Origin of the sequence: Actinoplanes sp. L3-i22 (assembly GCF_019704555.1) — a bacterium.
Lineage (GTDB): Bacteria > Actinomycetota > Actinomycetes > Mycobacteriales > Micromonosporaceae > Actinoplanes.
On record NZ_AP024745.1, the window covers coordinates 5,547,929 to 5,776,379 of the forward strand.

Genomic DNA, 228,451 nt, shown 5'->3' on the forward strand with positions numbered 1-228,451 from the left:
TTCCGGCCCGCGCCGACCTCGGCGTCTCGGCCTACCCGTTCGCCTTCGGACAGGTCCGGCTGACCGCCGGGCGATGGCTGGACAACCAGACGCGCACCCTGAACTACCTGCGCTTCGTCGACACCGACCGGCTGCTCTACAACTTCCGGGCCAACCACGGCCGGTCCACCGGCGGCGCCGCCGCCAACGGCGGCTGGGACGCGCCGAGCTTTCCCTTCCGTACGCACGTGCAGGGCCACTTCCTGACCGCGTGGGCCCAGGCGTGGGCCGCGCTCGGCGACACCACCTGCCGTGACAAGGCCAACTACCTGGTGGCCGAGCTGGCCGCGTGCCAGGCGTCCAACGGCTACCTCTCCGGCTTCCCGGAGTCCGACTTCACCGCCCTGGAAGCGGGCACGCTGACCAACGGCAACGTGCCCTACTACTGCGTCCACAAGACACTCGCCGGGCTGCTCGACGTGTGGCGGCTGATCGGCAGCACCACCGCGCGGGACGTGCTGCTGCGCCTGGCCGGCTGGGTAGACACCCGCACCGCGCGGCTCAGCGCCGCCCAGATGCAGGCCGTGCTGGGCACCGAGTTCGGCGGGATGAACGAGGTGCTGGCCGACATCTACCAGCAGACCGGGGACTCCCGCTGGCTCGCCACCGCCCAGCGGTTCGACCACGCCGCCGTGTTCAACCCGCTCGCCTCGGGCAGCGATCAGCTCAACGGGCTGCACGCGAACACCCAGGTGCCCAAGTGGGTCGGCGCGGTCCGCGAGTACAAGGCGACCGGGACGACCCGGTACCGCGACATCGGGCGCAACGCCTGGAACCTCACCACCGGCGCGCACACCTACGCGATCGGCGGCAACAGCCAGGCCGAGCACTTCCGGGCCCCGAACGCGATCGCCGGATACCTCACCGACGACACCTGCGAGCACTGCAACACGTACAACATGCTCAAGCTGACCCGGGAGCTGTGGCTGACCGACCCGGACCGGGCCGCCTACTTCGACTTCTTCGAGCGGGCGCTGCTCAACCACCTGATCGGCGCGCAGAACCCGGCCGACAGCCACGGGCACATCACCTACTTCACGCCGCTGCGGGCCGGCGGGCGCCGCGGCGTCGGGCCGGCCTGGGGCGGCGGGACCTGGTCGACCGACTACAACAGCTTCTGGTGCTGCCAGGGCACCGGGGTCGAGACCAACACCAAGCTGATGGACTCGATCTACTTCTCCAGCGGGACGACGCTGACCGTGAACCTGTTCACGCCGTCGGTGCTGACCTGGGCCGAGCGTGGGGTCACGGTCACCCAGGCGACGTCCTACCCGGTCAGTGACACCACCACGCTGACGCTCGCCGGCACGATGAGCGAGTCGTGGAGCATCCGGGTCCGGATTCCGGGCTGGACCGCCGGTGCGACCCTCGCGGTCAACGGCGTCACCCAGAACGTCAGCGTCACCGCCGGCAGCTACGCCACCGTCACCCGGACCTGGGCGGCCGGGGACGTGCTCACCGTGCGACTGCCGATGCGCGTGATCCCGCAACCCACCAACGACAACCCCGACATCCAGGCGATCACGTACGGCCCGGTGGTGCTCGCCGGCAACTATGGCAGCACCGCGCTGTCCGGCAACCCGGCGCTGACCGTGTCGTCGATCGCCCGGACCGGCACGGGCAGTCTGGCCTTCACCGCGACCGCCAACGGTGCCACCGTCAACCTCGGGCCGTTCCACGACGCGCAGGGCTTCAACTACGCCGTCTACTGGAACACCGCCACCGACAGCACCTACAAGCTGGTCAACGTGGCGTCCGGCCTGGTCCTGGGTGTGCAGGACATGTCCATCGCGGATGGTGGGTCGGCGATCGTCTGGGGTGACACCGGCACCGCCGACCACCTCTGGGCGCAGGTCGCCGACGGGGGAGCGGTCCGGTTCCGCAACGTCAACAGCGGCAAGGTCCTCGGCGTCGAGAACATGGCCACCACCGACAACGCCCGCGTCCTGCAGTGGTCCGACAACGGCACCGCCGACCACCGGTGGACGCTGATCGCCAACAGCGACGGCTCCTGTCGCATCCGCAACGTCAACAGCGGCAAGGTGCTGGCCGTGCTGAACGCCTCGACCGCCTGGGGAACCCAGGTTGTCCAGGAGTCCGACAACGGCAGTGCCGACAACAACTGGCGTCTCGTACGGGTCGCCTGATGCTCGTCCGAACGGAGAGATCATGATCAGATCCAGGCTCCTGATGTCGGCCGGCGTCGCTCTGCTGGCCTCCACCGCGGTCGTCGCGGCGCTGCCCGCGGATGCCGCCGCGGCCGGCTGCTCGGTGAACTACGCGGTGTCCTCGCAGTGGCAGGGCGGGTTCAACGCCGACGTGGCGATCACCAATCTCGGCGACGCGGTCTCCGGCTGGACGCTGACCTGGTCGTACAGTTCCGGCCAGACCGTCGCGCAGGCGTGGAACGCGACGGTGACGCAGAGCGGCTCGGCGGTGACCGCCAAGAACGTGGCCTACAACGGCTCGATCGCGACCGGCGGGACGGTGTCGTTCGGGTTCACCGGCGCGTGGATCGGGGCCAACCCCGTACCGTCGAATTTTGCTCTGAATGGGGTCAATTGCACCGGCGGGACCGTGCCGTCGAGCCCGCCCCCGTCGTCCCCGTCCTCCTCGCCGTCGCCCACGACGTCCGGCGGCACGTGCCCGCTGCCGTCGAGCTACCGCTGGTCGTCGACCGGGGCGCTGGCCACCCCCAAGAACGGGTGGACCTCGCTCAAGGACTTCACCAACGTCGTCTACAACGGCAAGCACCTGGTGTACGCGTCGAACGTGGCCAACGGCTCGTACGGGTCGATGAATTTCGGCCTGTTCACCAACTGGTCCGACATGGCCTCGGCCAGCCAGAACGGTATGAGCCAGGGCACGGTGGCGCCCACGCTGCTGTATTTCGCGCCGAAGAACATCTGGGTGCTGGCCTACCAATGGGGTCCCACGGCGTTCAGCTACAAGACCTCCAGCGATCCGACCAACGCCAACGGCTGGTCGTCGGCGCAGACGCTGTTCACCGGCTCGATCACCGGTTCCGGCACCGGCGTGATCGACCAGACGCTGATCGGTGACGGTACGAACATGTACCTGTTCTTCGCCGGGGACAACGGCAAGATCTACCGGGCGAGCATGCCGATCGGGAACTTCCCGGGCAGCTTCGGCTCGTCCTACACGACGATCATGAGCGACTCGACCAACAACCTGTTCGAGGCGGTCGAGGTGTACAAGGTGCAGGGCCAGAACCAGTACCTGATGATCGTCGAGGCGATCGGCAGCCAGGGCCGCTACTTCCGGTCGTTCACGGCGACCAGTCTCAGTGGGTCCTGGACGCCGCAGGCGGCGACCGAGAGCAACCCGTTCGCGGGCAAGGCCAACAGCGGTGCGACCTGGACCAACGACATCAGCCACGGTGACCTGGTCCGCACCAACCCCGACCAGACCAAGACCGTGGACCCCTGCCACCTGCAACTGCTCTACCAGGGCAAGGATCCCAGCGCCGGCGGCGACTACAACAACCTGCCGTGGCGGCCGGGCCTGCTGACCCTGCAGCGGTAGGCCGCACCCTCAGATCATCCATCGGTGGGGAAGCCGGCCCGGTGCGCCTCGGGGACGAGAGCGCGCCGGGCCGGCATTTTTGTTTTCTTTCGTACGCCGCGAGATTTCCCGGATTCTGTTATGCCGGGCGATGATCGGTGGTCAGGCCGCTCTGCAATTCTCGGCATTCTCGCCGAAAGTTACGTAGTAACGTTTCACCGACCATGATTAGACGGTTGATTACTTCCATCAAGCTGCAGCTCAAGCCGCATATGAAGGCCATGATAGTTCCGGAACTCTTCCGGTACTACTTGTTTCGGCGTTGTTACCGTGCCAGCATCACTGCATTGAAGCCAGTCTTTACATGATGGCTCCGCGACTCCGCCGAATTCCTCCCCGCGCCTCGGGCGCGCGATGTTCGGCGGCCACCCGCGGGGCCGAGAGGGAGGCCTTGGTGGCAACCAGAACCCCATTCGGAACCACCCGCCGGAGAGCGCTGATCGCCGGCGCCGCCGCCCTGGTCGCGGCGTGCGGTGTCCTGCTGGTGGCGCCGGGCGCGAACGCCGCGGCGAGCACCCTGGGCGCCGCGGCCGCGCAGTCCGGCCGCTACTTCGGTACGGCGATCGCCGCGAGCCGGCTCAACGACTCGACCTACGCCACGATCGCCGGCCGCGAGTTCAACATGATCACCGCCGAGAACGAGATGAAGCCGGACGCGACCGAGCCCTCCCGGGGCCAGTTCAACTTCAGCGCCGGCGACCAGATCTACAACTGGGCGACCCAGCGCGGCCTCAAGGTCCGCGGCCACACCCTCGCCTGGCACTCCCAGCAGCCGAGTTGGTGGTCCGGGCTGAGCGGCAGCAGCCTGCGCCAGGCGATGATCGACCACATCAACGGCGTGATGGCCCACTACAAGGGCAAGCTCGCCGCCTGGGACGTGGTCAACGAGGCGTTCAACGAGGACGGCAGCCGCCGAAACTCCAACCTGCAGAACACCGGCAACGACTGGATCGAGGTGGCGTTCAGGACGGCCCGCAGCGCCGATCCGAACGTCCGGCTCTGCTACAACGACTACAACATCGAGAACTGGTCGTACGGCAAGACGCAGGGCGTCTACAACATGATCCGCGACTTCAAGTCCCGCGGCGTGCCGATCGACTGCGTGGGCCTGCAGACGCACTTCACCGGTGGCAGCTCGCTGCCCAGCAACTTCCAGACCACGCTGCAGAACTTCGCCGCCCTCGGCGTGGACGTGGCGCTCACCGAGGTCGACGTCACCAACGCGTCCACCTCGCAGTACTCCGGACTGACCCAGGCCTGCATGAACGTGTCCCGCTGCATTGGGATCACGGTCTGGGGCGTCCGGGACAGCGACTCGTGGCGCTCCGGCGAGAGCCCGCTGCTGTTCGACGGCAGCGGCAACAAGAAGGCCGCGTACACCTCGGTCCTCAACGCCCTGAACGCGGCCGGCCCGACCTCGCCGCCGCCGAGCGGCGGCACCGGTTCCCCGTCACCGTCGACCTCGGTCCCGCCGGCCGGTGGCGGCGGCCGGATCGTCGGCGCCCAGTCCGGCCGGTGCCTCGACGTGCCCAGCTCCTCGCAGACCAACGGCACCCGGGTCCAGCTCTACGACTGCAACGGCCAGAGCAACCAGACCTGGTCGCTCACGTCCGGCAAGCAGCTGATGGTGTACGGCAGCCGGTGCCTGGACGCGGCCGGCTCCGGCAACGGCTCGGCCGTGCAGATCTACACCTGCAACGGCCAGACCAACCAGCAGTGGAACGTGAACAGCAACGGCACCATCACCGGGGTCCAGTCCGGGCGCTGCCTGGACGTCTGGGGCACCGGCAACGGCCAGCAGGTCCAGCTCTACGACTGCAGTGGCCAGGCCAACCAGCGGTTCAGCCTGAGCTGAACCGGCCCCCGAGGAGGCGGCGCCGGGGCTCACGCCCCGGCGCCGCCGCACCTCACGAGGGATCGGCCCGGATCCGGCGGGCGAGCGCCGGGTCGAGCGGGTAGGGGCGCTCCGGGGACAGCAGCCGCTGGGCCTTGGCGACCTGCCCGGCCCGGACCAGGTCCGCGATCTTCCGCACGGCCGGGGTGAGATCGGTGAGGCCGGTCAGCCACTCGTCGGCGAAGGTGCGGATCAGCGTCCGTCCGATCCCGACCTGGATGCTGTAGTGGTTGAGCGCGGCGCCGCGCAACGACCGCTCCGGATCCCACTGCAGGTGCACGTCCGCCGCCTCGAACTGCCGGTTCCAGGCGGCGGACGAGCCGTACACGGTGGGGTCGGGCGCGGTCAGGACCGCCCGGGCGAGCGCCCGCTCCCACCCCGCGCGGGTGATCCGGACGGCGAGGATCCGCTCCTGGCCCGGCTTGCGGGCGCCGTTGCTGCGGTGCATCAGCCACCGCAGCGACGGCTTGATCCAGGTCATCCGGGTGAACGAGAACGGCGGCACGAACCGTCCGGCGGCCAGCGCGGCGTCCGCGACGGCCGCCGGGTACGCCTGGTAGACCACGATCGACGTGGCGTCGAAGTCGGCGCGGATCTGACGGATCATGGCCGGCAGTATCGCCGCGCCCGGCCCGGGCGGACCACGGGTTTTCCTACTTGCGCGGCTCCCCGGGCCCGCGGAACCGGTGCACCTCCTGCGGCCAGTCCAGCGCGACCGCGAGCCGCCCGGCCCAGTAGCGGGCCGTCTCGTCGTCGGGCACGTCCACGGCCGCGAAGCCGCCGAGGTGCTCCTTGGTCTCCACGTACGGCCCGTCGGTGAAGACCGGCTCGCCGTCGACCAGCTCGACCGAACAGATCGCCGTGTTCCGGTCGAGCGCGCCGTTGGAGAAGAGCAGCACCCCCTCGGCCACCATCTCGGCGATCACGGCCCGGCTGGCGACCCCCTTCGCGGCGAGCTGCTCGGCGGTGTGCTCGGGCACCCACTCGTCGTTGAAGGCGATCAGGTACTCGGTCATGGCTGTCTCCTCTGATCTTCGGGTGCGGCCGTCGCACACCCCTGCTACGAACGGCCCCACCTCGATCCGACAGGATCACCGGAAATTTGTCTCGCCCGATCCGACCGGATCACCGGAAATTTGTCGAGAACGACGCGCGGTCAGCCGGCGACCGCCGCTCGACCGGTTCGCCGGGCCTGGCGGATGGCCGCGGTCGCGCCGACGCCGGGGACCTGCCAGCGTTCGCGGGCGGTGGCGGCCACGGCGGTCGACGCGCCCGGCTCCTGCGGGCGGTGGGCGTACCCGTCGCGGACCACGCTGCGGTGCACGAACGCGTGCTGCGTCCACGGGATGAACTCCAGCAGCGGCGGGGTCTCGCTGAGGAACGTGCCGGCCAGGTGCTGGTGCACCTGCATCATGTCGCCGGCGTGCGGGACGACCCGCAGCCCGGCCGCCGCGGCGTGCCGGGCGATCTGCGTCCACTCGGTCACGCCGCCGACCCGGGTCACGTCGACCTGGATGACGCGCAGCGCGTCGGCGGCGATGAAGTTCGTGAACGCGTGGTAGGAGTACAGGCTCTCCCCGGCCGCGATGTCGACGCTCCCGGCCGTCTGCAGCCGCTGATGCGCGAGCACGTCGTCGGCGTGCACCGGCTCCTCGAACCAGTCCATCCCGGCCTCGGCCAGCACCGGCAGCATCCGGGTCGCGGTGTGCAGGTCCCAGCGCTGGTTCGCGTCGCACATCAGCGTGAGATCCGGGCCGACGGCCTGGCGGACGGCGCGGACCCGGGCCGCGTCCACCCGCCAGTCCGCCTTGCCGATCTTGACCTTGAGGCGTCGCCAGCCCTGGTCGGCGAGTGCGCCGAGGTCGCGGATCACCTCGTCGATGCCGAGGTTGAGCCATCCGCCGTCGGTGTTGTACGTCTCGATCGGGTCGGGCGCCCCGCCCAGCAGCCGCCACAGCGGCAGCCCGGCCCGCTGGGCGGCGAGGTCCCACAGCGCGATGTCGACCATCGACAGGGCCATGTGTACCGCGCCGGCCCGCCCGATCCAGTGGGTGGTCAGCCAGTAGAGCCGCTTCCAGGCGCCGACGATGTCCTCCGAGCCGGCCCCGAGCAGCACCGGCGCGTAATGGTTGTCGATCACCTGGGTCAGCAGCTCGGCACCGGTGTGCACGCCGGAGATCCCGGTGCCGACCCGGCCGTCGGCGGTGCGGATCTCCACCACCGGGACGGTCCAGGCGGTGAGCCGGGCGGTCGCGTCGGACAGGGGCCGGGGCAGGGGCACCGCCAGCGCGTACGTCTCGACCGAGGTGATCACCGCCCCGGGGTCGCCGCTCACTTGACGGTGTACCGGAGCACGTCGCTGCGCAGCACGTCGCCGGACACTTTCACCACCTTGACGGTGTGCCGGGTGTTCGTCAGCCCGGCGACCCGGACCACGGTCTGCTGGGTGGCGCGCACCGCCGCATGGGTGTCGACCCGCCGGGCGAGCTTGCCGTCGACGTAGACGTCGGCCAGCCCCTGGTCAGGGCCGGTCGCGGTGATCCAGTCGACCCCGGTGCCGGTGAACGTGTACGACACCGAGTCCCCGTTCCGGGTGGTCGCGTGCACGTCGTCGAGGGTGTCCCCGCGGAACCCGAAGTCCAGCCGGGTCGTGCCGAGCGGGAGGCCGGCCAGGTACGCCGAGCGCAGCGTCACCGTCGACCCGGACAGCGTGTAGTCGGTGCCCGGTGTCAACCCGGTGATGCCGGTGAGCTCGCTGCCCGCCCGCAGCAGCTTGACCTGCACGTCGGCCGGCGCCTTCCGGTCGAACGAGGCGGCCGGCGGGTCGAGCAGGCTCGGCTGCAGCACGTCGATCCGGTCGACCAGCAGGTACGACCCGGACTTCTTGACCGCCATCAGCGTGTGGCTGCCGTCGGTCAGGTTGTCCGCGGTGAACACGGTCTGCTGCGACAGCCGGGGCTGACCCGGTTCGCGGCCGGTGTTGACGGTCTTGACCAGCTGGCCGTCCAGGTAGATGTCGACGTTGCCCTGCGAGGTGTCCATCTCGGTCACGTACGAGACGCCGGTGCCGGTGAACGCGTACTGGAACGAGTCGCCGTCGCGCTCGGTGTAGTGCACGCCGTCGCCGAAGTCGCCGAGGCCCCGGCCGGTGCTCTGCGACCAGGTGCCGGCGTAGGCGATGCCCGGGTCGGTGTCGTCGTGGGTGATCGTGCGGACCGGGCCGGAGCTCGACGCCGGGGCCGGGCTGCCGGTGTCGGTGACGGTCAGCGCGAGCGGCTGCGTGGTGGCGGCGACCTCGGCGCCACCGTTGCGGGTCCACTCGCCGGTGTAGCCGACGCGCAGCGCGTCGTCGTTGACGGCGACCGTGGCGCCGGGCTGCGGCGTCACCTTCAGCAGGCGTACGCCGTGGATCGGCACCGTCGCGGCGGTGTACTTCCCGGTGAACCGGCCCAGGTCCGTTCGGGCCCACAGGTCGCGGACGGTGGCCGAGCCGGTCAGGCCGAGGTCCGCGAAGTTCGCGGTGACGTCCCGGTCGGTGCGACCGAGATTGAACAGGGCGACGGTGTACGAGCCGTCGTCGTTCAGCGCGTACCAGACCTGCTGCTGAGTGGCCGTCGACACCGGGCGGGCCGGCACCCCGGCCTGGTTGACCGCGATCACCTCCGGATTGGTGAGCAGGCTCAGGCCGTACGCGTCAAGGTTTGTCAGGTCGTTGCCGGTGTACATCGGCGCCGCCGAGACGGCCCACAGGGTCGTCGCGGCCTGCCGCTCGTCGCGGGTCATGCCGTCCATGCCGCCGTTGCCGACGTCGAGCGAGTCGAGGTCGTTCCACCCGCCGTCGCCGCCGTTGCGCCACCAGGTGGCCAGGCCGGGGAAGAGCCGGGCGACGTTCTGCCACTGGGTGAGCGCGTCGTTCGCGCAGTAGCACTCGACGTCCCAGTCGATGCGCCAGCCGTTGGCCTTGGACCGCCAGTAGTCGGCGTACTTCGGGTCGAGCGCCCAGGACAGCTCGAACCAGATCCGGTGCTTCTTGAGCGCGGCCGACCAGGCGGCCACGTCGTCGCGAGCGTCGAGCGAGAGGTCGCTGATCCCGGAGCCGGGCGTGACGCTGTCGAACTTGACGAAGTTGACGCCCCAGGCGGCGAACCGGTCGACGATCGAGTCGATGTACTTCTGCGAGCACGGGTTCGTGAAGTCGATCCGGTAGCCGATCTTCCAGTAGTCGGCCTGCTGGGTCGGCTGCTTGACGATGTCGTGGGTGGTGCAGCCGGGCGCGCCGGCGATCGGCAGGCTCGCCTCGTAGACCGCGGGGGAGACGCCCGGGATCATGTAGAGCCCGAACTTCTGGCCGTTCGCGTGCACGTGGTCGATGACCTTCTGCAGCCCCTGCGGGTACAGGGTGGCGCTGGGCTGGGGCCGGCCGTTGGCGTCCACGCCGTCGTTCCAGCCGGCGTCCACGTTGAGGTGGTCGTAGCCGTACTTCTGCAGCTTCTTGTGCATCGCGTCGGACTGCTTGATCAGCTGGTCGGCGGTGATCCACTTACCGTTGCCGGAGTAGACCTGCATGGAGTAGCTGCTCCAGCCCAGGTACGGCTTGGCCGCCCACGGGTCGGCGGTCGCCGCCGAGATCACCGAGGTGGCCGGAGCGGCCGGAGCGGCCGGCGTCGGCGGCGGGCTGGGCTTGGGGAGCGGGTCCAGCAGCAGCGCGACGCCGAGGACAGCGGCGGACGGAAGCCTCACAGAAAACCTCCTGAAGCCCACGAATGTGCTGGTGGAGAGCACAGGGTGCGCTGAGCCTAGGACCGCCGACTCACGGAAATCAATACTTGACGAAGGAAATTATTGAGCTTAGGTTTCGGCCATGTTTCCCGAGAACGGGTGGAAACAGGAGGCCTGATGTCGACCACCATGCAGCATCCGATATCGCCGCCGGCCGTGCGCGAGCCACCGGTGGCCCGGCGTGGCCGCTGGTCCCGCGCGCAGCAGGCCTGGCGCCAGCACTGGCAGCTCTACCTGTTGGTGATCGTCCCGATCGCGTACTTCGTGATCTTCAAATACGTCCCGATGACCTTCAACGTCATCGCGTTCAAGGACTACAGCCCGGTCCGCGGGCCGTGGGGCAGCGACTGGGTCGGGCTGCGCAACTTCCAGCTGCTGTTCGGCAACCCGGTCTTCGCCGAGCTGCTGAAGAACACCGTCATCCTGGCGTTCTACCTGGTCCTGGCGAGTTTCCCGATCCCGATCCTGCTGGCGCTGGCGCTCAACGAGATCCGCGTCGGGTGGTTCAAGCGCACCGTGCAGATGGTCACCTACGCGCCGTACTTCATCTCCACCGTGGTCGTGGTGTCGATGACGATCCTGGTGCTGTCGCCGCGGGCCGGGATCGTCAACGAGGGACTCGGGTTCTTCGGCGCCGACCCGGTCAACTTCCTCGGCGAGCCGGGCTGGTTCCGGCACATCTACGTGTGGACCGACGTCTGGCAGACGGCCGGCTACTCGGCGGTCATCTACATGGCGGCGCTGGCCGGGATCGACCCGGCGCTGCACGAGTCGGCGCGGATCGACGGGGCGAGCCGGTTGCAGCGGATCCGGCACATCGACCTGCCGGGCATCATGCCGACCGCGGTGATCATCCTGATCCTGGGCGTCGGCAACACGATGGCGATCGGGTTCGAGAAGACCTACCTGCTGCAGAACGACCTGAACCTCGGGGTCTCCGAGATCATCCCGACGTACGTCTACAAGACCGGCCTGCTCAACGCCGACTTCAGCATGGCCACCGCGGTCGGCCTGTTCAACTCGGTGGTCAACCTCGTGCTGCTGCTGGCGGTCAACGCCGTCGCCAAGCGGGTCACCGGGAACGGACTGTGGCGATGAGCGCGACGACCAAGGTCCGGGAATCGGCCGGCGACCGGCTGTTCATGATCGTCGTGACGCTGATGCTCGTGGTGGTGCTGCTGGTCGTGCTGGCGCCGATCGCCTTCATCGTCGCCAGTTCGCTCAGCAGCGCGGACGCGGTCAACGCGGGCCGGGTCAGCTTCTGGCCGGTGGACTTCTCGCTGCACGCGTACCACGTCGCGCTGAGCAACTCGCAGGTCCTGCGCGGCTACTACAACTCGCTGATCTACGCCGTGGCCGGCACCGCGATCAGCGTCACGCTGACCGTGGCCATCGCGTATCCGCTGTCCCGCAGGACGTTCTTCGGGCGCAACGTGATCATGACGCTGCTGATCTTCACGATGCTGTTCTCCGGCGGCCTGATCCCGACCTACATGGTGGTCCAGGACCTCGGGATGCTGAACACCCGCTGGGCGCTGCTGATCCCGAACGCGATCGGCGTCTGGCAGGTGATCATCGCCCGGACGTACTTCGCCACCTCGATCCCGGAGGAGCTGCACGAGGCGGCGATGCTGGACGGCGCGAGCGAGCTGCGCACCCTGCGCTCGGTGGTGCTGCCGCTGGCCAAGCCGCTGCTGGCGGTCCTCGCGCTGATGTACGCGATCTTCCAGTGGAACGCGTACTTCGACGCCCTGGTCTATCTCAAGGACACCGATCTGATGCCGCTGCAGATCGTGCTGCGCAACATGCTGCTCCTGAACTCGAACCGGGCCGGCGCCGCGGACCTGGCCCAGCAGATGCAGGCGCTGCAGCTGGCCAACGTCCTGCGCTACGCGCTGATCGTCGTCTCCAGCCTGCCGGTCCTGCTCCTCTACCCGTTCGTGGCCCGGCACTTCACCAAGGGCGTCCTGGTCGGCGCCGTCAAAGGTTGATCAACTCTCACGAATGGAATAGCCCATGAATCCCGGAAGGAAGATCGTCGCCGCCTCGGCCGTCGTCGCGCTGGCCGCGACCGGCTGCTCGTCCGGCGCCGAGGACAGCGCCCCGAAGGCCAAGATGGCCGGCGACAAGGTGATCATCTCGGTGATGTCGCCCGCCGACGCCGACACCAACCTGGACACCAACGCGGTCACCAAGGTGCTCAGCGACAAATTCAAGATCCAATTCCAGAGTACGACGATGGACGGCGGCCCGGCCAAGGAGAAGCGCCAGATCTCGCTGGCCAGCAACGACTACCCGGACCTGTTCCTGCTGATCCCGTGGGTCGACGGCTTCACCAAGGCCGAGGTGCAGAAGCTTGGCAAGCAGGGGGTGGCCGTCCCGCTCGACGACCTGATCAAGGAGAACGCGCCGAACATCCAGAAGGCGCTGGACGGCAACCCCACGCTCAAGGCGATGTCGGTCGCCCCGGACGGGCACATCTACGCGCTGCCGCAGTGGGCGGACTGCTTCCACTGCACCTACCCGGACAAGCTGTGGATGAACTCGGCCTGGCTGAAGAAGCTCGGCCTGCAGATGCCGAAGACCCCGGAAGAGCTGCGTACGGTGCTGAAGGCGTTCAAGACGCGGGATCCGAACGGCAACGGCAAGGCCGACGAGATCCCGATGACGACCGACGTCGGCGACAGCAGTCTGATCGCGTACCTGATGGGCGCCTTTGCCTTTGATCCTGTCGGTTCCAACAACGGCATCCGGTCGCTGTTGCAGCTCAACGGCGACAAGGTGGAGACCCCGGTGGACAAGCCCGCCTGGCGGGCCGGCCTGCAGTACATCAACTCGCTGTACAAGGACGGGCTGATCGACCCGGCATCGTTCACGCAGAATGCCGAGGCGCTGCAAGCGATCGGCAACAACCCCAAGGCCGTCCAGATCGGCTCCGCGCCGGTGCTGTGGCCCGGCATCTTCGTGCAGCTCGGGTCCAAGGACGGCCGGGACAAGCAGTACGACCCGGCGCCGCCGCTGACCGGCCCGGACGGCACCAGCTTCACCGGCTACAACAACCCGACCTCGACCGGTTACACGTTCATGCTGACCAACAAGTCCAGCACCGAGGCCCGGGTCGCCGCGATCAAGATGCTCGACTACATCTACACCGACGAGGGCCAGCTCAACACGTGGGGCGGTGCCGAGAACGTCGGCTGGACCAAGCCCGCCGCCGGTGACCTCGCGCTCGACCCGGCCGTCACCCCGATGTACAAGCCCAAGCCCGGCGCGGACGTCCCGAAGAACACCGGCTGGGGCTCGCTGGCCCAGTACAACAACACCCTGGCGTTCCGGAACGCGCAGGTCGTGCCGCAGGACATCTACGCCGAGAGCGGCCTGGAACGACGCCTGTACCAGGCGTCCAAGCTGTATGAGCCGCACGTCGACAAGGCCAAGGTCTACCCGGACGCGTCGATCTGGGGCGACCCGGCGGTGGCCGCCGAGCTGGCCACCCTGAAGACCAACCTGGACAGCTACGTCACCCAGGGTGAGCTGGCCTTCATCACCGGCTCGAAGAACATCGACACCGACTGGGACAGCTGGGTCGGCGGCCTGGACGGCGTCGGGATGAAGCGTTACCTCGACCTGAACCAGCAGGCGTACGACCGTTACAAGTCCGGCAAGTAACTCGCTTCACCCGGCCGGCCTGGACTCCAGGCCGGCCAGCACCAGCGTGATGACGCCGTCCGCGGCGGCCCGGCTGCCCGGCTGGTCGTAGGCGGCGCAGATGCCGTGCAGAGCCATCATCACCGAGCCGACCCCGACGTCGTCGCGGACCGTGCCGTCCGCGACCGCGTCGGCCAGCAGGCCGGCGATCGCCTCGGTCAGCGCCTGCCCGCCCTCGGCCAGCGCGCCGGCGTGCGTCGTCGCCAGCGTGGCCAGCGTGCGGGCCAGGCCCTGGTGCTCGTCGAGATAGCTGACGAACCCGCGCAGGAAGGCCCCCAGCGCCGCACTCGCCGGCCGGGTGGCCCGCAGGTCGCTCGCCCGGGCGCAGAGCGCGACCACCTCCTCCCGGTAGACCGCCTCGGCCAGCGCCTCCCGGGTGGGAAAGTGCCGGTAGAGCGTGCCGACACCGACCCCGGCCAGCTGGGCGAAGTCGTCGAAGCGCAGATCGAAGCCGCCCGTGGCGAAGACCTCCCGGGCCTTGGCGACCAGGGCGTCGCGGTTGCGCTGGGCGTCGGCGCGCAGCGGCTTGGCAGTGGTCACGCGGAGCCTCCCCGGTTGACAAACGGAAACAATCTCCATATTTTTTGAGAAGTGGAGATCGCCTCCAATTATAGGCCATGGGGAGCAGCATGAAGATCCTGATGTTCGGCCGGGGCGTGATCGCCACGATGTACGGGTGGGCCCTGGAGCGCGCCGGCCACGAGATCGAGTTCTACGTCCGGCCGGGGCGTGCCGAGCAGTACGGGCCGGCGATCGACCTCGACGTGCTCGACTCCCGGGAGCGGCTGCGGGGCCGGAACGTCACCGAGCGGTGGCCGGTGCGCTACCGCGAGACCCTGGACGCCGACCACGACTTCGACCTGATCGTGGTGAGCGTGCAGCACTACCACTTTCCCGAGGTGGTGGAGTTCCTGGCCCCACGCGTCGGCCGGGCCACCGTGCTGGTCTTCAACAACCTCTGGACCGAGCCGCGCGAGGCGGTCAGCGCCCTGCCCGCCGACCAGGTGGCCTGGGGTTTCCCCGGCGCAGGCGGGGGCTTCGACGACGCCGGGGTGCTGCACGGGTCGCTGCTGCCGATGGTCTTCTTCGGCACGCTCGGCGGGGCGCCGACCGCGCGGGAACAGGCCGTGCGGCAGGTGTTCCGCGGGGCCGGGTTCAAGTTCCGGGAGAACGACGACTTCCGGGGCTGGCTGTGGCTGCACTTCATCCAGAATGCGGGCATGCACACGCGCAGCCTGAAGCTGGGCTCGCTGGCCAAGGTGGCCGGGTCGCCGGCCGAGGCCCGCGAGGTGGTGCTGGCCATCCGCGAGCTGCTCCCGCTCGTCGCGGCCCGCGGCGTCGACCTGCGGCGGCACCGGGGCGACGTGCTGGCGGTGCAAGCGCCGGCGTGGCTGACCGGGCCCGCGATGGCCTGGCTGCTCGGCCACTTCGAGCCGGTGCGCCGGGTGCTGGAGGCGCACGCCAACCCCGAGGAGCTCCGGTCGGTCGGCCGCGACACCCTGGCCGAGGCGCGCCGCCTCGGCGTCGCGGTCCCGCGCCTGGCGGCGGCCGAGCCCCTGTTCGCCGACCCGGGTCGATAAGGACGGGCCGATGCCAGGAGATGCGGCGCGCGGTGGGCTGCGCGTTCGGCAGCTCGAAGGCGGCGCCCGGCCGGCAAAGGCGTTCACCAGCCGTGAGGACGTCCGGCCGGGCATGATCAGGCACGGCGACCAGGTGTGGCGGGCGTTCACGGCGCACGGGTTCACCTGGGGCGGGGACTGGACGTCACTCAAGGACCACCAACATTTCGAGACTCCCGTCTGACAGCGGAAGGTGTCACCATGCGAGCTGGGCGATGGACAGCCGTCGGCGTTGGTATTCCCGTTCTCATTTGCGGCGGTCTGGTGGTCGTGGTCAAAAAGCCTTTTTGGGACCAGGAAGCAGAGCTCAAGCGGATCTTCACGCACTCGGCGATACGCATGAAACTTGCCAGGAACGGGCGGCACGGAGATCTCACATGCCTCGGTTCCTGTCCATCAACTCGTGCCCTGCTCGACGCCGGTCCCAACACCTACCAGAATTTCGTTGATGCCGTGATGCCCATTCTGATCAGTCACGGCTACACCATGGAGCAACATTCTCCACCGGTCGACAACGGAGGCCGGATGGCCGCCGCGCCGATAGAGTGTTTCGCGCCCGGAGGGGCCAGTTCTCGTGACACATGGTGGCTGTGTGTATACAGCGCCCGCGGGCCAAGATTCAATCTGCGAGGCATGCTGGGGGCCTCGCCCTCGACCTTGCCTGACCCTACCTACAAATCGGACCGTGACCTCATCGCCGACCATCTACCAAGCCAGACCATATTGAGCCAGGCTGACATATCTATATCGCGCAACCAATAGCGGTTCCGCGGTGTACGGTCCCACCGAAAGCCCGGGCTCACCTCCACGCCCTCGATCGGATGCGCAGCGGGATCGCCGCCTTCACCGGCCATGAGGACCGGCTTGCCGAGTTGCCGGCCGACAGAGGCGAGGAAACCCGCGGAACACGCCCAGCCATTCACCGCGGTCCCTCGAGACTCTGACCGAGGCGTGTCGGTGGGGCGTTGCGGTGCCGCAGGAGGCGGCCGAGCCTCCTGCGCCGTCAACCGATAGGGTCTGATCAATATTGTTCAGACGGGGGACATCTTGCGTACACGCGTGAAGGCATTACTGGCGGTTCTGTTGCTGACGCCGCTGTTCGTTCCGCAACCGGCTCACGCGGCGACAGCGGTCCGGCTCAAGGGCATGCAGTGGAACGTCGGCGGTGGCTGGAAATATCAGACGGCCGGGGCGTCCGACCTGCTGGTGGACAAGATCTTCGACACGATCAAGGCACAGGACCCGGACTTCGTGGCCCTCAACGAGATCTGTCAGAGCCAGTACACGGCCCTGACCAAGCGGCTGCAGAACGAGACCACCTGGCCGCAGGACAAGACCAACTTCGTACGGTTCCAGGCCACCCGGAATCCGACCGCGAGCCCGTCCAACCCGGACGTCTGCGATCACCAGGCGGTGGGGATCGCCCTGCTCAGCCGGCAGCCGCTGGGTGCGGCCGACCGGATTCCGCTGACCCCGAACCCGGGCTTCGACAAGGACGAGATCCGGCACCTGCTGTGCGCGCCGACCACGACCATGCCGGTCCGGTACTGCGTCACCCACATCACCCCGAAGCCGTTCGGCACGTTCGGCAAGATTCAGGTCAACGAGGTGCTCGGGCACGTCGAGCAGTTCGAGGCGGCCGGGGACACGGTGCTGATCGGCGGGGACTTCAACGCCACGCCGAGCTGGCCCGAGCTCAACGTCTGGTACGACCCGAGCGTGAACACCGCGGCCAACGGCGACAACACCGGGGCGTGGCGGGAGATGGACGACGCCGACCCGTACTGCCTCGGTTACGGCGAGGGGACCACCGGTGCCACCACCGGCAGCCCGTGCGGCACCGGCACGAAGATCGACATGATTTTCTTCCGGGCCAACCATCTCAACGGCCAGCACGCCGGTGACGCGCTGCCGATGAGTACCTGTGGCAGCGCGCCCTGCTCCGACCACCGTATCTACGTCGGATGGTCCGACCTGCTGATCGGCTGAGTGGGACAGCGCCGGGCGGGCCGCGACACCCCGGCCGAGGCGCGCCGGCTCGGCGTCGCGTCCCGCGCCTGGCGGCGGCCGAGCCGCTGTTCGCCGAGGCGCGCCGGTAAGACCGGTTCGGCCGGCGCTCCCGACCTCGCCGAGAAGAATCGCCGGCCGAAAGCTTCAGGTCGGTGGCGGGGCCTGCCGACCTGACGAGCCGTGACGAACCTGCGCCCGTCCTCCGGCCGGCCCGGCTGGGTGGCCCTGCTCGCCGCGACCGGGGTCGTGCTGGGCGGGGCGTACGCCGTCCGGCAGCACCGGCGAAAGCGGGGTGACCGGCGCCCGGAGGCGATCGAGACGTCCCCACCACCCGCCGACGAACCGGCGGTCGCGGATCCGGGCTGCCCGGAGGTGGCGCGCCCGCCGGTCCGGCCGGCCTTCATCCTCGCGCTGATCCTGGTGCTGGCGATCGCCGCCTTGACGGCGATGTACCTGTCGAACGCGAAGCGCAACGCCATGCCGGCCGACCGGCCGTGGACGGACTCGCCCGCCGTCCGTGCCCTCGATGTCCCGGATCTTCGCCTCGCGGCACCGATGCGCACCGCCGCGGAGCCGTCCGCCGAGGTGGAGGCGGACAGCCTGGCCGTCGACGGTGTGTCCTGCGCCTCCGGTTCGACTCGCCCCGTCCTCGACACGGTGCGCCCCGTCCTGACCGCTCGGATGACCGGGTCGGCGGCGGTCGACCTTCAGCTCCAGAAGGAGAACGCCACCGACGTCACCATCGACGGCGATGACCTGACGAGCGAGCACGGCTATGTGGCCCTCTACCTGCGCGGGGACCATCGGCTCGAGCGGGGTGGGTCGTACCGCTGGCGGGTCCGCGCCACGGCGACCAATGACTGGTCGCCGTGGTGCGAGTTCAGCATCGCCGCGACCACCCTCGACACCGTTGGCCTGCCGCCCGCGAAGTAATGAGGGGCTCGGGGTCACTCCGGCACCGGCAGGGATTCCGGGGGTTGGTGGTATTCACCCAGGGCGTACCGTAATCGGTGGTTGAGATCTGAGATCGCCTGACGCAACTCCCGCTCGGCCCGGCCGGTTCCGCCGAGTCCCGCTCGTCCCAGCCGGTCCCGGAGGCGATCCGCCAGATGGTCAGAAACCTCCCCGGCCGCGATCTCGCCTTCCAGCACGGCGAGCAGACCGATCAGGGCCGCCAGGTCGCGAGCGCGGCAGAGGTGCGCTGCCAGGGCGTCCGGTCCGTATGAGGTCATACGGCCACCCTAGGCACCTCCGCGCCGCCGGCACGCGCTTGTGGACACCGTTGGCTTTCATAAGGCGATGACCGATCGGATGCAGCAGTCGGCCCGTGACGATCGGCCTGTGAAGATTCCCAAGCCGACGTGGCGCGGCCGGCTGCATCTCCTGTGGTTCCCGCTCGCCCTGATCGCCGGCGCGTATCTGATCGCCGCCGCGCGCGGCACCGCCGCGGTCACCGTGGCCGCGGTCTACGCCGGCGCCGTGAGCCTGCTGTTCGGCACCAGCGCCCTCTACCACCGGGTCGACTGGCGATTCGCGGTGAAGCGGATCCTGCAACGCCTCGACCACCTGATGATCTTCGTGCTGATCGCCGGAACCGTCACCCCGATGTACCAGCTCGCCGCCCCCGACCGCTACCGCCCCCTCTGCCTGATCCTGACCTGGCTGCTCGCGACCGCCGCGGCCGCCCTGCACCTGGCCCGGATGGCGGCCCCCGAACGCGTGGTCGGCGGCACCTACCTCGCCCTCGGCGCGGTGGCCGCCCCGGCCCTCCCGCTGGTCTGGATCCACGCCGGGCCGCTCGCCGGCGGCCTCGCCGTCGCCGGTGCCGTGCTCTACGTCGCCGGAGCCCTCGCCTATCACTTCCGCAGACCCGATCCGGCACCGCCGGTGTTCGGCTATCACGAGGTCTTCCACGCCTTCGTCTGCGCCGCCGCCACCTGTCACTACGGCAGCGTCCTCCTCCTCGTGCGGCACGCCGGACAATAAACAGTTTTGACAGTTGCGGATCGTCGACGACTGTTCATCGACATGTCTCGCTGACCCGGTGCGCTCCTACGTTCTGCCGCAAGCAGGAACGAAGGAGGAGATGCCCCGTGTGGCAACGTCTTTCCACAGCAGCGCTCGCCATGATCACCGTGGTGGCCGGACTCGGCACGCCGGCCGCGGCGGACCCGGCCGGCCCGGTGCTCTACGCGGACAGCCCGGCCGCGGTACCCGGCCGGTACATCGTCACCCTGAAGGATCGCGCGTCGATCGGGGACCAGGCGAGCACGCTCACCCGGCGCTTCGGCGGGCGGGTACGGCACGTCTACGACCAGGTCCAGCACGGCTTCTCGACCGCGATGACCGAGCGGCAGGCGGTCGCGCTGGCCGCCGATCCGGCGGTCGCGTCGGTCGAGCAGGTGCAGCGGATCACCGTGCAGGACACCCAGAGCAACCCGCCGAACTGGGGCGACGACCGGATCGACCAGCGCGCGCTGCCGCTGGACAAGACGTTCACCTACCCGGCGAACCCGGGGCAGGGCGTCACCGTGTACGTCCTGGACACCGGCCTGAACGCGAGCCACACCGAGTTCACCGGCCGGGTCGGCCAGGGCACCGACATCGTCGACGGGGACAGCAACCCGGCCGACTGTCACGGGCACGGCACCCACGTGGCCGGTACGGCGGTCGGCACCACGTACGGCATCGCGAAGAAGGCCCGGATCGTCTCGGTCCGGGTGCTGGACTGCCAGGGCACCGGCACCAACGACGACCTGATCGCCGGGATCAACTGGGTGCGGGCCAACGCCCAGAAGCCGGCGGTGGCCAACTACAGCATCGGCTGCGGCAGCCGGTGCACCAGCCAGGCCATGGACAGCGCGGTGTCCGGCCTGATCAGCTCCGGGGTGCAGTTCGTCCAGGCGGCCGGCAACAACGGTGACGACGCCTGCTACTACTCGCCGCAGGCGGTGCCGGCAGCGATCACGGTCGGCAACAGCACCAGCGCCGACGCCCGCAACAGCAGCAGCAACTACGGATCCTGCCTGGACGTCTTCGCGCCGGGCACGAGCATCGTCTCGGCGTCGTACGCCAGCAACACCGGCAGCGCGACGATGACCGGCACGTCGATGGCGTCCCCGCACGTGACCGGCGCGGCGGCCGCCTACCTGGGCGCGAACCCGTCGGCCACCCCGGCGCAGGTCCGCGACGCCCTGGTCACCAACGGCACCACCGGGAAGATCACCAGCCCGGGCAGCGGCTCGCCGAACGTGCTGCTGTACACCGGCTTCATCGGCGGCGGCACCCCGGGCGGGCTGACCGTGCCGAGCCCGGGCAACCAGAGCACCTCGGTCGGGCAGGACGTCGACGTGCAGCTCACGGCGAGCGGCGGGACCAAGCCGTACACCTGGAAAGGGGTTGGTCTTCCGGCCGGGCTGGCGATCGGGGCGGACACCGGGCAGATCTCCGGCGCCCCGACGACGGCCGGCACCTCGACCGTGACGGTGACCGCGACCGACAGCGCCGGGAAGACCGGCTCGGCCACGTTCACCTGGACCGTCACCTCCGGCGGGGGTGGCTGCACGCCCACCCAGCCGGTCGGCAACCCGGGCTTCGAAAGCGGCACCACGCCGTGGACCTCGACCGCGAACGTGATCGGAACCTGGTCGCAGTACCCGGCCCGCAGCGGCTCCCGCAACGCCTGGCTCAACGGGGGTGGCCAGGTGCAGACCGACACGCTCGGGCAGCAGGTGACGCTGCCGGCCTGCGCGAGCGTGGCCCTGCGGTTCTGGATCCGGATCACCACGGCCGAGAACGACGGGCTGGTCTACGACCGGCTCACCCTGACCGCGGGCGGCAGCACCGTGGGCACCTGGACCAACCTGGACCAGACGTCCGGGTACGTGGAGAAGGTGGTCGACCTGACCGCCTTCGCCGGGCAGACGGTGAACCTCACGTTCACCGGCGTCGAGGACTGGTCCCAGCAGACCAGCTTCGTGATCGACGACGTGACCGTCAGCGCGTCCTGATCGGGCGAGAGTGATCGACGACGTGACCGTCAGCGCGTCCTGACCCGGCGGGAGTGGGCGGCCCGGACCGGGCTGCTCACTCCCACTCCCAGCGCATCCCGGCGATCCCCGGCGCGACGTCCGAGGCGACCAGGTGCGCGCCGTGCGTAGAGCCGATCCACGCCTCCCAGACGCCCTGGTCAGGGGCGTTCAACGCGCGGCGCTGGAAGCGGAGACAGCGGGCCGGCACCGCGTCGTGGTCGAACTGGACCTGCAGCACGTACTCGTTGACCGGGGTGCTGAACGCCCGGTAGTAGTTGTCCGTCGGCACCCGGGACCGGCTGCGGTACTCGTGCTCGATGACCACCGTCTCGCCCCGGGCCAGCATCCGGTCGAAGACGATCTCGGCGGCCAGCAGGCCGGACCCCGGGTCGCTGCGGGTCCGGCCGATCCGGCAGTTGCGCAGCGCGGTGATCGACGTGATCGCGGCCAGGTCGTCGGAGGCGAAGATGCCGACCGTGCGGGCCACCCGGTCGACGTTGGCCCGCAGCACCTGCCGGCAGGTCAGGCTCATCTCCTGCCGGTCCGGGCCGACCGTGTACAGGTCGTGCAGGCTGAGCCGGGTCAGTTCGTGGTACATCCACCGGTCCAGGCCGCCGATCGCCCGGGCCACGCTCACCCCGTCGGTGAACAGCCGGTCCACCTCGATCGTCCCCGGCGGCCGGGTCAGCCAGCGCCCGCGCGGCCGGCGCGGCCCGAGCTGGACCATCAGCGAGTCCTCGGGCAGCGTCAGGATCCGCTCCAGCAGGCGGACCGCCTTGAGCGAGTCGGGCCGCTCGGGGCGGCTGCGTCCTTTACGCCAGTAGCTCAGCGTGGTCACGCTGACGTTGACGCCGGCCGCGGCGAGCTGTTCCTGGATCTCGTCCAGGCGCACCCCGCGGTCCTCGATCGCCAGGTGCAGCGCCGCCGAGAACGGGCCGGTCCGCAGCGCGTGCGCGAGATCCCGCCCGATCCCGGCCCGATCTTCCCCCATGACTGCCGAGTATCACCGTACGTCGATCGGTGCGCCAGCGGTCAGCGCGTCCGGAACCGGTGCCGGTCGACGGTCAGCGGCTCGTCCGGTGTCAGGGCGAGGTCGAGGACGGTGTCGCGGTACCGGAGCAGCGTGCGGCCGGCCCGGTCCGGCCGCACGCGGGCCTCGTGCAGCCGGCCGTCGCGCCAGGTGATGTCGACGGTGTGGCCGCCGCGGGCGCGCAGGCCGCGGACCGCCCCGTCGCGCCAGGTCGACGGCAGGGCCGGGAGCAGCTCGATCTCGGCCCCGTCGGACTGCAGCAGCATCTCGGCGATGGCCCCGGTCCCGGCCGAGTTGCCGTCGAAGCTGTAGATGTTCTGCGGCGCCCCGGCGATCCCGCCGGCCGAGTAGCTGAGCAGGTTCGCCTCGCTGGTGTCGGCGATCAGCCGGGTCACGTGGACCAGCGCCTGGTCGCCGTCGAGCAGGCGGGCGTGGAACGCGGCGAAGTTCGCCTCCACCCACTCGGTCTGCTCCCAGCCGGGGGCCTGCTGCCGGCGACGCAGGGTGACCGCGGCGGCGCGGGCCAGCTCCGGGGTCCGGCGTGGACCGATCTGCCGTTCCGGGAACACCGCGACCAGGTGGGCGGTGTGCCGGTGGGCGGGATCGGCCTCGTCGACGTCGTCCAGCCACTCCTGGAGCTGGCCGTGCCGGCCGATCCGGAACGGGGAGAGTCTGTCGCGCGCGGCTTGGATCCGTACCCGCAAATCGGTGTCGGTCTTGAGAATTTCAGCGGCCTCGGCGGTGATCCGCAGGATCGCCTCGGCGAAGACGCGGTCGGCGGTGGTGCCCATCGCGACCGAACACGGCGTGTCATCGGCGGGGGACAGGTACCAGTTCTCCGGGGACTCGGCGGGGCCGGCCACCAGCCAGCCGTGCGACGGCTCGGGAGTGAGGTGATCGAGCAGGAACAGCGCGGCGCCGCGCAGCACCGGATAGGCGTGTTCGCGCAGGTAGCGCTCGTCGGGCTGGTATTCGTAGTGCTCCCAGAGCTGCAGGGCGATCCAGGCGCCGCCGGTGACGTTCAGGCCCCAGCCGATGCCGCTGCCGGGCGCGGTGTAGCCCCAGGCGTTGGTGACGGTGTGTGCGACCCAGCCGTCCGCGTCGTACATCGACCGGGCCGTGTCGCGGCCCGCCTCGGCCAGCCGTTCGACGAATCGGATCAGCGGCGTGTGGCACTCGGCGAGGTTGCCCGACTCGGCCGCCCAGTAGTTCTGCTGCGTGTTGATGTCCAGGTGGAAGTCGTTGGTCCAGCCGGAACTGCTGGCCAGCCCGTCGTTCCAGACGCCCTGCAGGGCCAGCGGCAACGGCGAGTCGGCCCGCGAGCCGGCGATCGTCAGATAGCGACCGTACTGGAAATAGAGAGCGATCAGATCATCGTCCCGATGACCTTCGGAAAGACGATTTCGACGTACGTCGACAGGCAGCCTCCCCGCCGCACCCAGTTCCAGCGAAACGCGCCCCATCAGCCGCGAATGGTCGGCCACATGGGCCGCCCGCAGCGCCGCCCACCCGGCCTCGGCGGCCGTGGCCAGCAGCGTCTCGGTCCGGGCGGCCGGATCCTCGCCGGCCCAGTCGGTGCCCACCGCGACCAGCACGACGACCGCGTCCGCGCCGCTGACCGTGACCGTGTCGCCGTCGCAGCGCAGCGTCCCGCCGTCCAGCGTGAACCGGGCGCGGATCGCCAGGTCGGTGCCCTGCTTGCCGTCGCTGTGCAGGGACTCGACGGCCCGCCCGCGGAACCGCAGCTCAGCGTCACCGGCCGTGGTCACCCCGGGTAGTTCGGTGTCGTCGAGGGTGGCCGTGAAGCCGACCGCGCCGGGGCGGTCCGCGGACAGGCGCAGGGCGAGGACGCCGTGCGGGTGGGAGGCGAGGACCTCCCGTACGAAATGAACCCGGTCTTGATCGAAATCGGTCCGCACGATGCCGGTGTCGAGATCGAGCGCGCGCCGGTAGCCCCCCGCCCGGTCGTCGCCGAAGTCGAGGCGCAGCCGGGGGAGCGGCACGTTGGTGCCGAACGAGGCCGGGCGCCCGGGCAGCGACTCCTGCGCGAGGCGCTGGGCCTCGGCGTGCCGCCCGGCGAACAGCAGCTCCCGGATGACCGGAATCCGCTCCCGCGCGGCCGGGTTCAGATCGGTGCTCGACGGGGCCCCGGACCAGGCGGTCGACTCGGAGAGCCGGATCGTCTCGGTACCGACTCCGCCGTAGACCATGCCGCCGAGCCGTCCGTTCCCGATCGGCAGCGCCTCGAACCAGCGGTCCGCCGGCCGGTCGTAGAACAACACGTTGGACGTCATCGCGATCTCCTCAGGCCAGCTGGTCGCGGAGCCAGGGCAGCTGCACCGGCGTCTGGAAACTGCCGCCACCCTCGTGCCGGTTGTACGGCCAGACCTGGATCGTTTTCGGACCGGTCCAGTGGTTGTAGGCGGCGAACACGGTGGACGGCGGGCACACGTCGTCCATCAGCCCGACCGAGTACAGCGCCGGGGCACTCGCCCGGGCCGCGAAGAACACGCCGTCGAAGTAACTCAGCGTGTCGAAGACCTGCTCGACCCGGTCCCGGTTGGTGGCACAGAAGATCGAGATCTCGTGGTACGGGAACGCGTCGGTGATCTCGGTGGCCCGCCGGAAATGGGTCAGGAACGGCACGTCGATCATCGCGGCCCGGACCCCGGGGTGCAGCCCGGCAACCGCCTGCGCGATGCCGCCGCCCTGGCTCGCGCCGGCCACCACGATCCGGCCCGGGTCGACGCCGGGCAGCGTGGCGGCCAGGTCCACGGCGCGCACCGCGTCGGTGAACAGCCGCCGGTAGTAGTACCGCTCGGGGTCGAGGATGCCGCGGGTGAGCAGGCCGGAGTGCTGCGGCGTGCCGTCGCCGGCCAGGTCCGGGGTGTCGCCGTCGCCCTGGCCGCGGGAGTCGACCACGAGCGTGGCGTAGCCGGCGGCCGGCCACAGCAGCCACTCGTGCGGGCGGCCGCGGCCGCCGCCGTACCCGATGAACTGCACGACGCACGGCAGCGGCCCGGTGGCGCCGGCCGGCTCGATCAGCCAGGCGGCGACCGGGTGGCCGTCGAAGCCGCTGAACCGTACGTCGTGCACGCGCACCCCGGGCAGCAGCGCGTCGACCGGGGTCAGCTCGGCGGCCAGCTCGTGCTTGCGGGCGGCGTCCAGAGTGCGCTGCCAGAACGCGTCGAAGCCGGCCGGCTCGGCCAGTGGCGGCCGGTAGTCGTGCAGCCGGTCCAGGGGCAGGTCGAACATGGCCATGAGTCAGTCCTCGATCCGGGTGAGGTGGACGAGCGTGCTGGCGTGCTCGCCCTCGGGCAGGGCCAGGGGCAACCCGGCGTGCAGCAGGACGGCGCCGGAGTGGAGCGCCCCGGTGTCCCGGTCCCGGTAGCGGGCGGCCGGGTCGAGCGCGGTCAGCCGCAGCGGGCCGGGGTCGTGACCGAACGCGCGGGTGGGACACCAGGCGAGCACCACGACCTCGTCCCGGTAGGTGAACTCGACGGCGGTCAGCGTGCCCGCGCCGGCCAGCCGGTACGCGGCCCCGTGCTGCACCACCGGCCGGATCCGCTTGTACGTGGCGATCAGCCCGGTCGCCTCCTTGAGCTCGTCCTCGCTCCAGGTGGCCAGGTCCCCGCCGATGCCGAGCGCCCCGGCCATCGCGACGTGGAACCGGAACCGCAGCGGGGTGCGCCGGGCGGTGGCCACGTTCGGGCTGTCGGTCACCCAGGCGCCCATCACCTGGGCGGGGAAGAGCTGGCCGAAGCCGTGCTGGATGCCGATCCGGTCGACCGGATCGGTGTTGTCCGAGGTCCACACCTGGTCGGTGCGCGTCAGCACGGCCAGATCGGCGCGCCCGCCGCCGCCGGCGCAGGCCTCGATCCGCAGGTCCGGGTGGTCGGCCCGGAGCCGGTCCATGATCCGGTGGACCGCGCGGGTCTGCTCGATCCACACCCGGTCCGGGTCGGCGTGCCCGGGCCAGCCGGCCTCGGTCATCGACCGGTTGGCGTCCCACTTGAGGAAGTCGATGTGGTTCGCGGTGACCAGCCGGTCGAGCCAGGCGTGCGCCCAGGCGGCGGTGTCCGGCCGGGCCAGGTTGAGCACGAGCTGGTGGCGCAGCTCGGTCCGGCCGCGGTGAGCCATGTGCAGTACCCAGTCCGGATGCGCCCGGTAGAGGTCGCTGTCCGGGTTCACCATCTCCGGCTCGACCCACAGGCCGAAGCCCATGCCGAGCCGGTGCACCTCGTCCGCGAGCGGGCGCAGCCCGTGTGGGAACCGGTCCGGGTTCGGGGTCCAGTCGCCGAGGCCGGAGTGGTCGCTGACCCGCCCGCCGAACCAGCCGTCGTCGACCACGAACAGCTCGACGCCGAGCCGGGCGGCCCGCGCGGCCAGGTTGCGCTGGCCGGGCTCGTCGACGTCGAACCCGGTCGCCTCCCACGAGTTGTAGAGCACCGGACGGACCTCGTCCGGGTGGCTGAGCACGTGCCCGCGGACGTACCCGTGCCACGCGCGGCTGGCTCCGCCGAACCCGCCGGCGCTGTAGAGCCCGGCGAACACCGGCGTCTCCAGGCTCTGCCCGGGCGTGAGCGTCCAGGTCAGGCCCTCGTGCCCGAACCCGCCGGTCCAGCCGGCCCGCCCCGTCGGGTCGCGGTGCAGGGTGATCCGCCAGCTGCCGCTCCAGGCCAGGGCGGTGCTCCACACCTCGCCGTGCTCCTCGGCGGCGGTGCCGTCGTCGAGCGCCAGCCACGGGTTGGCGTGGTGGCTGGTCATCCCGCGGCGGCTGGTGAAGACGGTCTCGGCCACCGGCACGTCGGCCCGGCGCAGCTGGAACTCGCTGTTCCAGCCGCCGACCAGGTGGCTGACCCGGTAGCCGGCGCGCTGCGGCAGGGTCCACGACGCGCTGTCGCAGCGCTGCACGGTGACCGGGTGCCGGTCGTCGTGGTTCTCGACGGTGGCCCAGCGCTCGATCACGTCGCTGTCGTCGTGCAGCCGGTAGTGCAGGGTCAGGCGCAGCGGGTAGTGCCGGTCGGCCAGGTGCACGCGCAGCGTCGCGTCCTCGAGGTCGTGGCCGGCGAAGCGCCATTCGACGCCGCGGGTGCCGTTGGCGAAGCGCACCTGCAGCCCGGCCGGGCCGAACCGGGCGCCACCCTCGACGGCCAGCTCCTCGGGACCACCGGCCGAGTCGAAACTGCTGCCCGGAGACGGTATACGCTCGGTGAGGACCCGCGCCTGGTCCAGGGTCAGCGGCGCACCCCAGTGCACGTGACGCACGACGTCGTGCTCGTCGAGCCGGATCGCGTAGCACGTGGTGGCGGTGCTCAGCAGCCAGAGGCGCTGGTCGGCCTCGTACAGAAGATGGGGCATCGGAATCCTCCGGGAGGGTGGCCGAGGAGTGCGCGGCGAGCGTAGGTACGTTTTCCGGACGAAATCAATACTTGACGAAGGAAATTATTGAGCTTAGATTTCCCGCATGTTTCCCGAGGCTGATGCCGTCGCGCCCGCAGTCACCGCCGTGTTCACGGCCGTGCTGACCGGGGGCCCGATCAGCCGCGTCTCGCTGGCCCGCCGCCTCGGCCTGTCCTCGGCCGCCGTCACCAAGGCGGCCCGCCCGCTGATCGAGATGGGCTACCTCGAGGAGCTGGCCGCCACCGAGCACACCGGCCCCGGCGCCGGCCGCCCCGCCAGCCCGCTCGCGATCCGCGCCGACCGGGAGTTCTTCGTCGGCGTGAAGATCACCGGTGACGAGCTGATCGGCGTGCTCTGCGACTTGCGCGCCCAGGTCCGGACCGCGGCCCACCGGCGGCTGACCGAGACGAGCGTCGAGCACGTCCTGACCGAGTTGGTCGAGCTCGTCGACGACCTGCTCGACGGCCCCGGCGACTACCGGTCCCGCACCCGCCGGCTCGGGCTGGCCGTCTCCGGCGACGTCGACCACAGCACCGGCCTGGTGCGGTACTCACCGTTCCTGCACTGGCGCGACGTGCCGCTGCGCGAGCGGGCCGAGAAGCTCACCGGCCTGACCGTCACCGTCGAGAACGACGTCAAGGCGCTCACCACCGCCGAGCACTGGTTCGGCGAGGGCGTCGGCGCCGACTCGTTCGCCCTGGTCACCGTCGGCGCCGGGATCGGCTGCGGGCTGGTCGTCGGCGGCCGGCTGGTCTCCGGCTCACACGGCGTGGCCGGCGAGATCGGGCACATCGGCATCGACGTGAACGGCCCGGCCTGCCACTGCGGCAGCAACGGCTGCGTGGAGGCGATCGCCGGCACCGACGCGATCGTCGCGCAGGCCCGTGCGGCCACCGGCCGCCCGGCACTGACCTTCGACGACGCGGTGACGCTGGCCCGCGCCGGCGACGCCGGGATCGGCGCGGTCTTCGCCCGGGCCGGGGACGCGATCGGCTCCGGCATCGCCGCGGTCGCCAACCTGGTCGGCCCGGCCCGGATCGTGGTCTCCGGCGAGGGGCTGGCCGCCTACGACCTGTTCGAGCCGCACATCCGGGCCGGCTTCCAGCGCCAGGCGTTCGGGGCGGCCGCGGACTGTCCGCTGTCGATCCGGCCGCTGCCGTTCGAGGAGTGGGCCCGCGGCGCCGCCACCGTCAGCATCAAGGCCCTGGTCACGGTCTGACCAGGCCACCAGGAACTCAGCTAGGCCACCAGGAACTTGCCGGACATGAAGACGATCAGGAAGGCCGCGTGCAGGGACGCGCCCAGCACCAGCACCGCCCGGTCGACCGCCGGACGCTCGCCCATCCGGGCCAGCACCAGCAGCACGGCGACCGCCTCCATCGCGTATCGGGCCGCGGACTGCATGGCGCGGCCGCCGACCTCGGTCGACATCAGCAGCACCAGCGTCAGCCCGGCCTGCACGACCAGATACACCTGATCGCGCCGGAACCGCCACGGTCCGGCCACCGCGAGCACCAGCAGCACCACCGCGACCAGCGTGGTGCCGGCGTCCACCACCGCGCCCAGGGTGACCGGGTCCAGCAGGCCGTGCCCGCCGGCCTGCTGCCACGCGGTGATCCACGCGCCGCCCGGGACCGTGTACCGCCGTCCCCACTGGTCCTGGGCGACGCTGAACGCCAGCGGGCTGCCCAGCTCCACCGCGCAGTACCAGGCGTAGGCGACCAGCCCCAGCGGCACCAGCGCCACCCCGAGCAGGTCGGCCCGGACCCGCCGCGGCTGCCAGCCGACCTGCCGCAGGTACTCGACCGCCAGCGGCGCCATCAGCACCAGCCCGAACAGCCGGGTCGCCGACGACAGCGCGCCCAGCGCACCCGCGAGCCACCAGTGCCCGCGCCGGCCGGCGTACAGCGCACCCACCGCCAGCAGCAGGAACAGCGACTCGTTGTACCCGATGAACAGGAAGAACCCCATCGGGAACGCGGCCAGGTACCAGGTCGCACGCCCGGCCACCCGCGCCCCGAACTCGTGCTCGGCCAGCCGGTGCACCACCGCCAGGGCGCCCAGCGTCGCGGCGTTCGCGACGACCAGCGCGGCGACCACCCCGCCCCCGGCCAGGTGGATCAGCAGCGGGAACAGCGGGAAGAAGGCGGGGAACCCGGGTCCCAGGTGGTAGCCGCTCGCCGCGATCCGCACGTAGTGGCCGGCGTCCCAGTTGTTCCACGCCAGGATCATCGGCGTCGCGTCGCCGCGCGGCAGCCGGGCCAGCGCGCTCACCGCCAGCTGGGCCGCGGCGAAGACCGCCCACACGGTCGCGGCCGCGCGCAGGGCCGCCCGCCAGGGACTTCTCTCCGGTACGGCGATCAGCCGCCCGGCGACCTCCGGGGCGATCAGAGTCGACACAGGGCATCCTCGGCCGGCTCGGCGTCGGTGGCGGAGTCGAACGCCACGACGTACGCGGGCCGGCCCTGCAACGACGTGAAGATCCGGGCCACGTACTCGCCGAGCAACCCCAGGCAGAGCAGCTGCAACGCACCCAGGAACAGCAGTGCCACGAGCAGCGACGTCCAGCCGGGCACGGTGGTGCCGGACAGGTGGGCGGTCACGCCGGCGCCGGCCAGCACCGCGCAGATCCCGATGCCGATCAGGCCCAGCCAGGTCGCGACCCGCAGCGGCGCGGCCGAGAACCCGACGATGCTGTCCAGCGCCAGCCGGATCATCTTGGCCACCGGATACTTCGAGCGCCCCGCGGCCCGCGGCGCCCGGGTGTAGGTGATCTCCCCGCTGGGCAGCCCCAGCCACGGCACCAGCAGGCGATACACCGGCAGATGCTCGGGCAGCGCGACCAGGGCGTCGACGGCGGTCCGGCTCAACAGCCGGAAGTCGCCGGCATGGCGCGGGATCGCGGCGCCGGCCATCCGCTGGATCAGCCGGTAGTACAGGCTCGCGGTCCACCGCTTGAACACACTGTCGCTGCTGCGGTCGGCGCGCACACCGTGCACGACGTCCAGACCCTCGCGCTGCGCCAGCCGCAGCATGTCGCCGATCACCTCGGGCGGATCCTGCAGGTCCACGTCGATGCTGACCAGGTACTGCCCGCGGGCGCGGCGCAGGCCGGCGGCGAGCGCGCTCTGGTGCCCGCTGTTGCGCCGCAGCCGCACCACCCGCAGTTGCGGCCAGCGGCGGCGCAGCAGCCCGAGCACCACCGGGGTGGCATCCCGGCTGCCGTCGTCGACGGCGACCACCTCGTACGTCAGACCCAGCTCGTCGAGCACCGGCCGGATCCGTTCCACGAACAGCGGCAGCACATCCTGCTCGTTGAAGACCGGCACGACCACACTCAGCCGCGGCACCTCGGTATTCATCATGGCTCCCCTCGTGATCTTTACCGCGGGGATGCTGGCCGAGGCGCCGGACCCATCGGGCGGGTCCGGGCCGGGGCTGGCACGTTCATGGGAGATCCACAGGTGATTCGAGGAGTGATGCCTCTCAGTTACCGGCGTCGTGCAACCAAATGCGTGCCCCGGTCGTCGACGCTGTCCGGTCAGGACGCTCGGACGACGGCACTCCGCGCGGTGCGGCTGTCGGTCGGGTGGAGCGCCCACCGCCGGGCCTCGCGGGCCAGGTCGAGAAACGCCGGGACGCCGGTCCCCGCCACCAGCGCCCGGATCTGCCAGATACCAATCAAAAACAGACAAAGACCGATTTAGACGTACGGCCGTCCGCACGGCACCCCAGGTCACCATGTCGCCGGCGCGTCCCGGGCGTGGCCCGTTCCCGTGTTCAGCAGCCGGATCGTCAGCGCGGTGCCCAGCGCCAGACACCACGCCGTGGTCGTCCAAAAGGTACGGGGCGGCCGGGTTCGGCGCTGCCCGGTCCGGTCGGACCGGGCAGCATCGTGATCAGAGCGGCAGCCAGAGGGCGAGCACGTTCGGCGGCTCCCAGCTGACGATCGAGGTGTGGGCCTGGCGGCACTGGTAGCGCTTGCCGTTGTAGGTGACGATCTGGCCGACCTTGTACGCCACGCCGGGCGCCCACGCGGTGCCGGCCGGGGTGGAGACCGACGGCGACGGCGAGGACGGGGTGGACGGTGACGCCGACGGGGTGGACGGGCTCGGCGACGAGGGGCTCGGGCTGCCCGGGGTGCTGGTCCCGCCGGAGGTGAAGCCCTGCATCAGCTTGCTGAACTGCCAGGTCGACTGCGCGACGCCGGAGCAGTTGCGCTCGCCCGGGGCCTGGCCGGCACAGCCGCCGTTGTCCCGCTGCAGCGCCCAGAACGACAGGGAGCCGATGCCCTTGGCCTTCGCCCAGTTGGTCGCCGTGGTCGCGTTGGCCAGGGTGAACACCTCGGCGTTGAGGTTGCCGGTGTCGTTGGCGTAGTCGTCCTGGCCGTTCATCTCGATGATCCCGACCATGTTCCAGTACTGCGCGTCGGTCTTCCCCGGCCACACGCCCTTGAGCTGGTTGAACAGCCCGGTCGCGGCGGTCTGGGTGGCGGCCGCCATGTCGTGCGTGACCCCGTCGTAGTAGTCGAACGTCATGATGTTGACGATGTCGATCCGGGCCTTGTTCAGGGCCGCGTTCTGCAGCACCGCCAGGCCGTTGGACTCCAGCCCGTTCGGGGTGGTCGGCAGGGTGTAGGTGAACTGCACGAGCCGGCCGTTGGCCGCGGCCCAGTCCTCCACCTTCTTGATCGCCTTGTTGCGGCGGTCGATGCCGTCGGCCCGGCTCAGCGAGTTGTCCTCGATGTCGAGGTCGATGCGGGTCACGTCGTACGTCGTGACGACCCGCTCGAACTCGGCGGCGATCGCGTCCACACTGCTGCACGAGTCGGCCAGCTCGGTGCCGGTGTTGTCGGCCGCGTAGCCACCGAACGACGGGATGACGTCGCCGCCGCGGGCGCGAATGGCGGCGATGTCCGAGCCGTAGGTCGCCGAGGAGATCGCGGTGTCGCCGTTCCACAGCGCGGTGCAGGATCCGGCGCTCGCGGTCTGGGCGAACGCCAGGGTCAGGAAGTTGTTGCCGGACTGCTGCGACAGTGCGTTGAGGCTGTCGCCGTTGTAGGCCTCGAAGTAGGGCGCGAAGACGTGGGCGGGGATACGGGAGGTGGTCGCGGCCTGGGCGACGGGGGCCAGCGCGACGAAACCGGCCGCTCCCACGACAGCCGCGGCGACGGCCGCGAGGGCAGCTGAGCGTGTGCGACGCATGGATCTCCTCTAAAAAGGCAATGGTTAGTTAACTTGCCTAATAGAAGAGGTTCGCCAGTATCGATGTCAAGAGTTCGATCGGGATCAGTCGACGGCGACCAGTGAACAGATCCGGGCCAGCTCGGCCGGCTGAGCCAGGTGCGGGAAGTGGCCACCACCGGACAGAACCTCGACCCGGGCCGACGGTACGAGTTCGGTCAGCCACGTCGTGAAGGCCGGATCGGGCTCCGAACCGGACACGTAGACGTACGCGATGTCGTGCTCGGCGATGAAACGCAGCTCGTGTTCACGCTGCGCGGCGAGCTGCCCGGCCGCGGACGACATGATCTCCTCCCAGTACCCGAGCAGCAGGTCCGGCCGGGGCGTGGTCCGGGTCCGGACCAGCTCCCGGGCGTCGGCCGGCAACTGGTCGATCCCCATGCCGCCCAGCAGCCGGTCCCAGATCTGCCGCCAGTCCGGACCGCTGAGCACCGGCCACACCTGCTTGACCAGGCCCTCGAAACCACCCGGCCGCAGCGGCTGATCCACGTTGAGCACCGCGCGCGCCGGGTACCGGGCGGCGTAGATCGTCGCCAGCACCGCGCCCAGCGAGTGTCCGACCAGCACGGGAGCCCGCAGGCCGGCGGCGGTCACCGCGTCGTGGACCGCGTCCACGACCGCACCGGAACGGTAGGTCGCGGACCGCGGCGATTCGCCGTGCCCGGGCAGGTCGACGGCCAGGACGCGACGGCCCGGGTCGATCCGGTCGAGCTCACGCAGCAATGGCTGCCACTGCGTACGGTCGTAGGTCAGGCCGTGCAGCAGCACCAGCGGAGCCCGGTCGTCGGTGCTGCCGTGGTCGTCGAGGGCCAGGTTGTCGATCGAGGTCATGCCCCTGACGGGTAACCGCGGGGCGTACAACATGTTCGTGACGGCCGTCTCAGCTCAGCCGCCAGCCGGGCGGCCCGTCCGGCATCGGCCGGTACTCGAACATCCGGCCGGTCCGCAGCGAGGCACTCAGATGGGCGCCGGCCAGCGGCGCGACCCGCTCGATCCGCCGTACCGTCGCCCGCAGCGCCCGGGTGGCGTTGACCCGGGCGCGTTCGGCCTCGTCGGAGACGGTCCGGGCCCGGCCGCCGGTCCCGGTCGCGCGGCGCAGCTCGGCCACCAGGGCGCCCCGCTCGGCCTGCGCCGCCGCACCACCGTCCGGATCACCGGCGCGGTCGGCCGCGGCCAACCGCTGATCGATCTCGGTCAGCCGGCGCCGGTAGGCCCGGCGGGCGGTCTCGTCCAGCACCGGCCCGGCGGCCGGTACCCGCAGCCCGGCCCCGCCCGCGACCAGGTCCAGCGCGGCGATCTCCGAACCGGGCGCGGCCAGCAGGGTACGCAGAAAGCCGACGCCCCGAGCGTCCCGGAGGCCGGCACTCTCGGTCCCGGCGGTCAGCTGCCAGCCGTCGCCGTCCCGGATCAGTCCCCAGCGCCCGTCGGCCGGGGCCGGCCCCATGCCCAGGCGCCGGGTGATCTCCCGGGCCCGGGCCCGGTCCCGCTCGGCCCGGTCGCGGTCCGGCAGCACCGCGGCCCGCGCGGCCAGCGTCGCGGCGAGCCACGGCAGTGCGCCGATGCGCTGTTCCGACTCGACCGCGCGGTCGAACCAGGACACCGCGAGGTCGTGGCGCCCCAGCCGGGCGGCGAGCCGGCCCAGGTAGTCGTCGACCGGCCCGGTGAGCGCGTTGGCGCCACCCCAGGTGACGAGCCGGCCCTGGTAGGGGAGCAGCGCGTCGTACAGGGCCTGGGCGGCGGCCGGATCCCCGGAGCGGGCCGCGACCGCCGCGAGGTCGGCCACCGCGCCCAGCCAGCGCGGACCCGAACCGGCCAGCACCGCGGGCAGCAAGCGGTCCAGTTCCAGGCCGGCCTCGGCGTCGCGGCCGAGCTCGGCCAGGACCCGGGCCGCGCTCGCCTCGAAGAAGTGCCCCGGCAGCCGGCGGGCCAGTTCCAGCAGGCCCTCGGGCTCGGCGTCGGCGGGCCGGCGCAGCAGCGCCACCCGGCCCCGCAGCGACGCGACCAGGCGATCAGTGTCCGCGATCCCGGCCCGCCGCCCGCGGACCGCGACCCGGTCGGCCAGGCGCAACGCCGGCTCGAAGCGCCCGCGGACGGTGGCGAGCATGGCCTGCCGGGTGTCCACGACGACCGCGGCCTCGGCGTCGCCGGCGAGTTCACCGGCGCGGGCGTACGCGGTCAAGGCCGCTTCCGCGTGGTCGAGCCGGCCGAGCTCGGCCCAGGCGACGAAGCTCCAGAACAGTCCGCGCCGTTCGGTCCCGGCGTCACCCGCCGTCCGGGCCAGGTCCACGATCTCGACGGCGGTGGCCAGCCGCTCGTGGGCGGCGGCCGGATCCCACAGCGCGTGCAGCCGGTGGTCGAGCACCTCGGCGAGCACCGCGGGGTCGCCGTGGTCGCGGGCCACCGTCAGCGCCTCGTCCACCAGCTCCTGCCGCCGTCGCGCCGCCGACTGGTCGCCCAGCAACTCCCGGGCGAGCCGGGCCCGGAGCCGGGCCCCGGTGCCGGGATCGCCCGGGCGCCGGACGGCCTCCTCGAGCAGCCGCAGCAGGCCGGCGTCGAGTTGCAGGATTTCGGCGCGGGACGGCAGCGCCAGGGCCAGCTCGACGACCGGGTCGGCCTGCGGCGCCAGCCCCGCGACGTCGGCCGCGTGGGCGAGCGCGGGGCCGGGCAGGCCGCCGGAGACCAGCCACAGGGCGTGGACGCCGGCCGGGCTCAGCGCCGGGAACAGGTCGGCGAGATCCGGCTCCGGCAGTCCGGTCAGGCGCAGCTCCGGCGGCAGGCCCAGCGGCTCGCGGGCCGTCGCCAGGATCGCGGCCGAATCGCTCGCGGCCCCGGCGATCAGGTTCTCGTCGGCGTCCTCGAGCACGATCAGCCGTGGCCCGCGGAAGCCGTCCGCGGGCTCGACCGGGATTCCGCGGGCCGTGGCCTCGGCGGCGGCGAACCGGGCCAGCGTCGTCTTGCCGGCCCCCGCCGGTCCGGTCAGGACCAGGTGCCCGCCGATGCCGGCCGCGGCCCGATCGAGCAGTTGCAGCACCGCTGCCTGTTCCCGTCGTCGCCCGACGATTCGCACCGGCCCGTCCTTTGCTCGCGTGGCATCAGGGTAGAGATCCGCCACACGGCTGGTCGGAGGTGGCCGCGCCGGCGTCGAACCTGAGACTTCTTGCGGAGAAAATCTGAGTTGGTCGGGGAGAAAATCTATGTCGGTCGGACTAGACATTCTCGTGGAGGCGGGCTAACGTTCTTCTTGTTGAGAGCGAAGATCTGTGAACCACGCAGACGAAGACCTGTCGGACGTCAAGCAGGGCCCGGATTGTTCGTGGCTCGTTCGGCATCGCGGTGGAGCGCATTGCTTCACCCGGTCAGGCACGGCAAGACCTTGACGAAATTCCAGGTCAGGGCACCCAGGCAGGGCTGATGCACGTTCGGGGCCCGGCCTGGTGAAGGAAGATCTGCCGCACGTGTGCGGGGCCATGGAGTTGGCGTGGGGCTCCGTCACCGGCAGGTGGCACGACAGGTAATGCAAGCAGAGGAAAGGGAGGGTTCGCCACCGTTGGATCGCCCGCTGCGAGGACGCTTTCCGGTTCTCGGCGGACACCGCAGTTTCCACTGAACGAGAGGTGGTCTTCGGTCACGCTTACGCGATCCTCGCGCCGCAAGCCGCTGAAATCGGCGGCCGGTGTGGACACGACAAGCCGACGAACGCGTCGGTCGATGGTGTAGTCAACTCGTAAAATCCCGGGCCCCGGCGCATCCGCGCCGGGGCCCTCGTCCTGTCCGCACCAGCCGGCCCGTCTCCGCGCCGGCAGGGCGGCCACGCGTGCCGCGACGAGCGCGTGAGAATCCGGCCGATCAGTACTTGGTGTACTTGGCCCAGTCGTAACCGGCGGTCAGCCGGCCCGGGTAGGTGAACGGCTGCAGCCAGCTGTCGACCCCGATGCCGGGCCAGAGGTTCATCATGATCCGCTGCGGGTGGGTGGGCAGCGGCCCGCGCGAGCCGTTCTCCTGGTGGACGAGCGCGCCGTCGACGAACCAGTTGATGGTGCCGCCGTTCCACCACTCGAAGGCGTAGTTGTGATACCCGGCCGCGGCGTCGAAGCCCAGGTTGATCACGCTCTCGTGGCCGCCGACACCGTTGGTGAAGTAGTTGACCTGCATCTGGGTGGTGTTCTTGCCGAGAATCTCGACGTCGATCTCGTCCCAGGGCTGGTTGTCGCTCGGCCCGGTGTAGGTGAAGAACGAGGTCACGGTGCCCGGGTTCTTGACGGCTTTCAGGCGCGCCTCGAAGCGGCCGTACGAGTACAGGTCGGTGGTGCGGTACTCGCCCGAGGCGTACGGCTTGCCGGAGCACCCGCCCGGGCAGGGCTGGTTGTCCAGGTTGAGACTCATCACGCCGCCGCCGACCACGGCGTGGTCGGCCCGCCAGCCGACGTTGAACATGCTCCCGTTGCTGTAGCCGTCGGCCTTGTACCAGCGGCCGGTGTTGAAGCTGTCGAAGTTGTCGGTGAAGCTGCCGCCGATGGCGGCCTGGGCCGGCATCGCGGCCGGGCCGGTCAGGGCGGTGACCAGGCCGAGGGTGGCGCCGGCGAGCGCCGTCCAAGCGCGGGTTCGGGGGATGGACACAGCTGTCTCCAGTTCTGTGGGGGGAGAATTGGAAGCGCTTCCAATCAGCGATGCAGCTACATCGATGACGAGCTTGTAACCCGACGGCAACAAATGTCAAGCGCAGCCGAGGTAGTGGGATCTCGCCCTTTACATCGATGGAGGCGAGTTCTACCTTGTCACCGGAAGCGCTCCCAATTTCAGGAGAGAGCGCTCTCACGGCGATTCGGGAGGCAGTATGCGCAGGCGAGCACTACTGGGTTCGGCGGCGGCAGCGGTGGCCCTGGCGGTGGCCGACCCCGGGGCCGCCCACGCCGCCGGCCGTCAGAACGCCCGGCACCTGGGCATGTTCCGCGACGGCGACCCGACCGCGATCGCCGCCGAGACCGGCCGCCTCTACGGGGTCACGCCCTCCAGCGTGATGTGGTTCGACAGCTGGGCGAGCGGGCAGGCGTTCCCGGTCGAGCAGGCCCGGCTGCTGTGGCGGCGCGGCATCATGCCGCACTACACCTGGGAGCCCTGGAACACCGCCCTCGGCCCGGCCGACCCCGCCCAGATCCACCTCGCCGACGTCATCGGCGGCGCCTGGGACGGTTACATCAAGGCCCGGGCCAGGGAGTTCGCCGCCGTGCGAGAGCCGATCCTGGTCCGCTGGGGACACGAGTTCAACGGCAACTGGTACCCGTGGGGCATCGCCAACAACAACAACGACCCTTCGCTGTACGTACGTGCGTACCGGCACGTGCATGACCTCGCCCGGGCGGCCGGGGCGCGGAACGTGCAGTGGGTCTGGGCGTTCAACAACGGGTCGTCGCCGGACGAGCCCTACAACGATCCGGCCGCCGCCTACCCGGGCGACGCGTACGTCGACTGGGTCGGGATCGACGGCTACAACTGGGGCTTCGGCCCGTCCTGGGATCCGGCCGGCGACCACTGGACGAGCTTCGACGCGACGTTCGCCACGGCGTACGCCAAAGCTCGGGTTGTCGCTCCTGATCGTCCGGTGATGCTCGGTGAGTTCGCGTCGACCGAGGACGGCGGGGACAAGGCGCAGTGGATCGAGCAGATGGACGCGATGCTGCGCTCGGGCGCCTATCCCGACCTGCGACTGCTGACCTACTTCGACGTGATCAAGGAAGAGCCCTGGTCGCCGGGCTCCTCGCCGGCCGCGCTCGCCGCGTTCACCCGCTGGGTCAACCGCGGATACATGCACGGGCGCGGTCACGAGCTGGCCCGGATCGCCTGTCGATGACGGTCAGGCCGACTCGCGCACGATCAATCTCGTCGGCAGGATGAACGGTTCCGGCTTCGCGCCGTCCAGCAGGTCGACGAGCATCCGGGCGGCTTCCCGGCCCAGCGCCTGCACCGGCTGGTAGACGGTGGTCAGCTTGGGATCGGTGTGCATCGCGATGGGCTGATCGTCGAAACCCACCACGGCCACGTCCCCGGGCACCGAACGGCCGGCGTCCCGCAGCACCCGCAGGGCCCCGGCCGCCATGTTGTCGTTCGCGGCGACCACGGCGTCCAGGTCCGGATGCGTGCTCAGCAGCGCGCGCATCGCCGTGGCGCCGCCGTCCTGCAGGAAGTCGCCGGGCTCGATCGCGTACGGCGCGAGCCCGGCGAGCAGCAGCGCCTCGGTGAACCCGCGACGACGTTCCCGGCCGACCGAGGTGTCCTCCGGCCCGGTGATCATCACGATCCGCCGGCGGCCACCGCGGAGCAGGTGCTCGGTCGCCGCCCGCGAGCCGCCGGCGTTGTCGACCTCGACGTAGCTGGGCGGCGTCCCGTTCAGCGGCAGCCCGACGAAGACGGTCGGCAGCCCGGACCGCTCGGCGATGGTGATCAGTGGGTCGTCGCCGCGCATCGCCACCAGCATCACCCCGTCGGCGCCCCGGGTCTGCAGGAAGTCCCGCAGCCGCTGCCGGCCGTGGGTGGGGGTGGCCAGGCTGAGCATCAGGTGCAGCGGGGTCTTCTCCAGGGTGGCCGACGCCCCGACGATGATCTGCGCGAAGAACGGGTCCGCGAACACCTCGGGCCCGTCCCCGGAGACCACCAGCACCACCACGCCGGACTGGCGGGTGACCAGCGACCGGGCCGCCCGGTTCGGGGTGTACCCGAGCTCGCGGATGGCCTTCTCGACCGCGTCCCGCTTGGCCCGGCTGACGTGCGGGCCGTTGTTGACCACCCGGGAGACGACGGTCCGGGACACGCCCGCCCGCGCGGCGACCTCGTCGAGCGTGGGTGGCCGGGACTCGGCGGACGACGGCACTCGTGGCCCCCTCGCGCTCGACCCGGCGACCGGCGGCACTCCGGCGCCCGGTCTCCGGCGATCCTAAGTAGCCGCGCCACCACATGCAAAGCTGACACCCTCGGGGCTCGGCGGGCGAAGGGCGGGCCAGGACAAGGTCGGTCGGTAGGCCGGACCGCTCCGGGCCGGCTCGTCACCGGGTGGTGGCGTTCGGGCCGGCGTCCGGTGGGGTGGATCCGTCGACGGCGGCCTGGGCGAGCAGATCGCCCAGCAGCGGCGCGAACTTCATCAGGTTCTCGCCGTGTAGAGCGAGGACCCGCCCCTGGCGTACGAACTGCAGACCGTCCCCGAGATCAGGATTGTGTGTGCAGTAGACGGTGGCGACCGGCCGGGGCTCGACGAACGGCAGGTGCTCGGCGGCGTAGGCGGTCAGGGCCCGCACCGACGCCTGCTCGGCGGCCGGCCGGCCGTTCGCCCAGTGGACCAGCTCGCCGGCCACGTCGCCGCCGACCGCCCAGGTGCCGGCGGCGGCCAGGTGCTGGTAGGTGCCGAGCACGCCGTCCGCCTCCTCGGTGATCCAGCACTGCAACGGCTCCGGGGCACCCGGCCGGATCGGGAAGCTGACCCGCAGGTGGTGTTCGAGGGCGGCCGGGACGTCGAGACCGGTGCCGGCGGCGAGGCCGGGGGTGCCCGCGCCCGCGCAGAGCACGACCGTGTCGAACGTGTCGGACTCGGGGCCGGACCTCACCCGTACGGCGGAAGGGGTTTGCTCGACGGCCTCGACCCGGGCGGACCGCAAGTGATCGCCGATCGCCTCGACCAGGAAAGCTCGGATCCGGTCGACCCGGATCACGCCGCCGCTCGGGTCGAGCAGCGCCGGACCTGCGAACGTGGGGGAGGGCAGGCGCAGCCGGGGCGATCCGGGCTCGACCAGCTCGTGGGGCGCGCCGGCCGCGGCCATCGCGTCCGCCCACCGGCCGGCGCCGGCGCCGCTGACCACCGTGCCGACCGGCTCGACCAGGGTGGTGCCGGCCCGCTCGCGCCAACCGCTGAACAGCGACCGGGAGCGGGCGGCCAGCTCGACCATGTCCGGGAAGAGGTGCGCCAGCCGGAAGATCCGGGTGTCGCCGGCGGACCGCTCGCCCATCGGCGCACCGGCCTCGTAACAGACGACGTCGACGCCCCGCCGGAGCAACGCCACACTCGTCGACAGCCCGACGACACCGGCACCGATCACCGCGACCCTCATGCCGGCGACGCTATCAGCGGCGCGTCAGGCGAGGGCGGCGACCAGTAGGGCGAAGGCGCCGATGATGATCGCGATGCGGCCGTAGTGGAACCGGTCCCAGCGGATCATCTGCTGCTTCCAGTCGGCCGGCCGGGTCTCCGGGGTCCAGGTCTTGCTGCGGTTGTTGATCGGGACGAGCAGCGCGATCGACATGATCACGCTGAGCAGCAGCAGGCCGCCGGCGACGACCACCAGACCGGTGCCCTGGTCGTGCCGTCCGGCGACGGCCCACACCGTGACCAGGGCGAGCGAGCCGAGGTACCAGAACGGCATCACCGCGCCGAGCATCCGGCCGCCGTGGGCGCGGCCGAGGACCAGGCTCTCGTCGGGAAGGGCGTTGAGGATCGGGTTGATGACGAAGGCGACGGAGAACTCGACACCCACCATCACGCCGACGACCACGGTGGTGAACACCTGGAGTGCGTTGAGCATGGTGACCGCTCCTAAATATCTAGCATTGATAGCTGTCATGGCAACGCTAGCTCTACTGTCGCTCGGTTGTCTAGCGGTGCTAGGATTTCTTCATGCCGATACCGGAACGCAAGGAGCGCGAACGGGCCGACCGCGAGCGCCTGATCGTGGCGACCGCCCGCGAGCTCGCCGAGCAGCAGGGCTGGGACGCGGTCACCACCCGCCGGCTCGCCGAGCGCATCGAGTACAGCCAGCCCGTGCTCTACAGCCACTTCCGGGGCAAGCGCGAGATCATCGGCGCGGTCGCCCTGCAGGGTGCCGCCGAGATGGCCGTCGCGCTGCGCGCCGCGACCTCCGCCGCGGCGGGGCCGCGCGACCGGGTCCTCGCCCTCGCCCGCGCCTACCTCGACTACGCCGCGCGCAACCCGGCGGTCTACGACGCGATGTTCCAGCTCGACGGCGGCCTGGCGTTCGCGCGGGCGGAGACACCGGAGCCGTTGAAGGACGCTTTCGCCGCGCTGCTGGAGAGTCTCGGTGCGGTCGCCGGCGAGGGCGTGGACCCGGGGCTGTTCACCGAGCTGTTCTGGGCCGGGTTGCACGGGCTGGCGACGCTGACCCGGGCGGGGCGGCTGCCGGCGGCGGACGGCGAGCGGCGGATGGCGCTGCTGGTGGATCGGCTGGCCGTCATTTGAGGCTTTTGGGAACGATGCCCAGCTGAAATCCGGGAACCCTACACCGAGGGTTCAACGATACGGTTCAAGGAATGGACATCCAGGACGTGGCCCGGCCCCTCGACGGCGCCGGCCTCTCGGCATTCCTCCACTCGCTCCCGGCCCGGCCCGACCTGCTCGGCCTGGGCGAGCCGCGGCACTTCGTCGGCGAGCTCGGCGAGGTCCGCAACGACATCTTCCGGCACCTGGTCGAGCACGAGGGCTACCGGTCCCTGGCGGTCGAGAGCGACTGCCTGCTCGGCACGATCGTCGACGACTACGTCACGACCGGGGCGGGCACCCTCGACGACGTGCTGGAGCGCGGCTTCAGCCACCGGTTCGGCACCGCCCCGGGCAACCGCGAGCTGGTGCGCTGGATGCGGGCGTACAACCAGGACCACGACGGCGAGCTGCGGTTCTTCGGCTTCGACGGCCCGCTGGAATACTGGGCGGCGAGCCCGCGGGAGGCGTTGACCGCCCTCTACGACCTCCTCGACGACCCGCCGGGCACCCGGGAGAGCCTCGACGCGCTGCTCGGCCCGGACGAGCGCTGGTCGGATCCGGCCACGGTGATGGACCCGGCCCGGTCGATCGGGCAGTCCGCCGACGCGCGGCGGCTGCGGGTGCTCGCCGACGACCTGCTGGCGCTGCTGGACACCCAGTTGCCCGGGCTGAGCGCGCGGGATCGGGAACGGGCGCGGCGCTACGGCCGTACCGCCGTCGGCCTGCTCCGCTACCACCACTGGATGGCCGACACGTCCCCCGCCCGGATCTCGCGGCTGTCCGGGTTGCGGGACGCGATGATGGCCGCGAACCTGCTCGCGGTGGCCGAGCACGGTCCGGCCCTGGTCTTCACCCACAACCTGCACCTGCAGCGCCGGCAGAGCGTCATGTCGCTCGGCGAGCACGAGGTCCGGATGTGGAGCGCCGGAGCGATCCTGTCGGCCCGCCTGGGCGACCGGTTCGCGTTCCTGGCCACCGCGTTCGGCACCGTCGGTGACGACGTCCCGCCGGGCGACACGGTCGAGGGCCTGCTGGCCACGCTGCCGTGGGACACCGCGCTGGTCGACACGCACCGCCTGGCTCCGGAGGTCGCCGGCACCGCCGCACGGGTGTCGGCGGACTTCGCCTACTTCCCGCTCGACCCGGCCCACCTGGACACGATCGACGGCATCGTCTTCCTCAAACACGCCCGGGACGTGCGCGAACTCAACGGATAAACCATTTCACGAGCAAAAGACGATTTCGCCGTACGGCGTTCAGCCGCGACCCTCGGTCAGTCCGCGGCCCGGTGCCGGCCGCCGCCGCGCGCTTCGGTGGGTGCGGGCGGGGCCGGGGGCTCGCCCGCGGGGTCGCCCTCGGGGTCGGCCCAGCCCGTCGGGTCGGCCGCGACCTCGGTGCGCAGGTCTCGCAGCCAACCCTCCAGGCCCTCGGGCGCCGCCGCGTCAGCCGGCTGGGCAGGATCCTTGTGCGGTTCCATGTGCTGGCACGCTCCGATCATCCGAGTTGCATCAAGACGATCCGACATTAGTGCTGCCGCGCCAGCGCCTCGGCATTACCGCAATTCCCGGGTGTCGGCCGGCAAACCATTCAGGTCCGCGGTCGTCACTACCGGTCGTCGACGATCCGCCACTCCTGTTCCGGGTGGTTCGCCTCGCAGGTCCACTCGATCGCCTGCTCGCCACCCGCGGTCGCGGCGTTGCCGATCGCCAGGCATTTGCCACTGTGCCGGTTCAACAGCTTGTACACGTTGTAGACGTCGGTGGCGAGCAGGGTCCACTGCTGGTCGGTGTTGCCGGCGCCGTAGGTCCACACGATCGCCGGTTTGGTGGTGGTCGAGGCGCCACTGTTGATGGTCAGCGCCGGCCAGCTCGGGTTCCAGGCGTTCCGGAAGGTCGTGTAGCCGCGGTGGCCTGCGCGGCATCGCCCCCGACCACTGATCCGGCTGTTCCGAGCAGGGCCGCCGCGGCGAACGAAGCGATCCGGCGTACAGGCAAGGCTTCCTCCAGCGGGTCGATCCCGATGATGATCGCCGTGCATGATATCGGCCAGCGCCGATCTACGGGGTGCGCTGTCCCTGACGTTTCAGGCGTGGTGGCCATCGGCCGAGGGGCTGGGCAGCGGCCGGATGTGGGCGCTGCGGCGATGCCGGGACGAGACAAAGAAACCACCACATTCCTCGCGTACGGCGCAGCCGGCGCACGCGGGGATGTGCTCGTTCTTCCAGTCGCTGATCGAGCGCACGGCCATCCGGCGCACCCGGTGGTCCAGCAGGCATAGCTGGTGGTTGTAGATCTGCGTGCGCACCCGGGCGTGTTTGAGCAGCAGGGCCGCCTCGGCCAGCTCGGCGCGGTAGTCGAACGGGTCGACCCACACGTCGTCGAGGTTCGCCCGGGCCAGTCCGGTCACCTCCAGGCCCATCAGGGCGACCTTCTCGACGAAGGGCAGGTTGCGGGCGATGAACTCGGCGATCTCGACGACGGCGGGCGCGGTGTGCTTCTGCAGCACGACCCGGATCTCGACGCGCTGCCGGAGCTCGCCGAGCCGCAGGATCCCGGTGACCGTCTGGTCGAACGCCCCGCTCGCCTGGACGACGAAGTCGTGCAGGGCCGGCTCGGGACCGAACAGCGGTATGCCGGCCATCAACCGCGGGTTGCCGGCCCGGGCGTAGTCGGCGGTGAACCCGGCGTCGGCGAAGCGCCGGCCGTTGGACAGCAGGTGGACCTCGGTGCCGGGCAGCTCGGAGTGGATCAGCCGGAGCAGGGCGAGCAGACCGTCGCCGTACACGGTTGGCTCGCCGCCGGTCAGGCCCAGTTCAGGGGTGTCGGCGGGCAGCATCCGGATCAGCTCGCCGGCGCGGTCGAGGAGGCGGGAGTCGTCGTGCCGTTTCGGCGGCTGGGAGCACATCAGGCAGTAGTTGTCGCAGCGCTCGGTCAGCAGGATGCTGTTGTGCCGCGAGCGCGGCCGCCACATCACCTCGACCCGGTCGCCGGTCGGTGAGACCGCGATGATGTCGCCGGCGCCGAGGTGTCCCAGGTGCGGCGGCAGAACGATCTCGTTGCCGCGCGGGGCGGCGTCGTGGTGAGCGTGCCGCACGCGTAGCCCGGCCGGCCCGTCACCGAGCGTCGCCTCGTCCGGTTGCCGCGCCGGGCCGTCGACCAGGCGCCACAGCTCCCGGCGCAGCGGGCCGTCCAGCGAGGCCGACCGGGCCCGCCCGCGAAGTGCGATCATCGTGCCGCCCAGGCGCGGAACAGCTCTCGGGCATGCGGGTCCGAGGTGTAGCGGTCCAGCAGGAACCGGAAGACGGCCTTGTTGCGCCGGCAGAACGCGGACTCCGGCTTGCGGCCCACCGGATCGCCCGCGGTCGTGTGGTGGAACACCGGGTCGGCCCCGCAGTACCGCTCGAAGGCGCAGTCGCAGCACATCGGCACGCTCCCGGTGTAGGACTCCTCGAGCGGGTCCAGCAGCGCCGCCGACGTCATCAGATCGGCGTACGAGTCCTGCCCGAGCTGCCCGAGCCGGAACGTGAAGTCGCCGGACTCGGCCAGCATCCGGCCCTCGTCGGAGGCGTAGACCGCGCCGTCGTAGTTGTAGACCAGCGCCCCGATGCCGATCCCGGCCGGCGAGGTCAGGTCCACGTAGCCCGGGCTGTCGTTGGTGAGCATCTTCTTCAGCACGATCGCCGAGTACGTCTCCACGACGGGCACGCCGCGCGCGTTGAGTTCGAGGATGTACTCCATGCCCTCGGTGTAGAAGTCGGCCCAGGCGTCGACGTCGTACGCCCGGCGACGACTCAGGCGCCTCGCGAACCCGTACGGCGAGACCGGCCGCAGGAAGATGTGCCGGAAACCGTTCTCCAGATAGCTGTCGATGATCTCGCGGACCCGGCCGAGGCTACCCGCCGTCGTCGTCATCAGCGCGCTGACCCGGTCGTGCCCCAGCTGCTCGCGGATGTGTGCGACCGCGGTCAGCGTCCGCTGCCGGCTGTCCCGCCCGGGGCGCGGCCGGTTCCGGTTGTGCAGATCCTCCGGGCCGTCGAGCGAGGTCGAGAACGACACGTCGTGCCGCTGCGCGAAGGCGAGCACCTCGTCGTCGAGCAGGGCGAGGTTGGAGGCGATGACGAAGGCGAGACGGCGTCCCTCCGTACCGTTGATTCGTTCGGCTTCTTCGACGACGAGCCGGACGGCCGGCATGTTGAGCAGGGGCTCGCCGCCCTGGAATTCGAACTTCAGCCGCGGCGACGGTGACCGGAAGGCCATCGAGACCGCCGCCCGCGCGGTCTCCGGCGTCATGTCGAAGCCGGTGTGCGCCAGGTTCCGCCGCGACACCTGGCAGTAGGCGCAGGAGTGCTCGCACCGCAGCGTGACCACGAACAGATGCAGGCTGGTCGAGTCGGCGAGGCGCTGATGCTGGGTGCGGTACTTGACGGCCAGCAGATCGACCGGCAACTGCTCGCCGGGCAGCCGCACCAGATGCTTGGCGCGCAGGCGCCGGATCAGCGCCGGGTCGGTGAGCCGTCGTTGCGACAGCGCCTCGAATTCCGGGCCGTCGACGAACAGGTGCTCGCCGACCATGTTCGTCAGCAGCACCCGCCCGTCATCCCAGCGCTCGAAGCGCAGCGGCAGGAACTGCAACTGCCGGCCGCCGGCGGTGGCCGCCGGAATCCGATCCCTCATCCGCTGAGCCCCGTCCTCGAGAACGCGACCGCGAGCACCACGTTGCGCACCTGCTCGGTCTCCGCGCGGATCCGCGCCCGCAGTACCTGGTCGAGCACCTCGGCGCGGAAATCGTGCGCCCACCGCGGCGACCACCGGTCCCGGGCGAACAGACGGCAGCTGATCTCGTCGCCGCTGCCGGACACCTCGACGGTGAAGACGTCGCTGAAGCGGTAGGCGGCGCGCTGCACCGCGTCGATCGGGTGGGCGGCCGCGTCGAGAACGATCACGGCGTCGGGTGCGGGCTGGGGTCGGTCGGTCATCGTCATCCTCTCAGCGGCGCCGCTTCGATCGCAGCACCCAGTAGCCGACCCCGGCCGCCGAGATCAGCATCGCGGCCAGGCAGGCGGCACTCCATCCGGCGTGCGACGCCGGTTCGGGCTCGATCCGAGGGGTGGGCCGGACCGTCACGACCGGGCTGGTGGTGGTGGGTGTCGGGCTCGGACTCGGCGTCTCGCTGGTCTCCGGCGGAGACGGAGACGGTGACTGAGTCGGCGACGGCGACGGCGACGGCGATTCGGTGGTGGGTGACGGCGACGGCTTCCTGGAGCGCTTCTTCGACGGAGTGGGGCTCGGCGTCGGTTCGGTGGTCTCGGTGGGCTCCGGCTCGTCGTACAGGCCGTCGTCATCGTCGTCGTAGTCCGGCAGGTCCGGATAGTCGGGGTTCACCGATGAGAAGTGCGAGGTGTGGGAGGAGTGCCCCGAGTAGTGCGACGAGTGCGAGCTGTGCGACGAGTGCGAGCCGTGCAGCGCGTGCGCCTCGTGCTCCCCGATCTCCGAGTTCGACGGCGGCAGCGCCAGCAGCGGCCTGCCGCCCTCCTCGTCGCGGGCGGTTACCAGCCGGACCGGCGGCGGAGGAGGCAGCGCCGCCGAGGCCGGTGCGCCGGGGATCAGCGCGGTCAGTACCGCGGAGACGGGCACGAGGAACGCGCGTCGCACTCCCGCGACGCTATCAACATCATCTGCCCGGCACGGGTCAAAGCCGCTGCTCAGTCCTCAAGTCTCGGCCCCCGCGGGCCGATGGAACCGCACCGGTACGAAGGCAGAGGAGTAGGCGGGAATGAGTCGTTCCGAGGCGTCCGGCGGCATGAAGGTCGTCGTCGCGGTGATCGGCCTGGGCGTCGCCTGGTTCGCGCTGACGTGGCCGTACTACGTGTTCGGCGGGTGGCTGGAGACCGCCTACCTGTGTTGGCTGGTGTACATGGCCGCGATGTCGGCCTGGTACCGGCACGGCCGCTCCCGGGTTCCGGCCCGTCCGGCCCGTCCGGCCGTGGTGGTGTCGCAGATGGCCCCGAGACCGGCTCCTGTTGCGATCGTGCCGGCCCCAGCGTTCGATGACCTGTCCTCCGCCCCGGTCTGGGCACCCACTCCTCAGGTACGGGCCTACGCGGCTCCGGCTCGCCCGGAGGCGCCGGCCGCGAGCCCTGCTCGCGGCCGCGGGCAGCAGGCGGCCCTCGGGGTCAGGCTGGCTGATCTGCCTCCGCACGGGATCGGCCGGGTCCTTCTCGACCGACTCGCCGAGGCCGGCATCCGGACGTACGCCGATTACGCCGGCCACCGCATCGACCGTTCCGGGACGCGTCCCACCGTCTACCTCGTCCGGTCGGACGGGGTGGCGATCCAGGTGGCCGGCATCGGCCCGGACAAAGCCCTGACTCTGGACACGTGGCATGCGGCCGTGCGGCAGGGGCAGCTCCAGCACCGTTAGGCACGCGAACCGCCGATCACCGCGGGCGAGGCCGCGCCGGCGGAAGGTCTGGGCCTGCGCTCAGGCCGGCGCCTCGGCGCGGGGCATTCGGGCGATCATGTCGTCCCAGATGGCCTCGGGCAGGTCGTGGCCGACGCCGGGGTAGAGCACGAACCGCGCGCCGGGGATCTGCGCGGCCAGGGCGCGACCCCCGCTGACCTTGACCATCGGATCGTCGGCGCCCGAGACGACCAGGGTGGGCGCGGTGATGCCGGACAGCGGCGGCAGCCTGGTGGCCCGGCCGGCGGCGAGGTGCCGCTGGGTGGTGCCCGGGTCGTACGGCGCGCGCTGTTCGCTGAGCGTGGCCACCTCGCGCACCCACTCCTCGGGGAACGGGTAGCCGGGCGAGGCCTGCAGCCGGTAGGTCGCGATCAGGTACTCGACCTTCTCCTGCGGCGTGGTGGCCCGGGGCAGCTTGCGGATCTCGCGGAAGATGCCGAACTTGAGGTGACGCAGGGTCCCCAGCAGGCCCGCGGTGGCCGGGGCGCTCATGCAGAGCGTGAGGCCACGTACCCGCTCGGGGTGCAGCAACGCCATGGCCTGCGCGATCGCCGAGGTGCCGCCGAGGACGTGCGCGCCGGCCCAGCCGAGCGCGTCCATCACCGCCAGCCCGTCGCCGACCATGTCGGCCATCGTGTAGGCGGGCCGGCCGCCGCCGAGCGCCGCCCGCCAGGGGCTGGTGCCGGCCGGTGCCGGGAAGTGCGTGGACAGCCCGGTGTCGCGGTTGTCGTAGCGGGCGACGTGGAAACCGGCCTCGACCAGGCGCGCACAGAACGCGTCGTGCCACCAGACCATCTGGTAGTCCAGCCCGAGAACCAGGAGCAGCGGCTCACCGGCCGTACCGAAGGTCTCGTAAGCGATTTTGGTGTCGCCGTTCGCGGCGTATGCGATGCCCATGGCCACCCTCCCGTTTTGTAATGCGACTGCATCGTAAAGGCGGGCGCCGCCGGATGGCAATGCGGGCGCATGAGATAGGTTCGGTGGGTGCCGAAGCAGGTCGATCACGAGCAGCGCCGCCGGCTGCTGGCCGAGGCGGTCTTCGCCGTCATCGGCACCCGCGGGTTCGAGGCGGTCAGCCTGCGCGACGTCGCCGAGCAGGCCGGCGTCTCGATGGGCACGGTGCAGCACTACTTCCCGGCCAAGCAGCAGATGCTGCTGTTCGCCCTGGCCCACATGCGGGAGCGGGTGCTGGCCCGGCTGCAGACCGCGCTGGCCGCCCTGCACGGGCCGGGCCGCGAGCCCGGCCGCCGCGAGCTGATCCGGGCGGCCACCGCGGTGATGCTCCCGGTCGACGGGCCCGGCCGCGAGGAGGCGTGCGTGAACATCGCGTTCTTCTCGGCCGCGACCGTCACCCCGGAGTACGCGCGGCAGTTGCGCGACGGGTACGCCCGCATCCTGACCGTCACGGTGGCGAGCTTCCGGGAGGCGGCCCGGCTCGGCGAGCTGCGCGACGGCATCGACCCCGAGGTGGAGGCGCCCGCGATGTATTTCCTCACCCAGGGCCTGGTCGGCCCGATCCTGATCGGCCTGTACCGGCCGGCCGAGGCGCTGGCACTGATCGACGCCCAGCTCGACCGCCTGTTCCGCTGACCACCGAGGATGATCCTGTGACCAACTACGCGATCGACGACGACGGCAACACCCTGATCCGGACCTGGGCCGTCGGGCACGGGCACCTGGCGGCCGTCGTCGCCGCCGTTCCGCGGGCGGCCCCGCAGGCGTTACGGCTCGACCTGGTCGCCCAGCTGACCGGGCTGTCCGACGCCCTGTGGCGCTGCTACACCCATCCGGCCAGCGCGGCGGCGAGCACCGAGCCGAACACCGAGGGCTGGCGCCGCCAGCAGACCCGGGACGGCTTCGCCACCGTCACCGACGCCGTCCGCAAGCCGCACCTGGTGGACGAGGCCGGCTACCTGACCGTCGAGTACGACCCGGTGCAGGAGTACGCCCACCGGGTCGGCCGGGCGCTGCACGCGATCGGCGACGACGCGCTGTCCGCGGCGGTCGAGGCGGACGTGGCCGGCGAGATCGGCGCGGTCGAGCACGCCGAGCTGGGGGATCTGACCGGGCGGGCGGTGCAGGCGGTGGTGCTCAGCCGTACCGACGCCAGCCCGGCGCAGGTCGCCGCGGCCGACGCCGTTCTGGACAAGGATCCGCTGGGTGGCAGCGAGCTGTTCCGCGAGCTCGAGCCGACCGCCGCGGCGATCGCGGCGGCGCACTGGCTCAAGGCGGCCGCCGACGTGGTCGCCGAGCTGTCCGGCATCCCGGCCGAGCTGGTCGTCGCGTCGGCCGACGCGATCGAGCCGCTGCCGTACCGGACGCCGACCGCGGTCCTGGGCCTGTTCGAGCTGGCCGACTCGCCGCGCAGCCTGGTCGTCGAGATGGTCGCGGAGGCGATGCTGGTCGCCGAGGGCCTGGCGCCCCGCGATCTGGCCATCGACCTCGGCGACGAGGCCGACGACGAGGACGACGACCCGGCCGGCGACGGGTCCGGCGACGATCCGGATCCCGACGAGCCGGACGACCTGGTCCGGCTGACCCCGCTGGATCCGGCCCGCCCGGCCCGTGACCTGCTCGAAGACCTGCTGATCGGGATCCACGCGTGCCGGTTGCTCTACACCGGCTACGCCGACGACACGATCTCGGAAGAAGATCAGGACATCGCTTTCCGTACGGCGGTCCGCGCCCGCGCCGCCCAGGATCGCGGTCGCGTGCTCTGACGCGATCGTGCGGTCAGTCGTGGTGGACCCAGCGGTCGACCAGCGCCTCGTGGGCCTCCAGCCGCTGCTGGGTGCGGTGCGGGTCGGTCTTGGCGATCGCGTCGAGCAGGCTGATCGCCAGGGTGACCACCGCCGCGTGCGAGTCGAAGACCAGGCCGGTGCCGACCGGGGCGACCAGCAGCACGTCCGCGTCCACGGCGAACGGGACCAGCGCGGTGTCGGCGATCACCACGGTGGCCAGGCCGAGCGTGCGGGCCAGCCGGACCGCGGCGACCGTGCCGGCCGGGTAGCGCGGCATGGCGAAGGCCAGCAGCGCGCCGGCGCCCTGCTGGCTCAGCTGCAGCACCGCGTCGTCGATGCCGCCGGCGTCGGTGCACACGCTGACCGCGGGCAGCACCCGCCGGGCGAAATACCCGAAGTAGCAGGCCAGGGCGGCCGACGCGCGCAGGCCGACCACGCCCAGCGGCCCGGGGCCGGCGAGCAGGCGCACGGCCCGGTCCATCGGGTCGCCGGCGACCACCCGTTTGAGGCTCTCCAGGTTGGCGCGTTCCTGGTCGATCGCGGCGAGGCCGGCGTCCTGCCGGTGATGGCCGCGCTGGTTCGGGATGCCGGCCAGGACGGCGTCCCGCAGCGCGGCGCGGAACTCCGGGAAGCCGGCGAAGCCCAGCGCGGTGGCCAGCCGGGTGACCGTCGGCTGGCTGACCCCGGTGCGCTCGGCGATCTCGATGGTCGACAGGAACGCGACGTCCGGGAACATGCCGAGCATCCGCTGCACGATCTGCCGCTGCGCCGGGGAGAGCCGGTGCGCCTGCGCCAGTTCGAGCAGCCACTGCTCAGCCCCGTCGTGTGCCATCGAACCCCTTCGCTGCCGCGCCGTCCGTGAATACTCTAAAACACACGGGAGATATGGTGCATGTGATGATTCACAACGAGCGGGCGATCTGGTTACGGTTCCTCTCCGGCGCCGACATCGACGAGCTGAACATCGGCACCGACGAGGTCATCGCCGCGGTCGAGAACGTCGTCGACGCGCACGGCCGGGGCCGGACGGTCTTCGAGCCGCGCACCCACCTGGTGCCGGACAACGGCGGGGCCGGGCACTTCAACATCCTGCGCGGGCACGTCTCCACGCTCGGCGAGCACGGCCTGAGCGGGGTGAAGGTGGTCGGCGACTTCGTCCCGAACTACCTGCAGGGCCTGCCCAGCGAGCTGGCCATGATGACGCTGTTCGACCCGGCCACCGGCGTCCCGCTGGCGATCATGGACGCCACCCTGATCACCGAGGTCCGCACCGGGGCGATGACCGCGGTCGGCGCCAAGCACCTGGCCCGGCCGGACTCCCGGATCCTGGGACACGTCGGCGCGCGGGGCACCGCGTTCGCCAACGTGACCATGCTCGACCGGCTCTTCCCGCTCGAGGAGATCCGGGTGACCAGCCGCCGCCCCGAGTCGCGCGAGGCGTTCGCCGACCGGCTGCGCGCGGTCACCGGCACCCCGGTCCGCGCGGTCGCCACCGCCGACGAGGTCTACGACGGCGCCGACATCCTGGTCGAAGCCTCAAGACTGGAAAAACCACAACCACTCCTGCGTACGGCGGCAGTCAAGCCCGGTGCGTTCGTGGTCCCGTACGGCACGGTCAGCGCCGTCGAACTGGACCTGCTCGACGTGATGGACAAGGTGGTCGTCGACGACTGGCGGGAGTCCCGCTCCGGCCGGTTCGGGGCGCTGCGCGCGCACGTCGACACCGGCCGGCTCAGCGAGCAGACGCTGTACGCCCAGATCGGCGAGATCGTCAGCGGCGCCAAGCCGGGCCGCGAGCACCCGGACGAGCGGATCCTGTTCTGGCACCGGGGCCTGTCGATCCTCGACGTGGCGCTCGCCCACCTGATCCTGACCCGGGCCGAGGCCGTCGAGGCCGGGACGATGCTGCGGTACCGATGAGCGGTGAGGTGCGGGTGCGGTCGGGGGCGGACCTCGGTCGTACCCAAATCGCTCTGTTGGCCCGAAGCTCGACCCGCGTCGTGCTGGAACCCGCGCTGCTGGCCGAGGTGGCCGCCACCCGGGCGTCGGTGTTGGCGGCGCTCGACGGTGACCAGGCGGTCTACGGTGTCAACACCGGGATGGGCGCGCTCTCCGGGGTCCGGCTGGACGCCGCGGCCCGCGCGCGGCACCAGGACACGCTGATGACCGGCCGGGCCGTCGGGTCGGCGCCGTGGCTGCGACGTGACCAGGCCCGCGCGGTGCTGGCCGCCCGCCTGCGGACGCTGCTGCACCCGGCCGCGGGCGTCTCGCCGGAGCTCTGCCGGCACCTGGCCGACCTGCTGAACGCCGGCGTGACGCCGGCCATCCCGGCCCGGGGCAGCGGCGCGGCCGGGGAGATCCTGCCGCTCGCGCACGCCGGCGCCGTCCTGATCGGAACCGGTCAGATCCTCGATGACTCGGGCAACGCGACGGACCCGGGCCCGGCGCTGCGGACGCGCTCCTTCGAGGCCAAGGAGGGCATCGCGTTCCTGCAGGGCGTGCCCGGCCTGACCGGGCTCGCGGTGCTGGCCGCCGCCGACGTGCGGGTCCTGGTCGAGCAGGTGATCGCGGTGGCCGGGGCGACCCAGGCGGTGGCCGGGGCGAGCACCGATCCGCTGCGCCCGGAGCTGGCGGCCGGGGACGACGAGCTCCGTACGATCAATGCCGGTCTTCTGCAGGCGCGTGGCGACGGACCGGTCCGGGCCCTGCAGGCGCCGGTGTCCTTCCGGGTGACCGGGCCGGCGCTGGCCGTGCTGGTCCGCGCGACCGCCGCCCTGGACGCGGCCGCCGAGCGCGCGCTGACCGGCGTCACCGACTCGCCCGCGCACCTGGACGGCCGGTTCTACGGGACCGTCGGGTTCGCCGGCACCGACCTGGTCGCCGCCTGCGGCGCGCTGACCACCGCGCTCGTCCACCTGGCCGAGGTCGGCACGGCCCGGCTGCACCGGCTGCTGGACCCGGCGGTCACCGGGCTGCCGAAGCAGCTGTCCGACGCGCCCGGCCTGCACGCCGGGATGGTCACCGTGCACAAGCGGGCGGTCGCGGTGGCGCACCGGACCCGCCGGTTCGCGATGCCGGCGCTGATCGGCGCGATGGAGACCTCGCTCGGCCAGGAGGACGTGCAGAGCTTCGGGTTCGAGGCCGCCGAATGCCTGGGGGAGGCGATCGACGGGCTGCGTGACGTGCTGGCCTGCGAACTGCTCGCCGTGCACCAGGCTCAGCTGTTGTCCGGCGCGCCGGCCTCGCTGCTGCCCGCCGGAACCCTGCCGGACGGCACCGCGGACCGGCCGTTCGGGCGCGACCTCGACACCCTCATCGAGCTGCTGCGATCGGGCTGGTCGAGCTCCTGATCACCAGCTCCGGGCGGAACACCGGGGCGTCGGCCGGCTCGTCCAGCTGGGCGACCGCCGCCTCGACGATCGCGTCCTCGTCCCAGGCCATCGTGGTCAGGCCCGGCTCGACCAGCGCCGCCAGCTGATGGTCGTCGTAGCCGACCACCGACAGGTCGGCCGGGATCCGCAGCCCGGCCTCGCGGGCGGCCCGGTACACCGCGAACGCGAGCGAATCGGTCAGGCAGAACACGCCGGTCGGGCGCCCGGGGCCGGCGAGCATCGCGGCCACCACGGTGACCGCGTCGGTGGTGGCGGCCGGCGCGGCGACGACGGTCAGCTCGATGCCCAGCTCGGCGGCGATCTCCCCGGCGAGGACCTCGGCCGGGCGACCCGGGGTGGTCGGTAGCGACGGGGCCAGCAGCCCGATCCGGCGGTGACCCAACTCGGTCAGATGGGCCAGGGCGGTGCGCGCGCCGTAGGCGTTGTCGAACAGCACGCTGCCCGAGCCCGGGCGGGCGACCAGGGCGTCCCCGATCGAGACGACGGCGATCTCCGGGCCGAGCAGCCGCCAGTAGTCGGCGGCCGGATCGACCGGCGAGACCAGTGCGCCGTCCACCCGCTGCGCCACGAACTGCTCGACGATCAGGCGCTCCTGCTCCGGGTCGGCGTCGGCGTCGGCGATCGTCGCGTACCGCCCCCGGTGCCGGAGCGCCCGGGTCAGCATCACCGAGAGATCCTGCTGCCACAGATCACGCAGCGACCCACTGACCCCCACCGATCCGGTACGCCCACTGGCCAGCGCACGGGCGATCGGGTCGACGGTGTAGCCCATCTCGGTGGCGAGGTCCCGCACCCGGCGGATGGTGGCGGGGGAGCCGCGGACCCCGCGCAGCGCGTACGAGGTGGCGGCGAGCGACAGACCGGCGGCGGTGGCCAGGTCCTGCAGCGTGCGCCGGGTTTGCCCTCGTTGCATCGGCCGAGGGTAACACCGTCGCAACCAGACCGGTCTCTGAGATCACCTTGCGCAAACCCGAGTGAAGCGCTTCACTTAGGCCACGAGTGAAGCGCTTCACTCCTACCGGGGTGATCGGAGGTGCCGGGATGCTGATCGACTGTCACCAGCACCTGTGGCCGGAGCGTTTCCTGGCCGCCCTGCGCCGCCGCGACACCTACCCCTACCTGCGGGACTGGACGCTGCACCTGCCCGGCGAGGCGCCGTACCGGGTGGACCCCGCCGCGCACGACGTCGCCCGCCGCCGCGACCGCGAGCTCGCCGAGGGCCGCGAGCAGGTGCTGCTCTCGCTCTCCAGCCCGCTCGGCATCGAGCACCTGCCCGGCGACGACGGCGCCGAGCTCATCGACATCTGGCACGAGAGCGCCCTCGAGCTGCCCGAGCCGTACCGGATCTGGGCCGCCGCCCCGATCGCCCACCCGGACCCGTCGGCGCTGGCCAAGGTGCTGCGCGAGGACCGGATCGCCGGCCTGCAACTGCCCGCGACCGCGCTCGCCGACCCGGCCGACATCACCCGGATGGGGCCGCTGCTGGCCGAGGCCGAGGCCGCGGACAAACCGGTGCTGGTGCACCCCGGGCCGGCGCCGGCCTGCGCACCCGACCTGCCGTCCTGGTGGCCCGCCCTGGTGCCCTACGTGGCCCAGCAGCACCGCGCCTGGCTGGCCTGGCACATCGCCGGGCGGCGCGCGCACCCCCGGCTGCGGATCGCGTTCGTCGCGCTGGCCGGGCTCGCGCCGCTGCACCACGAGCGGCTGGCCGCGCGCGGGGGAGCGCTGGGGCCGGTCGATCCGGCTGTGTACTACGAGACCTCGTCGTACGGCACCCGGGCGATCGACGCGATGGTCCGGGTGGTCGGCGTCGACCCGATCGTGCACGGCTCCGACCGGCCGTACGCGGAGCCCGCCGCCCCCGGCCTGGGCGCCGCCTTCACCCACGCCATGTTCACCGCCAACCCGCGCCACCTCTTGAACGGAGCTCCACGATGACGACGGTCGCCGGCCCCGGCGTGCTTCCCGCCCTTCCCGGCCGTGTCCTGACCCCGAAGGAACTGCAACGCTGGGTCGCCGAGTTGGCCGCCCGCCCGGAGCTCTGGGAAGACCTGGTCCGCCACGACACCGGCAAACGGCACTACGCCTCGCTGTACCGCGACGGTGACATCGACGTCTGGGTGCTCTGCTGGAACGTCGCGGACGACACCGGCTGGCACGACCACGACGTCTCGTCCGGCGCGGTCGCGGTGGTCCGCGGCGCGGTCACCGAGGCGAACCCGCGAATCGGCGGCGAGCCGGCCACCCGCGTCGTCCCGGCCGGCCGGAGCTTCGCCTTCGGCCCCGACCACATCCACCGGATGGGCGGCTCGGTCGACGGCTCGGTGACGCTGCACGCCTACTCACCGCCACTGTGGCGGATGGGCCAGTACTCGATCAGCGGCGACGGCGTCCTGCGCCGCCAGGCCGTCAGCTACGCCGACGAGCTGCGCCCGATCGACGCCTGATCGCTGGATGTGTCGCGGGTCACAGTAAAGCCGCCAACCTTTTGCGGTTCGGCGCGTCCTTCCGGGCGACAGTGCACCCGACCGACAGTGCTGGAGCCTTGAGATGCGCAGATCTACCCGGACCTTCGCGGTCGCCGCCGGAGCCGTGGCCGTCCTCGCCGTCGGCGGGGTGTCCGCCGCGGCGGCCTTCGCCGACGACGCCACCCCGGCCCCGGCCCCGACGGCCTCGACCGCGGCGCCGTCGCCGTCCGCCTTCACGGGGGAGCCGACCGCGGCGCCGTCGCCCTCCGCCTACACCGGGAAGCCCACCGCCGTGCCGTCGCCCACCGCTTCCACGCGGAAGCCGACCGTCGCGCCGTCACCCACCGCCTCCACGCGGAAGCCGACCGCCGCGCCGTCGCCCACCCGGTCCGGCTCGACCCGGACGCCGACCGCCGCGCCGACGCCGAGCAGCTCGACCCCGGCCGCCTCCTGAGGTCTCGCGCGCCGGCCGCCCGTGCGGCCGGCGCCGCCGGTCTCCACCCATCACCCCGACCCACCCCGCGAGGCCTTTTGTGATCTTCGTGCTGCCGAGGCCCTGGTCGTTGCCGCTCTGGAGACGGGGGACCACGTCCGGCCCGGTCGCGACGGCGACGACCGGGGCGTCCGCGATCCACGAGCTCTACCGGGAGCGCCGGCTGCCGCTGGTCCGGATGGCCGTGCTCATGGTCGACGACCTGCCCACCGCGGAGGACGTCGTCCAGGACGTCTTCACCCGGCTCTACCGCCGCCACGGCACCGGGCTGGACGCGCTCGACGATCCGAGCGCCTACCTGGTGTCGGCCGTCATGAACGCGGCGCGCTCGGTGCTGCGCCGGCGCCGGATCAGCCGGGCCTACCTGCCGCCGCGGCCGGACCCGGCGCCGGCCGCCGAGGACGAGGCCCTGCTCGGCGCGGGCGACCGGGAGGTGATCCGGGCGCTGCGCCGGCTCACCACCCGTCAGCGGCAGGTGATCGTCCTGCGCTACTGGTCGGGGCTCTCCGAGCGGGAGATCGCCGGCGCGCTGCGGATCACCGCCGGGACCGTCAAGTCGACCGCGCACCGCGCGCTGACGCTGCTGCGCGCCGAACTGGGGGAGAGTTGACCGAAACCGATCTGGAACGGCGGCTGCGGGGAGCGCTGTCCGCCCGGGCCGCCGCCGTCACGAGCCGGGACCTGCGCCACGAGCCGGCGCCGTCCCGGGCCGCCCGCCGCGCCGGGCCGGCCCGGTGGTGGCTGCCGCTGACCGCCGGCCTCGCCGCCGCGGCGGTGTCGATCACGGTGTTCGCCGTGCTGCGCCCCGGGGATCCGGCACCGACACCGCCCGCCGCACCGGCGTCGCCGACCCGGCCCGCGGTGCCGAGCGGACCTGCCTCGGCGCCCGCACCGTCCCGCTCACCGTCTCCGTCGTCGATCGAGCCGACTCCGACGGCATCCCAACCGGCGCCGACCGTCGCGCCCACCCCATCGTGAGGTCAGGGCATCAGGGCTCCGGCTCGTCCTGCTCGCGGCGTTCGAGGGCGCGCTCCCGGGCGTCGGCCAGTTCCTCCCGGACGTCCTCCCACCGCTGATGCTGGCGGACGTGCTCCTCCCGCTCCTCGGCCAGCCGATCACGTTCCTCGGCGAGCCGGTCCCGGTCGGCGGCCTGCTCGTCGCGCTCGTCGGCGCGCCGGTCCCGCTCGTCGGCCCGCCGGTCACGTTCGTCGGCCCGAGCGGTCGCGTCGTCCACGAATCGGACGGCCGGGCTCGTCGGTGACGAGCCGTAGGGATGCGGCGGCAGGTCGCCGTCGCGGGGATTGCCGCCGAGCAGCAGCCCGGCCTCGTCGATCACGCGCAACAGCCAGACCACGTGCGGCGGCGGGTCACACAGCCGCAGCTCGACCCCGCGCTCCACGGCGAGCCGATGGGCGGCCAGCAGCACCCGGACCCCGGCGACGTCGACGAAGTCGAGCTGGGCCGCCGCCACGTCCAGCTGTTTCACGCTGTCGTCCAGCGCGTCCTCCAGCAGCCGCATCAGCGGCGGCCCGCTGAGCAGGTCCAGTTCACCGGTCACGGTGACCGTCGTCCGGTCGCCGTCGTGGCGCACGGCCACGTGCAGGCGGCTGCCGTCATCGGTGAAGTACGTCATGTCGTCCCCCGGATGGCCAGGGTCGCCCAGACCACCTTGCCGCGCCGGGACGGCAGCGCCCCCCACGCGGTGGCCGCGGCGGACACCGCGCGCAGACCCAGCCCGGATCGGGGCAGCGCGGCACCGCGTTCCGGGGCGGCCTCGAGCACCCGTGGCAGCTCCGGGTTGCCGTCCTGGACGGCCAGGTGCACCACCGGGCCACGCAGCGAGACCCACACGTCGACCTCCGTTCCGGCGTGCTGGAGCGCGTTGGCGACCAGCTCCGACACGATCAGCCGGGCCGGATCGGCCAGGTGCGCCGCGCCGAAGGCCAGGCAGGCGCCCCCGGCCATGGTGCGGGCCAGCACGCACGCGGCATGCTGCGCGGGCAGGGTCATGTGCCGCTGCCGGACGCCGCCGGTCAGCACCGGCTCGTCGGCCCGCGCCGCGTCGACGCTGTCGGCCAGCACCAGCACGTGGTCGCCGCCACCGGTCGACATCCGCCGCCGGACGGCCGGCGGCGCGGCGCACAGCACCAGCGTGACCTGCCGGCCGGCCTCGACGGCGAATCGGCCGGCGATGTGCCAGGTCGACGCGGACTCGCCGAACGGGTCCTGCAGCTGCGCCAGGTCGACCAGCACCACCAGGGGTGCCTCGGCCACGCAGGCCCGCAGCACGCGCGAGGTCTCCTGTCGCAGCGCGCCGTCCCATCGTCCGCGCACGACTACCTGGGTCGCCGCGTCGCCGGACTCACTTACGCAGCTGACCTGCGGGGTGTCCACCACCAGGAAGGGAACGTTCATGAAATCGGATCTTTCATGCGGGACCGTTTCACCTCTTATTCTTCTCCTCCGGCACATTCATGCCAGAGCATCACGCCACGTCGGACCTCCTGTCCGACAGCGCCATCTGCGGATCGGAACCAAGGCCGCGAACCGCCGGTCCGGTTCCGGGGGTGGTGCCCGCCGCGGCTACAGTCCGGCGCATGCGTCCTGGGATCAACCGGCTCGCCGCGGCGGCCGGTCTGGTGGTCACCGCGGGCGCCGGCGTCATGCTGTTCGCGCTGGTCGCCGGGCCGGGGCCGTGGTGGCGGGGCTATGTGAGCGAGGCGGGGGCGGCCGGTCACCCGTATGCCGTGGTCTATCGCCTGGGTTTGGTCCTGCTCGCGGCGGGGGTCGCGCTGCTCGGCCGGGCCCGGCCGGTGATCGGCCCATTGCTGCTGGTCACGGCCGGGCTGGCCGGCACGTCCGGGGTGGTGGCGTGCAGCGCGGGCTGCCCGTTGCCGCCGTTCGAGCCGACGACGCCCACCGATGTCGTGCACGCCGCCGCCAGCGTCCTGGGCATGCTCGTCCTGGCCGCGGCGATGGCCGTGACCTGGTGGACGGCCGGGTGGGCGGTGACCCGGCGGCTGACGGCGGCCGCCCTGGCGCTGACCGTGCCGCTGGGCGGCGCGCTGGGCCTGATGATGCTGTTCGCCGGGCGCGGCGCCACGAGCGCGGTGCTGGAGCGGATCCTGCTCGTGATCGGCGTGAGCTGGCTGGTCGGCACGGCCGCGATCACCTCGTTCGACGATCGGGTGCTCCCTCGCCGTACCGAAATAATGGTTTAAGGAAGGTCTGTCGGGGCTTGGATCAGGCCGGCGCCGACGTCGGGGGCCGCGTCCGTGGCCGGGCGGACGAGTTCGGTGCGCACCTCGTGCATCCGCAGCTCACCGCTCTGGATCTCCGCGGCGAAGTGGCAGGCCACCCGCTGCCCGGACGGGTCGAAGACCCGCAGCGCCGGCCGGTCCTCCGCGCAGCGGCGCTGGGACCAGGGACAACGGGTGCGGAACCGGCATCCGCTCGGTGGGTCGGCCGGGGACGGCAGGTCGCCGGCGAGCAGGATCCGCTCGCGCCGGTCCTCGGTCCAGGGGTCGGGGACCGGCACGGCCGAGAGCAGGGCCCGGGTGTACGGGTGCAGCGGCCGCTCGTAGAGTTGGTCGCCGTCCGCCTCCTCGACCAGCGCGCCCAGGTACATCACGCCGATCGTGTCCGAGATGTGCCGGACGACGGCCAGGTCGTGGGCGATCACCAGGTAGGTCAGGCCGAGCGACTCCTGCAGGTCGCCGAGCAGGTTGACGACCTGCGCCTGGATCGAGACGTCCAGCGCGGAGACCGGCTCGTCGGCCACGATCAGCTCCGGGCCGAGGATCAGGGCGCGGGCGATGCCGATGCGCTGGCGCTGGCCGCCGGAGAACTCGTGCGGGTACTTGTTGAGCGTCGACGCGGGCAGGCCGACCGAGTCGAGGGTGGACCGGAGCCGACGCCGTACCTCCGCCCGGTCCTTGTGCAGATTGTGCGCCTTGAGACCTTCGACCAGCAGGGACTCCACCGACTGGCGGGGATCGAGGCTGGACATCGGGTCCTGGAACACCATCTGGATGCGGCGGCGGAACAGCCGCATCTGCTCGCCCTTGAGCGCGCGGACGTCCGTACCGTCGAAAATGATCTTCCCGCTGGTCGGTTCGACCAGCCGGAGCAGGCCGCGGCCCAGGGTCGACTTGCCGCAGCCGGACTCGCCGACCAGTCCGTAGGTCTCGCCCCGGTTGATCTTCAGAGAAACACCGTCGACGGCAAAGACCCGGCCTACGGTACGGTCGAAGAGCAGTCCACTTTTGATCGGAAAATGGACCTTGAGCTCGTCGATCTCGACCAGCGTGTCACTCATGCCGGGACCTCCTGGGGGACGGGGTTGACGCACCGCAGCGCGCCGTTGTGCCGCCGGGTGGGTTCGAGCGGCACCGTCTCGCCCACGCAGTCGTCGGTCACCCGGTCGCAGCGCGGCGCGAAGGCGCAGCCGGCCGACCACGGGATGTTGTCGCTGACCGAGCCGCGGATCTGGTGCAGGCACTCGCCGCGGCCGGCGTCCAGCCGGGGCACCGACTGCAGAAGCCCATGCGTGTACGGATGTCGCGGGTCCCCGAAGAGGTCGTGCCGCCCGGCCCGCTCGACCACCTTGCCGGCGTACAGCACGTTGACCGTGTCGCAGAGCCCGGCCACCACCCCGAGGTCATGGGTGATCATCACCAGGGCCGTGCCGGACCGCTCGACCAGGTCCTTGAGCAGGGACAGGATCTGCGCCTGGATGGTCACGTCCAGCGCCGTCGTCGGCTCGTCGGCGATCAGCAGGCGTGGCTTGCAGGCCAGCGCGATCGCGATCAGCGTGCGCTGCCGCATGCCGCCGGAGAGCTGGTGCGGGAACTCGCCGAGCCGGCGCGCCGGATCCGGGATGCCGACCGCGTCGAGCAGCTCCCGGGCCTGGCGCAGCGCCGCCTGCCGGGTCTTGCCCTGGTGGCGTTCCAGCACCTCGGCCACCTGCAGGCCGAGCGGGATCACCGGGTTCAGTGAGGACAGCGGGTCCTGGAAGATCATGCCGATGTCCCGGCCGCGCCGGTCGCGCAGGTCCTGCGGGCGCAGCTGGAGCAGGTCGGTGCCGTCGAACAGCACCTCGCCGGTGACCGTGTTGCCGCGGCGCGGCAACAGGCCCATGATCGCCAGGCTGGTCACCGACTTGCCGCAGCCGGACTCGCCGACCAGCCCGACCGTCTGGCCGGGCTCCACGGCGAAATCGACGCCGTCCACCGCGGTGAACGGCTCGGCGCCCTTGCGCCGGAAGACGACCGACAGGTCACGTACGTCGAGCAGAGCCATGCCTGATCACCGCCGGTTCTTCGGGTCGAGGGCCTCGCGCATGCTCTCGCCGAGCAGGGTGAAGCCGAGCGCGACCAGGATGATCGCGATCGCCGGGAAGTACGCCAGCTCCGGGCGGACCTCCAGGTAGCGGACGCCGTCCACGCCCAGCATCAGGCCCCACTCGGCCCGGTTGATGTCCGGGTCGCCGAGGCCCAGGAAGGACAGCGCGGCCGCGTCCAGGATCGCCACCGCGAAGGTCAGGGTGGCCTGCACGATCACCGCGGTGAGCGAGTTCGGCAGCATGTGCCGGGTCACGATGTGCCGCTGCCGCACGCCGAGCGCGCGGGCCGCGAGCACGTGATCGCTCGCCCGCTGCGCCAGCATCGCCCCGCGCAGCAGCCGGGCGAAGACCGGCACGTTCACCGCCGCGACCGCGATGATCACCGTCCACTGGGTCGACTCGCTGGCCAGCGCGACCAGCGTGATCGCCAGCAGCAGGCTGGGCAGGGCCAGCATGACGTCGGTGACCCGCATGATCAGCACGTCCACCCAGCCGCCGAGCGCGCCGGCGAGCGCGCCGAGCAGCACCCCGCACAGCAGACCGATCAGCGTGGCCAGCACCCCGACGAACAGGGTCTGCCGGGCGCCGTAGATCATCCGGGACGCGAAGTCGCGGCCCAGCGGGTCGCTGCCGAGCGGATGCCCGGCGCTGGGCCCCGGGACCGAGTCGACGGTCAGCTTGGCGGTCAGCTCCGGGAAGCGCTGCACCGGATCGTGCGGCGCCACCAGCGGGGCGAAGATCGCGATGATCAGGAAGAGCAGGATGATGCTCCCGCCGACGATCGCGGCCGGGTTGCGCAGCAGCCGCCGGCCGGCGTCGCGGAACAGGCTGACCCCGCCGGCCGTGGACGTGCGGGCGGCCAGCTCGTCGATGCGGCGGCGCTTGTGGTCGCTGAGCGTCGCGAGGCCCCCGGGCCGGGTCACGAGACACGCACCCGCGGGTCGATGACCGCGTACGACAGGTCGACCAGCAGGTTGACCACGATGAAGACCACCGCCGCGAGCAGGATCAGGGCCTGCAGCACCGGATAGTCCCGGCCGCCGCTGATCGAGTCGGTGATCAGCGTGCCCAGGCCGCCCCAGTTGTAGACCTTCTCGGTCAGCACCGCGCCGGCCAGCAGCGCGCCGGTCTGCAGGCCGATCGTGGTGACCACCGGCAGCAGCGCGTTGCGCAGCACGTGCCGCTTGCGGATGGTGGCGTCGCGCAGGCCCTTGGCGTCCGCGGTCCGGATGTAGTCCTCGTCGAGCACGTCCAGCACACTGGCCCGGGTGATCCGGACGATGATCGCCAGCGGGATCGTCGCCAGGGTGAGCGCGGGCAGCACCAGGTGCCAGAGCGCGTCGGCGGAGGCGTCGAACTCCCGGGTCAGCAGCCCGTCCAGCACGAAGAAGCCGGTCACGTCGGTGTTGTCCGTCCCGGTGCTGATCCGGCCGGACGGCGGGAAGAAGTGGATGCCCTGGGTCAGCCAGTCCTTGAGCAGGTAGCCGAGGAAGAAGATCGGGACCGAGATGCCGATCAGGGTGACCACGATTGTCGCGTTGTCGAGCAGCCGGCCGTGGTGGCGGGCCGCGAGGTAGCCCAGCGGGATGCCCAGCCCGACCGCGATCACGATCGCCGCGATCGCCAGCTCGACGGTGGCCGGGAAGGCGCGGCTGATCACGGCGGTGACCGGCTCGCCGGTGCGGATCGAGTTGCCGAAGTCGCCGGTCACCACGTTCTCGACGAAGTGGCCGTACTGGACCCAGATCGGCCGGTCGTAGCCGAGGGCCCGGATCAGCGTCTCGCGGGTCTGCGGCGTCGCGCGCTCGCCCAGCAGCGCGTCGACCGGCCCGCCGGGCAGGCTGCGCAGCCAGAAGAAGACCAGGGTCATCAGGGCGATCAGGGTGACGGCGAGCTGGATCAGGCGGCGTAGGACGATTTTCACCATGTAACGGCGGCTCCTGTCAGAATCGCGCCGCCGCGGCCCCGGACCCGGACCGCGGCGACACCCGGCGTCACTTGGTGATCGAGACCGTGTTGAACGTCTCGGCGGTCAGCGGGCTGGGCACCAGACCCTGGACGTTCTTCGTGGTGACCAGGGCCGGCGGGGCGTGCCAGATCGGCACGGCCGGCAGCCACTTGCTGGCGAGATCCCGGTTGACCTGCTCGAACGCGGCCTTCTTGGCGGCCTGGTCGACTGTCGCGTCGGCCTTGTCGATGGCGGTGAACATGTCGGTCATCGCCTGGTCGCCGAACTCGATCTTGGGGCGGCCGAAGAACGTGCCGACGAAGTTGCCCGGGTCGTTGTAGTCGCCGGTCCAGCCGAGGATGTGCAGGTCCTGCTTGCCGAACTGCTGCACGTCGTCCTTGAAGCCGCCGTTCCACGGCCGGGGGACCCCGGTGACCTTGATCCCGGCGGCCTGCAGGTCGTTGGCCAGCACGGTGAAGATCTCCTGCGGGTTCGGCATGTACGGCCGGGACACCTCGGTCGGGTAGTAGAAGTTCAGCGTCAGGCCGGTCGCGCCGGCGTCGGCCAGCAGCTGCTTGGCCTTGTCCACGCTGTAGTCGTACTTCTGCACGTCCGGCGCGTAGCCGAGCACGCTGCTGGGCAGGAACTGGTCGGCCACCGCCGAGCCGCCCGGGCCCTTGGTCTGCACCAGCTGGGCGCGGTTCAACGCGTACGCGATCGCCTGTCGTACCCGAAGGTCTTTGAGTTTGGGGTTGTTCTTCTGGTTGATGCCCAGGTAGAGGATGTTGAAGGCGGGCCGTTCGAGCACGTGGTAGCCCTCGCCGGCGAGCGCCTTGCGGTCGGCCGGGGCCGGGAAGTCGATCGCCTGCACGGTGCCGGCGCGCAGCTCCTGCTTGCGGGTGTTCTCGTCCTTGATGACCTTGATGATCATCTTGTCGACCTTGGCCTTCTCGCCCCAGTAGTCGGGGTTGCGGTTCAGGGTGATCTCGCCGGTCGCCTTGTTCCAGCCGCCGTAGGTGAACGCGCCGGTGCCGGTCGGGTGGTCGGTCGCGAACGCGCTGTACGAGAACGAGTCGCCGCTCTGCTTCACGGTGTCGCCGTCGTACTGCTTGATCGCGGCTGGGCTGGCGATCGAGAACGCGGTGAGCGCGAACGCGCCCGGGAAGGCGCCCTTGTACCGCTTCAGGGTCAGCACCGCGGTCGAGGCATCCGGCGCCGTGCAGTTGTCGTAGACGGCGTCCGGGCTGCCGGCGAACCCGCCGAACACGTCCGCGTAGTAGATCATCTGGGACTGGGCGGCCTCGCCCTTCATGTTGTACCAGCGGTCGAAGTTCGCGCAGACGGCGGTGGCGTCCAGCGCGGTGCCGTCGTGGAACTTGACGCCCTGGCGCAGCTTGAACGTCCAGATCTTGCCGGTCGGGTCGTTGGCCCAGCTCTCGGCCAGGCCGCCGGTCAGCTCGGCGGTGCCGGGCTTGTGGGTGACGAGCGTGTCGTACATCTGCCGGATCGGCCGGAACGACTCCCCGTCGTCGTTGAAGATCGGGTCGAAGTTCTTCGGGTCACCGGCGCCCGCGAAGATGAAGGTGCCGCCGGTGGTGTCCTTGCCGGCGCCGCTGTCGCGGTCGCTCTTCGCACAGCCGGCCGCGCCGATCGTCATCGCCGCGACGGCACCGGCGGCGATGACCGCCCGGAGCCGGTGCGTTCGCATTCGTGGTGCACGCATCGGGTTCACTCCGTCCTATTAGTACGGACAAAAGCGATGACTGCTGGTCACCGCTGGCGTGACCCTAACCATTGATGAAGATCAACGTCTTGGGCTGGTACCGGATTGTGTCCTTTCAATTTTCCGACAGAATCCGGTCCAGCGACGATCGGCGCCGATCGCGATGGCCGCGGAGAGCAGGACGAGGCTGCCCGTGACGTCGAGCAGGTAGTGGTTTCCGGTGGCGATCACGTCGGCCACCATGAGCAGCGGGAACAGCCAGGCGAGCCGGGCCGGGCCGGGATGCCTGCCGCGCAGTGCGGTCCACACGGCGAAGGCGCACCACAGTGCCCAGCCCACGTGCATGCTGGGCATGGCCGTCAGGTGGTCGGGACGCGTCCAGCCCGCCCCGCCCAGGAAGTCGTAGCGGGCGACGATGTCGACCGTGCCCGGCAGGGCGAGACGCGGCGGCGACATCGGCGCCAGCCAGTAGATCGGCAGGACCAGGACCATCATCGCGACCATCGTCCGGCGGACCCGGCGATAGACCTCCGCGTGCCGGACCACGACCCACAACAGAACTCCGGCGACCACCGCGTAGTACAGCCGGTACAGATACACCGCCAGGTGAGCGGGGAACGGGTGCCCGGCCAGCCAGCCGTTCACGCCGCGCTCGATGTCGAGGTGCATCGCGTGTTCGGCGGACTGCAGGGCCGCCGCGTTCGCGGCGGCGGCGGTGAGGTCGCGGCCCGCGGCGGCGGCCAGACGGGTGAAGAGCGCGAACCAGAGCACCAGCAGAACCAGCTCGACGAGCCCACGGGCGTGCCGGACCTTCACCCGGCCACCGTAGTGCCTTGCGGGGGCCGCACGCGCGGCCCCCGCACCCCGGCGATCAGGCGACGATCACGGTCTTGCCGGGCAGCTCGCCGGCCGCGGCCTGGGCGTGCACGCGGGCCAGCTCGGCCAGCGGGACCCGCTGGCCGACGTCGACCCGCAGGGTCCCGGCGTCGACCAGGGTCACCAGGTGGGCCAGCTGGGCGGCGTCGCTGCGGACGAACAGGTTGACGCCGCGGACGCCGCGCTTCTCGTCGGACGGCGCGGGCATCCACACCGTGGTGTTCACCAGCACGCCGCCGTCGCGGATCACGGTGACCAGTGCGGCCAGCCGGTCCGGCTCGACCGGCGCGAGGTTGAGCACGACGTCGACCGGCTCGGTCACCGCGGCGATCACGTCGGTGCCGGTGTGGTCGATCACCTCGTCCGCGCCGGTGACGCTCCTGCCGGTGGCGATCACGTACGCGCCGGCGGCCTTGGCCAGCTGCACGGCGTAGCCGCCGACCGCCCCGCTCGCGCCGTTGATCAGCACCCGCTGGCCGGCGGTCAGCTTCGCGTGGTCGAACAGCGCCTGCCAGGCGGTCAGGCCCACGGTCGGCAGCGCCGCGGCGTCGGCCAGCGGGAGGCTCGCCGGCGCCGCGGTGAGGATCCCGGCCGGGGCGAGCACGAACTCGGCCGCCGCGCCGGTGCCGGTCATCGGCAGGAACCCGACGACCCGGTCACCGGCGGCGAAGCCCTCGCCCGGCGTGACGACCGTGCCGGCCACGTCGAGGCCCGGCGTGTGGGGGAGGGTCACCGGGATCGGGCCCTGCATGAAGCCCGCCCGGATGTTGCCGTCGACGCCGTTGAACGACGTCCCGGCGACCCGGATCAGCACCTCCCCGGCGCCGGGGACGGGCTGCTCGGCGTCCTCGTAGCGCAGGACGGTCGGGTCGCCGTACTCGTGGAAACGCACTGCCTTCATGGCTTGCTCTCTTCTCTCGATCCCGCAGGTGCTTCGTTTTCGAAGCACTTCGTAACCATAGCGCGCTTCGAATTCGAAGCAACCATGGAGTGGTGTGAGCCGGCCGACAGTCGGCCGGGGCACTGGGTCAAGCTTGGCGGGAACCCGCGGTCAGGAGAATGTCGCCGTTATCCGCGGACTGCCGGACCATGGATAAAACGGTCGTCGCCGCCGATCAGGCGCTGCAGCTTCGCGTCGCTGGGCGAGCCCGGCCGGGCCAGGAAGACCAGCAGGTCCTGGCCCTCGTCCGGATCCACCAGCCGGCGGCTGTACAGCTCCAGCTCACCCAGCTCCGGGTGCCGGTACCGCTTGAGCTCGTGGTGATGGGTGACGTCCACCTCGTGCCGCCGCCACACCTCGGCGAACTCCGGACTGACCGCCAGCAGCGCGTCGACGATCGCACCGGCCGTACCCCCGGGGTCGGCCGTGTAGGCCGCCCGGAGATCCACGGTGAAGACCCGCCCGCGCAACGCGTGATCCTCGGGCGGATAGAGCGCACGTTGCGCCGGATCGGTGAACCACCGGTAGACCAGGTACCGCGACATCCCGCTGAACCGGGTGAAGTCGCCGAACAGGGCCACCGCCCCGCGGGTCTGCATCAGCGCCTCGCCGAACCGGGAGAACACGATCGCGGCGGTGTCCGCCGAGAGGCGCTCGACGATCCGCCGCATGGCCGCGCTGACCTGCTCGTCCGGCAGCGTGTGCCGGGGCGCCGAGTAGCCGCCGAGGCCGAACAGGTGCGCCCGCTCACCCGGGCTCAGCTGCAGCGCCTGCGCCACCGCGGCGAGCATCTGCTCGGACGGCATCGGGCCGCGCTGCTGTTCGAGCCGGCTGTAGTAGTCGGCCGACATGCCGGCCAGCACCGCCACCTCCTCGCGCCGCAGCCCGCCGGTGCGGCGCCGGGCGCCGCGGGGGAGCCCGACGTCCTCCGGCTGCAGCGCCTCCCGGCGCGCCCGGAGAAAATCGGCCAGCAGGGCCCGATCCATTCAGCCGGCCCGCTTGCGCCCGGCCCGGGGCTTCGCCGACCGCGGCGGGGTGGCCCGCATGTGATCGCGGACCCGGCCCAGCACGGTGCTCAGGGCGGCCAGGTCGGTGCCGGTCATCGGCTCGATCAGCAGGCCGCGGACCCGGTCGACGTGCCCGGGCAGCACGTGGGCGACCAGATCGCGGCCGGCGTCGGTCACGGTCACCATGACGCTGCGCTCGTCGTCCGGGGAGGGTGCCCGGGTGATCAGGCCGCGCTTGTCCAGCAGGCCGGCCTGGTAGGTCAGGCCGCTGCGGCTGTACACCAGGCCGTCGGCGAGATCGGTCATCCGCAGCCGGCCGTCGGGGGCGTCGACCAGGCGGGCCAGGATCTGGAACTGCACGTAGCTGAGGTCGCCGTCGGCGCGCAGGTGCTCGTCGACCGCGTACTGGAGCAGGCTGCTGACCTCCATGAGCGCGAAATACGCCCCGAGTTGGTCGGCATTCAGCCCGGCGGCCGGATCAGTCACCCGGCCATGCTACGTGCTTTGAATTCGAAGAGCATTACGGTACGGCTCAGACGAGCGAGGCCAGGGCCGGGAGGGTGGCGACCGCGTGCTCCAGGTCGGTGCCGAGCGGCCGGTCGTCGAAGCCCGGCTCCAGGTCCTTGGCGGCCAGCTCGAAGGCGTCCCGGGCGACCCCGTCCGGGATCCGGCCCGGCGCCATCCGCAGCGCCCGGACGGCCGCCACCAGCTCGGCGGCGAGCAGCGTCGGAGCGAGCCGGGTCATCCGGCGTAGCGACCGGGCGCCCTGGGTAGCAAAGCTGGCGTGTTCCTCCAGGCCGAGCGAGATGGTCAGCGTGCCGGCCGCGATCGGCTGCATGCCGACCCGGATCTCGGTGAGCACGTCCTGCACCACGTACTCGCCGATCATCAGCCCGGAGCTGCCGGCCGGCCCGTCCGCGAGGAAGGCCCGCAATCCGGTCATGTCGGGCCGCATCAGCAGCCCGACCCGCGCCGACGACAACGACAGAACCGGAAGAAAAGCACTGCGTACGGCGTCCAGCCCGGCTGCCAGCGTCGCCGTGTGGAACTGGCCGTGATGCAGCACACCGTCGTCGGTGACCAGCGGGTTCTCCACGGCCGCGTTGAGCTCGGCGGTCAGCACGTCGTGCAGCGACCGGGCGGCGTGGATCGCCGGCGCGGTGACCTGCGGCACCACCCGCAGGCCGAACGGGTCCTGGATGCGCAGCGGCGGCGCGCACCCGGCCACCAGCGCGCTGAGCAGCGTCGCCACCTCGACCTGGCCGGGGTGGGCACGGGCCCGGTGCACGGCCGGATGGTAGGCCTCCGGGTTGCCGCGCAGGGCCAGGAACGACAGCGCGGCCACCACCACCGACGCCCGGATCAGCTCCTCCACCTGGTCGAGGGCGAGGATCGAGGTGGCGACGGTGAGCGCGCTGGAGCTGATCATCGGCAGGGCGTCGGTGCCGTCGATGGTGATCACCGGGCCGTTCCCGGAGCGCCACGGCCGCTCCCCGGCCAGGGTCAGACCGAGCTCGGCCAGCGCGGACAGGTCCGCCGTCCCGATCGCACCCCACGGATGCAGACTCGGCACCGCGCCGTCCCGCAACGCCGTGGCGAGGGCTTCCGCCACCCGCCGGGAAACCCCGGAACCACCAGCCAAAATCTGATTGAGCCGGACGGCCATGGTGGCGCGCGCCGTAATGTCGTCCTCCTCGGGCCCGACCGCCGCGCAGTGGCTGCGCAACAGGCGCAGTCCGTGCTCGCCCGCGTCGGTCATCTCGTGCCGGTTGGCCCCGACGCCGGTGTTGGCGCCGTAGACGGCGCCCCGCTCGCGGGCCTCGTGCAGCCGGGTGTGCCGGGCCTCGACGAAGCGCAGCGCGGCCGGGCCGACGTCGGCCACCGCCTGTCCGGAGGCGATCGCGAGCAGACCGGAGATCGACAGTGTTCGTCCGTCGAGGGGAACGTCGTTGGCGGACTGCATGTAACCTCCTGCCCGCAAGTTAAGGAGCCGTAACACCTCTCACGTGCCCGTTGACTTGTTATTCACCACCGCACAAGTATGAATAGCAGTATTCACGAGACAGTCCGCCACCGCCAGGAGCGCCATGATCACATTTGAGGACGTCGTCAAGGTCTACCCCGGTGGGAGCACCGCGGTGGACCACCTCTCGATGGAGTTGCCCACCGGGAAGATGACGGTTCTCGTCGGCCCGTCCGGTTGTGGCAAGACCACCTCGCTCCGCATGATCAACCGGATGGTCAGCCCCACCTCGGGCCGGATCCTGATCGACGGCCGGGACGTGGCGACCCAGGACGAGGCGGTGTTGCGGCGCGGCATCGGCTACGTGATCCAGCACGCCGGGCTCTTCCCGCACAAGACGGTGCTGGACAACGTGGCGACCGTGCCGCTGCTGCTGGGTCAGACCCGGCGTGCGGCCCGCGCGGCGGCCCTGGAGCTGCTGGAACGGGTCGGGCTGTCGGCCGAGTTCGCCGGGCGGTACCCGGCCCAGCTCTCCGGCGGCCAGCAGCAGCGCGTCGGCGTCGCCCGCGCGCTCGCCGCCGACCCGCCGGTGATGCTGATGGACGAGCCGTTCAGCGCGGTCGACCCGGTGGTGCGCGAGGGCCTGCACCGCGAGTTCCTCCGCCTGCAGCAGGACCTGGGCAAGACCATCGCGATGGTGACCCACGACATCGACGAGGCGATCAAGCTCGGCGACCACGTCGCGATCCTCCGCGAGGGCGGGCACCTGGCCCAGTTCGGCACCCCGCAGGAGCTGCTGGAACAGCCGGTCGACGACTTCGTGGCCGGGTTCGTCGGCCGCGACCGGGGCCTGCGCAGCCTCTCCTTCGACACCGCGGCCGACCTGCCGGTCAGCCCGCTGACCTCGCCGGACGGCGCGGACCTGGTGCTCGACGAGGCCGGCCGGCCGCTGGGCTGGAAGCGCGGCGGCGGCCCGCTGGAGCCGACCGCCGGGGTGTTCACCACCGCCGACTCGCTGCGGATGGTCACCGACCTGGCGATCACCTCCCCGGTCGGGGTCGCGGTGCGGGTCGGGGCGGACGGCCGGGCGGACGGTCTGGTGCCCCACCACGACCTGGTCGACTTCCTGGCGGCCCGGCGGGACCGGCGGGCGGCGGAGCGCACCGCATGATCCAATACCTGACCAACAACCACGAGGTGGTGCTCGCCGCGCTGCGGCAGCACATCTACCTCGCGCTGCTGCCGGTGCTGTTCGGCCTGCTGCTGTCGCTGCCGATCGGCTACCTCGGGGTCCGGTTCCCGTGGTTCTACCACCCGCTGGTCAACGTCTGCGGCGTGCTCTACTCGATCCCGTCGCTGGCGCTCTTCGTCTTCCTGCCGGTGATCCTCGGCACCAAGATCCTGGCCCCGATGAACATCGTGGTCGCGCTGACCATCTACACCGTGGCGCTGCTGGCCCGGACGGTCGCGGACGGCCTGCGCGCGGTCGACCCGGTGATCACCCAGTCCGCCACCGCGATGGGCTACCGCCGCCTGCGCCGGCTGCTGGACGTGGAGCTGCCGGTCGCGGCGCCGGTCATCCTGGCCGGCCTGCGGGTCGCCACGGTCTCCAACATCAGCCTGGTCAGCGTCGGTGCCCTGATCGGCATCGGTGGGCTCGGCCAGCTGTTCACCCGCGGCTTCCAGCTGTTCTACCTGGAGCCGATCATCATCGGCATCATCCTGTCGGTGCTGCTCGCCGCGGTGGCCGACCTGATCATCGTGCTCGTCCAGCGGGCGCTCACCCCCTGGACCCGGTACCAGCGCGGAGGCGCCGCGTGAACCTCTCCTACCTCTTCGACTCCGCGCACTGGGACCTCAGCGCGCCCGGCGGCTTCCCGCAGCTGATCCTGGCCCACCTCGGCTACGTCGCGCTGGCCCTGCTGATCGGCACGGTCATCGCGCTGCCGGTCGGGCTGTACATCGGGCACACCGGCCGGGGCTCGTTCATCGCGATCAACTCCGGCAACGCCGGCCGCTCGCTGCCCACCCTGGGCCTGCTGATGCTGATGGTCACGCTGCTCGGGCTCGGCCTGACCCCGGTCCTGATCGCGCTGACCGTGCTGGTCATCCCGCCGATCCTGACCTCGGCGTACGCCGGCATGCGCACCCTGGACCACCGCGTCGTCGACGCGGCCAAGGGGATGGGCATGCGCCCGTGGCAGGTGCTGTTCAAGGTCGAGGTGCCGATGGCGCTGCCGGTGCTGATGAGCGGCTTCCGCAGCGCCGCCCTGCAGGTGGTCGCGACCGCGACCGTGGCGGCCGCGGTGGGCCTCAGCGGCCTCGGCCGCCTGCTGATCGACGGCCTGGCCGTCAACGACTACTCCCGCGTCCTGGCCGGTGCCATCGTCGTCGCCGTCCTCGCTGTCCTGCTCGATCTGTTCCTCGCGCTCGTACAGCGCTGGATCGTCTCACCCGGCATGACCGGACGGGCCCAGTCCCGTTCGCGTCGCGCCACCATCTGAAACCCACCGGAAGGTCGAACATGTCCCGCATACGTTCCATCGGCGCCGCGATCGCCGGCCTCGGCCTCGCCCTGTCGCTGACCGCCTGTGGCGCCGACAGCGACCCGCTCGCCGACGACAAGGCCGGCAGCGGCACGTCGGCGTCCACGGTCACCGTCGGGTCGGCCAACTTCGCCGAGAGCGAGCTGCTCGGCGAGATCTACGCCCAGGCCCTGGAGGCCAAGGGCGTCACCGTCAAGCGGCAGTTCAACATCGGCGCCCGTGAGCTGTACCTGAAGGCGCTCCAGGACAAGTCGATCGACCTGCTGCCCGAGTACAACGGCGCACTGCTCGCCGCGCTGCAGACCGGCGGCGTGCCGGAGAACATCAGCAGCCCGGCCGACGTGCTCGCCGCGCTGAAGAAGGTCCTGCCGGCCGGCACCGAGGTGCTGGAGCAGTCGGCCGCCGAGGACAAGGACACCCTGACCGTCACCGCGGCCACCGCCACCAAGTACAACCTGAAGAGCATCGAGGACCTCAAGGCCGTCGCCCCCACCCTCAAGGTCGGCGCCGGTCCCGAGTTCCAGGAGCGGCACCAGGGCCTCAAGGGCCTGGAGTCGGTCTACGGCGTGAAGTTCAAGGAGTTCAAGGCCCTCGACGCGGGTGGCCCGCTCACCATGAAGGCCCTGGTCGACGGCAACATCGACGTCGGCAACATCTTCTCCACCGACTCCGGCATCGCGACCAACAAGCTGGTCGTGCTGGCCGACCCGAAGAACCTCTACACCTCGCAGAACGTCATCCCGCTGATCCGTACCGAGGCGAACAACACCACCGTCTCGGGCGCACTCAACGCGGTGTCGGCCAAGCTGACCACCGAGAACCTCACCACCTACCTGGCCAAGGTCCAGGTGGACAAGCAGGACAGCGCCACCGTGGCCAAGGCCTTCCTCACCGACAACGGCCTGCTCTGATCACCGTCTGACCGCACCACCCGCCGGCCGGCGGCGGCTTCCCAGCCGCCCCGGCCGGTTTTCTTCAGGCCGAGGGCCGTCCGGCCGATGGATCCTCGGCGTGACCGACAGCGGTCAGCCTGAGGGCGGGGGACGGCGTGACGCAGGTACTGACGGAGGACCCGGCCCGGACCGGCGCCGCCGCCGTGGCGACGCTCATCCGCGAGCGGCGGGTCGACCCCGTTCTCCAGCCGATCGTCGACCTGGCCACCGGCGCGGTGGTCGGCGTCGAGGCGCTGGCGCGCGGCCCGGCCGGCACCGACCTGGAACGCCCTGACCAGCTGTTCGCCGCGGCCACCCGGGCCGGGCTGCTCGGCCCCCTGGACATGCTGTGCGCCGAACGGGCGCTGGAGGCCGCGCTCGAGATGCCGCGGAAGCCACCGCTGGTGTTCCTCAACGCCGAGCCGGCCGCCCTGAACCAGCCGGTGTCCGAGCGCCTGATGCGGCTGCTGCTCAGCGGCCTGCCGTTCCGGGTGGTCACCGAGTTCACCGAGCGGGCGCTGTCCACCGTTCCGGCCGCGCTGCTGAACATCGCCGGGCAGTCCCAGGAGCTCGGCAACGGCATCGCGCTCGACGACGTCGGCGCCGACCCGATGTCGCTGGCGTTCCTGCCCTTCGTCGACCCGGAGGTGATCAAGCTGGACATGCACCTGCTGCGGAATCCGTCCGCCGCGGCGACCGCCGAGGTGTGCGCGGTGGTCTCGGCCACCGCCCGCCGTGCCGGCGCGAAGATCATCGCCGAGGGCATCGAGACCGCGGCCGACGTGGCGACGGCCCGCGCGCTCGGCGCGGACTGGGGCCAGGGCTGGCACTTCGGCCGGCCGGCGCGCCCGGCGGACCTGCGCCTGTCCACGATCGCGACCGAGACCGGCCTGCGAGCGTCCCGGCCGGGCCTGCACCGGCCGGTCGGCAGCCCGTACGAGGTGGCCCTGAGCAGCGGCGCGCACGTCATCGACGAGCCGGCGGCCCGGCGCGCCCTGGAACAGGTGGCCACGGCCGTGCACGGCCGGCCGCACGTGGTGGTCCTCGGCTCGTACTGCAGCCCGGACGCCCTGGCACAGTGGCAGCCCCAGGCCGACCAGGTGATTCAGCAGGCCCTCTACACCGCGGTGCTGGAGCCCGGCGGCGACGAGCCGTTCCCCGGCGAGAGCTGCATGATCGTGATGACCCCGCACCACTCGGTGGCGCTGTGCCACCGGACCGGCGGCACCGTCCTGCGGACCGAGGACCCGGCCGCGGTGGCGTCGATCGGCCGGGTCGTCCTGCAGCGACTCACCGCGGCGTCACTGCCGGCGAGCTGAGTCGCCGGCCCCGTCCGTACCCAAGGAAGGTTTTTCTGGGGTTGATGAGGCCGCCTCTGGGGCTCAGCTGGGCGGCTTCGGCAGGCGTTGCTGGCGGGTCCAGCTCACCCAGCCGCGCTCGCGCATCAGGTCCCGCATCCGCCGCGCACGGGGGTCGGACTCGGTGGCGAGCGCGTCGAGCAGGTCGAACGGCAGGTCGTCGCCGGTCTGCTCGGGGCCCATCACCTCGCCCGCGGTGTACGCCTCGTCGGCCAGCGCGGCCATGATGTCGGCCGCCTCCACCACGAGCTTCTCGTCCGCGGGATCGCTGTCCATCAGCTCCGACAGCACCCGGTACAGCCGCACCATCCGTGGATCCGCCAGCTGCGCCAGCTTGGCCGGCATCCACTCGCGGACCTGCTCGGGCCAGCGCGCCGTCATCAGGATCCAGCCGTCCCGTTCGGCCGCCACGATCCGTTCGGACGCGCCGATCTCCAGCAGCCGCCGCAGGTAGAACGTGACCTCGTCGGGGAGCGCCGCATGGTCGCCGGCGGCGAGCCGGGCGATCTGCTCGCGGCTCACCGCCCGCTGGGCGATCTCGGCGGCGAGCCGGGCGTCGATCCGCGCGACCGCCGCGGCGAACGCCGGCGCGTCGGCCCGCAGCAGCGCGTCGATCTCGGACAGCGGCACCCCGGCGTCGGCCAGCGTGCGGATCTTGATGAGGGACACCACGGCGGTCGCGCCGTACCGCCGGTAGCCGGAGGCATCGCGCTCCGGCTCCGGTAGCAGGCCGACATGGTGGTAGTGCCGTACCGCGCGCACGGTGACGCCGGCGTACCCGGCGAGCTGTCCGATCGTCAGCATGCTCCGATCCTGCCGCCGGTCAGGAGATTCTGCGACGGTAGGTCCGGGTCGCGAACAGGAACGCGACCACCAGGATGCCCACGCACCAGGCCAGCGCCGTCCAGATCCCGCCGCCGACCGGCTGCCCGGCGAAGAGGTTCCGCAGCGCGTCGACGATCGAGGTGACCGGCTGATGCTCGGCGAACGCGCGCACCGGCCCGGGCATCGACCCGGTCGGCACGAACGCCGAGCTGATGAACGGCAGGAAGATCAGCGGGTAGGCGAAGGCGCTCGCCCCGTCCACCGACTTGGCGGTCAGCCCGGGAAGCACCGCGATCCAGGTCAGCGCGAGCGTGAACAGCACCAGGATGCCGGCCACCGCCAGCCAGCCCAGCACGTCCGCCCCGGTCCGGAACCCGATCAGCAGCGCCACCAGCAGGACCACCACGATCGAGATCAGGTTCGCGACCAGCGACGTCAGCACGTGCGCCCACAGCACCGCGGACCGCGCGATCGGCATCGACTGGAAGCGCTCGAAGATCCCACCTTGAAGATCAAGAAAAAGACGATAGGCGGTGTACGAGATACCGGACGCGACCGTGATGATCAGAATGCCGGGGAGCAGATAGTTCACGTAGGACTCGGTCCCGGTCTCGATCGCCCCGCCGAACACGTACACGAACAGCAGCATGAACGCGATCGGCATGATCGCCGTGGTGATGATGGTGTCCGGGCTGCGCGCGATGTGCCGCAGCGACCGGCCGGTCAGCACGCCCGTGTCGGTCAGGAAGTGCTTGTTCACCGGTTCTCCCCGTTCTTCCGCGCGCTCTCCTCGCTTTTCCGCGCGCCGACGAGGGTGAGGAACAGGTCCTCGAGGGTCGGCTGCTTCTCCACGTACTCCACCTTGGCCGGCGGCAGCAGGCGCTTGAGCTCGGCCAGCGTGCCGTCCACGACGATCCGGCCCTCGTGCAGGATCGCGATCCGGTCGGCGAGCCGCTCGGCCTCCTCCAGGTACTGCGTCGTCAGCAGCACCGTGGTCCCGCCCCGGGCCAGTTCCCGGACCGCCGCCCACACCTCCAGACGCGCCTCCGGATCCAGCCCGGTGGTCGGCTCGTCCAAGAAGACCACCGGGGGATCGCCGATCAGACTCATCGCGATGTCCAGCCGCCGGCGCATGCCCCCGGAGTAGGTGCCCACCCGCCGGCCACCCGCCTCGGTCAGGGCGAAGCGCCGCAGCAGGTCGTCGGCGATCACGCCGGGGCCGGACAGGTGCCGCAGCCGGGCCACCATGACCAGGTTCTCGCGCCCGGTCAGGATCTCGTCGACCGCGGCGAACTGCCCGGTCAGGCTGATCGACTCGCGCACCTCGCCGGCCCGGGTCGCGACGTCGAACCCGTTGACGGTGGCACGTCCGGCATCGGCGCGCAGCAGTGTGGACAGAATCCGGATCAGGGTGGTCTTGCCCGCCCCGTTCGACCCGAGCAGCGCGAAGACGCTGCCCCGCGCCACGCTGAGGTCCACCCCGCGCAGCACTTTCACATCCTTGAAGGCCTTCTCCAGACCTTCCACCCGAATCGCGGGCCCCAGATCGTTCATGCGGCCATCATCGAAGGTTGACCCTGCGTCAGGGTCAAGCCGCAAGTTCCGCCGCGATCAGCGGCGAAGCACGGTGGCCCGCACGATGATTCGTGCGGGCCACCATGGTGTCGAAGGTGCGGGAGGTCAGTGCATGATCACCGGTGCGGCGGCGGGCTCCCCGTCCGCGAGGTGCGACACCTCGCGCTTGCGGGGCAGGAACAGCGCGGCCACCACGGTGAGCAGGACCAGCCCGACCGCCACCCAGTAGGTGTCGGCGAAGGCCTGCGCCGCCTGGGCGAGGCCTTCCTCGATGCCGGCCGGGCCGAGCTTCGCGGCGATCGCCGGGTCCTGCCAGGACCCGATCGCCGGCATGGCCAGCTGCTTGTCCTTCAGGCCGTTGGTCAGGATCACCGACATGATCGCGACGCCGACCGAGCTGGCGATCTGCTGGGTGATGTTGAGCAGCGTCGACCCGCGGGCCACCTCGGCCGCCCGGAGCGTCTTGAGCGCCGAGGTCATGATCGGCATCATCGTGCCGCCCATGCCGAGGCCCATCACGAACAGGGTCACGATCAGATACGCGTACGACGTGGTCGAGGTGATCTGGGTCAGGCTGATCATGCCGGCCAGGATGAACAGCAGGCCGAACGGCACGATCCGGCCGACCGGGATCTTGTCGGAGAGGGTGCCGGCGATCGGCATGGTCATCATCGCGCCGAGCCCCTGCGGGGCCACCAGCAGACCGGCGTGCAGCACCGACAAGCCGCGGATCTGCTGGAAGTAGGTCGGCACGAGCAGCAGGCCGCCGAAGAACGCCACCGCGAACAGGAACATCGTGATGATGCTGACCGCGAGGTTGCGGTTGCGGAACAGCCGCAGGTCGAGCAGCGGGTGCTTGGGCTTGAACGAGTACAGCACGAAGCTGACCACCAGGAGCAGGCCGATGATCCCGGGGATGAGCACCTTCGGCGCGCCGATCTTGCCCTCGGCCGGGATCGAGGAGACGCCGTAGAGGAACAGCGCCAGGCCGGGCGACATCATCAGCATGCCGACGAAGTCGAACGTCTCGGACGGGTGCGGCGCGTCCTTGGGCAGCACCAGGAACGCGTAGACCAGGGCGGCCAGGCCGATCGGCAGGTTGATCAGGAAGATCCAGTGCCAGCTGGCCGCGTCGATCAGCCAGCCACCCAGGATCGGGCCGCCGATCGGGCCGAGCAGCATCGGCACGCCGAGGATGGCCATCAGCCGGCCCATCCGGTGCGGGCCGGCGGCCTTGGTCATGATCGTCATGCCGAGCGGCATCAGCATGCCACCGCCGAGGCCCTGCAGCACCCGGAACCCGATCAGCATGTTGATGTTGGTGGCCATGGCGCACAGCACCGACCCGATGGTGAACAGGCCGATCGCGGTCATGTAGAGCCGCTTGGTGCCGAACCGGTCGGCGGCCCACCCGGTGAGCGGGATGACGGTGGCCAGCGCCAGGGTGTACCCGGTGACCGTCCAGGCGACGGTCGAGTACGGGAGCGGCTGACCCTCCGTACCGAAAGTGGTCTGGAAGGTTGGTAGTGCGACGTTGACGACGGTGATGTCGAGAATCGACATGATCGCACCGAGGACGACGACTCCGGCGATCTTCAAGATGTCGCCGGTGATCCGCTGATCATCCGCAGCGGCGGGCGGGGCAACCTCAGTCATGAAATCCTCTTCGGGGCAATTGCGCCGTGTGGCGTACGTCAGGCGAGACGCTGCCACCACCCGCTGGCATGCAACGCACATGGCGCTGGCACGGACATCGGCAGGTCCTGTGTCGAACCTAGACCCGGAGTCCGTCCCGGGTGACCCCGATCCGGCAGCGCGCCGTTTGATGTACGCCACACGTGGCCGTCCCCGCAGGCTGATCGGTGAAGATCACCCGCTTGCGGCGGGTGATACCTAGATCTACTATGCCTTGGACTTCTAGGTATGAAGGGAGGGCGCCCGTGCGGGTGACAAAGGATCTCGTGGCCGCCTCGGCGACGCCGATCGTGCTCGGCATCCTCGTCGAGGGCGAGAGCTACGGCTACGCCATCCTGCGGCGGATCAGCGACCTGTCCGGCGGCGAGCTGAACTGGACCGAGGGCTTCCTCTACCCCCTGCTGCACCGGCTGGAGAAGCTCGGTCACGTCGAGGCCACCTGGCAGACCGTCCCGGGGGAGCGCCGGCGGAAGTATTACCACATCACCGAGCAGGGCCGGGCCGAACTGGCCGAGCAGCGCCGCCAGTGGCAGACGGTCGTCGAAGCACTCAAACAGGTCTGGCCCGGCGCCGGGACCTTTCCCCTGGAAGGATTGGCGTGACGGTGACCAACGGTCAGGACGAACTGGAGGCGCTGTTCGCGCAGTGGCGTGAGCACGTGCGCCGCCGCCCGGAACTGTCCTCGTCCGACGCCGACGAACTCGAGGACCACCTGCGCAACTCGGTCGACGAGCTCACCGGGGTCGGGCTGCGGCCCGACGAGGCGTTCCTCATCGCGGTCAAGCGGATGGGCGGGCTGGACGACCTGTCCCGCGAGTTCGCCCGCGAGCACTCCGAACGGCTGTGGAAGCAGCTGATGTTCACCGGCGAGGCCGAGGACGGGGCGAAGGCCGGCCGGTCCCGGCGCGACCTGATCGCCATGGTGGCCTGCGCGGCCGGCGCGGCGATCTCGATCAAGGTGCCGGGGTGGTTCGGGCAGAGCTTCGACGACGACGGCAACTTCTACACCACCAACCTGGCCCTGTTCGCGCTGCCGTGGCTGGCCGCGTTCCTGGTCTGGCGCCGGCGGCCCGGCCCGGTGGTCGCCGGGGGACTGGCGGCGCTGTTCGCGCTCGGCGCGGTCGGGGCGAACATCTTCCCGGTCGACGAGGACTCGCAGTCGATCAACCTGATCGCGACCCACCTGCCGCTCGCGTTGTGGCTGGTGGTCGGTGTCGCCTACATCTCCGACGACGTGCGCTCGGCGCGCCGGCGGATGGACTTCATCCGATTCAGCGGCGAGTGGTTCATCTACCTGGTCCTGATCGGGCTCGGCGGCGGCGTGCTGATCGTGTTCCTGACCGGCACGTTCAAGGCCATCGGGCTGGACTCCGGCGACTTCATCTCGAACTGGCTGCTGCCCTGCGGCGGGATGGCCGCGATCGTCGTCGCCGGCTGGCTGGTCGAGGCCAAGCAGGGCGTCATCGAGAACATCGCGCCGGTGCTGACCCGGCTGTTCACCCCGCTGTTCGCGGTGGTGCTGCTGGCCTTCCTGGTCGCGGTGGTCGTCAACGGCCACGGGATCGACGTCGACCGGGACAACCTGGTGATGTTCGACCTGCTGCTGGCGCTCGTGCTGGCCCTGCTGCTCTACTCGATCTCGGCCCGGGACCCGCTGGCCCCGCGCGGGACGTTCGACGTGCTGCAGCTGGTGCTGGTGGTCAGCGCGCTGGTGATCGACGCGCTGGTGCTGATCACCATGGCCGGGCGGATCGCCGAGTACGGGACCACCCCGAACAAGGTGGCCGCGGTCGGCGAGAACATCCTGCTGCTGGCGAACCTGGCCTGGTCGGCGTGGCTGGTGCTGGGCTTCGTCCGCCGCCGGAGCACCTTCGCGGCCATCGAGCGCTGGCAGACCAACTACCTTCCGGTGTACGCGGTGTGGTTGTGGGCCGTGGTGTTGATCCTGCCCCCGGTGTTCGGCTTCCGCTGACGCGGCGGCGGGGCCCGCCGTGCGCGGGCCCCGCCGGCCGTGGTTGGCTCCACCGGTGGAGCTTCTGCTGACGTCGACCGGCCTGCACAACGACACCCTGCGCGACGCGCTGCGGGACATGCTGGGAAAGCCGTTCGGATCGGCAAACATGGTGTATGTCCCGACGGCGGCCGTCGCCGAGCCCGGTGACCACGGCTGGTTCGTGGCGGACCTGGTCCGGTTGCACGGCCTGGGCTGGCGCGAGTTCTCCGTGCTGGAACTGAACGGGCTGCCGCCGGCGACGGTGCTCGACCGGCTGCGCCGGGCCGACGTCGTCTACGTCGAGGGCGGCAGCCACTATCACCTGGCGCGCAGCGTCACCGGGAACGGGCTGGCCGACGGGATCCTGGACGCTCTCGAGGGCCGGGTGTACGTGGGGGTCAGCGCCGGGTCGATGATCTTCAGCCGGAACCTCACCGAGCGCTCCGCCGAGGTGCTCGGGGACGTGGCGGACCTGCACGTGCTCGGGGCGACGACGCTGGAGCCGCCGTTCGGGCTCTTCGACTGGTATCTGAAGCCGCACCTCAACTCGCCGGAGTTCCCGGAGCGGGACGACGCCTGGGCCGACCGGATCGTCGCGCGGGCCGACTTCCCGATCTACTTCATCGACGACGACACGGCCGTACGGGTCAGCGGCGACAAGGTGGACGTGGTGTCCGAGGGCCGGTGGCGCTTCCACCCGTGAGCCGGCCGCCTCACCGCCACCAGTCGTCGAGCGGCGTGACGGGGACGGTCCGCTTGTGGCGGGTGGCCAGGAAGGTGGCCTCGATCCTCGCGGCGACCTCCGGGGTCACCACGGCACCTTCGAGGTAGTCGTCGATCTCGCCGTACTTCAGGCCCAGCGCCTCCTCGTCCGGCAGGGCCGGCCGATCGTCCTCCAGATCGGCCGTGGGGATCTTCTCCCAGGTGCTGCGCGGAGCACCCAGTTCGCGCAGCAGCGCGGCACCCTGTCGCTTGGTCAACCCGGTCAGCGGTGTCACGTCCGCTCCGCCGTCGCCGTACTTCGTGAAGAAACCGGTCACCGCCTCGGCCGCGTGATCGGTGCCGACGACCAGCATGTTCAGCTGCCCCGCGACGGCGTACTGGGCCACCATGCGCTCCCGGGCCTTGACGTTGCCGCGGACGAAGTCCCGCAGCCGCTCCTCCCGCAGGGCCGCCGCGGCCTGGGCGGCGGCCGCGTCCGAGCTGGACTTCACGTCGACGGTGACGGTCCGGTCGGGCTGGATGAAGGTGAGCGCGATCTGTGCGTCGGCCTCGTCGGCCTGCACGCCGTACGGCAGCCGGACCGCGACGAAGGTCGCCGGGGTCCCGCCGGCGCGCAGCTCGGCGCAGGCCAGCTGGCACAACCGGCCGGTCAAGGCGCTGTCCTGGCCACCGCTGATGCCGAGGACGTATCCGGTGGCGGGGGTGGACTGAAGGTAGGCCGTCAGGAAGTCGACCCGCCGGCGGATCTCGTCCGCCGGCTCGATCGAAGCCCGGACGCCGAGTTCGGTGATGATCTGATCACGAAGGTTCGCCACCCGCGTACTGTATGCGGCCCGGGTCAGACGATGTCGCGGTCGCGGGTGAGCAGGAACGCGCCGAGCAGCAGCAGTACGGTGTAGCCGCCGAACACGGCCGCACCCACCGGCTGGCTCAGCACGTGGGCGCCGGTCAGGCCGGTGCCACCGTCCGGCCCGGCGGGAAAGGCGAGCGCGCTGCCGCTCTGCCCGGGCAACCAGCGGGCCAGGCCCGGCGCGACCCCGGCGAGCACCGTCTCGATCACGAAGAACAACGTGAGCGCCCCGGCCAGGCTGATCACCGGATCGCCGGTCAGCGCGCCGGCCCCGAGCCCGAACAGCGTCGCGAGCAGCACATACCCGATGCCGCCGAGGGCGATGGCCGCGAGATCCGCAAGGTTCAGAGCCGACGGTACGCCGCGCAGGTGCACCCCGGCGAGCACCGCCCCGATCGACACCGCCGTGGCCACCGCCCCGATCAGCGCACCCACCGCCCCGTGCACGACCACCTTGGCGCCCAGCACCCGGCCCCGCCGCGGACTGACCAGCAGGGTGCCGGTGAGCGTGCGATGCCGATACTCCCCGGCCATGCCGAGCACCCCGAGCACGATGCCGACCACGCCGGCCACCGTGGCGCCGGTGCAGGCGATCGTCCGCTGGGCGAAGTCCCCGCTCAGCGCGAACCGCCCGGTGCCGACCGGCGCGACGACCACCGGCAGCACCACGGTCAGCAGTTCCAGGCCGAGCAGGGCGATCAGCAGCCAAAAGGTCGTCCGGGTGGAGCGGATCTTCCGCCACTCCGAGCGCAACAGGTCCCGGGTCATCGGGCCACCGTCCCGGTCAGCCGCAGGTAGGTGTCCTCGAGCGCGGCAGCCGGCGCGGTGCCGTCCGGCGCGTCCCGGGTCAGCTCGGCGAGGGGCCGGTGGATGAGCAACCGCCCCGCGGCCATGACTACCACGTCGTCGACGGTCCGGACGATCTCGGAGAGCTGATGACTGGAGATCAGCACCGTCCGGCCCCGGTCGGCCATGCCCCGCAGCAGGTCCCGCAGCCACCGGATGCCGGCCGGGTCCAGCCCGTTGGTCGGCTCGTCGAGGATGACGATCTCCGGATCGCCGAGCAGGGCCACCGCCAGGGCGAGCCGCTGCCGCATGCCGAGCGAATAGCCGCCGACCCGCTTGTCCGCCGCCGAGGACAACTCGACCAGGTCGAGCAGCTCGTCGCAGCGGCTGTCGGGCACGCCGGCCGCGGCGGCCAGCACCCGCAGATGATCCCGGCCGGTCCGCCCGGGGTGGGCCTGCGAACCGTCGAGCGCCGCGCCGACCAGCGTGGCCGGGCGCGGCAGCCGGTCGTACCGGACCCCGCCGACGGTCGCCGTCCCGCCGTCCGGACGGATCAGGCCGAGCAGCATCCGCAGGGTGGTGGTCTTGCCCGCGGCGTTCGGGCCGAGCAGGCCGGTGACGGCGCCGGCCCGGACGTCCAGGGTGAGCCGGTCGACCGCCGTCGTGGCGCCGAAGCGCTTGGTGAGGTCGCGCAGCGCGATCGTGGTCATGCCGCCGACGCTACGGACGCACCGGGTCCGGCCGCGTCCCGCCGCGGAGCGGGCTTTCCGGTAGCTCCCGGGAGCTACCGCCCGTGGCCGGCCAGGCCACTGTCGTACGCCACCACCACCGCCTGCGCCCGGTCGCGCACCCCCAGCTTGCCGAGCAGTCGGCTGACGTGGGTCTTCACCGTCTCCTCGGCGACCACCAGGCGCTCGGCGATCTCCCGGTTCGTCAGTCCCCGGGCGATCAGCACCAGCACCTCGGTCTCGCGCCGGGTCAGCGCCGCCACCCGCGCACTCGCGGCGGCCAGCGCCCGCGGCGGCCGGGCCCGGACGAAATCCGCCAGCAGCCGCCGGGTCACGGTGGGCGCGAGCAGGGCCTCACCCGCCGCCACCACCCGGACGGCGTGCACGAGTTCCTCGGCCGAACAGTCCTTGAGCAGGAATCCGCTCGCGCCCGCGGCCAGCGCCTCGTACACGTGCTCGTCGAGGTCGAAGGTGGTCAGAATCAGCACCCGGGGCCGAGGTCCGGTCGTACCGTCGAGGATCTCCGCGGTGGCCGCCAGGCCGCTCAGGACCGGCATCCGGATGTCCATCACGATGACGTCCGGGTCGGCCCGGGCGGCCAGGTCCACCGCCTCCCGGCCGTCGGCGGCGAGCCCGACGACCTCGATGTCACCGGCGGCGCCGAGCATCGTGGCCAGCCCGTGCCGGGCGATCGGCTGATCGTCGGCGACCACCACGGTGATCACCGGTTCCGCTCCGCGTCCTGGTACCGGGCCGGCAACTCGGTCTCGACCACGAACCCGCCCTGTCCGTCCGGGCCGGCGCGCATCTCGGCGCCGAGCGCGGACGCCCGCTCCCGCATCCCGATCAGCCCCAGCCCCGACCCGGACCGCGCCGGCGGTCGCGGACCGCGCGGCCCGGTGTCCGCGACGCGGACCTTCAGCAGGGCGTCCTCCACCCGGACGTCGATCCGGGTATCCGCTCCCGGCGCGTGCCGGGCCGTGTTGCTCAAGGCTTCCTGCACGATCCGGTACGCGGCGAGCTGCACGCCCGCCGGGACCTGCTCGACCGGACCGCGCATGACCAGCTCGGCGGTGACGCCGGTACGCCGGGTCGCGTCGAGCAGGCCGGGCAACTCGGCGAGACCGGGTTGCGGGGACTGATCGCGCAGCGCGCGCAGGGCCGCGCGCATCTCGGTGAGACCGTCCCGGGCCAGGCCGTGCACCACCCGGAAGGACCGGACGGCGTCCGGCGGCAGGCCCGCCGACCGCAGGGGCGCCGCCTGCGCCTCGATCGCGATCATCGACAGGTGGTGGCCGACCACGTCGTGCAGTTCACGCGCGATCCGCGCCTGCTCGTCGAGCACCGCGAGGTGCGCGCTCTCCGCTCGCAGCCGCTGCTGGGCGAGGCGCCGGCCCCGGACGATCTCCCCGGCCCACACCGCGCCGGCGGCGGCCGCGCCGGCGAGCAGCAGCAGCCCCGGCGAGAGCGGGACCGTCCACCCGGCCGGGGCCAGCACACCGGCCGCCGTGACGGCGAGGACCGCGACGCCGGCCCGCCGGCCCCGGTGCGCGGTCAGCAGCCCGAGCAGGACGAGCAGCGCGAAGCATCCGGCCGCCGGCCACGGCCAGCCCAGCCGGCCCTGCCCGTACCCGGAGAACGTGCACCAGCCCGCCGCCGTGACGGTGACCAGGGTCGATGTCAGGGGTGCCGGGCGGGCGGTCAGCAGCGGGAGGGTGAGCGCGGCGCCCAGCACGACGGCCGGCACCGGCGGCATGCCCCACTGCCCGGCCTGCAGCACCGCCAGCAGCAGCACGGACATGATCACTGCGGTGGGTCGCAGGGGAATCGCACGTCCCGTCACGATGCCACAGTAGGCGCTGCGCCGGACCGACCGACGCCCGTGACCGTCCGGCAAGGTCCTCGGTCAGATCGGTCCGGCCCGAGGTGGCCGTAGCTCGTACCGGAACGGCCAGTCGCGCAGCAGCAGCTCGGCAAGGGCCACCGCCTCACCGGCATCGGTAGTCTCCGCCACGATCGTCGCGCGCTCCCGGGTGCTGAATGCCTGCCCCCACCACACCAGATAGCGGGCCGGATTCGCCGCGAGACCGATGCTCACCGGCGGCGCAAGACCATCGCAGAGAGGCCCGTCAAACCGAAGAAGAAACATGCTGAGGTACGGCCGAAATCGGGCCAGGGAACTGTCCTCGGCCGCACGCACCAATCGAGCCATGCCAGCCGGACAGCCCGGGGCGGAGTCTCGGGCATGAGCGTCGCCACGCTCGCCCCGGCCAAGCACCGTCGCCCATTCCTCAGCGCAGCCATCGCTTGCCGCCGGCTCCATGCCGGTCAATATATTCCGCCGAACAACAGCGCGGCCGTGGTGATCACCGGGTGCACGCATCTGCCGCCCGGGATGTGGCTTCATTCGACGCGTGTCTGTCGAGCCCGGATACTCAGGTTCAGTTGGCGGGTTGCAGGCCGGGGTTCGGGTTCTCCCGCTCCCACGCGGCGGTGCCGGCGTCGTACACGGCCGTGACCAGGTAGGAAGCTGAATGCAGCGACGCGGCGGTCATCGGCACCCCGGTGAGGCGTTCGGTCAGCGCGAACGCGGTCTCGGTCGCATCGGCGTTGTCGCTGTCCTGATCGTCCGGAGTGAACCCGGCCGCGCGCATGTCCGCGAGGAGGGCGTCCGGCCGGCTGCCGGTCCGGTCGCCGGGGTCGTACGGATCGAAGGCGACCTGCAGCCGGCCGTTCTTGATCACGGCGAACCGCGAGTCGAGTTCAACGTTGCGGGAGTGGGTGACCACGGTCGTGCGGGCCGACAGCCGTTCGAGGAGGTCGTCCCTGAGCGCGAGCACCCCGATGTCCTCGACGACCAGCGACCACCCCGGCATCCCGGCGACGGCCATCACCGTCTCGCCGCCGCGCCGGCCGGGAAAGGATTCCCACTCGGCCCGCCAGCCAGTTGTCCGGAGCCGGCGGCCGCCGAGCCTCTGGACCACCTGTTCCGGGGTGAGCCCGGCGATCCAGGTGAAGCAGAAGCCCTCGGTGAGTTCGTCGTTGGCCTCGAACCAGCCGTAGTCGCTGCTGACGGCCAGGCCTGTCGGCGACGACTCGGGCAACCGTGCGGCTGGTGTCTCCATCGGCCCGGACGGCACCGGATGACCGGGTTCGGCGGATTTTGCGCAACCGGCGAGCACGGCCGCCAGCGAAAACGCACCCAGAGAAGTGAAAGCCCGCCGCCGCATGCCGCCAGTAGATCATGAAGAAACTGCTCGGCCGACTCCCGCCACCGCGCAGTTGATCTAGCCGTCGGGAAGGCGTGGATTGAAGCCGAGCATCGGCGACGCCGGTGCGCAGAGGGGCCGGATCTCGTGCACCGCCGACGGGCTGGACAGCCGGACCTTCTCGGCGTCCGACAGGCCCACCGCCCGGTCCCGCACGTAGGGGACCATGGCGACCGCGAGGCCCCCGAAGACCACCCCGAACAGGAGCAGCAGCAACGCCACCAGCCACTCGCCGCGGGTGGCCATCAGGATCACGGTCGGGAGCTGGACGATCGCGCTGAGCCCGAGGACCACCAGCACGAACCCCGCCGCGTAGCGCCCGGCCCGGGCCCGCCCCCGGCGCCACCGCAGCCGCCGCCGGAGCACCGCGGCACTCACGGCGACGTAGTCGACCGGCTCGTCACAGGTCATGCAGAGCACCCGGCCGGTCGCCTCGCCCCTGGCCGGGCGTTCCGCGGTCACCGGGTGGCGTTCCCAGCGTCCGTCCTCGGTCCGGTGCCCGAGCTGCCAGGTCTCACCGTCAACCGTCACGCGCCGATCGTGCCGCATCGACGCAACGTGACTACCTCAGCTGGACCGCCACCACGACGGCGGCGAGCATCACGGCCACCACGGCGAGCCCGGCCAGCACGCGGAGGTGCCGGGAACCCGACGGCCGCGCCCGGGACGGGGCCGGCGGCGCCTCGCTCGCGGCGATCCGCAGCAGCCGCTCGGCCGTGGCCGCGTCGATCCGCTGCCGGGGATCCCGGTCCAGCAGGCCCTCGAGCAGGTCCAGCAGCACTCCGGCGCGCTTCGGCGGCCGCGGCAGCGAAGTCGCCAGCGCCGCCAGGGTCGCCGCCGGCGTCGACCGCGAATACGGCGGCTGACCCTCCACCGCGGTGTACAACGTGGCGCCGAGCGACCACAGATCCGACGCCGCCCCGGCCGTCCCGTCGAGAGCGAGCTCCGGCGCCAGATAGGACGGCGACCCGAGCACCACGCCGGTCGCGGTCAGCCCGGACAAGCCGGCGATCGACACCAGCCCGAAGTCGGTGAGGATGGTCCGCCCGTCGTAGGCCAGCAGCACGTTGGCCGGCTTCACGTCCCGGTGCAGCATGCCCTCCCGGTGCGCCGCCCGCAGCGCGGACAGCAGGTCCAGGCCGATCCGGGCCACCTGCCGCGGGTCCATCGGCCCGTCCTCCCGGATCGCCGCGAACAGCGACCGCGACGGCACGAGCTCCATGACAAGACAGGGCAAACCATCATCGGGTACGACGTCGATCATGCGGACCACGTTCGGATGCGTCAGCCGGGCGATCGCGCGCGCCTCCCGGAGCGTCCGCTCGCACAGGGCGTCCAGGTCGTCGTCGCTGATCCCGCGCGGCGCGAGGATCTCCTTGACCGCGACGTCCCGGTCGAGCAACTCGTCACGCGCGGCCCAGACCCGGCCCATCCCGCCCGAGCCGAGCAGGCGTACGAGCCGGTAGCGCCCGGCAATCAGTCGCGAGGTGTGATCCGGCACGGCCGAGACTGTATCCGAGCTTTGCACTCATTCGGGTTTCCGGCGAAGCGCGGTTTCCCGACGCGGACCAGGCCAAACACGGCTTGCCGCGGCCGCGTCCCGGTAATTCGTGTCGGGTTGTCCACACCGTCGAACTTAACCTGAGACGGTGGCGATCTGGGACTTCCGGCGTGTGGACACGGGCGATTTCGGGCTGCTCGCACGCTGGCTGTCGCGGCCGCACGTCGCCCGGTGGTGGAACCACGAGTGGACCGCCGAGGCGGTGGAGCGGGACTTCGGTCCGTCGGCGCGCGGCGAGGAGCCCAACCAGGACTGGCTGGCGTCGGTGGCCGGGCGTCCGGTCGGCCTGTTGCAACGCTGCTGGTGGAGCGACTATCCGGAGTACCTCGCCGAGATGACGCCGGTCTACCCGGTGCCGCCGCGGGCGGTCAGCATCGACTACCTCATCGGGGAACCCGGCGACGTGGGCCACGGGCTGGGCACCTCGATGATCGCCGCGTTCGTCGCCCGCACCTGGACCGACCTGCCCGGGTCGTCGTGCGTCGTGGTCCCGGTCGTCGCGGCGAACCCGGCGTCGTGGCGGGCGCTGGAGAAGGCCGGCTTCACGCCGGTCGCCGAGGGCGACCTGGAGCCGGACAACCCGATCGACGACCGCCGGCACCGCGTGTTGCGGCTCGACCGCCCGGTTACCGCTGGTCCGGCAGCAGCGGGCGCATGAAGGTCCGCTCATACCGCAGGACGCAGCCCGACTCGTCCCGGATCCGGTCGGCGGCCACGAACTCCGGGTCCGCGCCGAACCGGGAGCGGTAGCGCTCGTAGGCGGCCAGGCTCTCAAAGCTGAACAGCGCCTCCGCCCGATCGCTGGCCCCCTCGGCCGGCAGGAAGTAGCCGTGGTGAAGCCCGCCGTGCTTCGCCACCAGGCGCATCCACTCCCGGGCGAACCGCTCGAACGCCCCGATCTGCGCCGGATCGATGGTGTAGTGCACAACGCAGGTAATCACCCCACCGACCCTATGCCCACCCTCCGATGTGGTTGCGGGTCGTTGATTTGATGTGTCGATGGATCCGTTTGAGGCAACTCTGCTCATCCTCGCCACGATCGGGTCGATGGTGGCCGCGGTCGGCGCCTGGTTCCAGGACAGGCGGATTTCCGAGGTCCAACTCGCCGCCGTCCAGCGCAAGCTCGACCTGGTGATGGCTCATCTCGGGATCCCGGCCCCCGAGGAGGCGGAGGTGGTCCGGCACCTGGAGAACGGCCGGGCGATCGACGCCGTCCGTGCCTATCGCAAGCAGACCGGCCGGGGCCTGCTCGAGTCGAAGCAGGCGGTGGACCGCATCGCCGCCCGGCTCCAGGACGACCGGCTCAAGAATGAGTTTTAGGGTGGTACTGAAGCGGCTGGCTGCCGACGACGCCCCCGCGATCCTGGCCTTCGAGCTGGCGAACCGGGCGTTCTTCGCCGCCACCATCTTCGACCGCGGTGACGAGTTCTTCGACCACTTCGCCGACCGGCACCGCGACCTGCTGGTCCTGCAGGAGGCCGGCGCCTGCGCGTTCTACCTGCTCATCGACGAAGACGAAGACGAGGACGACGGCGGCGCGGTGCTGGGCCGGTTCAACCTGTTCGACATCCAGTTCGGCACCGCGGTCCTCGGCTACCGGGTCGCGCAGCACGCCACCGGCCGCGGGCTGGCGACCGCCGCGGTCCGCGAGCTGTGCGGCCTGGCGGCGACCCGGCACGGCCTGCGCACCCTGCGGGCCGCGACCGCGCTCACGAACGTCGCCTCCCAGCGGGTGCTGACCAAGGCCGGCTTCACCCCGGTCGGCCCGGCCGATCCGGCCGAGCTCAGCGGCAAGCCGGGCACCTGGTACCAGCGTGACCTGCGAAAAACCGAGGATCAAAAACCCGATTGAGGCGTACGCCGACAGCCCCGCCCGGGACGTGTTGAATGGCGGTTGTGCCGGACACCGACGGGTTCACCGAGGCGGCCGAGCCGTTCCGGCGGGAACTGTTCGCGCACTGCTACCGCCTGCTCGGCTCGATCCAGGACGCCGAGGACACCGTCCAGGAGACGTACCTCCGGGCCTGGCGTTCGTTCCGTTCGTTCGAGGGTCGTTCCTCGCTGCGCACCTGGCTCTACCAGATCGCGACCAACCGCTGCCTGACCGAGCTGGCGAAGCGGAGCCGCCGGCTGCTGCCGTCCGGTGCGGGCGCCCCGGAGCCGGATCCCGGCGCGCCGCTGCGGGTCGGCGCCGACGTGAGCTGGCTGCAGCCGGTCCCGGACGCGATGCTCGACCCGGCGGCCGTCGTCGCCGCCCGCGCGACGGTGCGGCTGGCGCTGGTGGCGAGTCTGCAGCACCTCCCGCCGAGGCAGCGGGCGGTCCTGGTGCTGCGGGACGTGCTCGGGTTCCCGGCCGCCGACGTCGCGGCCATGCTGGACACCACGACGGCGTCGGTGAAGAGCGCCCTGCAGCGGGCCCGCGCCCGGCTGGCCGAGCTGGGCCTGACCGACGACGACGTCACCGAGCCGGCCGCCCCGCGCGCCCGCGAGCTCCTCGACCGCTACATCGCCGCCTTCGAGAACGCCGACGCGGACGCCCTGGAACGGCTCCTGCTGGCCGACGCCACCCTGGAGGCGACCCCGCTGCGCACCTGGTTCCGTGGCCGCGCGGTCTGCCTCCCGTTCCTGCGGGACCGTCTGCTCGGCGCGCCCGGCGACTGGCGCATGCATCCGACCAGCGCCAATGGCCAGCCCGCGGCCGTGGCTTTACGCCGCGACGCGAGCGGGATCCTGCGGCCGTACGGGATCTGCGTCCTGACCGTCACGGCGGCCGGCATCGGGCGGATCACCTCGTTCGGCGATCCGGCGCTGGTGACCGATTCCTTCGCCGTACCCGCAAGGTCTTCCTGGGTGTAAATCGACGCCCAGCCGAAGGAAACCGACCATGCACGCGCTCCAGCAGACATCTTTCGACGGCCCGCGGGACCTGCGCCTGATCACCGACGCGCCGGTCCCGGAACCCGGCCCGGGCGAGATCCTGATCCGGGTGACCGCCGCCGGGGTCAACTTCGCCGACCTCCAGCAGGCCACCGGCATCTTCGCGGGCGGCCCGCGACCGCCGTACATCGCGGGCATCGAGGCCGCCGGCGAGATCGTCACCGTCGGCGCCGGCGTGACCGGCCTGGAACCCGGTGCCGGCGTGACCGGCCTGGAACCCGGTGCCCACGTGATCGGCGCGAGCATCGCCGGCCGGGCGTTCGCCGAGTACCTGCGGCTGCCCGCGTCCGCGGCGGTCCCGGTCCCGGCCGGCTGGACCGGCGAGCAGGCGCTCGGCCTGGTGGTCAGCCTGCCCACCGCGCTGGCCGCGCTCCGGCCGCTGGGCCGGATCGCCGCCGGGCAGACCGTCGTGATCCACGCCGCGGCCGGCGCCACGGGCCAGGCCGCGGTGCTGCTGGCCCGGCACTACGGCGCGACGATCATCGCCACGGCTTCGCCGGAAAAACACGATTCGGTACGGAGGGCAGGCGCCGATCACGTCCTCGACTCCCGCAGCCCGGAGCTGGCCGCCGAGATCCTGGAGCTGACCGGCGGCACCGGCGCCGACCTGGTCCTGGAGTCGGCCGGCGGCCGCACCCTGGCGGCCAGCCTCGCCGCGACCAGGCGGGTCACCGGCCGGGTCGTCGTCTACGGCCTGGCCGGCGGGGAGGCCACGGTCACCAACCGGGATCTGGTCTACCGGCACCAGGTCCACCTGATCGGGCTGAACATCGGTGTCCTGATCCAGGCCGCGCCGGCGATCTTCGGCGAGGTGATGGGCGAACTGTTCGGCCTGATCGGGACCGGCGTGCTCGGGCCGGGCCGGCCCACTACGTACCCCCTCGCCGAAGGCCCGAAGGCCTTGAGTGATCTCGCGGCCCGGACCACCGTCGGCCGTCTGGCACTGCGGCCCTGACCCGTAAGATCGCAGCGTGCTTGCCTGGCTGCGCCGCCGTGACCCCGGCCTGTCGACCGTTCGCCGCGCCGCCCGGATCACGGTCGTGGCGTGCGCGGGCTTCTATCTGAGCCGGTACGTGCTGGGCAATCCCGGCATGGCGCCCTACGCGCTGTTCACCGTGATCGCGCTGGGCCTGCTCTCGCAGATCTCCGGCAGCCCCGGGCAGCGGGCCAGAACGCTGCTCGGGGTGCTGCCGGTCGGCTGGGTGCTGGTCACCCTGGGCACGCTGCTGTCGTTCAACACGTGGGCGGCCGCCGCCGGGATGTTCGTGCTCGGCTTCCTGGTCAGCTTCGCCGGAGTCGGCGGGCCGCGGCTGGTCGGCCTGGCCGCGGGCGGTCAGCTGCTCTACATCCTGCCGTGTTTCCCGCCCTACGATCCGGGTGGCCTGGGCTGGCGGCTGGCCGGCGTCACGCTGGCCGTGCTGCTGCTGGCCGGCGCCGAGCTGGTGCTGTGGCCGGACGCGACGCCGGTGCCCTACCGGACCAGGCTGGCCACCGCGATCGCCGGGCTGTCCGCCTGCCTGACCGCGATCGCCGACAGCTGGTCGGAGGTGCCGGGCGGCCGGGAACGGCTGGCCGCGCTGCTGCCGGAGGCGACCGAGGCGGCCGACGCGCTGCGCCCGTCCCGGCTCCCGCCGACCCAGCGACCGGCCTCGGCGGGCAAGCGGGACCGGGCGCTGAGCTCGGCCGCGGGCACCGTGCGGCTGCTGCTCGGGCGGGTCGGCGACCTGAACGCCGAGGACGAGCACCTGGCGGTCGCGGTGCCGGCCGCGGCCGAGCTGGTCCGGGTGGCCGCCGGATGCGCCGGGACGGCCGCGGCCTGGCTGCGCGGCGAGGGCCCGGTGCCGGACACCACGACCATGTCGGCGGCGCTGCAGACGTTCCGGCTGCGGCGGATGGGCACCGACCCGGAGGGCCTGCCGCCCGAACGCCTGCGGCTGGGGTCGCTCGCGCTCAGCCTCGGCGAGTGGGTGCTCAGCATGGTCACCGCGATCCGGATCGCGGCCGGCGCCCCGATCCACCCGGATTCCACGCCGGCCGAGGCAAGACCAGGACCTTTCTGGTACGCGTACGAGTCCACCCGCCGGCTGTGGTGGCACCGCCTGCGGGAGAACCTGACCCCGCGCTCGGTCCACTTCCAGGGCGCCCTCCGACTGGCCGCCGCGCTGGCCGCGGCCCGGCTGCTGAGCGGGATCCTCGACGTGTCGCACGGGTTCTGGGTGCTGCTGACCGTCCTGACCGTGCTGCGCACGTCGGCCGCGGCCACCCGGTCCACGCTGCGCCCGGCCCTGGTCGGCACGGTGATCGGCTCGGTCGCCGCGGCCGGTCTGCTGTTCATCCCGGTGGATCCGATGTGGTACGCGCTGCTGCTGCCGGTCCTGATGCTGGTCGGTTTCGCGGCCGGCCCGCTGCTCGGGTTGGGCTGGTCGCAGGGCTTCCTGTCGGTGACGATCGCGCTGATCTTCGCCCAGGTGTCGCCGGTGGACTGGCGGCTGGCCGAGACCCGGGTGCTCGACGTCGCGTTCGGCGCGGTGATCGGGGTGGTGATCGGCCTGTTCGCGTGGCCGCGCGGCGCGTCCGGCGAGCTGCACCGGGCGGCCGGGATCTTCCTCGCCGACGGGGCCCGGGTGGTCCGGGACACCGTGGACGTGCTGGCCCACGGGCGGCAGCCGGGTGCGGCGCTGCCCCGGGCCCGGTCCGACGGGATGCTGGCCGAGGCGTCGTACGCGCTGTTCCAGAGCGAGCCGGCGCACCCCGGCGGCGTCGACTGGCAGGCCACGCTGGTCGCCGGGCATCACGCGGTACGCGGGGCCGAGGCGCTGATCAAGTCCTGCCCGACCGGCGGGTTGCTGCCCTGCGTGGCCGAGCTGACGGTGAGCACCGCGGACGTGGCCGGCCGCTACGAGCACGCCGCGCTCGCGCTGCTGCTGCACGACCCGGCGACCGCGGCCGCCGCCAACGGCGGGCCGCCCGAGCTGGCCTGGCCGGACGACCTCGGCCGCGACCTGTACCACCTGGCCGACCTGCGGGTCTGGCTCGACGGCCTGCGCGACGACCTGGGCCGCCTGGCCGGCTGACCGGTCAGCGGGCCGCCCGGAGGCGCCGGGAGTTGACGAAGGACGACTACTGTCCTGCGATCATGACAGCTTTGTTCGGGCGGGACGCCGAGATCACGGCCGTGACCGGTGTGCTGGACGTCGCGGCGGCCCGCGTCGCCGCCCCGGCTGAGCAGCGCACCCTGCTGATCTGCGGCGAGCCGGGGATCGGCAAGACGGCGCTGCTGGAGGCCGCGGTCGGCCAGGCCGGCCGGCTCGGGCTGCGGGTGTTGCGCACCACCGGAGTGCAGTCCGAGGCCGACCTGCCGTACGCCGGGCTGCACCAGCTGTTCCTGCCGTTGCTGGGGGAGCTGGACCGGCTGGAGCCGGACGACCGGGACGCGCTCGGCGCCGCGTTCGGGTTCACCGACGCGGAGGCCGGCAGCCCGTTCCGGATCGCGGCGGCCGGGCTGCAACTGCTCGGCGGGAGCGCGGCCGAGCAGCCGGTGCTGATCGCCGTCGAGGACGCGCACTGGCTGGACGGCCCGACCCGGGACGTGCTGATGTTCGTGCTGCGGCAGGCCACCCACGACGACATCGCGGTGCTGATCACCACGCGGGAGACCGGCGGCGGGGCGTACGGCGCCGGGCTTCCGGTGCTGGCGCTGGGCCGGCTCGCCCCGGAGGCCGCGGCCGGTCTGCTCGACGAGCGCACCCCGGGCCTGCCCGCCGAGGTTCGCGAGCGGCTGCTCGGGCTGGCCGACGGGTTGCCGCTGGCGCTGCGGGAGCTGCCGACCGCCGCCACCGACCTGCCGGTGCCGGGCGCCGGCCCGGCCGTGGTCACCCTGACCGGCCGGCTGGAGCAGATCTTCGCCGGCCGGTTGGCCGGCCTGCCGCCGGGCGCCCGGACGTACCTGCTGTTCGCGGCGCTGGACGACGGGGTACGCCAGGACGACCTGATCGCCGGGCGCCCGGTCACCGCCGCCGACCTCGACGCGATCGTCGCCGCCCGGCTGGCCACGCCCGGCCCCGGCGCGGTGCGCTGGGAACATCCGCTGGCCCGCTCGGCGGTCCGCCAGAGCGCCGCCCCGGCCGAGCGCCGCGCCGCGCACGCCGCCCTCGCCGCGCACCTGGCCGGCGAACCGGATCGGGCGGTCTGGCACCGGGCCGCGGCGGCGATCGGACCCGACGAGGACCTCGCCGAGGCCCTCGCCGCGACCGCCCACCGGGCCCGCCGCCGGGGTGCCCTGGCGATCGCGATCGCCGCCCTGGAGCAGGCCGCCGTGACCGGTACCGATCAGACCCGCCGGGGCGACCGGCTGCTCACCGCCGTCGACTTCGCCAGCAACCTCGGCCGGATGGACCTGCTCGGGCACCTGTTCGAGGTCGCCGCCGGGGTCGACCTGGACCCGGCCACCCGCAACTACTTCAGCTGGGTCGAGGAGGCCGTCGGACTGCGCGCCTGGACCGGGGTCGAGCGGGTCCCGGCGTTCACCGCGGCGGTGCGGGACCTGCGCGACGCCGGGCAGATCGACCGGGCGCTCGACCACCTCTTCGGGTTCGCGCTGCGCTGCTGGTACTCGACGATGGACGACGAGTCGCGGGCCGAGCTCTCCACCCTCGCCGCCGAACTGGACCCGAGCCTGTCCGAGCCGCGTCAGCTCGCCGTGATGGCGTGGTGCGACCCGATCCGGCAGGCCGGGACGGTCCGGGGCCGGCTGGCCGCGGTCGCCGCCGCCCGGGCCGGGGACCCGGAAGGGCTCGCCCATCTGGTCATGGCCGCCGCCGCGGTCGGTGACCACCCGCGGGCGGCCGAGCTGCTCGAACTCGCCTATCCCGGGCTGCGGGCCCAGGGCCGGATCGGCCAGCTGGTCGAGACGCTCGGCGCGGCCGCCTGGATGTACATCCAGCTCGGCCGGCCGCGGGACGCGGAGATCGTCTCGGACGAGGCGGTCCGGCTCGGCCGGGCCAGTGGCCAGCCCCGGATGATCGCGATCGCGGCGCTCGGGACCGGCGCGGCCGCCGCCCAGCGCGGCGACGAGGCGCTCGCCGAGTCGGTGACGGCGCAGATGGAGCTGGTGCTGGCCGGGCCGGCGATCGCGCACCTGCGGCTGGTGCGGGCCACGGCCCTGCTCGGCGCGGGCCGGTACCCGCAGGCGTACGAGCAGTTGCGGACCGTTTTTGATCCGGCCGACCCGGCCTACCACCCGTTCATCCAGCACTGGCTGATCGGGGACTGGGCGGAGACCTGCCGCCATCTCGGCCGCGCCGACGAGGCCTGGTCCACGGTCGCCGCCCTCACCGAGGTGGCCGGCCGGACCGACTCACCGGGTCTCGACGTCAACCTGGTGTACGCCCGGGCGATCCTCTCCGACGACGAGGACGCCGACCAGGTGTTCGGCGTCGCGCTCGCCGGTGACCTCGACGCGTGGCCGCTGCTGCGGGCGCGGTTGCTGCTCGCGTACGGAATCCGCCTGCGCCGCCGCCGCCGGGTGACCGACGCCCGGGGCCGCCTGCGGTCCGCCCTGGAGCTGTTCACCGCGATCGGCGCCGCGGCCTGGGCCGGCCAGACCCGCCGCGAGCTGGTCGCGGCCGGGGTCACGGTGGCCGACCCGGAACCGCCGGCCGGGGCCGGGCTGACCGCACAGGAGACGCAGATCGCCCGGCTCGCCGCGGGCGGGATCACCAACCGGGAGATCGGCCGGCGGCTGTTCCTGTCGCACCGCACCGTCGGCACCCACCTGCACCGGATCTACTTCAAACTGGGCGTGCCGAACCGGACCGCGCTGGCCGACCTGCTCAGTCGTCAGGGGTAGGCGCGTCGATGCCGGGCACCTGGCGCAGCTCGGCGCGGGCGGTGATGCCGAGCTTCGGGAAGATCCGGTACAGGTGCGCGCCGACCGTCCGGTGCGACAGCTGGAGCCGGTCACCGATCTCCCGGTTGGACAGCCCGGTGGCGGCCAGCCGGGCGATCTGCAGCTCGGACCCGGACAGGGCGGACATCGATCCGGCGGTCTGCGGCACGGAGACGCCCGCGGAGCGCAGCGCCCGGCGCGCCCGGTCGGCCCACGGCGTCGCGCCGACCGTGTCGAAGACCTGCGCGGCGGCGGCCAGCTCGTCGCGGGCGGCGACACTGCGCCGCTGCCGGCGCAGCCACTCGCCGTAGACCAGCCGGGTCCGGGCGACCTCCAGGGGCCACTTCCCGGTGACCCCCTCGGCGATCGAGGCGCGGAAGTGCCGCTCGGCCGCCGGTCCGTCGGCGAGCAGCGCGCGGGCGCGTTCCAGCAGCAGCCGCAACTGGGCCGAGTCGAACGGCTCCGCGTACCCGGCGGTCTGCTCCAGCAGCGGGCGCACCCGGTCCGCCTGCCCGGCGCGGCAGGCCGCCTCGACCAGGTCGGCGATGCCCCAGGCGGCCGCGGCCGGGTGCGCGCGGGCGGCGACGAACGCGTCGGCGGCCGCGGCGAACCGGCCGCCGGCCAGCGCCGCCAGCCCGCGGGCCCGATCCAGGTCGGCGACGACGTTGGCGGTGGCCGGACGGACCACGACGGCGAGGACCTCGTCCAGCGCCGCGGTGTCGCCGCGCCAGGCGTGCACGATCGCGGCGGTCGCGGCGGCGTAGGCGGCCACCCCGCCGAGATCCAGCTCCTCGCTGAGCCGGCGGCCGGCGTCCGCCTCGGTGAGCGCCTCGGTGAGCTGCCCGGTGTGCAGGCGGGACGACGCCAGGCTGCTCAGCGCGACGGACAGCTCGGCGACGGCGCCCCGGTGCTGCGTCGCGTCGACGGTGGCCATCCAGGCGCGCTGCGCCTCGACGTGCAGGTGCAGCGCGTCCGTGGCCAGGGCGAGAGCGACATGGACGGGGTACGGCAACCGGGGCAGCTCCCGGATCGCCGCGAGCATGGCCGGGCGCACCTGCCGGACGTACCGGGCCGGGTCGGCCGCGGCCAGGCCCATCACCCGGCGCGGGTCCGCCGGGTCCAGGTGCAGGTCGAGCACCGCCGCCGTGACCAGGTCGCGCACCGCCGCCGGCGCGGCCCGGCTGTGGCAGTGCATCGCGGCCATCACCAGCACCTCGGCGCCCAGTCCCGGGTCGACCGGCAGGACCGCCCGGGCCACGGCGACCTGCGCGGCGATGTCGTACTCGCGGTGCCCGATGGTCAGCGACACGGTGGCCTCGGTGATCATCGTCAGCGCCGCCGCGACCGGATCGGCCGGGCCCTCGCGCGCCTGCCGGATCAGCGCCATCGCCCGGTCGTTGCGGCCGGCGTGGCGGGCGGCGTCGGCCGCCTCGGCGAACCGCCGGGCCCGGGCGGTGGCGGCCGGGGACAGCTGGGCGGCCCGCCGCAGACCGGCCATCGCGGCGGCCGGCCCACCACGGGCCAGCTCGCCGCGCGCGGTCCGCTCCAGCTCAGCGGCGACGGCCTCGTCCGGGCCGACGGTGGCCGCCGCGAGATGCCACACCGCGCGGACCGGATCGTCGACGACCTCGGCGAACGCCCGGTGCGCGGCGAGGCGCGCGGCCAGGGTGGCCCCGTGGTAGATCGTCGGCCGGAGCAGCGGATGGCGGAACAGCAGCCGCGCGCCGGCCACCGTGACCAGGTCGTCCCGCTCGGCCGCGTCCAGCGGATCCAGATCGAGGCCGGTGCGGGCGGCGGCCCGGGCCAGGTCGGCCAGCGACTGGCCCGGATCGGCCGCGGCGAGCAGCAGCAACCGCCGGGTGTCGGCGGGCAGCGCGGCCACCCGCCCGGCGAACACCGAGCCCGGCCGGCCGGTCAGCGGCAGGCGCGGCGGCAGCGTGCCCGGGTCCAGCGGGACCTGCCGGGTCAGCGCCCGGGCCAGCTCGACGATCGCGAGCGGATTGCCCTCCGCCTCGTCCAGCACCCGGTGGCGGATCTCGGCGTCGAGCCCCGGGCTGACCGACTCCAGCAGGGCGGCGGCCTCCGCCGCGGGCATCGGCGCGAGGACCAGGCGGGGCAGCCCGTACGCGCCGAGCGGATCGGACGGGGCCGGCCGGCACGTCGCCACCAGCACGATCGGGGCCGCGGTGAGCCGGCGCGCGACGAACCCGATCACCTCGACCGACGGCTGGTCCATCCACTGGACGTCCTCGGTGACCAGCAGCAGCGGCCGGTCCCGGGCCAGGTCGGTGAGCAGGCTGAACACGGCCAGCGCGACGAGCATCCGGTCGGCCGGACCGTCCGCGGCCCCGAACGCGGCGCGCAACGCGGACCGTTGCCGCACCGGCAGGGCGTCGGCGCGGTCCAGCAGGGGATGGATGAGCTGGTGCAGGGCGGCGAACGGGATCGGGGACTCGGCTTCCGCGCCGGAACCGGCCAGCGTCCGGACACCGAGGCCGGCGGCGAACGCCACGGTGTCGTCGACCAGGGTGGACTTGCCGAGGCCGGCGTCGCCGTGCACCACCAGCGCCGCGCCGGCGACGGGCCGGCCGTCGAACAGCGCCCGCAGCCGGGACACCGCCCCGGACCGGCCGATCAACGGTCCGACCTGGGGTGCACGTGGCGAAGTATGGCACGACTGCATCCTCCGAAGACCGGCACAGTCGTCGGACGGATGCCTGGCCGGGCCGTACGCCGAAGGATGTTTTCCATGTCGACCTCACAGTTGTCCTTCACGGTGCTCGGAGCGGTGCGGGCCCGGCACGGCGCCCACGAGATCGATCTCGGGCCGCCGCAGTGCCGGGCGCTGCTGACCGTGCTCCTGATCGCCGGCGGGGAGCCGGTCAGCGTGCCGGAGCTCGTCGACACGATGTGGGGGCCGCGGGCGCCGGCGAGCGCGGTCAACGCCGTACATCGCAATGTCGGTCTGCTGCGCCGGCGCCTGGAACCCGGGCTGGCGGCGCGCGCGCCCGGCGGCTGGCTGCGCCGGGTCGGCGGCGGCTACCGGTTGCGGGCCGACGCCGGGACCCTGGATCTGCTGCGGTTCCGGGAACTGGCCGGGCAGGCGCGGCGGCGGTCCGCGGCCGGCTTCCGGGCCGAGGCGGCGGCCCGGTACGCGGACGCGCTCGCCGTGTGGCACGGGCCGCTCGCCGACGGGATCGCCGCCGAGCTGCGCGAACATCCGGCATTCCGGTCGGTGGAGCGCGAGCGTACGGCGGTGGCCCGGGCCGCCGCCGCGGAAGCGCTCAGCTGCCGGGACGGCGATCGGCTGCTCCCGGCGATCGAGGCGGCGGCCGGGCGGGACCCGTTCGACGAGGTGCTGCAGGCCCGCCTGGTGCTGCTGCTGGCGGCGAGTGGGCAGCAGGCGCGGGCGCTGCACGTCTACCGGCGGGTGCGCGAGCGCCTGGCCGAGGAGCTGGGCATCGACCCGGGGGCGGCGCTGACCGAGGCCCGCGACCGGGTGCTGCGCCCGGGCCCGGCGCACCCCGCGCGCCTGCGGGCGTCGGCCGCCGGCTGACGATGATCTAGGGTGCGGGCGTGTCGTGGGGCGAGGTCGAGGTCTTCCAGGGGCGCACGTTCGTGACGCGGGGCCGGCTCACCACCGGGGTGGCCGTCGACGGCGATGCCGCCGGCGCGGGGCTGGGCGAGGCGATTCTGCGACTCTACGCGCTGGACCCGGAGTCCTACCGGGACGAACAGGCCTCGTGGCGGAGGTTCTGTGCGGACGTCGTCGGTGTCCCGGCCTGGCGATACCGGCCGGAGAAGTCCGCGCGGGTCTTCCTCAGCGACGACACGTGGCAGGTCGCCGTCGACCCGGCCGGCCCGGAGGCGGAGATGCCGGTGGGGGCGGTCGGCGACGTCCCGCACGAGCTCGGCGCGATGGTGCGCGGCGTCCTCGACGCGGCCGAACCACGGTGGCCGGCGATCCGCCAGGCGATGATCATGACCTTGGCCACCGGCCGGCTGATCGTCATGCCGGTCGTCGCCGCGACCGTCGTCGGCCCGGTGTTCACCGCCGAGCCCGCGGTACTTCTCGCGGCGGTCCGGGCCGCGCTCGCCGAGTCGGACCGGGACCGGGGCGAGAATCCGGAGTACGCCGAGGCGCTCGCCGCCGCCGGGATCGACTGGCACCTGCTCAACGGGTGCGCGACCGTGCACCTCGAGGAGCTGTCCACCGGCTCGGCCCGGCTCACCGGCGCGGGCAGTGCCGGGAACCGGCCCGTCGCGGAGCGGACCTGGCTGGGCTCGGCCGGCGACCTCGCCGCCGTGTGCGCCGAGGCCGGCCGGATGATCGCGGATCTTCCGGTCGAGCATCTGCCGCCCGGGACCCCGGCCGGGACGAGCTTCGGGATCAAGCAGTGCTGGCTGGCGGTGCGGGCGAGCACGGTCGAGCGGGTCGCCGCCGCGATCGGCCTGGCCGGCGGCACGGCGACCGGCTGGGCGGAGGGCGTGCCGGCCGCCCGCGGTGGACAGGTCTTCGTCTCGCCGCCGGCCGGTGGGTGGATCTTCGTGGTCAACGCCGGGCGCTGGTCCGGCGGGCGGTCCGTGGCGTCGCTCAGCGCGGAGCTCGGCACCGAGGTGCAGTACTTCGGCAATCACCGGGTCGCGGACTATGCCGAGTGGGCGCTCGCCGTGGACGGGCGGCTCGTCCGGCACGTGTACTGCAGCGAGTCCACCGAGGAGGGGTGCGAGGAGACGGGCGCGCCCACTCCGGTGGAGATCGAGATGGGGTTCTCGGCGACGGAACCGGGCGGGATGTGGGCCGACCAGGACGACGTCATGCGGGTCGCCGCGGCCTGGAGCATCGACCCGCACGCCCTCGGCGTGATCGAGTCGAGCCCCCGCCCCGGCCTCCTCGGCCACCTGACCTGACGGTGGTCACGAGAGGCCGGTGACGAAGAGCAGCCCGGCGATGACGAGGCCCGCTTCGACCAGCACGACGAACGTGCGGTCGCTGACCCGGTTGACGGTCTTCTTGCCCGCCCAGGCGCCGGCGAGCGTGGCCGGGGTGAGCGCGGCCCCGTACCAGAGCACCCGCGTGGTGAGCAGGTCACCGGCCCCGTAGACCGCGATCTTGGTCAGGTGCATGGTGATCGCCGCGGTCGCCTCGGTGCCGATGTAGGCGGCGCGGGCGAGGCCGTACGCGAGGAAGAACGGCGCGGTCAGCGGGCCGACCGAGCCGAACAGCGCGGATCCGAAGCCCGAGGCCGCGCCGACCCCGAGGAACGTGCGGTCGCTGGGCGAGCCGGGGCGTCGGGCCAGATGCCGCCACCCGACGACACCGATCAGGAAGACGCCGAGGACGCGTTTGAGCGGGCTCAGCGGAGCGTGGGTGAGGAGCAGGCCGCCGGCGACCGCGAGCGGCACGGCGCCGGCCGCGAACCATCCGACGAGTCGCCACCGGATCGCGTCGCGGTTGAGCCACATCCGGGAGCCGTTGCTGGACAGCTGGGTGAGCGTCAGCATCGGCACGGCGAAGCGCAGCCCGAACAGCGCGGTGAACACCGGCAGCAGCAACACCGCGCCGCCGAACCCGGCGACCGCCGACAGCATGGCCAGCAGAAAAGCCGCCGCCGAGGCGACCAGCAGGGTGAACGCCGGCGCAGCGGTCATCGCCGGCCCTCGCCGGGCCGGCCGATCAGGTCGCCGAGGGCGCGGGCGAGGGCCAGGGTCAGGGCGCCCAGGCGGTCCATGTCGTCGTCCAGGGCGATGATGACGAACCCGGCGGACCGGTCGGCGAAGCGCAGCAGCTGCGTGCTCGACCCGGGCCAGCTGCCGGCGTGCGAGTAGACCCGGTGGCCCGCGTGCGTGCGGACGGCGAGGCCCCACCCGTAGTCGAGCGGGGTGCCGTCGTCCAGGTGACCCGGCGTCTGCAGGAGCGCGGTGACGCCCAGTTCGTCGCGGTCGAGCGCCGCGTTCCAGCGCATCAGGTCCCGGGCCGTCGACCACACCCCGCCGTCACCCGGCGACAGCGGCGCGGGCACCAGCGGGTCGAGTGGCGCGGCGCCCGGTGGATGTGGTGCCGGGCCGGTCCAGTACCGGCTGCTCGGCATCGCCAGTGGCGTGAACACGTGCTCGTGGGCGAACTCCGGCAGCGGCCGCCCGGCGGCGCGTTCGACGACGACGGCCAGGCAGACGTAGCCGGCGTTGCTGTAGCGGAACTCCGTGCCGGGCTCCGCGGCCAGGCGGTCGATCCGGCGGAGGGCGCCGAGCACGCCGGCGGTGGTGCGCTCCGGCTCGGCGCGCAGCAGGTCGTCGAGGTGGACGCCCTCGGGCAGGCCGCTCGTGTGGTGGATCAGGTGGCGGACCCGCACGGTTCGCGCCCAGCCGGGCAGCTCGGGCATCCACCGGGCCAGGGCCGACTCGGGGTCCAGCCGGCCCCGCCGGACGAGCAGCGCCGCGCAGGCGGCGGTGATCTGCTTGGACACCGACGCGAGGTAGACGAGCGTGTCGGCGGTGAACGGCGCACCGGTCGCGGTGCGCCCCTGAGCCAGGAACACCTCGCCCGCGCCGGCCACGACCGGGTCGTGCGGGCCGTACCCGGCCGACTCGGTCAGCTCGATCAGTGCGTCCATGTCGATCGGTGCCCCCGTCATGGCACGAACGGTAGTGGGGCGGGGCCGGAAGGGCCGGCCCCGCCCCGGGGGAGCGGGGGAACGGATCAGGTGGCGCAGGAGACCGAGGGCCAGGTCCAGTTGCCGTTGGTCTGGATGGTCAGCCCGAACGTGTTGCCGGCCCCGTTCGGCTTGGCGACCAGCGTCTGCGCGTTCGGGTACGACGCCGTGGTGTTCCAGGTGGCGATCACCTTGGCCGGCGACGGGATGTTCAGCGTCACGGTCCACGCGCTGGAGCCGGAGACCGTCACGTTGAGGTTGTAGCGGTCGCTCCACGACTGGCCGGCCGACAGGGTCGCGGTGCAGTTGCCGCTGGGCGGGTTGGTGGTCGGACCGGTGGTCGGCGTGGTGCCGCCGCCGGTGGGCGCGACCGCCCGGCCGGTCTGCGGGGAGATCATGCCGGCGCACAGGTTGCGGCTGGCCAGGCCCTGGGCGATGCGCGGGATGGCGGCGACCGTGTTGGCCGGCCAGTCGTGCATCAGGATGATCTGACCGTTGGTGAGCCGGCCGGCCGCCGCCACGATCGCGTCGGTGCTGGCGCTGTTCCAGTCCTGCGAGTCGACGTCCCAGATGATTTCGGTGAGGCCGTATTTCTGCTCGACCGTCTTCAGCGTCGCATTCGTCTCACCGTACGGCGGGCGGAACAGTTTGGGGGTGCCACCACCGGCATTGGCGATGGCTGACTGCGTACGGGAAATCTCTGAATCGATTTGGCTTTGGCTCTGTTGGGTCAGATGCGGGTGCGTGTAGCTGTGGTTGCCGACCCACATCCCCGCGTCCACCTGGGCCTTGACCAGCGAGGGATTCGCGGCGGCGTATTGGCCCTCGTTGAACATCGTGGCCCGCAGCCCGTTGGCCTTCAGCGTGTTCAGCAGATTCTGGGTGTTTCCGGCGGTCGGCCCGTCGTCATAGGTCAGTCCCACATAGCCGTTGCACGTGGCGGCCTGGGATTCGGCGGTGACATTGATGGCGACGAAACTCGCGGCGGCTGCGACAGCGGCCAGTCCAGCGATGATTTTTCGCATGATCAAATTCCTTTTCCCGTACGGGGGTCAGCTCGCGCTGCAGGACACCGACGGCCAGGTCCAGTTGCCGTTGGCCTGGATGGTCACGCCGAAGGTGTTGCCGCTGCCGTTCGGCGTGGCGACCAGGGTCTGCGCGCTCGGGTAGCTCGCCGTGGTGTTCCAGGTGGCGATGCTCTTCGCCGGCGACGGGATGTTCATCGTCACGGTCCAGTTGCTGGAGCCGGAGACGGCGACGTTCAGGTTGTACCGGTCGCTCCACTGCTGACCGGCCGAGAGGGTCGCGGTGCAGCCACCGCCGCCGGTCGGCGGGGGAGTGGTGGTGCCGCCGCCACCGGTCGTGCCGCCGACCGTGATGTTGGAGTTGCCGCTGCTCTGATAGCCCTCGGTGGCCAGGATCTGGTAGTTGAACGTGCCCAGGTTCATGCCCTTGGACGCCCAGGCGTCGAAGTGGTTGCCGGTGGTGATCGTGCCGCCGGTGCGCTTCGACTGGCGGACGCTCCAGTACTGGTAGAACGTGGCGGTGCCCTGGATCGAGGGCTGGTTGACCCGCTGCGTGCGGTAGATGTCGTAGGTGCCGCCGTCACTGCTCACGGTGCCCATGAACGTGCCGGTCGGGCGGTAGGTGCCCCAGTTGTCGACGATGTAGTACTCGATCAGCGGGCTGGTGGTCCAGCCGTACAGGGTCAGGTAGGCGTTGCCGCTCGGGTTGAACGACCCGGAGTAGCTGACCGCCCGGCGCGCGCCGGTGGACCAGCCCTTGCCGGCGACGAAGTTGTTGATGCCGCTCCACTGGGTGCTGTATTGACCGCCGGCACCCATGGTCATGCTGACGTTGCCGCTGTCCTTCCAGAACGAGTAGTAGTAGCCGTTGTTCGTGCCGGTCTGATTGGTCGTGACGGTGGTGTCGGCCCGGGCCGGGCCGGCGAACGTCGCGCCGGTGACGGCGACCACCACGGCGCAGGCGGCGCCGAACACCGCTCGAAGACGGCCGCGATGGCGGGTGGGGTGGGGAGCGTCGGGCATGTCGGGCTCCTTCGGGGGAGGCCTGGGGACGGCCAGGCAGCGGGACGGGAATCGACGGTGGGCGATCCCTGTCGGTAGCGCGAGTATTGGCCCGCCGTCACTCCACTGTCAACAACTTACGGAAATATTCCGGTAGCAATCCGTTCGCCGGGCCGGGCAAAATCCCAGCTCAGTCCCGCATGTAACGGGTTTCATTGCGACTCGACTTCGTAACAACGGCGAAGTTGCGGACACCTCCACCGAAAGTTTCGGAGCGCCGGGGTCGATGGCCCGTGCCCGTCGGGACCAGCGGCCCTGCCGCCCGCGTCGCGCGTCGAGTGACATGGAGGTGCTGACGCCAACGACTGTTGAGGTGACAAGTTCATGACCGTGGACCCGCATGTTGTGATCACGATCGATGCCCTGGTGGACGCCGGCGCGAAGGCGCTCGCCGACTACGGCTCCTTCGACCAGGCGACGATCGATCACATCGTCAAGAAGGCGTCGGTGGCGGCTCTCGACCGGCATGCCGCGCTGGCGCGGCTCGCCGTGGAGGAGACCGGCCGCGGTGTCTTCGAGGACAAGGCGGTCAAGAACATCTTCGCCTGCGAGCACGTGACGCACAGCATGGCGAAGCTGCGCACGGTCGGGGTGATCAGCGAGGACGAGGTCAGCGGCATCACCGAGATCGCCGACCCGGTCGGCGTGGTCGCCGGCATCACCCCGGTGACCAACCCGACCTCGACGGTGATCTTCAAGGCGCTGCTGGCGCTGAAGACCCGCAATCCGATCGTGTTCGCCTTCCACCCGGCGGCGCAGCGATGCAGCGTCGAGGCGGCCCGGATCGTCCGCGACGCGGCGGTCGCGGCCGGGGCGCCGGCCAACTGCGTCCAGTGGATCGAGCACCCGTCGGTCGAGGCCACCACGGCCCTGATGCACCACCCGGGCATCGCCACCATCCTGGCGACCGGGGGGAACAGCATGGTCCGGGCGGCCTACTCGGCGGGCAAACCGGCCCTCGGGGTCGGCGCGGGCAACGTGCCGGCCTACATCGAGGCCAGCGCGCGGATCAAGCGCGCGGTCAACGACATCGTGCTGTCGAAGTCGTTCGACAACGGCATGATCTGCGCCTCCGAGCAGGCCGCGATCATCGACGACGAGATCTACGACGCCGTCGTCGAGGAGTTCCGCGGCCTGCACGCGCATGTCGCCTCGGCCGACGAGAAGCGTCTGCTGGAGCAGTTCATCTTCGGTGCGGCCGCGTTCGGTTCGGCGTGCGGCGGCGCGAAACTCAACCCCGACGTGGTCGGCCAGTCCGCCGCCTGGATCGCCGGGCGGGCCGGCTTCAGCGTGCCGGCGGACACCTCGGTGATCCTGGCCGAGGTCGGCGAGGTCGGCCCGGACGAGCCGCTGACCAGGGAGAAGCTCTGCCCGGTACTGGCCGTGCTGCGGGTCGCGTCACGGGCGGAGGGGCTGGACGCCGCCGCGGCGATGGTCGAGTTCCACGGGCTGGGCCACAGCGCGGTCATCCACACCGAGGACGAGCAGCTGGCCGTCGAGTACGGCAAGCGGGTCAAGGCGGTCCGGGTGATCTGGAACTCGCCGGCCTCGCAGGGCGGCATCGGCGACATGTACAACGCGTTCCGGCCGTCACTGACGCTGGGCTGCGGCAGCTACGGGCACAACTCGGTGTCCGACAACATCTCGGCGATCAACCTCATCAACGTCAAGCGGGTCGGACGACGGACCAACAACATGCAGTGGTTCAAGGTGCCTTCGAAGATCTACTTCGAGCCGTACGCCATCCGGTACCTGACCGACATGCCCGACGTCCGCCGCGTCACCGTCGTCACCGACGCGACCATGACCCGGCTGGGCTTCGTGGAACGTATCGATCAGGTCCTGCAACGCCGTCCGGACCGGGTCGTGGTCCAGATCATCGACGATGTCGAGCCCGAGCCGCGGATGACCACGGTCGAGCGCGGCGCCGAGCTGATGCGCTCCTTCCGGCCCGACACGATCATCGCGCTGGGCGGTGGTTCGGCGATGGACGCCGCCAAGGTGATGTGGCTCAAGTACGAGCACCCGGAGATCGACTTCGAGGACATGCGGGAGAAGTTCTTCGACATCCGCAAGCGGGCGTTCGCGTTCCCCGGCCTCGGCGCGAAGGCCCAGCTGGTCTGCGTGCCGACCACGTCGGGCACCGGCGCGGAGGTGACGCCGTTCGCGGTCATCACCGACCACCGCACCGGCAAGAAGTACCCGCTCGCCGACTACGCGCTGACCCCGACGGTCGCGATCGTCGATCCGGTGCTGACCGCCAGCATGCCGCGGACCATCGCCGCCGACAGCGGCTTCGACGCGCTGACCCACGCGATCGAGGCGTACGTGTCGGTCTACGCCAACGACTTCACCGACGGTCTCGCCCTGCAGGCGATCCGGCTGATCTTCGCGAACCTGGAACGCTCGGTGATCCACGGCGACAGCGAGGCCCGGGAACGGATGCACAACGCCGGAACGATCGCCGGCATGGCGTTCGGCAGCGCCTTCCTCGGCATCGTGCACGCCATGTCACACACCCTCGGGGCGACCTTCCACATCGCGCACGGGCGTACCAACGCGGTGCTGCTGCCGCACGTGATCCGCTACAACGGCAGCGTCCCGTCGAAGCTGTCCGGCTGGCCGAAGTACGAGAGCTACCGTGCCCCGCAGCGCTTCGCCGAGATCGCCACCATGCTCGGCCTGCCCGCGCCGACACCCGCCGAGGCGGTGGAAGCACTCGCCGGCGCCGTCGAACGGCTGCGCGACCAGGTCGGCATCGAGTCCAGCTTCGCCCGGATCGGCGTCGACGAGCAGGCGTTCCTGGCCGCCCTGCCGCAACAGGCACTCAACGCCTACGAGGACCAGTGCGCGCCGGCGAACCCGCGGATGCCCATGCTCGACGACATGCAAGGGTTGATGCGGGCGGCCTACTACGGGGCCGGTCCGGCGGCCTGACGGCGGCACCGCCCGGTCGCGTCCAACGCCGACCGGCCCGGAACCCCAGGTCCCGGGCCGGTCGGCGGAGTCCGGTCAGCGCTGCGCGGTCTCGGTGCGCAGGGCCGGTTCCGGCTCCGCCTTGCCCGTGCCGGCCTTGCCCGTGCCGGACGGGATCACCACGACCGGGCAGGTCGCCTGGCGGATGCAGGCCTCGCTGACCGAGCCGAGGACCCGGTGCCGCAGCCCGCTGTGCCCGTGGCTGCCCAGCACGAGGAAGTCTGAGTCCCGCGCGGCGGCGGTCAGGACCTCGGCCGGCGATCCCTCGATCAGCTCCCGGGCGATCGGCAGGGCCGAACCGTGCTCGGCGATCACCGCCTCGACCTCCCGGTCGAGGACCAGGCCGGCCTGCCGGCGCTCCTCCTCGGGCGAGGTCGCGGTGACCACGTCGGTCTCGATGCCGTCCCAGTGCCAGGCCAGCACCGCTCGTACCGCGGTGCCCGGGCCGGCGGCCTCGCGGGCCGCCCACCGCAGTGCGCGGCGGCCGCTCGCGGAGCCGTCCACTCCCACGACGATCAGGTGATTCCTCATGTCTGCCTCCTTCGCGGATGGTCAGCGGGTCTTTCCGTCCCGGGGCCGGATGATCATGACCGGGCACTCGGCGTGGTGCAGCAGCTGCAGTCCGGTCGAGCCGAGCAGGGTTCCGGCGATGACGCCGTGCCCGCGGCTGCCGACGATCACCAGCTGGGCTCCGTGCGAGACGCCGACCAGGACACCGGCGGCGCCGTCGTGCGAGATCAGGGTCTCCACCGGGACGTCCGGGAACTTCGCCCGCCACGGCGCCACCTGCTCGACGAGCCGGGCGCGTTCGGCGGCGTCCTGCTGCGGGGTGTCCACCGAGGCGTGCGGCAGCGTGCCCCGGTAGTGCGGGTACGGCGGCAGGTAGGAGCGGACCAGCACCAGGTCGGCACCGCGCTGATGGGCCGCCGTGAACGCGGCCTCCAGCACGCCGTCGGCGGCGGGGGAGTCGTCCACCCCGGCCACCACCGGCCGGTCGCCGCCCGCGGGGCTCCCGTGGATCACGGCCACCGGGCAGTGGGCGTGCGTGGCGACCCGCTGGCTGACCGAGCCGAGGCGGAGTCCGGCGAACCCGCCGAGCCCCCGGGAGCCGAGCACCATCAGGTCCGCGGTCGCCGAGTCGATGATCAACTGGGCGGCCGGATCCCCGACCAGGACATCGGTCTCGATCTCGATCGCCGGGGCGGCCTCGCGCGCCCGGCCGGCCAGGCCGGCCACCAGGCCGTCGGCGTGCCGGCGCTCGGTCTCGAACAGGTCGCCGGCGTATCCGTACCGGGAGGTCTGCCAGTCCCAGTCCATGACGGTGACGACGCGCAACGGCTGTCCGCGGCGCTCTGCCTCCGCCGCGGCCCACACGATCGCGGACCGGCCGGGCTCGGTACCGTCCGCCGCGACGACGACGGTCTGTGTCCGCATGACGTCCTCCCTCTCCTGGTCTTGTCTCGCATCGTCATCCCGGTCGATGCCCGCCGGTCAGGGCCGTAAGCCCCTGTTCGCCGGGACCTGGGGCGGTCACGGTGAGAACAGGAGACGTGGAGAGGGAGGATTACCGTGCGGACCTGGAAGCTCGGCGATGTGATGACCCGCGACGTGGTGTCGGTCCGGGAGGACGCCACCTATCGGGAGCTGGTGGACCTGCTGGTGGAGCGGCGGATCAGCGCCGTGCCGGTGATCGACGACGTCGGGCGGGTCATCGGCGTGGTCTCCGAGGCGGACCTGCTTCGCAAGATCGAACACGATGGCGACGAGCAGCCCCGGATCTTCGAGCGGCGCCGCCGCCGGGACGAGCGGGCGAAGGCCTCGGCCCGGACGGCCGCCGGCCTGATGAGCATTCCGCCGGTGGTGGCCCCGGAGGGCATGCCGATCGCCGCGGCGGCCCGCCTGATGGAGACGCACGGGGTCAAGCGGCTGCCGGTGACCGACGACCGCGGCCGGCTGGTCGGGATCGCGTCCCGCGGCGACCTGTTGCGCACCCACCTGCGTACGGACGAGGAGATCGGTACCGAGGTCCGGATCGGGGTGCTGCGCACGTTCCTGATCGACGAGGCCGACGGCGTCACGGTCGCGGTCACCGACGGGGTCGTCGACCTCGCCGGGAACGTCGACCGCCGGTCCTCGGCGGACCTGGCGGAACGGCTGACCCGGAAGGTCGACGGTGTGGTCGAGGTGCGGTCCAGCCTGGGCTACGCCTTCGACGACCGGAAGTTGGACCACCCGCAGGATCCGTTCGTGACGTACTGAGGAGCACCGGGCTCAGGAAGCCGCCTCGATCCGCGCGGTGGGCCCGGGAATGATCAGCGTGGTGTGGTCGTTGTCCAGCCACCGGACCCGGTAGGGCGGGTGCCCGCCGGCCCGGCCCACCGCGGTGATGACGCCTTCCCGCCGGTGGCCGTGGGGGCCGTCCACTTCGATGACGATCCGGTCGCCCGTCCTGGCCATCATGATGCCTCTCCCGTCTCGTTCGTGACCGCGGTCCCCGTCCTCCCATTGGACGCCCGGGCGCGGCGAGGGAACAGGGCTTCCGGACCCGCCGGGGCGGGCCGGCGGCCCTACTCGGTGGGGACGCCCGCGGACTAGCAAGGAGGGGAGAAGGCGAACCGCGAGCGAGCGAGGGTGGGATTCAGGTGTCTGGATACGTCTACGACTTCGGTGACGGCAACAAGGACCTCAAGGACCTGCTCGGCGGCAAGGGTGCGAACCTCGCCGAGATGACCCGGATGGGCCTGCCGGTGCCGCCCGGGTTCATCATCAGCACCGAGGCGTGCCGGGCCTATCTGCGCTCGGGGGCGATGCCGGCCGGTCTGCTCAGCGAGGTGGAGGAACATCTGCAGGCCTTGGAAGCCGGCCTCGGCAAGCGCTTCGGCGACCAGAAGGATCCGTTGCTGCTCTCGGTGCGCTCCGGTGCCGCGTTCTCGATGCCGGGGATGATGGAGACGATCCTGGACATCGGCCTCAACGACCGCAGCGTGACCGGCCTGGCTCAGCAGAGCGGCGACGAGCGGTTCGCCTGGGACTCCTACCGGCGCCTGATCCAGATGTTCGGCCGGACGGTGTTCGACATTCCGGCCGAGGCGTTCGGGTCCGAGCCGGGGGACGAGCCGCGGGACCTGGTCGAGACGTACAAGAAAGTCTTTGAGACGCAGACCGGCCAGGTCTTCCCGCAGGCCCCGCACGAACAGCTGTTCCTGGCGATCGGGGCGGTCTTCCGGTCGTGGAACGCCGAACGGGCGGTGCTCTACCGCCGGCGCGAGCGCATCCCGCAGGACCTGGGCACCGCGGTCAACGTGATGGCGATGGTCTTCGGCAATCGCGGCGACGACTCCGGGACCGGGGTGGCGTTCACCCGGGATCCGGCCACCGGACGGCGCGGCAGCTACGGCGACTACCTGCGGAACGCCCAGGGCGAGGACGTGGTCGCCGGCATCCGCAACACGATGTCCCTGGGCGAACTGGCCGACGTCGACTCGGTGAGCTACGCGCAGCTGCTGTCGATCATGGAGAGGCTGGAGCAGCGCTACCGCGACCTGTGCGACATCGAGTTCACCATCGAGCACGGCAAGCTCTGGATGCTGCAGACCCGGGTCGGCAAGCGCACCCCGGCCGCCGCCTTCGTGATCGCCGCCCAGCTCGTCGAGGAGGGTGCGATCACGCTCGACGAGGCGCTGCGGCGGGTCACCGGCGAACAGCTGGCCCAGCTGATGTTCCCGAGCTTCGACGAGAGCGCCGCCCCGGAGCCGCTGACCACCGGGGTACCGGCCTCGCCCGGCGCCGCGGTCGGCGCCCTGGTCTTCGACTCCGCGGCCGCCGCCGCCGCGGACGGGCCGGTCATCCTGGTCCGCCGGGAGACCAACCCGGACGACCTGCCCGGCATGATCGCCGCCCAGGGCGTCCTGACCGCCCGCGGCGGCAAGACCTCGCACGCCGCCGTGGTCGCCCGCGGCATGGGCAAGACCTGCGTGTGCGGCGCCGAGGAGATCCGGATCGGGCCGGACTCGTTCACCGTCGGCGACCGGACCGTGCGGGCCGGCGAGGTGATCTCGATCGACGGGGCGAACGGCCGGGTCTACCCCGGCCCGGTGCCGGTGCACGCCTCCGAGGTGGTGCGCTACTTCGAGGGCGAGGCGAGCGCGTACGGCGATCCGCTGCTGTCCGCGATCGAGCGCCTGATGACCCACGCCGATCACGTCGCCCGGCTCGGCGTGCACGCCAATGCCGACACCGGCGCGGACGCGGCCCGGGCCCGCCGGTTCGGCGCCACCGGGGTCGGCCTGTGCCGCACCGAGCACATGTTCCTCGGCGACCGCCGGGTCCTGGTCGAGCGGCTGATCCTGGCCGGGACCGAGGCCGAGCGCGACGACGCGCTGGCGGCCCTGCTGCCGCTGCAGCGCGCCGACTTCGAACAGCTGCTGACGGCCATGGACGGGCTGCCGGTGACCATCCGGCTGATCGATCCGCCGCTGCACGAGTTCCTGCCGCCGCTGGCGGAGCTGACCGCCCGGGTCGCCCGGGCCGAGGCGCTCGGCGAGGACGCCGGGCACGCCGGGGTGCTGCTCAACGCGGTCCGCCGGATGCACGAGTCGAATCCGATGCTGGGCCTGCGCGGCGTACGGCTCGGTCTGGTGATTCCCGGCCTGTTCGCGATGCAGGTCCGCGCGGTGGCGCAGGCCGCCGCGGCCCGGGTCGCCGCGGGCGGTGACCCCCGGCCGGAGATCATGGTGCCGCTGGTCGGCACGGTTCAGGAGCTCGAGATCGTCCGGGCGGAGGCCGAGTCGGTCCTCGCCTCGGTCCCGGGCGCCCCGCCGATCCGGATCGGCACCATGATCGAGGTGCCCCGGGCCGCGCTGACCGCCGGGCAGATCGCGGCCGCCGCGGACTTCTTCTCCTTCGGCACCAACGATCTCACCCAGATGACCTGGGGCTTCTCCCGCGACGACGTGGAGGGCGCGTTCTTCGGCCGCTACCTGGAGCTGGGGGTCTTCGCGTCCTCGCCGTTCGAGACGCTGGACCGGGACGGCGTCGGCGAACTGGTGCGGATCGCGGTGGAGCGTGGCCGCGCCGCCCGGCCCGGGCTGACCGCCGGCGTCTGCGGCGAGCACGGCGGCGATCCCGCCTCGGTGCGGTTCTTCCACGACGCCGGCCTCGACTACGTCTCGTGCTCGCCGTTCCGGGTGCCGGTCGCGCGGCTGGAGGCGGGCCGGGCCGCGGTAGCCGCCGGCACGACCGGTTCGGACAGCCGATAGGAGCGGGCGATGACCACGACATACGACGGGCGGCCGGGGACGGCCGCCCCGGAGGGCCGGATCACGGTCCTTCCGGTGACCGACGGCGATCGCGCGGTCGGGGCCTGGATCGTCGGCCCGGACACCGCGGTCTACCGCCCGGTCGTGGACCTCGACCGGCTGGCCGGGGCGGTCCTGGCGGCGGTCGGCGCGGTGGTCGTCGCGGTGGCCGTGACCACGGCGGCGACCCGGCGCCGGCCGGCCATCGGCGCGGTCACGATGGGTCCCGGCGGCTGGGTCAGCGTCAAGCGCACCGGCTGCCCCCCGCTCCGCCCGGCCGGGCATCGTCCCTGGTGGGCCCGCCTGCTCGGGGCGTATCGCGTGACCCCGGAGTGAATCGTCCCGGCCCGGTCCGTTCCAGAGTGGAGGCCGCGCCAGTAGGCTGGCGGCATGGTCGAGCAGGCGGCTGCCGGCGAGCGGCCGGAGCCGCTCTCCCTGGGCCTTCCGCCGTTGTCCCGGGTCCGGCTGGACGAGCTGCTCCAGGAGATGCTCGACCGCGTCGGTGACGTGGTGACCAGCCGCGAGCGGCTGCGCGCGCTGCTCGACGCGGTCGTCGGCATCGGCACCGACCTCGACCTGTCCAGCACCCTGCGGCGCATCGTGACGGCGGCGTGCGCCCTGGTCGGGGCGAAGTACGGCGCGCTGGGCGTGCTCGCGCCGGACCACGGCAGCCTCGCCGACTTCGTCACCCACGGCGTGGACCCGGCCACGCACGCCCGGATCGGCGACCTGCCGCACGGGCGCGGCATGCTCGGCCTGCTGATCACCGATCCGGAGCCGGTCCGGCTGCCGGAGATCCGCGAGCACCCGAACTCGTTCGGCTTCCCGCCGAACCATCCGCCGATGCACAGCTTCCTGGGCGTCCCGGTCCGCACCCGGGGGCAGATCTTCGGCAACCTCTACCTGTCCGAGAAGCGGGGCGCCGTCGAGTTCACCGACGACGACGAGGAGATCGTGATCGCCCTGGCCGCGGCGGCCGGCATCGCCATCGACAACGCCCGCCTCTACGAGCTGGCCCAGCGCCGGGAACGCTGGCTCGCCGCGACCGCCGAGATCACCAGTGTGCTGCTCGGCACCGTGCGGCGGACCGAGGCGCTGCGGCTGATCGCCCGCCGGGCCCGCGAGGTGGCCGCCGCCGAGCTGGTCCTGGTCATGCTCTACGACGAGGACAACAGCCGGTACGTGATCGAGGCGGCGGAGGGCGCGGACCCGGTCTGTGCCCAGCTGTGCGGCCGGTTCGTCCCGGTCGACCGGGATACCGTCGCGGCGCTCGGCCAGGAGAGTTACCGCGCCGTCGAGAACCTGCGCGCGGTCACCGACTGGCCGGGCGAGATTCCCGCCGTGCCCGCCCTGGCGGCGCCGCTCACCGGCACCGACGCGCTGCGGGGCGTCCTGATCGTCACCCAGCCGGCCGGCCAGGCGACCGGGGAGGAGGACGCCGTGCTGCTGTCCACCTTCGCCGGGCAGGCCGCCCTGGCCCTGGACCGGGCCCGGGCCCAGGAGGAACGCCGGCAGCTGGCGGTGCTCGAGGACCGCGAGCGGATCGCCCGGGACCTGCACGACGTGGTGATCCAGCGGCTGTTCGCCACCGGCATGCAGCTGCAGGCCATGGTGCACCAGGTCACCAGGCCGGACGCGGTCAAGCGGATCAACACCGCGGTCGACGACCTGGACGCGACGATCCGCGACATCCGCCGCTCCATCTTCGAGCTGCGGGCCCCGGTCGGGCCGTCGCTGCGCGGCGAGATCCACCAGGTGGTCGAGGCGGTGGCGGCGAGTCTGGGCTTCCGGCCCACCCTGGACACCAACGGCCCGCTGGACAGCGCGGTCCCCGACGACATCGTGCCCGACCTGCTCGCCGTCCTGCGGGAGCTGCTGTCGAACGTGGCCCGGCACGCACAGGCGTCCAGCGCCCGGGTGTCGGTGTCGGCGACCGCCGACGAGCTGGTGCTCTGCGTGCAGGACGACGGGGTGGGCACCGACCCCGGCACGGCCCGGGGCGGCCTGGTCAACGTCCGCGGGCGTGCCGAGGATCTCGGCGGTTCCCTCGGGATCGGCCCGGCCCGCGGCGGCGCCGGCACAGTGGTGACCTGGCGGGTCCCGCTCGCCGGCTGACCCGGCCGGGGGAGTCGTCCGGCACTGACCGGCAGCGCCCGGCGGGCCGACGATGGAGGTGCGAAAGAAAAAAGAGAGGAGCACTTCCATGATGTACGACTATCCGCACGTCATGTCGATGGGATCGGGCTGGGCCGTGATCGTCGTGTCGCTCCTTCTCGCGATCGCCGTCGCCGCCGTGGTGGCCGCCTGGCCGGCGCGCCGCGGGAGCGGCTCCGGGCCCGAGCGGGTGCTGGCCGACCGGTTCGCCCGTGGCGAGATCGACGCGGAGGAGTACGAGCAGCGCCTGCGCACCCTGCAGATCTCCCGGCGCTGAGGGGAGGCACGATGAGCCCGTCGTTCGTCCCACCGTCGCGGGGCGTCCTCGACGACTGCGTGCGCCTGGCCACCACCGCGCCGTCGCTGCACAACAGCCAGCCGTGGAAGTTCCGGGTCACGCCGCCGGAGGTCGAGGTGTACGCCGACCCGGGGCGCCACCTGCCGGTGATCGACCCGGCTGGCCGTGAGCACCTGATCAGCGTCGGCGCGGCCGTGTTCACGTTGCGTCTCGCGATGCGCCGGGCCGGGTACGACGTCCGGTGCGACCTGCTCCCCGACCCGGCGGATCCGGCCCTGGCCGCCCGGGTCACCGCGGGCCGGGTGACGCCGGTCGACCAGCTCACCGAGCAGCTGGCCGCGGCGATCCCGCACCGGCACACCAACCGCTCGCCGTTCGCCGACGTCGCGGTGCCGGCGGGCGCCGTCGATCGCCTGCGGTCCGCGGCCCGCCGCGAGGGCGCGACGCTGACCGTCGCCGGCCCGGTGGCCCGCGACGCCATCCTGGGCCTGGCCCGGGCCGCCGACCGCCGGCTGCGGGAACGCCCGCACTACGCCGACGAGCTGCGCCGATGGACCGGGCAGAACGCCCGTCACGACGGCGTGCCGGTCTGGGCGGCGGCCCCGTGGGACGCCCTGGAGATCATGCCGATGCGGGACTTCGTCCCGGTGGGGCCGGGGCCCCGGCCGCGCGAGCCGTTCGAGCCGCATCCGACGATCATGGTGCTGGCCACCGCGGGTGACACCCGGGCGGACTGGTTGCGGGCCGGGATGGCGCTGCAACGGGTGCTGCTGACCGCGACCTGGCTCGGCCTGGCCACCACGCCGATCAGCCAGCCGGTCGAGGTGGCGGCGGTGCGATCGGTGCTCGGCCGGACGCCGGCGCAGATGGTCCTGCGGGTCGGCTACGGGCGGGTGTCCGGGCGTACCCCGCGCCGCCCGCTGTCCGAGGTGTTGCTGCCCGCCGGGCCGAGCCGGGTGACGGCCACCGGCAATGGGGACGAACGGCCCTGACCGGTTGGCGGCCGGTGCGCGACGGTGGGACGGACGAGACAACCTCCGGGAGGTGTCATGACCCGATATCCGGTACACGTCGAGGCACACCGTGACGAGCAGTTGAGCCGATGGCTCTGGCTGGTGAAATGGCTGCTGCTGATCCCGCACGTGGTGATCCTGGCGTTCCTGTGGCTCGGCCTGATCGTCGCGACCCTCGTCGCCTACCTCGCCGTGCTGTTCACCGGCCGCTACCCGGCCGGGCTCCGCGCCTACAACCTGGGTGTCCTGCGCTGGTCCTGGCGGGTCGGCTACTACGGCTACTACGCGCTGGGCACCGACCGGTACCCGCCGTTCACCCTGGCCGAGGTGCCGGACTACCCGGCCCGGCTGGCGGTCGAGGAGTCCGCGCCGCCACCGCGCTGGCTGCCGCTGGTGGCCTGGCTGTTCGCGATCCCGCACGGCCTCCTGCTCGGCGCGCTGGCCGGCGCCGGCACCCACCACTACGACGACACCTCGGTGACCGCCCGGCCGGTGAGCTTCGTCAGCCTGGTCCTGCTGGTCGTGGTGGTGAGCCTGCTGTTCACCGGGCGGTACCCGCAGGGCCTCTACGACCTGCTGGTCGGTATCGCCCGCTGGAACTTCCGGGTCGCCGCCTACCTGACCCTGCTCACCACCGTCTACCCACCGTTCCGCCTGGACCAGGGCGAACACGAACCGGGCGAGGCCGCCGACCCGGCCGGCTGATCAGGCCCCCAGCCGGCGGATCGCGGCCTCGTCCCACTCGATGCCGGCGCCCGGCCGCTCCGGGACCAGGACCTGCCCGTCACGGACCTGGACCGGCGCGGCCAGGACCGGCCGCGCGTGGTCCAGGTACTCCAGATACCCGGCGCCCGGGGTGACCGCCAGCAGGTGTGCGCTGAACTCCGGGAACGTGTGGCTGGAGGCGGGCAGGCTGGCCGCGTCGGCGAGGGCCATGGCCCGCAGCCAGCCGGTCACCCCGCCGATCTTCATCACGTCCAGCATCACGTGGTCGCTGGCCCCGGCCGCGATGCTCTTGGCCAGGTCGCGCGGGCCCCACCAGTTCTCGCCCAGCTGGATCGGGGTGACCGCGGCGGCGGCGATCCGGGCGTGCCCGGCGAAGTCCTCGGCGGTGGTCGGCTCCTCGATCCAGTACAGGCCCTCGTGGTCGAGCGCCCGGGCCCGCTCGATCGCCTCGCCGACCGTGAGGCTCTGGTTGTAGTCGACCATCAGCCGCGCGGCCGGCCCGACGACCGCGCGCAGCGCCCGGATCACCTCCAGGTCCCCGGCGAGGGGCCGGCCGCCGACCTTCACCTTGACCGCGGTGAACCCGGCGGCGACGAGTTCCTCCGCCTCCGCGACGGCGGCGCGGACCGCCATCCCGCGCAGCGACGCGTACGCGTCAACCGGCCCCGGCTCCCCGCCGAGCAGCGTCACGAGCGGCAGCCCGGCGGCGACCGCGCGCGCGTCCCACAGCGCCATGTCGATCCCGGCCATCGCCATCCCGGTCAGCCCCTGGGCCCCGGCCAGGCGGAACATCGCGTGCATCCGCCGGTGGACCGGCACCGGCGCGGCGGTGCCCCCGGCCAGCTCCGCGCCGACGGCGGTGACCAGACCGGCCAGCGGGCCGAGCGCCAGCGGCGTGTAACACCGCACGTACGAGCGCCCGACGACCCCTTCCCGGGTACGGACGTCGATCAGCACCAGCGGAGTGGTCGCCATGACGCCGCTCGCGGTCTCCACCGGCCGCTCCAGCGGCAGGTCGACCGCCCGCGCGACGACGGTCTCCACGGTGAGCGAGTCCATGATCCTCCTCCGCTGTCCTGGTACGGCAACGGTCAGTTTGCCCGGTTCCGCGGGTGTGGCGCTGTCCCGGAGGGCTTGAACCGCCGCCCCGCGTGCCGATCAGGTCTCCGTGAGCAACCGGCTGCTGACGCGGATCGCCGTCATCGTGCTGACAGGGATCGCCCTGCAGCTGGTGCTGCCGTTCCTGTCGGAGCGCGCCGGCCTGATCCTGGCCTGCCTGCCGATCGCGATCGCCGGCTGCTACTCGGCGGTCGGCTTCCGCCGGCAGGCCCGGGCGAACCGGGGCCGGCAGCGGATCGGGCTGATGCTCGGCGCCGGATCGGGCGGCCTGCTGGGCCTCTCGTACCTGCTCTACACGCTGGACGCGGTGCTGAACGGCGTGGCGCTGATCAACGGCGCGGCCAGCGCCACCAGCATCGGGGCCGCGGTGGTCGCGGTGCCGGCGATCCTGGTCGCGGTGCCCCCGTTCCCGAACCGGCTGGCCCGGGTCACCTACGTCATCGACGTCACCACGGTGACCGGCGCCATCTTCGCGACGTCGTGGCAGTCCGTCCTCGAACCGGTGGCGAGCCGCCTGGACACCGGCGCCCGGGCGATCTTCCTGATCACGATCATGCCCGAGGTGATCGCCGCCGCGCTGGCGCTGATGCTGATGTCGCGCCCGGCGGCCGGCCGATATCGATCAATGCGTCTGCTGGCCGCCGGCCTGGCCACGTTCGCGCTCGCCGCGATCATCAGCACCCACAATCATGGGTACGGCCTCGCCTGGTACGCCAACGGGCTCGGGGCCGTCTACTTCACCGCCGGCCTGATCGTCGGGCTGGCCAGTCAGACCATGGTCACGCCGAACGAGGCCGCGGACACCGGGGACGCCGAGCCGATCGCCGGCTCGTGGAGCATCCTGCCCTACCTGCCGGTCACCGTGGCCCTGCTCTCGGTGGCCGTTCCGTACGTACACACTGGGTCGTTGAGTCCGGTTCTGGTCTGGACCTTGTTGTCGACCTCGGTGCTCGCGATGCTGCGGCAGTTCCTCAACCTGCTCGCGGTCAAGGCCCTGATCACGGACCTGGAGGACCAGCGGCAGCGCCTCGATCACCAGGCGCATCACGACGTGCTGACCGGGCTGCCGAACCGGGCCGCCTTCTACACGATCGCGCCCGCCGTGCTGGAGCGGGCCCGGCCCGGGACCTGCACCGCCGTACTGTTGCTGGATCTCGATGGTTTCAAGATCATTAACGATACGTACGGTCACGCGGCCGGTGACGCCCTGCTGGTCGAAGCGGGCGCCCGGATCAGCGGCGCGCTCCGCCCGCAGGACACCGTGGCCCGCCTCGGCGGCGACGAGTTCGCGATCGTGATCACCGACGTGCCGGACCGGGCCGACGTGCCGGCCACCGGCGACCGCATCCTCGAACAGCTCGCCCAGCCGATGACGATCGGCGGGGTGACCCTGTTTCCCCGCGGCAGCGTCGGCATCAGCCTGGCCGACGGCCCCGGCCACGACATCGAGCGCCTGCTGCACGAGGCGGACCTGGCCCTCTACGCCGCCAAGGCGGCCGGCAAGGGCGTCGCCCGCCTGGCCGGCTGACCCCCGGTCGCCGGCCCCGGGCGACCCCGGCCGGCCACTGTCGCACCACGTGGCCGGGCTGTCCCGGAAGGCGGCCCGGTTTCCGGGCGGCCGCGGTCACGCCCAGCTCGCACAGCGCCATCACTGAAGTCATGCTGCTGAGCGGGCCGACGATTCGTTCGACCCAGCCGCGTGCCGCTACCGGGAGTGGGTCTCGTCGCCGGGGGCACCGGCCGGAGCGTCCGGGCCGCCGAGGACTTCCAGGGCGACGGTCAGCGCGGCCGCCATCACGTCCTGCTGGTCGGCCTCCTCCCACTCGGTGGAGATGGCGGCGCTCTGGATGGCGATGAAGGCGGTGCGGGCCCGGATCCGGTCGATCAGGGTGGCGTCCGGCCCGGCGAGCGCCTCGAACAGCCGCCGCTGACCGTTCTTGATCTCGGTCCCGAGCGGCAGGCAGGCGATCTCGGTGAAGTTCTCCCGGATCAGCCGGACCAGGTGCACGCTGCGGGCGGCCTGGTACTCGGCGAGCCGCCGCAGGAAGTCCTGGCGGCCGGCCAGCGTCGTGGCGTGCTCGGTGGCGTCGTCGACCAGCCCGTTGATGTGCTCCAGGTGGCCGAGCAGGATGCCGTTGAGGATGTCTTCCTTGGTCTTGAAGTGGAAGTACAGCGCGGCCTTGGTGACGCCGAGCTCGTCAGCGATCTCCCGCAGCGACGAGTTCGCGTAGCCCTTGGTCGCGAACATCCGCAGCGCGACGGCGAGGATCCGTTCGCGGGTGTCGGTGCGCCGGTTGTCGACCGTCAATGTGGTGCCTCCCACACGCCATTGAATAGCTTGACGGAAGGCTAGTCAAATCTCTACCGTCGGAGATACCTAACCGGCCGACTAGTAAAGGTGCGCCATGACCGTGCTGGTCGAGCCTATTCAGGTCGAGATCACCGAGCCCGTCACCCGCCGGACCAGGCGGTGGCTGCGGCCCGCGGCGGTGGCCGCGGTGCTGGTCATGTTCGGCGTCGAGCTCGCGATCGGCTGGCCGTCGCTGTCCTCGGCGCTGTCCCAGCTGCACGACCCGCGCCTGAGCTGGCTGGTCGCGGCGCTCGCCGTCGAGATGCTGGCGATGACCGCATACGCCCGGATGCAGCGCCGGCTGCTGCTCTCCGCCGGGCTGCGGGTGCCGCTCTACCGGTCCACGGCGCTCGCCTACGCCGCGCACTCGCTGAACGAGACGCTGCCGGGCGGGCCGGCGTTCTCCACCCAGTTCAACTACCAGCAGATGCGGCGCTTCGGGGCGACCCCGGCGATCGCGTCCTGGTGCATCGCGCTGTCCGGGATCCTGTCGACCACGGCGCTGGCGGTCGTCACCGCCGCCGGCGCGGTGCTCTCCGACGGCACCCCGCAGTGGTACAGCCTGGTCGCGCTGATCACCGTCACGGTCCTGATCGCCGTCGGGTTCCAGCAGGTCAACCGCCGCCCGGCGATCGCGGTGGCACCGGCCCGGGTCGCGCTCGGCTGGGTCAACCGGCTCCGTCGCCGCCCCGCCGACCAGGGGCTGGACCAGGTCGAGGGCTTCGTCGGCCAGCTCGGCTCGGCCCGCCTGACTCCCGGGCACGGCGCGGCGGCCGCCGTCTACGCCGTGCTGAACTGGGGATTCGACGCGGTCTGCCTGTGGATGTGTGTCCGGGCGGTCAGCGACGCCCCGATCAACCCGGCCCAGCTGCTGCTCGCGTTCTGCGCCGGGATGGCCGCGGGCACCATCACGCTCGTCCCCGGCGGTCTCGGCATCATCGACAGCGCGCTGATCCTGGGCCTGGTCACCGGCGGGATCGCCACGCCGACCGCGATCGCCGCGGTGGTCCTCTACCGGATCGTCAGCTTCGGCTTCATCATCGGCGCCGGCTGGATCAGCTGGCTGGTCATCCGGCAGCGGCACCCCGCAACGGTCAACCCGGCGCCCTATCGGCCGATTACCTAGGACATGACCCTGACCAGCGGCGCCACCCGGCCGATGACCGCCGCCCCGACCGAACCCCGCCGCGGCGGGCGCCGGTGGGTGCGGCCGGTGGCGGTGGCGGCGATCCTGGTCCTGTTCGCGGTCGAGCTCGTGGTCGGCTGGCCGTCGCTGTCCTCGGCGCTGTCGCAACTGCGGGCGCCCGACCCGGGCTGGCTGGCCGCCGCGGTGTTCGCCGAGGTGGCGGCGATGGGCACGTACGCCCGGATGCAGCGCCGACTGCTGCTCTCGGCCGGCCTGCGGGTGCCGATGTACCGCTCGGCGGCGCTCGCCTACGCGGCGCACTCGCTCAACGAGACGCTGCCGGGTGGGCCGGCGTTCTCCACCCAGTTCAACTACCAGCAGCTGCGCCGGTTCGGGGCGACGCCGGCGATCGCCTCGTGGTGCATCGCGCTGTCCGGCATCCTGTCCACCACCGCGCTCGCCGTGGTCACCGCGGTCGGCGCGCTGGCCTCCGACGGGACTCCGCAGTGGTACAACCTGGTCGGCCTGGTCGTCGTGATCGCGCTGATCGTCGTCGGGATCCGGCAGATCACCCGGCGCCCCGCCATGGTGGAGCCGCCGGCCCGGGCGGTGCTGGCCCGGGTCAACCGGCTGCGCCGCCGGCCCGCCGAGACCGGAATGGATCAGGTCCGCACGTTCGCCGAGCAGCTCGGCTCGGCCCGCCTCACCGCCGGGCACGGGGTCGCGGCCGCCATCTACGCCGTACTGAACTGGGGTCTCGACGCGGTCTGCCTGTGGATGTGCTTCCAGGCGGTCAGTGACGACCCGGTCAACCCGGCCCAGGTCCTGCTCGCGTTCTGCGCCGGGATGGCCGCCGGCACCGTGACGATCATCCCGGGCGGCCTCGGCATCATCGACAGCGCGCTGATCCTCGGCCTGGTCACCGGCGGTGTCGCCACCTCCACCGCGATCGCCGCGGTGGTCCTCTACCGGATCATCAGCTTCGGCTTCATCATCGGCGCCGGCTGGATCAGCTGGCTGATCATGCGCCGCCGGCACCGCGCCTACCTGGCGGCGCAGACAAGCTGATCCCGGCCAAATGGCGTGGACCCGGCGGCTTCCGATGACCAGGATGATCAAATGGACATCCGCCGAACCACCGCCGACGACCTCGAGAAGCTCATCGGGTTGAGCAGCTACGCCTTCGAGGCCACCCCGCTCACCCCGGCGCGGACCGAGGAGCTCCTCGCGTACATGCGCACCCGGCGCAACATCACGCTGGTCGCGGAGGAGGACGGCGAGACCCGGGCCAGCGTGAGTGGCATCCCGATGCGACAGAACGTGCGCGGCGCCGTCCACCCGATGCTCGGCGTCGGCGGTGTCCTCACCCACCCGCTGCACCGGCGGCGCGGGCACGTCCGGGTGCTGATGAACGCGCTGCTCGACCAGGCCCGCGCGGACGGCTACGCGGTCAGCGCGCTGCACCCGTTCCGGGCCGGCTTCTACCAGCGCCTCGGCTACGTCGGGCTGCCGGCGAACCGGACCGTCCGGGTCCGACCCGAGGTGCTCGGCGGCCTGCTCAAGCTGGACCTGCCCGGCGAGGTGCGGCTGCGCCGGATGGCCGAGGGCTGGGACGACCTGAGCGGCCTGCTGGACCGGCAGCTGCTCGACCGGCACGGCTTCGCCGAGTTCCCCGACTACCGGCGGGACCAGTGGCGCAAGGACGACGACCACTGGCTGGCCACCGTGCACCGGGACGGGCGGGTCACCGGCGCGCTGCCGTACCGGACCGCCGACTACGGCGGTGAGCTGACCGCCCGGCACCTGCTCTGCGACGACCCGATCAGCCGGACCCTGCTGCTGCGCTTCCTGGCCACGCACGTCGACCAGTTCTCGCACGTCAGCTTCGTGGTGGCGCCGGACGCGCGGCCGGAACTCTGGGCCACCGACTTCGCCGGCACGATCACCACCACCGTCACGGTCCCGCACCCGGCGCCGCCGATGGTCCGGGTCCTCGACCTGCCCGCGCTGACCGGCCTCCCGGTCGGCGAGAGCCGGATCGCGCTGACGATCACCGACGACCCGCTGATCGGCGGCGACTGGCTGCTGGACGGCGCCGACGGCAAGCTGTCGGTCAGCCCGGCCGGCGGGTCCTCCGACGTCCGGCTGACCGCGGCCGGCCTGTCCGCCCTGGTCTACGGCGTGCAGTCGGCCCAGGACCTGGTGGCCCTGGGCCTCGGCGTGATCCCGTCATCAGCCTGGCCCGCCCTGGACGCTCTGTTCCCGCCCGCCGACCCTTGGGTCTACCTGCAGTTCTAGCCGGGACCCTGGGCGAGGCGCGGGGCGGCCGGGGTGGCCGCCGCATCGCGACGGCCACCCCGGGGGCGGTGGCTACGGCCGTACCAAAGAAGGGTTTTGCATTTAGCGCAACTCGCCCGCGAGCAGGCCCATCAGGTGGGCGTCGCGCCACTGGCCGTCGCGGCGGTTGACCTGGCGCAGGCGGCCCTCGTCGACGAAGCCGATCTTGCGGTAGACGTGGTGGGCCGCGTCATTGCCGTCGAGCACGGTCAGCCAGATGCGGTGCAGGCGCATCCGGTCGAAGCCGTAGCGGCAGGCGGTGCGCATCGCGTCGGTGGCGTAGCCCTGGCCCCAGTAGTCCTTCTCGCCGAGGTAGATGTCGAGCTCGGCGATCCCGGTCTCCGGCTCCGCGCCGTGCAGCGCGATCAGGCCGATGAGCTTGCCGTCCTTGCGGCTCTCGACGCCGAACAGGGTGTTGTCGTAGGCGTTGCGCGGCCGCTCGCCGAGCGATTTCGCGACCGTCTCCGGCGACTGCGGGTAGCCCTCGGTCATGAACCGCATCACATCCGGATCATGGTTCCACCGCCACAGCGCGTCGGCGTCGCCGGGCCGCATCGCCCGCAGTTCGACCAGCTCACCCAGTGCGTTCACGAAACCCCCGAAGATCAAAATCCGATTTGCGTACGGCGAAGCGCGATCCGCCGGGAGCCTAGCGACTGGCCCGCGCCCGTTCGACCCAGTTTTCGCGCCCGCGCCGCATAAGGTCGAGCGAACGACTCCGAGGAGGGCTCATGGCTGAGTGGCCACGGTTGAAGGTGGCGGACTGGGCCGACACCCGGGACACGCTGCACCTGTGGACCCAGATCGTCGGGAAGGTCCGGATGGCGCACGCGCCGTCGGTCAACCACTGGTGGCACGTCACGCTGCACCCGAGCGTGCGCGGGCTGACCACCGGGGCGTTCCCGTACCCCGGCGGCCTGGCCGAGCTGGAGTTCGACTTCCTCGACCACGTGCTGCAGATCCGGGTCAGCGACGGGCGCTCGCGCGGCGTGATCCTGGAGCCGAAGACCGTGGCGGTGTTCTACGCCGAGGTGATGGCGGCGCTCACCACGCTCGGTGTGCCGACGGCCATCCACGCGGTGCCGAACGAGGTCGAGCACGCGATCCCGTTCGCCGGGGACGAGATCCACCGGTCCTATGACGGGGACGCGGTCCGGCGGTTCTGGAAGCAGCTGACCCGAGCCGGGCTGGTGATGAACCGGGCCCGCTCGGAGTTCACCGGCAAGGCCAGCCCGGTGCACTTCTTCTGGGGCGCGATGGACCTGGCCTACACCCGCTTCTCCGGCCGGACCGCGCCCCCGCACCCGGGCGGCGCCCCGAACTGCCCGCCGTCGGTGATGCGCGAGGGCTACTCGCACGAGCTGGCCAGCTGCGGTTTCTGGCCGGGCGGCGGGGCGGAGGGCGCCTTCTACGCCTACGCCTACCCGGAGCCGAAGTCCTATCGGGACTGGCCGCTCGCGGTCGACGGGGCTCGTTTCGACCACGACCTCGGGGAGTTCCTGCTGCCCTACGAGGTGGTGGCGGACGCACCGGATCCGGACGCGACCCTGTCCGCGTTCCTGCGCTCGACGTTCACCGCCGCCACCGAGCTGGGCGCCTGGCCCTAGGCGGTACATTCTGCGGTCATGATCAATGGGGGAGCGGTGCGCCGGCTCGGAGCCGGCGCCGCAGTGTTGTTCGCCGTGGCCGGATGCGCGCACAGCGAGGCCGCCCGGCCCGCATCCACGCCCGCATCCACGCCCGCATCCACGCCCGCGTCCGCGGCGCCGGCGCGGCCGTCCTGGTACTCGGTGGCCGGCGACGCCCCGACGGTCAGCGGCGGCGTGCTCGTCACGACCGGCCCGCTGGCCTCGCAGAACGGCTTCGACAACGCGTCCGGGTTCCAGCGCGCCTGGTCGTACGAGGGAACGGTCTTCTCCGTCACGGTCGACATCGATCGCGCCGATCCGGGCAGTTCCCAGCTGGACGACCTGGCCTACCACGAGAAGGGCTATCGCAGCTTCGGCCACTTCGTCGTCCACCTGACCGGCGCGGGCGACGGCGCCCTGGCGGTGGTCGAGAAGGACCAGAAAGACAAAACCCACCCGTTGGTACGGGCGGAAGCCTGCTCCGGCAACGCGACCGTCAGCGTGCTGGTGCGCGTCGACGGCGCGGTCACCAGCGAGGCGGACCTGACCGCCCGTTCCCCCGCGGTGATCGCCGCCCTGAACGACGTGCTCGACGACCTGCGGCCGCGCACGGCCACGTCATAGTCACCGGAAAAGGCGGGTGACAGGCGAACCGCTCCGCCACCCGCCGGTCTCCGGTCAGGCGCGCTCGCGGGCGGCCTTCTCGATGAACGCCGCGGTGATCTTCGGCTGGGAGACGAACACCGCGTGCGAGGCGCCCTTCACGTCGCGGACCACGCTGTGCGCGCGGTCGGCCATGAAGTGCTGGGCGGCCGGCGGGATGTTCCGGTCCGCGTCGGCGACCAGGTAGTAGCTGGGGATCGTCTGCCACGCCTGCGGGCCGGTGGCGTCCTCGTTGAGGGCGCCCGCGGTCACCGGTCGCTGGGCGACCGCCATCAGGGTCGCCTCGGCGGCCGGCACGTCGCTCGCGAACTGCTGCGGGAACAGCTTCTGGTCGACGTACAGGTCCACGTTGCCGTCCGGCAGCGGGACGGGGTGCAGCGTCTGCCCGAGCGTGCTGCCCGGGAACTGGGCGGACAGCTCGGCGGCGTTGTCCCCGGCGGCCGGCACGAACGCGGCGATGTAGACCAGCGCCTTCACGTCCGGGTCGCCCGCGGCGGCCTGGCTGACGACCATCCCGCCGTACGAGTGCCCGACCAGCACGATCGGCCCGTCGATGCTGTCCAGCAGCGCCTTGACCGCGACCGCGTCGGAGGCCACGCCGCGCAGCGGATTGGCCGCCGCGACGACCGGATAGCCGTCCTGCTGCAGCTTGCGGACCACGGCGTTCCACCCGCTGGAGTCGGCGAACGCCCCGTGGACCAGAACCACGGTCGGCTTCGCCCGGTGCCCGCCGGTGGCCTGGGCGGCGTGCCCGGCGGCAACCACCGCCGTCGCGCTGACCAGGACCGCGGCGGTGATCCGCCCGATGCCTTTGATCTTCATGTCGCGTCGCTCCTTGCTGAGCCGATTGACCTGTCGACCGAAGGCTATGAGTCAGCTGTGGACAATCAGTGTGCGAACGCTTGACGGTGCTGGGCGGTGCTCACGCCGTACACAATCGTGATTCGGCCTTTAGGTTGGGGTTTGGCCGGCTCGTCGGCGGGCGGCTTCGATCTCCGGGGCGTGCTCGACCGCCCACTCTCCCAGCGCGATGATCAACGGCAGCAGGGAACGGCCCAGATCGGTGAGCGCGTATTCGACCCGGTCCGGCGCCGGGCGGCGGCTGATCAGGCCGTCCGCCTCCAGCGTGCGCAGCGTGCGGGTCAGGATCCGGCGGCTCAGGCCCTCGATCGTGCGGTCCAGCTCGTTGAAACCGTGCGGCCGCCGCTCGAGGATCGCCAGGAGCAGCACGCTCCACTTCTCGCCGACCCGGCGCAGCACGTCGGTGGCGGCGCAGGTGGCCCGGTCGGCCTCGGTCACGAGCGGCGGGAGCAGCGGTGACATCGATGCGCTTCTGTTCACCGGGAGAGGCGGTGACATCGATGTGCCTTCTTTCGCCGGGTGCGCGGCCGGGCTGACGATCCCAGTATGCGCACAGCAGTGATCGCGGGCGGGACCCGCGGAATCGGGCGGGCCCTCGCCGACCGGGCGGCCGCCGGCGGCTGGAACGTCGTCGCCCTCGGTCACGCCGACGGCGACCTGACCTCGGTGAAAGCCACCAGAGACCTGATCGGGCGGCTCCCGGACCGGATCGACGCGCTGGTGCTGTCGGCCGGCCGGTTCTCGCCCCGGCGGGTGGTCACCGCGGACGGTCTCGAGCAGACGTTCGCCATCGGCGTGCTCGCGAAACACCTGCTCGCGAGCGGGCTGCGGCCGGCCCTGGAACGCGCGGACACGCCGGTGATCCTCAACCTCTGCGGGGTCGGGGGCATCCGCGCCGGGCGGATCCACTGGGACGACCTGCAGTTGACCAGCGGATACTCCCTGACCGCGGCGACCATGCAGGGGGCCCGGGCCAATGACCTGCTCGGCGTGGGCTTCGCCGGGCACAACCCCGACACCATTATTCGGTACGTGTTGTACAACCCGCTGTTCGTGGACAGTGGGATGCACCGGTACTTCGACCAGCCGATGCGCTCGATCGTCGGGGTGGCGGCCCGGGCTTTCGGGGCCACGCCGGCGGCTGCCGCCCTACCGTTGGCGGGTCTGCTCGATCGGCCGCCGCGGGCGGCGCTGACCGCCCTGCGCCGGGGCAAGCCGGTGCCCGTGCCCGGCGATCGGGCGGACGCGGCGCGGCTGTATCGCGTGCTCGACGAACTGTCCGCGCTCTGATCGCCTCGCGCGCGGCCTGGTCGTCTTGCGTGCGGCCTGATCGCCGCGCGTGCGGCCTGGTCGTCTTGCGCGCGGCCTGATCGCCGCGCGTGCGGCCTGGTCGCCGGCCGTCCGCGGCGTCATGGGTGGGCCGGCGCGGCGTGGTGCCGCACCGGCTGCTCGCGGGTGATCAGCCGCGGCGGGGGAGCTTCCAGTCCGGCCGCGGGAAGTGGCAGGTGTAGCCGTCCGGGATCCGCTCCAGATAGTCCTGGTGCTCCGGCTCGGCCTCCCAGAACGGCCCGGCCGCGGTCACCTCGGTGACCACCTTGCCCGGCCACAGCCCGGACGCGTCCACATCCGCGATGGTGTCCTCGGCGACCGACTTCTGCTCGTCGCTCTCGAAGAAGATCGCCGACCGGTAGCTGTCGCCGATGTCGTTGCCCTGCCGGTTCACCGTGCTCGGGTCGTGGATCTGGAAGAAGAACTCCAGGAGCTCCCGGTAGGACGTGACGGCCGGATCGAACGTGATCTCGATGGCCTCGGCGTGCCCCGCGTGGTTACGGTACGTCGCGTTCGCCACCGAACCGCCCGTGTACCCGACCCGGGTGGTGACCACCCCGGGCCGCTTGCGGATCAGGTCCTGCATCCCCCAGAAACAGCCCCCGGCCAGAATCGCCTTCTCCGTGGCCATGCCGCACCCCATTTCCGTTCGCCGTGAGCCGGCGCCTCACCGACCATCCTGACAGAGCCCCGGCCGCACCCGCTCGTCCCCGGCGCAGGGTGCGGCGAACGTCTCGCCGCCGAACTCCGGACACCCGGCCGCGTGTCGATCCACCGGGCCGTTTCCGCAGCTCCCGGCCTTCCCCTGGGGCTGTCCCCAGGGGGACAACCCCACCACGGAGGTAACGCCTGCGGGATGGGCGGGAGGCGCGCCGAGCTGAAGGATTGACCTCGCTCAAGTCACCAGCGCAGTGAGGCCGATCCATGACGTTCTCCGCAATTCCCCGCACCCTGCTCCTGCTGGCCGTCGCGGCCACGGCTCTCACCGGCTGCGACGCCGGCCAGGCCACCGACGGCCTGCACATGGTCGACCACGACGGGCACCGCCTCGCCTTCCACGTCACGGCCGGTGACCTGCCCGCGATCGTCCTGGACGCGGGCGGCGGTGAGGACTCCACGCAGTGGACAGCGATCGTCGCCAAGCTCCATGCCGAGACAAAATCCCAGATCATTACGTACGACCGAGCCGGCGTCGGCGACAGCGAAGCGGTCCCCGGCCCGTGGGACCCGCAGGCCGCCGCCGGCGATCTGGAGGCCGGCCTGCACGAGCTCGGCGTCACGAAGGACGTGCTCCTCGTCGCCCACTCCCAGGCGGGCGAGGTCGCGACCTACCTCGCCCGGAAGAATCCGCAGCTGATCTCCCACGCGCTGCTGGTGGACGCGAACCTCCCGCAGTTCTTCACCGAGGAGGAGACCGCCCGGGTCGCCGCCGCCGTCCAGCCGCAGGTCGACGCGGCGAAGGCGGACCCGACCACGAAGGCGAACCGGCAGCTGCTCGCCACCGCGGCGAGCTACCTTCCGGTGCACCAGGCCTACCACCAGCTCACCTGGCCGGACAGCATCCCCGCCACGGTGATCGTCTCGGAGAAGACCCCGTTCGACGGCTTCCCGGAGGACGCCCAGCGCTGGCGCACGGCTGCGGCCGCCTTCGTCGCGGCCGGGCCGGGCCGCTCCCTGGTCACCGCCGCCGGCAGCTCCCACGAGGTCCCCACCGACCGCCCCGACCTGGTCATCCAGCAGATCGAAACAATCGCCGCGGCCCGCACCTGAGCCGCCGCCCCGCCCTGCCGCCCCGCCCTGCTGCCCCGCCTTGCCGCCGCCTTGCCGGCCTGCCGCCCCGCTGGCCTGCTCCAGCGTCGGCGTCGGGGACGCGCTCCGCCCGCCGCTCCGCCCCGCTGCACCGCTGCCCCGCCCCGCTGCCCCGCCCCGCTGCCCCGCCCCGCTGCCTTGCCGCCCCGCCATGCTGCCTTGCCGTCGCCTTGCTGGCCCTCCGCTGCCTGCTACTGGCGTCTCGGGCCGTGGGGCACCGATCACGGGTTGCGATGATTACAGTGTTGCAGATGTCAGAGACTCCGACTCTTTACGCCTGGGCGGGCGGCGACGCCGCTTTTGCCCGGCTGATCAACGCGTTCTACGACCGGGTTGAGCACGATGAGCTGATCTCGCCGCTGTTTCCTGGCGGGGTGTCCGCCGCACATCGGGAGCACGTCACGGCCTGGTGGATCGAGGTGTTCGGTGGGCCGGCGACCTACAGCAGCGACCTCGGCGGCTATCACCGCATGGTCAACAAGCACGTCGGGCTCGGGATCACGGCGGAGCAGCGGTTCCGGTTCGCATCGTTGATGAGCTTGGCGGCTGACGATGCGGGGCTGCCGGCCGATCCGGAGTTCCGGGCGGCGTTCGTCGGCTACGTCGAGTGGGGGACCCGGATCGCCCTTGCGAACTCCGCGCCGGGTGCCGACGTGGTCCAGCAGGCCCCGGTGCCGCACTGGGGGTGGGGCGTCGCCCCGCCTTACCTTCCGGGGAGCTGATGGCCGCGCGGAAACCTGATGGCATTCCGGAAGTTGGCGGCCTGCCGGCAGGCCGGTGGTCTCCCGGGACGCTGGCGGCCGTCCGGCAGGCTGGCGGCCTTCGGGGAAGCTGACGGGCTTCCGGCAAGCTGGCGGTGTCCGGGAAGCTGACGGGCGCGGCACGATTCTTTCGGTGGGTGTCACTATCGGCTATGGGGGTGTGCCGGGATTGGGGCGAGCATCGGCGGGTGAGCAATTTTGATGAGCTGTTGCGGAACAATGACCGATTTGCTGCTGGTGATCTGAAGGGCCGCCAGCCGGCTATTCCGTTCCTTCCGCACCGGCAGGTCTACATTGTGACCTGCATCGATCCTCGGGTGGATCCGGCCGCGCTGTTCGGGCTCGGGCTCGGCGACGCCATCGTCGCTCGGAATGTCGGCGGGCGGGTCACCCCGGCGGTTCTTCAGGATCTGGCCTGGATCAGCTATCTGCATGAGACCAAGACCCCGGACGCGGAGTGGTTCGAGCTCGCGGTCATGCACCATACCGACTGCGGATCGGGGCTGTTCGCCGACGACCGGACCCGGCACGGTTTCACCGAGCGGGGTTTCGACGACGCGGAGACGGCCGCGCTTGCTGTTCTGGATCCGGCGGTGACCGTTGCGCTCGACGTACGGAAAATTCGGGGTGCGTCTCAAATCTCTTCGAGAATCAAAGTCACGGGATTTGCCTACGACGTGAAGACCGGAATCGTCAGCACCGTCGTTCCGCCGACGGAGGAAGCCGACCGGTAGAAACCGACCGGGAAAGCTGACGGGGGAGCTAAGGGGAGGAGCTGACGGCGGAAGCTAACGGGGGAACTGGCGGGGGAGGCGGACGGGGGAATGGGCGTCAGCTGAACAGGTGTCGGTGCCGGGACGGGGAGATGCTGGTGGCTCGGCGGAAGTGGGTGCGCAGGTTCGCGGGCGTGCCCAGGCCCACCCGGCCGGCGATCTCCTCGACCGGCATCGTCGTCGTCTCCAGCAGCTCCTTGGTCCGGGCGATGCGCTGCGTGTGCAGCCACGCCAGCGGCGTCGCCGAGGTGCGCTCCTGGAAGCGGCGGTAGAACTGCCGCGGTGACAGGTTCGCCCGCTCGGCCATCTGGGCGACGGTGATCGGCCGGTCGAGCACGGCGAGCATCCACTGCTGGGCGGCGGCGATCGCGTCGTCGCCCGGCGGGACCGGTGCCGCCTCCACGTACTGCGTCTGTTCGCCGTCGCGGCGCGGGGCGGCCACGATCCGCCGGGCCACGTGGTTGGCGACGGCCGGGCCGAGGTCCTTGCGGAGCACGTGCAGGCACAGGTCGACACCCGCGGTGACGCCGCCCGAGGTGAGCACCGCCCCGTTGTCGACGAACAGCGCGGCCTGGTCGACGGTGACCGCCGGGAACTGGCGGGCCAGCTCGTCGCAGAGCGACCAGTGCGTGGTGACCGTCAACCCGGTGAGCAACCCGGCCTGGGCCAGCGCGAACGTCCCCGAGCAGACCGAGATCATCCGGGCGCCGCCGGCCGCCGCCGCGCGCAGGGCGTCGAGCGCCCGCGGATCGAACGGGCGGACCGCGGCCTCGGCGTATCCGGGCACGATCACCGTGCCGGCGCCGCGCAGCAGCCGCAGGTCACCGTCCGGAACGAGGCTCAGGCCGCCGGCCACCCCGATCGGGCTCCCGTCGACGGTCGCGGTGCCGACCTGGTAGAACTCCGGCGCCTCGCGGGCGAAGACGTGCATCGGGATGGCGAAGTCCAGCGGCAGGACCTGCTCGGCGAGCAGTACCGCGATGCGATGACGATCCATGGCACGATGCTATCGCCGGATGTCATTCCTGCCACTGCCGGTCGGCGCCGCGGGCTCGCAGAATTCCTGGCATGACATCTGCACAGCCCACTGTGGTCCTCGTTCACGGCGCTCTGACCGGCCCGGACATCTGGCACGGCGTCCTCGCCGACCTGCGGCTGCGGGGCTTCACCGGGTACGCCCCGGTGCTGCCGCTGCGGTCGCTCGCCGGCGACGCGGCTCACCTGCGGAGCTTCCTGGCGACGATCGACGGGCCGATCGTCGTGGCCGGGCACTCGTACGGCGGCTCGGTGATCTCCGACCCGGCGGCGCTGACCCCGGCGGTCCGCGCGCTGGTCTTCGTCACCGCGTTCCAGCAGGACCAGGACGAGACCGCGGGGGAGCTCAACGCCCGGCTGCCCGGCAGCCGGCTCACCCCGGAGAACACGCTGACCCGGCCGTACCCGGGTGGCACCGCCCTCTACCTGCGCCCGGAGCGGTTCGGCGAGGTGTATGCGGCCGACCTCGACGAGGAGACGGTCGCGGTGCTTGCTGCTGCTCAGCATCCGATCGATCCGGCGGCGCTCGGGGAGAAGCTCAGTGGGGCGGCGACCTGGCGCTCGCTGCCGTCCTGGGCGCTGATCGGTACGCGGGACGTCTCGATCCCGGCTGAGCTGCAGCGGTTCATGGCCGCGCGGGCCGGCTCGACGGTGACCGAGGTGGACTCGACTCATGCCGTACCGCTCAGTCGCTCTTCGCCGACGACGGACCTGATTGTCGCGGCCGCAGCCTGAAGGCGGACCGGCCTCGCGCGGCTGGTCGCCGAGGGGCGATTCTGCGGGGGGCATTGACGGACAAAGATCGAGGAATCACAATAAGGCGGCGTCCGTCCGGCTCCCCCCGTGGCTGGACGGACGCCCTAACGTAGTGATGGCCGGATGCCCCCGTGGCATCCGGCCATGTTCATGGTGCCCAGGAGTTCAGCGGACGCCGGCACCGGAGCGGCGGGCGTGGTGACTCAACTGGCAGTTGAACTTTACGGTTGGTGAGTCTAAACCTACTGTCTGAATAGATTCAACCAGCAGTTGAAATCGGTCTCCGTGGCAGAGAGGCTTCCCCGATGGCGGACACTCCGGGCACCCCCGATCTGGCGCAGCGCCTCAACCGGCTGTTCGACGAGGTCCGCCCGGCCGGGCGCGGCGGGCGGCGGTACACCAACGAGGACGTCGCCGCGGCCGTCAAGGCGATCAACCCGGAGATCCGGGTGGGCGGGGCCTACCTGTCGGCGCTGCGCAACGGGACCAAGCGGCACCCGTCGACCGAGCTGCTCGCCGCGCTGGCCCGCCACTTCGGGAAGCCGATCGCGTATTTCTTCGACGAGCCGGATCCCGAGCCCGGGGCCGACGAACTCGCCCGCCTCGCGGACAACACCCAGGTCCGCCGGCTGGCGCTGCGCGCGCTGGACCTGTCCCCGGAGGGCCTTACGGCGGTCGCCGAGCTGGTCGAGCAGGCCCTGGCGGCCGACCGGCGGCGGCGCACCTCGGAGAAACCGGATCCGGATGTCTAAGCTTGCGATCGGCTGACCTATCAGGACGGACGACGTGGACAGTTTCCGGCGGAGGAAGACGCGCGCGCGGTGCCGCGAGGTGCTCGCGCAACTCGACATCGTCGACCGTCCGTCCCGGCCGCTGAGCCTGGCCGACGTGCGGGACCGGGTCCAGCGCCGGCGCGGGCGGCCGCTGCTGCTGACGCCGATGGTGACCGGCGCGGGCTGGCCCAGCGGCATGTGGGTGGAGACCGAGGACACCGACCTGGTGCTCTTCGACGCGGCCACCAGCGCCCTGCACACCGTCGACATCATCGCCCACGAGATCGGGCACATGGTGCTCGGCCACGAGGGCGCGGTGACCAGCCCGGCCGCCGCCCCGGCGGTGATGCTGCGGACCGGCTTCGCCGATCGTGACGAGCACGAGGCCGAGGTGTTCGCGACCCTGGTGTGCGCCCGCATCGCCGACTACCGGATCCCCGCGCCGGACGACCCGGAGGGTCTGCTGGGCCGGCTGCGGTCGGTTCTGGCCGACCCGCCGGCGGGCGGCTGAGCGCCGGTGGCCTTCCTCGTCGTCGCGCTGCTCGTGGCCGGCAGCGCCGCCTACAAGGTCTGGCAGCTGCGCCGGGCGACCGAGACCACGGCGGTCCGGGCCGGCTACTCGCTGGTGACCTGCCTGCTCGCGCTGGCCGTGGCGCTGGTGCTGCTGTGGCCGCCCGGCGAGGCCGCGGTCGACGCGGTGCTCGGGTCGTCGGCCACGGCGCTGGCCGTCGCCCCGGTCCTGGCCATGATCGCCGCCTGCGGCTACCAGTGCTTCGTGGTCAGCATCGACGATCCGGCGTCGGCCACCCGGCGCATCCGCCTGCGGGTCGGGCTGGTCGCGCTCGCGGTGACCGTGCTGATCGCCGCGGTCGCCGTGACCGGGCCGGCCGGGCATCCGGCGCTGCGCGCGCAGGACCCGGTCAGCTACCGCGACGACCCGTCCGGCGCGGTGGTGTTCCTGGCCTACGTCGGTTACCTGGGGCTGGGCTCGCTGGACGTGGCCCGGCTGGCCGCCCGGTTCACCCGGCTGGGCAGCGCGCCCTTGCTGCGGCTGGGCCTGCTCATGGTCACCGGCGGCACCTACCTCTCCGGCCTGTACGCGGTGGTGAAGCTGGGCGGGTTCGCCGCCGGGCTGGTGCTCGACCGCAATCTCGACGTGGCCACGTCCGAGGCCACCCGGCCGCTGGTGATCGTCAGCGCGCTGCTGATCAGCATCGGGTCGACCCTGCCGTCGTGGGGCGGGTCGGTCGGCGTGCACCGGCCGGCCGAGTGGGTCGGCTCGTACCTGTCGTATCAGGCGCTGCGGCCGCTGTGGGAGGCGTTGTACGAGGTCAAGCCACAGATCGCGCTGCATCCGTATACCCGCTGGGCGGACCGGCTGCTCCCCGGCGATCTCCGGTTCCGGCTCACCCGGCGGGTGGTGGAGATCCGCGACGGGCTGCTCCTGCTGCGGCCGTACCGGACAGTCGAGTCGCACGCCACGGCCACCGAGCTCGCCGGGCGGGCGGGCCTGCACGGCGTCGAGCTGGCGGCCACGGTCGAGGCGGTCGAGATCGCGCTGTCGTTGCGGGCCCTGAGCCGGGCCGACCGCGGCGGGCCGGCGACCGCGCCCGAGCCGGCCACCACCGACTTCGACGGCGTGACGGCCAGCATGCGCGAGGAGGTGCAGTGGCTGACCCGGGTCACCCAGGCCTTCCGGCGTTCGCCGGCCGTCCGGGATGCCGCCGGCAGCCGGTCGGCGCAGCCCGCCGGCAGGTAGCCTCGGCCAGGTGTTCTCACCTCAAGGGCCGTCACTGCGGGAACTGTGTGTCCAGGCGCTGTCCTCGGTCGAACGCGGCTACGACTTCCTGGCTCCGAAGTTCGACCACACGCCGTTCCGTACCCCGGACCCGGTCCTGGAGGCGAGCGTCCGGGCGCTGGCCGAGTTCGGGCCGTTCGACCGGGGGCTGGACGTCTGCTGCGGCACCGGCGCCGGGCTGACCGCCCTCGACCGGCTGTGCCGGGAGCGGATCACCGGCGTCGACTTCAGCGCCGGGATGCTCGGCGAGGCGCGCGCCGCGGTCCCGTCCGCCACGCTGGTGCGGGCCGACGTGCGGGCGCTGCCGTTCACCGCCGGCTTCGACCTGGCGGTGACGTTCGGGGCGCTCGGGCACTTCCTGCCCTCGGAGCGGCCGGCGCTGTTCGAGGGGGTGTACCGCGCGCTGCGGCCCGGCGGGCTGTTCGGCGTCGCGCTCGGCGAGCTGCCCGCGCGGACCACCCGGGCCTACTGGACGAGTCTCGGGTTCGACCTGGCCATGGTGGTCCGCAATACCGTGGTGGCGCCGTCCTTCGTCATGTACTACCGCACCACCACGGTCCCGACCGTCCGGCGGGACCTGCGGGCGGCCGGGTTCACCGTGGAGACCGTCGACCTCACCGTCGAGGCCGACGATCTGCGGTTCGCCCTGCTGCTCGGCCGGAAGCCGGAGTAGCGGTCAGGTCAGGCGCCGGACCACGTAGTTGCTGGTCCAGATCTTCTGCTTGGTGATGGTCTTGCCGGCCCGCGGCGCCGCCCACATCTGGCCGCCGCCGGCGTAGATGCCGGCGTGGAAGCCGTACGAGCCGTTGCGCAGGATGATCAGGTCACCGGGCCGGGCCGCGGACCTGCTGACCGCCCGGCCGTACCGCTGCTGCAGGTCTGCCTTGTGCGGCAGGCTCTTCCCGGTGGTCTTCCGGTAGACGTACATGGTGAAGCCGGAGCAGTCGAAGCGGTTCGGCCCGGACGCCCCGAACAGGTAGGGCTTGCCGCGGTGCCGGGCCGCCTCGGTGACGACCCGGAGCCCGGCCAGTTGCGACCTGGCGGCCACGGTCCGGCCGGTCGTGGGCAGGGCCCGGGTGACCGCGACGGCCGCCGGGGCGGCGACGGCGGTCTGCGGGACGCCGAGCCCGCCGGTGAGCAGGCCGAAGCCCACGGACAGGGCGATCGTGTGGAAGGTACGAACGTGCACGGTGACTCGGTCCCTCCGGCACGCCTGCGAGGTTAGCTGTCGGGTTCGGGCGGGAAGGATTGCCCGGCCGCGATGGCGGCTTCACCCCGAGGTCCGCTTCCGGACCGATGTGTGGTTCCCCCGTCCCCGCCCCCGAATGCCTGATGACTGGTCAGTGCGGTTCGTGCGGCCGGATCGGGGCAGGGCTCGGCGTGATCCGGATCGACACGAGCGGTGAGCCGTTGCCCGCCGCTCCTCCTTGATAGCCCGCCCTCCGGCGCCGTCCCTTATGTAGCGACGGTCACCCTGAGTGACGACAAGGCCAAACGGTGTCCGATTTGCACGGGAGACGCGAACTATGCGGAATCGCTCCGCTCATGGACGGTCACGCAGGGCCGTTGTCGATCTGTGAAGCGGGACACTCCGGGAGCCGACCCGTAAGGATGACCCGGCCGCTCACCCGCGGAGTCCGGTGAGGCGGCTGAGCGCGGCGAAACCGTCCTCGGTGCCGGGCCAGTTCCGGCGGACGGCGTCCAGCCCGGCGCGGCGCACGGTGGAGCGCAGCACGGCGACCACGATGATCGCGTCGTCGGCGTAGCCGAGCACCGGGATGAAGTCCGGGATCAGGTCGAACGGGATCGCCAGGTAGGCGAGCAGCAGGCCGAGCCGGATCCGGACCCCGCGCGGCAGGGTCCGGTCGCCGGCCAGGCGGGTCAGCAGTCGCAGCAGGTCGGGCAGCAGCCGGAGCGCCTCGGTGAGCTGCGCCTTCCCGGGTTTGGCGACCAGCAGGGCGACCAGCGCCGCGAGCCACACGACCAGCAGAGCCACGCCGACGCTGATCAGCGTCTGCCACCACCACGCCATGGTCATCCGTCCTTCCGGGTCCACATAGACTGCGCCGCATGAGAATCGGTGTGCTCGGAGCGGCCCGGATCGCGCCGGCCGCGCTCATCCGGCCCGCTCGGCTGGTGGACGGTGTCGAGGTCGCCGCGATCGCGGCCCGGGACCGTGGCCGGGCCGCCGAGTTCGCCACCGAGCACCGTATCCCGGTGGTCCACGACAGCTACGCCGAACTGCTGGCCGATCCGACATTGCACGCGGTCTACGTCCCGCTGCCGAACGGGCGGCACGCGCGGTGGATCCTGGCCGCGCTGGAGGCGGGCAAGCACGTGCTGGCCGAGAAGCCGCTGACCGCGAACGCGGCGCAGGCCCGCGAGGTACAGGCCGCCGCCGAGCGGACCGGCCTGGTCGTGATGGAGGCGTTCCACTATCGCTATCACCCGCTCGCGGCGCGGATGAGGGCGATCGCGCACGGCGGCGAGCTGGGGCGGATCCGCAGCGTCGAGACGTCGATGTGCTTCCCGCTGCCGAAGTTCGACGACATCCGGTACGACTACGACCTGGCCGGCGGGGCGCTGATGGACGCCGGCTGCTACGCCGTGCACTGCCTGCGCCTGCTGTCGCCCGGCGAGCCGAAGGTCGTCGCCGCCCGGGCGCTGACCACCCGGCGCGACCCGCGGGTCGACCGGGCGATGACCGCCGACTTCGAGCTGGGCGACGGCGCCCGGGGCCGGATCCGCGCCTCGCTGTGGTCGTCGGCGCTGTTCAGCCTGCGGGCCAAGGTGGTCGGCGAGCACGGCGAGATGGTGGTCGACAACTATGCGATGCCGCACGTGTTCCACCGGTTCCGGGTGGCGTCCGACGGGCAGAAGCGGGGCGAGCGGATCGACGGCTCCACGACGTACGTCCATCAGTTGAAAGCCTTTGACGAAGCGACCCGGAACCGGTCGGCGAACCTCACGCCGCCGCAGGATTCCGTCGTCACCATGTCGCTGATCGACGACATCTACCGGGCGGCGGGCCTTCCGATCCGGGAGTGAGCACGCGTTATCGTTGCGGAGAGGTCTCCACTAACGCTGCGGATTGCGAGAAGCTGCATGGTCCGGTCGGATGCGCGCAGGAATCGGGACGCCATCCTGGCGGCGGCCCGGGCGGCCTTCGCCGAGGACGAGAACACCTCGATGAATCAGATCGCGCAGCGCGCCGGGGTGGGCCCGGGCACGCTGTACCGCAACTATCCGTCGCGTGAGGTGCTCCTGCTGGACATCTACCAGGACGAGATCGAGAAGCTCGTCGGCCGGGTGCCCGAGCTGCTCGCCGAGCTGACGCCGGTCGAGGCGCTGCGGCGCTGGACCCTGGACCTGGTCGCCGGCATGCGCACCAAGCATCTGCTGGGCGCGGCCCTCAGCTCGGACGCGCACCGGACGATGGCGGAGCAGAGCTACGGGCCGGTGATCGCCTCGATCACCCAGTTGTTCGACGCGGGCAAGGCCGACGCCAGCATCCGGGTGGACGCCGAGCCGGCCGACTTCCTGCAGCTCACGGGGGCGTTGTGGCGATCCGCGCCGGAGCGGTCGGCGCCGATGCTGGGGCTGATCCTGGATGGGCTCGGGGTGCATCCGGCCTGACCTTCCCGGGGTGATCTGGAGAACTCTCCGCTTTTCGTTGACGAAGTGGAGAGGTCTCCAGTACCGTTTGAGTCACACGAAACGGACACCCCTGGAGGGGCATGATGACGGACGTACTGGTGACCGGCGGCTCGGGCTACATCGGCAGCTACTGCGCGCTCGCGCTGCTCGATGCCGGTTACACCGTGCGCACCACGGTGCGCGACCTGGCCCGCGAGCCGCAGGTTCGGGCGATGCTGGCGGCCGGCGGCGCCGACCCCGGCGCGAACCTGCGGGTGGTGCGGGCCGACCTGGGCAACGACGAGGGCTGGGCCGAGGCGGTGGCCGGCTGCGCCGCGGTGCTGCACGTCGCGTCGCCGACGCTGACTCAGCAGCCGCGGCACGAGGACGAGATGATCCGCCCGGCGGTCGACGGCACGCTGCGGGTGCTGCGGGCGGCGCACGGCGCGGGCGTGCGGCGGGTGGTGATGACGTCCGCGATCGGCGCGGTCGCCTACGGGCACGAGCCGCGCGACACCCCGTTCACCGAGTCGGACTGGACGGACGTGGACGCCGGGATCGAGCCGTACCAGAAGTCCAAGACCCTGGCCGAGCGCGCCGCGTGGGACTTCGTCGCAGGCGAGGGCCGCGGCCTGGAACTGGCCACGGTCAACCCGACCGCGGTGCTCGGCCCGGTGCTCGGCCCGGACTACTCACCGTCGCTCGGCATGATCGCTCGGATGCTCGCCGGGGAGATGCCGGCGCTGCTGCCGTTCGCGACCGGCTACGTCGACGTGCGCGACGTGGCCGCGCTGCACCTGCTGGCGATGACCGACCCGGCCGCCGTGGGGGAGCGGTTCATCGCCACCGCCGCCGAGAGCCTGTGGCTGCGCGACATCGCCGCGATCCTGCGCGAGCGCCTCGGTGACCGGGCGACCCGGGTGCCCACCCGGGAGATGCCGCTGCTGGCGGCGAAGGCGCTGGCCCGGGTCAACCCGCAGATGGCTCCCCTGCGCAAGCTGCTGGGCCGCAACCTCGGCGCGACCTCGGCGAAGGCCGAGCGGGTGCTCGGCTGGAAGACCCGCCCGATCGGGGACACCATCGCGGAGACCGCCGAGAGCCTGCTCGGGCTGCCCCGATGAGGGTGGTGCTCTTCGGCGCCACCGGCATGGTCGGGCACGGCGTCCTCACCGCATTGCTGGAGGACCCCGCGGTCACCGGCGTCACCGCGATCGCCCGCCGGCCGACCGGACGGTCGCACCCCAAGCTGCACGAGATCATGCATGCCGACTTCACCGACTATCGCGGGCTCGACCAGATCTTCGCGAACGCGCACGCCACGCTGTTCTGCCTGGGCACGCCGTCCGGCGGGAAGAGCGAGGCGGAATACACGCGGATCACCGAGGACTTCGCGGTGGCGGCCGCGACCGAGGCACTGCGCAACAATCCCCAAAGCCTATTTGTGTACGTGTCGGCCAACCGCGCCGACAGCACCAGCCGGACCATGTGGATCCGGGTCAAAGGCCGTGCCGAGGAAACGCTCACGGCGCTGCATCCCCGCGTCTTCCTGATCCGCCCGGGCTTCATCAAACCGTGCCGCGGCGCCCGCCCCGCGACGGCCCTGCAGCGCGCCGTCTACACGGTCATCACGCCGCTCTATCCGCTGTTCAAGCGCCTGATCCCGGCCGGCGTCACCACGACCGACGCCATCGCCTACACCACGATCGAGGTGCTGCACGCCCCGGATTCGGTCCCCCGGAAGCTCGGCAACACCCTGATAAACCAGATTTCGGTACGGGCAGCGTCAAGAGCCTCGACCTCGCGGCCGCCGCATTCCGCCACCTGACGTGCCGAGCCCCGCGATCAGCCGGCGATGTCCGGCTTGCCGCGAGCAGGGTCCCGCCGACTGCGGACGTAGTCCCGGTATTCCTCGCCGGCTACCGCGTGGTTGACCCAGCGGTCGGGGCGGGCGTCCGTGAGCTGCTCGGCGAGCGCGATCGCTTCTTCCTCGTCCTCGCTGAGCCCCAGCTCTCGCCCCTCGCCGACATAGTCCTCGTCGACCGGGTCGAGTGAGACGAGGTTGGTCAGGTCGCCCACCCGGTCGTCATCGGGATCCCGCACGGTGTGCAACGAGACGCTGTACTGCCTGTTCATGGGGCTGATCGCTACCCATCGGACGGCGGGCTCGCCGGCGATCTCGGTGCCGCCGAGGAACTGCTCGATGCTGTTTCCACGACGCAGGGCGCCGACGGCGAACTGCCGGGTCAGGTAGCGCATCCGGGAAGCGTATGTCGGTGGTGGTCCGGGGGCTGTCGTTAGGCTGGGGTTGATCATGGACCTGATGGATGGTGGCGGCGGCGCATGACGTACTTCCGGATCGGTGGGGTTGACCTGTATTCGGAGGTCGTGGGGGTCGGCGAGCCCGTCCTGATGCTGCACGGCGGCTACTGTTCGCTGGAGTCGCTGCGGGCGCCGTCCGACGCGCTCGTGCCCGATCATCGGGTGTTCGCGTTCGAGCGGCCCGGGCACGGCCGGTCGGCCGACATCGACGGCGACTACGGGTATGCGCGGATGGTCGCCGACACCCTGGCGTACCTCGACGCGGTAGGGCTGGAGTCGGCGCACGTCGTCGGGTACAGCGACGGTGGGATCATCGGGCTGCTGCTCGCCCTCGATCATCCGCAGCGGGTGCGGTCGCTGGTCGCGATCAGCGCGAACCTCGATCCGTCAGTGTTCGAGAAGGGCGGCGACGATCCCGTCCTCGACGCCCTCGCCGGGGTCGAGCGGCCGGATGTGGAGCGGATGCACTACGAGCGGCTGTCGCCGGACGGGCCGGAGCACGCCGACGTCGTGCTGGCCAAACTGTTCCGGCTGTGGACCAGTGAGCCGCACATCGACCCGGCCGACCTGGCCCGGATCGACGTGCCGGTGCTGATCATGTCGGGCGATCGCGACTCGATCCGGCCCGGGCACAGTCTCAAGATTGCCGCGTCGATCCCCGGCGCGCAGTTGTGCGTGGTGCCGGGGACCTCGCACCACCTGGTCGCCGAGCGCCCCGAGTTGATCAGCACGCTGATCGGCGACTTCGTCCGCCAGGCGCGGGCCGGCAGCCGGGCGCGGGCCGACGGCCGGCTTCCGGAACAAGCTGAAAGCCGGGCCGAGTAGGGCATCCCGGGCAGGGCGCCCGCTCCGATTGTGCCGGTAACGAAACAGGTCTATGTTTCGATCAAACCGGTTTAGTAACCCAGGGGCGGCGCGATGACCAGGGCAGACAGGCCGACGATCCGGGATGTCGCGCGCGCCGCCGGTGTTTCCAAAGGCACCGTCTCCTTCGCCCTCAACGGCCGCCCCGGCGTCTCCGAGGACACCAGGGCACGGATCCTGGCCGCCGCCCGGGAGCTCGGCTGGACGCCCAGCGCCAAGGCCCGCGCCCTGTCGATCTCCCGCTCGTTCGCCGTCGGTCTGGTGCTGGCCCGCGAGCCGGAGCTGCTCGGCGCCGACCCGTTCTTCCCGGCCTTCATCGCCGGCGTCGAGCGCACCCTCTCCGATCGCGGTCAGGCGCTGGTCCTGCAGGTGGTGCCGGAGGCCGAGGAGGAGGCGGGCTACCGGCGGCTGGCCGGCGCCGGCCGGGTCGACGGGGTGTTCCTGCTCGATCTGCGCGTCGTCGACCCGCGGTTCGCGCTGCTCGTGGAGCTGGGTCTGCCGGCCGTCTCGATCGCCCGGCCGGACGTGCCCAGCGGTTTCCCGGCGGTGCTGGTCGACGACCGGCCGGGGATCGCCGCCACCGTGCGGCACCTGGCCGGCCTCGGGCACCGGCGGATCGCACACGTCGCCGGGCCGGCCCACTTCCTGCACGGGTCGCGGCGGGCCCGGGCGTTCGCGGAGGCCCTCGCGGAGGCCGGGCTGCCGCCCGGCGCGGTGGTCGAGGCCGATTTCTCGGCGGCGGGCGGGGCGGCGGCCACCCGCGAACTGTTGACCGGCGACGAGCGGCCCACCGCGATCGTCTACGCCAACGACCTGATGGCCATCGCCGGGCTGGCGGTCGCGCACGAGTACGGCCTGGCCGTCCCGGCGCAACTGTCGGTGACCGGATTCGACGACACCGAGCTGGCGGGTCATGTCCGCCCCGCGCTCACCAGCGTGCGCACCGACCCGTACCTCTGGGGCCGTCAGGCCGCGCTGGCCCTGCTTGCTCTCATCGAAGGCGGGACGGTCGACGACGTTCCCGTGCCCGCCGCCCACCTGGTGATCCGGGCGTCCACCGGACCGCCATCACCGTAAGTGGAACGGAGAAGCCAATGAAACGCATGTTCCCAGCGGCCGTTCTCACCGTCTCCCTCATCCTCACGGCCGGCTGCGACGGCAGCGGCGGCGGCAACGCCGAGCAGGCCAACGCGGCCACCGGCCCGATCACCATCTGGCTCTCCAACAACCAGGAGGAGCTGGCCTGGGGCAAGGCCATGGTCGAGGCGTGGAACGCGCAGCACGCCGACCAGAAGATCACCTCGCAGGAGATCCCGGCCGGCAAGAGCTCGGAGGAGGTGATCGGCGCCGCGATCACCGCCGGCAACGCGCCGTGCCTGATCTTCAACACCGCGCCGGCCGCGGTACCGCAGTTCCAGAAGCAGGGTGGTCTGGTCGCGCTCGACTCGTTCGCCGGCGGCGCGCAGTACATCGCCGACCGCACCGGCGACACCGCGCAGCAGTACAAGTCGCCGGACGGCAAGTTCTACCAGATGCCGTGGAAGTCCAACCCGGTCATGATCTTCTACAACAAGGACATCTTCGCCAAGGCCGGGCTCGACCCCGAAAAACCCACCCTTGCGACGTACGGCGATTTCCTGACCGCCGCCCGCAAAATCAAGTCCTCCGGAGCCGCGCCGGCCGCCATCTACCCCGCGCCGAGCAGCGAGTTCTTCCAGTCCTGGTTCGACTTCTACCCGCTGTTCGTGGCCGAGACCGACGGCACCCAGCTGGTCCAGGACGGCAAGGCCCAGTTCAACTCCCCGCAGGGCCAGGCCGTCGCCGCCTTCTGGAAGACGCTGTACGACGAGGGCCTGGCGCCCAAGGAGACGTACAACGGCGACTCGTTCGCCGACCAGAAGGCCGCCATGGCGATCGTCGGCCCGTGGGCGATCAAGGTCTACGGCGACAAGGTGAAGTGGGGCGCGGTGCCGGTGCCGACCTCCACCGGGAAGCCCGCCGCGCAGATCAAGACGTTCAGCGACGCGAAGAACGTGGCGATGTACAGCGCCTGCCAGAACCGCGCCACCGCGTGGGAGGTGCTGAAGTTCGCCACCGGTAAGGAGCAGGACGGCAAGCTGCTGGACGCGACCGGGCAGATGCCGCTGCGCAAGGACCTGCCGGCCGCCTACCCGGACTACTTCGCCAAGAACGCCGCCTACCAGCAGTTCGCCGACCAGGCCGCGCGGACCGTCGAGGTGCCCAACGTGCCGAACTCGGTGGCCATCTGGCAGACGTTCCGGGACGCGTACTCGCAATCGGTGATCTTCGGGAAGCAGCCGGTCGCCGACGCCTTCGCCGGCGCGGCCCAGAAGGTCGACAAGCTCGCCGCCGGGTCATGAGAGCCCTGCTCGGCCGCCATCCGGTGGGCCTGGTCCTGGCTGCCCCGTACGCGCTCTACCTCGCCGTGATCTTCGCCTATCCGTTCGGGTTCGCGGTGTGGATGAGCTTCCACGACTACTTCTTCGCGGCGCCGGGCGCGATCGTCGACCACCCGTTCGTCGGGCTGGACAACTACCGGGCGGTGCTGTCCGATCCTGCGGTCCGGCAGGCGTTCGAGAACATCGGGGTCTTCCTGGTGATCAACGTCCCGCTGACCACCGGGCTGGCGATCGTGCTGGCGGTCGCGCTCAACCAGGCGGTGCACGCCCGGACGTTCCTGCGGGTCTCGTTCTACGTGCCGTACGTGACCGCCAGCGTCGCCGTGGTCGGGGTGTGGCTGTTCCTGTTCACCTCCGGCGGCCTGGTCAACTCCGTGCTCGGCCCGCTGGCGCCGGACCCGTCCTGGCTGGTCAACGAGCACCTGGCGATGCCGGTCATCGCGCTGTTCGTGACCTGGAAGCAGCTCGGCTTCTTCATCCTGCTCTACCTGGCCGCGCTGCAGAACGTGCCCAAGGAGCTCTACGAGTCGGCGTCGGTGGACGGCGCCAACGGCTGGCACCGGTTCTGGTCGGTGACCGTGCCGGCGGTCCGCCCGGCGACCGCGCTCGTGGTGATCCTGGCGCTGATCACCGGGGCGAACCTGTTCACCGAGCCGTACCTGCTGACCGGCGGGGGCGGCCCGAACGGCAGCTCGGCCTCGCCGGTGCTGGTGATGTATCAGCGTGGCATCCAGCAGGGCGAGCCGGATTTCGCCGCCGCCCTGGGCGTGCTCCTCGTGATCGGCGTGCTGTTCGTCGCGTACGTCAATCGCCGTTTCATCGAAGGGAAGGACTGAGATGGGGCGCTGGCCCACGGCGGTGCGCTATGTTCTGCTCTTTCTCGGCGCACTGATCTTCCTGTTCCCGTTCTACTACATGCTGATCGGCTCGCTGCAGGCCGCGCCGGACACCTCGGTGCGCGGCGCGTTCCCGACCTCCGGGCTGACCCTGGACAACTATCGGGACATCAACTCGCGGGTCGACCTGCTGCGCTCGCTGGTCAACTCCGGGATCTTCACCGGCGGCGTGCTGCTCGGGACGGTCGTGTTCGGCGTGCTCGCCGGCTACGCGCTGGCCCGGCTGCGCTTCCGCGGGCGGGGCACCCTGTTCGTGCTCGTGCTGCTGGTCCAGGTGATCCCGTTCCAACTCCTGCTGATTCCGCTGTACGTGTTGATCGTGCGCGGCTACGGTCTGGCCGACAGCTACCTGGGCATGATCCTGCCGTTCGCGATCAACACCACGGCGGTCTTCGTCTTCCGGCAGTTCTTCCTGCAACTGCCCGACGAGCTGTTCGCGGCCGCCCGCCTCGACGGGGCCGGTGAGCTGCGGATCCTGTGGTCGGTGGCGCTGCCGCTGGTCCGCCCGGCGCTGCTGACCGCGCTGCTGCTGACCTTCATCGGCCCGTGGAACGAGTTCCTGTGGCCGTTCCTGGTCACCAAGAACGCGGACATGCAGCCCCTCGCGGTCTCGCTCGCGAACTACATCAGCAACGTGTCCGCGCGGGCCGCCAACCCGTTCGGCGCGATCCTGGCCGGCGCGTGCGTGCTGGCCGCCCCGGCGGTCGCGCTGTTCGTCGCGTTCCAGCGGCAGTTCATCTCGACCGACCTCGGTTCCGGCGTGAAGGGCTGAGATGCTTCCCTACACGCTGACCCGGCTCGGTGTCGTCATGACGCCCGACCCCGCGGATCCGCTGGAGGCCGAGGGGGTGCTCAACCCGGCCAGCGGGCGCACCCCCGACGGCCGGCTGTGCCTGCTGCCGCGGATGGTGGCGCCGGGCAACGTGTCGCGGGTCGGGCTCGCCGAGGTCGAGCTGCGCGACGGCGTGCCGGTCGGGGTCCGGCGCCGCGGCATCGTGCTGGCCCCCGACGAGGGCTGGGAGCGCGGGCGCGCCAACGCCGGGGTGGAGGATCCGCGGACGACGTGGGTGCCCCGCCTCGGCCGGCACGTGATGACCTATGTGGCGTTCGGGCCGCTCGGGCCCCGGCTCGCGCTGGCCGTCTCCGCGGACCTGCGGTCGTGGCGGCGGCTCGGGCCGGTGCAGTTCACCTACCAGCCCGGGCTGGACACCGACCTCAACCTGTTCCCGAACAAGGACGCGGTGTTCTTCCCCGAGCCGGTGCCCGGCCCGGACGGCCGCCCGAGCTACGCGATGCTCCACCGCCCGATGTGGGACCTGGGCTGGTTCCGGCCCGGCGAGGGCGTGCACCTGCCGGCCGGGATCACCGACGAGCGGTACGGCATCTGGATCTCCTACGTGCCGGCGGCGGAGGTCGAGGCGGACCTCACCGCCCTGGTCCGGCCGCGGGACCACCGGTGTGTGGCGCTGCCGGAGTATCCGTACGAACAGCTGAAGATCGGGGCCGGCCCGCCGCCGCTGCGGGTGCCCGAGGGCTGGCTGCTGATCCACCACGGGGTCACCGGCTACATCCCGCCCGGTTTCGACCCGAAGGGGCAGCGGGTCAACTACGCGGCCGGGGCGATGCTGCTCGACCCGGCCGACCCGGGCCGCGTGCTCGACCGCACCGCCGAACCGATCTTCGTGTCGGAGACCGCCGGCGAGCGGACCGGGAACGTGCCGAACGTCGTCTTCCCCACCGCCATCGAGCAGGTCGACGGTGTCCACTATGTCTTCTACGGCATGGCGGACAGCCGGATCGGCGTCGCTCGCCTGGACCGCGTCCGGTCCACCGCCGAAGTCGAAGGAGTGCACCGTGAAGCGCCGATCCCTGTTGCTGGGCAGCGGCATCGCCCTGAGCGCACCACTGCTGAGCCCGGCGCGTAGCCTCGCGACGCCCGCGCTCCTGGCCAACACCGCCCACCTCGACTTCCTGCGCGACGCCGTGACCCCGCCCGTCCAGGGTGGCCACACCACGTACCGGCCGGCGGAGGCGATCGGCGTGCTGTGGACCTACGCCGAGCCGAATCCGGACGGCACCTACCGGCGGATCGGCGGCGGCCCGTACGACCCGGCCACCGGGACGTATGGGCAGGGCGCGTTCAACGCCGACGACATCGCCCGGGCCGCGGTGGTGTACCTGCGGCACTGGCGGCAGACCGGCTCGTCGCGCAGCCGGTCCGCCGCCTATGAGCTGCTCCGCGGCCTGGCGTATTTCCAGACCACCACCTCCGGGTACGTCGTCCTGTGGATGCAGCCGGACGGGACGCTCAACCCCAGCCCGGTGCCGGTCGAGCTGCCCGACCCGTCCGACAGCGGGCCGTCGTACTGGCTGGCCCGCGCGATCTGGGCGCTGGGGGAGGGGTACGCCGCGTTCCGCCACGACGACCCGCCGTTCGCGGCCTTCCTGCGGCAGCGGCTCGACCGGGCGATCGGGGCGCTCGACCTGTCCGGATACGGCACCTGGCAGGTCGTCGACGGCGTCCGCCGGCCCGCGTGGCTGGTCGTCGACGGCGCCGACGCCAGCGCCGAGGCGGTGCTCGGGCTGGCCGCGTATGCCGAGGCCGGCGGCACCCCGGCCGCCCGGCGCGCCCTGCGGCAGTTGGCCGAGGGGATCGCGGCGCTGGCCGGGGGCGACCCGCGGGACTGGCCGTTCGGCGCGGTCCTGCCCTGGGCGCTGTCACTGTCGGACTGGCACGCCTGGGCGTCCCAGATGCCGGCCGCGCTGGCCCGGGCCGGCCGGGTGCTCGGCGACGAGCGCCTGGTGCGACCCGCGGTGACCGACGCGGCCGTCTTCACGCCGTGGCTGCTCACCTCGGGCGGCCCGGACAACGGGCGGTTGCCGGCCCGGATCGACCGGAACCAGATCGCGTACGGAATCGACTCGCGCGTCCAGTCGCTGCTGGCCGTGGCCGCCGCCACCGGCCGTTCCGGCTTCCGGCAGCTGGCCGGCATCGTCGCGGCCTGGTACTTCGGCGCCAACGGCGCCGGGCTGCCCGCCTACGATCCGGCGACCGGCCGCACGGTGGACGGCATCGCCGCCGACGGGTCGGTCAACCGCAACGGCGGTGCCGAGTCCACCATCCACGGCCTGCTCAGCATGCTCGCCCTCGACGCTCATCCGGACGTGGCCGAGCTGGCCACCCAGGGCCGCGTCGTCGAGCGGGTCGGCACGACCACCGTGGAGGCCGAGTCCGCGGTGCTGGGCGGTGGTGCCACGGTCGTCACCCCGGCGTCGCCGTGGACCGGCGAGTCCCAGTTCAGCGGCGACCGGTACGTACGCCTGCCGGCCGGCGCGACCGCCCGGTTCACGCTGCCTTCGGCCGACCAGCCGCGGCTGGTGCTCGCGATCGCCGACCTGCGACCGGGCAGCGCGGCCGTCACCCGGTGGACCGCCGGCGGGCCGTCGCTGGGCACCGTGCGGCACGGCGCGATCGGCCCGCAGGGCGCGTCCCCGGCGCCGGGCGCGCTGCTGCCGGTCACCCTGCCGGGCGAGCTGCCGCCGGGCCGGAGCGACCTGTCGGCCACCGCGGCCGGCGGCGAGGCCGTGCTCGACGCGGTGCTCCTGGAGCCGCTGATCTCCCGCTACGTGATCGCCGGGGCGACCCGGACCACGGCCCTGCTCCGCAGCGCCGCCCGCGACCCGCGGACCGTGACCGTCCCGGTCCCCGGCGCCGGCCCCGCCACGGTCGAGACCTACGACGCCGCGGGTATCCGCCGCCTGCGGACCAGCGCCGCCGGGGCGACCGTCCGCGCGGTGGTGCTGCCCGGCGGTTTCACCGTGATCCGGCGCTGATCAGCGGAACGAGACCCGGTAGGCCTGCGGGGGCACGCCCACCACCCGGCGGAAGTGCGGGCGCATCGCGACCCCGTCGGAGAACCCGCAGGCCCGGGCGACCGCGTCGATCGGCAGCGGGGTCGCCGAGAGCAACTGCTGGGCGCGCAGGATCCGCTGGTACAGCAGCCACTGCAGCGGGGAGCAGCCGGCCGCGTCCCGGAAGTGCCGGTCGAAGCTGCGGCGGCTCAGGTGCGCGACGCCGGCCAGCGCGGCCACGTCCAGCTCCCGGTCGTCGAGGTGCTCCAGGGCGTGGCGCATCGCGGCGGCGACCGGCTCGCCGCCGCCCGGGTCGGGCACCGGGCGCTCGATGAACTGGGCCTGCCCGCCGGCCCGTTGCGGGGCGACGACCAGGGCGCGGGCCGCCGTGTTCGCCACCTCCGGGCCGTGGTCGCGGCGCAGCAGGTGCAGGCACGCGTCCAGCCCGGCGGCGCTGCCCGCGCTGGTCACGACGGTGCCCTCGTCGACGAACAGCACGTCCGGCAGCACCTCGACGGCCGGATAGGCGGCGGTGAACTCGCCCATGCACAGCCAGTGCGTGGTGGCCCGCCGCCCGTCCAGCAGACCCGCCTCGGCCAGCACGAACGCGCCCAGGCAGAGCCCGACCACGGTCGCGCCGCCGGCGTGCGCGCGACGCAGCAGGTCGAGCACCGCGGGGGCGACCGGCGGGCCGCCGGGCAGCCGCCAGCCGGGCACGATGATCAGGCCGGCCGCGTCCAGGTCGCCGACCTCGCAGGGGGCGCTCATCGCGATGCCGGCGCTGGTGCTGAGCGGCCCGGGGTGCTCGCCGGCCACCCGGACCTCGAAGCGGGGGCCGCCGCGCGCGGTGTGATCGATGCCGAACACCCGCGGCGCCACCGCCACCTCGAGCATCGGCGCGCCGTCGCCGATCACGATCCCCACGGTCGTCGGACTGCGTGTCATGGCTTGAACCTATCGCAGGATGGCTTTCCGGCCACTCTCGCCCGACGGCGGACCAGGGCCAGACTCGACCCATGACATTCGAGATCAAGGCGTACGGCGGTCCGACCGTCCAGTTCCGCTACGGCACCCTGACCGTGCTGACCGACCCGACGTTCGACGCGCCCGGGGACTACCCGATCGGCGACCGGGCACTGACCAAGACCGCCCCGGCGAACGGCACGCCCGGCCCGGTCGACCTGGTGCTGCTCTCGCACGACGAGCACCCGGACAACCTCGACCACGCCGGGCGGGCGCTGCTGGCCACGGTGCCGCTGGTGCTGAGCACGCCGGGGGCGGCCGAGCGGATCGGCGCGCCGGTGCGCGGCCTGGACGACTGGGAGAGCACGGTCGTCGGCGCGGTGCGGGTCACCGCCGTGCCCGCGCAGCACGGTCCGGAGGGCGTCCTGCACCTGACCGGGGCGGTGGCCGGGTTCGTGCTCGAGGGCGAGGGCCTGCCGACGGTGTACGTGAGCGGCGACAACGCCTCGCTGCGCGTGGTGGAGGAGATCGCCGGCCGGTTCCCGGCGATCGACGTCGCGATCCTGTTCGGTGGTGCCGCCAAGACCGCGCTGGTCGGCGACGCCACCCTGACGCTGACCGCGGCCGAGATGGCCACCGCCGCGCGGATCCTCGGCGCCACCAGCGTCTACGCCGCGCACGTGGACAGCTGGGCGCACTTCACCGAGGGCATCGACGAGGTGCGCAAGGCGTTCGCGGCGGCCGGGCTGAGCGGCGTCCTGCGCGAGGCCTGAGCGGGGTGCTGCGCGTGGCCTGAGCCGGTCAGGCCCGGGTGCGGCGCAGCAGCCAGATGAAGTAGGGGGCGCCGACCAGGGCCATCATCAGTCCCGCGGGGATCTGCGAAGGAGCGATCACGGTACGCCCGAGCCCGTCCGCCACGCACACCAGCAGGCCCCCGAGCAGCATCGCGACCGGCACGATCCGCCCGTGCCGGACGCCGACCAGCCCGCGGGCCAGGTGCGGGGCGACCAGCCCGACGAAGCCGACCACGCCGATCGCGGTGACGCTCACCGCCGCCGCGACCGCCGCGACGGTCAGCAGGGTCAGGCGCGCGGCTTCCCGCCGTACGCCGAAGATCTTGGGGGTGTCCTCGTCGATGGCCAGCAGGTCGAGCTGTCGCCGCAGGCCGAGCACCACCGGGGTCGCCACCAGCAGCACCAGCAGGACCGGGAGCACGTCGGCGAAGGTCCGGCCGTAGGTGGTTCCGGACAGCCAGGTGAGGATCCGCGGCGTGTCCCACGGGTCGGCGCGCAGCAGCAGGAACGTGCTCAGGTCGCTGAGCGCGTAGCCGCAGCCGATGCCGATCAGCAGGAACCGGTCGGGCAGGATCCCGCCGCGCCAGGACAGCGCGGTGATCAGCGCGAACGTGGCCAGCCCCAGCACGACGGCGGTGGCGATCAGCACCGGACGTCCGCCGGGGACGCCGGAGGTCACCACGATCACCGCGCCGAGGCCGGCGCCGGCGGTGATGCCGAGCACGCCCGGCTCGGCGAGCGGGTTGCGGACGGTGCCCTGCACGACGGTGCCGGCCAGGCCGAGCGCGGCGCCGGCGACGACCGCCGCGGCCACCCGCGGGGCGCGGTCGTCGAGGGCCCGGCCGATCAGGTCCGGCGCGGTGCCCTGCAGCCAGAGCAGCAGGTCCCCGGTACGCAACCACAGGCTCCCGGCCAGCAGACCGGCGATCACCGCGGCGACCAGCAGCCCGGCCGCGACAAGCGTCACGGTCAGGAAGCGGCGGCGGGAGCGGACCGCGACGTACGCGTGCGGCGCCTCCCGGGCCGCCCCGGCGTCGCGCATCCGCAACGCGAGAACCACGATCACCACCGCGCCGAGCAGCGAGGTCGGGATCCCGGTCGGGATCGACGCGGCGGCCTGGGCGCCGAGGCCCGCCCGCAGCACGGCGTCGGCGAGCAGCACCAGCAGCGCGCCGGCCAGCCCGCAGGCCGGGATCAGGAACAGGTGCCGGCTCAGCACGCCGATCCGGTGCGCCGCCAGCCGCACCGCGACCGGCGCGGCCAGGCCGATGAACGCGATCGGCCCGGCCAGCGTCACCGAGATGCTGGTCAGCAGCACGGCGCAGAGGATCGCGGCGATCCGGGTGGAGCGGATCGGCACGCCGAGCGAGGCGGCCGTGTCGTCGCCGAGCCCGAGCACGTCCAGGCGGCGGGCCAGCAGCAGCGCGGCGACCAGCACGACGACGATGACCGGGGCGGCGCGACCGGCGGCGTCCAGGTTGAGCTGGGCGAGCGAGCCGCTGCCCCAGGCGTACAGGCCGGTGGTGCTCTCCTTGAACAGGATCAGCAGCATGGCGGTGGCCGCGTCCAGGGCCATCGCGACCGCCGAGCCGGCCAGGATCAGCCGGGTCGAGCCGAGCCCGGAGGCGATGCCGGTCAGGCCGAGCACGATGCCCGCGGCGAGCAGTCCGCCGCCGAAGGCGACCGCGCCGGACGCCCAGACCGGCACGGCCAGGCCGAACGCGGCGACCGCGCAGAGCGCGAAGTAGGAGCCGGCGGTGACCGCGAGGGTGTCCGGGGCGGCCAGCGCGTTGCGGGTGACCGACTGCAGCAGCGCCCCGGCCGAGCCGAGCGCCACGCCGACCGCGATCCCGGCGAACATCCGCGGCAGCCGCGAGCCGGTCACCACGTCGGCGATCGGCACCCCGCCGACGCTCTCGTGCGCGCCGAACAGGTAGCGCAGCAGATCCCAGAACCCCACGCCGGAGGTGCCCTGGGTGACGTGCCACAGGCCGGCCAGCACGACCGCGACGAGCAGGGCGGCCAGCACGGCCGCCCCGCTCGCACCACGCCCGAGGCCGACCGGCGCCCGGGTGTCGCTCACGACTTGGTGAGGATCTTCACGTAGGCGTCGATCGCCTCTTCGTTCGACTTCGGGCCGCCGGCGCCCCAGACGCCGGCCGGGAACGGGTACGCGTGACCCTGCGCGACAGCCGGCAGCTTGGTCCAGATGGGGCTCTTGACCAGCTCCTTGACGTAGCTGTCGGCGGTCTGGTCGTCGGAGTAGAACAGGGTCGCGTCGCCGACCGCGGTCAGGCCCTCGATGTCGGTCTGCGCGAGGCCGTACGCCGGGTCCACGCCCCCGCTGCCGTACGTCTTGTTGATCGCGTCGGTCCAGGCCGCGGTCATCCCGAGCTGCTCGCCGAGCTCGGTGAAGAGCGCACCCTTGCCGTACGGGCGGATGACGATGTTGCCGCCCTCGATCCAGCCGTCGAAGAACAGGAAGCTCTTCGCGGTCACGTTCGCCGCCGCGACCTTCTGCTTGGCCTCGGCCAGGTGCGCGTCGAACTGCTGGAGCACGGCGTCGGCCCGCTCGGTCCGGCCGGTGGCGGTGGCGATCATCGAGAACACGTTCTTCATGTTCGCGATCTGGCCCTTGGCGTCGGCGCCGACCGTGGCGAGCACCGGGACACCGCGTTTCTCGAGCTTGGTGATGATCTCGTCGTCGGCCTTGAACGCCTCGACGACGATCAGGTCGGGGTTGGTCGCGTACAGCTTGTCCAGGTCGGGCTCGCCGCGCTCGCCGGTGTCGACGGCGCTGGCCGGCAGCGCCTCGGCCTTCACGTAGGTGCCGTAGCCCTTGGCGTCGGCGACCGCGACCGGGTTGAGGCAGAGCGTGAGCACGTCCTCGGTCTGCTGCCACTCCAGCACCGCGACCCGCGTGGCGGGCTTGGCCAGCTCGACCTTGCGGCCGACGCCGTCGGTCAGCGACACCGGGCCGGTCGCCGTGCCGGTCTTGTCGTCGGCGCAGGTCTGCGACACCGGCGCGGCCGAGTTCTCGGCGGCCGGTTCGACCGTGGTGGTGCCGCAGGCGGCGACCGTCGCGGCGACGGCGAGCGTCACCGCGGCGGCGGCGAGGCGGGAAGCGGGGATCATGTGGTTCTTTCTCCTGGGTGGATCATGGTGCGGGCGGGGTGCCGCCCGATGGGGTCGATACGGATGCGGCCGGTATGCGGGTGGATCTCGACCTCGACCCGCAGGTCGTAGACCTCGCCGAGGTTCTCGGCGGTGAGCACCCGGAGCGGGTCACCGGCGGCGTGGATGCGCCCGTCCTTCATCAGGAGGAGCTGGTCCGCGACCCGCGCGGCCTGGTCGAGGTCGTGCAGCACCAGGCCGACGGCGACCCCGCGCTGGTCGGCGAGGTCGCGGACCAGGTCCAGCGTCTCGATCTGGTAGCGCAGGTCCAGGTGGTTGGTCGGCTCGTCGAGCAGCACCACCCCGGTCTCCTGGGCCAGGCAGGCGGCGAGCCAGACCCGCTGCATCTCGCCACCGGAGAGCTCACCGACCGGACGATCGGACATCTCCCGTACGCCGGTGGCCCGCATCGCCTCGTCGACCGCGGTCCGGTCGGCGGGGGAGGGGCCGGCGAAGCGCCGCCGGTGCGGATGACGCCCGAACGCGACGACCTCGTTCACGGTCAGCCCGTGCGGGGCCTGGCGCGACTGCGAGAAGAGCGTGACCTCCTGGGCGAACTGCCGTGCGGTGAGCAGCGACGCGGCCCGGTCCCGCAGCAGCACCCGGCCGTCGTCGACCCGGTGCAGCCGGGCCAGGGCGCGCAGCAGGGTGGACTTGCCGCTGCCGTTCGGCCCGATCAGCGCGGTCACCCGGCCGGGCGTCAGCTCGACCGAGACGCCGTGCACCACGGCCGTCTTCCCGTAGCGCAGCACCAGCTGCTCACCACGGAGAACGGGCGCGGACGTGGTGGCCATCGAGGTGCTCCGCATCAGGTTAGGGTTGCCTTGCCTAACGGAGGCTAGATGATGATCTTGCGGTCGGCAATCCCGGACTCAGGACACCGGATACCGGATTCCGGACACCAGGCGTCCGGGGGTCACCCGCATCACCCGCTGGAACGCGGCGATGAACGTGCTCGGCTGGGCGTAGCCGAGCCGCTCGGACACCGTTCGGACATCGGCGCCCGCCGATAGCAGCGCCAGCGCCTCGTGCACCCGCAGCGCCTGCCGCCACTGCGCGAACGACAGGCCGGTCGCCCCGCGGAACGCCCGGGTGATCGTGCGCTCGCTCACGTCCAGCTGCTCGGCCCACTCCCGCAGGCCGCGCTCGTCGGACGGGTTCGCCAGCAGCGCCTCGGCGATCGGGTCGATCCGCGGATCACCGGGCAGTTCCAGGGCGAACTGCCGCTCGGACGGCTCCAGCACGTCGAACACGACCGCCTCGGTACGGACCCGGGCCGCGGGGTCGAGGTCCTGGCGGGCCAGCCGCAGCAGCAGCGACTCCAGCAGGGCGGTCATCGCGATCGAGGTCGGCGCGGCGAACTCGACCGGGGTGCGGGCCGGATCGAAGAACGCGTCGTGCAGCTCGGCGGCGGCGGTCAGCCGGCCCCCGTGCACCGTGCCGGCCGGCAGCCACAGGCCGAACCCGGGCGGCACGGTGTGGATCCGGCTCCCGATCCGGGTGGTCAGCGTCCCGCCGCGGACCCACACCAGCTCGTGCATCGGGTGCGAGTGGGCCGGCCAGTCGGTGGCCGCTCCCGGCACCTCCGACTCGGCGAAGATCGTGATCGACGCCACGTCGTCGGCCGCCGGGGACACGGCATGCCGGATCACCGTGCCCGGGTCCCGTCGCCAGGTGCCCAGACTGAGATCCATGGCGACGAGGGTACGGCTACGACCTGCCGCTCTCCTGGCAGGCGGGGACCGGGACGTCCAGGGCGTCGACCAGGCCGGTCGCGGCCGCGGTGTGCTTCGTGTACGCCTCCGGGAAGGCCGACACCTGCACGGCCTGGGCCGCCTCGGTCAGCCGCATCGTCTGCCAGCCGTCGACGGTGAGCAGCTTGTCGTAGAACTTCCCGGTCTGGTACGCCGGATCGGCGAGCTGCTTCGGCGTCCCCCAGCCCTGGCTCGGCCGCTGCTGGAACAGGCCGATCGAGTCCCGGTCGCCGCCGCGCAGGTTGCGCAGGCGCGACTCCTGCATGGCGGTCGCCACCGCGATCACCAGCGCCTGCCGCGGCACCCGCCGCTGGTTGCCGATGGTGATGATGACGCGCGCGTTCGCCAACTGGGCCGGGGTCCACCGACCGGGGATCGGCGTACCGGCCGACGGCGCGGGAACCGGCGTGCAGGAGGCGTCGGCGCGCAGCAGCGGACTCAGCAGAAAACCGGCCAGCGCGGCCACGGCGATCACGAACAACGAGCGCACGACGGGGCGTACCTTTCGGCCGGGGAGTCCGGCGAAGGTTACCGGTCGTCTGAGGTCCGGTGTGGACCGGAGTCGATCTATCCCAGCGGGACCTTCGACCAGTCGGTGTCCGAGGCCAGGTAGAAGCTCGGGTAGGACGGCTGGTTGTACGTGGTCTGCTGCCGGGCCACCTCGACGCGGTACTGCGGGTCGTGCATCAGCGTGTACAGCTTGTGGCCGGTGATCTCGGTGCTGGTGTAGATCCGCACGGCGGTGCTGTCCGCCGTACGCAGGAAAAGCTCTTCTCGCCAGTCCCCGAGGACGTCGGCGATGAGCGAGGCGGTGCCCTTCGTGCCGTTGTTGGCGAGCGTGCCGGTGGCGGTCAGCAGGGTGCCGCGCCGCCAGTCGTCGACCGTCGGGGTGACCGTGCCGGAGCCGTTGAGGATCTGCGTGGTCAGGTCGGCCGACCAGCGGATGCTCTGGTTGGTGCCGGGCAGCGTGTCGGAGACCTTGCGGCCGTCGGCGGTGTAGAGCCCGAGCGCGCCGGAACCGCCGGGCAGGCTGGCCCACGCCTCCAGGCCGGGCTCCTCGGGCAGCACGTCACCGACCATGCCGCGGCCGGTGTCGACGCCGGAATAGGTGCCGAACAACACCTTCCCGGTACGGGCGTCGCGCATCGCCATGCCGTACGGCGCGGCCGTCGCGCCCTCGTGCACGGTGAAGATCTCCAGCCCCGGCCGGTTCGGATCGATGTCGGTCACGTGCATGGCGTCGCCGTGCCCGAGGCGGGCCGTGCTCCCGTCCGGCATCGTGCCCGAGGACGAGTAGAGCAGCGAGCCGTCGTCGTCGATGGTGGCGCTGCCGTAGACGATCTCCTGCCGCCCGTCGCCGTCCACGTCGGCCGCGCTCAGCGAGTGGAAGCCCTGCGTGGTGATCGTCCCGAACTCCGGCGAGGTGCCGTCCCGGCCGTGCGGGGTGTCGTTGAACGGGTTGGTCATCGGCACCCAGCCGCTGTCCACGTACCAGTTCTCGACCAGGTGGCGGCCGTTCCAGCGGTAGGCGATCAGCGTCGTGCGGGTGTAGTAGCCGCGGGCGAACACCGCCGACGGGTGCCGGCCGTCGAGGTAGGCGACGCCGGCCAGGAACCGGTCGACCCGGTTGCCCGGCTCGATCCGGGGCATCGCGTAGTCGCCCCACATCAGGCCGTCGTCGGTCCGGCCCGGCTTATAGGGAATGGTCTCCAGCTCGCGCCCGGACCGACCCTCGAAAACGGTCAGGTACTCCGGCCCGTCGACGATGAAGCCCTCGAAGGCGCGCAGCACGTTCCGGGTGCTGCGGGCCGGCGCGTAGACGTCCATGAAGTAGTCGACCAGCGCCGCCGCGTCCGCGCGGTTCAACGGATACGAGTAGCGCGGCCCGATGCCGAACGCCTGCTCCAGCGTGGCCGGCCAGTGCCCGGCCACCACCTCGGGATGCGTCGTCCAGCCCTGGAACATCGTGACCAGGTGCTCGTAGTAGCCGGCCGCGCTGAGCCGGTAGTCCTCGGTCACCGAGTGACCGGGCGTGGTGATCGGTCGCCCGCGGCCGTCCCGGGTGCCGGGCGCGGTCTTCATCATGATCTCGGAGCGGCCGTCGCCGTCGAAGTCGTACACCAGGAACTGGGTGTAGTGCGCGCCCGCGCGGATGTTGACGCCCAGGTCGATGCGCCAGAGCAGAGACCCATCCATTTCGTACGCGTCGACGTACACCTTGCCGGTGTAGCCCACCTGCGAGACGTCCTTGGAGTTCGACGGGTCCCATTTGACGATGTACTCGTACTGCCCGTCGCCGTCCACGTCCCCGACGCTCATGTCGTTGGCCGAGTAGGTGTAGTCCGGCCCGTCGGCGGGTTTCTGCAGCGGCAGGTCGTAGTGGTTCTCCGCCCACGGCTCGACCGGTTCGCTACGCGCGCGGCCGACCGGCGCGACCTGGTATTTCGAGGTTGCCGTGCCACCCGGGTCCAGGTAGTTCGTGCTGTCGGTGACCGTGGCGATCCGCCGCCCGTCCCGGTAGACGTGGAACGGCCGGCTGGTCAGCCCGGTGGGGGAGTGCCCGGTGGCCTCCGGCCCGAGCAGTCGCCAGCTGAGGAAGACGCCGGTGCCGGTGGTCGCGGCGACCAGGCCGCGGTCGAGGCGCTCCAACTTCCGCTCGGCGGCGGCCACCGGAGCTGCGGGGATCAGCAGGAGCAGGACGACCAGCAGGGCTCGTTTCACCGGGGCCTCCTCGGCAGGAAAGCGCATTCCCGCAGAATCCTCTACCCGGGTCCGGCTCGGGTCAACAGGTCGATGAATCCTTTCAGGAATTTGAGGCCGTCTATGGCTCGACGTTGCCGCGGTGTTACGGTCCGGTTAACCGCTTCAGTAGCGGTGCGTCCCCGTCCTCAACCCAGTTGGGATCCCCCATGCGACGCAAACTCCTATGCGGCCTGTCCGTGGCCGCCGTCCTGCTCACCGCCGGCGGAGTCCCCACCGCCGCCAGTGCCTCTGTTGTCTCGGGAGTCGACAACCTGGATCGCGGGCTGATCAGCCTGCGGACCACGGGCGGCAACTTCCTCTCCTGGCGCCTGCTCGCCTCGGACCCGGCCGGTGTCGCGTTCAACGTCTACCGCGGCTCGACCAAGGTGAACACCGCGCCGATCACCAAGGGCACCAACTTCACCGACGCCGGCGCCCCGGCCGGCGTCTCCTACACGGTCAAACCCGTGATCAACGGTGCCGAGACCGCCACGCTCGCGGCGGCCACCCCGACCGCCGCGCTCCTCGCCGCCTACCAGGACGTGCCGATCCAGATCCCGGCCGGTGGCACCACCCCGGACGGCGTCGCCTACACCTACTCGGCCAACGACGCCTCGGTCGGCGACCTGGACGGGGACGGCGCCTACGAGATCGTCCTCAAGTGGGACCCGTCCAACTCCAAGGACAACTCGCAGTCCGGGTACACCGGGCCGGTCATCATCGACGCGTACAAGCTGAACGGCACCCGGCTGTGGCGGCTCAACCTGGGTAGGAACATCCGGGCCGGCGCGCACTACACCCAGTTCCAGGTCTTCGACTACGACGGCGACGGCAAGGCCGAGGTGGTGATGAAGACCGCCGACGGTACGACCGACGGCACCGGCGCCGTGATCGGCAGCTCGTCCGCGGACTACCGCAACTCGTCCGGTTACGTGCTGTCCGGGCCGGAGTACCTGACCGTCTTCAACGGCCAGACCGGCAAGGCGATGGCGACCGCCGACTACGTGGTCCCGCGCGGCACGGTCTCCTCGTGGGGCGACAGCTACGGCAACCGGGTCGACCGGTTCCTGGCCGGGACGGCGTACCTGAACGGGTCGTACCCGAGCATCATCATGGCCCGCGGCTACTACACCCGCTCGGTCATCGTCGCCTGGGACTACCGCAACGGCGCCCTCACCCGCAAGTGGACCTTCGACAGCAACTCCTCCACCAACGGGTCGGCCTGGACCGGCCAGGGCAACCATCAGCTCTCCATCGCCGACGTCGATTCAGACGGCAAGGACGAGATTTTGTACGGGGCGATGGCCGTCGACGACAACGGCGCCGGCCTGTGGGTCAACGGCCAGGGCCACGGCGACGCCTACCACGTCGGTGACCTGATCCCGAGCCGAGCCGGCCTGGAGATCTTCAAGGTCGACGAGGGCACCACGAAGCTGGCCGCCTGGATGGCCGACGCCCGCACCGGCGCGATCATCTGGTCGAACGCCTCCTGCGGCTGCGACAACGGTCGCGGCGTCTCGGACGACATCTACGCCGGCAGCCCCGGCGCCGAATCCTGGTCGTCCGGCGTCTCCGGCCTGTACAACACGTCCGGCCAGAACATCGGCCGCAAGCCGTCCAGCACCAACTTCGTCATCTGGTGGGACGGCGACGCCCAGCGCGAACTGCTCGACGCCACCCACATCGACAAGTACGGCACCAGCGCCGACACCCGCCTGCTCACCGCCAGTGACGTGCACTCCAACAACGGCACCAAGGCCACCCCGTCCCTGCAGGCCGACATCCTCGGCGACTGGCGCGAGGAGGTCATCTGGCCCACGACGGACAACACCCGGCTGCGGATCTACTCCACCACCGACAGCACCAGCATCTCCCACACGTCCCTGATGCAGGACCGCATGTACCGCGAAGCCGTCGCCTGGCAGAACACGGCTTACAACCAGCCCCCGCACCCCTCCTTCGCGATCTCGTAGATCAACCGCCTCCTGGGCCTATTCCCCGCCGAGCAGCGCCGCGATCTTCCACCGCGCTCGGCGGGGACTGGCCACGCCGCAGATAGACATGGCCGTCGGTGCCGCAGGTCCGGCAGAATCGGGCCGTGGGTGATGGCCGGGGACTCGACGTCGGGGAACACATCGTGCTCCAGGATTTGGAGGAGCCGGCGGCGCTGTGGGAGCTCGGCCGGCCCGGGGCGCTGTCGCGGCAGGCTGTCGCAGACGTCTGTGGGCCCGGGCTCGTCTCCCTGGAAGCTCGCGGCTTCATCGAGGTGCGGTGCTTCGAGAGCTGGCCGGAGCCGTGGGACCGGGGCCGGCCGGTCACCGGCGACGAGCTGCTCGCCGAGAGCCGACGCGTCGAACGATGGTCCGACAACCCTGCCGGAACCCACCTGGCAGCCCAGATCACCGAAGCCGGCGTGCCCTACCTCTAGTGCCCCGCGCCGGGGGTCTCTCGCGGGAGGAAAAACGCGGATTCCCCGCGCCGCGGGTGTCCGGGTTGTCAGGCTCTCCTCGTCGGTATCCGTGCGACGGAGGGATCTCAGATGCGCCTGACGGCAGGCCTGATCACGGCCGGAATCGTGCTCACCGCGTCACCCGTGTGGGCGGGGCCCGGCCCGCACTACACGCCCGGCACGGTCTACTTCACCAAGACCGAGTCCGCCGAGCTCACCTACCCGGCCGGGGTGGCCGCGGTGCAGGCGGTCGTGGCGAAGCCGTTCGACCGGCTGCTCGGCCAGAACACCGCCGAGATCATGGTCAAGGCAAGCTCCGCGAACATCGTCGGCCAGTGCGTGAAGATCACCTCGACCGGCGTGATCGGCACCTACGGCGGCGGCACCTGCCAATAAGGCCAATAGGGGACCAACAAGGCCGACGAGGTAGGTACAGCCTGCTGTACCTCGAACAGGCCAGTTGGCGGGATCGATGTCCGGGCCTGCGGAAAATAGCGTTCTGGTCATGACAAAGACGAGGAAATACCGCAGCCTGACGGTCGCCGTGACCGCTCTCGCCCTGGTGGCCGGCGGCGTCAGCGCCGCCGACGCGGACGTCCTGGCCGACCGGTCGGTGGCCGCCGCGGACGCGAAGGGCTGGGCCGGCATCACCCGGGAGCAGGTCCGCATCGACTTCGGTCAGGGCTGGGTAACCCAGGCCGAGCTGACCTACCCGACCCGGTCCAAAGGCCGCCTGCCGGTGGTCGTGCTGCTGCACGGCAGCGGCCACAACGACATGAATCAGACGCTGCCGGACGGCAAGGGCTCGACGTTCGTCCCGCTCGCGCAGGCCGTCGCCCGGGAGGGCTATGCGGCGCTGCGCTTCAACAAGCGCGGCGTGACCGGCATTGGCCCGGTGGAGAGCACCGACCCGGCGCAGCTCAACCCGAAGCATCCCTACGACCGGATCCAGCGGGACGCCGCCGCGGTGATCCGCTTCGCCGCCGGGTCGCCCCGGATCAACCCGTCGAAGATCTTCCTGCTCGGCCACAGCGAGGGCACCGACGTCGCCGCGAACCTGGCCGCCGACCCGGCCGCGTTCGGCATCCCGAAGCCGGCCGGTGTGATCGAGATGGGGGTCGTCGGCCAGGACATCAAGCAGCTGCTCACGCTGCAGATCTACGGCCGGCTGCTGCTGCAGCTGCACGACCAGTTCGACGTGAACGCCGACGGCCGGCTGACGGCCACCGAGGCGGTCAACGGGCTGGTCGGCCAGCCGCAGGAGGTCGCTGATCAGTTCCGGTCGGTGCTCCTCGACGGCGACAAGGTCCGCCGGAGCACCGACACCGACGGCGACGGGCAGATCGCGATCGACACCGAGGCCGGCGCGGTTCTGCGCGCGGCGACCGGCATCGACGCGTACCCGAACGTCCCGGGGCTGGAGGAGATTCAGGAGTACATCGCCGACATCGCCCGCTTCCCGACCGTGACCCAGGCGCTGCCCCGGTTCGCCGGCCCGACGCTGCTGCTCAACGGCGAGAACGACCTGCAGACCCCGGCCCGCGCCGCACTGGCCGCCGACGCCGCGGTGGCCGCGTCCGGGAACCCGAATCACAAGATCATTATTTACCCGGGCATGGCGCACACCATGAACATCACGCCGAAATTCACTCCGGAGTTCGGCGAGCCGGACCGTCAGGTTGTCAACGACATCCGGGCGTGGCTCGGTCAGTTGAATTAAAATCAAATTCCGATTATCCGGTACGGCCATTATCGTGCTCTACTCGACAAATGAGCGCGCGACGTCCGTACCCCTGGAAGCTTTTCGGCGGTGTCCTGTCCGCCGTGGTCCTGGTGTCGATCACCGGGCCCGCGGCGGCCGCCGACTATCCGTCCTTCGACGGCGTGACCACGCTGCACCTGAACGGAAGCGCCGCGGTCGTCCCGGTCGGCCCGGCCCACCGCGCGGTCCTGCGCCTGACCGGCGGCCGGCTCCCGCAGGCGGGTTCGGCCTGGGATCACGACCGCCTCGACCTGACCGAATCGTTCGGCACGTCGTTCTACGTCATGCTCGACGGCCACTCCGGCGCTCACGGAATATCCTTCGCCCTGCAGTCCACCGGCCCCCGGGCGCTCGCGGTGAAACGGGGCGCGACAATCGAATTCGACGATGCGAAGAATAGCGTCGCGCTGAACCTGAACAACACTCGGGTAATGGCCACCGAGGCGAACATTCCGCTGATCGATTCACCGTTCCTGGCCCGGGTCACCTACGACGCCACGACCAGGACACTGCGGGCCTATCTGAGCGCCCCGGACGCCGACGAGCAGCTGGTCGTCGACCGCACCGTCGACCTGCCCGCCCAGCTCGGCGCGGACCGGGCCTGGGCCGGCTTCACCGCCACCGCCACCGACCCGGCCGCCACCCAGGACATCCTCTCCTGGGAGTCGGAGCCCCCGACCGAGTGACCGGAAACGGTCAGACGTCGGCCTCGACGGCGAACGTGTTGCCGTCCGGGTCCCGGAACCAGGCGATCCGCCCGCCGCCGGCCCGCGGGGTGGTGCCCCGGGCGTCGTGCACCAGCCCCGGGTAGCGGGCGAACTCGACGCCGGCCGCGGTGAGCTCGTCGACGATCTGGTCCAGGTCGTCGACGTACCAGGTGGCCAGGGTCGCCTCGCTGGTCCCGGCGGTGGGCGACTGGTAGACGTTCAGCGCCGGCCCGCCGCCGGAGCCGTAGATCCGCCCGCCGTCGGCGATCCGCCCGCTCGGGGTGGCCCGCAACGACGGCAGGCCGAGTCTGCCCTCGTAGAAGGCGACCGCCCGCGCGATGTCGGAGACGGCGACCGAGGCTCGGAGGTGATGCGCGCTCAACGGCATCACCCCACACTCGCACGGCCCGCGCGGGTCTGCCCGGTCCGTGCGAGTACGAGGGAGCGGAAACTCAGGAGCAGAACTTGTCCATCGGCTCCAGCCACCCGGTCATCTCGGCCTCGAGCACCGAGTCGATGTCCTTGAGCGTCTTGAACTTGGCGAAGAAGGCGTCGTCCGAGGCGCTGGCGTCGATCCGCTTGAGGCTCTCCGTGCCGGCCGCCTTGAGGTCCGGGTCCTGCGCCTTCGCGGTGGACGCGTTCAGGGCGGCGCCCACCGCCTTGAGCCGCTTGCCGGCGTCGGTGCGGGCCTTCGTCGCGTTGGCGGTCTGCTTGGCCTGCTTGTAGGCGATGGTCTTGCCGAGCTCGACGCCGAAGTCCTCCATCTTCTTGCCCCCGAGCAGGGTGCCGACCGAGTCGCAGACCTTCTTGGTGTCGGCGGTGAAGTCGGCGGACGGGCTGGCCGCCACGGTCGCGGCCGGTGCCGCGGCGTCGGTGGCGTCCTCGGACGTCGAACCGCAGGCGGTGCCGGTGAGCAGCAGCGCGCCGGTGGTGACGGCCAGGATGAAGCGTCGCATGAAAGGCATCCCCGTAAATCCAGAAAGATCAAGTCCGGGCACGATAGGCGGATCGGCATCGATGCCGATACCAGCCCTTCGGCCCGACCGGGACGCCCGATCGGGCGGGCGGCGCCCCCGACCGGACGCGATTTGTCTCTACAGTGCCTCCATGCGGCCCGCGAAGATCCTCACGGCAATGATCGTCCTGATGTCCGTCTCCGCCTGCGGCCCGGACGAGCCGGCGCCCGCCGCCGCACCCCCGGCAGCATCCGCTGGCGCATCCCCGGCGGCATCCGCCGCCCCGGCCGCCACCTGGGCTTCCCCCGAGGCGGGCAAGGCCTGCAAGCTGGCGGCCGAGGCACCCCGCCCCGGTGAAGCGATCGAGATCGACGAGCAGGCGATCAAGGCCATCGTCGAGAACGCCGGAAAGTCCGGCATCCCGCGCATGGAGACGGCCGGCGCCGAGATCCAGGCCCGCTACACGGCCTGGCTCAACGCCAAGATCGGCGACGAGGCGGCCAAGGCCCAGGACGACCTCCTGACCGCGGTCGGCCAGTTCGACAGCGCCTGCGGTTGATCGATCAGGAAATCCGGCGGAGGTGAACGGGGAACGTCACCTAGATCACTTCACGATGTACACATGAGAGCTTGGCGCGTCGATATCGTACGGATGTGCCCATTCGTGCTCACCACGCCGACGAGTCCGCCCGCCCCGCTCCCGCCCGCTCGGACGCCCCGCGCCCGGCCGGCCGTGTCCAGGAATTGCTGGCGCTGCAGCGACTGGCCGGCAACCAGGCCGTGGGGCACCACCTGAGCGTGCAGCGCGAGTCGGTCCAGCAGGCCGTCGCCTCCCCGGCCCGCCCGATCGAGCCGGCCCTCCGTGCCGAGATGGAGTCCCGCCTCGGCGCCGACTTCTCCGGCGTCCGCCTGCACGACGGCCCGGTCGCGCAGCGCTCCGCGACCGCCCTGTCCGCCGCGGCGTACACCTCCGGCCGCGACATCGTGGTCGGCCCGGGCGGCCTGAGCAAACTCGACCTGGCCCACGAGCTGACCCACGTGATGCAGCAGGCGGCCGGCCCGGTCGCCGGCACCGACCACGGTTCCGGCGTCCGCGTCTCCGACCCGTCCGACCGCCACGAGCGTGCCGCCGAGGCCAACGCGGCCAAGGCGATGTCCGGCCCGGTCCCCGCCCAGCGGCAGGCCGAGCCACTGGCGCCCGGCGGGGCCGGCGAAGTGGTCCAGCGCAAGGGCACCGAGAAACTCACCGCCCAGGTGGCCGCGGCGCGGACCGCCGCCCAGGGTCCGATGGGCTGGCTGAGCACGCGGCTCACCAAGCCGGGCCCGGACGAGCCGGCCGTGGCGGCGCTGAAGCAGGCGGTCGCGGCCTACGACGCCTGGCCGGGGCGCGACCCGTCGGAGTGCCTCCAGGTGCTCACGTCGATCATGGCCGAGCAGGCCGCGAACGAGAACGAGTTCACCACCGACGCCGGCCGGGCGTACCTGGAGAGCTTCAAGGCCGCCTACCGGCGCGAGGCGCAGGTCCTCGGCGCCCAGATCAAGCGGGCCGAAGACCATCCGGCCGAGGGGGCCGCGCCCTACGAGAAGATGACCACCGACGGGGCGATGTGGAAGGAGTCCGCCCACCACGAGGACATCGGCACTTTCGGGATGTCCGGCCCGTCGTACTTCATGGAGTTGTCGGCGATGAACCGCGGCGACATGACCAGCGAGATCCAGCCGGTCAGCGGCAGCACCTGGGTGAAGGACGTCACCCAGCGCCTGGAGGCGCAGCTGCGCTCGGCCGTGCTCAGCCACTACACCCTGGCCTCGCGGGCCGACGCGATGGAGGCCGGCGGCAACGAGATCAAGTCCAAGACCGCGCTGGCCGCCGAGAACCCGACTGCGGCCCACAACACCCAGGGGTACGACACGTTCGCCCTGTCCAACGAGGGTTTCACGTTCTGGTTCATCGAGCCGGCCGGCCGCACCGGCGTCGGCCGGGACACCCGGTTCAGCAAGGACGAGAACGACACCTCGGCCCGGTCGGCCCGGATCGAACTGGACATCGAGCAGTCCGGCCTGCTGGAGTCCGGCTGGGTGATGCTCAGTGACTTCGCCCAGCGTGAGTACCCGGTGCTGGAGGCCGAGGGGGCACGCACCCGGTCGTACCTGCCCACCCGGGTTCCGGCCGACGCCGACCAGGCCAAGCGGGTGCGGGCGTTCAATCGCAGCCTGGCCGACGAGGACCAGGTCATGGAGTCGTTCACGAAGTTCACCGACGTGTCCGACGACTACGACAAGAGCATCCGCCGCCTGGTCTACCTGCAGTCGGTGACCGATGCCGACAACCGGATGGTGTATTCCGGCGGCCGCGACCCGATCGAAAAGCCGGAGCTGCTGCACAACAACGTCCTGCAGGGCCCGGACATCATCCCGGGCCTGGCCCAGCGCGCCGTCGTCGAGATCATGCGCCTGGAGAAGGTCAACCCCAAACTCGCCACCGCCCTGAAGCGGATGTCCGGCGCCGACCTGATGGTCTTCCTGCTCAAGGACCTGGTCCGCCCGCAGGCGATGATCCCCAACCGGACCTCGCTGGCCAACGCCCGCATCTACCGAGAGCCCGCCGAGGCCACCGAAACCGTCTAGATCAACTTCAAGATCTTCATTGCCTACGCTGCGGCCAATAACTGATCGTCGCTCCCGCGGGGACCCTTCCGGGCCTCGCAAGGGCGCGGGGCGCCCAGAACGCGAGACCCTCCAGGGCGACGTCCGCGGGTGGTTGCGGTCAACCCGCAAGACCGGGGCCGGTTGCGAAAGCGCGCCATCGCCGGTTCCGCCAACTGCGAATTCTGTGAAAGATGCGAATGCTAATTTCACAACATGACCCGGAGCGGCGGGAAGAAGATCTACGCGCATGCCAAGCTGCGCCGGCTGCGCCGTGACCACGGCCTCAGCCAGATCGAGCTGGCCCGCCGCCTGGAGATCTCGACCAGCTACCTGAACCAGATCGAGAGCAGCCTGCGCCCGCTCACCACGGCCGTGCTGCTGCGGATCGCCGAGGTGCTCGGGGTCGACCCGGAGTTCTTCTCCGACGCCGACGAGGAGCGCCTCGGCACCGATCTGCGGGCGGCACTGGCCGACGAGGCCAGCGGCACCGAGCTGTCCGGCACCGACGTCAGCGAGATGATCCGCGACTACCCGGAGATCGCCCGCGCGCTGGTCGCCCTGCACCACCGCTACCGGGACGCCGCCGACCGGGTCGCCGCGCTGGCCGGGCCGGACTTCACGCTCAGCGAGCCGCACGACGACGTGCGCGACTTCTTCTACGCCCACCACAACTACTTCGACCCGCTCGACCTGGCCGCCGAGGACCTGGCGTCCCGGCTGGACCTGGCGCCGGGCCGGGTCGCCGACGCGCTCACCCGGCACCTCGACGAGCAGTACGGGGTCCGCGTCGTGCACACCGGCGGCCACCGCCAAGGCCCGGACGTGCGCCGCTACGACCCGGACACCGCGGTGCTGTACCTGGCCGGCGCCCACACCGACGGGCAGCGCGCGTTCCAGCTCGCCTCGCAGCTGGCCGTGCTGGCCCACGGCGGCCTGCTCACCGCGCTGGCCGCCGACCCGCTGCTGCACGGCGAGGCGGCGCCGCTCGCCCGCATCGGGCTGGCCAGCTACTTCGCCGGGGCGCTGCTGATGCCGTACACCGCGTTCCACACCGCCGCCGAGGAGCTGCGCTACGACATCGAGCTGCTCGGCGCCCGGTTCGGCGTCGGCTTCGAGACCGTCTGCCACCGCCTCAGCACGCTGCAGCGGCCCACCCTGCGCGGGGTGCCGTTCGCGTTCCTGCGCGTGGACCGGGCCGGCAACATCTCCAAGCGCCAGTCGGCCAGCGACTTCCACTTCTCCCGGCTCGGCGGCACCTGCCCGCTCTGGACGGTCTACGAGGCGTTCGCCGCCCCGGGCCGGATCCTCACCCAGGTAGCCGAGATGCCGGACGGCAAACGCTACTTCTGGATCGCCCGCACGGTCACCCGCGGCGGCTTCGGTCACCACGCGCCGCGCAGCACGTTCGCGGTCGCGCTCGGCTGCGAGCTGCGGCACGCCCACCGGCTGGTCTACGCCGAGGGGGTGGCCCTGGACGACCGGCGCGGGGCGACCCCGATCGGCCTGGGCTGCCGGATCTGCGAGCGACAGGACTGCGCGCAACGCGCCCGGCCCCCGGCCGGCGGCTCCCTCGCCGTCGACGAGAACCGGCGCACCGCCGTGCCCTACCCGGTTCTGCGAAGCCCATGACGGTGTTGGATGGAGGAACGACCGTGAGCGATCGAAAGGTGTGTTGTGTCGACGTCAGCTGATGGGCTCACGCTGGGCGCGGACTTCCCGGCGGCGACCGCCGAGCAGTGGCGCCGGCTGGCCCTGGCCGCGCTCCGCAAGTCCGGCGCCGCGACCGAGGAGACCGCCCCGGAGCAGGTCGACGACCTGCTGGCCACGGTGACCTACGACGGCCTGCGGATGGCGGCGCTGCACACCGCCGACGACGCCCCGCCGCCCCCGGCCGGGCTGCCCGGCCAGTGGCCGTTCGTGCGCGGCTCCCGCCCGCTCGGCGGCTGGGACGTGCGCCAGGCGCACGCCGGCCGCGACCCGAAGCAGGTCCGCGAGGAGATCCTCACCGACCTGGAGAACGGCGTGACCTCGCTGTGGCTGGCGGTCGGTGGCGACGGCCTGCCGCTGAGCGCGCTGCCGGCCGCCCTGGACGGCGTCTACCTGGACCTGGCCGGCGTGGTCCTCGACCCCGGCCCGGACTTCACGGCCGCCGCCGAGGCATGGTCCGCCCTGCTCACGGCCCGTGGTGTGGACCCGGCTCAGGCCCGCGGCGGCCTCGGCGCCGACCCGCTGGGCTGGCTCGCCCGTACCGGTCAGAAGATCGCCGTCGGCGAAGCCGCGGCGCTCGCCGTCCGCTACCCGGAGCTGCGGGCGATCAGCGTGGACGCGACCGTCTACCACGAGGCGGGCGCGTCCGACGCCGAGGAGCTGGGCTGCGCCACCGCCGCCGGGGTGGCCTACCTGCGCGCGCTCACCGACGCCGGCCTGCCGATCCAGGAGGCCCTGGGCCACCTGGAGTTCCGGTTCGCCGCGACCGCCGACCAGTTCGCCACGATCGCCAAGCTGCGCGCCGCCCGCCGGGTCTGGGCCCGGGTCGCCGAGATGTGCGGCGCTCCGGAGGCCGGCGGCCAGCGCCAGCACGCGGTCACCTCGGCCGCGATGATGACCGCCCGTGACCCCTGGGTGAACCTGCTCCGGACCACCCTGGCCACCTTCGCGGCCGGGGTCGGCGGCGCGGACGCGGTCACCGTGCTGCCGTTCGACCACCGGCTCGGCCGGCCCGACGCGGTCGCCCGGCGGCTGGCCCGCAACACCTCGCTGCTGCTGATGGAGGAGTCGCACGTGGCCCGGGTCGCCGACCCGGCCGGCGGCTCCTGGTACATCGAGCGCTACACCGACGAGCTCGCGCATGCCGCCTGGGACTGGTTCACCACCATCGAGCGCGCCGGCGGGACCGTCGCCGCCCTGGACAGCGGCCTGATCTCCGACCGGCTCGCGGCGACCTGGGCGAAGCGGGCCGGCAACATCGCGCACCGCCGCGACCCGATCACCGGCGTGAGCGAGTTCCCGAACCTGGCCGAGCGGCTCCCGGAACGCCCGCCCGCACCGGTCCCGGCCACCGGGGGACTGCCCCGGCACCGGCTGGCGGAGGCGTTCGAGCGCCTGCGCGACCGCAGCGACGCGCACCTGGCCGCCACCGGCAGCCGCCCGACGGTCCACCTGGCCCTGCTCGGCTCGCCGGCCGCGCACGGTCCGCGCCTCACCTTCGCGACGAACCTGTTCGCGGCCGGCGGCATCGCGGTGACCACCGGCGAGTCCACGTCGGCCGTGGCGTGCGTCTGCGGGCCCGACCGGGCGTACGCCGAAGAAGCCGAACCCACCGCGGCCGCGTTGCGCGCCGCCGGGGCGACCCGCGTCCTGCTGGCGGGCCGGGGCGACTACCCCGGCATCGACGGCCACATCGCCATGGGCGGCGACGCGATCGCCGTGCTGACCACCGTTCTGGCCGACCTCGGAGTGGACGAATGATCCCCGACTTCTCGACGGCGAAGCTGACCGACCCGACGAAGCCGACCGACCCGGCGAAGCTGCCCGGCGCCGAGCAGGCCTGGCGCGACGCCGTCCGGGCCGGGACCGGCCACTCCGTGGACGAGCTGACCTGGCACACCCCGGAGGGCATCGCGGTCCCGCCGCTGTACACCGCCGCCGACCTGTCCGGCGTGGACTTCCTGACCACGTTCCCGGGCGTCGCGCCGTACCTCCGCGGTCCCTATCCCACGATGTACGTCAACCAGCCGTGGACCATCCGCCAGTACGCGGGTTTCTCCACCGCCCAGGAGTCGAACGCGTTCTACCGCCGGAACCTGGCCGCCGGGCAGAAGGGCCTGTCGGTCGCGTTCGACCTGCCCACCCACCGTGGCTACGACTCCGACCACCCGCGGGTGACCGGTGACGTCGGGATGGCCGGGGTCGCGATCGACTCGATCTACGACATGCGGCAGCTGTTCGAGGGCATCCCGCTCGACAGGATGAGCGTGTCGATGACCATGAACGGCGCGGTCCTGCCGATCCTGGCGCTCTACATCGTGGCCGGCGAGGAGCAGGGCGTGCCGCCGGAGAAGCTGTCCGGCACGATCCAGAACGACATCCTCAAGGAGTTCATGGTCCGCAACACCTACATCTACCCACCCGGGCCGTCGATGCGGATCATCTCCGACATCTTCGCGTTCACCTCGCAGAGGATGCCGCGGTTCAACTCGATCTCGATCTCCGGCTACCACATCCAGGAGGCCGGGGCGACCGCCGACCTGGAGCTGGCCTACACGCTCGCCGACGGCGTCGAGTACCTGCGCGCCGGCCGCGCCGCCGGCCTGGACGTCGACGCGTTCGCGCCGCGGTTGTCGTTCTTCTGGGCGGTCGGGATGAACTTCTTCATGGAGGTCGCCAAGCTGCGCGCGGGCCGGCTGCTCTGGGCCAAGCTGGTCCGCGAGTTCGGCCCGAAGGACCCGCGCTCGCTGAGCCTGCGCGCGCACTGCCAGACCTCCGGCTGGTCGCTGACCGCCCAGGACGTCTACAACAACGTGATGCGCACCTGCGTCGAGGCGATGGCCGCCACCCAGGGGCACACCCAGTCGCTGCACACCAACGCGCTCGACGAGGCGCTCGCACTGCCGACCGACTTCTCCGCCCGGATCGCCCGCAACACCCAGCTGGTCCTGCAGCAGGAGTCCGGCACCACCCGGGTCGCCGACCCGTGGGGCGGCAGCGCCTACGTCGAGCGGCTCACCCGGGACCTGGCCGCCCGCGCCTGGGAGCACATCGAGGAGGTGGAGAAGGCCGGCGGGATGGCCCGCGCGATCGACGAGGGCATCCCGAAGATGCGCATCGAGGAGGCCGCCGCCCGCACCCAGGCCCGGATCGACTCCGGCCGCCAGCCGGTGATCGGCGTGAACAAGTACCGCCCGGCGTCGGACGGCCCGATCGACGTGCTGAAGATCGACAACGCCGCGGTCCGGGCCGCGCAGATCGAGAAGCTGCGCCGGCTGCGCGCCGAGCGCGACGAGGCCGCCTGCACCGCAGCCCTGGACGCGCTGACCGAGGCGGCGGCCCGCGACCAGGGGGCGAATCTGCTGGCGCTGGCGGTCGACGCGGCCCGGGCCAAGGCGACCGTCGGGGAGATCTCCGACGCGCTGGAGAAGGTCTACGGCCGGCACACCGCCCGCGTCCGTACCATCTCCGGGGTGTATCGCAAGGAGGCCGGCCAGGTGACCAACATCGAGCGGGCCCGGGTCCTGACCGCGGCGTTCGCCGAGGCCGAGGGCCGCCAGCCGCGGATCCTGGTCGCCAAGATGGGCCAGGACGGGCACGACCGCGGCCAGAAGGTGGTCGCCACCGCGTTCGCCGACCTCGGCTTCGACGTGGACGTGGGCCCGCTGTTCGCCACCCCGGCCGAGGTGGCCCGCCAGGCGATCGAGGCCGACGTGCACGTCGTCGGCGTCAACTCGCTCGCCGCCGGACACCTCACGCTGATCCCGGCCCTGCGCGACGAGCTGGCCGCCCAGGGCCGCCCGGACATCATGATCATCGCTGGCGGAGTGATCCCGCCGCAGGACTACGACGCCCTGCGCGAAGCCGGTGCCGCCGCCATCTTCGCGCCCGGAACCGTGCTCGCCGACGCGGCGATCGGCCTGCTCGGCGACCTGTTCGGGCAGCTCGGCCACCCCCTGCCCGCGGAATGACCCGGCCCCCTCTCGACCTGGACGCGATGGCCGCCGGGGTGCGCGACCGCACCCCGGCCTGGGTCGCCCGGGCGATCACGCTGGTCGAGTCCACCCGGCCGGACCACCAGGCCCAGGCGCAGCGGCTGCTGGCCACGCTCACCCCGGACGCCGGCCGCTCGCACCGGATCGGGATCAGCGGCGTGCCCGGCGCCGGCAAGTCCACCTTCATCGATGCGCTGGGCAGCGACCTGACCGGTTCCGGTCATCGGGTCGCGGTGCTCGCCGTGGACCCGTCCTCGGTGCGCAGCCGCGGCAGCATCCTCGGCGACAAGACCCGGATGGCGCGGCTGGCCGCCGACCCGGACGCCTACGTCCGCCCGTCGCCGACCGCCGGCACGCTGGGCGGCGTGGCCAAGGCCACCCGGGAGGCGATCGTGGTGGTCGAGGCGGCCGGCTACGACGTGGTGATCGTCGAGACGGTCGGCGTCGGCCAGTCCGAGACCGCGGTCGCCGACATGGTCGACTCGTTCCTGCTGCTGGCGCTGGCCCGGACCGGCGACCAGTTGCAGGGAATCAAGAAGGGGATCCTGGAGATCGCCGACGTGATCGCGGTCAACAAGGCCGACGGCCCGCACGAGGCCGAGGCGAAGCGGGCGGCCCGCGAGCTGTCCGGCGCGCTGCACCTGCTCGGCGGCGGCTCGGCGTGGACCACCCCGGTGCTGACCTGCAGCGGCATCGAGGGCACCGGCGTCGCCGAGATCTGGGCCCAACTCACCGCGCACCGCGACAGCCAGGACGTGGACGAGCGCCGCCGCCGGCAACAGGTCGGCTGGATGCGGGTGATGGCCGAGGAGGCGATCCTGAGCCGGTTCCGCACCAACCCGGCCGTCCGCGCCGCCGTGACCGACATGGAACAGCGGATCCTGGCCGGCTCGATCACCCCGGCCCAGGCCACCGAACACCTGCTCGCGGTCTTCGACAAACCCCAGACCTAGATCAACCGCCATTCCGCCGTACGGCGAAAGCGCCGCAGGCAAAGCGGGAGCGAACCGCCTGCCGTGCCCACGCCGAACCGCACCGGGTGTCAGCCGTCCCGTCCAGGGTGGCTGGTAACGTCATTCGATCATCACGGAACAGAACAAACCGTGGCATATCGACGACTTGGAGTGCAGCCGTGCGGATCCTGCCCGAGATCTCCCGCACCTTCGGTGAGTACCTTCTCCTGCCCAACCTCACCGACGAGGGCTGCACGCCCGGCAACGTCGACCTGTCCGCGTCGCTGGTCCGGCACCCGGTCGGGCAGCCCTCGCCGATCCGCATCGCCACCCCGCTGACCAGCGCGATCATGGGGGCGGTCTCGTCCCCGGAGCTGGCGATAGCGCTGGCCCAGGTCGGCGGCATCTCGTTCATCCACCAGAACCAGCCGGTCGAGGAACAGGCCGGGATGGTCGCCGCGGTCAAGAAGCACAAGGCCGGCTTCCGGCACAACGACGTCAACATCAAGCCGACGGCGACCCTCGACGAGGCCGACCTGCTGCTGCGGGCGCACGACCACTCCGCGGTCGTCGTCACCGACGACGGCAGCCCGTCCGGCGCGTTCCTCGGCCTGATCACCGCCGACGACTTCAACTTCCACCGGCACCAGCGCGGGGACAGCGTCGAGTCCCGGATGCGGCCGGTCGCCGAGCTGGTCACCGGCGTGCCGGGGATGTCCCTGACGACGGCGAACTCGCTGCTGTGGGACTCCCGTCAGGACGTGCTCCCGATCGTCGGCGAGGACGGCCGGGTCACCGCGCTGGTCCAGCGCCGCGACTACGAGCTGCACCAGCAGTTCAGCAACGAGTCGGTGGACGAGGCGAAGCGGTTCCGGGTCGGCGCCGGGGTCAACACCCACGACTATCGTGAGCGGATCCCGGCCCTGGTCGGGGCCGGTGCCGACATCCTCTGCCTGGACTCCTCGGACGGCTATTCGGTGTGGCAGAAGGACGTCATCGAGTTCGTCCGCAAGGAGTACGGCGACACCGTCCGGATCGGCGCCGGAAACGTCGTCGACGCCCGCGGCTTCCGCTATCTGGCCGAGGCCGGCGCCGACTTCGTCAAGGTCGGCATCGGCGGCGGGTCGATCTGCATCACCCGTGACCAGAAGGGCATCGGCCGCGGTCAGGCCTCGGCGCTCGCCGAGATCGTCACCGAGCGCGACGCCTACGCCGAGCAGACCGGGATGTACGTGCCGCTCTGCTCGGACGGCGGGGTCATCCACGACTCGCACATGGCGATCGCGTTCGCGTTCGGCGCCGACTTCCTGATGCTCGGCCGCTACTTCGCCCGGTTCACCGAGAGCCCGGCGCCGTTGGTCAAGATCGGCGGGCAGGTGGTCAAGGAGTACTGGGGCGAGGGCAGCAAACGGGCCCGCAACGCGGCGCGCTACGGCCAGGGCAAGGACCTCGCGTTCGAGGAGGGCGTCGACGGCTACGTGCCGTACGCCGGCAGCCTGTACGACAACGTCAAGGTCACCCTCGCCAAGGTCCGCTCCACGATGATCAGTTGCGGTTCGACGAGCCTGCGCCAGTTCCACGACTCCGCGACGCTGGTCCAGGTCTCCCAGCAGACCTTCGTCCAGAACTCGGAGGAGGTCGAGCGCAACGACCGCCCGACCGTCGTCTGACCTCCTGCCGGGAAGTCCGGCCATATCGGTACGGGTCGCTCGAAGCCTTAGCTTAGGCTGGCCTTATTTACCCTGTTGAATGCGGCAAAGTACTGCCCTGACCAGGCTCTGTTCGGCTGCGGTTTCCCTGCGTGTAACCCGGGCCTTCGAGAGTGGTCGCGACAGATTCCTGCCACCGCCGCATTCCCAGGAGTGATAGCGCATGACCGTTTCCCGTCGGCAAGTCCTCAGTGGTGGTACCGCGGCCGGCGTCGGCCTGACCGTCGCCGGTGTGCTGCCCAGCCTCGCCGAGCCCGCGGCCGCCGCGGTGGCGCACGGACCGCACCGGCCCGGCAACGCCCCGCAGGGCCGCCCGTTCCCGCCGCTGAAGGACGACCCGGACGGCATCCTCGCCCTGCCCGCCGGCTTCGCGTACACGATCGTCACCCGCGAGGGCGTCACCGACCTGTCGTTCGGGCAGGGCAAGACGCCCGCCTACCACGACGGGACCGGGGTGGTCGCGTCCGAGCACGGCAAGCTGACGGTCATCCAGAACCACGAGATGACGCCGCACATGTCCACGTACGGGGTGCCGCACATCGCGTCGACCGTGTACGACCCCGGCGCGGCCAACGCCGGTGGCTGCACGGTCATCACCACGGATCGCAACGGACGCCGTACGGCCGAATGGGTGGGAATTTCCGGCACGGTGCGCAACTGTGCCGGCGGCGTGACTCCGTGGGGATCCTGGCTGACCTGCGAGGAGACGTTCATCAACGCCGGGACGACCTGGTCGGCGAACGGTCAGTCCGGGGTGTACCAGAAGGACCACGGCTACGCCTTCGAGGTGACCACGGCCGAGTCCCGGCACCAGATCCCCAAGCCGATCAAGGCGTTCGGCCGGTTCGATCACGAGGCCCTCGCGGTCGAGCCGAACCTCAAGCACGTCTACCTGTCCGAGGACGCGAGCGGCCCGAACGGGCTCTTCTACCGCTGGACCGCGCCGGCCGGCACCCGCCTCGGCCCCGGCCTGGCGAACCGGCTCAGCGACACCGCCGGCACGCTCGAGGCGATGCAGCTGCGTCTCGACGACGGCAGCATCGTCCCGGACATCGCCTACTTCACGTCCGCGCAGCTCGGCCGGCCGTTCAAGGTCACCTGGATCGAGGTGCCGGAGCGCGACGCCCGGACCACGCCGATCCGCCTGCAGTTCGCCGACGGCACGGTCACCCGCGGCAAGAAGTTCGAGGGGGTCTGGAGCAACGGCAAGGGCTGCTACATCGTCAACAGCTTCGCGTTCGGCGCCAACGACCTGCCGGCCGACGCGACCAAGCACGACGGCATGGTCTGGTTCTACGACTACGCCGACCAGACGCTGACGCTCGTCACGTACTTCCCGCACAACCCGGCCGCGGAGACCGAGGGGGCGTTCCCGAAGTTCGCCGACCTGACCTTCGACGGGCCGGACAACGTGACGGTCACCCCGTGGGGCTCGCTGGTGCTGGCCGAGGACGGGGTCCGCGCGTCGCACGTGCTCAGCTCGATCCCGGGCGGCCCAACCTACGCGATCGCCCGGAACCAGATCAGCAACGGCACGTCCAACGGCGCGCCGACGTACTCGGAGTTCACCGGCCCGACGTTCTCGCCGGACGGCCGGATCCTGTTCGTCAACATCCAGGTCCCGGGCATCACGCTGGCGATCACCGGTCCGTGGGAGAAGTACCTGAGCTGAACCGGTCGAACGGTGCCGGCGACCTGCCGGCACCGTTCGGTCACCTCAAAGGATCAGGGGCGCGGGACGTCGCCGCGCCAGGAGCCGGTGGCGGTGCCCCGGTTCTCGACGAACTCCTTGAACCGCTTGGCGTCCGCCTTCACCTGGTGGCTGTCGACGCCGACCGCGCTGCCGACCTTCTCGACGAAGCCCTCCGGCTCCCAGTCGAGCTGGATGGTCACCCGGGTCTCGTTGTCGGCGAGGCGGTGGAAGGTGACCACGCCGGCGTGCTTGGTGTCGCCGCCGGTGCTGGTCCAGGCGACCCGCTCGTCCGGGTGCTGCTCGGTGATCTCCGCGTCGAACTCGCGGGTCTGGCCGGCCACCTTGGTCACCCAGTGGGTGTGCGTGTCGCCGGTCTGCGTGATCGACTCGACGCCGTCCATGAACTGCGGGAAGTCCTCGAACTGGGTCCACTGGTTGTACGCGGTGCCGATCGGCACGTTGACGTCCACGGACTCGGTAACGGTACTCACGATCGATCGTCTCCTTGTGTCGAGGTACTCGTGGACTACCCCGCCACCACCCCCGCAAACAGGTTGCGTCGATTCGTGCGTCGAAACACCGGAAGATCAAACCCGCAAGGCTTCTTACGGTACGAGGTCACGCCGCCCGTATCCGCGCTGTCCGCGATCATGACCGCCCTGCCCTGCCCCGGCCGGCCGTGCGGTGGTCGCCGTCGCCGGGGCAGGGCGGGTCAGGTGATGCCGTCCAGGACGATCTCCAGGTTGTGCCGGAACGTCTCCTCCGGACTGAGGTGGGCGCCCTCCACGACCAGCCGGGCGACCGTCGGATAGCGCCCGGTCGCCAGCATCCGGCGCAGGTAGGGCCCGTTGGCGGACTGCCAGCGGGCCACGTCGGTGCCGGTCGACCGGGCGGTGCGCCGCTCGGTGATCTCCCGCCGGAGCGACCCGGCGAGGAACGCGTTGAGCGCGCTCAGCGCCCGCTGCAGCTCGTCCACGTCCCGGATGCCGGGGGCCCGGTCGAGCGCGGCCGCGGTCGCCTCGCCCACGGCGAGCGCGTGCGGGCCCAGGTGCGGCCGCCCGCCGAGCAGGTCGGCGAACCACTCGTGGTCGAGGGCGACCTCCCGGGTCCGGTGCACGAGGGCCAGCACCGTGGCCCGCCACCCGGCCGGGAGCTCGGCCTCGGCGATCCGCGCGTACACCGCGTCGACCATCAGATCCAGCAGCTCGGACCGGTTGGTCACGTAGTCGTAGAGCCGCATCGGGCCGACCCCGAGCTCCTTGGCGATCTTGCGGATCGACAGCGCGTCGAGGCCGTCCGCGTCGGCCAGCCGCATCGCGGCGGCGGCGATCTTCGCCCGGCTCAGCGGCACCGGCGCCGCGCGCGGCTGGGGCTCGGGGCGTTCCCAGACGGGCAGGGGTGCGCTACCGTACGGCGTATCCATGAGGTACATCGTACGGTAAGGAGTCGACGATGCACATCGCGATCGCCGGAGGTGGCCTCGGCGGCCTGACCCTGGCCCGGATCCTGCACCGCCACGGCATCGGCGCGGCGGTCTACGAACGCGAGGCCGGCCGCGCCGCCCGGGGCCAGGGCGGCCTGCTCGACCTGCACCCGGAGTCCGGGCAGAAGGCGCTGGACGACGCGGGCCTGACCGCCGAATTCCGCTCCGAGGCCCGCCCGGAGGGGGAGGAGCACCGCATCCTCGACCCGGCCGGCCGCACCCTCGTGCACCACCTGCCGCGGCCCGGGTCGTTCGCCGGGCGCCCCGAGATCGACCGCGGCGTCCTGCGCGACCTCCTGCTCGACGCGCTGCCCGAGGAGACGGTGTCCTGGTCGCGGCGGCTGGTCGCGGCGGCGCCACGACCCGGCGGCGGCTACGAGCTGACCTTCGACGGCGGCCACCGGGCCGGGTGCGACGTGCTGATCGGCGCGGAGGGCGCGCGCTCGGTGGTCCGCCCACTGCTCACCGGGACGACGCTGGCGCCGGTGGGCACCCTGGTCGAGCTCACCATCGGGGACCCCGACGCGCGCCACCCGGAGCTCGCCGAGCTGGTCGGCCCGGGCAACCTCTGGTGCGTCGGGGAGTGCCGGATCCTGGCGGCCCAGCGCCTCGGCGACAGCATCCGGGTCGGCGTCTCGCTGCCCGCCGACGACCGCGACCCGGACGTCTACCGGGACAAACGCGCCCTGCTGGAGCTGTTCGACGGCTGGAGCCCCCGGCTGACCGCGCTCCTCGAACCCGGGGACAACCCACCGACGGTACGACGTATCGAGACGATGCCCGCCGACCCGGGCTGGACCCACCGGCCCGGCGTCACCCTGATCGGTGACGCCGCGCACCTGATGCCACCGGTCGGCGAGGGCGCCAACCAGGCCATGCTCGACGCCGCCGAACTGGCCGCCGCGCTGATCGCCGACCCGGCCTCGGCGATCCGGACGTACGAGGAGGCGATGTTCACCCGGATCCGGCCGATCGCCGAGAGGTCCGCCCGGATCCAGGCCATGATGCTGTCCCCGACCGCGGCCGACGACCTGGTCCGCTTCTTCACCCCGGCCGCCGAGCGCGGGCGGCCGGAGACCCCGGCCGTCGCGCGCTGACGGCCGGCGGGGTCAGACCTCGATGTGTGAGCCCATGATGACCGTGCGGTCGCGGGGCAGCCCGAAGTACTCCGCGGCGTCCGCCGTGATGTACGAGGTCGCGATGAACAGCCGCTTGCGCCACGGCGCCATCGACGGCGCGCGCCCGGCCCGCAGCTCGATCTTCGACAGGAAGTAGGACGCCCGGTCCAGCTCCAGGTCGCCCTCGGTCGCGTCGGCCGGGATCAACCGCATCGCGGCCGGCACGTCCGGCGTCTCCATGTACCCGAAGCGGGCGGTCACGTAGATGATGCCGTCGTCGCCGTACCCCAGGTCGTCCACGATGATCCGCTCCTCGACCGCGATCCGCGGCACCGGCTCGGTGGTCAGCGACATCACCACGACGTTGTCGTGCCGCACGTGGTTGTGCTCCACGTTGGCGCGCAGGGCCAGCGGCGCGGTCTGGGTGCCCCGGTTCAGGAAGATCGCCGTGCCGGGGACCCGCTGGATCGTGGACTCGTCGCTGTGCAGCCCGCCGACGAACTCGCGCAGCGAGCCCTCCCGCCGGTCCCGCTCCGCGGTGACGATCTTGCGGCCCCGCTGCCACGTCGTCATCAGCGTGAACGCGGTCAGCGCGATCAGCAGCGGCAGCCACGCGCCGTGCGCGAGCTTGGTCAGGTTCGCGCCGACGAACAGCAGATCGACCGCGAGCAGCAGCGACGCGCCGCCGATCATCACCCAGAGCGGCGCGCCCCAGCGGTTGCGGGCGACGTAGAAGAAGACCAGCGTGGTGATGGTGATCGTGCCGGTCACCGCCATGCCGAACGCGTAGGCCAGCGCCGCCGAGCTGCGGAACGCGAAGACCAGGGTCAACACCGAGAACATCAAGAGCCAATTGATCCACGGTACGTAGATCTGCCCGGCCGACGACTCGGAGGTGTGCACGATCCGCAGCCGCGGCAGGTATCCGAGCTGCGCGGCCTGCGAGGCGACCGAGTACGCGCCGGTGATCACCGCCTGCGAGGCGATGACCGTGGCCGCGGTGGCCAGCAGCACCATCGGGATCCGCCCCCAGCCCGGCACGAGCAGGAAGAACGGGCTGCTGATGTGGGCCGGGTCGTCGAGGATCAGCCCGCCCTGGCCCAGGTAGCTCAGCGTGCACGCGGGCAGCACCAGGAACAGCCAGCCGCGGGTGATCGCCCGGCGCCCGAAGTGCCCCATGTCGGCGTAGATCGCCTCGGCGCCGGTGACCGCGAGCACGATCGCTGCCAGGGCGAAGAAGGCAATCCCGAAATGCCCGGTCAGAAAGCCCACCGCGTACGTCGGGGAAAGCGCTTTGAGAATTTCCGGGTGCCCGGCGATGCCGCTGACGCCGCACGCGCCGATCGACGCGAACCAGAGGATCATCACGGGACCGAAGACCCGGCCGACGGCCGCCGTGCCCCGCCGCTGGACCAGGAACAACGCCACGATGATCACCGCGGTGACCGGCACCACCAGCTCACCCAGCGACGGCTCGACGACCTTGACGCCCTCCACCGCGGACAGCACCGAGATGGCCGGCGTGATCATGCTGTCGCCGAAGAACAGCGAGGCGCCGAAGAGCCCCACCCCGGCCAGGACGAAGGCCGCCTTCTGCCCGCGCTCCCCGCTCCAGCGCCGCAGCAACGCGATCAGCGCCATGATGCCGCCCTCGCCGTCGTTGTCGACGCGCATCGCCAGCAGCACGTAGGTGACCGTCACGATGATCATCACGGACCAGAAGATCAGCGACACCACGCCGAGCACGTTCTCCGTGCTCACCGGCACCGGGTGCGGGTCGTCCGGGTTGAACACGGTCTGCAGCGTGTAGATCGGGCTGGTGCCGATGTCCCCGAACACCACACCCAGCGCGCCGATGACGATCGCGAGGCGCGCGGAGTCCCGTACGCCGGAATGGTGTTTCTCGGTCTTGATCTGCGGCGCGGCCACAGCGGTCTCCCTCGATGCGCGTGACCGCGGCGACGATGCCGCGGCAATACCGCGCGTGAGGATACTCGCGGCCCACCACCCGCAACGGATCACCACCGGTCCGGCTCGAGCGCCGAGTCGATCGCTCCGGGCCGGGCGGGCGCGGTGCTCACGCCGTACCCGAGCAGGGTCTTGATTCTCAGCGTGGCCGGGGTGAGTCGGGAATCGTGGTGCCGCTGACGAAGGCGGCGAAGTCGGTGGGGGAGAGGGGTTTGGCGTAGAGGTAGCCCTGGCCGATGTCGCAGCCGAGTGCGCGCAGCTCGGCCGCCTGTGGTTCGGTCTCGACGCCCTCGGCGACGGTGGCCAGGTGCAGGACCTGGGAGAGGCGGACGATCGCGCCGGCGACCGCGGAGCCCTCCGGGGTGTCGTCGAGCTCGGCGACGAAGCTGCGGTCGATCTTGAGGATGTCGACCGGCAGGCGGGTGAGGTACTGCAGGGACGAGTACCCGGTGCCGAAGTCGTCGATGGCGATGCGGATGCCGTGTTCGCGCAGCACCCGCAGGGCGGCGATCCCGCCGGTGTCGTCGACCAGGGCCGACTCGGTGACCTCGAGGACCAGGCGGCGCGGGTCGGCGCCGACCCGGTCGAGGACGGCCAGGATGTCGTGCACGATCGCCGGCTCGCGCAGCTGGCGGGGCGAGAGGTTGACGCTCATGTGCAGGTGCTCGCCGCCGGGGACCGCCGCGAGCTGGATCAGGGCCTGTTCGAGGACCCACAGGCCGATGTCGTTGATCGCCCCGGAGCGCTCGGCGACCGGGATGAACCGGACCGGGGAGATCGGGCCGCGGGTCGGGTGCTGCCAGCGGATCAGCGCCTCGGCGGCGATCGGCCGCCCGCTGATCAGGTCGACCTGCGGCTGGTAGAGCACGTGCAGCTCGTCGCGGTCCAGGGCGTGCTGCAGGTCCTCGGCGAGGGCGGCGTCGTCGGCGCGGTGGTCGATCATCGACGGCTCGTAGCGGGCGTAGCGGTGACTGCCGGCCCGTTTGCTGTGGTACATCGCGGTGTCGGCCTGCCGCAGCAGCACCTTGCTGTCGTAGCCGGCCGGCGCGGTGGCGATGCCGATGCTGGCCCGCACCGGCACCAGGTCCTCGTCGAAGCGGGCCGGATGCCCGGCGGCGACGGCCAGGATGCGCTGCGCCGCGGCGATCGCGTCGTTGACGTGGCCGGTGTCGGCGAGCAGGACGGCGAACTCGTCCCCGCCGATCCGGGCGCACACGTCGACGCCGCGGACCGCGGCCCGCAACTGCCGGCCGACGTGGGTCAGGAACGCGTCGCCGGCGGCGTGCCCGTAGGCGTCGTTGACCAGCTTGAAGCCGTCCAGGTCGATGAGCAGCAGCGCGGCCGGGTCGCCGCGCTTGGCGGTCCGGTCCAGGGCCTGATCGAGGCCGGCCCGGTTGCACAGGCCGGTCAGCGTGTCGGTGGTGAGCTGGTCGTGGCTCTGCCGGACGGAGATCAGCTGGCGCCAGGCGGCGCCGCCGGTCATCACGGTCAGCCCGCAGACCAGGCCGCCCCAGGGCAGCAGCTGCCCCTCCCGGATCGTCACCGTCGCCATCAGCAGGCAGCCGGTCAGCATCGCGGCCAGCGGCAGATGGGTGGCCCAGGCGGGCGGGCCGCTGGTCCGGGCGGTGAACGGCAGCCCGGCCCGGGCGACGGTGAGCACCGGGGCGAGCGTCATCAGCAGGTCGGCCACGGCCAGCCCGGACAGCAGCCGTGGGTCCTGGGTGAACAGCCAGGTCAGGTCGACGACCAGGTAGAGCGCCAGGCTCCCGGCGAAGAGCGTGACCGGCGCCGCGAACCGGCTGACCGCGCCACCCAGGATGATCGCGGCGACCGCGGTCAGCAGCAGCACGTCGCCCAGCGGCCAGCCGATCGTGGCGACGCTGGGGTCCGTGCCGGTCCGGTGGGCCAGCACCGGCTCGATCGCGAAGTACCAGATCGACATGAACCCGGCGGCCAGCACCGCGACCAGCTCGGCCACCAGGGCGGTCTTCGCGCGGCCGGTGAACCGCCGCGAGATCGAGGCGAACACGCCGGCCGCGAGCAGCCCGAACATCAGCAGCCGGGTGATCCCCGCGACCGACTGCCAGGACAGCATCAGGCCCGCGGTGCAGAGCGCGGACGCGGCCCGGCCGGCGGCGATCAGGCGCCACGGGCCGAGGCCGCTGGGGCTGGTCCGGGCGGCGCGCCAGCTGTACCGGGCGCCGATCAGGTTCAGCACCAGGATGATCGGCGCGACGATCCGGTTGTCGAATCCGGCGAGCAGCAGCCCGGCCGGCACCGTCGCGATCAGGGCGAGGGCGACCGGCGACCGACGCCACCCGGCCAGGATCCACGAGGTCACGACGCGGCTGCCGGGAGGAGCGGTTCGGTGGTGATCCGGGCCCGTCCGGCGTGCTTGCTCGCGTACAGCAGCTCGTCGGCGCGATGCAGAAGACCTTCCGGGCTTTCCCGTACGTCCCAGCGGGCCAGGCCGGCCGAGAACGTCTGGCCGGAGGGTGTGGCGGCCAGCAGCCGCTCCAGGACCCCGGTCGCCTCCGCGGCCGTGCAGCCGGTGAAGAGCAGCCCGAACTCCTCCCCGCCGTACCGGGCCAGCAGGTCGCCGTCGCGCACGTGGGCGCGCCAGGCGGCCGCCGCGGTGGCCAGCAGCTCGTCGCCGGCCTGGTGGCCGTACGCGTCGTTGAACGCCTTGAAGTTGTCCAGGTCGACCAGGGCGACGAACAGCGACTGCCCGGTGAAGGTCTGCTCGGTGACCGCCTCGGCGAGCCGTTCGTCCCACTGGCGGCGGTTGGCCAGGCCGGTGAGGGCGTCCTGCCGGGCCAGCAGGGTCAGCCGCTCGGCCTGGCTCTCGATGCGCCGGACCAGCCCGGCCATCCGTACCGCGACCAGCAGGAACAGGATGACCGAGGTGATCCCGGTGGCCAGCCAGTCCTGCCCGGCCCGGCCGGTGGCGCCCTGGTACAGCCCGACCGCCGGGGCGAGCAGGACGATCGCGGTGAGCAGGAACAGCCGGGGCCGGACGAACGCCGGCGGCCGGCGCAACGGCACGGTCAGCCGCCGCATCGACGGGTGCAGGGCGGCCGCGGCGACCAGGGTGTTGGCGAGCAGCGCGATGGCGTCGACCGATCCGGTCAGGTCGAACCGCGGGTCCGGGACGACGATCACCAGGATGTCCCCGACGGCGGTCAGGACCAGGGCGGTCAGCAGCAGCCGGTAGCTGACGGTCCGGGCGCCGGGGGTGGTCACCAGCAGCGAGCCGAGGACGAACAGGGCGATGTCGCCGCCCGCGATCACCACGGCCAGCACCTTCCCGGTCCATGGCGTGCCGCCGGCCGCGACGTCGTCGCCGAGCACGAAGACCCAGTAGAGCAGCCACAGGCTGGTCGCGACCAGGCCGGCGTCGATCCAGGCGGTCCGGTCGTGGGCCCGGGCGCGGCCCCGGATCAGCCCGGCCAGCGCCCAGCAGATCAGCGGGTAGCCGGCCAGCTCCAGCAGGTCCGCGGTGCGCGACCAGCCGGGCGCGCCGGTCACCCGGTTGATCACCGTGCTCACCAGCCACACCGTGAGGCCCGCGATGAAGGTGTGCCAGGTCGCCGGCTGCCGCGGGCGGTAGTGGGCGACGGCGCGGACCACGATCGCCAGGCAGAGCCCGCCGACCAGGGCGTACGCGACGGCACGGATCAGGCCGGCGGCGGGCAGCAGCGCGTACCCGGCAGTGGCGGCGGCGCCGACGGCGACACAGCTCTGCCAGGCCGGGCGGCCGTTGATCGCCATACAACGGTGATCGGCATCTTCGGCTCAGGTGTGAGTGCTCCGGCCGGTTGGTTGCTGTCTGGCAACGAACTGGCGGGCCCCGGCCCGCTCGGCGGCACTTGTGGTCAGACTGTTCCGATGTCGCAGACCGAGGACCCGCCGGCCCGGGCATGCAGCCGCTGATCCTCGACCCGGCCCGGCTGGCCGCCGTGCGACGCACCGGGCTGCTCGACACCGGCCCGGAGGAGGCGTTCGACCGGCTGACCCGGCTCGCCGCGACGCTGCTGGGCACGCCGTTCGCGTTCGTCACGATCGTCGACGACACCCGGTCGTACTGGAAGAGCTGCGTCGGCGTGGCGAGCACCGACCCCGCCGACCGGCAGAACAGCGTCGAGGAGTCGTTCTGCCAGTACGTCATCGGCACCGGCACCGAGCTGATCGTGCCGGACGCGCGGGCCGACCCGCGGACCGCGGGCAACCCGTCGATCGAGCTGATGGGCGTCGCCGCGTGGGCCGGCTTCCCGGTCCGCGCCCCGGACGGGCACGTGCTGGGGACGTTCTGCGCCGTCGACACCTCGGTCCGGGAGTGGACCCCGCACGACATCGCGGTCCTGGAGACGATGTCCCAGGCCGCCGCCGGGGAGATCGCCCTGCGCGCGGCCGTCGAGGACGCGGAGAACGCCGCCGCGCGGGCCGAGGAACTGGCCGAGACGTTGCAGCAGAGCCTGCTCCCGCCGCTGCTGCCGGACGTGCCCGGCGTCGAGATCGCGGTCCGCTACCGCCGGGCCGCCGCGGGCAAGGCGGACGTCTACGGCGACTTCTACGACGTGTTCCCGTCGGTGCGCGACTCGTGGGCCGTCGTCGTCGGGGACGTCGCCGGGAAGGGGCCGCAGGCGGCGCGGGTCACCGCCCTGGCCCGGTACACGCTGCGGGCCGCCGCGGTGCGGTGCGCCACGCCGAGCACCAACCTCGGCGCGCTCAACGCCGCGCTGCTCGGCTGGTACACCGACGACCGGCGGTTCCTCACCGCCGCGTACGCCACCCTGCGGCCGCACCCGGACGGGATCAGCGTGCGGATCAGCTGCGGCGGCCACGACCCGGCCCTGATCCGCCGCGCCGACGGCCGGATCCAGCCGCTGGGCCGGCACGGCCTGCTGCTCGGCTGGCGGCCCGAGCCGACCCTGCGCGACCAGCGGACGGTGCTGCGGCCCGGCGACAGCCTGGTCCTCTACACCGACGGGGTGACCGAGGGCCGCCGGGTGGACGACCGCACCCTGTTCGGCCCGGAACGGCTGCAGCAGGTCATCGCGGCCACCGCGGCGGACTCGGCCGAGCGGCTGGCCGCCGCGATCGACGAAGCGGTGACCACCTTCACCGGCGGCCACGCCGCCGACGACACCGCGATCCTGGTCGTCCACGTCCCGGCGGATCCCCGGCAGCAGCGCTGACGGCCCCGCCTCGGCAGAGCTCCATCCGCTGATCGTTGGCAAACTCCAAATAGGCGCTTGTATCCCGTTGTAATACGCTGGCGGTGCACCGATTTTCCGCTCGTCCCGCCCAACAGCGGAGACCCGGCAAATGCCGACCCGGCCGCGACATCGACCTGCGGGGGTGCTCGTGAGCGGCCTTGACCGGCGTGGCCGTGGTGCGGTCCTGGCCACGATGGCAGCCGTGGTGGTCGTGCTCACCGCGGCGTTGGGTGCGGCGACCAACATCGGCACCGGGATGCTGCCGGCCTGGCGGTGGGTGCACAGCCCGGCGGTGATCTGGTCGGTGGTGGCCACGTCCGTTCTGCTGCTGATGGTGCTGGCGGTGATCCAGCAGGGCATGGCCGGCACGGACACCCCGCCGGGGCTCGGTACGACGGTGCGGCACATGTTCGTCCCCCGGCGAGCCGCCGCTACCCGCCCGGCGATCGCGTCGCTTCGCCCGCCGCAAGTGACCGACCGCGACATCCGAGGACGTGACCGGCTGGTCGACCAGATGGCCGCCCGGTACAGCTGGCGAGGTCGTCACCGGCCGCGGGTCAACGTTCTGCACGGGATGGGCGGGGCGGGTAAAACCACCGTCGCGCAACTGGTCGCGGGCCGGCTGACGCGCGCCGGGGTGCGGGTGTGGTGGGTATCGGCCGCCACGGCCACCCAGCTGGATACCGGGATGCGGCAGCTCGCCGCCGAGCTGGGCGCGTCCGCCGCTGACATCGAGCACGCCTGGTCCGACACCGGCAGCGGCCCCGACCTGGTCTGGGGAAGGCTGGACCGGTTGACGCAGCGCTGGCTGCTGGTCATCGACAACGCCGACGACACCCGGCTGCTCACCCCACCCGACGAACCGGTCGCTGCCGGCCGCGGCTGGCTCCGGCCCGTCCCGCACCGCCGCGGCCTACTGCTGGTCACCACCCGCGACGGTGATCCCGCCACCTGGCCCGCCGCCCGGTATCCCGACGGCGGGGACCGCGGCGACTGGTACCGGCTGCATCCGGTGGGGATGCTCACCCCGGCCGACGGCGCAGCCGTGCTCCTGGACCACGCCGGCGCCGCCGCAGGCACTGTCGAGCAGGCCACCGCACTGGCCGAGCGCCTCGGCGGGCTACCTCTGGCCCTGGGTATCGCCGGTCAGACCATCAGCCAGGTCCGCCGCACCGGGGTCGCCGGCTCACCCGCGACGTTCGCCGGGTACCGCACCGCGCTGGACACCGGCGACACATCGACACCGGCCGCGGGCGCACTCAGCGAGGCGCAGGCACGCCGCACCATCGACCGGACCTGGGAACTGTCGCTGGACCTGCTCGACACGCGAGGCCTGCCGCAGGCCCGCACCCTACTGCGGCTGCTGGCCACCTTCGCCGACGCCCCGATCCCCACCCACCTGCTCGACCCGGCCACCCTGGCCGCCACCGCTCTCCTGCCTGATCTCACCGGCGAGCACCTCGCCACGCTCCTGCAAGCCCTGACCGGGGTAGGACTGATCACCCTCGAACAAACCCGGCGCTCGACACCCGTGACCCTCGCGCGGCTGCATCCACTCATCCGCGACACCAGCCGCCGCCCTCTGCACACCAGCTACCTGGCCGTGTCCATCACCCTCCTGCTGAAGAACACCACCGATCTCGACGCCGACGACCCCACGACCTGGCCCACCTGGCAGACACTCGCCCCGCACACCACCGACCTGCTCAGCCGAGCCACCACACAACCCGGTACCAGCCACGAAACACTTGTCGACGTCTGCGGCCTGACCCAGAAGACCGCCCGCTATCTCGGCGAAGCCGGCCTCCACCAGAGCGCCCGTGACCTGTTCGCCGAGCTGCTCCCCAGCTACGAGCGGGTACAGGGTGTCGAGCACCCCGAAGTCCTGGCCACCCGGCACAACCTCGCGCGCTGGACCGGGGCGGCGGGTGATCCGGCCGGCGGCCGTGACCTGTTCGCCGAGCTGCTCCCCATTCGTGAGCGGGTCCTGGGTGTCGAGCACCCCGACACCCTGGACACCCGCAACCACCATGCGTACTGGCTCGGGAAGGCGGGTGATCCGGCCGGCGCCCGTGACCTGCTTGCCGAGCTGCTCCCCGGCTACGAGCGGGTCCAGGGTGTCGAGCACCCCGAAGTCCTGGCCACCCGGCACAACCTCGCGCACTGGATCGGGGTGGCCGGTGATCCGACCGGCTCCCGTGACCTGTTCGCTGAGCTGCTCCCCGTCCGTGAGCGGGTCCTGGGTGTCGAGCACCCCGACACCGTGACCACCCGCTACGACCTCGCGTACTGGATCGGGGTGGCGGGTGATCCGGCCGGCGCCCGTGACCTGCTTGCCGAGCTGCTCCCCGTCCGTGAGCGGGTCCTGGGCGTCGAGCACCCCGAAACCCTGGCCACCCGCCACAACCTCGCGCGCTGGATCGGGGTGGCGGGTGATCCGGCCGGCGCCCGTGACCTGCTCGCTGAGCTGATCCCCAGCTACGAACGGGTTTTGGGCGTCGAGCACCCCGACATCCGGGAGACCCGGCACAACCATGCGTACTGGACTACAAGAGCAAAATATGACGATGCCGTCATCAACGCATTGGTCGTTTCCGATGGACGCCGCTGGTGCGCCTGGGCACGACGCATCCTCCCAGCACGCAACTCCCACAAAAGTCACACCAGAAACAAGCCCACACAACACGGGTCCGGCGGTGGGTTTCGATAGATCCGGCCGGTGGGGCACAAGATCGGATATGCCCGGGTCAGCACCGCCGACCAAGATCCCCACTCTTGATGGCTGTTCTCGTCCAGGACCGTAGGCCCGGCACCGGAGCGATCAGGGAGTGGGGCCCTCCCGGCGGAGTCGGTGGAGCCTCGCCTCGGCCTTACGGGTGAGGTCGCGCAGTTGCGGGTCGTCGCCGGCGAGCTGGGTCGAACGGACGAGCAACTCCTCGCTCGCGGCTATCGCGAGATCGCGCCGGCCCGTCGTGGCAGCCAATCGCACCAGGTTCTCCAGGGCGAACAGGACCTTCTGCGCGTACTGCCGGGGGCCGTCCGAACTGTCGAGGATGCCGCGCCACCGGCCGACCGCCTCGACGGCGTTCTGCAGGGCCCACAGAAGTTCCGGGTCGTCGACCTCCTGCTGCTGGACGCTGAGATTGTGGAACGCGGACGCCAGCATCGGCTCGTAGGCGTGAGCGTCGTACGCGGCGAGCAACGAGCAGTGCCGGATCGCTTCCTCCGTCGCCTCCACCGCGTCCTCGGGTCGCTCCAGATTTCGCAGGATCGCCCCGATGCTGACCAGGGACTTCGCCAGGCTGACGGTGTCGCCCAGCTGATCGGTCTCGTCGAGCACGGTGTGCAGCAGGAGCTGGGACTCGTCCACCGCGGCCAGGGCCGCGTCCCATTGCTCCAGCTTGGCGAGGACATCGCCGTAGTTGAGCAGGGCGCCGCCCAGCAGACGACGATCCTCGATCGACGCGGTTCGCGTCACGACTTCGGTCAAGGTCTCCACCGCCTCCCGTGCCACCGGCAACGCCAGGTCGAGACGGCCGAGCGAGTGGTACACCGCCGCGAGGTTGCTCAGCGCCATACCGAGCGCGGGCCCGGAACGCGGCAGCCCGGCCCTGTCCGCCTCCCGGTACGCGTCGACGGCCCGGGTCGCCACCTCGAGTCCGCGGGTGTACTGCCCGGCGTTGAAGAGCCGGTAGCCGAGCTGGTTGAGTGCGCCCGCGACCTCGTAGGGGTTGGCGGCGGAGGCCAGGCGATGGTCGGTGATCCGGGACGCCAGGGCGGCCAGCCCGAGGTTGATCGAGACGTGGTTGCCCTTCGGCAATGCCTCGTAGACCGCGTCGAGTGCGGCGACGTCGATCGCCGGAAGCGCGGCGATACCGGCCAGCACCGCCGAGCCCAGCAGCCGGGCAATCGATTCGGGCGCTTCGGCGACGACCGGGTTGAGCACCGCGGTCACCACGTGCGGCCAGCGCTGCCCCGCCTCGACCACGGTCTGCAGGGCCTGGCTCGGCCACGGCGAGGAGCCGTCGGCCAGGATCAGGTGCCGCGCCGCCGGGACGGCCCAGGGTTGCGGTTGGTAGCTCGCCAGGTCGTGCCCGGGTATCTGCAGGGCCAGGAAGTCCTCGGCCAGCCGATCCGGGTAGAGCGGTTCGAGCGCCACCGGGCCGCCCGAGGGGTAGCAGACCGCGTGGTCGTCCAGGATCTGGCCGGCCGTCGCCGGATCGTCGGTGACACCGGCCGTGGCCAGGGCGTCGACGGCGGAGGGATAGGGCAGGGCACCGGCCAGAACGGCGGTGAACACGGTCCGGGACATCGTGGCCGGCGAGATCCGCACGGCGCCGGCCTGTCGCAGGCCGACCCAGTGGGCGACCTCGCGGTCGAGCAGGTAGGCGGACAGGTCCGCGACCGCGGTGGGCGCCTCGAGGTTCGGGTAGCGGGTGGCATCCACGGCGGCGAGGGCCGCCATGTGCACGGTCAGCACCAGACCGTACTCCGGGGCGCCAAGATCGGGTGGGATCACCGTGTCGGCATCGGCGCCCGGCAACAGGCCGGCGAAAGCGGTCGCCGCCTCGGTGAACAGCTTCGCCCGGTGATCAGTGGCGGCGGCGATCGGGCCGAGCGCCATCGCGTCGACGCCGAAGCCCGCCTTCGTCAACTGATGCCGCAGGCCCTGCCACCACAGCCCGGCCGTGCGGGCGACGAGCAGTACCCGGATCCGGCGTCCCGCGGCGACGAACCGATGGTCGTTCAGCAGTGTTACCAGGTCCTCGACGATCCAGCGTTCGGCGTAGTCGATGACGAGGAGCACGTCAGAGCCGTCCTCCGGGCCGCCGGGTCGCGGGTCCACGGCCGAGCTGGCGGGTTGGGCGATCATGACGTGGAAGCCGGCCCCGAGGGCGCTGCGCTGGGCGAACTCGCTGACCAGACGGGTCTTTCCCTGGCCGCCGGGAGCGTGCACCAGCAGAACGGACCGGCCGGGGCCGGGGGCATCGCGCCAGTCGGCCAGGTGTTGCAGGTCGGTCCCGCGCCCGCCGAACTTGACCACCTGGTGATCGGCCGACAGCAGCTGACTGGGGGAGAACCCGGCCGGTAGACCGGGTGCGGCCGCGGGCAGCCCGACGATCTCGTAGGAGCGAGGGCCGATGACGACGGTGCCGACGAAGATGCCGGTGTTGGCGAAGCCGCCACCGGTCTGCGTGACGTTACCGCTGCCGGCGACCGCGGCGGCGCGTGGCAGCCAGGGCAGGGTCCGGCGCCATCCGGTCGCCAAGGTGCGCCGTCCTCACCGGAGAGTGACGCCGGTGTTGGCGTCACCGCCGCCGGATGAATCGATGTCGCCGCTGCCGTCCACCTCGATGGTGTGCCGCGAAAGGCTGCTCGGAGCGTCCACCCCGGTGTTCGTGTGACCGGTGCCGCCGGCGACGATCCGGCCCGAACTCCGGACCCGGATCAGCATCGGCTTCTCCGGACCGGCCAGGCCCAGACCGAGCCCGATCACCGCGACGATCGCTCCGGCCACGCTGGAGATCTTGTCGGCCTTGTCGAGGCCGAGCGCGATGGTCGTCACGCCGAGCGCGACGATGGCGAGGCTGACTGCCAACCAGATCCATCGCTTCATGACGGCCCCTTCCGAGCACTGGGGATCAAGTCTAGGCCGCGCCCCGCGGAACGTTCCTCCCGTGAATCCGTGGAACGTGCCGTTGACCGCTGGCCGTACCGTTCGCGTCGACGCCTGTGGAGGGGACGGCCCGATGAACTGGACCGGGAAGCGCACGGTGACCGGATTGCTGGTCGCGTTGGCTCTCGGCATGGTCGCCGCGGGGATCTTCCTTCTCGGCGAGCACCGGCAGCGGCAGATCATCGATCGTGGCAGCCCGACCCGGGCGATCATCACCGCTGATCACGACGATGAGCTCGACCACTGGTACACCGTGAGCTACACGGCGGAGGGCCGGGATCGTAGTGCGGACCTGCGTGCCCCCTGGCTGATCGACAAGATGCCGATCGGGCAGGCACTGACGGTCTACCCGGACCCCGGCCACCCGGAACAGATCGTCACCTCGAACGGCTATGCCACCCCGGTGTGGACGCCCGCGCCGGGATGGCTGACGGTGCTGGCACTACTCGCGGCGTTCATCTCGGTCATCGGCCGGCTGAGCGCCACGCGGCAGCGCCGGTCCGGCGGCTGAGCTCGAGGGTTGGGGGTGGTTTTTCGGACCGCAACCACCCTCGGACGTCGCCCTGTAGGGCTTTGCGTTCTGGGCGCCCCGCGCCCTTGCGAAGCCCGGAAGGGTCCCCGCGGGAGCGGCGATCAGTTATTGGCCGCAGCCGGGGCAATGAAGAATTTGATCTTCAAAGGCGGCACCGTAGAATTCGCGATCATGGCCATCAGCCCGGGCATCGCAGGCCAGGCGGTCGGCCTGTTCGCGGTCACCAACGTGGACGACATCATGATCCTGGCGCTGTTCTTCGCCCAGGGGGCCGGTCGCCGGCACACCACCCGCACGATCATGATCGGTCAGTACCTGGGCTTCGCCGGGATCCTCGCCGTCGCCGTGGCCGCCGCCTTCGGCGCCACCTTCCTGCCTGAGCAGGCCATTCGCTACCTGGGTCTGCTCCCGCTCGCGCTGGGCATCCGGGCCGCGATCCAGGCCTGGCGGCACCGCGGCGCGGACGACGACGCGGCCGGCGAGGCGAGCGGCGGACCGCGGATCCTCGAGGTGGCCGCGGTGACGTTCGCCAACGGCGGCGACAACATCGGCGTGTACGTGCCGGTCTTCGCGACCGCGGGCCTCGGCGGGATGACCGTCTACGTCGTCGTCTTCCTGGTCCTGGTGGCCGTCTGGGCCGCGGCCGGCCGGTTCTTCGCCACCCGCCCGCTGATCGCGAGGGCGCTCAGCCGCTGGGGGCACGTCCTGCTCCCGGTCGTCCTGATCGGTATCGGACTGCTCATCCTCGTCCGGGGCGGGTGACGGCTCACTCACGCACGGCCCGGTTTGCCGTCCCCGTCGCTGGGCACACCACCAGCGAGGAGGTGAGCACGGTGACCACGAACGAAGCGAACCCGTCCACGGCGGATCTGGTGAATCAGGCCGCCGGACAGATCTCCACACTGGTCCGGGACGAACTGGCGCTGGCCAGGGCCGAGCTGACCGAGAAGGGCAAGCGTGCCGGCCTCGGCGGCGGCCTGTTCGGCGGGGCCGGCGTGCTGGCTCTCTACGGTGTCGGCCTGCTGCTGGCCCTGGCGGTCGTTCTGCTCGACCTGGCCTGGCCGCTCTGGCTGGCGATCCTGGTGGTGATGGCGGTGGTGTTCGCCGCCGCCGGGGTGGCCGCGCTACTCGGCAGGAAGCAGCTGGCCAAGGCCACGCCGCCGGTGCCGCGGAGTGCGATGGACAGTGTGGAGACCGACATCCAGACCATGAAGACCGCAGCCCAGCGAGGACGGCAGCGATGACCCCGAACGACGTACCGGCCGAGCCGGAACAGCTCCGCGACGAAATCCAGCAGACCCGCGCCGACCTGGGCGACACGGTCGAGGCCCTGGCCGCCAAGACCGACGTCACGGGTCGCGCCAAGCACGCCCTGGCCGAGAAGACCGACCAGGCCCGCGACCGGCTGAGCACCGCCGCCGGCAGCGCCGCCGAGACCGCGAAAGCGGCCGCCGAGACCGCGAAGGCGGCCGCCGGCAGCGCCAAGGCGCAGATCGCCGAGGCGAGGACCAACCCGGCCGTACGGCGGAAGCTCCCGCCCGTGGCTCTCGCGGCCGGTGCCGCGACCGCCGTCGCCGTGCTCGCGGTCATCGCCCGCAGACGTCGTAAATGACCCCCTTTCACCACGGAATCGGAGAACACACATGGGAATGCTGAAGCTGGCCGCCGGTGTCGCCGCGGGCTACGTCATCGGAGCCTGGGCGGGCCGCGACAAGTACGAGAAGATCGCCGCCACCGCTCGTAAGGTGAGCGCCCACCCCACGGTCGTGCAGACCCAGGCGAAGGCCAAGGCCCTGATCAGCGAGAAGGCCGCGGAGGTCCGCCCCGAGCCGGCGACTCCGGCCTATACGCCGCCGGCCCCGATGTCGCGAACCGCTCCGGCCCCGCGCGTCCCGGTCGTCGCGGAGCCCCCGCGGTAACCGCACCCGAGCAAGCCCCGAGCCGGACCCGGCACCACCGCGGGTCCGGCTCGCTCGCGTCCGGGCCCGCGTCGGCGTCGCAAGCTCTCGATGTGCAATTATTGCCATCAACGCATGTGTCACCACCGGCCAGGAAGGTCCGCGATGCCGAGCGCCGAGCACGACCACCGGCACGGCTCCGGCCACGCCGGGCACGACCACGGGGTCTCCGCCGACGCGGACCGTGGCTGGCTGGGCCTCGCGCTCGGCCTGATCGGCGTCTTCATGCTCGGCGAGGTGGTCGTCGGCCTGCTCGCCGGATCGCTCGCGCTGCTCTCCGACGCGGCGCACATGCTCACCGACGCCGGTGCGATCGTGCTCGCGCTGATCGCCATGCGCCTGGCGGCGCGACAACCCAAAGGCGGTTTCACGTACGGCCTGAAGCGCGCCGAGATCCTCTCCGCCCAGGCGAACGGCCTGGCCATGCTGCTGCTCGCGGTCTGGCTGGGCGTCGAGGCGATCCGGCGGCTGATCCACCCGCCCGCGGTGGCCGGCGGCCTGGTCCTGGTCACCGCCTTGGTCGGCGTCGCCGTCAACGTCGCCGCGGCCTGGGCGATGAGCCGCGCGAACCGGTCCAGCCTCAACATCGAGGGCGCCTTCCAGCACGTCCTCAACGACCTGTACACGTTCATCGCCACCGCGGTGGCCGGCGTCGTGATGGTCACCACCGGCTTCACCCGGGCCGACCCGATCGCCACGCTGATCGTGGTCGCGCTGATGGTCAAGGCCGGGCTGGCCCTGATCCGGGAGTCCGGCCGGATCTTCCTGGAGGCGGCCCCGGCCGGCTTCGACCCGGCCGCGCTCGGCGCCGAGCTGGTCGCCCTCGACGAGGTGGTGGAGGTCCACGACCTGCACGTCTGGCAGATCACCTCGGGCCAGCCGGCGCTGTCGGCGCACGTGCTGGTGGTCCCGCGCGGCGACTGTCACGCGGTCCGCGGCCGCATCGAGCAGCTGCTGCAGTCCCGGCACCGGATCACCCACAGCACCCTGCAGGTCGACCACGCCTACGGTCCCGACGGGCATTGCGAGGACGCGCACGGCGAGGCGTACCGCGCCGGGCCGGTGTGACCGGCCTCCCTGGGTGCGGGCGCGGCGGCGGTCAGGAGTACCTTGACGTATCGGCGCAGTTCAGACGCCGTCGGGCCGTCCGCGCCACCGTTGTCGCGTGAGCCCTGCCGACCGCCGCGGTCCGCCCGGCTGCCGGTCACTCCATCGGGGAGATCTGCCGCCCGGCTCCCGGGCCGCCCCGCTGTCCCGCCGCTCAGCCGCCCCGCCGCCCGCCGCTCAGCTCAGCTCAGCTCACGAAAGCGACCCCCTCATGACGAACCCCTCGACCGATCCTGCGACGCCGGACATCGCCGGCGAGATCTTCCGGATGCCGGTGATCGGCATTCCGGCCCCGCGCACCGACGCCGCCGACCGTGGCACCGAGACGATGCAGCGCCTGCGCAACCCGTTCGCGGTTCCGGCCGAGAAGGCCACCGAGCCCGGCGCCTGACGCCGCCGCACGGCAGCGCGGGTCAGCGGGGGAGTACCGCGCCGATCACCCGGGCCGGCGCCGGCAGGACACCCGTCGTACCCGAAGCTCGAAATGCCTCGATGGCCAGCGCGGCGAGCCGTCGCGCCGCGGCCAGCCGGACCTCCGGCGTGGTCGCCGGCAGCCCGCGCCCGGCCAGGAAGACCAGCACCAGATCGTCGAGCACGAAGTCGGCCCGCAGCGCCCCGGCCCGCTGCGCCCGCCGGGTCAGCTCGGCCAGCGACCGCAGCATGTCCAGCCGGTGCGCCCCGACGTCGACCGCGCCCGGGTACGCCGAGGCGAACGCGTCGACGAAGCCCTGGTTCCGCGCGTTCAGCTCGGCCACGTCCCGGATCACCGTGCACAACCCGCGCCACGGGTCGGGGTCGGCGCACCCGGCCCGCACGATCCCGGCGCAGGCGTGCAGCTCGTCGGCGAACACCTCGTCGACCAGCTCCTGCTTAGTCGGGAACCGCCGGTACAGCGTCGCCGGGCCGACCTCCGCCCGCCGGGCGATCTCGCGCATCGGGACGTCGAGCCCACGCTCCGAGAACAGCTGACGCGCCGCCGCCAGCACCCGGTCCCGGTTGTCCCGCGCGTCCGAGCGCAGCATCTGAGGCAAACGATCCGTCATGAGCTCTCAGTTTAGCCAAGTGGACGGGGGCGTCCACTACCGTCGGCGGGGTACCGCACAGTGATCGGAGACGGCAGTGCAGGCAGTGCGCATCCAGACGTTCGGCGACCCCGGCGGCATGGCGGTGGTCGACGTTCCCGAGCCGGTCCCGGCCCCGGGCCAGCTCCTCGTCGGCACCGAGGCGATCGGCGTGGGCGGCGTCGACGCGGTGATCCGCCGCGGGACGCTGAGCGGCTACGGCTTCCGCGAAGGCCTGATCCCGGGCAGCGAGATCGCCGGCCGGGTCCTGGCCGTCGGTGACGGCGTCGACGCCACCTGGATCGGCCGCGAGGTGTGGGCGTTCACCGGCGTCGGCGGCGCCTATGCCGAGCGGGCGGTGGCCGCCCTCGACGACGTCACCCCGCTCCCGGCCGGCCTGTCGCCGATCGCGGCGGTCACCCTCGGCAGCTCCGCCCCGGTGGCCCACTTCGCCCTGGCCCACGCCCACTTCGCGGCGGGCGAGTCGGTGCTGATCCGCGGCGCCGCCGGCAGCATCGGGGTGACCGCGATCCAGTTGGCCGCCCGGGCCGGCGCGAGCCGCATCGCGGTGACCACGTCCTCGCCCGAGCGCGGCAAGCGGCTCCAGGAGTTGGGCGCCACCACCGTGCTGGACCGCTCCGGCGAGACGCCCGAGGAGTTCGACGTCATCCTCGACATCGTCGGCGGCCCGGCCCTCCCGTCCTTCCTCGACCGGCTGGCCGACAACGGCCGCCTGGTCGCCGTCGGCGTGGTCGGCGGCCACCCACCGGCGGACTTCGGGATGCACCTGATGCGCGCCTTCCAGCGCTCTCGCTCGTTCGCCACGTTCAGCCTCAACACGATCCCGGTGCCCAGCCGCAACGAGATCCGCGCAGCCCACCTGGCCGCCGCGGCCCAGGGCACCCTACGGCCGGTCGTCCACGAGGTCCTCGACCTGACCGACGCCGCCCAGGCCCACCGCCAGATGGACGCCGGCGACGTCTTCGGCCGCATCGTCCTGACCACGCATCGGTGAGCGCCCAAGTGCCTGTCTCTCCACCCCAAGATCGGGTCAAGGCCGGTAGCGCCCCCAGCAGGAAAAGCGGGTCGACGGCCCCGGTTACGATCGGCGGCCATGAGTCGTGCCACGCCCCGGAGACCGCTGGACATCGCCGCTCTGTTCCCCGAGTTGCGGGAGCATGCGGCGACGGCCACCCGCCTGCACCCGCGGCCTGGTGTGCCCACCACCGCCGACAGTTCGATCGGTGGCCCGTTGCTGTGGCCGGCTGATGAGCCGTGGCCGGTGTGCAAGGTCGGCGACGGTCACTACATCCACAAACTCTTGAGACCGGTCACGGTCCATCGCATCCGCGAGATCCTCGCCAATGCGGAAGGCCGCGACTTCACCTCTGAAGAGCGGGCCGAGATGCCCGGGTGGAATTTCTCCGAGCCGGTCGCACTGTTGGATCAGTCCATCCCGATGGTCGCGGTGGCGCAGCTCTACCGGCACGACATCCCCGGTTTCATCGGCCCCGACGACTGTGACGTTCTGCAGGTGCTGTGGTGCCCGCTGGACCATCCGGACACCGACTACAACCCACTGGTCCGGGTGTTCTGGCGGCGCAGCGCCGACATTACCGATCCGCTGCTGGAGTTCCCCGAGCCATCGGTGGTAAGGGACTCCTACCTGCCGGTTCCCTGTGTCCTCCGCCCGGAGCAAGTCGTCGAATTCCAGTACATCGACCTGCTCCCCGACGACCTTCAGGAGCGGATAAACGCTTGGGAGGAGACGGATGACGAGCTACCTCGCTACGACTGCGAGCTTTCCCTCGCGCCGGGCTGGAAGGTGGGCGGCTTCGCGGACTGGTCGGTGTCGGATCCGCAGGAGGTGAACTGCACGGAGTGCGGCGCCGAGATGACGCTGATGCTCACCGTCGACAGCGGGGAGTGGGCCGACCTCAGCTGGCGGCCGGAGGGCGACACCGTGGTGGATCCGACGAAGGTCGTGATCGGCCGGGGCTGGGATCTCAAGATCTTCCGCTGCCCCGTCTCCTACGAGCACCCAGCGGCCACCGCCGCGCAGTGACGATCTCGCAACCCCTCCAGGACCTCGCAGCCTGAGCCGCTGCCACGACCACCGCGCGTCCTAGCTGTGATGTCCAGCCAGGTTGTTCAACCATCACACCTAGAGCGCGTGCCACTAGCCGAGATTGTCGGCGCGCCCGGTGTCGAGGAAGGAGCGCACCAGGTCCCACGCGCGATCGACGTCCAGGACGACGTGCCCGGTGAAATGGGCCAGTTCGTCCAATGAACGGCACCTGCACGTCGGCCTCGTCGGGCACGCTGCCGTCCCCGGCGAGCAGGAAGGACTGCGGCTCCGGTGTATCGACGATCAGGTGAATGACCGCGTAGTCACCGCGGAATCCGATGGACAACTGCGGGGACGCGATGTCCGCGATCTCGGCCTCGATGTAGCCGTCGATCCGCAGCCGGCGCAGCCCGCGGAAATGCTCGTCCACCCCGGCCGGATCGGAGCGGACCGGGAGCGCGCGGAAGCGGCGCGATCCCGGTTCCGTCGCGGACCAGAGCACATCCATCGCCGGAGTGTAGGGGCCTCGAACTACGCGACCCACCACCAGCCGTCGCCCACCTCGCGGAGTGGGTGTCCCACGTCGCCCGAGGCGGTGGGGATGACCGTCGTCGGGGTGGGCGGCTTGGTGAAGTACGCGAGGCCGGTGCCCGACTCGGCCCGCCAGTTCTGCCACATCTGCACGAAGAGCACGTCGCGACCGGCGTAGGCGAACCCGGACGGCGACAGCGACCGCACGTCCGCCGGCAGAGTCACGCTGCCGTCCAGGTGCCCGGCCCGGTAGTCCCAGGCCAGATCAGCGAGCGCGGCCCGATGGGTGCGGTACTGATAGTCGACGTAGTCGCCCTGCGAATGCTGCCGCGTGGCGACGGCGACACCACCGGCGGCCAGCACGAGGCTCACCACGGCCACTCCCCAGGACCGTTTCGCGCAGGCGATCAGGATGACCGCGGTCGACACCAGCGCGGCGGCGACGAGCGCCACCAGCCAGAGCCCCTGCTCGAAGTACGACCGCCCGAGCGGCGGCGACGCCAGCGCGAGCCACAGCACCGGCACCAGCAACCACCCGGAGCAGCCGAGGACCACCAGAAGCAGCCCGCGACGGCTCCACACCGGGGTGCCCATTCGCTCGTCCTCGTCCTGCCGATCACCCGATTCCCACCGGAACGGCGGCGCATCAGTACGCATGCCGACGAGCCTGTGCCCGGGGCCGCCCGCCGCGAAAGACCCGCCACAGAACCTCCACACGATCTCCCAGGCCCCTCCATCAGCGAGTTCGCGCCGCCGTAAACGAGTGGTCCAGGGTGGATCAAGTGCCTAGGCTGCCCCTGTGAACGAGGCGGACGGGCTGGAGGCGGCGGCCCGGCAGATGGCGACCGGGCGCCTGATCTCCGAGGAGCTGCCCGGGATCGCGACCGAGGCGCTCGTCCGTGGCCTCGACAGTCCGTCGCTCCGCCGGCTCGCGGGGCAGCGCCGCGACGACGTCCGGGACTCGGTCGATCTCTTCCGCGCGTCCCTCGACGAGCTCGGCATCGAGCTGTTCGACGCCGGCGAGACGGGGTGGCCGCGGGCCCGGCGAGCCGCGACGGAGATGGTGGCCGGACGGATCCGGCCCACCGACGGCGCGGACCAGCTGCGGCTGGCGTACGAGGAGGTCCGGAACAACGGTGACCTGCGGATCTTCGTGGGCCTGATGTCGACGCTGGAGGACTACCCCGAGGGCGCCGAGCACATCGAGGGCCAGATGCTGGCGGCCGCCCGCGAACTGCTCGCCCGCCCGGCCCCGCGCCGCTGGATCACGCTCATGGCCGCGAGCGGACAATCGCCACTGCGCGACGACGAAGGTCCCGTCGAGGTCGAGCCCGGGGCATTGCCGGTGAGCGAGGGCCTGCGCCGGGAGCTCGTCCGGTGGAACGCCGGCGTCGATGCGGAGCCCGGCACCGAACGCTTCTTCGCCGCCGGCCGGGAGCTCGGCGCACGGCTGCAGAGTGAACTCGGCCCGACCTGTCGGGTGGAGTACGTGCCCGTTTCCGGCCGCGAAAACTACGGCAACTGCTGAACCGGCAGAGAGTGTGAAGGGGAAGAACGCGACGATGTCCGGCGTACCCGAGGGATTCACGTATCGCGTCCGCAAGAACGGCGAGGTCGAAGTGCTGCATCATGGGCGTCCGGCCAGCGTGCTGCGGGGCGCCGCCGCGACCCGGTTCCTGGCCGATGTGGCGAGCGGCGATCCGCAGGAGCTGATGGCCCGCGTGACCGGCAACTACCGGCACGGCAACGAGCGCGCGGCGAAGAACCACCCACGCAACCGCGGCCGCTGACCGGAGCTCACGGCGTGCGGCGGCGCTCGGCGATCTTCGCGCGGGCCCGGGCCTCGCGGACGGCGCGGCGCAGCGTCCCCGCGTCGTAGGCGCCGTAGTGCCGCCGCCCGTTGATGAAGAACGTCGGCGTCCCGGAGACCCCGCTCACGTCGGCCGACTCCACGTCCTCGCTGATCCGGGCCGCCGTCGCCGCGGCCATCATGTCGTCGTGGAACCGGTCACGGTCGAGACCGAGCTGCTCGGCGTACGCAAGAAGGTCCATGATTTTCAAATGGTCCTGACGGGCCAGCAGGAGATCGTGCATCGCCCAGAACGAGCCCTGCGCGGCCGCCGCCTCGGCCGCCTGCGCCGCCATCTGGGCCTGCGGGTGGACGTCGGTCAGCGGCAGGTGGCGCCAGACATACCGCAGGTCGGTGTCGGTGAGCAGCTCCCGGACCGAGGGTTCGGCGAGGCCGCAGTACGGGCACTGGAAGTCCCCGTACTCGACGACGGTCACCGAGCAGCTGTCCGGCCCGCGCACGTGGTCCCGGGTCACGTCCACGTCCGGGATCAGGTCGGTGAGCTGCTCGGCGTCCCCGAGCAGGAGCACCGTCTTGCGGGCCGGCGACAGCATGAACGTCACCCGGAACACCGTCCAGGTCAGGATCGCCGACGCGGCCGCCGCGGCGAGCAGGCCGAGTTTCGCCTCGGCGAGCGCGTCCCCGTCGAAGGCCAGGTTCGCGATCAGGAACGACACGGTGAACCCGATCCCGGCGATCGTGCCGGTGCCGAGCACCGACGCCCAGCCCGCGTCGGGTCGCATCCGGCCGCGGCTGACCCAGCTGATCAGCGCGGAGACGCCGGTCACGGCGATCGGCTTGCCCAGCACGTACGCCAGGAAGACGCTGACCGTGACCGGCGAGGTCAGCGCCTGGCGCAGGAAGTGCGCGTCGACGCTGATCCCGGCGTTGGCCAGGCCGAACAGCGGCACGATCAGATAGCTGGTCCAGCCCTGGTAGGTGCGTTGCAGCCGATCGTTGGGGGACAGCGTCTGCACCAGGCTGACCCGGGCGTAGCGGGCCAGTTCGACGGTCGGCTGTTCCCGGAACGACCGGAAGAGATCACTGGCCTGTTCCAGGGCGCCGCGCGCCGGGGTGTAGGCGGGCGCGATCAGCCCGAGCGCGAGCCCGGAGACCACCGGGTCCACCCCGCTGGCCAGCATCGCGAACCACATCGCGACGCCGACCGGCAGGTACGCGTACCCGGAGCGGACCTTGAGCCGGACCAGCACGAACGCCAGGCCGAACAGCAGCGCCGCCACGATCAGCGGCATGACCTGCACGTTCTCGGTGTAGGCCACCGCGATCACCAGCAGCGCCACCAGGTCGTCCACCACCGACACGCTGACCAGCAGCAGCCGCGCCTGGTCCGGCACCCGCTTGCCGACCAGGGCGAGCAGGCCCAGCGCCAGCGCGGTGTCGGTGGACATCGCCACGCCCCAGCCGGCCGAGTACGGCCCGCCGTGGTTGACGGCCAGGAAGATCGCCACGGGCAGGGCCATGCCGGCGATCCCGGCGATGGCCGGCAGCACGAACCGCCGCCTGTCGCGCAGATCACCCAGGTCGAACTCGCGGCGCGCCTCCAGCCCGACCACCAGGAAGAAGAACGTCATCAGGCCGCTGTTGACCCAGTCCCGCAGGACGAGGTCGACGCTGAGCTCACCCAGGTGGATGGAGAGGTGCGTCTCCCAGAACCTTTCGTACGACCCGTCGGCCACGTTTGCCCAGATCAGCGCGGCGACGATGGCGGCCAGCAGCACGCCGGCACTGCCCGCCTCGGTGCGCAGGAACGCCCGCAGCGGGGTGTCCGGCCGTCTCGACCGGACGGTCTCGCCCTGCAGGGTCCCGGTGGTGCCTGTGCCGCTCACGCCCCCACCCAAGCATGCCGGGCCCGGATGATCCACAACTGAACGGCAACCTTTCCGCGACCGTTCGTCGTTCAGATCGGCGGCGAGCTCGCCGTTGTTTCCGGCGTGCAGCAGACGGAATCCGAGGGAGCACGGATCGCGGCGGTCGACAGCTACGGGCTGGTCGGCGCATCCCGTCCGGAGCTTCTCGATGGCCTCACCCGCATCGCCACGTCCGTTTTCGATACGCCGATGGCGTCGGTCACCCTGGTGCACCGGGAGCGGCAGTGGTTCGCCGGCAGCACCGGGCTCACCGAGCCGGGCACCAGCCGGGCCGCCTCGTTCTCGGCCCGGCTGATCGACGATCCGCAGCCCCTGGTCGTCGCGGACACCCGGGACGACCCGCTCTACCGGGACCTGCCGCACGTGATCCAGAATCCGCCGATCCGCTTCTACGCCGGCGTCCCGCTGATCGACCCGAGCGGGCACGTGCTGGGTACCGTGGCCGTTTTCGACCACGTGCCGCGGCTGGTCAACCGGACCCGGATGCGGATGCTGCAGGACGTCAGCGCGCAGGCCACGGCGTACCTGCAGGCGCGGCGCAACGAGCAGATCCTGAGCACCCTGCGCACCGGCCTCGACCGGCTGCGCTGCCAGGAGGACGACGTGGTCGCCGCGGTCTCGCACGAGCTGCGCACCCCGGTCGCCACCATGCTCGGCTATGTCGAGATGCTCGCCGAACTGCCCGATCTGGCCCAGCACCGCGACGTCCTGGAGCCGCTCGGCCGGGCCGGCCAGCAGCTCGTCCACACCCTGGAGCGGATCCTCGGCATCATTCTCCCGACCGCTTCCGATCGGCATTGAAAGATCAAAACCGCGACTTGGGTACGGCGTGAGCACCGCCACCCGGGACGATGTCCGGGCGGTCCGCGCGACGAACGTTAAAGAAACGTTCGTATGGTGTCCGCGTGACAGATCGGGTGGATTTTCTGCCGGCCGCCGAGCAGCAGGCCTACCGGCTGCTGCTGCGGATGGCCGGAGCCCGCGCCGACGACCTCGCCGCCCAGGCCGGCATCGAGGTCGGCGCGGCCGGCGCGCTCCTGGAGGCGCTGCGGGACAAGGGGCTGGCCACCGGCGGCCCGCCGTACGACGCGCTGCCCCCGGACGTCGCGCTCGGCGAGGTGCTGCTCCGCGAGCAGCAGAACCTGGAGGCGGCCCGCCGCACGGTGGCCTCGCTGAGCGAGGAGTACCGGACCACCGCCCGCCGGCGCAGCGCCGACCACCTGGTCGAGATCGTGGTCGGGGTGACCGGGCTGCGCCAGCGGCTGCGCGAGATGCAGGACTCGGCCCGCGAGGAGATCCTCTGGTTCTGCCGGGCGAACCCGATCGCGATGCAGGGCCCGGAGAACGCCGAGGAGACGCCGGCCCTGACCCGCGGCGTCCGCTACCGGGCGATCTACGAGCGGGAGCTGCTGGAGAAGCCGGGAGAGTTGGCCAGCATCGTCGACGCGATCAGGCTGGGTGAGCAGTCCCGAACCCTGCCCACCCTGCCCGTGCGCCTGGCCATCGCGGACCGGACGATGGCGATCTGCCCGCTGGTGCCGGACGCGGTCCGCGGCGTCGGCGAGCCGACCGCCGCGGTGATCCGCTCCAGCGAGCTGCTCGACGCGCTGATCGCGCTCTTCGAGAGCTACTGGGAGCGGGCCACCCCGCTGTTCCCCGACGGCGGCGCCGAGGAGCCCGACCGGTTGCTGTTGTCGCTGGTCGTGGCCGGCATGCCGGACAAGTCGATCGCCACCCAGCTGGGCGTGAGCAAACGGACCGTGCAGCGCAGGCTCGACCGGTTGATGGCCGTGGCGGGGGTGGACAGCCGGGCCGGCCTGGCCTTCCAGGCGGCCAGGCGCGGCTGGCTGTAGTCCCCGTCGAACGGCGTCATGCTCGTCCGTAGGCGCGCAGCACGGTCTGCTCGACCGTGTTCCCGGCCCGGTCGGTGGCGGTGACCCGCAGCGACACCGTGCCCCGCGCGGCCGGTACCGCGAACCGGCCGCCGACCCCGTACGTCGTCCGCCAGGTCTTTCCCTCGTCGAAGGAGAGCGAGACGGTCACCTTGCGGGCGCCGGGAACCGTGACGCCGAGCAGGTGGGCGCGGGTCGTGGCGGTGCCGCTCAGCGAGACCGGCGCCGCGTACCCGACCTGCAGCAGCGGCAGGGTCCCGGGCTGCGCCGACCGGAACGTCCACTCGGTGCTGGTCGAGCGGGCGTACTGCCACTCGTCCCCGGCGCGTGCCGTGGTCAGCGCGAGCCGGTAGGTCGCGGCCCCGGCCGGAACCGGGAGGTCCCGCCAGGCGTCCCGGGTCTCGCTGATCAGCGTGCCGTCCCGGTAGAGCCGCGCGCTCGACTGGTCCGCCTCGTCGATGGTGAAGTGCTTGTCGCTCGCGTCGACGAAGTCGGCCACCCGCAGGTTCAGCACGTCCCCGGTGCGCTTGTTGACGTAGCCGGCCGGGGTCGCCGGGCGGACCACCGGCGCGGCCCACGTCTCGGTGGCCGCCCCGGCCCGCGGGTAGGAGCGCGGCTGCTCGGCGAAGCCGGTGTCCAGGGCCGAGTCAAGGTCGCTCCACGGGTAGTCCTGGTGGACGTGGTGCTGCCAGACACTGTCCCCGGCGGAGACCCATTCCTCGCGTACGGACGGTGTCCCCGCCGCCCGCTGCCGGTCGTTCCACGCGAAGTCCTGCCACGGGCGCCAGCCGAACCGCTGCTCGCGCACCCAGGCCAGCCCGCCGTTGTCCGCGTACCGGCTGGTGACCTTGTACGAGTTGGCCGCGGTCACCCGGTGGACGATCTGAGCGGGGACCCGGCCGGTGGAGACCTGGATGACGTCGTACAGATAAGGGCTGTCGGGTGTCATCGTCAGGTCGAGGGTCTTCGCCTTGGCCAGCACCTTCGTCCCGTAGTCGTGGGAGATGAGCAGCGCCGGGATCGGCAGGCGGTCCGCGGCCGCGATCGACGGATCCCAGGTGCTCCAGGCGGCCGAGTCCGGCCCCCGCATCAGCAGGACCAGGGCGGCCCCGGCGTCGGCGGCGCGCTGCACGGCCTCGTACTCGTCGCCGTCGACCGGGACCACGACGGCCCGGCCCTTCGCCGCGGGGGACAGGGAGTAGTGCCTGGTCCCGGTGAAGACCGGGGTGCTCGGCATCGGCCGCAGGTCGTAGGTGCCGGCGCCGGGGAAGACCGCCCGGGCGAACGGCGCCACCAGCTGCCACCGCGACGAGAACTCGTAGACGCCCTTGCGCAGCGGCGCGGTCGGCGTGACGTTGACCTTCTCGGTCGCGCTGAAGTCCATGAACCCGTTGTCGATCTGCCGCCCGGTCCCGGTGACCCGGTGCACGTAGTAGCTGAGCACCGCCTGCTGCTGCGCCGGCCGCGGCGTCCCGATCACGATCGGCTTGGCCTTGCGGGCGTCCAGCACGACCGTCATGTCCCGGTCGATGTGCAGCTCCGGGATGGTGACCAGGGCGTCCTCGGGGTGCAGCCCGGTGCCGACCGCCAGGGTGGCGTCGACCAGATAGTCGCCCTCGGCCACGTCGACCCAGCCGGCCTCGCCGCTCTCCAGGTAGCCCAGCGCGTCGAAGCGCCGGTCGTCGCCGAACATCTGGAACACCGGCACCGCGGTCGGCTTGCCGTCCTGGCCGAGCGCGGTGAACGTGACCTTGTGGTGCGGCGGGTCGATGGTGCCGCCGAGCGCGGTGGTGACCAGCACGCCGTTCGGGCCGGTCGCGGTCAGCCAGCCGCCGAGCACGCCCTTGGTGGGGCCGGCGCGGTCCAGGGTGAGCGGCACGGCGGCGGTTCCGCCGGCCGGCACCGTCACGGTCGCCGGGGCGGTCACGTCCGGCATGCTCGCCTTGAGGGTCAGCGTGACCGCGGTCGTCCCGGCGTTGGCGTAGGTCACCGTCCGGCTGCTCTTGTCCAGGCCGAAATCGGCCACGCCGGTGCCGGTCACGGTCTGCGTGGTGGCCCGGGTCAGGTCGACACGGCCGGTGCCCTGGCCGTACACAGTCGTGTTTTGAATGTTGGTCTTTGCCGTGCTGACCAGGGCATCCTTGAGCTTGGCGCCGGGCCAGTCGGGGTGTTGCTGGGCGAGGATCGCGGCGGCGCCGGCCACGTGCGGCGTGGCCATCGAGGTGCCGGAAGCGGTCGTGTACCGGTCGTCGACCGGGGTGCCCATGGTGGTGCCGGCGGCCCGGGCCGCGACGATCCCGACGCCCGGCGCGGTGATCTCCGGCTTGAGGCCCTGGTCGCCCAGGCGCGGCCCGCGGCTGGAGAACTCGGCCAGCAGGTCGTCGTGGTCGACCGCCCCGACGGTCAGCGCCGCGCTCGCCGCGCCCGGCGTGCCGACGGTGTAGTCGCCGCCCTCGTTGCCGGCCGCGACCACGAACAGCGCGCCGCCCCCGCTGAGCTCGTCGACGGCCTCGCTCATCGGGTCGGTGCCGTCGGTCGCGTCCCCGCCGAGACTCATATTGATCACCTTGGCGCCGCTGTCGACGGCCCACTGCATGCCCGCGATGATCCCCGACTCGTAGCCGGTCCCGGAGTCGTCGAGCACCTTGCCGACCAGCAGTTTCGCCCCGGGCGCGACGCCCTTCGCGCCGGCCGCGATCGACGCCACGTGGGTGCCGTGCCCGAAGTGGTCGACGGTGTTCCCGCTGCCGCTGAAGTCCTCGGCCGCGGCGACCCGGCCGGCCAGGTCCGGGTGGGTCGCGTCGATGCCGGTGTCCAGCACGGCGACCGTGACGCCGGTCCCGGTCAGCCCGGCCCGCCAGGCGGCCGGCGCGCCGATCTGCTCGACGTTCGGGTCGGCGGCCGCCTTGACCTTGCCGTCCAGCCAGATCCTGGCCGGCGCGGCGGCCTTCCGGGCGCTCTTCTGGCTCCGCCAGAAGGACGACAACGAGAGCTTGTCGGCACGCACGGCCACGGCCCCGAGGCTCGGCAGGGCGGTGGTCCGGCTCGCCTCGAGGGTACGGAGGGAGCCGGCCGCCGTGCCGTTCTGGACGATGAGCGGGAGGGCCGGGCTCTCGGCGTCCCCGTAGCCCTGGGCGAGCAGATGCTCCACGTCGAACAGCTCGGCGTCGACCTGACCGCTCTTGATCAGCGGCACCGCGTCCAGCGGCAGCACCTGCAGCCCGTTCCCGGCCTCGGTCGTGCGGAACGCGGCGTGCTCGCGCCCCGCCGCCGGCCGCACGGTCGCCGCGTACCGCCCGTCACCCGCCGGGGCGAGCGTGACCACGTCCCCGGTGATCAGCGTGATCGCCCGCGCCGCCCCCGCCGCCGACCCGCTCGGCGCCGCCAGGACGGGCCCGGCCGGTAGGCCGACCCCCGCCCCGGCTCCGATCAGGACGCCGACCAGCACTCCCGCGGTTCTGCCTCTTCGTCGCACGGCCGTCTCCCTCGCGTAACCGGCGCCCCACGTGATGGTGGGACGTCGACACGCATTTTCAAGACCACCGATACGTCCGGGCCAGATCCGAGCCCTGCCCTACCCACGCCATGGCACGATGTGGACAGCCGGCTCACCGCAGATGGGACGCTCCGTTGAGGTCGAGGACCGCTCCCGACGACCAGGCCGCCTCCGGGGAGGCCAGGTGCAGGACCGCGGCCGCGACCTCCTCCGGCGTGCCGACCCGGCCGAACGGGCTCTGCGCGGAGATCGCCGCCCCGCCCGGGCCGTCGAGTTTGGCGTGCTGACGCTCCGAGCTGATGAAGCCGGGCGCCACCGACGTCACCGCGATGCCGTGCGGCGCCAGGGCGACGGCCATCGACTGGCCGAACGCGTGCAGGGCCGCCTTCGCCGCGCCGTACGCCGGATAGTCCGGCTCACCGCGGAACGCGCCGCGCGAGCCGACGTTCACGATGCTGCCGGTGGCGCCGCGCCCGATCAGGTGGTTGGCGACGTGGTAGGTGACGTTCGCCGCGCCGAGCAGGTCGACGTCGATCATCCGCCGCCAGGTGCGCTGCCAGTCGGCATACCCGACGGTGTCGATCGCGTGCACGTTGCCCGGGCCGGGCGCGACCGCCGCGTTGTTGACCAGCACGTCGACGCCGCCGAGCCCCTCGATCGCGGCCTCGGCGAGTTCCTGCGCGGCGGCCGGGTCGCCGAGATCCCCGCCGATCAGGACGTGCCCGGCGCCGGCCAGCCCGCACAGCGTCTCCTCGGCGTCGGCGCGACCGCTCCCGTAGTGCACGGCGACCCGGTCGCCCCGCGCGGCGAAAGCGGTCGCGACCGCCCGCCCGATGCCCCGGGACGCGCCCGTGACCAGCACTCCTCGACTCATGATCGCTGACTCTGCAGAGCGAGGAGCGCCCCGTCAAGCGCCGCCTCCAACGGCTCGACGGCATCCCGCATCTGCATCACGAGCAGCCCGCCCTGCAGGGCGGCGAACACCATCATCGCGAGATGTTCCGGGTCCGCTTCCGGCTTGATCAGGCGCTTCGCGCGCATTTTCCGTACGCCGGCAGCAAGGTGATCCAGCCAGCGGTCGGCGTGCGCCGCCACCGTCGCGGCCAGTGCCGGATCGGTCGGGGTCAGCTCGTTGACCAGGGCGCCGATCGAGCAGTGCAGGTGGGTGAGGGTGCGGTAGTGCGCGACGACCGCGTCCCGCCAGCCGTGCCAGGACTCCCAGCTGTCCAGGTGGTCGAGCCAGGGGCGTTGCGCCTGCTCGACGCGGGCGCTCTGGAACTCGGCGATCGCCGCGACCAGATCCCGTTTGCCGTCCGGGAAGTAGTGGAAGAGCTGGCTCTTGCTGGTGGCGGTGCCGGCCCGGATCTCGTCGAGGGTCATGCCGCCGACGCCGCGCTCCAGGATCAGGTCGGTCGCCGCCCGTACGATGCGGTCCCGCGTAGCGGCGCCCTTGGGGGTCAACCCGGCCATCTCAGCACCTCGCCGGGGCGGGGGCCCGGAGCGCGGCCAGGCCCATGTCGAGCGCGGCCTCCAGGTGGACGGCGCTGCCGGTGGCCATCAGCACCGCGACACCGCCCTGGACGCCGGCGACCAGGGCGGCGGCGGCCCGGTCGGCGTCCGGCCCGGGGTCCATGTCGCCGGCCGCCTGCATGTGCCGGATGCCGGCGGCGAGGTCGGCCTGCCGGGTGGCGATCAGGCCGGCGATCAGCGCCCGCGCGCCGGGGCTGTTCCGGCCGGGCTGGGCGGCCAGGTCGCTGAGCACGCAGCGCTGCCCGGAGCCGCGATAGTGCTCGACCACCCGGTCCCGCCAGGTGATCCAGGCCGGCCAGGTGGTGAGACCGCTGCTCGGTGGCCGGCGGGCCGCCTCGGCCTCGGCGACGGCGTGCAGCAGCTCGTCGCGACCGCCGGGGAAGTAGTGGAAGAGCTGGCCCTTGCTGGTGCGGGTGCGCAGCAGCACGTCCTCCAGCTTCAGCCCGGTGACGCCGTGCTCGCGGACCTCGGCGGCGGCGCCGGCCACGATCCGCTGCCGGGTCTCGGCGCCCTTGCGGGTCAGCTTCTGCATGATCTCCCCCAAAGTCTGGACTGCGGGGTCCACGTTACCTCGGCTACCACCTCAGGTTCTGGACTGGCAGGTCTATTTTTCGCGGCCCAAAGTGTGGAGCACGCAGTCCAGAGATCGTTGGGGGAACACCATGAACGACTACTACCTGCTCGGCCGGTCCGGCCTCCGGGTGAGCCGGCTCGCGCTGGGCACGATGAACTTCGGCGTCGACGGCTTCCACGCGGCCTACGGAAAGACCGAGGAGGAGGCCGAGCCGATCTTCCGGCGGTACGTGGAGTCCGGCGGCAACTTCATCGACACCGCCGACTTCTACACCGCGGGGGAGAGCGAGCGCATCCTCGGCCGGCTGATCGCCGCCGCGGGCAACCGTGAGCGCCTGGTCCTGACCAGCAAGTTCACCAACACCGTCGACCCGGCCGACCCGAACGCCAGCGGCAACGGGCGCAAGCACATGATCCGCGCGCTGGAGGCCTCGCTGCGCCGCCTCGGCACCGACTACCTGGACCTGTACCTGCTGCACACCTGGGACCGGATCACCCCGGTCGAGGAGGTCGTGCGAACCTTCGACGACCTGGTCAAGGCCGGCAAGATCCGGTATGCCGGGCTGTCCGACGTGCCGGCCTGGTACGCGGCCCGGGCGCAGAGCTACGCCGAGGCGCACGGTTTGACCCCGATGGTCACCGTGCAGCTGCCGTACTCGCTGGTCGCCCGGGGCATCGAGCCGGAGTTCGCACCGATGGCGCAGACCCTGGGGATCGGCCTGACCGCGTGGAGCCCGCTCGGCGGCGGCCTGCTGTCCGGCAAGTACCGGCCCGCCGGCGCCGGCGTGACCGGCGACGGCCGGCTCAGCAACCCGGCCTCCGGCGCGCCGATCACCGACGGGCACTGGAAGGTGATCGATGCACTGGCGGGCATCGCCGCGGAGATCGGCAAGCCGATGGCGCAGGTCGCGCTGAACTGGGCGAGCACCCAGCCGGCGATCTCCGCGCTGGTGATCGGCGCGAGCAGCGCCGAGCAGCTGGAGAAGAACCTGGCCGCCCTGGACTTCGAGATCCCGGCCGACGCGCGCCGCCGCCTCGACGAGGCCAGCGCGCCGGAGGTCCCGGGGCTGTACTCGATGTTCACCCCGCGATACCAGTCGTGGGTGGTCAGCCCCGGCCTCAAGATCGGCGACAAGCCACCGACCTTCACCACCCCCGTCCTCAACGGCTGAACCCGGCGCCGGGTCAGAGATCCCGGCGTTCGAGCCCGGCCCGCAGCTCCCGCCACAGTTCCTCGGCGGCCTCGCGCACCTCCGGGTCCAGGTTGCGGTGGACGGCCCGCTTGGCGTCGGGCAGGCTCAGCCCGGTCACCTCCCGGAGGGCCTTGATCGCCAGGATCGGCGAGTCGGTGTGCCGGACCAGCTCCCGGGCGATGCCGTCCGGGTCCGCCCCGGCCGCGAGCATCGTTCCGGCCATCTCGGTCAGGAGTCGGGTCTGCTGGTCTCGTTGCTCCTCCGGAGTCACGAGCGCAGCGTAGCGATGTGAGGCGGCCGGGTCCGGGGTCGTCGGGGCTTGTTGATCAAATAGGTGGATGAGCGACGACGAGCACCCGGTACTGATCGACACGGTCCGGCAGCCCGGTGGCCTGCTCACCACCGTGCGGCGAGAGCGCGGCGGGCAGACGACCGTGCTGCGTGCGGACGCGGACTCGTTCCGGGAAGACGTGGCTCAGGCGCTGCTCGGCGTGCCGCCGGTCCCGGCCGCGACGATCCGGCCGGTCGTGATCGACGTGCCGGGACTGCGGCTCGATCGGGCGCTCGTCCTCGGCCCCGACGGCGACGACCAGGCGGTATCCGTGGTGGCCGTCCACCACAGTGAGATCCTCGCCGGGGAGACCGAGAAGGACTTCCGGAGCGCGATCTCGGCCCACGGCACCGGGCTGGTCCACCGGCTCGGCAACTGGGACCGGCACCCGGTGCCGCGCGCCGACGCCCGGCTGCTCGACGAGTGGCCGGGCGGGGTGATGCACCGTTCGGAGCGGTTCCACCCATGGCCGGCCGAGCGGATGCTGACCACGGTCGCGCCCAGCGGCCCGGCCGGGGTGCGCGTCGAGATCCGCAGCATGGGCGGTCACGTCCTCGTCCTGGAACGACGATGGGACCGCGGCGTCGGCACGCTCACCTTCCCGGACGGCGCGACGGTCCCGGTCGACCTGCCGCGACACGACCTGTGGGCGCGGCTCGGCCCGGTCTTCCTCGGCGAGGATCTGACCGGCCTGGTCACCGCGACCCCGGGCACACCGGAGACCGGCGTCCTGGAGATGCGCTACCAGACCGAGGACGTCGGCTGGGCATCGCTGCCGATGCTGGAGACCCTGGACGGCTGCGTGGCCCGGCTGGACCGGCAGATCCTGCGGGCGCCGGGCAACTGGGCGGTCTTCACGTCCCGCTCGGACGCCGTGGTCCAGGTCGAGTGCACCGACAGCGGCAAGCTCTGGGTGGAGACCCCCGACCCCGATACGAAACGGTCATGGGGACTTCTGGCCACCGTCGAGGAGGCGGCCGGCCTACTACGGATCCTGGCCCGGGAGGACCGCAGCGCGGTCACCGATCTCCCCGGCGCCGAGAGCATCGCCTGGGACTGATCGGCGAGCGCGCCGGCGGCACCCGGCGGCCGTGGAATCCTGGGTCATCCCGGAGTTCTCTGGCGACCTGATCAGCCGGCGCGTCCGAGCCGGGTGAAGGACACCGCGAACACGGTCGAGGCGAGCCAGCCGAGGATCGTGCAGAGATTCAAGACCCACTCCATCGGTACGCCGTGGCCCCCGCGCCCCGGATACCAGGTCGATCGCTGGTGCAGATCGATCAGCGGAACGACCGTATCGACGGCGTAGAAGAACGGGTTGAGGCAGCGCACCTTCCCGTCGCCGCACGTGCCGGGCGGAGTCGCCTCGCCCGGCAGCGGCCGCGCCCCGGACGGGGCGAAGACCAGCGCGTTCTGATCGGTGGCCCGCATGTCCGCCTGCACGGCGGGCAGACTCAGCGCGACGGTCAGCATGGCGATCAGAGTCAGCAGCAGGTAGAGCGCGCGCTGCGGCCGGAATCCGTAGCGGACCGTGACGTCCTGCAGCACGTCGAGGACGCGCCGCGGCGCCGACCGCAGCGGCCGGGCCCGCCGGCGCTGGGCGATCAGCACGGCGTCCGCGCCGTCACGGTCCCCGGCCGTGCGCAGCACCGAGGCGAGCCGCTCCCAGGCCCGGGAGTCGTACCGCCGCATCCGGGCCAGCCAGGCGATCCGGGTCGCCGCGTCCCAGACGCCGTCGCCGTGCCATTCGATCGCCTCGAACCGGTCGTAGGCGAAGCCCCCCAAGTAGGAGTCGGCCGGCCAGTCCTGATCGGGTCGGTCGGCGAGGTAGGACGTGGTCGCGCCGGTGAAGTCGACCGCGCCCGAGGCGATCCGCCAGCCCAGGTCGATCCCGCCCCGGAAGACCGCGGAGATCGCCTCGACCGCGGCCCCGCGAGCGTTCGCCTCACCCGGCGGGTCCAGCGGCGCGGGCGCGGGCGCCCAGGTCAGCACGGCGCCGTCGGCGCGCAGCCGGCCACCGACCACGGCCCGGTCCAGCACGAGCAGCCCGGCCGAACGGAACCCGCCGCACAGCCGGACGTTGCCGGTGATCTGCGCCATGTTGAGGTTGACGGTCTTGTCGCCCGGATTGGTGATGTAGGCGGCCTCGGCGTTGAACACACCGGTGATCACCGCACCCCGGAAGTCGAGCCGGCCGGCCACCGCGGCCAGGTGGCTCAGTTGTACGTCCCCGTCGACGGTGAGATTGACGGCGGACAGGCATTTGCGGTCCAGCGGCGCGGTCAGCGTGGCGTGTTCGAGATGCATCGGCCCGTCGATCCGGGCGCTGTCGAACCGGACCGTGCCCTCGACCGACAGGCCGGACCCGTCGACCCCGCCGCCGATGGTGGCCTGGGTCAGGTCGAGCGCGGTGTCCCGCGGATTCCACACGGCGCCGGCCAGCGCGACGCCGCCGCCCAGGCGGGCGCCGGGCAGCAGGAGGCCGCCCCGCACCACGGTGTCGCCGTCGACCCGTAGTGCTCCGTTCAGGACGGCCTGTGGCGCCCACAGCGCCGTCCGGACGGCGCCCGGTCCGGCCGGGGGAGCGGTCAGATCCGCCTGCTCGACGACGAGGTCACCGTCGACCGTCGCGTGCGCCATCTCGATCCGGCCGCGCACCCGGCAGCGCCGCCCGGTGTCCGAGGCGAGCAGGCGGATGTGGCCGCCGACGGCCGCGCCGGCGAGGTCGAGCGCCCATCCGTGGGACGGCGCCAGCTCGGCGCCGATCAGGTCGAGCGAGCCGGTGAGCCGAACGGCCCGCAGTCGCACCTCACCGGTGGACCGGAAGCCGTCCAGCAGGCGGATGTTGCCGGCCACCCGCATCCGGTCGGCATGCACGGCACGCCCGCTTCCCGGCCGGATCCGCGTGCCGAGGGCGACGATGCTGCCGCCGACCTCGGCCTCGGCGAGCCAGACGGTCGCCGCGGTCCGCTTCTCGTCGCGGGCCCGGATGTCGCCGGTGATCACCATGCCGGACAGGATCAGGTCGCGGGTGAACCGGGCCCCGGTGGCGCTGAGCCCGGGCAGGACGGACGGCCGGGCGGCGGCCGGGTCGGCGGTGAAGACCAGGTCGTGCAGGGCCGCGCCCTGCACCGAGACCGGATCGGTGAAGGTGCAGGACTGGAAGCGCAGCGGGACCCGGACCTCGCAGGCGCGCAGATCGAGCCGGCCGGTGACCCGCGCCCCGCTCATCCGCAGCCCGAACGGATCAGCCTCGCCGGTGGCCAGGCACGCCGCCCGCAACTCGGCCGCGTCCACATCGGCGTCCGCGCAGGCCAGGCCGCGGCCGGTGCGGGACGCCGCGAGCAGTTGCGGGACGAAGCCCTCGCCGGGGCGCAGCGGAACCCAGGCGGAGCCGTCCGCGTTGCCGATCAAAACGTGTGCGGGTCGAGGACCCGGTAGACGGGGCGGCGGCGCCGCAGCGAACGCACCACCGGATGGTTCGCGCCGACCCGTTCAGCGAGAATCTCGGTGACCGGCACGGGATCCGACTTCACGGCGATGGCCAGGTTGCCCGAGCTGAGGTACGTGTCCGGATGGTCGTCACCCAGCGCCATCGTCAGGCGTTCCACCACGCCGGCCAGCAGCTCCCGGCCCTCGTCGCGCTGACCGGATTCGATCAGCAGCAGGGCCAGGTTGTTCTCGGCGGCCAATGCCGACGGATGGTCCGGCCCGAGAGACTCCCGCAGCGCCGTGACCGTCGACCGCGCGATCGGCGACGCCGGCTCCACCGCGCCCGCCCCGGTCAGCGCCACCACCAGGTCGTGACGGCAGAGCAGGACGTACGGATGGCCGGCGGCAAAACGTCGTACGAGCAAGTCCTCGGTCTTCTCGAACTCCTCCCGGGCCGCCGCGAAGTCCTCGGTGAGCAGCATCGTCGCCGCGCGGCTGAGCCGGGTCAGCAGCGTGGGCGACGCGTCCGGGCCCAGGGTGACGCCGAACCGTTCGTAGGCCTCGTCGAGCAGATCCCGCGCCTCGTCGACCGCACCGGCGCCGCGCAGCGAGACGGCGAGGTTGACCTGCACGCCGAGGGCGTCCCGGGAGTGCTGGCCGTACAGTTTCTCGTACCCTCGCCGGATTTTCCGTAGTTGATCGATCGACTCCTGGTACTCGGCGGCCTCACGCAGGTCGCTGCCGAAGTTGTTGCCGATCAGCAAGGTGCGGTGGTGATCCTCGCCGAGGACCCGCGACATCCGGTGGTAGGTGGCCCGGTCCAGGTCCAGCGCGCGCCGGAAGTCGCCGTTCAGGCGGTAGGACGTGCCGAGGTTGTTGGCGAACGACAGGGTGCGGCGGTGGTCCTCGCCGAATCGCTCCGCCGATGTCCGGTACGTGCGCAGGTCACGCTCCAGGGCCTCGCGGTATCGGCCGAGCGCCCGCAGGTCGCCGCCGTAGCCGCCGGCGGTGAACAGCGTGTACGGATGACTCTCGCCGATCAGCTCCTCCTGCGCCCGCAGAGTCCGCGCGTCCAGATCCCGGGCCTGCTCGAACTCGCCGAGGGCGCGCAGCAGGTTGCCGCGGTGGAACCGCAGGTGCAGCAGCCGGACCAGCAGCGGATGCCGGTCCTGGTCGTTGTCGGGCAGGTTGTCGAGGCGCGCGGTCCAGGACTCGTCGGCGCGGATCGCGTAGTCCAGGGCTTGACGGAAACCGCCGACCAGGTAGATGTAGCGGACCCGGTCGATCACCAGCTGGCGCACGTCGTCGTCGCCGCAACGCTCCGGGGCGGAGCCGTCCAGGTGACCCCAGAGCAGCCGGAAGCCCGCCCAGGTCGACGGATCCTCGACCTCGCCGGCCGGTCGGGCCGCGGCCAGCACCCGGTGGACCGTGTGCCGGACTTCGGCCTGCCGCTCCTCGCCCATCCGGTCGCGCAGCGCGCTCTGCAGCAGCCGGTGCACGGTGACCCGCTTCGTCTCCGGGTCGAGATGGACCAGCGACAGCCGGTTGATCGGCTGCATCAGGGCGGCGGTGATGTCGTGCTCGGACATCCGGTCAGCGAGCTGCTGGGCCACGTCTTCGTCGTAGCAGGCGATGACCCGGGCCACCTCGTCGCTGTAGAGCAGGCTCAACGCGATGTCCGGCTGCAGCATCGACATCAGCTGCAGCAGCCGGTACGAGCCGTGCGAGGTGTGGCGCAGCCGTTCGAGGATGACCTCCCACACCGCGGTGGCGGTGGTCCGCACCGTGCCGATGTTGTCCAGGCCGGACAGGTACTCGTCGGCCGAGCGGCCGGTGTCGTGCAGCCACGCCGCCGCGAGTACGACGAGGATCGGCAGGTCACCGACCGCGTCGGCGAGCCGGTCGGCGTCGGCGCGCGACAGGGTGCGCCCGCCCAGCCGGTACCGCAGGTGCTCGATGCTCTCGGCGCGGCTGAACGTCTCCACCTCGAGGACCTCGGCCACGTCGGCCCACTCCCGGTTGCGGGTGGTGAGCAGCACGTGGCCGGTGCCGCGCGGCAGGAAGTACTGGAGGTCGGCGTACCGGTCGGCGTTGTCGAAGATCAGCAGCCAGCGCGGCCGGCCTTCCCGGCTCAGCCGCCGCACGACCAGGTCGGCGGTGTCGCTGAGGGTGGCCCGGCGCGGATAGTCCAGCTCGGCGCCCAGGTCCGCCAGGATCGTGTCGACGAACTGCGGCGGATCAGCCGGCACCCACCAGATCACGTCGTAGGCGCCGCTGAACCGGTGCACGTACTCGATCGCCAGCTGCGACTTGCCCGTCCCGGCGCCGCCGACCAGCGCGACCGGGGTGCCACCCGAGCGTTTCAGCGTCTCCCGCAGGTCGCGCAGCTGCTGGTGACGACCGGTGAACCGGGGGTTCCTGAGCGGCGCGTTCCGCACCCGCGGCAGCTCGCCCGGGAACCGCGGCAGGGTCCCGTCCCGGGCCGCCCCGGCGTCGTCGGCGCCGACCAGCCGCAGCGCGCGCCCGATCGCGTCGTCGGCGTGCTGGTCGCGCAGCGACTCCCAGGCCTCGAAGTCGTCGGGACCGGGACTGTCGTCGGCGATGCACAGGGCCACCGCGGACCGGTTGCCGGTGCCGCGGAAGGCGTCCGAGTAGAGCACCACCTCACGCGCGGCCGGGTCGGCCGGGGCGTCACCGGGCCGGCCGCCGTCGTGGACCCGCAGCCGGGCCGCCGAGTACACGGCCAGCGCCCACTCGGCCCACGCCTGGTCCTCCGGTGCGTACCGCAGCACCAGCGTCTCCTCCAGCAGTGCGGGGCGACGGTCGAAACGGGCCTGGATCTGCCGGCGCGGCGCCGGGTCGATCGGCGGCATCCGGGTCACCCGGCCGTCGGTGAGGTATCCGACCAACCGTTCGTAGGAACCCAGCAGACTGGCCGGGTCGCCAGGGTCGTCGAAGAAGGTGGCCAGGGTTTCCTCGTACGAGTAGTAGGTCCGGTACGGAACCTCGACCGCGTACCAGTACTCGCGGCGCTCGTCCTCGGTCATCCCGGCCGGCAACTGCGGGAACCGCCGCCGCGCCAGGGTCCGCCCGGCGGCGACCTTGCTCGCCTCGGACGGGTCGACCCGCATCGGCACCGGCAGGATCCGCCGGGTCCGCTCGCCCTGGTAGGCGTGGATCCGTTGCGCGACCGTCGCCGCGCCGTCGATGCCCTGCTCGCTGAGGGTGAAGCAGTCGACGATCACGTCCGGCAGGTGAATCGTGCAGATGTCCGCGACGTCGCTGAGCCCGGTCCGGCTGTCAAGCAGGGTGAAGTCGTAGTGGCTCTTCATGTCCTCGCGCATCGCGTCGAAGAACCGCGAGCCGCCCAGCCGGTCGTAGAAATCCTCCCAGTTCAGCGAGGCGACGCCGGCCGTGTACTCCAGGCTGCTGTGCCCGGCCGGCAGCAGATCGAGCGAGCCGCCGTTCGGGAACGACCAGTTGATCGAGAAGGCGTGGCGTTCGACCCGCGCGTACTCCCGGTGCCAGTCGGCCGGGCGCTGATCGGCCGGCCCGCCGTTGCCGCCCTCCTCGACCGGCAGCGTCGCCCACTGATAGTCCGTGATCATGCCGATCACGCCGCCGGTGGTGACCTCCTGCCCGGCGGTCAGGAACGGCGCGAAGAACCGGTGCAGCCCGGGCGACTCCAGATCCCAGTCGGCGACCAGCACCCGGTGACCGTTCGAGGCCAGGATCCAGGCCACATTGGCCAGCGCCATGGTCCGCCCGGTGCCACCCTTGTACGAGTAGAAAGTTACGACCTGACCCTCGCGCTCCACCCTGCTCCGCCTATCCTCGCCGGTCGTCGACGGTCCGGCGCAGACTCGGCCGGGGCAATCCGGGTGCGGTGACCACCGGGCCGTACCGCAGGTACTGCTTCCGGGCCTCGGTGACCAGCAGCGGCGCGTTGCGCTCGAAATCGGCCAGGCCGTGCACCGGGACAACCGCCGGAAGCCCGGCGGTCCGCAGGATGCTGGTGAGGTCCGGCGAGGGCGTCGTGATCAGCTGGACGACCACCCATCGGGGCAGGTCATGCACGGCCGCCTGGAGCACCTCGGGGCGGGTGTCGCCGTCGATGAGCAGCACGCAGGGCCGCCGTGCGGTCCGATCAAGAACCTCATGCGACGGTACGACCTGGGCCGGCACGCCCAGCCGCTGCGCCACCTCCGCGACGTATTCGACGACCGGCAGGTCGTGGCCCGGCAACCGCCACGCGAGCGGGTCACCCCCGGTCACCGCCGACACGATCAGCGCGGGCCGGTCGGCGCCGGTCGGCTGCGGCGCCAGTGGCCCGGCCGGCGACGGATCGAGCGGGTGGTCGCGCGCCACCGCGGTGATCCGGTCGGCGAGCTCGCCGATCAGCTCCTGGTAGGACTGCCGGTACACGCTGAGCATGGCCAGCGCCCGCATCCCGTTCGCGGCGTACTCCGGGTCCTTGTGCCCGGCGTACGCCGCGTCGACCTCCGGGCGGCTCAACCACGGCGGCAGCGGCACCCAGACCACCGGCACCATGTGCCGTGCCGCCGTGCCCGGGGCGAGGTGTTTCAGCCGGGACCGGAACGAGGCGAGCTCGGCGCCCGCCCACGAGTTGCCGAAGTAATGCGGGGAGTAGAGCGGCACGAACACCTGCGCCGTCCCGATCGCGGTGGCCAGCCGCTCCTTCTGATCGATGCCCGGCTCCAGCCGCGCGTCGTAGAAGCCGCCGTCCCCGGCCCGCTGCCGGACCGCCGCCTCCAGGTCGTCGAAGAATTTCCGCACCCATGGATCGGTACGGCCGGACAGGCGCGCCACGTGCGCGTGACTCACGAAGAAGATCATCAGAGGTCCTCCTCGAACCGTGTGCTCAAGCCGGTGAGGTCGACGTCCCCGATCGCGATGTCCTGGGTCCCGTAGCAGTCGGTGATCCGCCTCGCCAGGAGCCACGCCACCGCCTCGTACACCTCCAGGCCCGGCCGGCCGAGCTGCGGCAGTCCGTACAACCCCTCGTGGTGGTACATCTGAGCCTGCCCCGGCCGGGGCAGGCCGTCGGCGGTGAAGAACTGCACGGCGTGGACCGCGGCCGGCAACCGGGCCGACGAGGCCGGCGTCCACCAGACCGGGATCACCGGGATATGGCCCGGCGACGAGGGGGCACCGGGCAGCGTGCTCCGCGGCCGGGAGAGGAACGCGTTCCACTCCCGGGCGCACCACTCGCTCTGTGCGTAGCGCGGCGAGACGAGCGGGACCAGCACCTGGCAGTGCCCGATCGCATGTGCCAGGTCCGCCGACCATCGCTCGCCGGTCGGCTCCGCCTCGATGAACCCGGCCTCCTGCCCCACCGGGAGGCCCAGCAACTCGTCGACATGCCCGCGGACCAGCTCGTAGAACTCCTGCACGCGGCGGTCGCCGCCACTGTTCGGCCGATGTGCGTAGCTCATGAAGAAGATCGGCGACCGGTCGGCGCTCGTGGTCACGGCCCGCCCCCAGTCACGGTCCCCGTCAACGGTGGAGTCCTACGATATCGACCTGTCATGCGGCCGGACATCCCGCGCACGGTCCACGATGGCGGGTCATCCAGTCCGCCGCGAAGTCGACGGCCGCGCGGACCGGGAAGATCGGTTCACCAGCGGTCCACGGCGGCGCGCATCCCGGCTGCGAAACGGCGACCTGCGGTGTTCAGGCTTGTGCCGTCGAGCAGCCGGTCGAGGGTGACATCCAGCCAGCCACGGATCTCGGCGGAGCGGCCCGCCGCGATCGTCCCGGGCCGGCGGCGCCAGACGTCGGCGACTGCCAGGAACGCGTACATGCCCTGCAGGACACCCTCGACCGGCCGTGGGTCGTCGCGCCAGGGGACGGCGATCCGGCGCGGATCGCGCGGGTCGAACATCGGGCAGACGTCCAGGACCACGCCCAGCTTCAGATGCTGTACCTCGTGGACCAGCATCATCGCCAGAGCGTCCGGCTCCGCCGGAGTGACGGCGACGGCGCCGAACGAGGTGCGTGCGGAACCGCTGCGCTGCCTTCCGTCGCCGTCGGGGCGCAGCGGCACGATCGTCCGCAGCGTCGCGAAGATCCCGGGCAGATACTCGGGGGCGTGGGATCTCAGGCACTCGATCGCGTCGTCCAGGCGATGCTGCCAGGCGGTGACCTCGGCGTCGTCCAAGCGACCCGAGACGGCCAGCCCGCGGTACGCGTCGCGCCACGGGTCGGTGTCCTCCAGAGCGACCTCGATCGGACCGCAACGCGCCGAGCGGAGCGGGAGCCAACCCCGTACCGAAGAATCTCGGATCGCCGAAGCGCGGACCTCGACCACCGCCGGGTTGCCCGGCACACGCAGGGCGCCGAGCGTGGGCAGCGCCGTCAGCCCATCCCGGACCGGCAGTTCGAGACTGATCTCGGCACCGGCGTGGGCCGCCGCGGCGATGGCGATGTTGCCGAGGTACGACGCGTCAGCGCGCCGCGTGAACGGATACGTCAGGACCTCCCGGACCGCGTCCGGCGCGGACTCGTCGAGCGCGACCAGGGCGGTCCACCCCGTCGGACTGCCGGTGCCGAGCGTGACGACGCGGGCCCGGACCAGGGCCTCGTGGACCGGCGCCAGCTGCGCGGTCGCCTCCGCGCTGCCCGGCCCGCCGGCGAGATCGTCGCGCACCCAGACGGCCAGTTCGTCCTGATCATCCATTTCGGGCGATCAGCTAGATCGCCGAGCCGAACTGCGCCGAGTCGATCCGACCCGGATCCGTCGCGTCGGGTTCGTCATCCCTGGACAGCCAGGCCGCCCGCAGCGGGTCGATGCTACCCAGCGGGGTTCGGCGCAGATCTTCCAGCGGCGGCCGGCGCTCTTCGAGATCAGCGTCGCCGTCGCCATCGGATTCGTCGTCGGCACTCATAGGCCGACGATAGACCGGCCGCGCCCGGTTGCCACGTGGCTTCACCTTCAGTCGCCGTACCGGGGTCGCGGGTTCAGATTTTTGTCAGAGGGTCTCGTTACGATGCCGCCATGACCGCCGAGGACATCGCTGAGCTGCGGCCCGAGCTGGTCGGCTACTGCTACCGGATGCTCGGGTCGGCCTTCGAGGCCGATGACGCGGCGCAGGAGACCATCATCCGGGCCTGGCGGCGCGAGGATTCCTTCGAAGGAAGATCCTCTTTCCGTACGTGGGTCTACCGCATCGCCACCAATGTCTGCCTCGACCTGTTGCGGGAGCGGGGCCGGCGGGCCGTGCCGATGGATCTCGGCCCGTCTTCCACCGTCGCCTCGTTCTCCCCGGCCGAGCCGCCCGAGCAGCTGTGGCTCACCCCGCTGCCGACCGATCCCGGTGACGTCGTCGCCGACCGGGAGACCATCCGGCTCGCGTTCGTCGCGGCGCTGCAGCATCTGCCCGCCCGGCAGCGGGCCGTGCTGATCCTGCGGGACGTGCTGGCCTGGCCGGCCGCCGAGGTCGCGGTCCTGCTGGAGGCGACCACCGGCGCGGTCAACGCGATGCTGCTGCGCGCCCGCGCGACCCTGTCCACCCAGGAGGACGCGTCCGAGCGGCCGCTCAGCGGCGACGAGCGGGAGCTGGTCGCCCGCTACGCCGACGCCTTCCAGCGG

Annotated in this window: 214 protein-coding genes and 1 riboswitch (2 of these 215 cut by a window edge); of the genes, 112 read left to right on the plus strand and 102 right to left on the minus strand. The window is 72.0% G+C overall.

The window, feature by feature from the left end; translation table 11 throughout:
• The 3 genes from L3i22_RS24650 to L3i22_RS24660 all read left to right on the plus strand — a co-directional run.
• Window positions 1-2,186: the 3' portion of a beta-L-arabinofuranosidase domain-containing protein gene (locus tag L3i22_RS24650; RefSeq protein ID WP_221329313.1), read on the plus strand. 106 nt of this gene lie to the left of the window's left edge; the window shows 2,186 of its 2,292 coding nt (coding positions 107-2,292); its start codon lies off the left edge, out of view; it ends in the stop codon at window positions 2,184-2,186.
• Window positions 2,187-2,208: 22 nt separating this feature from the next.
• Window positions 2,209-3,585, plus strand: a complete 1,377-nt coding sequence (locus L3i22_RS24655) for a non-reducing end alpha-L-arabinofuranosidase family hydrolase (RefSeq protein ID WP_221329314.1) — start codon at window positions 2,209-2,211, stop codon at window positions 3,583-3,585.
• A gap of 433 nt (window positions 3,586-4,018) precedes the next feature.
• Window positions 4,019-5,479: an endo-1,4-beta-xylanase gene (locus L3i22_RS24660; RefSeq protein WP_255658560.1), complete on the plus strand. Its 1,461-nt coding sequence runs from the start codon at window positions 4,019-4,021 to the stop codon at window positions 5,477-5,479.
• A 52-nt stretch (window positions 5,480-5,531) separates the two neighbouring features.
• Here the strand turns inward: L3i22_RS24660 and L3i22_RS24665 are convergent, their stop codons facing one another.
• The 4 genes from L3i22_RS24665 to L3i22_RS24680 form a co-directional block, all read right to left on the minus strand.
• A complete protein-coding gene (locus L3i22_RS24665; RefSeq protein ID WP_221329316.1) occupies window positions 5,532-6,125 on the minus strand; it encodes a DUF4291 domain-containing protein in 594 nt (197 codons plus the stop codon).
• Between the two features lie 46 nt (window positions 6,126-6,171).
• Window positions 6,172-6,534, minus strand: coding sequence for a YciI family protein (locus L3i22_RS24670; protein ID WP_221329317.1), 363 nt, complete (start codon window positions 6,532-6,534; stop codon window positions 6,172-6,174).
• A 140-nt stretch (window positions 6,535-6,674) separates the two neighbouring features.
• Complete coding sequence (locus tag L3i22_RS24675) at window positions 6,675-7,853, minus strand: mandelate racemase/muconate lactonizing enzyme family protein (RefSeq protein ID WP_221329318.1); 1,179 nt, start codon at window positions 7,851-7,853, stop codon at window positions 6,675-6,677.
• Entirely contained in the window at window positions 7,850-10,258 is a 2,409-nt protein-coding gene (locus L3i22_RS24680; protein WP_255658561.1) for a X2-like carbohydrate binding domain-containing protein, read from the minus strand. The genes L3i22_RS24675 and L3i22_RS24680 overlap by 4 nt, the downstream gene beginning before the upstream one ends.
• Window positions 10,259-10,414: 156 nt before the next feature.
• Between L3i22_RS24680 and L3i22_RS24685 the strand changes: the two genes are divergently transcribed.
• Genes L3i22_RS24685 through L3i22_RS24695 form a run of 3 tightly spaced genes read left to right on the plus strand, consistent with a single transcriptional unit; the run spans window position 10,415 to window position 13,966 of the window.
• The gene (locus tag L3i22_RS24685; protein ID WP_221329319.1) at window positions 10,415-11,395 is read left to right on the plus strand and encodes a sugar ABC transporter permease; all 981 of its coding nucleotides are present in this window, start codon (window positions 10,415-10,417) and stop codon (window positions 11,393-11,395) included.
• Window positions 11,392-12,288, plus strand: a complete 897-nt coding sequence (locus L3i22_RS24690) for a carbohydrate ABC transporter permease (RefSeq protein WP_221329320.1) — start codon at window positions 11,392-11,394, stop codon at window positions 12,286-12,288. The genes L3i22_RS24685 and L3i22_RS24690 overlap by 4 nt, the downstream gene beginning before the upstream one ends.
• 25 nt (window positions 12,289-12,313) lie before the next feature.
• Entirely contained in the window at window positions 12,314-13,966 is a 1,653-nt protein-coding gene (locus L3i22_RS24695) for an extracellular solute-binding protein (protein ID WP_255658562.1), read from the plus strand.
• A 6-nt stretch (window positions 13,967-13,972) separates the two neighbouring features.
• Here L3i22_RS24695 and L3i22_RS24700 read toward each other — a convergent pair whose 3' ends face one another.
• Window positions 13,973-14,545, minus strand: coding sequence for a TetR/AcrR family transcriptional regulator (locus L3i22_RS24700; protein WP_221329321.1), 573 nt, complete (start codon window positions 14,543-14,545; stop codon window positions 13,973-13,975).
• Window positions 14,546-14,634: 89 nt separating this feature from the next.
• On the opposite strand from L3i22_RS24700, the gene L3i22_RS24705 reads away from it, so the two are divergent.
• From L3i22_RS24705 to L3i22_RS24725, 5 genes are all read left to right on the plus strand, one after another.
• On the plus strand, window positions 14,635-15,585 hold the full coding sequence (locus L3i22_RS24705; protein WP_221329322.1) for a ketopantoate reductase family protein: 951 nt from the start codon (window positions 14,635-14,637) through the stop codon (window positions 15,583-15,585).
• A gap of 10 nt (window positions 15,586-15,595) precedes the next feature.
• Complete coding sequence (locus tag L3i22_RS24710) at window positions 15,596-15,808, plus strand: M15 family metallopeptidase (RefSeq protein WP_221329323.1); 213 nt, start codon at window positions 15,596-15,598, stop codon at window positions 15,806-15,808.
• A gap of 17 nt (window positions 15,809-15,825) precedes the next feature.
• Complete coding sequence (locus L3i22_RS24715) at window positions 15,826-16,386, plus strand: hypothetical protein (protein ID WP_221329324.1); 561 nt, start codon at window positions 15,826-15,828, stop codon at window positions 16,384-16,386.
• Window positions 16,387-16,683: 297 nt separating this feature from the next.
• A complete protein-coding gene (locus L3i22_RS24720) occupies window positions 16,684-17,613 on the plus strand; it encodes an endonuclease/exonuclease/phosphatase family protein (protein WP_221329325.1) in 930 nt (309 codons plus the stop codon).
• A 201-nt stretch (window positions 17,614-17,814) separates the two neighbouring features.
• Complete coding sequence (locus L3i22_RS24725) at window positions 17,815-18,567, plus strand: hypothetical protein (RefSeq protein ID WP_221329326.1); 753 nt, start codon at window positions 17,815-17,817, stop codon at window positions 18,565-18,567.
• A gap of 14 nt (window positions 18,568-18,581) precedes the next feature.
• On the opposite strand, the gene L3i22_RS24730 is transcribed toward L3i22_RS24725, so the two are convergent.
• Entirely contained in the window at window positions 18,582-18,866 is a 285-nt protein-coding gene (locus L3i22_RS24730) for a hypothetical protein (protein ID WP_221329327.1), read from the minus strand.
• A 109-nt stretch (window positions 18,867-18,975) separates the two neighbouring features.
• Here L3i22_RS24730 and L3i22_RS24735 point away from each other — a divergent pair, with 109 nt between their 5' ends.
• Together L3i22_RS24735 and L3i22_RS24740 are read left to right on the plus strand one after the other, a co-directional pair.
• Complete coding sequence (locus L3i22_RS24735) at window positions 18,976-19,620, plus strand: hemolysin III family protein (RefSeq protein ID WP_221329328.1); 645 nt, start codon at window positions 18,976-18,978, stop codon at window positions 19,618-19,620.
• Window positions 19,621-19,727: 107 nt separating this feature from the next.
• Window positions 19,728-21,644 carry a S8 family serine peptidase gene (locus L3i22_RS24740; protein ID WP_221329329.1) on the plus strand — a complete coding sequence of 639 codons (1,917 nt, stop codon included), beginning with the start codon at window positions 19,728-19,730 and terminating at the stop codon, window positions 21,642-21,644.
• A gap of 76 nt (window positions 21,645-21,720) precedes the next feature.
• On the opposite strand, the gene L3i22_RS24745 is transcribed toward L3i22_RS24740, so the two are convergent.
• The 4 genes from L3i22_RS24745 to L3i22_RS24760 are packed head-to-tail and all read right to left on the minus strand — an operon-like array spanning window position 21,721 to window position 28,056.
• The gene (locus tag L3i22_RS24745; protein ID WP_221329330.1) at window positions 21,721-22,656 is read right to left on the minus strand and encodes a hypothetical protein; all 936 of its coding nucleotides are present in this window, start codon (window positions 22,654-22,656) and stop codon (window positions 21,721-21,723) included.
• Between the two features lie 41 nt (window positions 22,657-22,697).
• Window positions 22,698-24,989, minus strand: coding sequence for a glycoside hydrolase N-terminal domain-containing protein (locus L3i22_RS24750; protein ID WP_221329331.1), 2,292 nt, complete (start codon window positions 24,987-24,989; stop codon window positions 22,698-22,700).
• Window positions 24,990-24,999: 10 nt separating this feature from the next.
• Window positions 25,000-25,956, minus strand: a complete 957-nt coding sequence (locus L3i22_RS24755) for an acetylxylan esterase (RefSeq protein ID WP_221329332.1) — start codon at window positions 25,954-25,956, stop codon at window positions 25,000-25,002.
• Window positions 25,957-25,959: 3 nt separating this feature from the next.
• Window positions 25,960-28,056: an alpha-galactosidase gene (locus tag L3i22_RS24760; RefSeq protein ID WP_221329333.1), complete on the minus strand. Its 2,097-nt coding sequence runs from the start codon at window positions 28,054-28,056 to the stop codon at window positions 25,960-25,962.
• Between the two features lie 106 nt (window positions 28,057-28,162).
• Here L3i22_RS24760 and L3i22_RS24765 point away from each other — a divergent pair, with 106 nt between their 5' ends.
• The gene (locus L3i22_RS24765; RefSeq protein WP_221329334.1) at window positions 28,163-29,317 is read left to right on the plus strand and encodes an ROK family transcriptional regulator; all 1,155 of its coding nucleotides are present in this window, start codon (window positions 28,163-28,165) and stop codon (window positions 29,315-29,317) included.
• Between the two features lie 20 nt (window positions 29,318-29,337).
• Here the strand turns inward: L3i22_RS24765 and L3i22_RS24770 are convergent, their stop codons facing one another.
• The 6 genes from L3i22_RS24770 to L3i22_RS24795 form a co-directional block, all read right to left on the minus strand.
• A complete protein-coding gene (locus L3i22_RS24770; protein WP_221329335.1) occupies window positions 29,338-30,498 on the minus strand; it encodes a mannosyltransferase family protein in 1,161 nt (386 codons plus the stop codon).
• Window positions 30,486-31,460, minus strand: coding sequence for a glycosyltransferase family 2 protein (locus L3i22_RS24775; protein ID WP_221329336.1), 975 nt, complete (start codon window positions 31,458-31,460; stop codon window positions 30,486-30,488). The genes L3i22_RS24770 and L3i22_RS24775 overlap by 13 nt, the downstream gene beginning before the upstream one ends.
• Window positions 31,461-31,997: 537 nt before the next feature.
• Complete coding sequence (locus L3i22_RS24780) at window positions 31,998-33,302, minus strand: carbohydrate-binding protein (protein ID WP_221329337.1); 1,305 nt, start codon at window positions 33,300-33,302, stop codon at window positions 31,998-32,000.
• 84 nt (window positions 33,303-33,386) lie between these two features.
• The gene (locus L3i22_RS24785) at window positions 33,387-34,172 is read right to left on the minus strand and encodes an alpha/beta fold hydrolase (protein WP_221329338.1); all 786 of its coding nucleotides are present in this window, start codon (window positions 34,170-34,172) and stop codon (window positions 33,387-33,389) included.
• A gap of 49 nt (window positions 34,173-34,221) precedes the next feature.
• On the minus strand, window positions 34,222-36,408 hold the full coding sequence (locus L3i22_RS24790) for an ATP-binding protein (RefSeq protein WP_221329339.1): 2,187 nt from the start codon (window positions 36,406-36,408) through the stop codon (window positions 34,222-34,224).
• Window positions 36,409-37,187: 779 nt separating this feature from the next.
• Complete coding sequence (locus L3i22_RS24795) at window positions 37,188-37,958, minus strand: glycoside hydrolase family 16 protein (protein ID WP_221329340.1); 771 nt, start codon at window positions 37,956-37,958, stop codon at window positions 37,188-37,190.
• Between the two features lie 217 nt (window positions 37,959-38,175).
• On the opposite strand from L3i22_RS24795, the gene L3i22_RS24800 reads away from it, so the two are divergent.
• Entirely contained in the window at window positions 38,176-39,189 is a 1,014-nt protein-coding gene (locus tag L3i22_RS24800; protein ID WP_221329341.1) for a glycoside hydrolase family 26 protein, read from the plus strand.
• Window positions 39,190-39,192: 3 nt separating this feature from the next.
• Here the strand turns inward: L3i22_RS24800 and L3i22_RS24805 are convergent, their stop codons facing one another.
• The 3 genes from L3i22_RS24805 to L3i22_RS24815 all read right to left on the minus strand — a co-directional run bounded on the left by L3i22_RS24805 (window position 39,193) and on the right by L3i22_RS24815 (window position 41,905).
• On the minus strand, window positions 39,193-40,206 hold the full coding sequence (locus tag L3i22_RS24805; protein ID WP_221329342.1) for a LacI family DNA-binding transcriptional regulator: 1,014 nt from the start codon (window positions 40,204-40,206) through the stop codon (window positions 39,193-39,195).
• Between the two features lie 172 nt (window positions 40,207-40,378).
• Window positions 40,379-41,434, minus strand: coding sequence for an FAD-binding oxidoreductase (locus L3i22_RS24810; protein WP_221329343.1), 1,056 nt, complete (start codon window positions 41,432-41,434; stop codon window positions 40,379-40,381).
• A 24-nt stretch (window positions 41,435-41,458) separates the two neighbouring features.
• Window positions 41,459-41,905, minus strand: coding sequence for a DUF1772 domain-containing protein (locus L3i22_RS24815; RefSeq protein ID WP_221329344.1), 447 nt, complete (start codon window positions 41,903-41,905; stop codon window positions 41,459-41,461).
• Window positions 41,906-41,997: 92 nt separating this feature from the next.
• Between L3i22_RS24815 and L3i22_RS24820 the strand changes: the two genes are divergently transcribed.
• Window positions 41,998-42,576, plus strand: coding sequence for a TetR/AcrR family transcriptional regulator (locus L3i22_RS24820; protein ID WP_221329345.1), 579 nt, complete (start codon window positions 41,998-42,000; stop codon window positions 42,574-42,576).
• A 71-nt stretch (window positions 42,577-42,647) separates the two neighbouring features.
• Window positions 42,648-43,814 carry an erythromycin esterase family protein gene (locus L3i22_RS24825; RefSeq protein WP_221329346.1) on the plus strand — a complete coding sequence of 389 codons (1,167 nt, stop codon included), beginning with the start codon at window positions 42,648-42,650 and terminating at the stop codon, window positions 43,812-43,814.
• 56 nt (window positions 43,815-43,870) lie between these two features.
• Here the strand turns inward: L3i22_RS24825 and L3i22_RS24830 are convergent, their stop codons facing one another.
• From L3i22_RS24830 to L3i22_RS24855, 6 genes are all read right to left on the minus strand, one after another.
• Window positions 43,871-44,074, minus strand: a complete 204-nt coding sequence (locus L3i22_RS24830) for a hypothetical protein (protein ID WP_221329347.1) — start codon at window positions 44,072-44,074, stop codon at window positions 43,871-43,873.
• A gap of 128 nt (window positions 44,075-44,202) precedes the next feature.
• Complete coding sequence (locus tag L3i22_RS24835; protein WP_221329348.1) at window positions 44,203-44,409, minus strand: RICIN domain-containing protein; 207 nt, start codon at window positions 44,407-44,409, stop codon at window positions 44,203-44,205.
• A 270-nt stretch (window positions 44,410-44,679) separates the two neighbouring features.
• Entirely contained in the window at window positions 44,680-45,825 is a 1,146-nt protein-coding gene (hxsC, locus tag L3i22_RS24840) for a His-Xaa-Ser system radical SAM maturase HxsC (protein WP_221329349.1), read from the minus strand.
• Window positions 45,822-47,270 (minus strand): His-Xaa-Ser system radical SAM maturase HxsB, encoded by a 1,449-nt coding sequence (gene hxsB / locus L3i22_RS24845; protein WP_221329350.1) that lies wholly within the window; start codon window positions 47,268-47,270, stop codon window positions 45,822-45,824. The genes hxsC and hxsB overlap by 4 nt, the downstream gene beginning before the upstream one ends.
• Entirely contained in the window at window positions 47,267-47,572 is a 306-nt protein-coding gene (gene hxsD / locus L3i22_RS24850) for a His-Xaa-Ser system protein HxsD (protein ID WP_221329351.1), read from the minus strand. Before hxsD ends, hxsB begins: the two co-directional genes overlap by 4 nt.
• A gap of 10 nt (window positions 47,573-47,582) precedes the next feature.
• Window positions 47,583-48,248, minus strand: coding sequence for a hypothetical protein (locus L3i22_RS24855; RefSeq protein WP_221330620.1), 666 nt, complete (start codon window positions 48,246-48,248; stop codon window positions 47,583-47,585).
• 121 nt (window positions 48,249-48,369) lie between these two features.
• Between L3i22_RS24855 and L3i22_RS24860 the strand changes: the two genes are divergently transcribed.
• Window positions 48,370-49,017, plus strand: coding sequence for a hypothetical protein (locus L3i22_RS24860; protein ID WP_221329352.1), 648 nt, complete (start codon window positions 48,370-48,372; stop codon window positions 49,015-49,017).
• Window positions 49,018-49,077: 60 nt separating this feature from the next.
• Here L3i22_RS24860 and L3i22_RS24865 read toward each other — a convergent pair whose 3' ends face one another.
• Window positions 49,078-49,953 (minus strand): alpha/beta fold hydrolase, encoded by an 876-nt coding sequence (locus tag L3i22_RS24865; protein ID WP_221329353.1) that lies wholly within the window; start codon window positions 49,951-49,953, stop codon window positions 49,078-49,080.
• Window positions 49,954-50,040: 87 nt separating this feature from the next.
• On the opposite strand from L3i22_RS24865, the gene L3i22_RS24870 reads away from it, so the two are divergent.
• Together L3i22_RS24870 and L3i22_RS24875 are read left to right on the plus strand one after the other, a co-directional pair.
• Window positions 50,041-50,646 (plus strand): TetR/AcrR family transcriptional regulator, encoded by a 606-nt coding sequence (locus L3i22_RS24870; protein WP_221329354.1) that lies wholly within the window; start codon window positions 50,041-50,043, stop codon window positions 50,644-50,646.
• A 17-nt stretch (window positions 50,647-50,663) separates the two neighbouring features.
• Window positions 50,664-51,776, plus strand: coding sequence for a hypothetical protein (locus tag L3i22_RS24875; protein ID WP_221329355.1), 1,113 nt, complete (start codon window positions 50,664-50,666; stop codon window positions 51,774-51,776).
• A 13-nt stretch (window positions 51,777-51,789) separates the two neighbouring features.
• On the opposite strand, the gene L3i22_RS24880 is transcribed toward L3i22_RS24875, so the two are convergent.
• Window positions 51,790-52,629, minus strand: a complete 840-nt coding sequence (locus tag L3i22_RS24880; RefSeq protein WP_221329356.1) for a MurR/RpiR family transcriptional regulator — start codon at window positions 52,627-52,629, stop codon at window positions 51,790-51,792.
• A 65-nt stretch (window positions 52,630-52,694) separates the two neighbouring features.
• Here L3i22_RS24880 and L3i22_RS24885 point away from each other — a divergent pair, with 65 nt between their 5' ends.
• Window positions 52,695-53,717, plus strand: a complete 1,023-nt coding sequence (locus L3i22_RS24885; RefSeq protein WP_221329357.1) for an ornithine cyclodeaminase family protein — start codon at window positions 52,695-52,697, stop codon at window positions 53,715-53,717.
• Window positions 53,718-53,773: 56 nt separating this feature from the next.
• A complete protein-coding gene (locus L3i22_RS24890) occupies window positions 53,774-55,147 on the plus strand; it encodes an aromatic amino acid lyase (protein WP_255658564.1) in 1,374 nt (457 codons plus the stop codon).
• Here L3i22_RS24890 and L3i22_RS24895 read toward each other — a convergent pair.
• Window positions 55,110-56,102: a LacI family DNA-binding transcriptional regulator gene (locus L3i22_RS24895; RefSeq protein WP_221329359.1), complete on the minus strand. Its 993-nt coding sequence runs from the start codon at window positions 56,100-56,102 to the stop codon at window positions 55,110-55,112. The genes L3i22_RS24890 and L3i22_RS24895 overlap by 38 nt on opposite strands.
• Before the next feature lie 128 nt (window positions 56,103-56,230).
• On the opposite strand from L3i22_RS24895, the gene L3i22_RS24900 reads away from it, so the two are divergent.
• From L3i22_RS24900 to L3i22_RS24920, 5 genes are all read left to right on the plus strand, one after another.
• The gene (locus L3i22_RS24900; protein WP_221329360.1) at window positions 56,231-57,127 is read left to right on the plus strand and encodes an amidohydrolase family protein; all 897 of its coding nucleotides are present in this window, start codon (window positions 56,231-56,233) and stop codon (window positions 57,125-57,127) included.
• The gene (locus tag L3i22_RS24905; RefSeq protein WP_221329361.1) at window positions 57,124-57,636 is read left to right on the plus strand and encodes a cysteine dioxygenase family protein; all 513 of its coding nucleotides are present in this window, start codon (window positions 57,124-57,126) and stop codon (window positions 57,634-57,636) included. The genes L3i22_RS24900 and L3i22_RS24905 overlap by 4 nt, the downstream gene beginning before the upstream one ends.
• 103 nt (window positions 57,637-57,739) lie before the next feature.
• A complete protein-coding gene (locus tag L3i22_RS24910; RefSeq protein ID WP_221329362.1) occupies window positions 57,740-58,111 on the plus strand; it encodes a hypothetical protein in 372 nt (123 codons plus the stop codon).
• 88 nt (window positions 58,112-58,199) lie between these two features.
• Entirely contained in the window at window positions 58,200-58,760 is a 561-nt protein-coding gene (locus L3i22_RS24915; RefSeq protein WP_255658565.1) for an RNA polymerase sigma factor, read from the plus strand.
• Window positions 58,757-59,128 carry a hypothetical protein gene (locus L3i22_RS24920; protein ID WP_221329364.1) on the plus strand — a complete coding sequence of 124 codons (372 nt, stop codon included), beginning with the start codon at window positions 58,757-58,759 and terminating at the stop codon, window positions 59,126-59,128. The genes L3i22_RS24915 and L3i22_RS24920 overlap by 4 nt, the downstream gene beginning before the upstream one ends.
• 10 nt (window positions 59,129-59,138) lie before the next feature.
• On the opposite strand, the gene L3i22_RS24925 is transcribed toward L3i22_RS24920, so the two are convergent.
• Both L3i22_RS24925 and L3i22_RS24930 read right to left on the minus strand, forming a co-directional pair.
• On the minus strand, window positions 59,139-59,783 hold the full coding sequence (locus L3i22_RS24925; protein ID WP_221329365.1) for an STAS domain-containing protein: 645 nt from the start codon (window positions 59,781-59,783) through the stop codon (window positions 59,139-59,141).
• A complete protein-coding gene (locus tag L3i22_RS24930; protein WP_221329366.1) occupies window positions 59,780-60,565 on the minus strand; it encodes an anti-sigma regulatory factor in 786 nt (261 codons plus the stop codon). Before L3i22_RS24930 ends, L3i22_RS24925 begins: the two co-directional genes overlap by 4 nt.
• 182 nt (window positions 60,566-60,747) lie before the next feature.
• On the opposite strand from L3i22_RS24930, the gene L3i22_RS24935 reads away from it, so the two are divergent.
• A complete protein-coding gene (locus L3i22_RS24935) occupies window positions 60,748-61,371 on the plus strand; it encodes a DUF998 domain-containing protein (protein ID WP_221329367.1) in 624 nt (207 codons plus the stop codon).
• On the opposite strand, the gene L3i22_RS24940 is transcribed toward L3i22_RS24935, so the two are convergent.
• The 10 genes from L3i22_RS24940 to L3i22_RS24985 all read right to left on the minus strand — a co-directional run bounded on the left by L3i22_RS24940 (window position 61,368) and on the right by L3i22_RS24985 (window position 71,951).
• Window positions 61,368-62,468: an ABC transporter ATP-binding protein gene (locus L3i22_RS24940; RefSeq protein WP_221329368.1), complete on the minus strand. Its 1,101-nt coding sequence runs from the start codon at window positions 62,466-62,468 to the stop codon at window positions 61,368-61,370. The genes L3i22_RS24935 and L3i22_RS24940 overlap by 4 nt on opposite strands.
• The gene (locus L3i22_RS24945) at window positions 62,465-63,451 is read right to left on the minus strand and encodes an ABC transporter ATP-binding protein (RefSeq protein ID WP_221329369.1); all 987 of its coding nucleotides are present in this window, start codon (window positions 63,449-63,451) and stop codon (window positions 62,465-62,467) included. The genes L3i22_RS24940 and L3i22_RS24945 overlap by 4 nt, the downstream gene beginning before the upstream one ends.
• 6 nt (window positions 63,452-63,457) lie before the next feature.
• On the minus strand, window positions 63,458-64,417 hold the full coding sequence (locus L3i22_RS24950) for an ABC transporter permease (protein ID WP_221329370.1): 960 nt from the start codon (window positions 64,415-64,417) through the stop codon (window positions 63,458-63,460).
• On the minus strand, window positions 64,414-65,421 hold the full coding sequence (locus L3i22_RS24955) for an ABC transporter permease (protein ID WP_221329371.1): 1,008 nt from the start codon (window positions 65,419-65,421) through the stop codon (window positions 64,414-64,416). The genes L3i22_RS24950 and L3i22_RS24955 overlap by 4 nt, the downstream gene beginning before the upstream one ends.
• A gap of 67 nt (window positions 65,422-65,488) precedes the next feature.
• Window positions 65,489-67,165 (minus strand): ABC transporter substrate-binding protein, encoded by a 1,677-nt coding sequence (locus L3i22_RS24960; protein WP_255658566.1) that lies wholly within the window; start codon window positions 67,163-67,165, stop codon window positions 65,489-65,491.
• 81 nt (window positions 67,166-67,246) lie between these two features.
• Entirely contained in the window at window positions 67,247-67,981 is a 735-nt protein-coding gene (locus tag L3i22_RS24965) for a phosphatase PAP2 family protein (RefSeq protein ID WP_221329372.1), read from the minus strand.
• A 55-nt stretch (window positions 67,982-68,036) separates the two neighbouring features.
• Complete coding sequence (locus L3i22_RS24970; protein WP_221329373.1) at window positions 68,037-68,942, minus strand: NADP-dependent oxidoreductase; 906 nt, start codon at window positions 68,940-68,942, stop codon at window positions 68,037-68,039.
• Window positions 68,943-69,109: 167 nt separating this feature from the next.
• The gene (locus L3i22_RS24975; RefSeq protein ID WP_221329374.1) at window positions 69,110-69,967 is read right to left on the minus strand and encodes a helix-turn-helix transcriptional regulator; all 858 of its coding nucleotides are present in this window, start codon (window positions 69,965-69,967) and stop codon (window positions 69,110-69,112) included.
• Complete coding sequence (locus L3i22_RS24980) at window positions 69,968-70,474, minus strand: MarR family winged helix-turn-helix transcriptional regulator (RefSeq protein ID WP_221329375.1); 507 nt, start codon at window positions 70,472-70,474, stop codon at window positions 69,968-69,970.
• A 46-nt stretch (window positions 70,475-70,520) separates the two neighbouring features.
• A complete protein-coding gene (locus tag L3i22_RS24985) occupies window positions 70,521-71,951 on the minus strand; it encodes an aromatic amino acid lyase (RefSeq protein ID WP_221329376.1) in 1,431 nt (476 codons plus the stop codon).
• A 124-nt stretch (window positions 71,952-72,075) separates the two neighbouring features.
• Between L3i22_RS24985 and L3i22_RS24990 the strand changes: the two genes are divergently transcribed.
• The 5 genes from L3i22_RS24990 to L3i22_RS25010 all read left to right on the plus strand — a co-directional run bounded on the left by L3i22_RS24990 (window position 72,076) and on the right by L3i22_RS25010 (window position 76,748).
• Window positions 72,076-73,122, plus strand: a complete 1,047-nt coding sequence (locus L3i22_RS24990) for an ABC transporter ATP-binding protein (protein ID WP_221329377.1) — start codon at window positions 72,076-72,078, stop codon at window positions 73,120-73,122.
• The gene (locus L3i22_RS24995) at window positions 73,119-73,772 is read left to right on the plus strand and encodes an ABC transporter permease (protein ID WP_221329378.1); all 654 of its coding nucleotides are present in this window, start codon (window positions 73,119-73,121) and stop codon (window positions 73,770-73,772) included. The genes L3i22_RS24990 and L3i22_RS24995 overlap by 4 nt, the downstream gene beginning before the upstream one ends.
• Window positions 73,769-74,455, plus strand: coding sequence for an ABC transporter permease (locus L3i22_RS25000; RefSeq protein ID WP_221329379.1), 687 nt, complete (start codon window positions 73,769-73,771; stop codon window positions 74,453-74,455). The genes L3i22_RS24995 and L3i22_RS25000 overlap by 4 nt, the downstream gene beginning before the upstream one ends.
• Before the next feature lie 20 nt (window positions 74,456-74,475).
• Entirely contained in the window at window positions 74,476-75,408 is a 933-nt protein-coding gene (locus tag L3i22_RS25005) for an ABC transporter substrate-binding protein (RefSeq protein WP_221329380.1), read from the plus strand.
• A 137-nt stretch (window positions 75,409-75,545) separates the two neighbouring features.
• On the plus strand, window positions 75,546-76,748 hold the full coding sequence (locus L3i22_RS25010; RefSeq protein WP_221329381.1) for an EAL domain-containing protein: 1,203 nt from the start codon (window positions 75,546-75,548) through the stop codon (window positions 76,746-76,748).
• Between the two features lie 63 nt (window positions 76,749-76,811).
• Here L3i22_RS25010 and L3i22_RS25015 read toward each other — a convergent pair whose 3' ends face one another.
• The 4 genes from L3i22_RS25015 to L3i22_RS25030 all read right to left on the minus strand — a co-directional run bounded on the left by L3i22_RS25015 (window position 76,812) and on the right by L3i22_RS25030 (window position 80,843).
• The gene (locus L3i22_RS25015; protein ID WP_221329382.1) at window positions 76,812-77,591 is read right to left on the minus strand and encodes a MerR family transcriptional regulator; all 780 of its coding nucleotides are present in this window, start codon (window positions 77,589-77,591) and stop codon (window positions 76,812-76,814) included.
• Window positions 77,592-77,610: 19 nt separating this feature from the next.
• The gene (locus L3i22_RS25020) at window positions 77,611-78,372 is read right to left on the minus strand and encodes an ABC transporter permease (protein ID WP_221329383.1); all 762 of its coding nucleotides are present in this window, start codon (window positions 78,370-78,372) and stop codon (window positions 77,611-77,613) included.
• Complete coding sequence (locus L3i22_RS25025) at window positions 78,369-79,166, minus strand: ABC transporter ATP-binding protein (protein ID WP_221329384.1); 798 nt, start codon at window positions 79,164-79,166, stop codon at window positions 78,369-78,371. Before L3i22_RS25025 ends, L3i22_RS25020 begins: the two co-directional genes overlap by 4 nt.
• A 126-nt stretch (window positions 79,167-79,292) precedes the next feature.
• Window positions 79,293-80,843 (minus strand): DHA2 family efflux MFS transporter permease subunit, encoded by a 1,551-nt coding sequence (locus tag L3i22_RS25030; RefSeq protein ID WP_221329385.1) that lies wholly within the window; start codon window positions 80,841-80,843, stop codon window positions 79,293-79,295.
• Window positions 80,844-81,127: 284 nt separating this feature from the next.
• Here L3i22_RS25030 and L3i22_RS25035 point away from each other — a divergent pair, with 284 nt between their 5' ends.
• The 3 genes from L3i22_RS25035 to L3i22_RS25045 are packed head-to-tail and all read left to right on the plus strand — an operon-like array spanning window position 81,128 to window position 83,578.
• A complete protein-coding gene (locus tag L3i22_RS25035) occupies window positions 81,128-81,484 on the plus strand; it encodes a PadR family transcriptional regulator (RefSeq protein ID WP_221329386.1) in 357 nt (118 codons plus the stop codon).
• Entirely contained in the window at window positions 81,481-82,854 is a 1,374-nt protein-coding gene (locus L3i22_RS25040; protein WP_221329387.1) for a permease prefix domain 1-containing protein, read from the plus strand. Before L3i22_RS25035 ends, L3i22_RS25040 begins: the two co-directional genes overlap by 4 nt.
• Before the next feature lie 55 nt (window positions 82,855-82,909).
• Window positions 82,910-83,578: a Type 1 glutamine amidotransferase-like domain-containing protein gene (locus L3i22_RS25045; RefSeq protein ID WP_255658567.1), complete on the plus strand. Its 669-nt coding sequence runs from the start codon at window positions 82,910-82,912 to the stop codon at window positions 83,576-83,578.
• Window positions 83,579-83,588: 10 nt separating this feature from the next.
• Here the strand turns inward: L3i22_RS25045 and nadE are convergent, their stop codons facing one another.
• The 9 genes from nadE to L3i22_RS25090 form a co-directional block, all read right to left on the minus strand.
• On the minus strand, window positions 83,589-84,413 hold the full coding sequence (nadE, locus tag L3i22_RS25050) for an ammonia-dependent NAD(+) synthetase (protein WP_221329388.1): 825 nt from the start codon (window positions 84,411-84,413) through the stop codon (window positions 83,589-83,591).
• 23 nt (window positions 84,414-84,436) lie between these two features.
• Window positions 84,437-85,216 (minus strand): hypothetical protein, encoded by a 780-nt coding sequence (locus tag L3i22_RS25055; RefSeq protein ID WP_221329389.1) that lies wholly within the window; start codon window positions 85,214-85,216, stop codon window positions 84,437-84,439.
• Window positions 85,213-85,944 carry an ABC transporter ATP-binding protein gene (locus L3i22_RS25060; protein ID WP_221329390.1) on the minus strand — a complete coding sequence of 244 codons (732 nt, stop codon included), beginning with the start codon at window positions 85,942-85,944 and terminating at the stop codon, window positions 85,213-85,215. The genes L3i22_RS25055 and L3i22_RS25060 overlap by 4 nt, the downstream gene beginning before the upstream one ends.
• A 74-nt stretch (window positions 85,945-86,018) precedes the next feature.
• A complete protein-coding gene (locus L3i22_RS25065; RefSeq protein ID WP_221329391.1) occupies window positions 86,019-86,687 on the minus strand; it encodes a response regulator transcription factor in 669 nt (222 codons plus the stop codon).
• Window positions 86,684-87,805 carry a sensor histidine kinase gene (locus L3i22_RS25070; RefSeq protein ID WP_221329392.1) on the minus strand — a complete coding sequence of 374 codons (1,122 nt, stop codon included), beginning with the start codon at window positions 87,803-87,805 and terminating at the stop codon, window positions 86,684-86,686. Before L3i22_RS25070 ends, L3i22_RS25065 begins: the two co-directional genes overlap by 4 nt.
• Window positions 87,806-87,868: 63 nt before the next feature.
• Window positions 87,869-88,060, minus strand: a complete 192-nt coding sequence (locus L3i22_RS25075; protein WP_221329393.1) for a hypothetical protein — start codon at window positions 88,058-88,060, stop codon at window positions 87,869-87,871.
• A 343-nt stretch (window positions 88,061-88,403) separates the two neighbouring features.
• Window positions 88,404-89,087 carry a DUF6461 domain-containing protein gene (locus L3i22_RS25080; RefSeq protein WP_221329394.1) on the minus strand — a complete coding sequence of 228 codons (684 nt, stop codon included), beginning with the start codon at window positions 89,085-89,087 and terminating at the stop codon, window positions 88,404-88,406.
• Window positions 89,088-89,249: 162 nt separating this feature from the next.
• Complete coding sequence (locus L3i22_RS25085; RefSeq protein ID WP_221329395.1) at window positions 89,250-89,762, minus strand: hypothetical protein; 513 nt, start codon at window positions 89,760-89,762, stop codon at window positions 89,250-89,252.
• A 31-nt stretch (window positions 89,763-89,793) separates the two neighbouring features.
• A complete protein-coding gene (locus tag L3i22_RS25090; RefSeq protein ID WP_221329396.1) occupies window positions 89,794-90,732 on the minus strand; it encodes a serine/threonine-protein kinase in 939 nt (312 codons plus the stop codon).
• A 148-nt stretch (window positions 90,733-90,880) separates the two neighbouring features.
• Between L3i22_RS25090 and L3i22_RS25095 the strand changes: the two genes are divergently transcribed.
• A complete protein-coding gene (locus L3i22_RS25095) occupies window positions 90,881-91,450 on the plus strand; it encodes a GNAT family N-acetyltransferase (RefSeq protein ID WP_255658568.1) in 570 nt (189 codons plus the stop codon).
• Here the strand turns inward: L3i22_RS25095 and L3i22_RS25100 are convergent.
• Window positions 91,419-91,733: an NIPSNAP family protein gene (locus L3i22_RS25100; protein WP_221329397.1), complete on the minus strand. Its 315-nt coding sequence runs from the start codon at window positions 91,731-91,733 to the stop codon at window positions 91,419-91,421. The two genes, L3i22_RS25095 and L3i22_RS25100, sit on opposite strands and share 32 nt — an antisense overlap.
• A gap of 58 nt (window positions 91,734-91,791) precedes the next feature.
• Between L3i22_RS25100 and L3i22_RS25105 the strand changes: the two genes are divergently transcribed.
• The 6 genes from L3i22_RS25105 to L3i22_RS25130 all read left to right on the plus strand — a co-directional run bounded on the left by L3i22_RS25105 (window position 91,792) and on the right by L3i22_RS25130 (window position 99,577).
• Window positions 91,792-92,112, plus strand: a complete 321-nt coding sequence (locus L3i22_RS25105) for a hypothetical protein (RefSeq protein WP_221329398.1) — start codon at window positions 91,792-91,794, stop codon at window positions 92,110-92,112.
• 1 nt (window position 92,113) lies between these two features.
• Window positions 92,114-92,644 carry a GNAT family N-acetyltransferase gene (locus L3i22_RS25110; RefSeq protein WP_255658569.1) on the plus strand — a complete coding sequence of 177 codons (531 nt, stop codon included), beginning with the start codon at window positions 92,114-92,116 and terminating at the stop codon, window positions 92,642-92,644.
• A gap of 35 nt (window positions 92,645-92,679) precedes the next feature.
• Window positions 92,680-93,648, plus strand: a complete 969-nt coding sequence (locus L3i22_RS25115) for an RNA polymerase subunit sigma-70 (RefSeq protein ID WP_221329400.1) — start codon at window positions 92,680-92,682, stop codon at window positions 93,646-93,648.
• A gap of 28 nt (window positions 93,649-93,676) precedes the next feature.
• Window positions 93,677-94,684 (plus strand): zinc-binding dehydrogenase, encoded by a 1,008-nt coding sequence (locus L3i22_RS25120; RefSeq protein ID WP_221329401.1) that lies wholly within the window; start codon window positions 93,677-93,679, stop codon window positions 94,682-94,684.
• A gap of 16 nt (window positions 94,685-94,700) precedes the next feature.
• The gene (locus L3i22_RS25125; RefSeq protein WP_221329402.1) at window positions 94,701-96,803 is read left to right on the plus strand and encodes an FUSC family protein; all 2,103 of its coding nucleotides are present in this window, start codon (window positions 94,701-94,703) and stop codon (window positions 96,801-96,803) included.
• 62 nt (window positions 96,804-96,865) lie between these two features.
• Window positions 96,866-99,577, plus strand: a complete 2,712-nt coding sequence (locus tag L3i22_RS25130; RefSeq protein WP_221329403.1) for a LuxR family transcriptional regulator — start codon at window positions 96,866-96,868, stop codon at window positions 99,575-99,577.
• Here L3i22_RS25130 and L3i22_RS54400 read toward each other — a convergent pair.
• A complete protein-coding gene (locus L3i22_RS54400) occupies window positions 99,561-102,254 on the minus strand; it encodes an AAA family ATPase (RefSeq protein WP_221329404.1) in 2,694 nt (897 codons plus the stop codon). The two genes, L3i22_RS25130 and L3i22_RS54400, sit on opposite strands and share 17 nt — an antisense overlap.
• A 111-nt stretch (window positions 102,255-102,365) precedes the next feature.
• Here L3i22_RS54400 and L3i22_RS25140 point away from each other — a divergent pair, with 111 nt between their 5' ends.
• Together L3i22_RS25140 and L3i22_RS25145 are read left to right on the plus strand one after the other, a co-directional pair.
• Complete coding sequence (locus L3i22_RS25140) at window positions 102,366-103,172, plus strand: BTAD domain-containing putative transcriptional regulator (protein ID WP_221329405.1); 807 nt, start codon at window positions 102,366-102,368, stop codon at window positions 103,170-103,172.
• Window positions 103,173-103,192: 20 nt separating this feature from the next.
• A complete protein-coding gene (locus L3i22_RS25145; protein ID WP_221329406.1) occupies window positions 103,193-104,527 on the plus strand; it encodes a hypothetical protein in 1,335 nt (444 codons plus the stop codon).
• Between the two features lie 6 nt (window positions 104,528-104,533).
• On the opposite strand, the gene L3i22_RS25150 is transcribed toward L3i22_RS25145, so the two are convergent.
• The 4 genes from L3i22_RS25150 to L3i22_RS25165 form a co-directional block, all read right to left on the minus strand.
• Window positions 104,534-105,268, minus strand: coding sequence for a sulfite exporter TauE/SafE family protein (locus L3i22_RS25150; protein ID WP_221329407.1), 735 nt, complete (start codon window positions 105,266-105,268; stop codon window positions 104,534-104,536).
• Complete coding sequence (locus L3i22_RS25155; RefSeq protein WP_221329408.1) at window positions 105,265-106,251, minus strand: serine hydrolase; 987 nt, start codon at window positions 106,249-106,251, stop codon at window positions 105,265-105,267. The genes L3i22_RS25150 and L3i22_RS25155 overlap by 4 nt, the downstream gene beginning before the upstream one ends.
• Before the next feature lie 65 nt (window positions 106,252-106,316).
• A complete protein-coding gene (locus tag L3i22_RS25160) occupies window positions 106,317-107,294 on the minus strand; it encodes a polysaccharide deacetylase family protein (protein ID WP_221329409.1) in 978 nt (325 codons plus the stop codon).
• A gap of 27 nt (window positions 107,295-107,321) precedes the next feature.
• Window positions 107,322-108,317, minus strand: coding sequence for a glycoside hydrolase family 11 protein (locus L3i22_RS25165; RefSeq protein WP_221329410.1), 996 nt, complete (start codon window positions 108,315-108,317; stop codon window positions 107,322-107,324).
• Between the two features lie 369 nt (window positions 108,318-108,686).
• Between L3i22_RS25165 and adhE the strand changes: the two genes are divergently transcribed.
• The gene (gene adhE, locus L3i22_RS25170) at window positions 108,687-111,293 is read left to right on the plus strand and encodes a bifunctional acetaldehyde-CoA/alcohol dehydrogenase (protein WP_255658571.1); all 2,607 of its coding nucleotides are present in this window, start codon (window positions 108,687-108,689) and stop codon (window positions 111,291-111,293) included.
• A 75-nt stretch (window positions 111,294-111,368) separates the two neighbouring features.
• On the opposite strand, the gene L3i22_RS25175 is transcribed toward adhE, so the two are convergent.
• Both L3i22_RS25175 and L3i22_RS25180 read right to left on the minus strand, forming a co-directional pair.
• Window positions 111,369-111,863 (minus strand): universal stress protein, encoded by a 495-nt coding sequence (locus L3i22_RS25175; protein WP_221329412.1) that lies wholly within the window; start codon window positions 111,861-111,863, stop codon window positions 111,369-111,371.
• Window positions 111,864-111,884: 21 nt separating this feature from the next.
• Window positions 111,885-112,766 (minus strand): universal stress protein, encoded by an 882-nt coding sequence (locus tag L3i22_RS25180; RefSeq protein WP_221329413.1) that lies wholly within the window; start codon window positions 112,764-112,766, stop codon window positions 111,885-111,887.
• Between the two features lie 135 nt (window positions 112,767-112,901).
• Between L3i22_RS25180 and L3i22_RS25185 the strand changes: the two genes are divergently transcribed.
• Entirely contained in the window at window positions 112,902-113,591 is a 690-nt protein-coding gene (locus tag L3i22_RS25185) for a CBS domain-containing protein (RefSeq protein WP_221329414.1), read from the plus strand.
• A 12-nt stretch (window positions 113,592-113,603) separates the two neighbouring features.
• On the opposite strand, the gene L3i22_RS25190 is transcribed toward L3i22_RS25185, so the two are convergent.
• Window positions 113,604-113,792 (minus strand): DUF1918 domain-containing protein, encoded by a 189-nt coding sequence (locus tag L3i22_RS25190; protein ID WP_221329415.1) that lies wholly within the window; start codon window positions 113,790-113,792, stop codon window positions 113,604-113,606.
• Between the two features lie 182 nt (window positions 113,793-113,974).
• Between L3i22_RS25190 and ppdK the strand changes: the two genes are divergently transcribed.
• The 6 genes from ppdK (at window position 113,975) to L3i22_RS25220 (ending at window position 120,799) form a co-directional block, all read left to right on the plus strand.
• Window positions 113,975-116,590: a pyruvate, phosphate dikinase gene (gene ppdK / locus L3i22_RS25195; protein ID WP_221329416.1), complete on the plus strand. Its 2,616-nt coding sequence runs from the start codon at window positions 113,975-113,977 to the stop codon at window positions 116,588-116,590.
• A 9-nt stretch (window positions 116,591-116,599) separates the two neighbouring features.
• Window positions 116,600-116,965, plus strand: a complete 366-nt coding sequence (locus L3i22_RS25200) for a hypothetical protein (protein ID WP_221329417.1) — start codon at window positions 116,600-116,602, stop codon at window positions 116,963-116,965.
• A 54-nt stretch (window positions 116,966-117,019) separates the two neighbouring features.
• Entirely contained in the window at window positions 117,020-118,744 is a 1,725-nt protein-coding gene (locus L3i22_RS25205; protein WP_255658573.1) for a GAF domain-containing sensor histidine kinase, read from the plus strand.
• Between the two features lie 88 nt (window positions 118,745-118,832).
• Window positions 118,833-119,060 (plus strand): SHOCT domain-containing protein, encoded by a 228-nt coding sequence (locus L3i22_RS25210; protein ID WP_221329418.1) that lies wholly within the window; start codon window positions 118,833-118,835, stop codon window positions 119,058-119,060.
• An 11-nt stretch (window positions 119,061-119,071) separates the two neighbouring features.
• Complete coding sequence (locus tag L3i22_RS25215) at window positions 119,072-120,073, plus strand: nitroreductase family protein (protein ID WP_221329419.1); 1,002 nt, start codon at window positions 119,072-119,074, stop codon at window positions 120,071-120,073.
• 57 nt (window positions 120,074-120,130) lie between these two features.
• On the plus strand, window positions 120,131-120,799 hold the full coding sequence (locus L3i22_RS25220) for a DUF4389 domain-containing protein (RefSeq protein ID WP_221329420.1): 669 nt from the start codon (window positions 120,131-120,133) through the stop codon (window positions 120,797-120,799).
• On the opposite strand, the gene L3i22_RS25225 is transcribed toward L3i22_RS25220, so the two are convergent.
• Window positions 120,800-121,879, minus strand: coding sequence for an enolase C-terminal domain-like protein (locus L3i22_RS25225; RefSeq protein WP_221329421.1), 1,080 nt, complete (start codon window positions 121,877-121,879; stop codon window positions 120,800-120,802).
• A gap of 109 nt (window positions 121,880-121,988) precedes the next feature.
• Between L3i22_RS25225 and L3i22_RS25230 the strand changes: the two genes are divergently transcribed.
• Complete coding sequence (locus L3i22_RS25230) at window positions 121,989-123,467, plus strand: diguanylate cyclase (protein WP_221329422.1); 1,479 nt, start codon at window positions 121,989-121,991, stop codon at window positions 123,465-123,467.
• Window positions 123,468-123,644: 177 nt separating this feature from the next.
• Here L3i22_RS25230 and L3i22_RS25235 read toward each other — a convergent pair whose 3' ends face one another.
• Complete coding sequence (locus tag L3i22_RS25235) at window positions 123,645-124,247, minus strand: TetR/AcrR family transcriptional regulator (protein WP_221329423.1); 603 nt, start codon at window positions 124,245-124,247, stop codon at window positions 123,645-123,647.
• A 97-nt stretch (window positions 124,248-124,344) separates the two neighbouring features.
• On the opposite strand from L3i22_RS25235, the gene L3i22_RS25240 reads away from it, so the two are divergent.
• The 3 genes from L3i22_RS25240 to eis are packed head-to-tail and all read left to right on the plus strand — an operon-like array spanning window position 124,345 to window position 127,713.
• Window positions 124,345-125,415, plus strand: a complete 1,071-nt coding sequence (locus L3i22_RS25240) for a YbhN family protein (protein ID WP_221329424.1) — start codon at window positions 124,345-124,347, stop codon at window positions 125,413-125,415.
• A 3-nt stretch (window positions 125,416-125,418) separates the two neighbouring features.
• Window positions 125,419-126,483: a YbhN family protein gene (locus L3i22_RS25245; protein ID WP_255658577.1), complete on the plus strand. Its 1,065-nt coding sequence runs from the start codon at window positions 125,419-125,421 to the stop codon at window positions 126,481-126,483.
• A gap of 51 nt (window positions 126,484-126,534) precedes the next feature.
• Window positions 126,535-127,713 carry an enhanced intracellular survival protein Eis gene (gene eis, locus L3i22_RS25250; protein ID WP_221329425.1) on the plus strand — a complete coding sequence of 393 codons (1,179 nt, stop codon included), beginning with the start codon at window positions 126,535-126,537 and terminating at the stop codon, window positions 127,711-127,713.
• A 102-nt stretch (window positions 127,714-127,815) separates the two neighbouring features.
• On the opposite strand, the gene L3i22_RS25255 is transcribed toward eis, so the two are convergent.
• Window positions 127,816-128,343: a GNAT family N-acetyltransferase gene (locus L3i22_RS25255; RefSeq protein WP_221329426.1), complete on the minus strand. Its 528-nt coding sequence runs from the start codon at window positions 128,341-128,343 to the stop codon at window positions 127,816-127,818.
• A 140-nt stretch (window positions 128,344-128,483) separates the two neighbouring features.
• Between L3i22_RS25255 and L3i22_RS25260 the strand changes: the two genes are divergently transcribed.
• Window positions 128,484-129,359: a DUF5996 family protein gene (locus L3i22_RS25260; protein WP_221329427.1), complete on the plus strand. Its 876-nt coding sequence runs from the start codon at window positions 128,484-128,486 to the stop codon at window positions 129,357-129,359.
• 18 nt (window positions 129,360-129,377) lie between these two features.
• A complete protein-coding gene (locus L3i22_RS25265; protein ID WP_221329428.1) occupies window positions 129,378-130,004 on the plus strand; it encodes a hypothetical protein in 627 nt (208 codons plus the stop codon).
• Between the two features lie 54 nt (window positions 130,005-130,058).
• Here the strand turns inward: L3i22_RS25265 and L3i22_RS25270 are convergent, their stop codons facing one another.
• Both L3i22_RS25270 and L3i22_RS25275 read right to left on the minus strand, forming a co-directional pair.
• On the minus strand, window positions 130,059-130,865 hold the full coding sequence (locus L3i22_RS25270) for an alpha/beta fold hydrolase (RefSeq protein ID WP_221329429.1): 807 nt from the start codon (window positions 130,863-130,865) through the stop codon (window positions 130,059-130,061).
• Between the two features lie 129 nt (window positions 130,866-130,994).
• Window positions 130,995-131,366, minus strand: coding sequence for a helix-turn-helix domain-containing protein (locus L3i22_RS25275; RefSeq protein ID WP_221329430.1), 372 nt, complete (start codon window positions 131,364-131,366; stop codon window positions 130,995-130,997).
• A gap of 84 nt (window positions 131,367-131,450) precedes the next feature.
• Between L3i22_RS25275 and L3i22_RS25280 the strand changes: the two genes are divergently transcribed.
• Entirely contained in the window at window positions 131,451-132,194 is a 744-nt protein-coding gene (locus L3i22_RS25280) for a hypothetical protein (RefSeq protein ID WP_221329431.1), read from the plus strand.
• Window positions 132,195-132,363: 169 nt separating this feature from the next.
• Here L3i22_RS25280 and msrA read toward each other — a convergent pair whose 3' ends face one another.
• Window positions 132,364-132,864, minus strand: a complete 501-nt coding sequence (gene msrA, locus L3i22_RS25285) for a peptide-methionine (S)-S-oxide reductase MsrA (protein ID WP_221329432.1) — start codon at window positions 132,862-132,864, stop codon at window positions 132,364-132,366.
• Between the two features lie 293 nt (window positions 132,865-133,157).
• On the opposite strand from msrA, the gene L3i22_RS25290 reads away from it, so the two are divergent.
• The 3 genes from L3i22_RS25290 (at window position 133,158) to L3i22_RS25300 (ending at window position 135,537) form a co-directional block, all read left to right on the plus strand.
• Complete coding sequence (locus L3i22_RS25290) at window positions 133,158-134,003, plus strand: alpha/beta fold hydrolase (protein WP_221329433.1); 846 nt, start codon at window positions 133,158-133,160, stop codon at window positions 134,001-134,003.
• 290 nt (window positions 134,004-134,293) lie between these two features.
• Window positions 134,294-134,764, plus strand: a complete 471-nt coding sequence (locus tag L3i22_RS25295; RefSeq protein WP_221329434.1) for a group II truncated hemoglobin — start codon at window positions 134,294-134,296, stop codon at window positions 134,762-134,764.
• Window positions 134,765-134,991: 227 nt separating this feature from the next.
• Window positions 134,992-135,537, plus strand: a complete 546-nt coding sequence (locus L3i22_RS25300) for a carbonic anhydrase (RefSeq protein WP_221329435.1) — start codon at window positions 134,992-134,994, stop codon at window positions 135,535-135,537.
• Between the two features lie 97 nt (window positions 135,538-135,634).
• Here the strand turns inward: L3i22_RS25300 and L3i22_RS25305 are convergent, their stop codons facing one another.
• A complete protein-coding gene (locus L3i22_RS25305) occupies window positions 135,635-136,573 on the minus strand; it encodes a GlxA family transcriptional regulator (protein WP_221329436.1) in 939 nt (312 codons plus the stop codon).
• A gap of 71 nt (window positions 136,574-136,644) precedes the next feature.
• Here L3i22_RS25305 and L3i22_RS25310 point away from each other — a divergent pair, with 71 nt between their 5' ends.
• From L3i22_RS25310 to L3i22_RS25330, 5 genes are all read left to right on the plus strand, one after another.
• The gene (locus tag L3i22_RS25310; RefSeq protein ID WP_221329437.1) at window positions 136,645-137,346 is read left to right on the plus strand and encodes an alpha/beta fold hydrolase; all 702 of its coding nucleotides are present in this window, start codon (window positions 136,645-136,647) and stop codon (window positions 137,344-137,346) included.
• Window positions 137,347-137,672: 326 nt separating this feature from the next.
• On the plus strand, window positions 137,673-138,119 hold the full coding sequence (locus L3i22_RS25315; protein ID WP_221329438.1) for a helix-turn-helix transcriptional regulator: 447 nt from the start codon (window positions 137,673-137,675) through the stop codon (window positions 138,117-138,119).
• A gap of 79 nt (window positions 138,120-138,198) precedes the next feature.
• Complete coding sequence (locus L3i22_RS25320; protein ID WP_221329439.1) at window positions 138,199-138,651, plus strand: hypothetical protein; 453 nt, start codon at window positions 138,199-138,201, stop codon at window positions 138,649-138,651.
• A gap of 6 nt (window positions 138,652-138,657) precedes the next feature.
• Window positions 138,658-139,899 carry an MAB_1171c family putative transporter gene (locus L3i22_RS25325; protein ID WP_221329440.1) on the plus strand — a complete coding sequence of 414 codons (1,242 nt, stop codon included), beginning with the start codon at window positions 138,658-138,660 and terminating at the stop codon, window positions 139,897-139,899.
• 10 nt (window positions 139,900-139,909) lie between these two features.
• Window positions 139,910-140,611, plus strand: coding sequence for a class I SAM-dependent methyltransferase (locus L3i22_RS25330; protein WP_221329441.1), 702 nt, complete (start codon window positions 139,910-139,912; stop codon window positions 140,609-140,611).
• A 3-nt stretch (window positions 140,612-140,614) separates the two neighbouring features.
• On the opposite strand, the gene L3i22_RS25335 is transcribed toward L3i22_RS25330, so the two are convergent.
• Window positions 140,615-141,127: a C40 family peptidase gene (locus L3i22_RS25335; RefSeq protein WP_255658578.1), complete on the minus strand. Its 513-nt coding sequence runs from the start codon at window positions 141,125-141,127 to the stop codon at window positions 140,615-140,617.
• 6 nt (window positions 141,128-141,133) lie between these two features.
• Window positions 141,134-141,283, minus strand: a riboswitch (cyclic di-AMP (ydaO/yuaA leader).
• Between the two features lie 279 nt (window positions 141,284-141,562).
• Entirely contained in the window at window positions 141,563-141,976 is a 414-nt protein-coding gene (locus L3i22_RS25340; RefSeq protein WP_221329442.1) for a YkvA family protein, read from the minus strand.
• 32 nt (window positions 141,977-142,008) lie between these two features.
• Between L3i22_RS25340 and L3i22_RS25345 the strand changes: the two genes are divergently transcribed.
• The 4 genes from L3i22_RS25345 (at window position 142,009) to L3i22_RS25360 (ending at window position 145,399) form a co-directional block, all read left to right on the plus strand.
• The gene (locus L3i22_RS25345) at window positions 142,009-142,986 is read left to right on the plus strand and encodes a Gfo/Idh/MocA family protein (RefSeq protein ID WP_221329443.1); all 978 of its coding nucleotides are present in this window, start codon (window positions 142,009-142,011) and stop codon (window positions 142,984-142,986) included.
• A 57-nt stretch (window positions 142,987-143,043) separates the two neighbouring features.
• A complete protein-coding gene (locus tag L3i22_RS25350) occupies window positions 143,044-143,574 on the plus strand; it encodes a TetR/AcrR family transcriptional regulator (RefSeq protein WP_221329444.1) in 531 nt (176 codons plus the stop codon).
• Window positions 143,575-143,678: 104 nt separating this feature from the next.
• Window positions 143,679-144,695: an aldehyde reductase gene (locus tag L3i22_RS25355; protein ID WP_221329445.1), complete on the plus strand. Its 1,017-nt coding sequence runs from the start codon at window positions 143,679-143,681 to the stop codon at window positions 144,693-144,695.
• Entirely contained in the window at window positions 144,692-145,399 is a 708-nt protein-coding gene (locus L3i22_RS25360; RefSeq protein ID WP_221329446.1) for an NAD(P)H-binding protein, read from the plus strand. Before L3i22_RS25355 ends, L3i22_RS25360 begins: the two co-directional genes overlap by 4 nt.
• A gap of 17 nt (window positions 145,400-145,416) precedes the next feature.
• Here L3i22_RS25360 and L3i22_RS25365 read toward each other — a convergent pair whose 3' ends face one another.
• Window positions 145,417-145,830, minus strand: a complete 414-nt coding sequence (locus tag L3i22_RS25365; RefSeq protein ID WP_221329447.1) for a hypothetical protein — start codon at window positions 145,828-145,830, stop codon at window positions 145,417-145,419.
• Window positions 145,831-145,914: 84 nt separating this feature from the next.
• Here L3i22_RS25365 and L3i22_RS25370 point away from each other — a divergent pair, with 84 nt between their 5' ends.
• From L3i22_RS25370 to L3i22_RS25400, 7 genes are all read left to right on the plus strand, one after another.
• The gene (locus L3i22_RS25370) at window positions 145,915-146,718 is read left to right on the plus strand and encodes an alpha/beta fold hydrolase (protein ID WP_221329448.1); all 804 of its coding nucleotides are present in this window, start codon (window positions 145,915-145,917) and stop codon (window positions 146,716-146,718) included.
• 93 nt (window positions 146,719-146,811) lie between these two features.
• A complete protein-coding gene (locus L3i22_RS25375) occupies window positions 146,812-147,834 on the plus strand; it encodes a LacI family DNA-binding transcriptional regulator (protein ID WP_221329449.1) in 1,023 nt (340 codons plus the stop codon).
• Window positions 147,835-147,851: 17 nt separating this feature from the next.
• Window positions 147,852-149,138 carry an extracellular solute-binding protein gene (locus L3i22_RS25380; protein ID WP_221329450.1) on the plus strand — a complete coding sequence of 429 codons (1,287 nt, stop codon included), beginning with the start codon at window positions 147,852-147,854 and terminating at the stop codon, window positions 149,136-149,138.
• A complete protein-coding gene (locus tag L3i22_RS25385; protein ID WP_221329451.1) occupies window positions 149,135-150,013 on the plus strand; it encodes a carbohydrate ABC transporter permease in 879 nt (292 codons plus the stop codon). The genes L3i22_RS25380 and L3i22_RS25385 overlap by 4 nt, the downstream gene beginning before the upstream one ends.
• A 1-nt stretch (window position 150,014) precedes the next feature.
• Complete coding sequence (locus L3i22_RS25390) at window positions 150,015-150,845, plus strand: carbohydrate ABC transporter permease (protein WP_221329452.1); 831 nt, start codon at window positions 150,015-150,017, stop codon at window positions 150,843-150,845.
• 1 nt (window position 150,846) lies between these two features.
• On the plus strand, window positions 150,847-151,998 hold the full coding sequence (locus tag L3i22_RS25395; protein WP_221329453.1) for a hypothetical protein: 1,152 nt from the start codon (window positions 150,847-150,849) through the stop codon (window positions 151,996-151,998).
• Entirely contained in the window at window positions 151,928-153,907 is a 1,980-nt protein-coding gene (locus L3i22_RS25400; protein ID WP_221329454.1) for a hypothetical protein, read from the plus strand. The genes L3i22_RS25395 and L3i22_RS25400 overlap by 71 nt, the downstream gene beginning before the upstream one ends.
• On the opposite strand, the gene L3i22_RS25405 is transcribed toward L3i22_RS25400, so the two are convergent.
• Window positions 153,908-154,870: a GlxA family transcriptional regulator gene (locus tag L3i22_RS25405; RefSeq protein WP_221329455.1), complete on the minus strand. Its 963-nt coding sequence runs from the start codon at window positions 154,868-154,870 to the stop codon at window positions 153,908-153,910.
• A 71-nt stretch (window positions 154,871-154,941) separates the two neighbouring features.
• On the opposite strand from L3i22_RS25405, the gene L3i22_RS25410 reads away from it, so the two are divergent.
• The gene (locus L3i22_RS25410; RefSeq protein WP_221329456.1) at window positions 154,942-155,661 is read left to right on the plus strand and encodes an MBL fold metallo-hydrolase; all 720 of its coding nucleotides are present in this window, start codon (window positions 154,942-154,944) and stop codon (window positions 155,659-155,661) included.
• A 28-nt stretch (window positions 155,662-155,689) separates the two neighbouring features.
• Here the strand turns inward: L3i22_RS25410 and L3i22_RS25415 are convergent, their stop codons facing one another.
• The 6 genes from L3i22_RS25415 to L3i22_RS54405 form a co-directional block, all read right to left on the minus strand.
• Window positions 155,690-157,765 (minus strand): iron ABC transporter permease, encoded by a 2,076-nt coding sequence (locus L3i22_RS25415; RefSeq protein WP_221329457.1) that lies wholly within the window; start codon window positions 157,763-157,765, stop codon window positions 155,690-155,692.
• Window positions 157,762-158,817, minus strand: a complete 1,056-nt coding sequence (locus L3i22_RS25420; protein WP_221329458.1) for an iron-siderophore ABC transporter substrate-binding protein — start codon at window positions 158,815-158,817, stop codon at window positions 157,762-157,764. The genes L3i22_RS25415 and L3i22_RS25420 overlap by 4 nt, the downstream gene beginning before the upstream one ends.
• A complete protein-coding gene (locus L3i22_RS25425) occupies window positions 158,814-159,665 on the minus strand; it encodes an ABC transporter ATP-binding protein (protein WP_255658579.1) in 852 nt (283 codons plus the stop codon). The genes L3i22_RS25420 and L3i22_RS25425 overlap by 4 nt, the downstream gene beginning before the upstream one ends.
• 63 nt (window positions 159,666-159,728) lie before the next feature.
• Window positions 159,729-160,550: an AraC family transcriptional regulator gene (locus L3i22_RS25430; protein WP_221329459.1), complete on the minus strand. Its 822-nt coding sequence runs from the start codon at window positions 160,548-160,550 to the stop codon at window positions 159,729-159,731.
• Window positions 160,551-160,566: 16 nt separating this feature from the next.
• On the minus strand, window positions 160,567-161,100 hold the full coding sequence (locus L3i22_RS25435) for a peptidase M23 (protein ID WP_221329460.1): 534 nt from the start codon (window positions 161,098-161,100) through the stop codon (window positions 160,567-160,569).
• 77 nt (window positions 161,101-161,177) lie between these two features.
• Window positions 161,178-163,331 (minus strand): rhamnogalacturonan lyase, encoded by a 2,154-nt coding sequence (locus L3i22_RS54405; protein WP_304523472.1) that lies wholly within the window; start codon window positions 163,329-163,331, stop codon window positions 161,178-161,180.
• A gap of 188 nt (window positions 163,332-163,519) precedes the next feature.
• On the opposite strand from L3i22_RS54405, the gene L3i22_RS25445 reads away from it, so the two are divergent.
• The 5 genes from L3i22_RS25445 to L3i22_RS25465 all read left to right on the plus strand — a co-directional run bounded on the left by L3i22_RS25445 (window position 163,520) and on the right by L3i22_RS25465 (window position 168,249).
• Complete coding sequence (locus tag L3i22_RS25445; RefSeq protein ID WP_221329461.1) at window positions 163,520-165,325, plus strand: rhamnogalacturonan lyase; 1,806 nt, start codon at window positions 163,520-163,522, stop codon at window positions 165,323-165,325.
• Between the two features lie 125 nt (window positions 165,326-165,450).
• Complete coding sequence (locus L3i22_RS25450; protein ID WP_221329462.1) at window positions 165,451-165,780, plus strand: hypothetical protein; 330 nt, start codon at window positions 165,451-165,453, stop codon at window positions 165,778-165,780.
• Between the two features lie 111 nt (window positions 165,781-165,891).
• Entirely contained in the window at window positions 165,892-166,197 is a 306-nt protein-coding gene (locus L3i22_RS25455) for a hypothetical protein (RefSeq protein ID WP_221329463.1), read from the plus strand.
• 109 nt (window positions 166,198-166,306) lie between these two features.
• On the plus strand, window positions 166,307-167,521 hold the full coding sequence (locus L3i22_RS25460; RefSeq protein ID WP_221329464.1) for an alpha/beta fold hydrolase: 1,215 nt from the start codon (window positions 166,307-166,309) through the stop codon (window positions 167,519-167,521).
• Between the two features lie 50 nt (window positions 167,522-167,571).
• Window positions 167,572-168,249, plus strand: a complete 678-nt coding sequence (locus L3i22_RS25465; RefSeq protein ID WP_221329465.1) for a hypothetical protein — start codon at window positions 167,572-167,574, stop codon at window positions 168,247-168,249.
• Between the two features lie 10 nt (window positions 168,250-168,259).
• Here the strand turns inward: L3i22_RS25465 and L3i22_RS25470 are convergent, their stop codons facing one another.
• Together L3i22_RS25470 and L3i22_RS25475 are read right to left on the minus strand one after the other, a co-directional pair.
• Window positions 168,260-168,658 (minus strand): VOC family protein, encoded by a 399-nt coding sequence (locus tag L3i22_RS25470; RefSeq protein WP_221329466.1) that lies wholly within the window; start codon window positions 168,656-168,658, stop codon window positions 168,260-168,262.
• Between the two features lie 64 nt (window positions 168,659-168,722).
• A complete protein-coding gene (locus tag L3i22_RS25475; protein WP_221329467.1) occupies window positions 168,723-169,226 on the minus strand; it encodes a hypothetical protein in 504 nt (167 codons plus the stop codon).
• A gap of 151 nt (window positions 169,227-169,377) precedes the next feature.
• Between L3i22_RS25475 and L3i22_RS25480 the strand changes: the two genes are divergently transcribed.
• The 8 genes from L3i22_RS25480 to L3i22_RS25515 all read left to right on the plus strand — a co-directional run bounded on the left by L3i22_RS25480 (window position 169,378) and on the right by L3i22_RS25515 (window position 181,911).
• A complete protein-coding gene (locus L3i22_RS25480) occupies window positions 169,378-169,785 on the plus strand; it encodes a hypothetical protein (protein WP_221329468.1) in 408 nt (135 codons plus the stop codon).
• A 95-nt stretch (window positions 169,786-169,880) separates the two neighbouring features.
• Window positions 169,881-171,854, plus strand: a complete 1,974-nt coding sequence (locus tag L3i22_RS25485) for a DUF4157 domain-containing protein (RefSeq protein WP_221329469.1) — start codon at window positions 169,881-169,883, stop codon at window positions 171,852-171,854.
• Between the two features lie 234 nt (window positions 171,855-172,088).
• Complete coding sequence (locus L3i22_RS25490) at window positions 172,089-173,504, plus strand: short-chain fatty acyl-CoA regulator family protein (protein WP_221329470.1); 1,416 nt, start codon at window positions 172,089-172,091, stop codon at window positions 173,502-173,504.
• Window positions 173,505-173,549: 45 nt separating this feature from the next.
• Window positions 173,550-175,343 carry a methylmalonyl-CoA mutase subunit beta gene (locus L3i22_RS25495; RefSeq protein WP_255658581.1) on the plus strand — a complete coding sequence of 598 codons (1,794 nt, stop codon included), beginning with the start codon at window positions 173,550-173,552 and terminating at the stop codon, window positions 175,341-175,343.
• Window positions 175,340-177,553 (plus strand): methylmalonyl-CoA mutase, encoded by a 2,214-nt coding sequence (gene scpA, locus L3i22_RS25500; RefSeq protein ID WP_221329471.1) that lies wholly within the window; start codon window positions 175,340-175,342, stop codon window positions 177,551-177,553. The genes L3i22_RS25495 and scpA overlap by 4 nt, the downstream gene beginning before the upstream one ends.
• On the plus strand, window positions 177,550-178,530 hold the full coding sequence (meaB, locus tag L3i22_RS25505) for a methylmalonyl Co-A mutase-associated GTPase MeaB (RefSeq protein ID WP_221329472.1): 981 nt from the start codon (window positions 177,550-177,552) through the stop codon (window positions 178,528-178,530). The genes scpA and meaB overlap by 4 nt, the downstream gene beginning before the upstream one ends.
• Window positions 178,531-178,709: 179 nt before the next feature.
• The gene (locus L3i22_RS25510; protein WP_221329473.1) at window positions 178,710-180,200 is read left to right on the plus strand and encodes an IMP dehydrogenase; all 1,491 of its coding nucleotides are present in this window, start codon (window positions 178,710-178,712) and stop codon (window positions 180,198-180,200) included.
• 202 nt (window positions 180,201-180,402) lie between these two features.
• On the plus strand, window positions 180,403-181,911 hold the full coding sequence (locus L3i22_RS25515; protein ID WP_221329474.1) for an alkaline phosphatase PhoX: 1,509 nt from the start codon (window positions 180,403-180,405) through the stop codon (window positions 181,909-181,911).
• A gap of 53 nt (window positions 181,912-181,964) precedes the next feature.
• Here the strand turns inward: L3i22_RS25515 and L3i22_RS25520 are convergent, their stop codons facing one another.
• Entirely contained in the window at window positions 181,965-182,423 is a 459-nt protein-coding gene (locus L3i22_RS25520; RefSeq protein WP_221329475.1) for an SRPBCC family protein, read from the minus strand.
• 221 nt (window positions 182,424-182,644) lie between these two features.
• A complete protein-coding gene (locus L3i22_RS25525; RefSeq protein WP_255658582.1) occupies window positions 182,645-183,355 on the minus strand; it encodes a TetR/AcrR family transcriptional regulator C-terminal domain-containing protein in 711 nt (236 codons plus the stop codon).
• 29 nt (window positions 183,356-183,384) lie between these two features.
• On the opposite strand from L3i22_RS25525, the gene L3i22_RS25530 reads away from it, so the two are divergent.
• A complete protein-coding gene (locus L3i22_RS25530) occupies window positions 183,385-184,512 on the plus strand; it encodes an NAD(P)/FAD-dependent oxidoreductase (RefSeq protein ID WP_221329477.1) in 1,128 nt (375 codons plus the stop codon).
• Window positions 184,513-184,524: 12 nt separating this feature from the next.
• On the opposite strand, the gene L3i22_RS25535 is transcribed toward L3i22_RS25530, so the two are convergent.
• From L3i22_RS25535 to L3i22_RS25545, 3 genes are all read right to left on the minus strand, one after another.
• Entirely contained in the window at window positions 184,525-186,462 is a 1,938-nt protein-coding gene (locus L3i22_RS25535; RefSeq protein ID WP_255658583.1) for a potassium transporter Kup, read from the minus strand.
• Window positions 186,463-186,640: 178 nt separating this feature from the next.
• Entirely contained in the window at window positions 186,641-188,842 is a 2,202-nt protein-coding gene (locus tag L3i22_RS25540) for a bifunctional diguanylate cyclase/phosphodiesterase (RefSeq protein WP_255658584.1), read from the minus strand.
• On the minus strand, window positions 188,839-190,272 hold the full coding sequence (locus L3i22_RS25545) for a GGDEF domain-containing protein (RefSeq protein ID WP_221329478.1): 1,434 nt from the start codon (window positions 190,270-190,272) through the stop codon (window positions 188,839-188,841). Before L3i22_RS25545 ends, L3i22_RS25540 begins: the two co-directional genes overlap by 4 nt.
• Window positions 190,273-190,421: 149 nt before the next feature.
• Here L3i22_RS25545 and L3i22_RS25550 point away from each other — a divergent pair, with 149 nt between their 5' ends.
• A complete protein-coding gene (locus tag L3i22_RS25550) occupies window positions 190,422-191,699 on the plus strand; it encodes a GAF domain-containing SpoIIE family protein phosphatase (protein ID WP_221329479.1) in 1,278 nt (425 codons plus the stop codon).
• Between the two features lie 223 nt (window positions 191,700-191,922).
• Entirely contained in the window at window positions 191,923-194,430 is a 2,508-nt protein-coding gene (locus L3i22_RS25555) for a tetratricopeptide repeat protein (RefSeq protein ID WP_221329480.1), read from the plus strand.
• Window positions 194,431-194,541: 111 nt separating this feature from the next.
• Here the strand turns inward: L3i22_RS25555 and L3i22_RS25560 are convergent, their stop codons facing one another.
• The gene (locus tag L3i22_RS25560) at window positions 194,542-196,989 is read right to left on the minus strand and encodes a tetratricopeptide repeat protein (RefSeq protein ID WP_221329481.1); all 2,448 of its coding nucleotides are present in this window, start codon (window positions 196,987-196,989) and stop codon (window positions 194,542-194,544) included.
• A gap of 12 nt (window positions 196,990-197,001) precedes the next feature.
• Entirely contained in the window at window positions 197,002-197,337 is a 336-nt protein-coding gene (locus tag L3i22_RS25565; RefSeq protein WP_221329482.1) for a hypothetical protein, read from the minus strand.
• 133 nt (window positions 197,338-197,470) lie between these two features.
• On the opposite strand from L3i22_RS25565, the gene L3i22_RS25570 reads away from it, so the two are divergent.
• The 7 genes from L3i22_RS25570 (at window position 197,471) to L3i22_RS25600 (ending at window position 201,385) form a co-directional block, all read left to right on the plus strand.
• Window positions 197,471-197,908, plus strand: coding sequence for a hypothetical protein (locus tag L3i22_RS25570; RefSeq protein ID WP_221329483.1), 438 nt, complete (start codon window positions 197,471-197,473; stop codon window positions 197,906-197,908).
• 192 nt (window positions 197,909-198,100) lie between these two features.
• Entirely contained in the window at window positions 198,101-198,691 is a 591-nt protein-coding gene (locus L3i22_RS25575) for a cadmium resistance transporter (RefSeq protein WP_221329484.1), read from the plus strand.
• Between the two features lie 62 nt (window positions 198,692-198,753).
• Entirely contained in the window at window positions 198,754-199,173 is a 420-nt protein-coding gene (locus tag L3i22_RS25580) for a phage holin family protein (protein ID WP_221329485.1), read from the plus strand.
• Complete coding sequence (locus L3i22_RS25585) at window positions 199,170-199,541, plus strand: DUF3618 domain-containing protein (RefSeq protein ID WP_221329486.1); 372 nt, start codon at window positions 199,170-199,172, stop codon at window positions 199,539-199,541. The genes L3i22_RS25580 and L3i22_RS25585 overlap by 4 nt, the downstream gene beginning before the upstream one ends.
• A gap of 31 nt (window positions 199,542-199,572) precedes the next feature.
• The gene (locus L3i22_RS25590; RefSeq protein WP_221329487.1) at window positions 199,573-199,848 is read left to right on the plus strand and encodes a hypothetical protein; all 276 of its coding nucleotides are present in this window, start codon (window positions 199,573-199,575) and stop codon (window positions 199,846-199,848) included.
• A 144-nt stretch (window positions 199,849-199,992) separates the two neighbouring features.
• Window positions 199,993-200,955, plus strand: a complete 963-nt coding sequence (locus tag L3i22_RS25595; RefSeq protein ID WP_221329488.1) for a cation diffusion facilitator family transporter — start codon at window positions 199,993-199,995, stop codon at window positions 200,953-200,955.
• Window positions 200,956-201,205: 250 nt separating this feature from the next.
• The gene (locus L3i22_RS25600; protein WP_221329489.1) at window positions 201,206-201,385 is read left to right on the plus strand and encodes a hypothetical protein; all 180 of its coding nucleotides are present in this window, start codon (window positions 201,206-201,208) and stop codon (window positions 201,383-201,385) included.
• A gap of 22 nt (window positions 201,386-201,407) precedes the next feature.
• Here the strand turns inward: L3i22_RS25600 and L3i22_RS25605 are convergent, their stop codons facing one another.
• Window positions 201,408-202,037 carry a TetR/AcrR family transcriptional regulator gene (locus tag L3i22_RS25605; RefSeq protein WP_221329490.1) on the minus strand — a complete coding sequence of 210 codons (630 nt, stop codon included), beginning with the start codon at window positions 202,035-202,037 and terminating at the stop codon, window positions 201,408-201,410.
• Window positions 202,038-202,113: 76 nt separating this feature from the next.
• Between L3i22_RS25605 and L3i22_RS25610 the strand changes: the two genes are divergently transcribed.
• Window positions 202,114-203,070: a zinc-binding dehydrogenase gene (locus L3i22_RS25610; RefSeq protein ID WP_255658587.1), complete on the plus strand. Its 957-nt coding sequence runs from the start codon at window positions 202,114-202,116 to the stop codon at window positions 203,068-203,070.
• A gap of 99 nt (window positions 203,071-203,169) precedes the next feature.
• Window positions 203,170-204,120 carry a hypothetical protein gene (locus L3i22_RS25615; protein ID WP_221329491.1) on the plus strand — a complete coding sequence of 317 codons (951 nt, stop codon included), beginning with the start codon at window positions 203,170-203,172 and terminating at the stop codon, window positions 204,118-204,120.
• Between the two features lie 534 nt (window positions 204,121-204,654).
• Here L3i22_RS25615 and L3i22_RS25620 read toward each other — a convergent pair.
• On the minus strand, window positions 204,655-205,311 hold the full coding sequence (locus tag L3i22_RS25620) for a hypothetical protein (protein ID WP_221329492.1): 657 nt from the start codon (window positions 205,309-205,311) through the stop codon (window positions 204,655-204,657).
• 142 nt (window positions 205,312-205,453) lie between these two features.
• Here L3i22_RS25620 and L3i22_RS25625 point away from each other — a divergent pair, with 142 nt between their 5' ends.
• Together L3i22_RS25625 and L3i22_RS25630 are read left to right on the plus strand one after the other, a co-directional pair.
• On the plus strand, window positions 205,454-206,182 hold the full coding sequence (locus tag L3i22_RS25625; protein WP_221329493.1) for a hypothetical protein: 729 nt from the start codon (window positions 205,454-205,456) through the stop codon (window positions 206,180-206,182).
• A 34-nt stretch (window positions 206,183-206,216) separates the two neighbouring features.
• Entirely contained in the window at window positions 206,217-206,444 is a 228-nt protein-coding gene (locus L3i22_RS25630; protein ID WP_221329494.1) for a hypothetical protein, read from the plus strand.
• A 7-nt stretch (window positions 206,445-206,451) separates the two neighbouring features.
• Here L3i22_RS25630 and nhaA read toward each other — a convergent pair whose 3' ends face one another.
• Entirely contained in the window at window positions 206,452-208,350 is a 1,899-nt protein-coding gene (gene nhaA, locus L3i22_RS25635) for a Na+/H+ antiporter NhaA (RefSeq protein WP_221329495.1), read from the minus strand.
• A 105-nt stretch (window positions 208,351-208,455) separates the two neighbouring features.
• On the opposite strand from nhaA, the gene L3i22_RS25640 reads away from it, so the two are divergent.
• Both L3i22_RS25640 and L3i22_RS25645 read left to right on the plus strand, forming a co-directional pair.
• Window positions 208,456-209,193 (plus strand): GAF domain-containing protein, encoded by a 738-nt coding sequence (locus L3i22_RS25640; RefSeq protein WP_221329496.1) that lies wholly within the window; start codon window positions 208,456-208,458, stop codon window positions 209,191-209,193.
• A gap of 104 nt (window positions 209,194-209,297) precedes the next feature.
• The gene (locus L3i22_RS25645; protein WP_255658588.1) at window positions 209,298-210,245 is read left to right on the plus strand and encodes a helix-turn-helix domain-containing protein; all 948 of its coding nucleotides are present in this window, start codon (window positions 209,298-209,300) and stop codon (window positions 210,243-210,245) included.
• Window positions 210,246-210,261: 16 nt separating this feature from the next.
• Here L3i22_RS25645 and L3i22_RS25650 read toward each other — a convergent pair whose 3' ends face one another.
• The 4 genes from L3i22_RS25650 to L3i22_RS25665 form a co-directional block, all read right to left on the minus strand.
• Window positions 210,262-213,759, minus strand: a complete 3,498-nt coding sequence (locus L3i22_RS25650; RefSeq protein ID WP_255658589.1) for a S8 family serine peptidase — start codon at window positions 213,757-213,759, stop codon at window positions 210,262-210,264.
• Window positions 213,760-213,892: 133 nt separating this feature from the next.
• Window positions 213,893-214,654 carry an SDR family NAD(P)-dependent oxidoreductase gene (locus L3i22_RS25655; RefSeq protein ID WP_255658590.1) on the minus strand — a complete coding sequence of 254 codons (762 nt, stop codon included), beginning with the start codon at window positions 214,652-214,654 and terminating at the stop codon, window positions 213,893-213,895.
• On the minus strand, window positions 214,651-215,250 hold the full coding sequence (locus tag L3i22_RS25660; RefSeq protein ID WP_221329498.1) for a TetR/AcrR family transcriptional regulator: 600 nt from the start codon (window positions 215,248-215,250) through the stop codon (window positions 214,651-214,653). The genes L3i22_RS25655 and L3i22_RS25660 overlap by 4 nt, the downstream gene beginning before the upstream one ends.
• A 1-nt stretch (window position 215,251) precedes the next feature.
• Complete coding sequence (locus L3i22_RS25665) at window positions 215,252-215,842, minus strand: TetR/AcrR family transcriptional regulator (RefSeq protein WP_255658591.1); 591 nt, start codon at window positions 215,840-215,842, stop codon at window positions 215,252-215,254.
• Window positions 215,843-215,972: 130 nt separating this feature from the next.
• Between L3i22_RS25665 and L3i22_RS25670 the strand changes: the two genes are divergently transcribed.
• Window positions 215,973-217,055, plus strand: coding sequence for an aldo/keto reductase (locus L3i22_RS25670; protein ID WP_221329499.1), 1,083 nt, complete (start codon window positions 215,973-215,975; stop codon window positions 217,053-217,055).
• A gap of 13 nt (window positions 217,056-217,068) precedes the next feature.
• Here L3i22_RS25670 and L3i22_RS25675 read toward each other — a convergent pair whose 3' ends face one another.
• Window positions 217,069-217,347, minus strand: coding sequence for a ribosomal protein L7/L12 (locus tag L3i22_RS25675; protein ID WP_221329500.1), 279 nt, complete (start codon window positions 217,345-217,347; stop codon window positions 217,069-217,071).
• A 67-nt stretch (window positions 217,348-217,414) separates the two neighbouring features.
• On the opposite strand from L3i22_RS25675, the gene L3i22_RS25680 reads away from it, so the two are divergent.
• Entirely contained in the window at window positions 217,415-218,467 is a 1,053-nt protein-coding gene (locus L3i22_RS25680; protein ID WP_221329501.1) for a hypothetical protein, read from the plus strand.
• 71 nt (window positions 218,468-218,538) lie between these two features.
• Here L3i22_RS25680 and L3i22_RS25685 read toward each other — a convergent pair whose 3' ends face one another.
• The 6 genes from L3i22_RS25685 to L3i22_RS25710 all read right to left on the minus strand — a co-directional run bounded on the left by L3i22_RS25685 (window position 218,539) and on the right by L3i22_RS25710 (window position 227,747).
• Window positions 218,539-220,821 (minus strand): hypothetical protein, encoded by a 2,283-nt coding sequence (locus tag L3i22_RS25685; RefSeq protein WP_221329502.1) that lies wholly within the window; start codon window positions 220,819-220,821, stop codon window positions 218,539-218,541.
• Entirely contained in the window at window positions 220,818-224,657 is a 3,840-nt protein-coding gene (gene fxsT / locus L3i22_RS25690) for an FxSxx-COOH system tetratricopeptide repeat protein (RefSeq protein WP_255658592.1), read from the minus strand. Before fxsT ends, L3i22_RS25685 begins: the two co-directional genes overlap by 4 nt.
• Window positions 224,658-224,667: 10 nt before the next feature.
• Window positions 224,668-225,696, minus strand: a complete 1,029-nt coding sequence (locus tag L3i22_RS25695; RefSeq protein ID WP_221329503.1) for a TIR-like protein FxsC — start codon at window positions 225,694-225,696, stop codon at window positions 224,668-224,670.
• Complete coding sequence (locus L3i22_RS25700) at window positions 225,696-226,331, minus strand: TIR-like protein FxsC (RefSeq protein ID WP_221329504.1); 636 nt, start codon at window positions 226,329-226,331, stop codon at window positions 225,696-225,698. The genes L3i22_RS25695 and L3i22_RS25700 overlap by 1 nt, the downstream gene beginning before the upstream one ends.
• 146 nt (window positions 226,332-226,477) lie before the next feature.
• Window positions 226,478-227,539 carry an HEXXH motif-containing putative peptide modification protein gene (locus L3i22_RS25705; RefSeq protein ID WP_221329505.1) on the minus strand — a complete coding sequence of 354 codons (1,062 nt, stop codon included), beginning with the start codon at window positions 227,537-227,539 and terminating at the stop codon, window positions 226,478-226,480.
• A 13-nt stretch (window positions 227,540-227,552) separates the two neighbouring features.
• On the minus strand, window positions 227,553-227,747 hold the full coding sequence (locus tag L3i22_RS25710) for an FXSXX-COOH protein (RefSeq protein WP_221329506.1): 195 nt from the start codon (window positions 227,745-227,747) through the stop codon (window positions 227,553-227,555).
• A gap of 110 nt (window positions 227,748-227,857) precedes the next feature.
• Between L3i22_RS25710 and L3i22_RS25715 the strand changes: the two genes are divergently transcribed.
• On the plus strand, window positions 227,858-228,451 hold the 5' portion of the coding sequence (locus L3i22_RS25715) for a sigma-70 family RNA polymerase sigma factor (protein ID WP_221329507.1). Its footprint extends 363 nt past the window's final position; the window shows 594 of its 957 coding nt (coding positions 1-594); it begins with the start codon at window positions 227,858-227,860; its stop codon lies beyond the right edge, outside the window.

Bases quoted from the DNA above. Each gene is read 5' to 3' on its own strand.
- L3i22_RS25245 (WP_255658577.1), top strand. From the start codon at position 125,419: ATGACCCTGACCAGCGGCGCCACCCGGCCGATGACCGCCGCCCCGACC.
- L3i22_RS24940 (WP_221329368.1), bottom strand. From the start codon at position 62,468: ATGAGTGACACGCTGGTCGAGATCGACGAGCTCAAGGTCCATTTTCCG.
- L3i22_RS24690 (WP_221329320.1), top strand. From the start codon at position 11,392: ATGAGCGCGACGACCAAGGTCCGGGAATCGGCCGGCGACCGGCTGTTC.
- L3i22_RS24800 (WP_221329341.1), top strand. From the start codon at position 38,176: ATGCGCAGGCGAGCACTACTGGGTTCGGCGGCGGCAGCGGTGGCCCTG.
- L3i22_RS25550 (WP_221329479.1), top strand. From the start codon at position 190,422: ATGCAGCCGCTGATCCTCGACCCGGCCCGGCTGGCCGCCGTGCGACGC.
- L3i22_RS24730 (WP_221329327.1), bottom strand. From the start codon at position 18,866: ATGACCTCATACGGACCGGACGCCCTGGCAGCGCACCTCTGCCGCGCT.
- L3i22_RS25345 (WP_221329443.1), top strand. From the start codon at position 142,009: ATGAGAATCGGTGTGCTCGGAGCGGCCCGGATCGCGCCGGCCGCGCTC.
- L3i22_RS25600 (WP_221329489.1), top strand. From the start codon at position 201,206: ATGACGAACCCCTCGACCGATCCTGCGACGCCGGACATCGCCGGCGAG.
- L3i22_RS25570 (WP_221329483.1), top strand. From the start codon at position 197,471: ATGAACTGGACCGGGAAGCGCACGGTGACCGGATTGCTGGTCGCGTTG.
- L3i22_RS24670 (WP_221329317.1), bottom strand. From the start codon at position 6,534: ATGACCGAGTACCTGATCGCCTTCAACGACGAGTGGGTGCCCGAGCAC.
- L3i22_RS25630 (WP_221329494.1), top strand. From the start codon at position 206,217: ATGTCCGGCGTACCCGAGGGATTCACGTATCGCGTCCGCAAGAACGGC.
- L3i22_RS24810 (WP_221329343.1), bottom strand. From the start codon at position 41,434: ATGAGGGTCGCGGTGATCGGTGCCGGTGTCGTCGGGCTGTCGACGAGT.
- L3i22_RS25305 (WP_221329436.1), bottom strand. From the start codon at position 136,573: ATGGATCGTCATCGCATCGCGGTACTGCTCGCCGAGCAGGTCCTGCCG.
- L3i22_RS25080 (WP_221329394.1), bottom strand. From the start codon at position 89,087: ATGGAGACACCAGCCGCACGGTTGCCCGAGTCGTCGCCGACAGGCCTG.
- L3i22_RS25055 (WP_221329389.1), bottom strand. From the start codon at position 85,216: ATGACCCGGGACCTGTTGCGCTCGGAGTGGCGGAAGATCCGCTCCACC.
- L3i22_RS25460 (WP_221329464.1), top strand. From the start codon at position 166,307: ATGACAAAGACGAGGAAATACCGCAGCCTGACGGTCGCCGTGACCGCT.
- L3i22_RS25595 (WP_221329488.1), top strand. From the start codon at position 199,993: ATGCCGAGCGCCGAGCACGACCACCGGCACGGCTCCGGCCACGCCGGG.
- L3i22_RS25470 (WP_221329466.1), bottom strand. From the start codon at position 168,658: ATGCCGTTGAGCGCGCATCACCTCCGAGCCTCGGTCGCCGTCTCCGAC.
- L3i22_RS25015 (WP_221329382.1), bottom strand. From the start codon at position 77,591: ATGCTGACGATCGGACAGCTCGCCGGGTACGCCGGCGTCACCGTGCGC.
- L3i22_RS25705 (WP_221329505.1), bottom strand. From the start codon at position 227,539: ATGGATGATCAGGACGAACTGGCCGTCTGGGTGCGCGACGATCTCGCC.
- L3i22_RS24945 (WP_221329369.1), bottom strand. From the start codon at position 63,451: ATGGCTCTGCTCGACGTACGTGACCTGTCGGTCGTCTTCCGGCGCAAG.
- L3i22_RS24935 (WP_221329367.1), top strand. From the start codon at position 60,748: ATGCGTCCTGGGATCAACCGGCTCGCCGCGGCGGCCGGTCTGGTGGTC.
- L3i22_RS24655 (WP_221329314.1), top strand. From the start codon at position 2,209: ATGATCAGATCCAGGCTCCTGATGTCGGCCGGCGTCGCTCTGCTGGCC.
- L3i22_RS25405 (WP_221329455.1), bottom strand. From the start codon at position 154,870: ATGACACGCAGTCCGACGACCGTGGGGATCGTGATCGGCGACGGCGCG.
- L3i22_RS24815 (WP_221329344.1), bottom strand. From the start codon at position 41,905: ATGCTCAACGCACTCCAGGTGTTCACCACCGTGGTCGTCGGCGTGATG.
- L3i22_RS25310 (WP_221329437.1), top strand. From the start codon at position 136,645: ATGACATCTGCACAGCCCACTGTGGTCCTCGTTCACGGCGCTCTGACC.
- L3i22_RS24745 (WP_221329330.1), bottom strand. From the start codon at position 22,656: ATGGGGGAAGATCGGGCCGGGATCGGGCGGGATCTCGCGCACGCGCTG.
- L3i22_RS24975 (WP_221329374.1), bottom strand. From the start codon at position 69,967: ATGGATCGGGCCCTGCTGGCCGATTTTCTCCGGGCGCGCCGGGAGGCG.
- L3i22_RS24970 (WP_221329373.1), bottom strand. From the start codon at position 68,942: ATGAAGGCAGTGCGTTTCCACGAGTACGGCGACCCGACCGTCCTGCGC.
- L3i22_RS25575 (WP_221329484.1), top strand. From the start codon at position 198,101: ATGGCCATCAGCCCGGGCATCGCAGGCCAGGCGGTCGGCCTGTTCGCG.
- L3i22_RS25105 (WP_221329398.1), top strand. From the start codon at position 91,792: ATGGATCCGTTTGAGGCAACTCTGCTCATCCTCGCCACGATCGGGTCG.
- L3i22_RS24985 (WP_221329376.1), bottom strand. From the start codon at position 71,951: ATGCAGTCCGCCAACGACGTTCCCCTCGACGGACGAACACTGTCGATC.
- L3i22_RS25130 (WP_221329403.1), top strand. From the start codon at position 96,866: ATGACAGCTTTGTTCGGGCGGGACGCCGAGATCACGGCCGTGACCGGT.
- L3i22_RS24955 (WP_221329371.1), bottom strand. From the start codon at position 65,421: ATGGTGAAAATCGTCCTACGCCGCCTGATCCAGCTCGCCGTCACCCTG.
- L3i22_RS25490 (WP_221329470.1), top strand. From the start codon at position 172,089: ATGACCCGGAGCGGCGGGAAGAAGATCTACGCGCATGCCAAGCTGCGC.
- hxsD (WP_221329351.1), bottom strand. From the start codon at position 47,572: ATGACCGACCGACCCCAGCCCGCACCCGACGCCGTGATCGTTCTCGAC.
- hxsB (WP_221329350.1), bottom strand. From the start codon at position 47,270: ATGAGGGATCGGATTCCGGCGGCCACCGCCGGCGGCCGGCAGTTGCAG.
- L3i22_RS25120 (WP_221329401.1), top strand. From the start codon at position 93,677: ATGCACGCGCTCCAGCAGACATCTTTCGACGGCCCGCGGGACCTGCGC.
- L3i22_RS25620 (WP_221329492.1), bottom strand. From the start codon at position 205,311: ATGCGTACTGATGCGCCGCCGTTCCGGTGGGAATCGGGTGATCGGCAG.
- L3i22_RS25480 (WP_221329468.1), top strand. From the start codon at position 169,378: ATGCGGCCCGCGAAGATCCTCACGGCAATGATCGTCCTGATGTCCGTC.
- L3i22_RS24710 (WP_221329323.1), top strand. From the start codon at position 15,596: ATGCCAGGAGATGCGGCGCGCGGTGGGCTGCGCGTTCGGCAGCTCGAA.
- L3i22_RS24750 (WP_221329331.1), bottom strand. From the start codon at position 24,989: ATGACGTCCAACGTGTTGTTCTACGACCGGCCGGCGGACCGCTGGTTC.
- L3i22_RS24715 (WP_221329324.1), top strand. From the start codon at position 15,826: ATGCGAGCTGGGCGATGGACAGCCGTCGGCGTTGGTATTCCCGTTCTC.
- L3i22_RS25270 (WP_221329429.1), bottom strand. From the start codon at position 130,865: ATGAAGATCAAAGGCATCGGGCGGATCACCGCCGCGGTCCTGGTCAGC.
- L3i22_RS25220 (WP_221329420.1), top strand. From the start codon at position 120,131: ATGACCCGATATCCGGTACACGTCGAGGCACACCGTGACGAGCAGTTG.
- L3i22_RS25215 (WP_221329419.1), top strand. From the start codon at position 119,072: ATGAGCCCGTCGTTCGTCCCACCGTCGCGGGGCGTCCTCGACGACTGC.
- L3i22_RS25350 (WP_221329444.1), top strand. From the start codon at position 143,044: ATGGTCCGGTCGGATGCGCGCAGGAATCGGGACGCCATCCTGGCGGCG.
- L3i22_RS25710 (WP_221329506.1), bottom strand. From the start codon at position 227,747: ATGAGTGCCGACGACGAATCCGATGGCGACGGCGACGCTGATCTCGAA.
- L3i22_RS25660 (WP_221329498.1), bottom strand. From the start codon at position 215,250: ATGGCCGGGTTGACCCCCAAGGGCGCCGCTACGCGGGACCGCATCGTA.
- L3i22_RS25180 (WP_221329413.1), bottom strand. From the start codon at position 112,766: ATGCGGACACAGACCGTCGTCGTCGCGGCGGACGGTACCGAGCCCGGC.
- L3i22_RS25515 (WP_221329474.1), top strand. From the start codon at position 180,403: ATGACCGTTTCCCGTCGGCAAGTCCTCAGTGGTGGTACCGCGGCCGGC.
- L3i22_RS25200 (WP_221329417.1), top strand. From the start codon at position 116,600: ATGACCACGACATACGACGGGCGGCCGGGGACGGCCGCCCCGGAGGGC.
- L3i22_RS24785 (WP_221329338.1), bottom strand. From the start codon at position 34,172: ATGACCTCGATCGACAACCTGGCCCTCGACGACCACGGCAGCACCGAC.
- L3i22_RS25295 (WP_221329434.1), top strand. From the start codon at position 134,294: ATGTCAGAGACTCCGACTCTTTACGCCTGGGCGGGCGGCGACGCCGCT.
- L3i22_RS25680 (WP_221329501.1), top strand. From the start codon at position 217,415: ATGAGCGACGACGAGCACCCGGTACTGATCGACACGGTCCGGCAGCCC.
- L3i22_RS24905 (WP_221329361.1), top strand. From the start codon at position 57,124: ATGACGACGGTCGCCGGCCCCGGCGTGCTTCCCGCCCTTCCCGGCCGT.
- L3i22_RS25375 (WP_221329449.1), top strand. From the start codon at position 146,812: ATGACCAGGGCAGACAGGCCGACGATCCGGGATGTCGCGCGCGCCGCC.
- L3i22_RS24685 (WP_221329319.1), top strand. From the start codon at position 10,415: ATGTCGACCACCATGCAGCATCCGATATCGCCGCCGGCCGTGCGCGAG.
- L3i22_RS25115 (WP_221329400.1), top strand. From the start codon at position 92,680: ATGGCGGTTGTGCCGGACACCGACGGGTTCACCGAGGCGGCCGAGCCG.
- L3i22_RS25670 (WP_221329499.1), top strand. From the start codon at position 215,973: ATGAACGACTACTACCTGCTCGGCCGGTCCGGCCTCCGGGTGAGCCGG.
- L3i22_RS25420 (WP_221329458.1), bottom strand. From the start codon at position 158,817: ATGATCCCCGCTTCCCGCCTCGCCGCCGCCGCGGTGACGCTCGCCGTC.
- L3i22_RS25175 (WP_221329412.1), bottom strand. From the start codon at position 111,863: ATGAGGAATCACCTGATCGTCGTGGGAGTGGACGGCTCCGCGAGCGGC.
- L3i22_RS25390 (WP_221329452.1), top strand. From the start codon at position 150,015: ATGGGGCGCTGGCCCACGGCGGTGCGCTATGTTCTGCTCTTTCTCGGC.
- L3i22_RS24925 (WP_221329365.1), bottom strand. From the start codon at position 59,783: ATGACGTACTTCACCGATGACGGCAGCCGCCTGCACGTGGCCGTGCGC.
- L3i22_RS25385 (WP_221329451.1), top strand. From the start codon at position 149,135: ATGAGAGCCCTGCTCGGCCGCCATCCGGTGGGCCTGGTCCTGGCTGCC.
- L3i22_RS24895 (WP_221329359.1), bottom strand. From the start codon at position 56,102: ATGCAACGAGGGCAAACCCGGCGCACGCTGCAGGACCTGGCCACCGCC.
- L3i22_RS25530 (WP_221329477.1), top strand. From the start codon at position 183,385: ATGCACATCGCGATCGCCGGAGGTGGCCTCGGCGGCCTGACCCTGGCC.
- L3i22_RS25665 (WP_255658591.1), bottom strand. From the start codon at position 215,842: ATGCAGAAGCTGACCCGCAAGGGCGCCGAGACCCGGCAGCGGATCGTG.
- L3i22_RS24995 (WP_221329378.1), top strand. From the start codon at position 73,119: ATGATCCAATACCTGACCAACAACCACGAGGTGGTGCTCGCCGCGCTG.
- L3i22_RS24695 (WP_255658562.1), top strand. From the start codon at position 12,314: ATGAATCCCGGAAGGAAGATCGTCGCCGCCTCGGCCGTCGTCGCGCTG.
- msrA (WP_221329432.1), bottom strand. From the start codon at position 132,864: ATGGCCACGGAGAAGGCGATTCTGGCCGGGGGCTGTTTCTGGGGGATG.
- L3i22_RS25615 (WP_221329491.1), top strand. From the start codon at position 203,170: ATGAGTCGTGCCACGCCCCGGAGACCGCTGGACATCGCCGCTCTGTTC.
- scpA (WP_221329471.1), top strand. From the start codon at position 175,340: ATGATCCCCGACTTCTCGACGGCGAAGCTGACCGACCCGACGAAGCCG.
- L3i22_RS25360 (WP_221329446.1), top strand. From the start codon at position 144,692: ATGAGGGTGGTGCTCTTCGGCGCCACCGGCATGGTCGGGCACGGCGTC.
- L3i22_RS25590 (WP_221329487.1), top strand. From the start codon at position 199,573: ATGGGAATGCTGAAGCTGGCCGCCGGTGTCGCCGCGGGCTACGTCATC.
- L3i22_RS25265 (WP_221329428.1), top strand. From the start codon at position 129,378: ATGATCAATGGGGGAGCGGTGCGCCGGCTCGGAGCCGGCGCCGCAGTG.
- L3i22_RS25370 (WP_221329448.1), top strand. From the start codon at position 145,915: ATGACGTACTTCCGGATCGGTGGGGTTGACCTGTATTCGGAGGTCGTG.
- L3i22_RS24865 (WP_221329353.1), bottom strand. From the start codon at position 49,953: ATGGGCATCGCATACGCCGCGAACGGCGACACCAAAATCGCTTACGAG.
- L3i22_RS24960 (WP_255658566.1), bottom strand. From the start codon at position 67,165: ATGCGTGCACCACGAATGCGAACGCACCGGCTCCGGGCGGTCATCGCC.
- L3i22_RS24885 (WP_221329357.1), top strand. From the start codon at position 52,695: ATGATTCACAACGAGCGGGCGATCTGGTTACGGTTCCTCTCCGGCGCC.
- L3i22_RS24930 (WP_221329366.1), bottom strand. From the start codon at position 60,565: ATGAACGTTCCCTTCCTGGTGGTGGACACCCCGCAGGTCAGCTGCGTA.
- L3i22_RS25475 (WP_221329467.1), bottom strand. From the start codon at position 169,226: ATGCGACGCTTCATCCTGGCCGTCACCACCGGCGCGCTGCTGCTCACC.
- L3i22_RS24900 (WP_221329360.1), top strand. From the start codon at position 56,231: ATGCTGATCGACTGTCACCAGCACCTGTGGCCGGAGCGTTTCCTGGCC.
- L3i22_RS24880 (WP_221329356.1), bottom strand. From the start codon at position 52,629: ATGGCACACGACGGGGCTGAGCAGTGGCTGCTCGAACTGGCGCAGGCG.
- L3i22_RS25315 (WP_221329438.1), top strand. From the start codon at position 137,673: ATGGCGGACACTCCGGGCACCCCCGATCTGGCGCAGCGCCTCAACCGG.
- L3i22_RS24705 (WP_221329322.1), top strand. From the start codon at position 14,635: ATGAAGATCCTGATGTTCGGCCGGGGCGTGATCGCCACGATGTACGGG.
- L3i22_RS25565 (WP_221329482.1), bottom strand. From the start codon at position 197,337: ATGAAGCGATGGATCTGGTTGGCAGTCAGCCTCGCCATCGTCGCGCTC.
- L3i22_RS25410 (WP_221329456.1), top strand. From the start codon at position 154,942: ATGACATTCGAGATCAAGGCGTACGGCGGTCCGACCGTCCAGTTCCGC.
- L3i22_RS25355 (WP_221329445.1), top strand. From the start codon at position 143,679: ATGACGGACGTACTGGTGACCGGCGGCTCGGGCTACATCGGCAGCTAC.
- L3i22_RS25380 (WP_221329450.1), top strand. From the start codon at position 147,852: ATGAAACGCATGTTCCCAGCGGCCGTTCTCACCGTCTCCCTCATCCTC.
- L3i22_RS25155 (WP_221329408.1), bottom strand. From the start codon at position 106,251: ATGACGGGGGCACCGATCGACATGGACGCACTGATCGAGCTGACCGAG.
- L3i22_RS25165 (WP_221329410.1), bottom strand. From the start codon at position 108,317: ATGCCCGACGCTCCCCACCCCACCCGCCATCGCGGCCGTCTTCGAGCG.
- L3i22_RS25225 (WP_221329421.1), bottom strand. From the start codon at position 121,879: ATGGACTCGCTCACCGTGGAGACCGTCGTCGCGCGGGCGGTCGACCTG.
- L3i22_RS25340 (WP_221329442.1), bottom strand. From the start codon at position 141,976: ATGACCATGGCGTGGTGGTGGCAGACGCTGATCAGCGTCGGCGTGGCT.
- L3i22_RS25395 (WP_221329453.1), top strand. From the start codon at position 150,847: ATGCTTCCCTACACGCTGACCCGGCTCGGTGTCGTCATGACGCCCGAC.
- L3i22_RS25060 (WP_221329390.1), bottom strand. From the start codon at position 85,944: ATGACCACGATCGCGCTGCGCGACCTCACCAAGCGCTTCGGCGCCACG.
- L3i22_RS25140 (WP_221329405.1), top strand. From the start codon at position 102,366: ATGTCGACCTCACAGTTGTCCTTCACGGTGCTCGGAGCGGTGCGGGCC.
- L3i22_RS24820 (WP_221329345.1), top strand. From the start codon at position 41,998: ATGCCGATACCGGAACGCAAGGAGCGCGAACGGGCCGACCGCGAGCGC.
- L3i22_RS25150 (WP_221329407.1), bottom strand. From the start codon at position 105,268: ATGACCGCTGCGCCGGCGTTCACCCTGCTGGTCGCCTCGGCGGCGGCT.
- L3i22_RS25190 (WP_221329415.1), bottom strand. From the start codon at position 113,792: ATGATGGCCAGGACGGGCGACCGGATCGTCATCGAAGTGGACGGCCCC.
- L3i22_RS24830 (WP_221329347.1), bottom strand. From the start codon at position 44,074: ATGGAACCGCACAAGGATCCTGCCCAGCCGGCTGACGCGGCGGCGCCC.
- L3i22_RS25430 (WP_221329459.1), bottom strand. From the start codon at position 160,550: ATGGATCTCAGTCTGGGCACCTGGCGACGGGACCCGGGCACGGTGATC.
- L3i22_RS25365 (WP_221329447.1), bottom strand. From the start codon at position 145,830: ATGCGCTACCTGACCCGGCAGTTCGCCGTCGGCGCCCTGCGTCGTGGA.
- L3i22_RS24665 (WP_221329316.1), bottom strand. From the start codon at position 6,125: ATGATCCGTCAGATCCGCGCCGACTTCGACGCCACGTCGATCGTGGTC.
- L3i22_RS25025 (WP_221329384.1), bottom strand. From the start codon at position 79,166: ATGAACGATCTGGGGCCCGCGATTCGGGTGGAAGGTCTGGAGAAGGCC.
- L3i22_RS24860 (WP_221329352.1), top strand. From the start codon at position 48,370: ATGAGTCGTTCCGAGGCGTCCGGCGGCATGAAGGTCGTCGTCGCGGTG.
- L3i22_RS25280 (WP_221329431.1), top strand. From the start codon at position 131,451: ATGCGCACAGCAGTGATCGCGGGCGGGACCCGCGGAATCGGGCGGGCC.
- L3i22_RS25205 (WP_255658573.1), top strand. From the start codon at position 117,020: ATGGTCGAGCAGGCGGCTGCCGGCGAGCGGCCGGAGCCGCTCTCCCTG.
- hxsC (WP_221329349.1), bottom strand. From the start codon at position 45,825: ATGATCGCACTTCGCGGGCGGGCCCGGTCGGCCTCGCTGGACGGCCCG.
- meaB (WP_221329472.1), top strand. From the start codon at position 177,550: ATGACCCGGCCCCCTCTCGACCTGGACGCGATGGCCGCCGGGGTGCGC.
- L3i22_RS25465 (WP_221329465.1), top strand. From the start codon at position 167,572: ATGAGCGCGCGACGTCCGTACCCCTGGAAGCTTTTCGGCGGTGTCCTG.
- L3i22_RS25005 (WP_221329380.1), top strand. From the start codon at position 74,476: ATGTCCCGCATACGTTCCATCGGCGCCGCGATCGCCGGCCTCGGCCTC.
- L3i22_RS24910 (WP_221329362.1), top strand. From the start codon at position 57,740: ATGCGCAGATCTACCCGGACCTTCGCGGTCGCCGCCGGAGCCGTGGCC.
- L3i22_RS25605 (WP_221329490.1), bottom strand. From the start codon at position 202,037: ATGACGGATCGTTTGCCTCAGATGCTGCGCTCGGACGCGCGGGACAAC.
- L3i22_RS25160 (WP_221329409.1), bottom strand. From the start codon at position 107,294: ATGCGAAAAATCATCGCTGGACTGGCCGCTGTCGCAGCCGCCGCGAGT.
- eis (WP_221329425.1), top strand. From the start codon at position 126,535: ATGGACATCCGCCGAACCACCGCCGACGACCTCGAGAAGCTCATCGGG.
- L3i22_RS24765 (WP_221329334.1), top strand. From the start codon at position 28,163: ATGTTTCCCGAGGCTGATGCCGTCGCGCCCGCAGTCACCGCCGTGTTC.
- L3i22_RS24990 (WP_221329377.1), top strand. From the start codon at position 72,076: ATGATCACATTTGAGGACGTCGTCAAGGTCTACCCCGGTGGGAGCACC.
- L3i22_RS25260 (WP_221329427.1), top strand. From the start codon at position 128,484: ATGGCTGAGTGGCCACGGTTGAAGGTGGCGGACTGGGCCGACACCCGG.
- L3i22_RS25210 (WP_221329418.1), top strand. From the start codon at position 118,833: ATGATGTACGACTATCCGCACGTCATGTCGATGGGATCGGGCTGGGCC.
- L3i22_RS25545 (WP_221329478.1), bottom strand. From the start codon at position 190,272: ATGGCGATCAACGGCCGCCCGGCCTGGCAGAGCTGTGTCGCCGTCGGC.
- L3i22_RS24825 (WP_221329346.1), top strand. From the start codon at position 42,648: ATGGACATCCAGGACGTGGCCCGGCCCCTCGACGGCGCCGGCCTCTCG.
- L3i22_RS25275 (WP_221329430.1), bottom strand. From the start codon at position 131,366: ATGTCACCGCTGCTCCCGCCGCTCGTGACCGAGGCCGACCGGGCCACC.
- L3i22_RS25655 (WP_255658590.1), bottom strand. From the start codon at position 214,654: ATGAGTCGAGGAGTGCTGGTCACGGGCGCGTCCCGGGGCATCGGGCGG.
- L3i22_RS25445 (WP_221329461.1), top strand. From the start codon at position 163,520: ATGCGACGCAAACTCCTATGCGGCCTGTCCGTGGCCGCCGTCCTGCTC.
- L3i22_RS25455 (WP_221329463.1), top strand. From the start codon at position 165,892: ATGCGCCTGACGGCAGGCCTGATCACGGCCGGAATCGTGCTCACCGCG.
- L3i22_RS25030 (WP_221329385.1), bottom strand. From the start codon at position 80,843: ATGACTGAGGTTGCCCCGCCCGCCGCTGCGGATGATCAGCGGATCACC.
- L3i22_RS25695 (WP_221329503.1), bottom strand. From the start codon at position 225,696: ATGATCTTCTTCGTGAGTCACGCGCACGTGGCGCGCCTGTCCGGCCGT.
- L3i22_RS24755 (WP_221329332.1), bottom strand. From the start codon at position 25,956: ATGGCCATGTTCGACCTGCCCCTGGACCGGCTGCACGACTACCGGCCG.
- L3i22_RS25290 (WP_221329433.1), top strand. From the start codon at position 133,158: ATGACGTTCTCCGCAATTCCCCGCACCCTGCTCCTGCTGGCCGTCGCG.
- L3i22_RS25585 (WP_221329486.1), top strand. From the start codon at position 199,170: ATGACCCCGAACGACGTACCGGCCGAGCCGGAACAGCTCCGCGACGAA.
- L3i22_RS24760 (WP_221329333.1), bottom strand. From the start codon at position 28,056: ATGCCCCATCTTCTGTACGAGGCCGACCAGCGCCTCTGGCTGCTGAGC.
- L3i22_RS25425 (WP_255658579.1), bottom strand. From the start codon at position 159,665: ATGCGGAGCACCTCGATGGCCACCACGTCCGCGCCCGTTCTCCGTGGT.
- L3i22_RS25525 (WP_255658582.1), bottom strand. From the start codon at position 183,355: ATGGATACGCCGTACGGTAGCGCACCCCTGCCCGTCTGGGAACGCCCC.
- L3i22_RS24780 (WP_221329337.1), bottom strand. From the start codon at position 33,302: ATGCGTCGCACACGCTCAGCTGCCCTCGCGGCCGTCGCCGCGGCTGTC.
- L3i22_RS25240 (WP_221329424.1), top strand. From the start codon at position 124,345: ATGACCGTGCTGGTCGAGCCTATTCAGGTCGAGATCACCGAGCCCGTC.
- L3i22_RS24775 (WP_221329336.1), bottom strand. From the start codon at position 31,460: ATGAATACCGAGGTGCCGCGGCTGAGTGTGGTCGTGCCGGTCTTCAAC.